The sequence below is a fragment of the Gimesia alba genome, assembly GCF_007744675.1.
In the GTDB taxonomy this organism is placed as follows: domain Bacteria; phylum Planctomycetota; class Planctomycetia; order Planctomycetales; family Planctomycetaceae; genus Gimesia; species Gimesia alba.
Genome location: NZ_CP036269.1, coordinates 6180389 through 6411074, shown reverse-complemented (window position 1 = coordinate 6411074; position 230686 = coordinate 6180389). Strand labels below are relative to the sequence as shown.

Sequence of the window (230686 nt, the reverse complement as noted above, 5' to 3'; positions counted from 1 at the left end):
AACCAGTTGATTTCCACGGGCGTCCAGGCTTTGATGTGCAGCTCGGGATATTCTTCATGAATCACGCGAACCACATTCAAATACCAGTCAAACTTTTTCTGGTGGTGCAGGCCTCCCACGACGTGAATTTCCGTTGCACCCGTGGCGCGGGCTTCCTGAACACGTTCGCGGATCATATCGTCAGTGAAAGTGTAGCCGCGGGGTGATTTCAGGTCGGCCCGGAATGCACAGAACTTGCAGCGATAGACGCAGACGTTGGTCGGGTTCAAATGGATGTTGGTATTATAAAACGCAAAGTTGCCGTTTTTGCGTTCGCGAATCTGATTGGCCAGTCCGCCCAGCGTCAGAATATCGACTTTCTCATCCAGAAAAACGCCTTCATCAAAACTGATGCGTTCGCCGGCTTCGACTTTGCGGGTAATGAGATCCAACTGTTGTTGTTCGGTTTGATTCAGATTCATCAGACTGACTGTTGATTCTTTATTGCTTATTCAGGTGTTCAAATGAGTTCGTTGCGAGCCTAAAGAGGACGCAACGGGAGACACCGTTCATTATTACGATTCAGGCCCGCTTATGCGAGCCAGACATCGATCAATCCCACAAAGAACAAACCAATACTGATGACGGCGTTCACATGAAAAAACGCGAGATTGACGCGTCCCAGATCATCGGGATTGACCAGCAGGTGTTCGTAAATCAACAGTCCCGCGACAGCGAGGACCGCAATCAGAAAGGGAATTCCCAGTGCTGCGACGTACCACAGGCTGAACAGGCAGACTATGGTCAACGCGTGGCTGAGCATGGCGAAGCGGAGTGCTTTTCTGATGCCCCAGCGTGAAGGAATGCTGGAGAGCCGGGTTTCCTGATCGAAATGGACATCCTGACACGCGTAAATAATGTCGAACCCACCGACCCAGAAAAAAACGACCAGCCCCAGCAGAACCGGTTCCAGTGAGAGACTGCCGCGGATGGCGATCCAGGCGGCCAGCGGCGAGAGCATCAAAGCAGCGGAAAGCCAGTAATGGCACCAGATTGTAAAGCGTTTTGCGTAGGAATAGCCGAGCAGAAACAGCAGGACCGGAACGGACAGATACAGGGGCCAGCGATTGGGCAAGAACAAAAGCGTCGAGGCGATGAATGCCAGCGATGTCAGCAGAGTAAAAAAGAATACCGTGCGGACGCTGATCAGACCGGCGGGGATGTGTCGGCCTTGGGTGCGGGGGTTCTGGGCGTCGATATCCCGATCAACGAGTCGGTTAAATGCCATCGCAGCGGAGCGGGCAAAGAGCATGCAGAGCAGGATGCCGACCAGTTCCTGCCAGCGAACCGTTTGGCCGCGCCAGGCCAGCACTGCAGAGAGCAGTGCAAACGGGAGTGCAAAAATGGTATGGCTGAATCGAATCAGTTCCAGCAACAGGCGCAGTCGGGCCAGCATCTCATTTATCCAGTATCACGGGGACGTCGTCCAGTTGAGGGCATACTTAACTGCTGCATCTTAGCTGATTGGCAGACATCGCCCAAGTCAGCAGGGCGCGAAACTGTTAGCACGCTGCGGGAAAGATGATGCGACTTAGCGCGAGGGGAACGTGTTCAACGAGGCGACGTAGTTCACAAACCGCTGGTCAACGCCCGGGATATCGCGGGGCAGTCGTGCGCTGAGTTCTTCGGGGTTGTTGTTGGTTTTCAGTTCTGCCAGATATTCGAGCAGTGTGTCTCGCGTTTCCGGTGTGCTGTTCAACATGAAGTGCACCCAGGCCCAGGCTTCCTGGTAATCGACCCGCTGCATCTGAGAAACTTTTTCGAGTTGTTCGAGTCGTTTCATATCGGGTTTCCAGCCGTTATTCAGTGCGGTGGAAAGCCGCGAAGCATGATCGCGATTAACTTGTCCGGGCGTATTGCCGGCGACTTCAAAGTATTCTGCCAGTCCTTCATCAAGCCATAAGGGAACGGTTTTCAAGCTGGCATGAAGCAGACCGTGCGTGAATTCGTGCCGCAGGTCTTCCTGAATGCGTTCACCCCAAAATGTGTAGACTGCTAATTCCTTGGGCGTTCCCACGAAGTAGGCACGGCGGGGAGGCAGACCCGGATAGGTTGTATCCAGATAATTGCGATATTCTTCCTGATTGGTGAAGAGGTAGACGGTGACCTGTTCGCTGTTGAGTGGAATATTCAACGTGGCGGCGACATCTTCACGTAGCTTGATCAGATCCTGAAACAGCTCATGGTCCTGCCCGAGTTTGAAGTCACTCAGCACGATGAGTTGTTCTGCACTCACGCTATGCCGGGCCGGCAGATGCACTGTTTGATTTTTGGCAGCACTACGGCAACCTTGAGTCAACAGCAGGCATAACAACAGACAGAGACTCAAAGTCAGTGCTTTGAGCATTGGCTGAGACTTCCTGTTGGAGGTCCGGTTCGGACTGTTGGTTGCTTGTCGTTTCACAGTTTGAGGTCGTACTCTATTTGCGCGTTGATGGAACTCAAATTTAAGAGTTTGATTTAATATCGTCGGGTTGGAGTCTGTTTATTTTCAGCAGAACGTTTTTTAGGGGCACTCTGAAACAGGCCGTCGAAAAATCCTTTCGACGCTGATTGAATAATGAGATTTCCTTTGCCGTTATCAACCAGGGATTGCGCTAATTTGGGATGGCTCTTCCAGGTGGTTGCTTTCCAGTTTCTGATGTCGGCGTAAGTATCGTGCAGGCCGGCTTGTGACTTGGGGATGAAGAGCCAACCTTCCTTGGATTGAACAACATGAAATTCAAACGCGGCATACATGCCTCCGGCTCCAATCATCATGAAGATTAGAGCCGCGATAATTCGGCGCATCTAATTCACTTCCTTGTGTTTATTAATACTGTATCGCCTCAGTTCAGGGGCGGGATCATCTCAGAAACAGGAAAATGCGGCAAGAGTGAAGTTGCTGATTTGGGAGTGGCTTAGTGTTCACTTACCCTTGCTCTGAAGGTTGGTTTCCAAAGCGGTCGCTGGAGTGGATTTTCCTGCCACACAAAAACTGGCTGGTTTGCATGGGCCGCTTTCCCTGAGGTTGGATCTGTTTTAGTTCTAGAACTCCCTCGCCTGTGTTGATGAGGACTCGTTTCGTGTTGGCGAAGATTACAGTGCCTGGGGCAGAATTCTGAAGTCCCTGGTCGAGATTCAGAGAGTCTATTTGCTCTGTGTTGAGTATTTCTACATCCAAAATCAGTAATCTCAGGGGTTCCTGTTCTGACTGGTGGAGAAATGAGAACGGGTTGGGCCAAGGCTGCATTGCACGGATGTGACACGCGATTTGTGATGCACTCTGGCTCCAGTCGATGGCACCTTCCTGTTTGTCGAGCGTGGGCGCAAAGGTTGCTTCAGTATGATCTTGTGGTGTTTCTTGCAGAGTACCCTGCTCAATTTCCTGGAGTACCTGCAGCGCCAGCGGGGCGGCGAGATCGGCCAGTCTGTCCTGGATTTCTCCCGTGGTTTCTTTGGGGCCGATGCTGGTTTCGACCATCGCGGCGACCGGACCGGAGTCGAGTGCACGTTCGATGCGAAATAGAGAAACGCCGGTTTTGGTTTCCCCGTTCCGAATGGCGTACAGAATGGGGGCAGCCCCACGGTATTTCGGCAGCAGAGAGGCGTGCAGGTTGAAGGCCCCGTATTTCGGGATGTCCAGAAGTTCTTGTGAGAGAATCTGTCCATAAGCGGCGACTAGAAACACATCCGCGTCAAGCTGCCGTAATTCATCCAGCGATTCGGGCGTATTGATTTTGGGAGGCTGAAACACCGGAATTCCCTGTTCAAGTGCCAGTTCTTTCATGGGGTTTTTGTGCCGATGATGGCCGCGGCCTGTTCGATCGGGCTGAGTATATAATCCGAGTACCTGATGTTCCGAATTTATCAGCGCCTGAAATGCGGGAATGGCGAAGGTGCCGGTTCCCATCATGACAACTTTTAAAGGCACGGCGGAGTCTCCTCAAGGCGGGCGATGGACAATTTAATTTCGTCGCAGGCAACCGGGGTATTGTATCAAACTGTTGTGGAGGGCGAAGCGTTTTTTGGACATCTCGAACGGCGAGCCAGTCAGAGTGCGCGATTCAATTTATCCCAGTGCGTCTTCAAGCTGTTGCAGTTGTTTGCGAAGTTCCTCGTCAGACGGGTATTCGCCGGATTCCTGTTTGTGTCGAAATTCTGATTCGAAATCAGCGATGAGTGCGTCCAGTTCGACACGTTTGGCTTCCACCATTCGGTCTGGAAACATGATGCCATCGAGGTGATCGAGTTCGTGCTGGACGGCACGGGCGGCAAGATCATCCAGTGTGATTTCGAACAACTGACCTTCCAGATCATAGGCTTCGACGGTGATCTCTTCGGATCGTTTCACGTCTCCATACACCTGAGGCAGGCTCAGGCAGCCTTCTTCGCCTTCCGTAGTCCCTTTGCGTTTCGTGATTTCCGGATTGATGAATACGAATTCTTCTTCGGTTTCATTTGGATCGGATGTCAGGTTAATCACAAACAGACGATACGGTAGTGCGACCTGATTGGCGGCTAAACCGATGCCCCGCGCTTCGTACATCAACTCAAACATGGTTTTCACGGTATCACGCAGTTCCGGCGAGATACTTTTGATGAGTTTGGATTTCCAGCGGAGTGCAGGATGAGGAAAGTTAACGATTTGTAAAGCAGCCATAATTACAGATACCCGGCGGGGTATGATACTCAGGTAAAGGTCTCAAATAATACACTCGTCTGTCCTACCGAACTGTTCGCGCAGGAGAGAAACCAGACGACGTTATTACCTGTATATCAGGGCTGAACGGGAGATACAATCCATACGTCTGCGTACAATAGCATTGTTGCAGTAATTTTACTGAAATCAAGCCGGGAAAACGTCTGTTTATCCCATCGGCCTGAACCAGGCCGAGACGACAAGAAAACGATAAAAGAGACCTTCTCAAGTATTCCGATTAATACATGGGAAGCGGGTCAAGTGGTGCAGCAGCGGTGGTCGGAACACTTCCTTGAATGACAGGAGCGCTTGCTGTTGACTGATAGGTATCGTATGTGTTGTAAGCTCCCTGTGGTGAATAGGTTGGAGCACCAACGCCACAATTTCCTGAAGAGCATCCGCCACCGCCAAACGGGGCTGGTGCCATTGTGGGACCATAATTACAGCTTCCGCAGCTGCCGTAACGTCCGCATTGACAACCTGTTGTCAGGGAAATTAACGCAAGACCCAGCATCATTAAACCAAAGCGTTTCATTAGAACAATCCTTTTCTACTACAATGTCGCGATCGAAAAATTCAATCGCTGAGAATTAATCTGAGATGTGGAATAGTTAGTGGTATTACGAAGCGACCGAGGTCGCTGGTTTCTTAAAGTCGATGGGAAACAGGCTGGAATTCACGCCAGCCCAGTGTGCAGTAAATCCTCCGGGGTGTCTTTCCGGATTCGCAGCAAACGCAATTGATTCGTCTCTGATTTCATTCACGCCCAACGAGAGTGAGACCGTCGCGGAATGGCGACCTTTCCAGATTTGCAGTCCGGGGTGAAATCCCTGGATGTTTCCTGAAATGATCGTTTCCCAACCAGTGGCTGAATGGCTGATACTCACTGAGAGCTGACGCCTTAAATTCCACCAGCGGAAAAATGTTTCCAGTGAGGTGATCCAGACCAGCGGAATCTGTTTGCGATCCAGGTTGATTTTCTGGAATAGCTGGTTGAGTTCTTCTCGTGAAGGAACCGACGGTAATGAAATCGGCAGTCCCTGTCGGTATCTGCTGACCAGTTCGACGCGTAATTTGCGTTGTGTCTGGCTGTCCGATTTTCCCTGCCAGTCATACTCCGCCTTTAAATGCAACATTTCCAGAGGAACCGTCAGCGGACTCATGACATTGGAAAATTCTCGAAATTCTTTTCCTAAAGCCGATTCGCCATAACAAATGACTCCCTGATATGGATAGGGATAATCTGCCAATCGAATCCAGGCGCCGCCAGTCTGCTGTACTCTTTCTTTGAGTTGATTCACAAAGGCCGAGTTGAACTGTTCGCTGCCAGTATTGGATTTCGTTCCCAATTCATTTTTCGTACGTCCGACGGCCGCTTCACTGGTGAATTCAGAGAGATCAATGATCGGGATTTGACAGTGAGAGAGAGTCTGTAAATCCTGTGCATTGAATGTTTTCTGTGCTCCGACCAGTAACAGGTTCCAGTTCGATGGCTGATAGCCGGCAAGCTGGGCCAGTTCTTCATGGAGTTCAGTGACCGGCAGCCCCATTTCGCGCAATCCGTTTACGACAGGCGTAGCAACCCCTGCTAAAAGAATCGGGTATTCCGGTAAATGACGCGAAACGGACATTTTCTGAAAAGTCTTTATGAGAAGGAATTGTATCAGTGTGTGATTACGTTTCGTACGAAAGGAATCACTGCTGTTTCAACACGAAAGGTAAATTGAATCAATCAGTATGACGGGTAATCAGTGTGGGAGGTGAGTGACAGGCCTGTGGATCAGGCGCAGAGATCACTAATGTGAGGCGGGAAGATATTGCTTTTCAAAAGGCAGGTCAATACGAAAGAAAGGCAATGAAATAAAAAAAAGCGACAAACCTTTAATCTTTTTTCCAATTTGCTTTGGTTTTTTCAAAAAAAATTTCTGGTTTCAGTTCTCACAGGAGCGGATTTTGAGGATGAATCGCTGCTGCCCAGCTATCCAGATACTTGATATGGGTAAAGTATTATAGGTGAAGCGAGTGGAATCGGATCTGAATTTCAAGCCGAAACGGGGTTATGAAATTCTCTTTAAAATTGGGGTTGGTGAAAATCAGGAATGCCAACTATAATCCGCCCCTCACGAAACAAAGGGATTGTTTTGTGAGTTTGATTTCGGAATCGTATTTCTGTCGAAAAGAATAGAAGTACGATTTGGAAATTCAGAGTAAGAACAATGTACTGACTGATATAACAACAACGTCATAGCATGGAGGCGCGGCGTGGAAACAGTTCTGGTTATTGGACTTGATACGGTTGCCGGAGCAAATATTGCAACCTGCTTATCCAGTCGATATCGGGTTGTAGGATTAACTTCAACGACACCGGTTTCCATCCAGGGATGCGAAACTCATACTTATCTGGAAGATGATGTCGAGACAGCCGAGCATTGGTTGTCTCTGGTTCGTCCGCAGTGGGTCGTTTATTGCGGCGTTGCTGCCAACTCTGCCTGGTCGATCGATCCTGACAAAATCTACAAGAACGATCCTGTCGTGGCAGTACGGAATTGGGTGAATGCTGCGGAATTGCATTCGGCCCGTTTTACACACATCTCTTCTGATGCTATTTTTACCGGCCCCTGGATGTTCCATGAAGAGGATTGTTCCGGAGTGTGTGAAAGCGAGCAGGCAGAAATGATTCGCGCCATCGAACGCGAAGTCAGCCTGTGTGATAATACACTGATTATCAGAACGAATGTCTTTGGCTGGACCCCGGCGACTTACGGGGCAGGTGAGCTTGAGAAGCTGGTACAAAGTTTGGAAGCAGGCACCTATTCAAAGCTCGATTGTTATCGCCATGCGACTCCGCTGTTAGCGACGGATCTGGCTGCAATTATTGAACATGCCTATCAGGAACGACTGACGGGCATCTTCCATGTGGCAGGCGGCGAGCGAATCAGCCCTGTTGAATTCGTACAACGACTGGCGGCGACATTTGGATTAACCGTTCCTGTGTTACCGCGTGCGAATGTGCTCAATGAACGTACCACCGGTTTTGCTAATGGTGAGACCTCCTTACACACACGCAAAATTCGTCGTGCTCTGAGCATTTCGATGCCGATGCTGGATGATGGTCTGCAACGACTGTTTGATCAACAACACAACGGATTCCTGAATCGTCTGAACGATGCCCCCGTTCGACAATTCGAGCAGGAAATTGCTGCTTAAAGCAAGCATAAAACTAGAAAACAAAAACCCCTTGCGTGTTCGCACAAGGGGTTTTCTTTTTTTCAGATCTGAATAATCAGGCCAGGATCTTCTTGACGAGTTTCGCCGGATTGACACCGATCAGGCGTTGGTCGAGCCCCTGGAAGCGGAACGAGAGTCGTTCGGGATTTAAGCCGAGCAGATGCAGAATCGTGGCATGCAAATCGTAGACAGGAACTTCGTCTTCGATGACATTGAAACCGAAATCATCAGACCGGCCGATGGTCGTGCCCCCTTTAATGCCGCCGCCAGCCAGCCACATGGTAAAGGCATTGGGGTGATGATCCCGACCGTCGTTGCCCCCCTGCACCATGGGCGTTCGTCCGAATTCGCCGCCCCAGACCACGAGCGTATCTTTGAGCATGCCCCGTTGTTTGAGGTCTTTGATCAACGCTGCGGAAGCCTGATCGGTGGCTTTGCAGTTATTTTTCAAGCCACCCACAAGACCACCGTGCTGGTCCCAGGATTCATGGAATAGCTGGATGCAGCGTACGCCACGTTCGACGAGTCGGCGGGCGAGCAGACAGTTATTGGCGAATGAACTTTTACCGGGCTCGGCACCGTACATTTCGAGGGTCTGTTTTGTTTCCTGGGTAATATCCATCACATCCGGGGCACTGGATTGCATGCGATACGCCATTTCGAAGGAATTGATCCGGGTCGCAATTTCGGGATCGCCAACCTGCTCCAGATGATTCTGGTTCAAGGCTTTTAAGGTATCGAGTGAATCACGCTGTAATTGATCAGAGACACCGGGAGGGTTTTTGAGGTAGAGTACGGGCTCCTGGCCGCCGCGGAACATGACACCCTGATGTACCGTGGGCAGAAAGCCGCTACCCCAGCAGGAACTTCCGCCACTGGGGCCTTTATTACCGGAACTGAAAACAACAAAGCCCGGCAGGTTTTTGGATTCGCTGCCCAGTCCATAGATGGTCCAGGCACCCAGGCTGGGTTTGCCGAAGAGCTGTGAGCCGGTTAATGCCTGAATCTGAGCCGGGGCATGGTTGAAGGCGTCGGTTTTCATACTTTTGACGATGGCGAGATCGTCAACGACTTCGGACAGATGCGGCAGGATCTCCGAGAGTTCCGCACCGCATTTGCCGTGTTTTGCAAATTTGAATTTGGGGCCCAGAAATTTCGAGTTGGGATTGATAAACGCGGCTCGATAGCCTTTGAGGAGTTCTTCGGGGGGCAATTTGCCGTCAAATTTCCCCAAGACCGGTTTGTTATCGAACAGTTCCAGATGGCTGGGGCCTCCGCCCATAAACAGGAAGATAATATTCTTCGCTTTGGGGGCGTGGTGCGGCTGCCGGGGCGCTAAGGGATCTTCAATATCACCGGTTTTTGCGGGAGCCGCGTAGCCGGATTCCTGTAACATCTGCTGCAGGGCGATGGCTCCTACGCCGACGCCGCATTGTTGCAGAAACCAGCGTCGCGCGATGGGGTGGGCCGGGTGTTGATTTTGGTTCATCATGTTTTACCTGTGTTATCGTAGCAGCAAAATAACTCTGTTTTAGAGAGAAAAGTACTTCTTTTGCCCGTCGTTATTCTTTGGTAATCGTTTCATCCATATTGAGCAGGACGCGTGAGAGCGCGACCCAGGCTGCGAAATCGGCGGTATCCGAGTTCGTTTTTTTCTTCGCGGCAATTTGTTTGGCTTCTTCCGGATGTTTCGCAAAGTAAGTTCGTTGTTTTGCTAGGAACTGGTTCAATACCTGTTTTTCAGACGCAGAAGGAAAACGGGAAACACAACGACGAAAGGCCGTTTCGATGCGTTGTTCGTCTGTCGCATTCTGTTGTTTCAGCGTGGTTTCCGCCAATCCGTTGGCACATTCCATAAAGAGTGTTTCATTGAGAGTGGTCAATGCCTGCAAAGGCGTATTTGAACGGGTTCGTTTGACGGTCGAGATATCGCCATTGGGTGCATCAAAGGCTGACAGCATGGGATAGGGAACCGAGCGGAAGCGGAACGTATAAATGGCGCGGCGGTAGCGATTGTCATCTTCTGCCTCGATCCAGGTTTTGGGACCGTAGCTGGCTGGTTTTTCGAACAGAAACGCGGGAGCCGGCGGGTAGACGGACGGGCCACCCACCTGGGGATTAAGCAGGCCGCTGGCTTTGAGTGCGATGTCACGAACGATTTCTGCATCGACTCGATAACGGGGACCGCGGGCAAAGAAACGGTTGTACGGATCTTTCGCATACAGTTCCGGACTGACCTGCGAAGACTGCTGATAGGTCCGCGAGGTTACGATCAACGTGTGTAGCTTTTTCAGATCCCAGCCCTGATCCATAAACCAGACCGCCATCCAGTCCAGCAGTTTTCGGTGCGTGGGAGCGGCGCCTTGTGAACCGAGATCTTCACTAGTGCTGACGATACCTTTCCCGAAGTACGCCTGCCAGACGCGATTCACGATGGCACGGGCAGTGGTCGGTGACTTGCGATCGACGAGCCAGCGGGCAAACGTCAGACGGTTCACCGAGGTATCCTGAGGTAAGGTGTTCAGAAAATCGGGAACTCCCGGCTCGACAACCTGTTTCTTTTTGAGGAAGTCGCCGCGATCAAGCAGGTGTGTCGAGCGTGGTTCAGGCCGTTCCTGATAAACGAGTTGGGTGGTTCCCTGGGGATGCTGTTTCCAGATCGCTTCGATTTCGTTGTTTTCTGCCTGCCATTCCGGGACGGTCGTCCGCCAGTAGCTGAAGACCTGATCCTGTTGTTGTGGTGTTCGCTTTGTGTGGGAAATCTGCAGGATTTGTCTGACCGGGTCGGGAACCGGATCGGCTTTGGCATTTTCAGAAGCGCTGCAGGAGATTCGGAAACGTCCCAGATTCATGGTTTGATTATCGTCGCTGTTCCAGCCGCCATGCATCTGCACCAGACTGATTTTTAATTTCGTACCTTCCGGATAACCGAATGGTTTTTCTGCACGAAAAACCGCTTCACGTGGCTGATTGAATCGTCCGGGACCGGCATCAATGCCCCACGCTGTGGTGTTATCACCGTCGATGGCATAAGCCACAGGGCCGGTAAAGCCACGGATTCCTTTTTTGTCAGCATATTTCGGTGGCAACTGCTGTCGTTCATTACCGAAGTCGGAGGTGGCTTCGGAGAATTTCACGCTGGTTGTCTGCTTCGGATCTTTCGGATTGACGACCGTGAGTTTAATGTCAGTTAACGCACACAAGCCTTCGATGGATCGGCCGGGGCCGCCTGCGGGCAGGTTGGGATGATTCAAAAGTTCAAGCCGAATGGCTTTGAGATCAGAGGCATCTACGGTGGCTTCAAAATTGGACGTGAATTTGGAAGGGGCATAACCTTGCGCCAGCATCGAATGATCGGGCTGTTCGAAATAACGTTGTGAGTTACTGTCGGTATTCGTCAGCTTCAACACGGTCCACTCAGGTTGATTCTGTTGGACTGCCTGTTCCCAGGCGGCCATTTTTGCGGGCCAGTCGGGCAGCTTTGCTTTAAGTGCCTGTTCGATCGTATTGATTTTTTCAGAGAGCGTGCGGCGTTTTTCCTGTTCTTCATCGGTATAGCCGCGAATGCTGGCTTCGTAGGAATTATTGATACAGGCAAAGATCTGGTAGTAGTCTTCCTGGGTCAGGGGATCATACTTGTGTGTGTGGCATTGACCGCATTGCAGAGTGAGGCCCAACACACTTTTGCCGATGGTATCCATCCGGTCGAACAAGGCTGCCATGCGGAACTCTTCCGGATCGATGCCTCCTTCTTCGTTGAGCATCGAATTTCGCATAAAACCGGTAGCGACGATCTGATCCTGAGTGGCATTCGGTAGCAGGTCGCCGGCGATTTGTTCGAGTACAAACTGGTTGTAAGGCATGTTCTGATTGAACGCGTCGATGACCCAGTCGCGATAGAGCCAGACTTCGCGCGGTGCATCTTTTTCATAGCCGTTGGAATCCGCATAGCGGGCGGCATCCAGCCAGATGCGTCCCCAGCGTTCGCCGTAATGAGGTGAAGCGAGCAGTCGTTTGACCTGTTTTTCATAGGCGCTCGGGGCTGTGTCATTCTGGAATTGATCGACTTCCTGAATGCTCGGCGGCAGTCCGGTCAGGTCCAGACTCAGTCGCCTGAGAAGCGTGATACGGTCAGCTGGTTCAGAGAACGTCAGCTGTTGCTGTTCCAGTTTTTCAAGCACAAAGGCATCGATTGGGTTTTGGACAAGTTGTTTTTGTTTGACGTCAGGCAATGCTGGTTTTTCGGGTGGTTGAAAGGCCCAATGTGAGGCCCAGGGCGCGCCGGCGGCAATCCACTTGCGGATTTTTTCAATGTCTGACCTGGATAGTTTCTTGCCGGAATCAACGGGTGGCATTCGTTCGTCTTCGTCGGTCGAAATCATACGCTGATAGATCAGACTTTCGGCTGGTTTACCCGGTACAATCAGCGCGTGCCCATCATGCGAATCGAAGACACTTTCTTTTAAGTCCAATCGCAGTTCTGCTTCGCGATGTTCCTGATCGGGACCATGACAGGAGAAGCAGGCATCAGATAGCAGCGGTCGTATGTCAGTTGCAAAATCAAAATCAACTGGTGTTGTTTTTGCTGTTTCTGCAGACACATTTTGAAACAGCAACGCAGCGGAAGCGATCAGACACAGGAACAAAAACGAGCACGTTCGAACGACCATAATTCTTCTTTCGGTCAACCGCAGAGCGTCAAAAATCATCGTCGGATTTAAGAAAGAAACGAGGCGGAGATTGACGGACTGTTGAGTCTTGTCAAAGCATCTGCAAACCCGGATTTTCTGTTAATCGGAATGATTTCCAAATCTCAAAACCAAACACGAGTGAATACCGGTCCGCCACTTTACCCAAAGTGGGGTAGCTCAATCATATTCTAACTCTAATTGAGCAGGCGACTTAGGTCAGGCAAAGGTGGGTGGGTTGCCTGAAGATTTCTCTCATCAATTATAGGGGCTGCGACATGCGAAATTCAAGTTTTGTCTTTCGTGGGATCAAAAATTAGAGAGACATTTTTATGAAGATTCGCGCGAAATCTTTGCTGTATGTTTATGAAACCATAACAAAAGTCCCTGTTTGATCAATATTGCTACACATTATTCATCGGTTCTTAACAGGTCGGGCGGAAGTAACTTCACATTCACTCGATATCGTACTCCCAATTGAAGATTTCAGCCGGCAACGAAAACTTCAAGGACAAGTAGATTGAATTCAATTCAGAAGTGAAAAGTAAAAGTGAGTTTTGGGGGGGCAGATCAGAATCATACATCAAAAGCCAAACTGATGGGGATGACCTGTTTTTCTCTTACACAAGTAATTTGTTTTAGCCTTCATTGTTCGCGTATCAGTCAAACTCTTTCAAAAACTACAGGAAACAAAATGAAAAAATCCCGTGTTCTCAATGTCAAACGATCAGGTTTTACGCTGATCGAACTTCTGGTGGTGATTTCGATCATCGCTTTGTTAGCTGCTCTGCTGATTCCAGCAGTTTTCGCAGCTCGTGAATCTGCACGTTCTTCACAGTGCAAAAGTAACTTGCGTCAGTTCGGTCTTTCCATGCATGCCTTCGCTTCTACCGATCCTAGCGGCCGGTACTGCACCGGTGCTTATGACTTCCGTCGTGACGGATGTCCTGACACTTGGGGTTGGGTTGCCGACATGGTTAACAGTGGTGCTGGTCTTCCCCAGAAGATGCTGTGCCCTTCCTCTACATTGTTAGGTGCTGAAAAGCTGAACGACATGATCGGTGTCGCAAACACAAGTAATAAAGACAGTGCACCACCGGCTCGTCTGCTGGAAGGTGTCTGTTCTACCTGGACTTCAGGAACCGAAGGAACACCTGCTCGTATTCTGCAAGTTGCGAAACTTCTGGAAGATGGCTACGGTACGAACTATGCTGCTAGCTGGTTCCTGGTTCGTTCCGGTGCGAAAACCAACGCTGGTGTCACTGCATCTGGCTTAAAAGGATTTGGTGGTACACTGGGACCTCTGACGATTCGTCGTCTGGATTCCTCACGCGTTTCTTCTTCCGCCGTCTCCTTCATGGGCTGTGGTGCTCCTGGTGATGTGGGCGAAGCTGTCTTAACCGACACAATTCCTGGTTTCGTCGAAGCCGGTGAACGATTGGCTGAATCTTTCAACGATGGTCCTGCTTACTGGAACCCGGCTGCAGGAACCGGCGGTGCGATCGATCTGATGCCAGCTGGTACCAACGTTGTTGGTGCGATTCCTACGGAACTGCCTGACCCGAACCGTACTGGAACTCCCGGTGCTGACGGTACACTGTGGTTGCAGGATTCTCGTGACTGGTACGCATGGCATGGTCGTGGTCGTAACAAGATCTGTAACATCCTGATGGCTGACGGTAGTGTCAAAGCTATTGTTGACCTGAACGGTGACGGCTTCCTGAACCCAGGATTCACTGGTTCTGCTTCTGGTGGATCTGGTTACACAGATGCAACTGTTGAACTGCGTCCTTCAGAAGTCTTCTCCGGCCCCTGGTTGGATGCTCAGTTGACCAAAGGCAACTTCGAATAATCGAAGTCTGATCTCAACTAAAAGACGACTAAATCGCGAGTGGCTGGTGTTGAACCGGCCGCTCGTTTTTTTATTTGTTATGAAATAATGTCTTTGATGACATGCCCGTGTACATCGGTCAGACGGCGGTCGATGCCGTTGTGTCGGAAGGTCAGCTTTTCATGATCGATTCCCAGTTGATGCAGGATCGTGGCATGCACGTCATAGCACATCGTGGGGTTGGAGGGATCCGCGGGTTTGAAGGACCATTGGTCTGATTCACCATAGGTCGTGCCCCCTTTAATGCCGCCGCCTGACAGCCAGTTGGTAAACACGAACGGATTATGGTCGCGGCCTTTGCTGCCTTGACTGCAGGGCATTCGACCAAATTCCGTGGTCCATAAAATAATCGTGTCATCCAGCATGCCGCGCTGTTTCAAGTCTTTAATCAAGGCGGCTGCGCCGATGGACATGCCGCGGCCTAAAGGCCAGTGATCGCGTTTGATATCTTCATGCGAATCCCAGTTGCGGCGGGGAAATCCATTATCGGCTCCCGACCAGATCTGCACGAACCGCACGCCCTGTTCTAACAAACGCCGCGCCACCAGGCAGTTTCGACCAAAGTACGCGATTTCGGCGGCTTCACTGATGCCTTCCTGCACTTCAAAGTCGACGGAATTCAGCCCGTACATGTTGAGCGTGCTTTTGGTTTCGTTAGAGAGGTCCAGTACCTCGGGCGCCTGCAGTTGCATTTTGGCAGCCAGTTCGTATGACTGAATTCGTGCGTTGAGACGTGAGTCTCCCGCGCGTTCTTGTTCGTGACGCTGGTTCAATTGTTTTAATGCAGCTAGGACGTCGCGATCACTTTGGCGGGTGATGAAATCGTTTTTGGGTGGGAACAAATTAGAAATGGGGTTTTCTGAATTCGGGCGAATGATGGTTCCCTGATTGCTGGCAGGCAAAAAGCCGGCAGACCAGTTGGCGGCTCCGTTGGGAGCAAAGCCGCGCGGGTCGGGTAGTACGACAAACGTGGGCAGATTATCAGTGAGACTGCCAAGACCGTAACTGATCCAGGCTCCCATGCCGGGAAAGCCGGGCAGAATGAAGCCGGTGGCCTGCATAAAAGTAGCGGGGCCATGTACGTTCGACTTGCTGACCATATTGTGAATGAATGCCATGTCGTCGACGCAGTCACCCAGCGGTGCCACACACTCATTCAACCATTTGCCCGATTCGCCGTACTGCTTCCATTTCCAGGGGGCTTGCATCGTTTTGCCTGGCGAGGATTGAAACAATTGCACCTGTTCGCCGGGGTCCCAGGCGTTACCGTTGTCTTTGATTAATTCGGGTTTGTAGTCAAAGGTGTCACATTGACTGGCGGCACCCGACATATAAAGTTGAATCACTCGTTTGGCCCGCGGCGGGTGATGCAGTATCTGAGTGTTGGGTGCAGCAGCCAGGAGTTGGTCATTCTGTAGCAGAGAGGCGAGCGCGATTCCCCCCAGCCCTCCCCCAGCCGACATTAAAAACTCACGACGATCCATGAGATCACTTTCTGTATTACTTAATCGATAAAGATAAATTCATTGCTGTTGAAGATCAGACGGCAGACATTTTTCATGCCATGCTGTTTCCCGATGGTCTGTAAGATCTGCAGTTCTGCTGAATTCGGCGTCCGGCCTAACGAGGTTTCGAAAGCCAGTCTGATCTGAGCCGGCAAGTCTGCTGCTTCGGCTTCCATCTTTTGCGAGTAGAACTCCGACATGCTCACCATAAATTGATCATTCATTAGTGAGAGAGCCTGCAGTGCGGTGAGAGTGGGAATTCGCTTGGGCGTAATCTGCGATGGATCGGCACAATCCAGTGATTCCATAAACGGGTCAGGAACGGAGCGAACGACAAAGCGATAGATCGAGCGACGTAGAGTTTTGGCAGTTGTGGGATCAAACTTTTCATAAAGATAGTGGGGTGAATGTTGCGGTTTTTCCAGCACAAACAATCGGTCTCCCGGGCCGTACATAGTGAGGTCCAGTTTTCCACTGACTTGCAAAGCGGCATCGCGAATGGCTTCGGCTTCCAGTTTGCGTCGATTCATCCGCCAGAGCAGGCGGTTATCCCCGTCGATTTGATTGCCCCGTTCATGGGAGCGTGATGACTGCCGATAGGCGGTGCTTAAGACCAGCATGCGGTGTAATGTTTTGAGCGACTGTCCTTCGTCGCGGAATCGGCTGGCGAGATAATCGAGCAGTTCGGGATGTGTGGGGAGTGAGCCCATTTTCCCAAAGTCGTTTGGAGTATCAACGATGCCTTTGCCAAAATGATATTGCCAGACGCGATTCACAATCGAGCGCCACGTCAGCGGATTCTCCCGGCGGGTGATCCATTGTGCCAAGGCAAGTCGACGAGCGCCTTCATTGTTTGGATCTTCGAGTTGGAATTCGCCGGGAAGACCTTCGATCAGATTTAAGCTTGCCGGTTGAACTTCTTTCACGGGCGCTTTTTCACTGCCACGACTGAGCAGAAACACGGACCGCGGTTCTCCTTCGGTCGGTCTGAAATTTCCTCGCGGGGAAAAGTGGGTGGCGGCTGCGAAGACCTTCTGACGCTGGGGAAGCTGGTCCAATTTCTTTTTGATCTGCTTTAACTTGAGACTCTGCTGCAGCATTGTCTTTTTTTCTTCAGCAGTGGACAGGTCAGAGATCAATTGATTTCGTTTCCCTTGCAGTTTTTGAAGATCCGTATTGGAATCGGGGCTTTGATAAAAATTGCCGTCATTCACATTCTTGCGCGACCAGCGCGGCAGTGCTTCGATGGAATCAAGGGATGTGACGGTTGCTTGTTTAGCGATATCTTTGCCTTCAGAATCGAGGACTTTGATTTCGCCTAATGCAAAAATAAAATCTTTCGAGCGCGGCGCGAGTTTCGTGGCCGTCATTCTCAGGTGTTGAAAGCTCTGGCCTTTCAGATCAAATTCGACAAGCCGGGTTTTGGGATTAGGATAATCCGCTTGTGTGTGATCGGCAATCACGGTTTTCGTTGTTTTGAAATCGGCCGTGTCGGATACTTCCAGTTTGAACCGTTGGGGGAAACCGAAGCCGGCGCCGATGTTGTTAAAGTCATCATAGGCGGGAAAGAGCGTGACTTGCTCTGCGGTGATCGGTTGTTTGAAATTGAGCTGTACCCATTTCTGGCTCTTGTCCGACTTTTCAATTTTGCTGTGATAACCATATTCGACGCCCTGCCCCTGTTTGGCTTTTAGCGCCTGATCGATTTTTGCGTCCAGTGTCGCCAGTTCTTTTCCCCCGCGTGAGCGGATCAGGTTGGAGAGTTTTTTGAATTCTTTCTGGGTCTTGGTTTGAGCCGCCAATAATTTCTGGCGTTGTTCTGCTGTCTGGGGATCCGGATCGTATTCCCGTTCGGCCCGATCGATGCCGGCGAAAACGGCTTGCAGGCCGTAATAGTCTTCCTGGGCGATCGGATCGAATTTGTGATTGTGACAGCGGGCGCACTGGACTGTCAGGCTGACGGTGGTATTCATGACCGTTGCGACCATGTCATCGCGATCGAGATTGCGTGTGATTTTTTTCTCGATCAGTTTTTCATTGATTTCTATTTGCCCGACCCAGTCAAACGGGCCGGCAACGATGAAGCCGGTGGCAGGAATGCCGTCGGTGGAATCAGGTTTGATGACATCGCCGGCGAGTTGTTCCTGAATAAACTCGGAATAAGGTTTGTCGTTGTTCAAGGCACGGATGACATAGTCCCTATAAGGCCAGGCGTTTTCACGGAGTTTATCTTTATCGTAGCCGTGTGTGTCGCCGTAGTGCACGACGTCGAGCCAGTGACGTGCCCAGCGTTCGCCGTAGCGGGGCGACGCCAGGAGTTGATCGACGAGCCGCTCATAGGCTCGCGGGCTCGGATCGTTGACAAACTTGTTGATTTCCGCTGGTGTGGGAGGGAGTCCGATCAGATCGAAATAGAGTCGACGGATGAGTGTGCGACGGTCGGCGTCTGGGGAAAAGGAGAGGTTTTTCTCCTGCAGTCTGGCGAGTAGAAAGGCATCGACGGGAGTACGAACCCGTTTTTGATTTTCTGCTGAGAGTGCCGGGACCGCCGGTTTCTTCAGCGGCTGGAACGACCACCAGTCGGTTTGAGAGAGCTGGGCTTCGCGAATCCGCGTTCCGTCCGGCCAGGGGGCGCCCGCTTTGATCCACTGTCTGAGTGTTTCAATTTCTGTTTTGGATAACGGTTTTCCTTTTTTGGGCATTTCCGGTTCGGGGCCGCTCACATAATCCAATAGCGGACTTTCGTCTGGCTTGCCTGCTACCAGTATGCTACCACTTTCGCCCCCTTTGAGGGTACTGCTGTGACTTTCCAGTGAAAGGCCACCGTCGCGGGTGCTGTCGTTATGGCACTCAATGCAGTGCTGTTGCAGAATCGGTGCCACCTGTTTTTCAAAGGGGAACTCTGCTGCTGACGCTGTCGACACGGAGTGCAGGCAGAGCAAGAATAAACATAGTAGTGTGGTTCTGATTTTCCTCTGGATGAAAAAAAACATATTCACTTTTCTATTTCTCTCTGAGTGGGAGAATCAATGGGCTGAACCGAAGTGGGAATGCCGCATGTTTTTGGGGATTCAATTATAACCGACAAGGCGGCCTCTGGTTGATCTGTTTGAAAAAAAATGCTTACTCTGTTTCCAGATCAAACAAATGTTGATTATTACCTGTTTTGAGAGTGACTTTCAGTTCAGTCTGCCGATTAAACCGGGGCGGGATGCCATTTTCAAATTCGTCAACCATGGTTTCGCCATCGGTATCCAGAATCTGTTTGCCTGTGGGAACACTGGAATCGATTTCGACGCGGTATTCGCCGGGGCTGGGGCCTGTTTCTTCAGGGATGACAAATTTTCCTGATTCGATACTCGCTCCGGCAGTCGCACCTTTCCCAGTGGGAATGAACGTGATGACGCCCTGCTTGACCGGTGCGCCGTTGAGTGTCACCATGCCTTCCACCTGCGTTCGTTTTAAGGCGTCACCTTTTCCACAACCGGTCAGAAAAAGCATCGTGGTGCAAAGGGATAAAATGATCAAATTATAAATACGCACTGAAATCACCTTTTCCGTCAACTGACTGACTACAACATAAACGTTGCAAGAGACACGAAGTTGGGTCGCACGCGGCGAGGTTTAAAATTCGCCGATCACTTCGCCGCCACTCATGCTGCTCAGGCTTTGCCAGGTGTTGAGGTCGATATTTTCTGAGATAAATCGTACGGCACCATCACACAATAGCGCGTGTACGCCACCAACGTGCAGGCTCCGTGATGCGTTACTTCTGCTGTTTGCCGAAATCCCTCCTGTACAAGGCAGACGACCAGTCTCGGAAACACAATGAGTTACCAGGTCGGGGGCAGAGCTGTTCGGACCGACGCGCGTCATCACTACGGATTCCGGTTCATCATTCCAGATCCAGGCGCGATAGTCGTCTGCGCTGGTTTCCGGCTTGAGCATTTCCATCATTGCCAGAGTATTACTTGAGCCGTCGGTAATGTCCCGCATGCGGGCGCCGAAGGTATTTCGAAAGGGAGATGGTTTGATTTGATTGCCGAACGTTCCCTGCCCCCAGTTCACAGCATAGTTGCCACGAATACTACCATCGGGATTGGCGCTCCAGATTGATTCACGGTCGGTCGGGCATTGCCAGACAGGAATCGGAACAAGGCGGACCCCGTTGCCGGCGGGTTGGGGGTCGTGGACGGTGGCGTGCCAGTTTTGATCATGGTCGTACAGGTTGTAAATATTGGCCTGATCGATGTAGGGCAAAAGGTGCACGCAGAAGGGAGTTCGTTTGCCGCCAGGGGATGAAGTGGTGACGACGCGATAAATCATGCCGGGAGGAAACAAACGATGCGTTTCATGATAGTTATGCAGCGCCAGTCCCAGTTGCTTCAGGTTATTTTTACAGGTACTGCGGCGGGCTGCTTCGCGCGCCTGTTGTACCGCGGGAAGTAACAGCGCAATCAATATGGCGATGATGGCAATCACCACCAGTAATTCGATCAATGTAAACGCGGAACGTGGGGGGCGGTCTTGTTTTCGAGCGACTGACATCGGTTCTCCCTGGTCTAAACCGGAAATAAAAGTATGCGGTTAATATTTAGTCAAAGACTCCTCGGTCGTTTTTTAAGCGTGATTCTTTTGTGTTTTGTTTCGAGGAGTGGGATCAGGGGAGAGCCACAGCGCGTCCTCATTAAGTATATGGCGCGCCGATATATGATTTAGTACCATCAGTTTTGTGATTTCGTTGAAAATTTGGCAAATCGTGCATTTTTTGGTACCAATCTGAAGTGAATCGCGCCACATACTATAGCGGAGACGCCTTTGCGTTCTCTGCTGCGCTGATTTTTCCCTGATCCGATTCCCTCCAACACCCTGGTAGTGATAGACTTAACTTCGACATGAGTGAGCATCTGAATAATCCGGTCATGAGCGAAGAATTTTTCCGTCTGTTTTCCCGGGATGATCGGAAGATTTACGGCTATATTATGGCGCTGGTACTGGATGTGGCTGCTGCGGAAGACATCTTTCAGGAAACGTGTGTGATCTTGTGGAAAGAGTTTCCTGAATACGATCACGACCGCAGTTTTCTCAACTGGGCATATGGGATTGCCTTTAATCAGGTGCGCAAATATCGCCGCAAGTATCAGAACAAGCGTTTGATTTTCAGTGACAGCCTGGTGACTGAGCTGGCGAAAGATGTTTCGAGTATGATGGAAGAACAGAGCCAGCGGCAGTTAGCACTGACTCAGTGTCTGAAAAAACTTAGTGCCCGTGAGCGGGAATTGGTTGATGCCTATTATGGGGAACAGCAAACGGCGGCTACCGTGGCGGAGCGCTGGAAATGTTCCTCGCACGCGATTTATAAAACGATCAAAAAAATCCGGAAAGCATTATTTGATTGTGTAAACCGTCGTCTTTCCAGCGAGGTGTCTTCATGAGTAAACCCGAGAATTCCGTTTCCGAACAGATCTGGGAACTGGCCGACGCACAATGTTCGGGAATCATCACGGAATCCGAGATGGAGACTCTGGAACGTCTGCTGCTGGACCACCCCGAGTATCGGCAGGACTATCTGGACTATATCTTTCTGCATATGGGCTTAGCCAGTGCGGTCACATCAGGTGAGCTGCTCTCTTCGACGGCGATTGAAAAATCGGTGAAGCAATATCAAGCAGAACCAGTGAAAGAAAAAAAATCGCTGCGGCTTTCCATTATGCAGGCGCTTTGTCTGGTGGTGTGTCTGCTGTCGGTGGGATTGTTTCTGCTTTTGAAAGAGCCTTTGCAAAAGGAAGTACCACCCCAGGTTGCTGAGCAGTCGTCCCAATATTATTTCGATGACAATGCGACGCCCCCGGATGAAGTGGCCACACTTTCCGAGGTGGCACAGGCAACATGGGAATTAATCGGAAAATCTCCGGCGTTAACGCACCATTTTCAGCCGGGTACGGTGAAGGTGACTTCGGGGAATGTGGAAGTGGCCTTTTCAGGAGGCGCTGATATCTCTGTCGAAAGTCCCGCGTTGTTTGGTATGGAACGTAAGAATCAGGGCACGCTGTTTTCCGGCACGCTGTCGGCGCGACGAAAAAACGGAACAGATTCTTTTACACTGGAGACACCCAGCGTTGAGGTCGTTGATCGGGGAACGGAATACGAAGTGAGTGTCAACGAGGCGGCTGAGACCTACGTGCATGTGTTGGATGGCCAGGTTGAAGTGAAGCCGCGCGGCCGCCTGCCTCGTTTTTTCTGGACCTTCGATCAACCGAAGGCGGAACCGTTAATTGATTCGATTGGCAATCGTTCGATTCAAGCTGGAAAAAATACCAAGCGGGTCCCCGGTTTAGTGGGAGCGGGTGCCGTCCGATTTAATAATCGACCTGATGCTAGTCTGCTGTTGGGAAGCGGAGGTGGTAAAGAAGTCGGCACCGGTGATTTTTCCGTTTCGACCGGCATCACCGTCGAAGCACTGGTGATTTCCGAGTGGAAGACTCCGAATACACCTCAAAAGAAAGATCCTTTCGATTATGACGAAATCTTCCGCAAAGAGGACGGCAGCTATCGAATTTTGCTGAGCTTTCAGAATGACGACAAAGCCGGTATCACACAAATTCCGACGGTGGACCCCGGCCCTTGTCTTTCGTTTGGTCTGTTTCTGTCGGGTATGGGCTATAGCGAATTGGATATGCCGTTAGACGGCAAGGAGGGGCGACCCACGCTGGAAGAAATCCGCGATGGTAAACCGCATCATATCGTCGCGACGTATAACGGATGGACCGGTGTGAAAGCAATTTACATCGATGGCAAACTACGCATGAGCCATCGCTTTCCGGTGGGGACGATGATCATCAGCGGCGGCTCCAAACCGGCGGTCATCGGTAATCTGATTTCGGATCGGTTCGAAACATTGGTCGGGCGCGAACCGTTCACCGGCGTGATTGATGAAGTCGCCTTTTACGATTATGCACTGGATCCGGCGACTGTCGCTGCACATTATGCGAATGTGCAATCAGGTAAAGATTATTTCGACGGGCAATTGAGCAAATTTGTATTGCAGGAACAGCAAGGGGGCAACGTGCTGCTCAATAAAGGCGAAAAAATGAAATTCGCCGCCGAGACGGGTGAGCCGATGCTGTGATCTGCGGCGAGCTTTCGCAATGTTTTTTGAATCGTTGACCACCGAAACGGGTTGTCTTATCTGGATGAGAATTTTTTTCTACCACGAAAAGCACGAAAACACACGAAATAAGGGGCAGTGTAGGGGCGGTACCTGTGTGTCCGCCCGCCTTTCGAGGGTTGGATTATATCATGTGAAGAATGGGGCGCTTGAAGCGTTCGTTTCTTAATTTTAATTTGCATGCTGTCACTGCGGGCTGACACATGGGTCAGCCCCTACAGCAACACACGTTGGTGGGATTAAGATGGACTTGGACCGGCACTATGGTTAGTCACGATTGGCACACAGTCAGTTGGGATGTAGCACGATATTTACTCATCCAGCGATTTGCCATTGGTTTCTTTGACTGTGAGAATGATGAAAAACGTGATGCCGGCGATGGCGGAGAGGTACCAGGCGATGGAGAGCGGGTTGCCTGTGACTTTGACGAGCCAGGCGGCGACCATCGGTGCGGTCCCTCCGAAGATGGCGAACGGAAGATTATAACTGACGCTGGCGGCACTCACACGCACGCCCCGCTTGAAGAGCTCGGTAATCGTGGCGGGGATAGCGCCGGCGAAGCAGGCCACGAGCAGTGCGAAACCAATTTGCCCGGTGAGGATCAGGGCGAAATTGTGGTGGTGCATCAAGCCAAGCAATGTCGGCGACAGCAGTGCGATACCGGCTGAGCCGATCAGCAGAAATGGTTTGCGACCAAATTTATCGGCCAGGATTGCAGCGATAGGAACAAACAGGGTTAACGCCGCCATGCTGATGGTGTTGATGTCGAGTGCTTCGGCGCGGTCCTCGCCGACTTCTTCGACGAGCCAGGACGAGAGGTAGATGAAGACCGTATAAAATGTGACAGCGTTCATCATATTAATCCCGGATGACTGTAACATTTCTTTTTTATGGCTGGCAAATGCTTCCTTCAGTGGTGAATAGGCTTCCTGCTCGGAGAGTTCTTCCGATAGAGGCTGTTCGGGAATTCCGTGCCGAATGAAGTAACCGACGAAAGCGACCAGCACCCCGGACAGAAACGGAATCCGCCAGCCCCATTCCAGCAGTTGTTCGTCGGTCGTGAATGTATTAATTAATGCACCAACGGCTGAACCCAGCAGGATGCCGCAAGTGGCGCCGATCATGCTCCACGAACCAAAAAAGGCGCGGCGGTGTGGTGGGGCATGTTCGACAAGGAAAACGAACGAGCTCGTATATTCACCCCCGACGGAGACTCCCTGAATCATGCGTAACAGCACCATCAGAATTGCAGCGGTGACGCCGATTTGTGCATGCGTGGGTAGCACGCCAACCAGCAGGGTGGGGACGGCCATCATCATGACTGAGAGCGTAAGTGCTTTCTTGCGTCCGAGTCGGTCGCCGATATGTCCGAACAGAACCGCACCGACGGGCCGCATCAAGAAGCCGGCAGCGAAGGCACCGAAGGCAGCGATTAAAGACGTGGTTGGATTGTCAGAAGGGAAAAAGAGTTTGCCCAGCGTGGGGGCAAAGAATCCGTAAACAGCGAAGTCGTACCATTCGAGAATATTGCCGATAAAGCCTGCCGCCAGAACCCGCACATTTTTGCTGGCGGCTGGTGTGTTCTCGAGTTCTTCTGCTACGACAGACATGGATACGATCTTCCTTGATGGTGCGATGCGAGTTTTGTGATAAGACTGGTGCGGTTAGTTTAGGGGATCTGAAAATGCTTGGGAATGGCGATATCAGGGGCTGGCTTAAGAAACATCACTCTCTTCAGAAGTAATAGACAGGCTGTGGAACAAAACACCAGATATAACAAGCAGAATAATCCCCATTGCAACCGGGAATATCATGCGGATGATCACATGTTTTTTTTCATAGGCAAGAATCCGCTTGATCGCTTCTTCTCTGCAATCAAGATCTGCCAGCTCAAAGTGGAGTGCATCTGAAAAGAGTGGAGGTCTTGCTATTTCTACAAACGACATGATGCAGAGCTGAAATAAACCGACAATAAGTATGACAGTTGCACAAACTTTGATTCGCTGCTGTCGGGGTGTGAGAGTGGGTTTGCTCAAAGCAACACCTTTGGTGGGTTCTGATTACATTATTCTGAACTGAGCACTACTGTTTCAATGATATTATCTATGGTGGTAGATTGCTTGATGGCTTTGATCGTTTCTGGAGAGATTTTTGTTCCGCTGATGTCAATCCATCTTAGTCGAGGAAATCGTATCAGAATTTCTTTTGCGGAATCTGTTAGATCAGTATCTGTCATATTGAGATAGTCCAGGTTTTCCAGAGACGACAGGTGTTTCAGGCCCACATGAGTCAGCCGGTTGTTTGAGAGGTCAAGGTACTCTAATTTTTTCAGAGTTCTAAGATGCTCTAAGCCTGCATCAGTAATGTCTGAATTTATGATCTGTAAATATTCCAGGTTCGTCATATTTCCCAGAGAGCTTAGTCCCCGATCTGTCAACCGCGTATCGATTAAGGTCAGGTGAGCGATTTGTTTTGCCTGTGACAACTGCTTGATCAATGCATCCGTGATTGACGCTCCCTGCAAACTGAGAGAATACAGTTTCTTCATTATTGCCAAGCAGGATATTGATTCAGGACTGAGGGGCAAATTGTTGATGTTCAGTCGACGCAGTTTATGAAATTTCAGAACATGCGGCAGACCAGCACTGTTCACACAGGTGTGACTTAGATTGAGATAGATTAGATTGGGAATGGCGGACAGTTTTTCCAGACCCTGGTTCGTGATTTTAGTATTAGAGAGATCCAGATATTGTAGTTTTTTTAAATACGATGCTGTGTGAAATTCCGCTCCGGTGATTTTTAAGTGATGTAATCCGAGTTCTTCCAAGGTTAAAATATTCGCTATTTCATTTAAGCCTTTGTCAGTGAAATTTCCGCCGGTGATGATGATTGTGCTCAGTGGATACTGAGTTAAAGTAATCAGACTCTGATCAGTCATTTTCGTTGGGTGCTTCTCTGTCCCCAGGTAAAGAGAGGTGAGCTGGGGTTGGTTTCCCAGAGAGTCGATGAATCGATCGTTGACTTTGATAACATCCGATCTTGTAGTCGAGATTTGTCGAATGGGGCGTACCAAGGGCTCCAGGTTGGGTGGCAGTGGATAAGTCGAGGGTGTGAGGATGCTGATACGAAACGAGACTTCGCCCCCTTGGTTCCGAATCGTTCTTGTCAATCTCAGGGACTGACCACGTTGGATGACCAGTGGGGCAGTGCAAAAAGCAGCGAGAAAAAGTATGAAAACACAGAAACGCCGTAAGTTGAACCAGGACCTTGCTGTTTGATCGGTTTGGGGCATTCAATGATGGTCCTATATTGGCATTGTTGGGGTTTATCTCAGCACTGTCGGGCAAGCCGACAGTGGCACACGCTGCCTGTTCTGTTTGTTGGTTGACTTACATTGATAGATCGTTTTGTGCTTCTGTTTTGTGTTTTGATTTCCAATTTATTTCGATTTTGATCAGACAGTAGGTGAAGCAAAAGTAAAGTATCCCGAATGGAATCATCGAGAGGGTTTGATAGTCTACGGGGATCAATGGCTCCCACTCGTTCCAAAAACCGATAGTGACCAGGGTAAAGACAAACAATGTCGGTAAGAAGAGAATAAGAGACCAGTCATTGACAGTGCTAACTATCGGGGGCTTGTTATCATTCATATTTCAGCCTCACGGTGTGCCACTGTCGGCTTGCCCGACAGTGATTGCTGCAGGCTTCCCGGATTCTATCACTTCTAGTTTGTTTGATGAAAAAACTCCCAGGGCAGGCCATGGATGGTTGGCAGATCAGAGTCAATGATTTCACCGTTACTTTCGTACCAACGGGCACTGGACCATTTCCAGTCCTTCACTTCTGAGACCAACTTTCGTTTCACCGGATTGAGATGAAGATAATTAACTGCGGCTTCAACGGCTTGTTCAGAAAAGAAATTACGGTCAAACCCCGGACCTTCCAGCCAGAAACGAAAGGCCGTTTTTCCCGGCCGAGTTCGGATTGTCAAATCTTTTAATAGCGGGTGTTGTTGCTCTCTCAACAGTTCTTTTATCCGGTAGGAAAATGGACGTTTGATAGCAGCCAGAAAACGATCAATTTTGCTTTCGTGGGTTGTTGGGTAGACGAGTAAATGTAAATGCTCGGGCATGATCACGAATGCAATCAGATGAAACTCATAACGGGTTAATGCCCGATCAATCGCCTCACAAAGCATGTTTTTCCAAACCGGGTTTGTTAGTAATGGCCTCCTATCAAAACAAGAAAACGTCAGCTCATGGCAGTCCCCGGGCTCATGGTAATGTTTGATCTGTTTTCTGTGTGGGGGCATGTTTTTAACCCATTGGAAGGCTATATCCCGGCACTGTCGGGCCAGCCGACAGTGGCACACGCTGCCTCTATATGAGATCATGTGTTGTATATTTATTGAACAATAATTTCCTTACCTTGGCACACGCCCGCTATTTCATTTAGGGGATGATTTCTATCTTTCACACGTACATTTCTCAGGGTGTCAGCAGTGGGATGCCGATGGATTGGCCGTAGGCCTGGCTGAGTTGTTCGACGCTTAAACCGTAGGCGCGTTGCAGGCTGTCTTGCCAGGTGAGGCCTTCTTTTATGCCGTTGAAGAAGAGTTTGAATTGTTCCGGGCTGGCTTTGAGCATGAGCTGGATGATCGCGCTGGCGGAGCCGTATTGCCAGCCGTCGAGCCGGTCGGAATTGAAGAACTGACCGCCGAAGGTCTGGGTTTGCCTTAGACGGGTGGCGGCTTCGGTTTGGCGGAAGCGGACTTCTTTGGAAGAGGGAACGATGAGCATGGCGATCCAGTCGGCGATGCCTTCATTGATCCAGGTCGGAATCGGGACCGTGCTTTTATAACGGTGAATGTAGCCGTGCGCGGTTTCATGAACCAGGACGGCACCGAAGAAATTGGGATCGTTGCCGCGATAGCAGGAAACAATCACCTTGCCGTTGCCGTGGGAATGACACAGGCCGATGGCGTTGCCTGTTTCGGTACGATTATAAAACTGCTGTTCGAATTCTAGGAACGCGGGTTTCCCCATAAACGCCACGATGACGGCTTTGCCGCGCCAGATGTTATGGCCGGGCTTGAAACCGAACGACTGGCCCAGTAGCTCATTCATCTTGTCGAGTTGAATCAGATAAGGGGCGACCTGTTTGGCAGGCATGTCGGTGTAAAACAAAAAATATTTTGTTTCATAAAACTTCATCTTGAGCGCGCTGAAATGCTCGCCGACTTTCGTGAGAAATTCTTTGTATTCCTCGACGTACTTCAACTGCTCTTCATCGGCGATCTCTTCCCAGAACTGCTGGTTGGATGATCGAAGTTTGTCCTTGATCGCAGCGTTCTTTTTAGTCTGGTCTTCAATGGTGGCTGCTTTGAGCGAGGGGAGATATTGAAAATGATAAGTTTTGTCATCGACCGTCATTTCAACGAGGCGGGTGGCAAACAGCCGTTTGCCGCGGCGGGCATTTTCGGCTTTGACTTCCATTGATTTGATCTGGCTCTTATCGCGGCCGGTAAAGAAACGCGTGATCTCGACATCCTGTTCCTCTTTGCCGTTGGAAGTGAGGACATCTGCTTTTTTACCAATCAGTTGATTCACTTCATCAGCCGAGAGGGCAAACTCAAAGGCGGCGGCTTCAACTGTATTTGCAGGTTTGGCATTGAACCGGGTTGACCGTTTTTGTGCTTCCGCAGCTGAGGTGTGCCACGCCTGTGTTAGCGTGAGGATGATGAGTGTTGTAATGAGTTGAAAAACAGTAACAGGGCGAGGAACCATCATGAGTACTCGCTTTCCGAATTGGAACAAGAGACAGGACGTAACTACCTTCAATAGTGCGTTGCTTCAGTACAATTGTCAAGTAGATTATTGCATTGTTATTGGCATTTCAGGGGTGTTTTTCACACAGAAAACAACATCCGTGTGATGGGATCGCAACTCTCTCCCTCCAGAATAGTGAAGAGAGCAGAAAGCAGAGCCAATACTGGAAAAGTTACGTTGTCAGTATTGAAGTCTCTTGTTTGATTGATCTGAGACTTTCTATTTACAGTTCTCGCCTCGACCTCGATTCAGAGTTACCTCAAGCTTTGATCGTGTGGTATTTGTGTGTCGGGTCGACCTCTCTGGAAAAACAGGTCGGGAGGGTGTCAAAATCAGAAAAAGGCGAGAACTCGGGAAAAGTTTTCCGAAGTCGAGTTAACTCAGGAAATACAGGCTGATTCGGCTGCTGGTCTGGTCCGAAATGGGAGGGAAACAGGCGATTCTTGTTCACTCTGCTTGTTTTATTGATTTGGTCCGCTAAGATTATCTCTTGCAGCTGAGCGGCCTGAACCAGTTGTTTCGGGAGACGCTGCATTTTTTATTTTTTAGGAATCGGAACAGAAGATGGCTGAAGGTACAATCAAAAAAGTGACACAAAAGGGATTTGGGTTTATTGACACAGAAAGTGGCAAAGACCTGTTCTTCCATTCGTCAAATCTGGAAGGCGTGTCATTTGAAGAGCTCTACGAAGGGCAACGCGTTTCCTTCACAGAAGGACGCGGAGAAAAGGGACCACGCGCAGAAAATGTGAAACTGGTCTGAAGTTTCACGTGCGAACTTGAAACAAAGAAGCAGCCGACGCAAAAACGTCGGCTGTTTTTATGCGCGGTGGAAAATATTTGCTACCTCGAAAAACGCGAAAGGACACGAAAATACAATTTACTGTGGGTGCGGCCCTGTGTGGCTGCCCGCAGGGTCAGGGTTGTATGTGAGCCAGAACGCGAAGGTTTCAATAAGTTCCATCAAAAAAGTAATACAAAGTTGAACCCCATAAGGCGGGCGGGCACATAGGCACCGCCCCTACAGCAACGGAAGTTGGAAGCGTTTCTCTGGCACTGGACCGGCACCGTCGGGCCAGCCGAGCGGTGGCCCCCGGAAGTCGTGAAACGATGGAGGGTATTCGAGTGGATCGAATACCTGTTTTTAACTCAGGCGAGGCGGAGTCGTTTTCTGGCGAATTCAATTGCGTCGATGAGGGCATCAATTTCGTCGGTAGTATTATAGAACGCGAGGCTGGCGCGGACACTGGAAGCGATGTTTAAATGCTGGTGCAAGGGCATGGTGCAATGGTGGCCGTGCCTGACGGCGATGCCTTTTCGATCGAGCAACGTGGCCAGATCTTCGGGGTGTGCGCCCTCGATATTAAAGCTGAATATCGCGCCCCGGTGTTCGAGTTCGTGCGGGCCATAAATCTGTAAGCCGGGAACCTCCTGCAGTCTCTGCAGGGCATGTTGACTGAGAATGTATTCCTGCTGTTGAATCGCATCAAAGCCGAGCTCTGAGACATAATCAATTGCGGTGCCCAGGGCGATGGCTTCGGTAATGGCAGGAGTGCCGGCTTCAAATTTCGCGGGGAGTTTGGCCCAGTGTGATTCCTCGCAATGCACTTCGGAAATCATATTCCCGCCAAACAGAAAGGGGGGAGTCTGTTCCAGGAGTGCCTTGCGGCCGTACAAGACGCCGATACCCGACGGGCCGAATATTTTGTGTCCGGAAAACGCGAGGAAGTCGATTTCACTTTCGACGACGTTGACCGGCATGTGCGGCACACTTTGTGCGCCATCGACAAAAATCAGGGCGCCGACTTCATGCGCGCGTTCGGCCATTTCTTCGATCGGATTGATTGTCCCCAGCACGTTCGACATGCCAGTGACAGCGACGAGTTTTGTTTTGGGAGAGAGCAGGCATTGATAGTGTTCCTGGTCCAGACGTCCATCGGGGGTGAGTTGAATGAATTTGAGAACTGCGCCACATTCTTTGGCGATGGCCTGCCAGGGAACGAAGTTGGCATGATGTTCCATTTCATTCAGGATGATTTCGTCGCCCCCTTTGAGGAAGTGACGGCCCCAGGTCTGGGCAATCAGATTGATGGACATGGTGGTGCCGGAGGTGAAAATAATTTCTTCCGGTGCACTGGCGCCGATGAAGGTCTGGATCCGCGATCGGGCGGCTTCCATTTCTGAAGTCACGCGGTCTCCCAGTTGATGCACGCCGCGATGCACGTTGGAGTAATAGTGCTCGTAGATCTCCGAGATTTTTTTGATGACCGATTTGGGATGCTGCGCAGAAGCGCCGCTATCCAGATAAACGAGGGGCTGCCCGTTGGGGAGCTTCGTGTTCAGAATGGGAAAATCGTGTCGGATTGATGTGATATCGGCGGTCATGTTTGTCTGTTTCAGATTTGAGTCCGCGTTGGAGTTCCTGTTGTGTTACCAGCTCCGTGGGCCTTGAATTTTACTAAAGACGGACAGGGTTGGAATCAGGGGACGCGTGTTTGCTATAAACTAGTTCTTCATAAGGGATTCTAACACGAAACCCGCTCATGAAAAGGGTTTCATAAAAAAGCCGTTATTCGACTTAAAACGGCTGTTCTTAGAGTGTATGCAGAGTGTGTTTTTATAGAAGACACTGATGGCAGGCGGCATGTTCATCACCTGCTCAAATCAAAACTGGCGCTGATTCATTTTCAGATAAGTGCCCCGGGTTATATCCATTAGCCTGTATTCAGGTTTGTCGGAGCGTCTTCTGTGTTAGGAGAGCCCGTCGATTTGAGCGAGTGATATCGCTTTCACCAAAGCTGTTGCGGTAACAAGGAAACGTATTTGCAAATGTGAGGTTGTCATGTGTGTCCGATCATTAATTTTTGTTTGTTTGAATTTCCTGACAGAGAGCCATGATGTTGAAGTGCATGAGCGGGTCAAGAGGCACCGCAAAATATGCGACATGAATTGTTCACGAGGTCGCTTGGCAGGGGCATTTATCTGCTCTGATGTTTCAAAAAATGCCTTCGAAGCGTTACGAAAAATGACCATTTGGGGATGGGACGTGGTCAGCAGGCAGGAAAAACATCAAAAGTCGCTTGGTTTTCGTGGGGTCAATTTCAACAGGTGCGAAAAGGAGCAAGTGAAAATCGTGTTTCTCTCGCGCGCGCGACGTTATCTCCGCATGTTAGGAAGGGGGAGCGAGGAGTCAAGACGTAAAAAAAGCCCTGAAATCAGGGCTGAAATGTCTATTCTTAAAAATAATGAAAATGTCAAGTTGTTTCAGGATTTTCGCATGTGTGCGACATCCGCGACTGAAAATTCTGCTTTATTTTTTGGGGACCAGCTTTTGTGCTTTGGCAATACGGTAGCATGGTTTGCCCATTTTGTCCTGTTGTGAACCATCAATGTGTCCGTCGATGAGAACGACATCTCCGTTTGTGAAACGGTTCAGTTGTCCCTGATCGATGAGTACGATGTTGCCGCCGAATCGGTCTGATTTATCGGGAGTGGCGTTGTAGGTAATGTTCCATTGTTTTTCCTGCTCGTCGAATTCAACAATGCCTCTCAACCAGCGATAATTTTGTTTGTCATAATTGAAAGGAGACGGTGATTGACCAGCAGATGTCTGCTGGTTGGGCTCAGCGGGGAATTCAAACGAAGCGGATTGAAATTTTGCAGGTGCCATGAATGGGTCGTCTGACTTGACGAGTTGTGGCCCAGAGACACGGGATTGATGATCGGCGTGGCTGACTTTGCAGGGTGCAGAGTTCATTAACGAGCTGCTGTTCGGGCTGAAAGTATCATCGTTTTGTTCAAAGCTGTTAACAGGAGGCTGAAATTCCTGACTGCTGTCGTTGGGATTCGCGTTAAATGTGTCGTTGGGGTTGGCGTCAAAGGTATTGTCAGGCATTGGATTGGCTTCGAATTTTTTCGGGTTGGCTCCAAAGACATCGTTGTCTGTGGGAGCTGACATTTGACTGTTATTCGGGCCAAAAGTATTGCTGTCGCTTTCGAAACTTTGCTGTTCCACTTTAGGAACGCTGAAGCCTTCGTTGTCATTTTGCTGGAATTCATCTTTAGGCTGCTGGAACTGATCGGGTGGGTTACTCTGGAACTGATCGTTGCTGCTGGGCTCGAACTGGTCGTTCATTTGTGTGGAGTTGCCACCCAGGGGCTGTGGTGTTTGATTACTTTCGAATTCATCGTTGGCATTTCCAGGGAAGGAATTGCTGGTGTTACTGGATGGGGGTGTGGTGTTTTGTGGAAACTCATTGCCGAACGATTGCGGATTGGAATTAATTTTGTTGGGGTCCTGATAGCTGGGAACGGCCTGACTGCCAGTGGAGTTCTGATTTAAGCCACTGCCGGGTGTGGCGTTCCTACCTGATGCCGTTGGATTGGCGCCAAAGGGTGCGCTATTTGGACCGGGCGCACTATTGGCGGGTTGTTTCCATTGGGAATCGACGCCATCATAGTTGGTATTGTTTGTTGTATTGCTGGGAAACTGATCGCTGTAAGCCTGAGAGCCGGTTGGGGGGAGTGATCCCTGAGGCGGCGGAACTGGTTGTCCCAGATCGGGCTGTACCGGATAGCTGCCGGGTGGAATGCTGCCTGGTGCCATTTCGTAAGGACCGGGTGCACCATACGGGCCGGGATAAGTTCCCCCATAGGGATACTGATGGTGGGAATAGCATCCGGAGATAGCGCAGCTCAGCAGAGCGCACCAGCAGATATTGAATAGAAATCGTATCGACATGATTGGGTCCTTAAAGTTCCAAGTGATTTCCCGGAAGAGACTGGTGATCTACAGAGAGGGAAAAATCTATGGACGGGTGTGCCTGCTGAAGCGAAGAATTCGGGAGTTTTTGCATCACATGCAGCGGGGATTGATGTGATCGTTCTCTGCGGGGAGACGGTTACAAAAACAAACTTGTTTCCAGCAAGCGAGCGGGATTTTAGAGAATCTTGAATATGTGTCTATACCGAATTTGGGATTCTGACTACCCGATGGAAAAACTTGGCAAGAAAATGACAGGATAAGATACTTTGCGTTTCGTTTTTGTAATCTTTACAATAAATGGCCGTGTTTTCCTGTCCAAACATGTTTCGATCAAAGAGTTCTGATGCCCTCACCTCCCTTAATTCTGCCTACGATCCAGAACTGGAACTGCCATAACTGTGCCGGCTGTTGTAAACAGCATGAGATCGAAATCACGGCGGAAGAAAAGGAGCGAATTGAGAAACAGCGTTGGGACGAGGATGAATCGATTCCTGCGGGACAGCCTGTGATTGTGAAGCTGGGAATGTCTCCGACCAGCGGGCGCTATCGATTAGCGCATCAGTCGGATGGTTCCTGTATTTTTCTGAATGAACAGGGGTTATGTCGGATTCATGCCAAGTTTGGTGAGCCGGCGAAACCACTGGCGTGTCAGGTCTATCCCTATGCTTTTCATCCGGCAGGAAACAAGATCGCGGTGAGTTTACGGTTCAGTTGTCCCTCAGTCGTTTCCAATTTGGGGAAACGGGTTGATCAGCAATCTGGCGAGATCCGGAAAATTGTCGATCAGGTCCTTCCTAAACGCTGGAAGGCGCCTCCTGCTCCTGCGTTGACGCCGAAAGAGACCTTGGGCTGGCCTGATACGTTGAAGATGGTTGGAACACTGAATCAATTTTTTGAAGCGAAGGATTCCCGGTTTCTGATCAATCTGTTGCGGGCAATTTCCTGGGTGGAATTGATCGAGCAGTCACGGTTTGAGACGATTCGTGGGGAACGTCTGGATGAATTTCTGGAATTAATCAGCGAGGCAACGGTGCAGGAAATTCCGGGAGATCTGGAATTGGACCGTACTGCCCCCAGCCGCCTGGGGGGCATTCAATTCCGTTTACTGGCTGCACAATATGCGAGAAAAGATACGTTTGCCGCTTCTTCCCGTGGCTTAACCAGGCGTTTCTCGTTATTGGTGTCGGCCCTGAAATTTACTTTCGGTCAAGGTGGAATTCCCCGTCTGCAGGACCGATTTAAATCGGTTCCTTTCTCGCTCTTGGAAGAATCATTTGGTGAACTCCCGCCAGAGTGCGAACAACTGTTTGCGCGGTATTATCGAGTGAAAATTCAGGGCCTACATTTTTTCGGAGCCGCTTATTATGAGGTTCCTTTTGTGGAAGGTTTTTATCACCTGGCGCTGATGTTTCCGGCGATCATGTGGATTGCCCGCTGGATTGCCGCGGGTGAGGGTAGATCAACACTATTACCAGAAGATGTGAACGAGGCGATGAGTATTGCCGATCATCATCACGGATACTCGCCTGTTTTCGGGCTGCCTCATTTTCGCAGTCGCGTGAGGAATTTGTCGCGTTTACAAGATATCAAGAAGCTGGTTAGCTGGTACGGTCAATAGCACCAATCAGGGATGATCGACTTCAGGTTTACTGGCGGATTTCAATGCCTTTCCAGAAGGCAATTCGATTTATCAGCTGCGGATATTCTTGTTCCGGTTCGGGATAATACCAGGCAGCATCGCGATTCATCTTTCCGTCTACGACGACATCGAAGAACAGCGCTTTTCCTTTGCGGGGGCAGATCGAAGTCGATGAACTTCTTTTCAGAAAGAGATTGTTTACGGATTCCAGAGGGAAATAAACGTCTCCATCAACCGTGATGCTCTCGTCTGAATCAACCAGAATCGCCTCGTTCCAAATTGCCTGGGGCACACCGCACTCCTCATCGCTAAGTTGTATTAATAGAACTTATAAACGAAATGAGAATGGAGTTAATTTGAGGCTGCCCACAGACATCCTAGCCAAGTTTGGATCGAAAACCATCAAAAATTTCAAAAAATGAGGTAGCTCTTTTGAAAAATATTATTTTGGAATGATTAACGCTGTTGATTTGAAATCATTGGATGAACAAGAGAACGGTTCACTTTTAGTCCTCTGGATTCTCGGGCATTTGTCGCGGGCTGAACGAAATGATTCCAAGTTCCCACTGTTTTCTTTTGAACATATTTTCTGAGTTTAAGGTGTGGATGTATGTTTTATCTTTTCGCTGGTAGGAGATCAAACCTCCATCTTCGAGTTCCACAACATGAATTACTTCCTCTGGATGTGCCGATGGATATTGCTTAATCTGGACTTCATCTGAATCGAGCAGGTCTTCGATCGACAGCGATGCTTCCGATTTACTAAGCGTAAACCGGCCCGTGGAATTGGGGATTTGTTCCCATTGGAATCGTGTGAGCAGGTCTTCAATTTTCATGGAATCATACTTGGCAGCTGAGCCGTAACAGAGGTTTTCAAGGGACGTTTTGATCTGCCTTGAGTCTAAGAGTTTTTCATGGAAATTAAAAGGATCTGAATTGGATGAGGGGAGAATTCTATCTGCGCATAAAAAAATGATGTTTCTCCGAAAGAGAGACATCATTTTTAATTTCATACCTGCTTAGATCACGTTCTCAAATTTAAAGGACTTCTAGTAGCTCAATTTGTTTTGTGAAGTCTGTCCGAGGGAAAAATTTCCCTCGGACTTGACGTTCACGATTATTGAAGCTGCCCTTCTGACCTGATTGGCCAATCCCTTAGTGCCGGGATTGCAGAAATCCTCAAATCTGATTAGTTGCAGCAAGATTTAGGAGCTGGTGCACAGCAAGTTGGTTTTGGAGCTGGTGCACAGCAAGTCCGTGGTGCAGGAGCACAGCAAGACTTCTTCACTTTGCAGCAACGAACTTTCACTTTGCAGCAACGCTGTTTGCAACGGTTGAACATTTTACCACAACGGTCTTTGCAACCTCTCAGGAAAGATCCTTTGAACAGTTTGCGATGACCGCAGCATGAGTCACAGGTGTTGCAGCAGGTCTTAGGAGCAGGAGCACAGCAAGTCTTAGGAGCTGGTGCACAGCAAGTCTTGGGTGCAGGAGCACAGCAAGTCTTAGGAGCAGGAGCACAGCACTTAGGAGCAGGTGCACAGCAAGTTTTAGGAGCTGGGGCACAGCAAGTTGGTTTAGGAGCACAGCAACCTTTTCCAAGGAAGCTAGCAGCTTCAACAGATGCGCCAGCACAACAAACAACCGCTAAAGCGGCAACGTAACTTAACAATTTCATTTAGGCAATCTCCAAGGATTCGCTTCGTGGACGGTCGTGAGGTACTCAATCAGAGTTGAATCAGATGAGGTTTTCTGATCAACCTGGGAGTCCAAAGCCTCACGTAATTAAAAAGGTAAACCTGCTTATTTTTTTCGGCCAGATTCACCAGAAAGTCCTCGAATAAACGTAAATTTGTGGACTCTTGGCCCAAAGTGGGTCCTGAAACGTCACTTGTATCGATTATGACGTCTTCTGCTTTGATTTGGGGGTAAGGCAATATCCTCACGTTATTGCTAAGCAGCGACCCTAGTGCTGTTATGTATATTTTGTTTTGTTTAGAATTCCTTATTGTTTATCCAGGCTGGGAATCGAAAAAAACTTTGAGGAGTCGTTTCAGAGCCCTTGTATGAGTTGTATTCAAGCTGGCCATGTATACGATTGGGATAGATTGCGGCATATTATTGTCGATTCAGGTCTTGTGATGTGTCCGTATGTTTAACGGGATTGGGTTTTATGAGAAACGTGTTTGTTCTGGAAGAGCGGGCACACATTGTCTCTGAGCTTCAATGGCAGTTTGAAGGGGAAACGGATTGGCAGATTCGCGGGTTTTCTGCTGAGAGTACTCTATTTCAGCATGCTCGTCGGAAAACTGCAGAAGAACTTGTGGTCATCATCGATGTGGGAATTGGCAATCCGATCTGTTTGCAGTTTTTACAAAGGTGTTTGAAGGCGCATGTTGCTTTTCCGGTGATGATTTACTCAGAGGCCCCCTTATTTAACCTGGAATGGGCCTTGCGGGAGTTAGGGGTGTTTCATTTGCAGACAGGCTGTCTGGAACCTGAGCGCATCGCCAAGATCTGCCGCTGGCATTTTGATTCCACCTTACACAGACAGAAGCTTCAATCAAAAGTACAGAAAGTTGCTGATTGAGATGACTGCAAGGAAATTTCATTTCCCCGATCAGATCCGATACAACATTACGAATATCCTGAGACACAAATCATTTTTAATAGTTATTGGAAAGCACTAAACGCTGATGGCAAATTCTGAAATGAGTGAAACAAGTTTACAGAGCTGTCTCAAAGAGCTCGTCGATCCTGTCTTTCAAAAGCCGTTATCCACATCGGGCTTTTTAAAAGGAGCGACGGTTGGAGAAACCGGGGAGGTTTCGATTCAAATTGAATTGCCTGTTCCTTCTTATCCTCTGCAGTCCGAATTGTCAGAATTGATTGAGAACGCCGTTCGGACTCAGTTTCCTGATTGCGAAGATCTGAAGATCGAATACTCAATTAATATCAAAGGTAAGAATTCAGGCGGCCGGCTGGGATTGAAAGTGAAGAATGTGATTGCCGTCGGTGCCGGTAAAGGGGGAGTTGGCAAGAGTACTGTTGCGGCGAGCCTGGCTTTTGCACTCAAAGAATTTGGTGCACGTGTTGGACTGGTGGACGCAGACGTCTATGGGCCAAGCATTCCACATCTGGTGGGAACCAGTGAAAAACCGGTAGCCCAGGAGTTTCAGGGTAAGGATGGGCAGACGCTCACACGCATCGTTCCGGTGGAAGCGGATGGCTTAAAAGTCATGTCGATGGCATTTTTTGTTGAGCCCGAGCAAGCCGTCATCTGGCGCGGGCCGATGCTGCATAAAGCGATCTCTCAATTTCTCCAGGATACAGAATGGGGTGAGCTCGATTATCTGGTAATCGATATGCCCCCGGGAACAGGTGATGTTTCGTTAACATTATCACAACTGCTTGATATGGCTGGTGCCGTCGTGGTCTGTTCTCCTCAACAGGTGGCATTACTGGATGCCGTCAAAGCGGTGCAGATGTTTCGGCAGGTGAAAATTCCCGTCTTGGGAATTGTGGAGAATATGTCGGGAGAGGTCTTTGGCCGCGGTGGTGCCCAGGCAAAGGGCGAGGAATTGCAGATTCCGTTTTTGGGAGAGATTCCGATGAATGCAGAAATCCGGGAAAAGTCGGATGTGGGAAATATCTCTCAGTTAGTGACAGAGGATTGTGAATCGCAGGCACATCTGCTGAAGGTGGCAGAGAACACTGCGATTGAAATTGCCCGCACTTTGATTGAAAACCCGACAAGACCACCACTGGAAATTCTCTAATGACATTAGAGCAGAATTCAAAAACACAAAATGCGACCGAGAACATGATAAGCATTGAAGAGCTGATAGAGGAGTTTGAGTATCTGAACGATTGGGAAGAACGTTGTGACTTTCTGATCGATCTGGGATTTGAACTGCCGCCGATGCCCGATTCTGATAAGACAGAAGCCAACCGTGTGCATGGTTGCCAGAGCATGGTCTGGCTTACTACCGAGTTAAAGCAGGTTGAAGATCAGAGGGTTCTGGAGATCCACGCGGACAGTGATGCGTTAATCGTAAAGGGATTAATCGCGGTGTTGCTTGCCATTTATAATAATAAAACTCCGGAAGAAGTCCTGGCGATTGATGTCAAACAATATTTTTCTCAATTGCAGCTTGATAAGTATCTCAGCTCACAGAGAAAGAACGGCTTGTTTGGCATGGTCGAGCGTGTGCAGCAGGAAGCAAAAATCCTGGCCGGGCAAAAGTAAACAGCCTTACTGGCTTTTAGCGGGCACTTTCAGTTTTTCAAACCGAAACTGAATCGGGGCAGGCGTAATCAGTGTGGGAGCCAGATAGGTAAACTGGAAGTCTTTCTGTTTTTGAGGCAGGTCTGTGAACCGATAGAGGACTCCAAACTTTCCGGCGCTTTCCAGCGTTGTCTGCGATGAGCCGTTCAACCAGTATTGTTTGCCTTGCGGGGTCTGGAGATAGGCACGGTTATGATAGATCCAGGTCCGGTGCGACTCGAATGCGGGGCCGCCATAGTCATAGCTGAGAGCAATGCGCACATTCAGATTCTGTGTAGACGCAAGCTCAATTGCTTCTGCTTCCACTAACTCAACGGATATATTGCCACGTCGCCTGATGGCTCCTTGCGATCGCGAGAGATGATCAAAGGTAATGGGCAGTGTCTCAGCGGCTAATTCCATTTTCAGGTTTCCCTGAACCTGGACGGTTTCAGGGCGTTGCCTGCTGTCCATAATCCATTGCATCGTGAATTTTAAATTCTTGCCACCTTCCCCCAGTGGGAGTTCGTATTTCGCTGCTGGATTAAACGGAGGCAATTTGATGTTTCGATTTGATTTAGCCTGAAGTTCACGTGAAGAATAACTCAGGAAGAGTGGTCTTAAACGTGGTTCCACCTGAATTTGAAACGTGACCCTGAGTAACTCGCGATCTATGGTTCCCAGGAGCGTACGTCGTTCAATGCTGGCGACCTCAATTCGAAACGGCCCGTCATAGTAAATCTGGCTTTTCTCTTTTGACGGGAGTAGTGATGTCTCTGGCAGGGGATCAAGCTGCAGATGCCCGTTACTTCCATTGATCTGAAATGCTAGCGGCAGGGTTCGAGTTAAGTTGTCAATCGCCTGCCAGAAGGATGTCTTTTTGAAATGGATCTGGATTTGATTGTTTAATACTTCGTCAGATAACTGGCTGGAATCAATTTGATTGCCGGTTTGCTCGGAAATGGCGTTAAGAATGTGTTTGAGTGAATGCTTGCCTGACAGATTAATCGTAGACGCTTTGAGCGAGTCTCGTGCGGCCTGTTGCTCAATTTTCAAACGCACTCGTTTCAGGGCTTCGCGCGCGGAATTGCTGGAAACGAGTTCTGGTGGAGGGAGTAACGATAAAACCGGTTTTCCCAATGCGGCTAACTGAAGCTCTGCCTGTTGCCGAACGAGCCGCTGGTTTGAATCGAGTTTTTGAATGAGTTCCGAGATCTGCTGTTTGATCTGTTCCTGCTCGGTTGTTTTCTGTTCGAGCAGAATGGTAGTGGCACTGACTGTTGTGAGAGAACAGAGCAGGCCGAATACAGCAGTTCCTGTTAATAACCAGACACGTGACACAGTGGTATTTCCCATTCTCGTTCAAAAAACGTTACCAATCGAAATGTCGGCACACATCTATTGTAACCAGTTTGACCCCGGGAACCACCGCGAGAATTCAGGAATACAATTGTTGCGATGATTATAACCGCTACGTTCCCTTTGATTCCTGTTTCTTAAATCACTGATTTGCGATCAGTGCTGTTTTCTGGAACCGGGCTCCCGATTGGGGATTACACTATATATAGAGAGAATATTGACTGAAACAGAACCTGCAACCTGATTAGAAACTGATGTGATGTTATCCTGTTTTCGTATTATTCTGGCTGGCATTCTGGTAGCTGGTCTCGGTTTGATGACTGAGACGTCGGCGACTGCAAAGCCTCCTTCCCTGATTGAGATGAAAACCCGCAACAAGGTTTTCATCGGCAAGTCGATTGCGCACAATGACGATATCAGCTGGATGATGGATCAGACCGGCAGACTGTCAGAGGTGCCACTGAAAAAAGTGACATCGTACCGCCGGGTCGCATCAGAATTTCAACGGCTGCCGCTCAACAAAATGAAGCAGCAGTTGCAGAAAGAGTTTGGTCCGTTTTATGAAGTGATCTCGACCAGACATTATCTGATTTGCGCACCGCGTGGTAAGGCGAAAGCATATGGCGGCGTGTTTGAAGATCTGTACGATTCCTTTTCGCATTATTTTTCACTGCGGGGGTATCAGGTCAAGTCTCCCGAATTTCCGATGGTTACGGTTATTTTTCCTGACCGAGATCAGTTTTTTGCATACTGTAAAAAAGATGGTGTGCGTGCCGGCGATGGTCTGCTGGGATACTATCACCCGCATACGAACCGGACTGCTTTGTTCGATCAACGTACGGCGACGTCTTCTGTTGACGTTGATCAGAATCAGGCCAAAAGCGAACTCGCATTTTCGCGTGTATCAACCACGGGTAAAAATCTGACGGAAGCGTTGCGTGATACCATGATTCATGAAGCGACGCATCAGGTCGCCTTTAATACTGGTTTGCATTCGCGGGTGGGAGAGAATCCTCGTTGGGTTGTAGAAGGCCTGGCGACGACGTTTGAGTCGGATGAGTTGCGCGCTCATACAGGAGGACGCGCCAAGTCGGTCTCGCGGATTAATCGAACGCGGCTTTTGTGGTTTAATCATTATGCACAGAAACGCCGTGCGAAAGAGTCGTTACGGGAATTTATTCGAGACGATCACCTGTTTCATTCCGCAACTTTAGACGCTTATGCAGAGGCGTGGGCACTGACGTTTTTTCTGGTAGAAACGCAACCAGCTCGTTATGCCCGTTATCTTAAACAGATTTCAAAGCGTGATCCGCTCAAAGAATATTCGGCTGATGAGCGTGAGCAGGATTTTAAACACGCGTTCAAAACCAATATCCGGACGATGGAAGTGGACTATTTGAATTTCATGAACCAGTTAACACAGGATCTGGTTCAACAGAATTAAGCAGCCCGACTGAGCGTTTCTTCTTCCATCGCTGCCATCACCAGAGCACCGCGGGTGATCGTGAAGTGTTCGTCCTTGATCAGCGTGACCTGCCCATTATCGAATCGAATCTTTCGGCTGGAGAGATTCTGTGCCAGCAATTCATCAAACCCATCAATGTGTGAGAGTTCACCCATATAGACCACCGGAAGCGTTTCCAGTGTTTCGATATACTTCTGCATCGAACCCATTTTAGAAGCGAACTGGTCCAACAGACTGTCGAATAACGATTCGTACCAGTTTGTTAGCAGTGAATGATTAGACAGGTAAGGACTGAGGTTGATGTCCGGATTGAGTCGTTTGGTTCTGGCTTTTTCAGAATCGGGAACGGTTTCCCCTTCGGAATCTGTTTTAAAGAATTTGAATGCATAAGCCAATTGTTCGTCGAGCCACTCACTGCCATAAGGAGCAGAATGTCGTACGACCACTCGAGACTGGTGAATCAGGCCGATTTCGGAATGTGAATGCCCGAGGTAAACGACATACCCTGAATAATGTAGACTGGCAGGTAGTGCTGCTAAACCGGCAGATTGTGTAATGGTCGTTGCAAAGGGAGTGAATCCTTGCAAAGCAATTAACTGTGCGACCAGTTTGCTCAGCGGCGCTGCAGAATCCGTTCCCGGTGTGATAAACGAACAATATTCGCCGGTTCTCCGTGTTTTGGGGAGCACGGATTGAATCAGGGTTGAGAGCAACTGCCGATGTACCGGGTCATTTAAAACCAGTTCCCCTTTTGTAAAAAGCGGGTACAGCGGCGAATGTGAAAAGCGAGCGATTTGAGCTGCGTTTTCTCCCGGAATGATCAGTGTTCCCTCGGAGAAGAGAAACGGCACTGCGATCTTTTGCAGTAACTGACGATTCTCGAGTGTATCCTCCATCACTGTATATGCGGTCTCAATCGAGCGACGTGTTAACTTATGATTGGAGTCGTTTTGTAAAACTCTCAGGCAGGTTGAGCCTATGTATAATGAACTACTCATTTCGGCATGACTCCCTGCATCGCCTGTAGAACCCGATCCAGGATTCCGGAATTCTGCTTTGCTTCCGCTGCAGCCGACTGTTTTTGGTTGGAACCAGAGGCATGAACGGTTTTAGAGGGAGTCGCATTTTCATCAGCTGGTTGAGTTGTTTTGGGATGTGATCGGTCAAAGCGAAACGCAGGTGCTTTCAATGTTTTTTCGGTCGAGCGTGGTTCCGAAGCTTCCGGGACTGAGTTCGTCATTTCCTGTTTTTCGGAAACCTGTGGCTCAGGCTTGATTTGCTTTGTAAAGTGTGGCCCTTTGAGCGTTTCTTCCTTTTGATCGATGCGTGCAGATCTGGTTTGGTGACGACCATAGATAAATGTTTTTGTTGGAATCTGTGGCGTCTCTTCGATGATGGGGATGTCATTCTCCAGAATTTGTTCCAGGAGTGATTTTTTCGGCAATGGAGGTAAGGAATCCCAATTGGTAATGATCGCTGCCGGTTCAGATTCCGCCGTCTCTGTCGTAACGGCATGAGTGTGTTTGTGTCTGGTTGGGTTAGTTCGGCCTGCTCTTTTCTGGAGGTATTTCCAGACCCCACCAGCAAAGGCTGCTAATAGTAAATAAGTGAACCATTGTGGCCAAGATGAATTATCCGTCTCTTCGAACTCCTCGAATTTAGAGAGATCTTCATCGCTCAAAACTTGGACGGAATCCGCAGGAGGCGCGGGGGCTACCGCCAGATCCAGGTTGGGAACCGTTGAAGAATCGGAGTCCTGTTGCTTCGTGGCGTTTTCTTCAGCTTGGGGAGTATTTGGTTTGGGAACCAGGGCCAAACTGGCGGCTGTCTGCTGCAGAACGGGCCCGTTGAGCTGTAGTTCTCCTTTTCTCGTTTTTAGCGGAGTCGTTTCTAAGGTTTGCGGAATATTTTCCGGGTGCGTCACGCCGTTCTGATTCGGATGTTCTTCTTCTGTGAAAGAATTGGCTTGTCGAAAAGGAGCTTTTTGCAGTGATACCGACGCCGGCTGCCTTAGTTCATTTGGTGATTCGTGAATCGGAGCCTGTGCTGCCTGTAAGTGTTTCGGTCCAGGCAGAGATTGGGGAATCATTGATAGATCAATGCCGCTGGAAGGACCCAGAACAAGAACCGTTCCGGTTGCGAATTTCGATGTCAGCTTTCTGGTTTCGGAAATGTTGTTGCTGCGAATCCGTTTGGGAGGAATGACTTTGATGGATTGTGCAATTTGTGGATAGTGTTCGAGAGGTTGTCTCAGGCAGCGTAGAATTCCAGCCAGATCGGCGATTTCAGCCGGTACACCAAATACGACGGGGCGGTCGACTAAATTGAGAATTGCAATCTGGATCAGCTGGGAAGTCGCCTGTTGTTGAGTCCTCTGGATTCCATTCCAGTTATGATCAGATGAGACATTGATGTCATTCGCCGATGATTCCAGTCCAATCAAAACATCGCCGTGCATCAGGGGGAAATCAGTTTCGGGAGAATAAAATAGGTCCTGGCTGATACGTCCGCCTCGAATGATGCGAATGATGCCCGAAGCCTGGGGAGTCATGCCCCCTGCTTGGGAAACTACCTTGTTCAAATCGAGATTTTGATTGGAAATTTCATACGCGGCGCAGTGTTTGAATTCGCCTAAGAGTCCGATGACGGCCGTTTGCCGTTGCTGGTTCTGAGGTGAACTGATCTCGCGATAGAGTGTTTGCGCATCGGCAGTATTGAATGATCCTGCTAACAGGAACATCACCAATAACCTGAAATTAACCAAGCGCCAGCAGAACATCCGGCCTTCCTTATGACAATATGATGGTAAAAGGAGAGGATCGAGAGGAAACCATACAATCATTAAAATCGGCACAATCCGAGTATCAGCATCACCCAAAGTATCGGAATTCAGAGAAAAGCCGGGAATCAACGGGATCGCGACAAACAGTGGTAAGTATTTATATGTCAGAGAGTTGACGTCATCTGCAAATAGAGGAGGGAACCAGGTGCTATCTTGAAATGCAATCAATTTCGTAAGGGGTATTTGTTCCAACTATTTTGTGATGTTGCTAGGATAAACGGAGCTTGCGAGCAGCGATGGAGATCTCTGGACGATGGTTACGTTTCTCGTGATCCATGTAATCTTTGAGCCTGTGTCCAGGTTTTGTAAGAGTTGCTCATTTGATGAAACAGGGTGTACCAGTGAACGTAACTAGTTTAACCGTCGAGAATTATTTGAAGGCGATTTTACAAATCAGCCTGCAGTCTGGGTCGGAATGGATTAGTACTGGCGAACTGGCCAAATACATGAATGTGGCGCCGGGAACGGTGACCAGTATGCTCAAAACCCTGAAACAGTCCAAGCTGGTGGAGTACCGTCCCTATGAAGGGGCCAGTCTGACGGAGAGTGGCAAGCAGTCGGCGATTCGGGTGCTGAGACGACACCGATTGATTGAACTGTTTCTGTTTCAGACGTTGAAACTGACCTGGGATCAGATTCATGCGGAAGCAGAAAATATGGAACATGCGGTAAGTGATTTTCTTGTCGATCACATTGACGAGTATCTGGGCTTTCCGGAGACCGATCCACATGGAGATCCGATTCCGTCAATCGACGGCCAGATGCGTCGCGCTTATCCGAACATGACGACACTGGCTGAATGCCAGCCCGGGACGCACGTTCAAATTGTCCAGGTGACTGACCAGGAAACCGAATTTCTACGATTCCTGTCCCGCTCGGGTTTAAAAATCGGTTCCGAAGGGACGGTCAAAGAAAAAAATGTCGAAGCGGGAATTGTCGTCTCTGAGTGGAACGGGCAGGTGATCTCGATGGGAATTCATGTCGCCGAGAATGTGAAAGTCGTTCCGTTGTAGGAATCCGGCCGCGTACCGTACATTGTGAAAAAAAGAGCTTATGGAATCTGAGTGAACTTCAGGGTTCACCGAACCGAAGAAAGAGAAGAAATTGAGTCATCTTACTTATGAAAATCCGTTGATTAGTCGTTACGCATCACAAGAGATGAGCCAGATCTGGTCGGCTCAGAAAAAACATTCCACCTGGCGTCGGCTCTGGGTCGCGTTGGCAGAATCACAGCACGAGATGGGCTTGCCTGTCACCGTTGAGCAGGTTGAGTCTCTGAGAGCTGCTATCGAGGATATTGATTTTGAGTTGGCTGCGAAGGCTGAGAAAGATCTAAGGCATGATGTGATGGCACACGTGCATACTTACGGTGAGCGTTGCCCTGATGCCAAAGCAATCATTCACCTGGGAGCCACCAGTTGTTTTGTCACCGATAACAGCGAACTGGTGATGATCCGCGAAAGTCTGGAACGGGTGCGGGCGCGGCTGGTATCGGTGATCGATCACCTCGCGAAGTTTGCGAACGAGTATCGGGATTTGCCTTGCCTGGGATTCACACACCTGCAGCCGGCTCAACCAACGACCGTCGGCAAACGGGCGACGCTCTGGTGCTATGATCTGATTCTGGATCTCGAAGAAATCGAGTATCGATTGGAAAAACTTCGTTTTCGCGGCGTGAAAGGTACGACGGGAACTCAGGCCACCTTTCTACAGCTTTTTCAAGGTGATCATGCAAAAGTTGATGAGCTGGATCGGCGGGTGACGGAGAAGATGGGATTCACCGGCCGTTATGCCGTCACAGGGCAGACCTACTCGCGCAAAGTCGATGCCCAGGTTTTGTCGGCGTTAAGTGGCATTGGTCAGTCTGCTCATAAAGCAGGAAATGATATTCGGATTCTGCAAAGCCGCAAGGAACTGGAAGAGCCGTTCGAAAAGAATCAAATTGGTTCCTCGGCGATGGCGTACAAACGCAACCCGATGCGTTCAGAACGAATGTGTTCGCTGGCCCGGTTTGCCATCAGCCTGACCGCAAATGCAGAAGATACCGCGGCGACGCAGTGGATGGAACGGACACTGGACGATAGTGCCAACCGGCGTCTGTCGCTGCCCCAATCATTTCTCGCCATTGATGCCGTTTTGATTTTATATCGAAATATTGTGGATGGGATGGTGGTTTATCCGAAAGTGATTGAGAAACATCTCAACGAAGAACTGCCCTTTATGGCGACGGAAGAATTTTTAATGGCAGGCGTCGAAGCGGGCGGTGACCGTCAAGATTTGCACGAACAGATTCGTGTTCACAGCCAGGCTGCGGGTGCGGAAGTCAAAGTGCGCGGTGGGAAAAATGATCTGATTGAACGCCTGCAGAAAGATCCTGCCTTTGCCGGCTGTGATTTAAACAGTGCCTTGGACGCCCGAAAATATATTGGTCGTGCCCCCGAACAGGTGGATGCGTTTATCGCGGACATCATTGAGCCGGTCAGACAGCGGTATCAGAGTGATCTGGCGCAAGGGGCAGAAGATCTGAAAGTCTAAAAGCCGCTTGAATCTGATGACTGTTCCATTCCCCAAAAGGAAACGCCCCGATGATCGAGACCACCGGGGCGTTTCACAGGGACTATATAGTGCCATGCTACGTAAGAATATTCTTAATGACGTGCGCTTCCTCAACTCCCGTGAGTCTGGTATCCAGACCCTGAAACTCCACACTGAATCGTTGATGATTGATTCCGAGCAGATGTAACATTGTTGCATGTAGATCTCGAACATTTACGATATCTTCTACGGAATTATAGCCCAACTCGTCGGTTGCACCATAGGTAATTCCGCCTTTTATCCCTCCCCCGGCCATCCACATGGAAAATCCTTTAATGTGGTGATCGCGGCCTGCGCCCCCTTTGCCTTGGAACATGGGAGTTCTGCCGAATTCTCCTCCCCAGATTACGAGGGTTTCATCGAGCATGCCACGTTGTTTGAGGTCATTGATGAGAGCCCAGGTTGGTTTATCGGTTAAGCCACAACAGGTATTCATATAGCGAATCAGACCGCCGTGATGATCCCAGCCGCGGTGATAAAGATGAATAAAACGAGAGCCTCGCTCGGCCAGCCGTCTGGCGAGCAGGCAGTTAGTGGCGTAGGTTCCCGATCCTGGTTCTGCACCATACATTTCCAGTGTCTGCTTTGATTCGCCGGACAGGTCCATCAGTTCGGGGACTGAGGTCTGCATCTTGAATGCCATTTCATACGCGGCGATGCGAGTTTCGATTTCGGGATTGTCCACGCGCTGATTGCGGAAGCGATCGAGTGTCTGGACGGTTTCGATTAATTCTTTCTGCTGACGGGCACTGACGCCGGCCGGATTCTTTAAGTAGTTGACGGGGTCACCCGTTGAATTAAACTGCACTCCCTGATAGCGACTGGGGAGGAAACCGGTGCCCCACTGACGGGAGGCAATCGGTTGCGGATTTCGCCCGCCGACGCTGGTGAGGACAACGAAGCCCGGCAGTTCTTCTGTTTCGCTACCCAGTCCGTAAGTGATCCAGGAGCCCATGGAGGGCCGCCCGCTGATGGCGGTGCCTGTGTTGAGAAAGGTATGCGCAGGATCGTGGTTGATCTGCTCTGTAACCATCGAGCGAATAATGCAGATGTCGTCCGCAATTTTTGCCGTCCAGGGCAGGAAGTCGCTGATCTCCTGTCCGTTCTTTCCGTACTTACGAAATTTGGTTAACGGCCCCTGGCATTTCAGTTCTTTCCCCTGCAGTTGGGCAATCGGTTGTCCCTTGGTGTAGCTTTCGGGAAATGGTTTTCCATCCATGGCTGCCAGCTTGGGTTTATAGTCGAACGTTTCCAGGTGTGTGGGACCTCCGGCCATGCACAGAAAAATCACCCGTTTGGCTTTGGGGGCGAAATGCGGCAAGCCGGGCAGTCCGCCGACAAGCGACGGCTTCGACGGTGATTTAGCTGAAGCGGTTGATTCACCGGATAATAGCGAACTGAGTGCCGCCGCTCCCAGACCGACACCGGAATTTGCCAGGAATGTGCGACGGTTCAAACTGGTTTGTATCTGATCGAGATTCATCATTCTGTTAGTTCCTCGTCACAACTTCATTCAGGTTCAATAAGGCGCGTGTGACTTCCGTCCAGGCTGCGAGTTCTTTGGCGTTTAATTCCTGGTTCGTTTTCGCCAAGCCGGATTTTGTCAGTTCAACGGCGGCTTTGGGCTGTGACCGATATTCACGGCGATTGGAGTTTAATAAATTGAGCAGTACTTCCGTTTCCCTGTTTTCAGGAGCTCGCGAAGTTGCTTTCGTGAACGCATAGCCGATTTTTTGTGCATCCGAATCGCCACCGTTTAGCAAAACATCTTCGGCATACTTACGCGAGGCTTCTACAAAAGTCGGATCGTTCAGCAGAGTCATCGCAGCGATCGGAGTATTCGATCGGGGACGCTGCGCCGTACATTCTTCACGGCTTGGGGCATCGAAGGCTTTTAACATGGGATGGAGAAACTGGCGTTGCCAATGCACATACAGGCCGCGACGCCATTGGCGGTCGTCTGTATCTGCGACATATTTCCGTTTGGGGAAATTCAAATGACGATAGTAGCCGGCTGGCTGATAGGGTTTCACGCTGGGGCCGCCGATCTCAGTGACTAATAAACCGCTGACGGTCAGTGCGTTATCTCGAATCATTTCAGCCGGCAGGCGAAAGCGTGCCTGTCGATTGAGACGCTGGTTGAACGGATCCAGTTTTCGCTGTTCCGGCGTTTCGAGAGAAGACTGCCGATAAGCGCGGCTCATGACGATGAATTTGATGGTCTGCTTGACGTCCCAATGGTCTTTGTAAAATTTCAGTGCCAGTTGATCGAGGAGTTCCGGATAATGAGGCGGCCCTCCCTGTCCTCCAAAATCGTCCAGTACGGGAGCGATCCCGCGGCCGAAGAAGAGGTACCAGAAGCGGTTTGCCATGACGCGTGCTAACATTAAGCCGTATCCGTCTTCAGCTGATAACCAGTTCGCCAGATCCAGGCGAGTTAAGCGATCCTTTTCTGTTTTCAGCGTTCCCAGAAATTCTGGAATAGCGGGCTGAACGACGGGGCCGGTTTCATCAAGCCAGTTGCCGCGAGGCAGAATTCGAATTTCCCTCGGTTTGATGGAGACCGTAATCATCGTTTTGAGCGCTCGTTTATCGATGGCGGCTCGGTCTTTTTTCAGTTGTTCCAGTTTTTGTTTGAGAGTTTTTTGTTCTTCCTTTTGTTTGGTTGTTTTCAAAGCCTGTTGGGTCGTTTTCATGTTGGCTTCGATTTCTGAGATCTGTTGTTTTTCCTGATCGGTATAGAGAAAGATTTCCGGTTCTCTGATCGTGGGAATCCGGTCTGCACCGCGCCTCAAATGCTGGTCTTCATCGATGTCGGCAAAAAACGAGACGAGCGAATAAAAGTCTTTGGTGGTATAGGGATCGTACTTGTGATCGTGGCATTGGCAGCAACCCATGGTGGCGCCCATCCAGACCCCGGAAAAATTCCGAATGCGATCGGCGGCATAGATCGCCAGATATTCCTTGCGCTGCACGCCACCCTCATGAGATGTCTGCAGCACGCGGTTATAACCGGTGGCGATTTTTTGCTGCAAGCTGGGATTAGGCAGTAAATCTCCCGCTAACTGCTCGCGGGTGAATTGATCGAAGGGAAGATTTTCGTTAAACGCGCGGATCACATAGTCGCGATAGGGGGAGATGTGATGGTCCTGATCGCCGTGATAACCGACGGTATCCGCAAAGCGGACCAGATCCAGCCAGTAAATCGCCATCCGCTCGCCATAATGGGGAGAAGCCAAGAGTCGGTCTACAAGTTTTTCGTAAGCGTCCGGACTTTGGTCCTTGACAAACTGATCGACTGCCTGGGGAGTGGGTGGCAATCCGGTCAGATCAAAACTGAGACGACGGATTAACGTGACTTGATCGGCTTCCGCGGCGGGCTGCAGGTTCTGTTGTTCGAGACGTGAAAGAATGAAACGGTCAATCCAGTTCACGGGCCAGCTTTGATTTTTGACGTCAGGAATCGACGATGATTGTGGCTGCTGGTAGGCCCAGTGTTTGGACCAGGGGGCGCCGGCGGCGATCCATTGTTTGATCAATTCGATTTCAGCAGGTTTCAACGATTTTCCAGAGTCAGCGGGCGGCATGACCAGATTAGTGTCTTTACTACTGATGCGTTCGAATAACTGACTTTGATCGGGTTTGCCGGGGTGAATAACTGCTGCATCGTCTGTGGTTGATTTGAGTCCGGTTTCGAGATCCAGACGGAGGTCTGCCTCGCGATGTGTGGAATCGGGGCCGTGGCAATGAAAGCAGTTTCGGGAAAGAATCGGACGAATGTCACGATTGAAACTGACTTGATTCTGTGCAAAGCAGACCTGGATGGGGAGCGCCAAACAGACAAGCAGTCCAATCAAAGTATGTCTTGATGTTAACCGGTACATGGAAGTTCGCCCTCAGTCGGGGACGCGAGAGAAGGACCAGGGGAAATTTTATCAGTCCCCGGAGTTCCTGGTACATCAAACGCGTTGCAAACTGGTTTGGTGATACCGATCCGTAACGAATGGAGTTAACGGTAGCCAGACTCCCAAAGTCTGGCAGGTAGGAATTTACGAGACTGCTCTCTGATCTGCTGACCACAGCCAATCTCTATTCGAATAATAACAGGCGTTTAGACCCTATGCAACAATCTGTTCTCGTGATTGATCTTGAAATCAAGCGTTACAGAACTTGACAACGAACGATTTTCTGACGAACTTCAACAAAAGAGTTGTGTCATTCCAGACAAACTCATTCTTGCGAAATCTCTATACCCAGGTACCCCTTATGCGAATCCCGACCTTTCAGGATGTTCAGGAAGCATTACCCCGTGTTCGTCAAGTACTGGCACCGACGCCCCTTTATGAATGGCCTGGCTTAAGCCAGTTGACGGGAGCCAATTTTTATTTGAAGCATGAGAATCACCAGCCGGTCGGTGCGTTCAAAGTGCGTGGGGGGATCAATCTGGTCAGTACACTTTCAGAGGAAGAACGTGCTGCAGGGATCATGGGCTGTTCGACCGGCAATCATGGTCAGTCGCTCGCATACGCCGCGCGCAAGTTTGGTGCGAAATGTACAATTGTGGTTCCGAAAAACAATAACCCGGATAAAGTCCGTGCCATCAAACTGCTGGGTGCGGAAATCATCGAAGCAGGAGAAGACTTTGATGAAGCGAAGCAGTATCTGGAACAAAAACTGGTCGATGGAAAACGGCGATACATACATTCCGCCAATGAGCCGCTTCTGATTGCCGGCGTGGGCACTCAGGCCATTGAAATCTTTGAAACGTTGAAGACACCCGATGTGATTCTCGTTCCGGTTGGCATGGGGAGCGGCGTTTGTGGCACAGGCATCGTTGCCAGACACTTAAGTCCGACTACGGAAATCATCGCCGTCGGGGCGGCGAACGCACCAGCCAATCAGTTGTCTTGGAAAGCGGGGATGCTGCAGACGACGGAGTCCGCCGATACCTGGGCTGAGGGAGTGGCTACGCGATCAGGGGCTGAGCTGACGCAGGAAATCATGAAGTCAGTCGTCGATGATTTTCTCCTCGTCAGTGAAGATGAAATGCGGATCGCTGCTTATCATATTCTGAAAGAGACGCACAATCTGGCAGAAGGCGCAGGTGCTGCCGCACTGGCTGCAGTCTTGAACAATAAAACGCGATTTCAAGGTAAGACGGTCGTAGCGATTCTAAGTGGCGGCAATTTGAATCTGGCAGAGCTTCCGGAAATCTTACGCCTCGGTTCAGAGCAGTAAACTCGGGCTGATCAGTATTACTGGAATGCAATGAAAATTAAGCTCATTTAATTAATCTCTGTTTGAGAATTCAATTCCGCCTTTGATTGGAATTCCCTCGCGGTAATTGTTACCGTAAATAACGAACCGGAACTAGTGTCTTATCAGACTTGGAATGGCACGTTGTCCGAAATGGTCCGCACGCTCTTTGGTGTGCTCGCCAGGCATTGATCACCAGTCAATTCAGGGTTGATGAACCATTAGTTTTGATCGTCGATTCCGAGTTTGTTCCTGCGAGAAAGATCGGTTGAGGGAAACATGAGATTTAAAAATCGCGCCGTGATTGTAACCGGTGGCAGCAAAGGGATTGGTGAAGGCTGCTCGCGTGTGTTTTGTGAAGAAGGCGGCATGGTCGCGATCCTGGCACGAGGCATGAAAGCGGGTCAGGATTTAGCTCGTGAGCTCAATGAGAAAGGTCCGGGCAAAGCGATCTTTGTTCAATGTGATGTCGGTCAGCATGAACAGATTTTATCTGCGGTTGAGCTGGTTGTGGAACAGTTCGGCCGATTGGATTGCATCATCAACAATGCCGGAGTTCATCCGCCGGCAATGTCGCTGGAAGAAACAAGCATCGAAGAAATGGAAGAGTTGATGCGTGTGAACTTTCTCAGCACGTTTGCCGGTGCGAAGTATGCATTGCCGCATTTACGAAAAACCAAAGGGACGATTATTAATATGTCGTCGATGACGGCGGTGTTGGGGCAGCATCATTCGACCGCCTATTGTTCGACCAAAGGAGCTCAGGTCAGCTTTACAAAATCACTGGCGATTGAACTGGGCGAAGCAGGTGTCCGAGTGAATGCGATCCTGCCTAGTAATATTGATACGCCGTTGATGCGGGACTGGGCGGAATCACTGCCCGATCCGGAGACGGCTTTGAAACGTGTTTCTGATCTTCAGGTTTTCAAACGCATGGGGACGATTGAAGAAATGGGGCGTCTGGCACTATTCCTGGCGACTGACGATTCGAGCTTTTTGACGGGACAGGCCCTCGAAGCCGAAGGGGGCGCCAGCCTCGACTATTGATTCACCAGATTCTTTTAGTCAGAACCAATTAGATTTCAAATTGTAAAATTCATTCTTTACACAATTAAGATAGAGATAAAAGGACATCATTATGACAGGCTTGCGCAAGGGTTTTCATATTCTAATCGTAGTCCTCTTTCTGGGAACTGCTTATCACACCTATGGAAATCTGGTGGAAGAATATAAGAATGGTTTGATCTGGAAAGAGCCGACCGTGGTGACCGCGAATCCCAATCAGCCGCCATCCGATGCGATTGTGCTGTTTGATGGAAAGAATCTGGATCAGTGGAAAGGCGGCGATAAATGGAAAATTAAGGATGGGTATGCAATTACCACTGCTCAGGACATCGAAACGAAGCAGTCCTTTGGCGATTGCCAGTTGCATCTGGAATGGGCGACTCCCGAAAAAATTGAAGGCAAAGGACAGGGACGCGGAAATAGTGGTGTCTTTCTGATGGGAAAATACGAAGTTCAGATTCTCGATTCGTATCAGAACAAAACCTACTTTGACGGTCAGGCTGGTTCAATTTATAAACAGTACCCACCGATGGTCAATGTCTGTCGCAAGCCGGGAGAATGGCAGACTTATGATATCATTTTCAACGCCCCCCGGTTTAATGTGTATGGACAACTCGTTAAACCAGCATATGTCACCGTGATCCAGAATGGTGTTGTTGTGCAAAATCATACGGAACTGCAAGGTGCTACCTTTTATCATCAGCCACCATTTTATACTGCTCATGAAGAGAAGCTGCCGATTCAACTGCAGTTTCATCGAAATGATACCCGGTTCCGTAACATTTGGGTTCGTGAAATTGCCGAAGTCCAGCCCATTGGTTGTGTCTGCCCAGAGTAATCATTTATCGTTTCAAGACAGCTTGTGATGCTGGTAACAGCATTTGATTGACTAACTAGGATGAGGGTAAACAGTATGGCCGTTTTTCTGGGTGTGGATATTGGAACGAGTGGTACGAAAACGCTGGCAATGCAGGAAGACGGAACCATTCTTTCTTCGGCAACGGTTGAGTATCCGCTTTACAGCCCTCATCCTGGCTGGTCGGAACAGGATCCGGAAGACTGGTGGCAGGCGACGATCAAGAGTGTGCGTAAGGTTTTGAAAGCGGGAAAGATTAAGCCTGCAGATGTGAAAGGGATTGGCCTGAGCGGTCAGATGCATGGAAGTGTGTTTCTCAACAAGAAGCACGAAGTCATCCGGCCTGCTTTGCTCTGGAATGATCAGCGGACAGCTGCGGAATGTACTGAGATTGAGGAGCGTGCCGGCGGTCGGAAGAAACTGATCCGCATGGTGGCGAATCCTGCGTTAACCGGTTTTACAGCTCCTAAGATTCTCTGGCTGCGGAATCACGAACCGAAAAACTTTGATAAGACCGTTCAGGTATTGCTGCCGAAAGACTATGTTCGCTTTCGACTGACGGGCGAATTTGCGACCGAGGTCAGTGACGCATCGGGAACGTTACTGCTGAATGTCAAACAGAGAAAATGGAGCCAACCGTTGTTGAGTAAACTGGAACTGGATGCCGGTCTGCTGCCGGAAGTTTATGAATCAGAAGATGTCAGTGGTCATTTAACTGAAGACGCCGCTCGTCTGTTGGGGCTTTCCAAAGGGGTGGCGGTCGTTGGTGGCGGTGGTGATCAGGCCGCCGGTGCGGTAGGCAATGGAATTGTCAAAAAAGGGGCGATCTCAGCGACGATGGGAACGAGCGGAGTTGTATTTGCTCATAGCGATGAAGTGCAGATCGATCCGGAAGGACGCGCTCATACATTCTGTCACGCGGTTCGAGACAAGTGGCATGTGATGGGCGTGGTGCTTTCTGCCGGCGGCAGCCTGCAGTGGTATCGGAATCAACTTTGCGAACAGCAGGTCGCGCTCGCGAAACGACAGAAAGTGGACCCGTATCAACTGATTACCGAACAGGCAGCCGAGGCGCCTGCAGGAAGCGAAGGTTTATTTTTCCTGCCGTATCTGACCGGGGAGCGGACACCACATGCGGATCCCGATGCACGGGCTGCCTGGATCGGTTTGAGCCTGAGACACGGTCGTGCTCACTTGAGTCGCGCTGTGATCGAAGGGGCAACATATGCGATGCGTGACTCTCTAGAAATCATCAAGGAACTGAATATCCCGGTGAAAGAGATCCGACTATCTGGTGGTGGCGCACGAAGCGAATTCTGGCGGCAGATGCAAGCTGATATCTATGGTCAAAAAGTGGTGACAATTAACGCCGAAGAAGGCCCGGCGTATGGGGTTGCGTTGCTGGCTGCTGCCGGGACCGGGGCCTATAAGGATGTGGTGGAAGCCTGCGGTGCCACGATTCGCGTTGTAGAAAGTACGAACGTAAACCCTAAAAACAAAAAAGTATACAACCAGTCCTACCCTGTTTTTCAAGGCTTGTATTCATCGCTGAAAGCCGATTTTCAGGAGATCAGAAGCTTAGTCGACTAGGCTGGTGTCCACTATTCAGGCTCGCTCATGAAAAAGTATAATGTCATCCGATACTTCTGCAGCTTGGATATGGATCGTTTGAATCCGAGCGAATATTAGTCGTGTCAATTGTACAAATGAGGAGAAACAGTTAGTTTAGAGTGAGTAAGGACACGCACTTTATTCGGTGTGGTATTGTCTGTATTTGGTCAAACCCATTGAACGGGAAAGAGTTCGTCGAAGTCTTTCTCATGGGATGCCGAAATAAACTAATGATAGATCCAACGAACCTTGTCAGTTCTTTTTTGGATAAAGTGGTATAGAATTAACAATATTGCCACTAATCTTCTTTACCTACCCACAGACAATCTCAGATAATGATAGTATATTCTTTACATTTCGGCCGAGTTGTATTGATCAACGTCTTCTGATTGACAGGTGGAATTTTGATTAGCTGGGCTTTGACTTGTGTTGATAAAGTGTAGGACAGTCTCTGCAGATGACTAAACGCCAGGAAAATAACAGTGGATCTTCTCAAGGCCCTTTTTGTGTCTGGTCTGGAATCGGATTCACGAACTTCATCAAGTTGATGAGACTACGGCCCACCATTCGCTGGTCTGGCATGTTTCGTTTGATTTCTTCAGGGTTCTTCAGCCTTTCGAATTCATTTTTCAGTTTGCTGGAAAACTTGATTTTCAGTCGGAGAGTTAACAAGACCAAACTGGAACCGCCGGTTTTCATCATTGGGCATTGGCGAAGTGGTACCACTTTGCTTCATAATCTGATGTCGATGGATAAACAGTTCATCTATCCTAATATGGGAGCCATGCTGTTTCCTTCTCATTTTCTACTCACCGAGCCTCTGCTGAAACAGGTCGTGCGGCGTTTGTTGCCGAAGCAGCGTCCCATGGACAACATGCCGGTCACCTGGGATTTACCACAGGAAGATGAGACGTCGATCATGCTGCTGCATTTGATGTCTCCTTACCTGGCAATCGGCTTCAGCGATCAGCCGGAGGTTTATGAGCGTTATTACGAGCTGGATCAATTGACTCCCAAGGAAGCTTCGCTCTGGAAAAAAAACTTTATCTATTTCATGAAGAAGCTGACGTTTAAAGCCGGTGGAAATAAGCGTGTGTTGCTGAAGTCTCCAACGCATACATTTCGGATTCCGTTTCTGCTGAAAATGTTTCCCGATGCCCGCTTCGTTTATATCTATCGAAACCCGTACAAGGTTTATAATTCCACACTGCATCTGCGTCGGACCATGTTTGGCGACAATGGGTTTGCTCCTCTTGATATGGAAAAATTAGAAGAGGACATGGCTCATATTTATGAGAATCATTTGCACGTTTACGAGCGTGATCGCCAGACTGTGCCGGAAGGTCAACTGCATGAGGTTCGCTTTGAAGATCTCGAAGCTGACCCCGTAAGTGAGCTGCGAAGAGTTTACGAGCACTTGAATCTCGATGGATTTGAAGAGTTAGAAAAGAACATGCAGCCGTATTTGAAGGATCAAAAATCCTACAAGAAGAACAAATACGAAATGGACGCTGACCAGGAGAAGAAAATCTACGAACGCTGGCAAAAAGCATTCGAGATGTTCGGTTATGAGCGGTTACCTTCTGATGCGTTGATTAAAAAAGAGTGTGTCACTTCCTAGAAGTCCTCTTTTTTCTTGTGAAGGTTGGCTCAACTACGGGATTAGATTGTACGCTCGGTATCACTTCTCTTTTTCAGAAGTGGAATTTTTATCCGTCGTCTGCTTTTGCTTCTCTTTCATTTCCATGAGTTGTTTTTCAAGCAGGCGTTGTTGATCCTGGATGCGGGAAATCAGATTCGTAGATCTGACGCGTGAGGCGCTCATATCACCAATCGCTGACAGGATCACCCAGAAGGCGACTAAAAGAATGCCACCCCAGTAGGCAGCAAAGAGCCCCGGATATGATTTCCAGGGCATATAGGGGGCGTCGCCGATCATGATCAAAAAACCAATCAGAACCAGTAGGCTCGAGGTTTGCATCCGCCGCCGGTATTGCTTGGAGAAGAAAAGATAGTCATCATCGCTTAAGTCTTCGTCGTGCTGGCGGTGAAACCATGATGTCCGATGCAAATGGATCAGTCCCGCACCAAATAAAACCAGGAGGGTTCCAACGATAATGCCCGGGATCGTATCTGTCACAATTTCTGCATCCTTGATCGGTGGTGGGAGAAATCCCTTGGGGTGTTGAAATGTTACCAAATCACTTTTCCAGTCTTCTCAGTTTAAGTCTAACAAAATCGGTTTGAGATGAAACGTGTCCGATGGAATTTATTTTGAAGACTGGTCGGACATGGAAAAATAGCGAAGTATCAAAGATCGCTTATTTTCCGGGAATGATGCTCAGTGAATGGGGGATTAGGGAAATGTTGCATTTTTGCAACATTCCAGGTATTGGATTCATAGCTCGGAATTTGTGATTCGTACTATTTCAAACTGCGATTTATCATGTTTTGAGGACTGGAAACTCTACCACATTCACTTTGAGTAAAAAGATTAATGCTCTTCAGAGGATGCTGTCGAAATGGTTTTGGGGAGTGAGCGGAACAGGATCGTAAAGTAAATGCCGACCAGTACAATGCCGGGAATCCACCAGTACAGCGCTGTGTTAAGCTCTTCAGCAGGAGGAGACGCATTGTAGATTGTTAAGCTGAATTCCGGATTCAAGCCAGGCAGCATGTTAGGATATAGCGCTGCTGCACCGCTGAAAATGACCAAATACATGAACAGGGCCGAGCTTAAAAATGCTGCCATATTCCGATGTTTGATTCGAAAAAAGAACGAACAGATCAGAGCCAAAATCGCCCCGGCAGGGAGCACCATGATCCAGGGATGGGATGTGAAACTTGCTTTCGCTTGTGGCTGAACTGAATAGCTGGCTATCAGCGTCAGCGCGGTCAGTCCAATTGTCAGATCCCAGAACCAGGATGCAGCACGTCTGGCGCGTTGCTGAACGGTCCCATCGGTTTTCGCGATGAGCCAGAGCGCGCCGTGATGTAAAAGAATCACAGCTGAGGTGATGCCGCTTAAAATCGTGTACCAGTCCAGGATTCCTGTTTGAGTCCCAATTCGAAAATTGGTCCAGAGTGGTTCGAAGAACGTCCCTGATTGATCCAGAGGAACGCCGCGAAACACATTCGCCATGGCTGCTCCGAGAATGACAATCAGCAAACCGCTGGAGACAAACAGCATGATATTCCAGAAATGAACCCACAAAGAATCGGACAGATAATGCGGCAGTTCGATACTGATGGCTCGGAAGATCAAGAGCCAGACGACCATTGTCAGGGGGAGATAGAATCCGCTGAACAGCGCACTTAGAAATCCCGGAAAGGCCATCATCATGGTTCCGCCGGCGGCAATCAGCCAGACTTCATTTCCATCCCAGACAGGGGCAATGGACTGGATGATCTGTTTCTGTTCGGGCCGGTTTTTGGCAAGAAACAGATGCAGAACACCAATTCCCAGGTCGAACCCATCCAGGACTAGATAAGTGGAAATCATCAAGAGCAGCAGAATATACCAAACCGTTTCCATAATTCTACGTGCCTGCCTCCGCTGCAGAGTCTGATTGATTGAGCTTTATTGCTTCAGGCCCCTGATTGATAATCCGAGTTGTGAGAAAGAAGTACAACACGGACAAAAACAGGTAGAGTCCCATAAAGCCCAGCAAGGTGAACATGATATTTCCCTGCGAAATATTTTGAGAGGCGCCATCTGTGGTTTTCATCAATCCGTAAATTAACCAGGGCTGGCGTCCAATCTCTGCCGTAAACCAGCCTGCCGTATTCGCGATAAACGGGAACGGCAGTGAGAGCATGAGCAGCCAGAGAATGGTACGACTGGTATGTAGCTTCCGTTTCCAGACCAACAGCAAACATAGTCCCATTAAGGCGATGAAAAGCGTTCCCAGGCCGGCCATGATGTGATAGGAGAAATAGAGTAATTCGATATTATCGGGCCAGAGTGCGCGATCGTAGTCGGTCAGGCCTTTGACTGTCGCATTCCAGCTATCATACGTCAGGAAAGAAAGTACTTTGGGGATGATGATCGGATTATCAATTTTGAGCTCTTCCAGATTGGGCTGACCGATCAGGACCAGGCCGGCGCCGTCTTCGGTGTGAAAGTGCCCTTCCATCGCGGAAAATTTGACTGGTTGATGTTTTTGGACCTGCTTGGCTTCCCAGTCACCGGTCGGGGCGGCGGCGATGATACTGGCAAGAAACCCAACAATCACAGCCACGGAGAGGTACCGCCGGGTGATTTCCAGATGTTCTCCGCGCAGTAAATGATAGGCACCGATCGAAGCCATCGTAAAACTGCCGGTGATGACAGAGCCTGTCATGGTATGCAGGTACTGTTTGATCGCCCAAGGGTTACTGAGGAGTGCCCAAATACTAGTCAGATGGAAAACACCCTGCTCGTCAATCCAATATCCTACCGGGTGCTGCAGAAAGGCGTTCGTGCAGATGATGAAGTAACCGCTGAGCCATGTTCCCACCAAAAGCAGGAACGACACGATCCAGTGAGCGATTCTTCCCAGTTTTTTCTCGCCGAAGATCAGGAGATACAGGAACGTCGATTCCAGAAAAAACGCGAAGATCCCTTCCATTGCCAGGGTTTGTCCCAAGATCGATCCTGTCTTTTTCACAAGTTGGGACCAGTTGGTACCAAATTGAAATTCAAGGGGGATGCCTGTGACAACGCCCATCAGAAATGTCAGGCCAAATATTTTGAGCCAGAAGCGAGCCGCCGCATCAGCCCAGGGGTTTCCTCTCAAGCCCATGGTCTTGAGTATGAAGATCAACAGGGCCAGGCCCATTGTCAATTGGGGGAACAGATAATGGTAAGAAACGGTGAAAGCAAACTGGACTCGGTGAAGTAATATTGAATCAATCATACCTTTGAATCCATTTCGCCGGTGATGCGTTCTGTCAGAAAAACTAGAGAAGCAATTCGATGTCTGTTATGTGAATCAGGGAGCATTCTGCAACCAGTAGATGAGTACTTTTCCCACTTTTGCCATACTGGCCCCTGAGCAGTAGCGTGGAATATCTCGTGTGGTATGCCACGCGGGGTAATCAAAGTCGATAATATCACAGGTGGGAATTCGTGCAATTTCATTCAAGGGTAAATGATCGTCTCGGATTTCAAATTTGGCTTGTGGGATGAATTGCTTAATACCCACTCTTTGAGCGGCTTCCCAGATACTGCGCGTCAGTTGGGGGGCATACTTAAGGCTGTTTTTTTCCATATAGATGGCCAGGTTTTTATCGGCAATCATGTCAAACAGAATGCCATAGACGTATTCATAATCCCGTGGTTCTGTTTTGTATTGATTGGCAAAATACTTTGAACCAAGGAAATACGGGTCGTTTTCACGATAGACGAGTTCTTCACCATCGAAAAACACGAAGTCAACACCATAGTCTTGGCTGATTTTCAAGTTGTGCATCACATTTCCCAATTCCATCAGGAAAGCGACGCCGCTGGCACCATCATTTGCGCCAATAAAAAGCCCCTGCGGTTGTCTCCGGTCGCGGTCGGGGAACGGTCGCGTGTCGTAGTGGCAGGCCAGCAGAATCCGTTTTTTTGCTTTGGGATACCAACTGACAATCATGTTATTCATCCGCACGGGAGTCCCATTTAAGGGATGTGGAGCGTCAAACGACTGAAATTGAACCTGGGCTTTCAGCTTTCTGAAATGTTCCGAGATCAATTTTTGTTGAGCCGCCATGCCGGGCGACCCGCTGATACGTGATTTGAGGCGGCAGATGGATTTCAGGTACTCATAGGAGCGGCCGGCATCAAATTCCGGTTTGGTGACTGGTTCGGCAGCGGGAGCACAGGCCAACAGGCAGAGCGGAAACGGCACTATCAAAATCAAAAGTCGAACTATTTGCCATCCTCGCCACATATTCAATTGCTTTCTCGATCTGTTACTGATGAAACCCGTCTGACCAGAGAATATTCTATACGATTCACGAATCAATGTGTGATTGTTTTAAGTGAATAATAGTTTGATCGACATACAAACAATAGCCGTGTATAACACGGCACGAATGAAAGATTCCCCTTTTTTGACAGCCAGATTCGAACCAATCCAACCTCCGGCGGACATTCCCAACATCAGAATGAAGCCTGTAACCCAGTCAATTTTTCCCTGCCAGGCGAAGATTCCAATCGCGGCTAACGTGTACATCGCAACAATAAACACCTTATGCATATTGGTTCGCAGCAGATCGATTTTCATCGCGCCATTCATAATCGCAATCAGAATAAATCCGATGCCTGCCTGAATAAAACCACCATAAAAGCCCGCGAGGACCATCAACAGGTGGCCGGTTAGAGTGTTCTCATGATGAATTGCTGGAGGCTGCGAGTTCGAATCCGATTCTGCTGAGGAAGTAGCCTCAGGCGTATCTGGTGTTGCTTTCTTTTTGCGTTTACTGAGAATCATCCAAACGAGGACACCAAGCATCACGATCGCCAGCACACGGTTGAACCAGGTGTTATTGAGTTTTGATCCCAGAAATGCTCCCAGAAACGCACCCGGAAGAGCACAGAGGGCTAATGAGAAGCTGAGCCGGAAATCAGAAAACCCTTTGTGGCGGAAACCGGCAATGGCGGTCAAGTTCTGCCCTAGAATCGCAATGCGGATCGTGCCATTCGCCACAGCGCCGGGAATTCCCAGAAACACCATCGTTGGCATGACAATTAAGGAACCCCCGCCAGCCAGGACATTCAAGATGCCGGCAAGAATGCCTACGCCCGCCAATAAGAGATTTTGCCACCAGTCCATGGTTTTTGATTTCCCTTAACTAATTTGATCGTTCAGCCTGTGCGAGCCCGGAGTGATTAAGGAGCCGAATTCCATTTCCTGTTCGGAGAGTTTATAGGCTTTCACAACAGAGTATCAATCGACATTTACGGAAGAACTCAAGTAAAACATAAAACCGACTAAGCAAGGAGTGAGGCAATCATGCCAGACAGCACAATTCCGTCCCAGGTTCCCGCCCCGCCGATGCTGATCGAAGGAGCTTCCAGTTTTTTGAAATCTTTCCAGTGTAATAGATCTGCACCCAGCAGTGGACCTGAGATGCCGATTACAAAAGCGACGGGTGCATACAAAGGCCGGAAATCGACTCCTAAATCTCCCAGCATAGGACCCACGATGCCAAAGCCAAACCAGGTTGCGATCACGGCGGTCAGTGGTGGAATCAAGACGGGCATGGCGATTCCCATACCGGGTACCAGACGTGCCATACGATAGCAGATCATAGTATTGAGACAAATTCCAGCTACCGTGACGATGATGGATGTCGGGCCAGCAGCAATGATAAATTTCGAGAGCCAGACCGCCAGAAGAACGGGAATGATACAGCCTCCCAGATTGACGGCGATAATCGCTTCCTGACGCAATTTTTTCATTTGTGGCATCAGTTGCAGCCCCGCCAGCGATTCAAACATCGGGACATTGACTTCTTTATCAAGCGGGAAGCGGGCGATCGGAAAGTTAAACAATGATCCGAAGATCATGCCGATTAGCACCAGAACTGCTGCTTGAGGACTGAGGTGCAGATTGCGTAATGCCGATTCCGCCAGATCGACAAAGATCAAAGGCATCATGCAGCCAAAAAAGATCATCAGGGTCAGAATCATGCAGCCCGATAACTGGGCAGATTGAAGATTATTCGGTTGCTGTTGGGGCACGGTCTGATTTCTTTCCTTGAATTGCGATGATCGCCGTCGAGGCTCGGTACAGATAAACAGGGCCAATCAATGCAGAGCCGCCCGTTTTCAGGGACATTTTAGCCAGTTGCGCGGGATTCCTGCAGGTTCTTAACGGGAATATTCGGAACAATTCCTACCTTCTCGCCGAATTCATCAAGGGGAGCCTCTCGGGAAGGATGACATTCCTCCATGTCCCGTTACAATCAAGGTATGGCAGGAAATTCTTTTGGACAAGCGTTTCGGATTACGACAGCTGGTGAAAGCCACGGTCCGGGCAATGTGGTGATTATTGATGGTGTTCCTCCGGGAATTCCGATCAGCGTGGAAGATCTGCTCGTCGATCTCAACCGTCGCAAGCCAGGTCAAAGTAAGATTGTGACCCAGCGGAAAGAAGCCGACCATCCTGAGATTCTCTCCGGAGTGTTTGAAGGCGTTACTACGGGCACCTCACTCGCGATTCTGATTCGGAACGAAGATCAGCGTAGTAAAGATTACGGCGATATCAAAGACAAGTACCGCCCCGGCCATGCAGATTACACGTATGATGCCAAATATGGCTTCCGTGATTATCGAGGTGGCGGGCGATCCAGTGCGCGTGAAACGAATGTCCGTGTCGCAGCCGGAGTCGTTGCCAAGAAGATCCTGGCAGCTGCGTTTGGCGGACGGATTTTGGGTTACGTGACTCAGGTGGGTCACTTAAAGGCCGAGATTGCAGATCCCACTTTGATTACCGCCGATCACGTCGAACAGTTTTCCGATGGTAGTTTGAACCCGGTGCGTTGTCCCGATCATGATCTGGCTCGTCAGATGATCGAATTCATCAATCAGGTAAGAAAAGAAGGCGATTCCATAGGCGGAGTCGCAGAAATCGTGGCCATCAACGTTCCCGCGGGATTGGGAGAGCCGGTCTTCGATAAGTTGAAAGCCGACATCGCCAAAGCCTTGTTCAGCATTCCCGCTGTTCTGGGAGTGGAATACGGATCGGGTTTTGGATGTGCGACAATGCGGGGCAGTCAGAATAATGATCACTTCATCGCTGAAGCTGGAGAAGACGCTCCGATTATTACCACAGACACCAACCGGCATGGAGGAAGTCTGGGTGGCATTTCAACAGGACAGCCTCTTGTGTTTCGTGCTGCGGTCAAGCCGACCAGCAGCCTGTTGATCGAACAACCAACTGTGACAAAACAGGGCGAGCCGACAACCATCCGAACCAAAGGGCGACATGACCCCTGTCTGTTGCCTCGATTTGTTCCGATTGCCGAAGCGATGATTGCAATTACGCTTGCCGATCATTGGTTGCGTTGGCGTGCCCAATGTGAAGCGGCTCCCGATCGCACTCACAACGATTAAGCAGAGAGTACTCTAGCATGGCCTGGATTCAAAAGCAGATTCGACTTCCTGCCTTAAGACGGGGCTTTCATCTCGTAACACGTGAAGTGCTGAGCGAAATTCCCGAGTTATCACAAATTGATGTTGGCATCATGCATGTTTTTATTATGCATACGTCAGCTTCACTGTCGATCAATGAAAATGCCGACCCGGATGTACCCGTTGATCTGGAGATGGCCTTTAACAAGATCGCTCCCGAATCGTTTCCGTATGTGCATACCTGCGAAGGCCCCGATGATATGCCCGCGCATGTCAAAGCCTCAATGATTGGGAATTCGCTTACGATTCCGATCAGTGGCGGCCGACTCTGTCTAGGCACGTGGCAGGGAATCTATCTCTGCGAGCACCGTAACCACGGCGGTAGTCGTCGTCTGGTGGTAACGATTCAGGGCGAGTAACCACCCTGAACGCCTTTCGTCTTAACTGTCCTTTGCACCGACACAGTATAAGTGTTTGTCTGATCGGATAAAGAGATCACCATCACTCACTGCGGGAGAGGCACTGAAGTCTTCATTGTCATTGGTCAGACGATTGACAGAGATTTGTTCCAGTTTGTCGCTGGCCTTGATGACATAGGTCTCGCCAGAGCGGGAAGTGTAATATACTTTACCGTCGGCAACGATGGGGGATGAATAGTCGCTACCACGAAAACCGCCGCCTCCTCTACCCCTGCGTCCGCCAAAACGATTTCCGGCTGGTTCTTCTCTATCATCGGCTGCGACAGCGTCTCCTTGTTCGAGTCGTCCCCGGAAGATGCGTTCGCCGGTTTTGGCATCGATGCAGTTGGCAATGCCACGCGAGAAGAAATAGATTCGGTCCTGATAAATGACGGGGGTTTCAATTCGGTTCGCATCCCGGCCTGACCAGAGGACGTGTGATTTGGTGACGTCCCCTTTTCCATTGGCTCGCACGGCGATCGATCCGCCGCCCCGTCCTTCAATTCCGTAAACTACTCCATTCTGAGCAATCACACTGGAGCAATAGGTCTCGGTCGGCATGGCTTCACAATACCAGCGCAGTTTACCGGTGTCTGGACTGAGTCCCCAGATTTCATAGGGAACGCCGATCACCAGGTCGGTTCGCTTGTCACCATGGTTCACTATAATGGGAGTGCCCCAGGTTGAGTTGAAGCCTGATGATTCTTGTCGCCAGACTTCTTTACCGGTCTCTTTATTCAACGCGACAATTGCTTCGCTTTCTGCCGTCGCCGTTACAATGAGCAAATCTTTATACAAAATAGGACTTGAGGAAGACCCCCAGCGGCGGGGATCAAGTTCATCGCCCACAATCGTTTGCCAGAGCTGATTGCCTTCGAGGTCGAACGCGACAGCTCCCGATTTACCGAAATAGGCATACACCCGCTTGCCATCGGAGGTGGGAGTGTGCGATGCATAACCATGTTCGGCGAACATGCCTGTATAGACATCTTCAGGTAGAACCGGGCCGACTGTTTTATCCCACAGGATCTTACCACTGTTTCGATCCAGGCAGACAAGGTGCCGCTTGAGATCTTTCTGATCGCCGAGGTCATTCCGATTCATCCCATAGCCCGACCAGCAGGTGACAAAAACTTTGTCACCGACAATGATCGGACTGGATGAACCGGGACCTGGCAGTGCCACTTTCCATTTCAGGTTTTTTTGAGGACTCCATTCAGCAGGAGTGGCCTGCTTTTCGTCAGAAACTCCTGAGCCATTTGGCCCGCGAAACCGCATCCAGTCTGCCTGAACGCTTGAGGAAATTAACATCAACAAAGCGAACATAGCAATTTTGAGGTGCATATCAATGTCCCTGAAAATAAGATGAGTTAACGAGCCAAATGGAAAAGAAAGTTTTAGTTTTCTTCTGATTCAGGACGCTTGGGACGATCGCTTTCAGGACGACGTCCACCACCACGATTACCCCGATCTCCACCGCGCGATCGATTGCGTGAGTTAAACTGTTCTGCCATTTTGGTTAACTCAGCTTTATCGACTTCTTTGTCTTTGTTGGTGTCGATCCGATCAAACATCGGTTGCATCCGCTCGGGCAATTCATCTTTGGTGAGTTTGCCATCTTTGTTTTTGTCGTTGGTCAGCATTCGTTCGACAAAATCACCACTGCGATTGCCTCCATCGCGTCTTCCAAATCCACCAGGACCTCCGGGGCCACGACGGTCACCGTCGCGTCGGCCAAAACCACCAAAGTCCGGACGCAATTCTTCTTGTGTTAGCTTTCCGTTTTTGTCTTTGTCCAGTTTTTGAAGGGACGCAGTGGCATTCTCCATTTCTTCTTTGGAGATTTCGCCATCCTTGTTGACATCAAGCACTACGATAATTGGCATCATCATCAGAAAGTTGGGACGACCACCAGGTCCACCAAAACCGCCTCTACGGGGGCCACCGTCACGAGGACCTCGATCACCGCGATCGCCGTCGCGGGGACCACGCTCGCGACCTTCGGGCCGGTCACCTCGTTCAGGACGATCGCCGCCTTCAGGAGGTTGAGCGGGAAGCATTGTCGTAGCACAGACTGCGAGCAGAGTTGTGCCAATGGAAAGTAGACGAGTGAAACGCATCTGTTAGTCTCCGGAAATGTGGTTATGAAATGTTAAGTGTCTCTAGTCAATGGGTTTACAACATTGACCGTTTATTCAATTGAAAGTGATTCCCGAGATCCAAAACAAGATCTGGGACAACTTCTGGAACTTTAACGCAGCCGATTCAATTGAATCTACAAAAATCAAACCCGAGAGACGAGAAAATGTTTCGAAAAACTCTCTATTCTCAAAATTTTTCCAGGAACTGAATTTTCGGTTGAAGACTTTTTAGTTTGATATAAAAAAACACGCTCCCAGAAAAATCTGAGAGCGTGTAGGGGTAGGTGATCGATGGAATCAACAATTCTAACGAATCATAATTTATTTAAACGCAGTGACACCAGGCATCGCGACCGGTGGCACAGGGAGTGGACCCCATTCGTAGCTGGCGGGAGTCAGATCTTCTTTCGAATTGATCGCTTCGTCCCATGTGATCGATTTTCCGGTGTATGCAGCCATGCGCCCCATGATGGCGAGCATGGTGCTCTTGGTCATGTAATCGCCGTTATTAAGGGGATTGCCCGAACGGATGCTATTGAAGAATTCGTCATGCTCAACCTGGTACATGTTTTTACTTTTGTCACGGAACTGCCAGGTCTTTTCCCCTTTAGGATCATAGATGCGATGTTTGAAGACATCGACGCGACCTTTGGTTCCAAACACATGGTCTGAAACATCGACGGCACATCCATCCTGCTGACGACAACGGCTGAAGCCTTTCACGCCATTGGGGTATTCATAAACAATGGCAAAGTGATCGAAAATGTGACCATATTCTTTACCCGTTCGTGTTTGACGGCCTCCGGTTCCACTACAGGAAATGGGGGTTTCATCGTTCATCGTCCAAGCCATTTTATCCAGACTGTGAACGTGCTGTTCGGTGTTAAAATCACCAGAAAGCCAAGTGAAGTACAGCCAGTTTCTCATCTGCCATTCCATATCACTCCATTCCGGCTCCCGCTTAAACATCCATAAGCCACGGGTGTTATAGCTGCACTGAATGGCCATCACATCACCGACGGCACCTTCGTGAATTTGCTTGAACGTCTCACGCATACCCTGGTGATAGCGCCAGCAGAGCCCCGAGACGATCGAGAGATTTTTCTCTTTCGCCAGTTTACAGGTTTCCATGACTGACCGAACGCCGGGTGCATCAACGGCGACTGGTTTTTCGGCGAAAACATGTTTGCCTGCTTCGATTGCGGCACGCAACTGCATGGGGCGGAAGTGCGGAGGTGTTGTTAACAGAACCACGTCTACACAGTCAATCACTTTCTGATAGGCATCGAAGCCAATGAATTTGTGATCGGCGTCGACCTGGACTTGTTCTGCTACGGGATTCTTTTTCAGGTTTTTAAAACTCGAATCAAGATGGTCGTAGAATGTATCGCCCATCGCGACCAGTTTTGCATTCGGGTCAGCAGCCAGTGCTTGTGCGGCGGCTCCTGTTCCCCGTCCCCCACAACCAACCAGACCTACGCGAATGACATCAGTTCCGCCAGCAAACAGACTGGATTGCAGAGCAGCCGTCTGAGGTGTCCCCGCAAAAACGGCACTGGACAGGGTAGAAGCAGCAGCAACTGCTGCCGAACCGGTTTTGATAAACTCACGACGCGTTGTTGAGCTGGAAGGCTCAGATTGCTTGTTAGTCATTAGAGGGTCCTGAATTAATTAGTTTCATTGAATAAATGAATCATAAGGATACCACAGGTAATAGACCGTTTTCGAGGCAAAAAAGGGAACTACTCACAGGTTTTTTGTCCGAATCTTGAGGGCTCAATCTGTTTTACGGTTTTTGAAGGCGAGTCGTTTGAATCTCTGCCCCTTACTCGTGGGCAGCATTCATGGTTGTGAACAGGTGTTATTCTCGGATTAACCGCGTTGAGTGAGGGCGTCGATGTGTTCGCGTCCCAATTGTTGGAGGCTGGCTGCACCAAGATTGACGTAATGTTGCCAGGTTGCTTTGAGGCGTTCCTGCTGCTGTTCTGTGAGTACTTTAATCTGACGCGCGGGACAGCCGGCCCAGAGCGTATTCGGAGGGACATGAATTCCTTCACGGACCAGAGCACCCGCGGCGATCAATGCACCTTTACCAATGACACATCGGCTGAGCACAGTCGCCCCAATCGCGATCATGGCATCGTCTTCCACAATTGAGCCGTGCACGATGGCAGCGTGGCCCAGCGTGACCCGGTTGCCCAAGATACAGGGATGTTCGTAATCGGTATGCAGGATCGATCCGTCTTGCACATTGGTCTCTTCACCCACTTCGATGTATTCCAGATCGCCACGTAAAACGCATTGGTGCCAGACGGAACTACGGGCTTTGAGACGAACGCGTCCGGTGACGATCGCATCTGGTGTGACCCAGGCAGTGGGATCAATGATGGGAATGGAATGCAGCGCGTTCCAGTCGCAGTCGACTTCCGGATACGGTAGTTCGGGAGGTGCGGGGATCGAATCTGCTTTCGCGGGCCATTCCGGAGAAGAGTCTGAATTATTCATTCGCGCTACACTCCTGTTGTTCTGAGCTTATGGGAGTAGCCTGTGTGAGGGTGTTGTTGGGAATGGCGGGACGTTTTTTTTCCATCAAAAACAGTCCGCCAATGGTCAGAGCGGTTCCGCATAACAGCCAGACCGTTACCTGTTCATCAAAAAAGAAGACTCCGGCAAACGCAGCCATCGCGGTTTGTGAGGCGTTTAATAAATTGACACGTGTCACAGTCAGATATTTCATCGAAGCACCGATGGCGAAAAAAGCAATCGCATTCATAATACCGCCGATCAGCATTACCAGATATTGCCAGGAGCTTGTCTGCCAGAGGATCTGAAAGCCGAGTCGATAGAAGGCAACACTGGTCAGGCAGACTAGACCGGTTGTACTGATCAATACCAGACTTGCCGAGATAGACATCTCGCCACGAACGGTCCCTCGGATCATGACCCCTCCCCCCCCATAGGCACAGCCGGCAATACAGGCCACCAGAATGGTCAGTGCAACGGTGATGATCGAGCGGGAGTGATGTTCCATATGTTCAAACACAGATTCTTCTGCCTGATGTGCTCCCAGACTCAGTACAACAATCGCCGCCGTCAGAATAATCATCGAGACAAACATCCGCGGGGTGATCGCTTCTTCCAGAAAGATCCTTCCAAGGATGGCCCCTGTAAACAGCAGAGTGGCGAAGCAGACAGGCACGGTAAACGCCAGCCCGCCCAGGCTCAGTGACCATTGAAACATGACGTTCCCGCCGAACTGCATCAACAGTCCGGTCAGGATCAGGGGAATGACAAGACGGCGCGGCGGAAGAGCAGGCAGCCCCTGTGAGCCCCGGTAAGCAACCAGCACCCAGCCTACGATTGTCGCAGGGACTGATTTCAAGGCAGAGATCCAGATTGCCCAGTCGGCATTATTGTCGACTGCTGCTTCTCGCAGAGAGATATTGGCGGCAGTGTATGCGAATGCTGAAAGAATTCCGAAAATAGTCCCTTTGAGCACAGGAGACATCCCACTGGCTTCGTGGCTATTGGTAAGATCAGTCTCAGTCGGGGGGGAGGGGGTGTCAGAGGACTCTTTAATCGTCTTCACCCTCTTGCTCCAGACGCTGCAATTCAATAATCCGAGGATCCAGATCCTCAACGATCGCATAACGTCCTTCTGACCAGCGAAAAAAATCGACGTCGCGACATTTTTTGCTGCAAAACGGGAATGGCGACTGGTCGTCACTGGCTTTAAATGTGACGACCTTACGGCAAATGGGGCATGTTTGAGGTTGGATCATCGAAGCCTCAGACGAATAAAAGAGGAGCAATATCAGAGCCTGAAACTCTTATATAGATCATTCCAACGGAAATATCAAAGGTAATCAGGAATCAGACGAACTACTCTTTTTTGAACTACCCGAATCGGTGCTGCTTTTGGATTCTGAGCTTGAAGATTGTGCTTTGCTGTCTGCCTCTGCTGCTTTTTTATAAGAGCTGCTACGGTAATCAGTTTGGTAAAACCCAGATCCCTTAAAGATGATCCCGGCACCAGCGCCGATGACGCGTTTGGCTTTCAGCTTACCGCAGGCAGGACATTTTCGGAGTGGTTTTGCGGTAATTGATTGAAACTCTTCCCATTTATTGCCGCATTGGGAACATTCATAATCGTAAGTTGGCATCGATCTCTTCTCACAAAAAAAGGCAATGAGAAACAAATTAACTTTCAGCAGGGCCGGAGGAAACGATCACTTTAGAGGGACGAACCACCCGGTCGTTCAGAATAAATCCCTGTTCGAGTTCCTGAATCACGGTCATCGGGGGATACTCGTCTGAGGGCATCTGCTGTAACGCTTCGTGCAGGTTGGGATCAAAGGGCTGCCCTAAGGCTTCAATCGCTTTGACATGATGTTGTGCGAAGACATCCAAAATCTGCTTCGCTACCATTTCCACACCACGTTTGAGTTCGTCAACGTGATCTGCACTTTCTGCGGCATCCACGGCACGTTTCAGATTGTCCAGCGCTGGCAGCAGATCTTGAATAAACGGTGCTGCAGCGTACTGACGCATCTGTGCCAGTTCTTTTTGATGCCGTTTACGGGCGTTATCCAACTCTGCCTGTGATCGCAGAAAACGATCCTGGTTTTCATCACGCTCAGAAATTGCGGACTGCAATTGTTCTTCGATTGTAGGCATTTCCTGGGCCGCTTCACTTTCTTCAACCGAATTTTCTTCAGTCTGATTTTGGATTTCTTCAGGCTGTTCCATATCTGCCATGCTTCTGACCTATAACGCTAAATTAAACAGATCTAATATTGAGTAACACAAAAAAGGGACTTCTCTATTCTGATGAGTTCGATTAATCAGAGTGTGTGAAGTATTCCTTTAATTTATCAAAAAACGAATTTCGATTGGGGCTGCGGTGTTGAGACACTTCCGCGTGTTCGATTTCTGCTAATTCCCGCAGTAATTCTTCTTCCCGTTCTGAAATTTTCTTAGGTACATCAATCTGCACAATCACATGCAGGTCGCCGCGGCGTCCCCCACCGTGGGGGTTAGGCATACCCAGACCTTTGAGGCGAAAGACTTCGCCTGGTTGGGTTCCCGAAGGAATTTTCAGATCATGTCGGCCTTCCAGAGTCGGAATTTCAATATTCGCACCCAAGGCTGCCTGTGTGTAGGTAATGGGGACGTGGCAACTTAATTCCTGATCCTGCCGACGGAACAGAGGGTGTTCATCCACGCCGACAACAACGTATAAATCTCCTCGTGGTCCCCCGTTTAAGCCGGGGTTCCCTTCTCCTCTGAGGCAGAGCTGCATACCGTTGTCGATGCCGGGAGGAACCTTGATGTCTAATGTGATTTCGCTGGAAACCCGGCCTTCACCTCGGCAATCAGAACATTTTTCAACAATGACTTTTCCAGCACCACGACACCGCGGGCACGTTGTCTGAACGCGGAAAAAGCCTTGTGACTGAACGACCTGCCCTGCTCCGCCACAATAATCGCACTCATCGGGTTGTGTACCAGGTTCAGCGCCAGAGCCATGACAGGTTTCGCAGGTTTCCTGTCGCGTAATACTGATTTCTCGATCACAGCCAGAAGCGGCATCCAAGAGATCGATTTGAATATTGGTCCGCAGGCTTTCTCCCTGTCGGGGACGATTTCCGCCTCGTTGTGAGGAACCTCTGAATCCAAACCCTTCAAAGAGGTCGCCGAAGGCGCTGAAAATATCAGAGACATCATGGAACTGGCTGCCGCCAGCGCCTCCAAAGTCGGCGTGTCCATAGCGATCATAGTGAGCCCGTTTCTGCTCATCGCTTAGAATCTCAAAAGCTTCCGCAGCTTCTTTGAAACGCTTCACCGCTTCCTCATCCCCGGGATTTCGATCGGGGTGATTGGCCAGCGCCAGCTTCTTGTAGGCTTTTTTAATTTCAACGCTGGTCACTTCGCGCGATACACCGAGGATTTCATAATAATCGCGTTTCGATGCCATATCTCACAACTCATCGTTTAAAGGTTTCGAAATTTACCAAGTCCGCTTTGGTAGATTTCTGACTTCCACAGTTCTGTTAGAACTGAAAAAAACGGGCCACCATTTTTACGGCGGCCCGTCTGATATCACAAAGTCCCTACTAAAATCAAATGGATGATTTCAGTAAATGACAGAAATTATCGAACACTTCCTTCGACATCAGCCTGTTTACCACCTTCGGCGCTATCACTGTTGGTGACAAGTACCTGTGTGGTTAGCATGAGTCCTGCGATAGAAGCAGCGTTTTTCAAGGCGTTTTTAACGACTTTGGCCGGATCAATAATTCCCGCTTTGTACATGTCGACGTATTCGCCGCTATTAGCATTATAGCCTTTTGAACCGGAAAGCTGTTTCACTTCATCAGCGACAACCGCGCCGTCGGTTCCACAGTTTTCAGCGATTTTGCGAATCGGTCCTTCCAAGGCACGAGCAACGATATTGATACCGATCTTTTCGTCTTCGTTTTTACCTTTGACTTTTTCAACGGCTTCAATCGATCGCAGAAGTGCGACACCACCACCGGGAAGAATTCCTTCTTCCACAGCAGCACGCGTTGCGTGAAGAGCGTCTTCCATACGGGCCTTGGTTTGCTTCATCTCTGCTTCAGTTGCAGCACCGACAGAGATAATCGCTACACCACCGGTCAGCTTCGCCAACCGTTCCTGGAATTTTTCACGATCGTATTCGCTCTCGGTTTTGGCTAATTGACCACGAATCTGAGCGACACGTGCCTGCAGCGCTTCTGTTTCGCCAGCACCTTCGATCAGCGTGCAGGAATCTTTGGTGATTTCAACCTGCTTGGCCTGGCCGAGCTGGCTCAATTCAACCGATTCGAGCTTGATTCCCAGATCTTCTGAAATCACGGTACCACCAGTCAGCACGGCAATATCTGCCAGCATTGCTTTGCGGCGGTCGCCGAAGCCTGGTGCTTTGACGGCTGCAATGTTGAGCACGCCTCGCAGCTTATTCACAACCAAAGCTGTCAAAGGCTCGCCTTCGACGTCTTCAGCGATGATCAGCAGTGGTTTGCCAGTCTGAGAGACTTTTTCCAGCAGTGGTACCAGATCTCGCAGTGCGGAAATCTTTGATTCGTGAATCAGAATGTAGCAATCTTCCAGAATGCACTTCATGCCTTCCGTGTCTGTGACAAAGTAGGGTGAAATGTAGCCTTTATCGAATTGCATACCATCGGCAAAAGACAGGGTGGTTTCGTTTCCCTTACCTTCTTCAACAGTAATCACACCATCGCGGCCGACTTTCTCAACGGCATCGGCAATCAGATCTCCAATGACAGAATCATTGTTTGCAGAGATCGCACCGACTTGAGCAATTTCCGCTTTTTCCGTGACCGGTTTTGCCAGTTCTTCGATGGCACTGACAGCAGCTTCAACGGCTTTGTCGATTCCACGACGAACAATCATCGGGTTGGCACCCAATGACAATCCTCGCAAGCCTTCCTGATAAATCGAACGTGCCAGCACTGTGGCAGTCGTTGTACCATCGCCAGCAACGTCACTGGTTTTGGAAGCAACTTCGTTGACCAGTTTGGCCCCCATGTTTTCGAAGGGGTCTTCGAGCTCGACTTCCTTACTGACTGTAACACCGTCTTTGGTCACCAGTGGATTGCCAAAGTTTTTATCGATGATCACATTACGGCCCGTAGGTCCCATTGTGATAGCTACAGCGTCGCTAATAGTTTGCACGCCTTTTTGCAGTTTGGCACGTGCGCGATCTTCAAACAATAGTTGCTTTGCCACGCTTATAAACTCCTCTGTTTAACAGGAACGAACATTGGATCGGATTACTCCGTTCTCCCCTGCGTGATTTTGTGGTTTGAATTAGATTTCCAAGGCAGTTCGAAATTGAAAGGCTGTCAGCGATTCGATTTCCTGTCTCGTGTTCCGATAATAGTACGTTCTCTATTTAATGATTTTGGCAAGAATATCGCTTTCACGTAAGATCTTGACATCTTTACCGCTGACTTCAATATCCGTTCCGCCATATTTGCCGTAGAGAACTTCATCACCGACTTCAACGGCGACCGGGCAGCGTTCGCCGCTTTCCAGAAGTCGGCCAGGGCCTACAGCAATGACAGTTCCGCTTTGAGGCTTTTCCTGAGCAGTATCAGGCAGGACAATGCCGCCAGCAGTTGTTTCTTCAGCCACATTGGGTTCAATCACGATACGGTCATCAAGAGGATTCAGTTCCATTATGTTAACTCCCAATTATTCCAGTTAGTCTGGTTGTATTTGTGAATCCGGGAGCAGTTCCCGGATGAAATTAGATTGATCGTTTTAACTGAGGAGCCAGCGAATGATTCACGGCGCTCCTCGTTAAAGGACAGTAAGCGAGACTAGAAGCCTCCCATGCCAGGCATACCGCCCATGCCACCCATGCCGGGCATTCCACCGCCCATTCCAGGCATGCCACCCATTCCGCCCATGTCGTGGTGGTCGTCATGATGGTGATCGTCTTCTTCTTCCTGTGGTTCTTCAACAACAATCGAATCTGTTGTCATCAGCAGGGAAGCGACACTTGCCCCGTTCTGCAGAGTTGAGCGAACCACTTTAGCAGGGTCGACAACGCCGAAGTCAAACATATCGCCGTAGCGATCATTCAAGGCATCATAACCGAAGGAGTTGCTTTTGTCTTTTTTAACACGGTTGGCAACAACGGAACCATCCTGGCCAGCGTTTTCTGCGATCGCTCGCAAAGGCATTTCCAGAACTTTCTGGATGAGCGCGACGCCCAGTGCCTGGTCGCCGGTCAGTTTGAGACCGTCCAGTGTTTTGCTGCATCGGAGTAAAGCAATTCCGCCGCCGGGAACAATTCCTTCTTCGATAGCAGCACGCGTTGCAGCCAGTGCGTCGTCGATCAGGTCTTTGCGTTCCTTCATTTCTGTTTCAGTAGCAGCACCGACGTTAATCTGTGCAACACCACCGGCGAGTTTTGCCAGACGCTCCTGCAGTTTTTCACGATCATATTCGCTGTCAGTGACTTCGATTTCTGCACGAATCTGATCAGCACGACCAGTGACAGCTGCCTTGCTTCCGGAACCACTAACAATCGTTGTGTTGTCGGCGCTGATATGGAGCTTCTTGGCTTGGCCCAGGTCTTTTAACTCGACCGCTTCGAGTTTGATTCCCAGATCTTTGAAAATTGCTTTTCCGCCAGTCAGTACGGCAATGTCTTCCAGCATTGCTTTACGGCGATCACCATAACCGGGCGCTTTGACAGCACAGACTTTAAGAATGCCTCGCAGTTTGTTCACAACCAGAGTTGCCAGTGCTTCGCCTTCAATGTCTTCAGCAATGATCAGCAGTGGGGCACCATCTTTGGAAACTTGTTCCAAGAGAGGGACCAGTGCTTGTGCTGAGCTGATTTTTTCTTCGTAGATCAGGATACGAGCACGTTCCATATCACAGGTCTGATTGTCTTCGTCTGTTACAAAGTGAGGAGACAGAAATCCGCGTTCGAATTGCATTCCCTCGACGAGATCCACTTCAGTAGAAACGCCACGACCTTCTTCTACGGTAATCACGCCATCTGCTCCGACTTTGAGCAGAGCGTCGGCTAGAATCTTTCCGATCTCTGGATCGTTATTTCCAGCGATGGTGGCAACGGTCTCGATTGCTTTTTTGTCTTTGCCTTTTACTTCCTTGGAGATTTTCCCAATCTGCTCTACGACAGCGTCGACGGCTTTTTGAACGCCACGACTTAAAGCCATCGGGTCAGCACCTGAAGCGATGTATTTCAGGCCTTCCCGAAAGATCGCTTCTGCCAAAACGGTTGCTGTTGTGGTTCCATCACCGGCAACATCATTCGTTTTTGAAGCAGCTTCTTTAACTAATTGGACTCCCATGTTTTCAAAGGGGTCTTCCAATTCGATGTCTTCCGCAACGGTAACACCATCTTTTGTTACCTTCGGGGTTCCCCAGCCTTTGTCCAAGACAGCGTTTCGCCCTCGCGGCCCAAGCGTACTGCTTACTGCGCGCGACAATTTGGCGACTCCTGCCAATAAACTCTTCCTGGCCTCTTCGTCAAAGCTTAAAAGTTTTGCCACAGTCTCTCCTCAACCAGCAATAATGGCCAATAATTTTGCCCATGACCACGATGATCTCTCACACGGAATAAATATTTCTTCCTGCGAATCCAATGGGGATCGGCGTGTGAGTATGTTAGGTGTATACAACAAAGTTGGCAGGATCCGACCTGGACCCCGACCACGGCGAACACTAAATGCAATCAGCATGCCAATCGGAAATATGATTCGTAAGATACGGTTATATATAGGATTGTGAATAATCGTCTGTTCTGGATGTTGTATGGGACTGCCATCTTGGCAGTGATTGCTTCTTTTTAAAGCCAACTGAGCAAATCAATTAATACCAAATCCGACTAATACCAAATCCGACAGGCTGCCTGCCTGAGTGATATTTAAGTGGCCTCTTTCCGATTCCAGGTCATTAGAAAATTCATTTTGATACCCGTCATTATCGTGCCTAATTGGAAGGCATCTGAATGGGACAATGCCTAATCATCCTGCATTTGAAATCAGCATTCGATCGGATTTCAGGAAATATTAATTTATTATGAGATGATATAAGTCTCATGAAATAAGTAACATACTGCTGTTAACCCTTTTCCTAAATTGCATTGAGGCACACTGTTTGCTTTATGACTAGTTACCAAAAAAGTGCTCAAATTATTGATTGGTAATTAGGGGTCTCATTCAGATTAATTGACTCACTGAAACAACAAACGAAACAGCATCTGATGAGTATTCCGGGAAAGGTTTGCGACAAAATGAATTGGAAACATGCGCTCACGGGCTTGACGGCTAGCCTTGTCGTAGTTTTAGCGTTCTCACAGCCGGTTTTGGCGTTTGATGAAGCTGAACCGACAGAAAAGCCTGCAGCAGAATCAACAGAAACAGCGGCTCCAGCGGAAGGAGAAGGAGAAGCGGAAGCACCTGCTGAAGAAGCAGCACCGCTCACATTACCTGAGCTGTATTATGCTCTGGATAACAGCATGCTATTTCTGTGTGCCGTTCTGGTGCTCTTCATGCAGTCCGGATTTGCGATGGTTGAGTCCGGATTTAACTCTTCCAAAAATACAATCAACATTCTCTTTAAGAACTTAATGGATGTCTGTGTCGGCGTTTTAATCTATTATGCCGTCGGATATGGATTGATGTACCCGGGCGATATTGAGAACAAATTCTTTGGTTTTGGTCAGTTTGGGATTGGTGAAGGTGGAGAGGTTGGTCCTGGTAAATTGAATCCTCAAGTCGACTTTCTATTCCAAGTCGCCTTTGCCGCAACCGCAGCCACGATTGTTTCCGGGGCCGTTGCTGGTCGTTTGAAATTCAGCTCTTACCTGATTTACAGTATTGTTCTGACAGGGCTCATTTACCCGATCAGCGGTTACTGGAAATGGGGCGGTGGCTGGTTAGATGCCAAAGGCTTCTACGATTTTGCTGGTTCCATTGTCGTACATGCTGTTGGTGGATTTGCTGGCTTAGCTGGTGCGATCGTTCTGGGGCCCCGAATTGGACGGTTTAAGAAAGATGGCAAATCTGCTCCGATTCCTGGCCACAATATTGCTCAGGCCACGCTGGGTGTATTCATCCTCTGGGTAGGTTGGTACGGATTTAACCCTGGTAGTCAGTTGGCATTTGGTGGTACAGACAATACGAATGCCGTGATGTTAATCGCAACCAATACAACGTTGGCAGCCGCCACTGGTGGTGTTGCTGCGATGATCCTGGGTTGGATCATGTACGGAAAACCCGATATTTCAATGGCATTGAACGGCGTACTCGCTGGACTGGTGGGGATTACTGCCAACTGTGACAGTGTGACGAACATCGAAGCGATCATCATTGGTGGTATCGCAGGCTTGTTGGTCGTCTTTGGTATCCTGGCTTTGGAAAAACTCAAAATCGACGATCCTGTGGGTGCTTTCCCAGTACACGGACTCTGCGGAGTCTGGGGTGGAATTGCCACAGGTATCTTTGGTGATTACGACCTTGGTGTGCAGATCTTGGGATCGGTTGTGATTCCGGTCTATGCCTTTGTCACCATGTTTATTCTGTTCTTCTTCCTGAAGATGATCGGTCAGCTCCGAGTATCTGAAGAAGACGAAATGAAGGGCTTAGACCTCTCCGAGCACGGAATGCAAGCTTATCACTAAGCGAGGCTCTGAGACCTGTTTGAAGACACTGGTACTTTGCAGGAGGTACTATTAGTGTGACTGACTGATGGCTTGTGAAACGATTTCACTTGCCATCAGTTTTTTTATGCGCAGAGCGTTTGAAGTTGATGTAAACAAAGAAATAGCAGGAATTCCTTGAGAACCTGGCTCGGCTGGCGTAATCTGAACGTTAAATCAATACGCAACGCAGCCCCCAGGAGCCTTCAATCAACTCAAGGAGTATTTCGATGGCAAAATATGTATTGGCCCTTGATCAGGGAACGACATCCAGCCGATCCATTTTGTTTAATCATCAAGGTCAAATCGAAGCGACTGCACAACAGGAGTTCGAGCAGATCTTTCCCTCGCCGGGGCTCGTAGAGCATAATCCTGAGGCGATTTGGAATTCACAACTGGCAACGGCGCAAACCGTGATTCAGCAGTCAGGTGCAACGCCTGCGGAGATTGCCGCGATTGGGATTACCAATCAGCGGGAAACCATTGTGCTCTGGGATCGTGAGACGGGGAAACCGGTTTCGAATGCGATTGTCTGGCAGAGTCGACTGACCGCCGATCGTTGTGACCAACTAAAAGCAGAAGGGTACGAGAAGTTATTCCGTGAGAAAACGGGGCTGGTACTCGATGCCTATTTTTCCGGTACCAAAATTGAGTATCTGTTGAATGAGATTGAAGGCCTGAGAGAACGAGCTAAAGCCGGCAAGATTCTGTTCGGGACAATCGATACATTTTTGATTTGGCGGCTGACGGGGGGCAAAGTGCATGTTACCGATCCCAGTAATGCCTGCCGCACCTTACTCTATAATATCCACACGCATGAGTGGGATGAGGAACTGCTCAAGGTATTCAACATTCCCCGTTGTATGTTGCCCGAAGTCAAAGACTCCAGCGAAGTCTACGGCGAGACGACGCCTGATCTATTTGGAGAGCCGATCAAAATCGCGGGGATCGCCGGCGACCAGCAGGCGGCGACATTCGGCCAGGGATGCTTTGAGCAGGGAGCCGCCAAAAACACCTACGGAACAGGCTGCTTCATGTTGATGAATACAGGCGAGCAACCTGTGCCTTCAGAGACGGGGCTGCTCACCACCATTGGCTGGCGTATTAATGGAAAGGTGACCTATTGTCTGGAAGGTTCCGTCTTCATTGCAGGAGCCGCCATACAGTGGCTTCGTGACGGCTTGCAGATGATCAAGTCTGCTGAAGAAATCGAAGGGCTGGCGTCACAAGTTGAGGATTCCGGCGATGTTTTCTTTGTGCCTGCGTTTGTCGGTTTGGGAGCTCCCTACTGGAACCAAAATGCCCGTGGGACCTTGATTGGCATAACACGGGGTACGACACAGGAGCATGTTGCACGGGCGGTTCTAGAGTCATTAGCCTATCAGAGCTGTGACGTCTTGCATGCCATGGAACAGGATTCAAAGATCAAACTGAAAACCCTCAAGGTTGATGGCGGTGCCGCGGCGAATAATCTGCTCATGCAGTTCCAGTCAGATATGTTGGATGTTCCCGTTCAACGGCCCGTTGTGCATGAAACAACCGCATTGGGGGCTGCCTATCTGGCGGGTCTGGCAGTGGGGTTCTGGCAGAATCAGGACGAAGTCACAAAGAACTGGGCTCTCGATGCTGAATTTCAGCCCGCCATGGATTCGACTAAACGCGACCATTTGTATCAACGCTGGAAAAAAGCGGTCGGACGTGCCGTGGATTGGGTGTAAAGACGTGCCTGCTACATCGTCTCTTTATTGAATTCAGAGCTGGTTACGTATTACTGGTCGGGAGCCGTGCCAGGTTTTGATCGGTTCCAATGATTAAAAGTATATCTGATTCCTGAATCTGATAATCAGGGTGAGGCACACAGTCGGTGTTATAGACTTTGCCTGTTTTTTTCTCGATCTCTTCCGAATTACGCTTGCGGACTGCGACCACATTCACCGAATATTTAGAACGCAGGGCTAGTTCGGTCAGGTTTTTACCGACAAACTGATTGGGGGTCAACAGCTCGATCATTGTGTATCCGTCGCCAACCTGCAGATAATCTTCCAGATGGGGGTTTGCCAGCAAACGGGCGAGGTGGGCACCGGCCTGGACTTCAGGTTGGATGACTTCAGTCGCGCCGATTTGAGTAAATATTTCAGCATGAAATTGCGATTGCGCACGACAGATGATTTTGGGAACACCTAGCTTTTTGACGATGACGGTAACGAGTAAGGCTGCTTCAAAGTTTTCGCCGATCGAAATCACACAGGCGTCGACTTTGTCAACCTCCTGGCTCTTTAAAGCAAGTTCATCTGTCGCATTCAGACGCACTGCGATTGCGACATCGTCTTTGACTTCGTTGACCAGCTTATCTGAATGGTCAATCGCAATGACTTCGACTCCACTGTTTCCCAGTCGTTTGGCCAGTTCAATTCCAAAGCGTCCTAAGCCGATTACCGCTACTTTAATCACTGGATGAAGTCTCCTGATCAAAATGAATTGTCTGTCATTTAAATAAAATCGCGCTTAATTAATTCTCTGCTAGCCTAAAGTTACACTTTCTTCCGGGTAACTGTATCTGTAAGACGGCCCGCGGTTGGTCAGTGCAATCAGGGCAGTCAAGGGTCCCACTCTTCCAATAAACATCGTCAGGATGATAACCCAATGGGAAGGGGGGGATAATTCCGCGGTAATTCCGGTGGAAACGCCGACCGTGGCAAAAGCACTGGTGGTTTCAAACAGGTGATCCAAAAAGATATCCTGCCTGTTTTCAAACATGACTACGAGCAGTGTGGAACTCATCAGGACCAGGATTCCGAGCGAAATAATGGTCAAAGAGCGGTTGATTAAAGTATTAGGAATCGTGCGTCCCATGATCTCAACACGATCTCGTCCCTTGAGAAGTGACCAGACCGAAAGTACGGCGAGCGCACAGACGACTGTTTTCACGCCACCCCCTGTTGAACCAGGAGAGGCCCCGATAAACATCATTAGAATCGCAAAAAGTTTGGTGTGCGGTTGATACTCAGCTAAATCGACCGTGTTAAAACCCGCGGTCCTGAAGGTGACAGATTGGAACCAGGCAGAGTTGAGTTGCTCCCACGCAGAAACCTCTTTTTGTTGATGAATGGATTCCAGTAGATAGATTCCGAGTGTGCCTCCGATGAGCAGGAACAGTGTAGTCAGAGTCACAAGACGCGATGAGACGGTCAGTCTGACTTTTTGGGTGGGATGATTAAATAACGGTTTACGTATTGAAAAGTTGGAGAAATGAGTGATGCCATAAATCAAATAATTATAATTTACGGCAAACCCCAGCCCTCCAATGATGATTAAAGCAGGCATGACGCCCCACACCTGCCAGTGGTGTCCCATGTTGAGCAAATTGTCATCCATCAGACTGAAACCGGCATTGCAATAACCGCTGACCGAATGGAACAAACTGTAATAGAGTCGCTCTTGCCAGGGGAGTTCCGGCCAGAGGCCTGTCAGAAAAAATGCGCCCGTGAGTTCCGTGAAAATGGTAATTCCAAGAATGGCCAGCAGCAGCCGCCTGACGTCTCCGCGCTGATGTGATTCCAGCATCTCACTGAAAGTGACACTCTCGCGAATCTGCATAGTGCGGCCAAATGCAGCAGCGAAGAACGCACCAAATGTTAAAATTCCCAAGCCACCAATCTGAAACAGAATCATAATGATGGTCTGCCCGGTTCTGCTCCAGTAAGAACCGGTGGGAACCACAATCAGTCCCGTGACGCAACTGGCGCTGGTAGAGGTAAATAAAGCAACCAGGAAAGGGGCCGCTTCTGTCGCATTGTCAGTCGGATCCTGGACACGGGCGGTGGGAAACATCAGCAAGATGGTCCCGATACTGATCAGGATCAGAAACGAGGCAACCACAATTAAGGCCGGGTTCCAACCACGGGCAGAGACACGACGAATTAAAATAATCGTTTCATACAGAGTACGCAGAATGATGCAGAACTCGGAAACGCCTAGAATCAATTCCAGTCGCCCGGAAACGCCATCGGGAAACAGGTCGTGAAAAATCAGAATAGCAATGCATGAAAGAACCCACAGGCCGGAGATGAAAATATTCGCCAGGTATTTCTTCACAAATTCTTTTCGGGAGAGATGCCAGAGATAGCGAATCGTCAGGCTCAATGTGAAATAGACCATTGCGATCACAATGGTGCAACCTAATTCCCAGTGGACGATGGTGGTAATCTTCAGCAGGCCATGTAGAATGACAGTGGCAACCAGCCCGATAATCAACGCGATAATTTCAATCCGTCTAAGTACACGACTCCGCCGGGGGTGGTGCGTTTGATACTGTAAACGGCTTGGAAGGTGCGACAACGTCATATGAATTAAAGCTGTAACAAAATTTGAGATTATGAAAACCTGTCCAGACTTTATCAGCACTATAGTGCAATTGAAGCAGTGAGAAAATGGTACGCGATTTTATTTCCGAAAGTTTGACCCACGATCCGATTCACGGATATATCCCGTTTACCTCGAAAACGGGGATTCCCGATGATGAAGTCTCCGAACAGGAAATTATCGATCATCCCTGGGTCCAGCGTTTAAGGCACATTCACCAGCTGCAGACAGCGTGGTGGGTATTTCCGTCGGCAGAACATATGCGGTTTCAGCACGTGCTGGGGGCAATGCATTTAGCGTCTGTTTGCATCAATGCCTGGTATGATTCTCTGAACAGTTCCTGCCGGAATGTACCTTCACTGCCTTATGTAGAAAGTCTGGTAAGGCTGGCAGCGTTGTTGCATGATGTCGGGCATGGACCTTTTGGTCATTTTTTTGATGATCACTATCTGGATCAATTTGACCTGACACATGAGGATATTGGTGCCTACATTATTGAACAGGAACTGGGGGATTTGATTCGGGGGATCCGTCGAAATCCGAATGGTCAGTTGAATCCTCTCGAAGAACTGGATCCCAAGCAGATTGGCTGGTTGATTCGCCGGCCCGCAGGAGATGCTGAGAGCGAGCAGGGTAATCCTGATTGGCTCTGTAAGTTGAGAGGAATGTTCAGCGGCATCTATACCGTGGATAATATGGATTTCGTACTTCGCGATGCGTATATGTCGGGCTATAACATCCGGGCCGTCGATCTTTCCCGCTTGATACATTACAGCTTTTTTACATCGGAAGGTCTCACGATTCATGGGCGGGGTCTGCCGGCTTTAGTTAATTTTATCGAAACCCGGGCAAACTTATTTCGCACGATTTATTACCATCGCACCGTTCGCGCGCTCGATTTGGCGCTTGAGGAAATCTTTGCAGAAACAATGCGGCACCTGTTTCATGGAAATCCACTAGATCATCTGGATGACTATCAGGGGTTTACTGAATCCTCGTTTTTGGTTGATGTGGGCAGGTTTCATAAAAGCGATAATCCAGAAGTTCAAGATCTGGCGAAACGCTGGCAGGGACTCCTTGCGCGGAATGTGGAATGGAAAATGGCTTGCGAACGGTCGATCAATTTTCATTCGGGATCTGCCGTCCATACCTCCATTTTTTCTGAACCGGATCTGGTGGAAAAGCGGGTGCGGGCCAAGCTGCCTGCAGAGTTAAAGCAGATTCCTCTCCGGATTGATGTAGCCCGACACTATCATCGACCCAGTGGCAGGCTTCCCGCCGGAGGCCAGAATTTTCTTCTGGATCCAGGTACCGGGAACACACAGGAGCTCAGCGATGACGAACTATTTCGTGCATTACCTGTCAGCTTTTTGATTTTCCGGATTTATACCCAAGACCATCTACATGATTCCGAGATGACCAATGCGTTGAATGCAGCATTAGGTGAAGTCTCCGATTCAAAAACGAATATGTAATGACCATTCTTGATTGAATGACAGGCAGACGATGAACAAAAATACGGATAGTAACGCTTGGGACAAGTCTCAATGTGCTCTCTGTTCTTGAGTAGTTTTCCCTGATTTTTTAATGAATCAGGGAAGACAATAGTCCTGTTATGTCGGTCGTGTCGGCAGAGAAAAATCCGTGCGACTGATTTTCAGGCAAAGTCGATAAGAAAAGCATGATCGACTTTGAATTAGAACAGATGATGGAAAACCCTGAATGGTGTCTCGTGTTGAACCATTATAGGCAGTCGCAGCTTCAGGCTAAAAAGCAGGATCCTGAGTTTGACGGATGGATTATTCGCCAGAACGAGGTAGAAGGTGTTGTTCCTGAACACCTCCCTCGAATTCATGGTAAACTGATCGCCTTTGACTTGTTGAAATTCCAGATTTCCGGCCGGGATTCAGGAGTTTTTTATCAAGTCACTCGGATGGGAGACAAGATGCTTCCCAAGTTGCAGAAGATGCTCAAGAGGCATAGCACTCCCGAGCAATCAGAATCAGATCACTCCTACGCGAAATCTGCTTGAACGATCGGCTCGGATGAGCATAAAACTGTCATAACCAGTACGATCGATACAAACAATAAACGGCCCGATTGCACAAAGCAATGGGCCGTTTCAATTTTTCAGATCTAGCTCCTGATAGTCATACTCAAAAGGATGATCTATCAGAGTTAGCTCAGTTCACTATGCTTTTTTAGGAGCAGGTGCTGGAGCTTTCTTTGGAGGAGCTGGTGCTTCTTCTACTTTCTTAGGAGCAGCTGGCTTAGCGTGTGAACCTGATTCACAGCTTGAGCAAGGTGAAGCGGGGCAGCACTTTGGAGCTGGTGCACAGCACTTAGGGGCTGGTGCACAGCACTTTGGTGCTGGAGCGGGGCAGCATACTGGAGCTGGCTTGCAGCAACGTACACGAACTGGTTTGCAGCAACGAACGCGAACTGGCTTGCAGCAGCGAACTTTGACTGGCTTGCAGCAACGAACTTTGACTGGCTTGCAGCAGCGAACGCGAACTGGCTTGCAGCAACGTTCACGTTTTGGCTTGCAGCAACGAACGCGTTCTGGCTTGCAGCAACGGTTCAGCAACCCGGCTTCTGTGTCAGAGACACTGAAAGATGCAGAGATCAAAGTCAGTGCAGCAATCATTGAGAGTGTGACAGCTTTTCGAATCATGGTGTACTCCTCAGATTCTTTAATTAAAGTGGTTCCACTACCGTTGAAAAATAAGTCACTAGTTCATTTTCCAACGATGTCCCTAAGTCTACGCACTTAGGGAAAACAGGTCTGTTTTTCTAGCTTGGTAAGATTTACCGGTTACAGTAAATACGCTGATTACAATACCAGAACGAATTACGTTGTCAAAGTAAAGAGAATACGAAAAATGAAGTTTCTCTAAAAATCCTCTATTTCCTGAAGTATTGCCAATGGGCCGTTTTTCGTACATTCCTTCGACTTGAAAATCCGTAGCATGCGAACACATTTAGAGCATCTGTTTCGATTGAAGGGCGAAATTCGATTCTAAAAAGGGAAATATAGACTCAAACCGGCATTGTTTGAGTCATCAAAATCATGAATCTCGATTCAGAAACGACTTTCAGCCAATTTCCTTGCAAGACTTCAGCCCGGGCAGTAAAACCAAGTTGATTCAAAAAAGTCCTTCCCAACAGTATTTGGTTAAATAGAACGTTGTGTGAATTTGTCATCTTCAAAAACTTCAACCAGTAAATCAGAGCCTCAAAGGCTCTGGAAATGCGTGGATCAGTCCCTCTCCTTAGGGGGGATGCCACTATTAATGGGCATCCTGAATGTGACTCCCGATAGTTTTTCCGATGGCGGCGAAGCAATCAATGTTGACTCCGCCGTTCGTAAAGGGCTGAAACTCGTCGAGGATGGTGCCGACATTCTGGATATTGGGGGTGAGTCCACTCGCCCTGGAGCAGAACCGGTCTCTGTTGAAGAAGAATTACGAAGAGTCGTCCCTGCTATTGAAGCTTTGTCAGCGCAAACATCCGTCCCGATTTCCATTGATACCACCAAAGCAGAAGTCGCTCGCTGCGCGATTCAAGCCGGCGCCATCATTATTAATGATATTTCTGGTCTCACTTTTGATCCGGCAATGATTCCGCTGGCGGCTGAAACGAAAGCCGGCGTGATCTGCATGCACATTCTGGGGACGCCACAAACCATGCAGGATCATCCCGAGTACGAGGACGTCGTTTCCGATCTGAAAACATGGTTGGGCGAACGCATTCAAACCTTGCTGGCTGCCGGAATAAACCCCGAGCAGATCGTTCTCGATCCCGGCGTCGGGTTTGGAAAAACCGCCGAGCATAATCTGGAAATCCTCTCACACATTCAGGAGTTCAAAAAACTGGGTTTCCCCGTGCTGATTGGGCATTCCCGCAAGCGATTCTTATCAAAACTGCTCGGTCGTTCTGTGGAAGAACGTCTGGCTGGTACAGTCGGCGTATCCATTGCACTGGCGGATCAATCTGTCGATATTTTACGTCTGCACGATGTAGCCGCCAATCGTGATGCACTCTCTGCCTGGCATGCCGTTTCCCAGCGTGTATCATGACGCTGTTATTTCGCGATGAATATTTACTTAGACTCAAAAGGCTTCAGCAACAGCTTTCTGAATCAGAAACTTGAGGAAAGATCATGAAAATCAAATGTATTTATCTGTCAATCCCACTGGCTTTGCTGTGTTTTGTTTCTCAGAACAGTCTGGCGGCTGAAAAACAAAAGCACGATTATGATCGCTGGGAAACTTCGATCGCTCAGTTTGAAAAGCAGGATCAGAAACAGGGTATCAAAAAAAATGGCGTCCTGTTTGTCGGCAGTTCCAGTATACGACTCTGGGACCTGGATAAATATTTTCCCGAGCTGGACGCCATCAATCGCGGCTTTGGTGGATCGGAAATCGTCGATTCCACTCATTTTGCAGACCGCATCATTCTAAAGCATGAACCGAAACTGATCTTCCTTTACGCCGGTGATAACGATCTCTCGCGTAAAAGATCCCCCGAGGATGTTGCTGCTGACTTTCAAAAATTCGTGAAAACCGTGCATAAAACGCTGCCCCAGACGAAAATTGTCTTCATCGCCGTGAAACCCAGCCTCAGCCGCTGGAAACTGGCAGATTCTATCGTCAAAGCCAATCAGCTGATCGCAGACCAATGTGCCGACAACTGCCTGCTGGAGTACGCCGATGTCTGGAAGCCCATGTTGGGAGCCGATGGTAAGCCGCGTCCGGAACTGTTCAAGTCGGACGGCTTGCATTTAAATCATGAAGGCTATCTCGTCTGGAAAAAAGCAGTTCAGCCGTTTTTAAACGAGAAGTAGCATACTCCAAAGAGAGCCGGCGATCTCAGAGCGTTTTTACCTGTAGCTCATGCGAATCGATAAACTGATTCAGTTCGCTACGGGTAAAAATGCCTGCCGTCGCACCGGTAGCGCGGACACAGCTATGCCCCAATGCAGAACCAAACTGCAGGCATTCTTCAGGGCTGGCACCTTCCAGTAATCCGTGAATAAAACCGGCGACAAATGCATCGCCACTCCCCGTTCCATCGACCAGATTCACCGGATACACCGCCGAATGAATCGTCTGCTGGTCATCCATCAGGATACTTCCTTCATCCCCACAGGTGATAATCACCGCCTTCGCCCCGGCTGCCTTGAAGGCACGCGCCTGTGCAATCGGGTCTGATTCTCCCGTAATTAATTCCCCTTCATCATTATTAGGGAGAAAATAATCGCTTAACGGCAGCACCGGCTTGAGCATCTTCCAATAGTCATCCGGCTTCGGAGTCACCACATCCAGCACTGTTATCACACCTGCCTCTTTCGCAATCCGAAACATTTCAGCCACATTGTCCGGCGATAATTCTTCCGACAGACAATAGCCGCCCAGATAGAGAATTCGACTCGAACGAATCTGCGCTTCGGTGACCGTTTCTCCCGTGAATAACGAATTCGCAGCCACGGAATGAATGAACCGCCGGTCTTCTCCCTGCACGTTAATCACAAACGAGCCGCTGGTCGGTAGCTGATCCGATTTCATCAGATAGTCACAGTGAACGCCCGACTGAATCAGGCTTTCTTCGACGTATCGACCAAACACATCCTGCCCCACAATGCCCGCGATCGCCACCTGCCGATCCAGTCTCGCCAGATCTGCGGCCACATTCGAAGCACAGCCGCCAATCGTCAGCTCCATCTCATCCGTCAGCACCAGTTCTCCCGGCTTGGGCATATGATCAATGGCTTTGCAGACATGGTCCGCAACAATAATACCCGCACATAAACATTCATACTGGGGAGACGGCATTCGAAGCACCTTCCTATCTCGTCGAACTCAGGTCAGATCAATTCAGACTGATTATTATGAGCGAGTTCAGGTGGAGTTCAACGCCTAGCTGGAATGAAGATGCACAGATTTTGCGTTCTGCTCTTTGTCGGCAGGTTTGGAAGGCACCACAGTCTGGGCTTCCGTTTCCACCGGGTCGGCCGCTGGCCGCAGTTTTTGAAAGTGCATCACCAGCCGGAGCATAATTGGATACGTCGCCAGAGAGAAAAACGTGGCCACTACAAGAGATCCGATAATCAGCGGCGAACCGACTTCCAGCAAAAGCTGCTTTACCGTTTCCCACCAGCCACTGAACCCCTCAAATTCCAGGATTCGGGCGAAATCACTTTGAGTGAGCGAACCGCCCACATAATAGGTGCCAATTTTATAGTCGAACCAGTAAATGGGAACGATTGTAAGCGGGTTCGAAACATAAACCGTTATCAGCGAAGCAATCTGGTTGAATCGAAACAGGGGACGCACCAGAAACGCAAAACAGATCACCATCAGCATTTGGATGCCGACTGTGGGCGTCAAAGCGATAAACATCCCGATCGCCGTACCCAGCGCAATGGAGTGGGCACTGTCATCCAGCATCAATATCGAACGCAGAAGCATTCGAGGGCTGCTTTTCCAGGATAATTTAGAAGACGACATAGACGACAATTCAAATGGCGGATTCAGGGGTTTGATCTAGAAGGCTGTTCACATCACTTTACCGATGATTCGGATAATCTTATCGGCTCATTCCCGGTAAAATTCCTTCACTTTATGGAATGATTGGTTTAGAGCGCTATTACTGACTCGGACAACGTTTTCAATTGGTGGTATTATACGGAATACAACCAGAGGCAAGCAGACAAAATCTGTTTTTCTCCAAACCAGCTTCTATTCTAGTTAAGCGATTTCACTTGAGGCAACTGAAATCACCAGTCCGTCCGATTCAGGAACAGGAAAAAAATGCGAATTCCGAGCCTGTTTTCCCGGGATGCTCAACAGAATAAGATGTACATTTTGAAAGAATCACCTCGTTTTTCCAGAGAGTTTTTCGTCCCAACCCTGAAATTTGTAATAAGGTTAGGTATGCTCTGTATGAGATTTTGATGAATTTGACTTGCTCTCAATTGATACTACATAATCAGTGTTTTTCAGGGGTTCCTGAACTCGCGGATGACTGGAATTGAACAATGGTAGAAAACTTGGAAATTTTTGGGATAGAACAGGCTGCTCCCAATCTGGTGGTAATCCCTCAAGGTTCGACCATGCAATTCCAGTACAGCAATGTTCAGGTGGAATCCAATAAAGTACTGCGATTGTTTGATGCACCGGAAGTCAAGAACGTGATCATTGATCTGTCCGAAGTCAATTATCTCGATTCCATCATCATCGGCGCCATTATTCGTTTGCTCCAGCGCGCCAAACAGACCGGCGGACATGCCGTCTTCTGTAATGCCTGCGACAATATGCAGAACATCCTCAAGTGCATCAAAGTCGGGACCCTCTGGCCTTTGTACGATTCCCGAGAAGCAGCGATCACCGCGTTGAACGAGAATTCCTGATCTTCGTCTCCTTCCTGAAAATGAGTTTGGAATGCTGCCGTTTACTGCCGACGACTTGAAAGCAATTCAGACGGAAACGTTCATCGAACATCTCGACTACTTCGAAAGTCTGGCCTCCACCAACACCTGGGCCCTAAATAACCTCGCTCCTCCTGCAAACGAAAATCCGCCGCGCACGATCAGCTTACCCCGTCTGGTTCTCACCGGGAATCAGACCGCCGGCCGAGGTCGAGGCAGCAATGCCTGGTGGTCCCCGGAAGGAGGCTTAACGTTCTCCCTTGTTGTCGATGTCAGCCAGATCCAGATTCCCCTCGAGCAACAACCCCTGATCGCACTCGCCACCGGACTTGCCGTCTGTGAAACACTCGAAAAATACCTCCCCGAATATAACCTGCAATTAAAATGGCCCAACGACGTTTATCTGCAGAACAAAAAAGTCTCCGGCATTCTGGTCGAAACCGCCGCCAATCAACCGGGACTCGTCGTCATCGGCGTCGGCGTCAATTTGAATAACTCCTTCCTCTCCGCGGAAGAGGCCCTGCAATCGGTGGGCACTTCGCTCTATGAAACCACCCGCCAGAAATATTCGCTGGCAACCACACTCGTCGACCTGATCAACGGCATTGAGAATCGGCTCTATGATGTCGCCAGCGAAAACAACAATTTTATGTCGGCCTGGCGCCAATACTGCCTGCTGACCGGAAAAACGATCCGAATCAATACAGGACTTGAATCGAAACAAGGCGAATGTCTGGAAATCGACGATGAAGGATTTCTGATTCTGAAAACCGCAGCAGGTATCGAACGCATCATCAGTGGCACCATCGAACATTTTTGATTGAATCTGGGAACCCATGAAAAAACTACTCATCTACCCCGCCATCGATTCCACGCGATTGTCTCGCATTCAGGAAATTTCCGATCAATTGATCGTCTGTAATGTATCCGAGCTCTCCGCAGCGCTCACCGAAATAAAAGACGCCGACGCCTTCTTCGGCAAAATGACACCCGAACTGCTCGCTGTAGCGGAAAATTTGCAGTGGGTCCAGTCCCCCACCGCCAGCCTCGAACATTACGTCTTCCCCGAACTCGTTGACCACCCCTGCCAGCTCACTAACATGCGCGGCTTGTTTTACGATGTCATCGCCGATCATGTCATGGGCTTCGTGATCTGTTTCGCCCGCAATCTGCACCGCTACATCAGGCAGCAGACCAAGTCGAACTGGAAACCGATTGGCGGCGTGGCCGGCAAACCGAATTTCGTCACCGGGCCGGGGCAGGTCAGCGAAGTCGATTGCAGTCATCTGCATCTCTCCGATTGCACACTGGGCGTCGTCGGAGCCGGCAGCATTGGCGCGGAAATCTGTCGCCGCGCCGCCGCGTTCGGCATGCAAGTCTGCGCCGTTGATCCCCTCGCCAGAGAAGTGCCCGGCGTGGTAGAGGAAGTCTGGAACGTCGACCGCTTGAACGATCTGTTATCAATCAGTGATTTTGTGGTCATCGCCGCCCCGCACACGCCCCAGACCGAAAAACTGTTTCGCACCGTACAGTTCCAGCAGATGAAATCAACCGGATACCTGATCAACATCGGCCGCGGCGCGATTGTCGATCTCCCGGATTTAACCGCCGCCTTACAGAACGGCGAGATTGCCGGCGCTGGTTTAGACGTATTCGAAATTGAACCGCTGCCGGCTGAGCACCCGCTCTGGCAAATGGAGAACGTCATCATCACCCCCCATATCGCAGCCGCCTCCACCCGCGTCCCCGAACGCCATCTGGAAACGCTGCTGGAAAACATCCGCTGTTTTCTAGCCGATAAACCATTCCTGACCCCCGCTGATAAACAGAACTGGTTCTGAAATAACACTGTTAACTGGTAACGAACACTGATGAAAATCGCACTTGACGCGAACCCGGCGTTACTTAGTTTATCTGAAGTTGCGCGTCGCGCGCGTGAGCACTGCTGGTTCAGGTGAAACTCTGAAACCGGTTTTAACCTCACCTGCAAAAAACCGCTTGTTTCAGACCGATTTTCCAAATGGAATCCTCCAAAAGTTATGCGGGTCGACACACATCGGCGCATTCCCGACACCGCCCAGCCAACTCCCCGCACCATCCGGCACACATTCAACCACCGTCTGCCCCACATCAAAATCCCCTTTCCTCTTGACGCCTTCACGCCGCTACAGACAATCTGATTCACAAACAACATTAGCAATCCCTCCCACCGTGAGCGGGTCGGCGCTAGCCGCCGGTTTTGTGTGTGGGGTTGGTGGTTCAAAAACGGTGGCTAGCGCCATTCCGCTCACATGGTTGTTGCCTTTTATTTTTCCTTCGCCTGCTGCTTCACGTGTTCCTGCACCGCGTCGAAAAATGCTTTGTGAATGTCCGCGGGGGCGGCGTGGCCCATGAGCGGTTTGTTGATCACCTGCTTTTTTCCGCTCAGCTGGTTATAGGCGGCATAGCAACTGGACGGGGGGCAGACGCTGTCGATAAAGCCGACGCTCATGATGCCGTCTGCCTTGCAGCGGGTGGCGAAGTTGACCGCGTCGACGTATTGGGCGGCTTTGAGTTGGGTCGGATCGGGTTTGCCACCCGGCAGTGTGTTGACCAGTTTCGGCCAGCCATTGATCCGACCGGCGGCACGGCCCGAATGATCGCAAATCGCCGGCACTCCGGTCGCGATAAAGGTCACGCGGTCATCAATGCCGCCTGCGGCTAACGCCTGGCCGCCCCCCTGGCTGTGGCCGATGACGATGACCGTTTTGCCGTCCCACTCCGGTTGTGCGGTCAGAAAATCGATGGCCCGTACCAGACGCAGAAACATCCCACGAAAGTAAACCTTCTCCCGGTTCTCGCGTCCTGCGTGGCGATAACCACTCAGTTCCCCTTGCGAGAGATCTTTATAATATTGAGCCGGCTTGCCGTTGGGGATGCCGTGGGCGTTGATGTCCATCGACAACATCCCGGCATTCGCTCCCTTGACGGCGTTCCCCAGTGCCGAACTGCGGACCCCTGCTCCATGCACCCAGAGGATCGCGGGTAGACTTTTGGGCTGTGCGTCTTTGGGCTTCGCCAGGTAACCGGAGACGGGGGCGCCGCCCAGGCAATCGACTTGCACGTCATAACAGTCCAGCTTCGGATCGGCCTGCTTGACCGGAGTCAGTTTCGCTTCCGCAGGGACCGCCGCCAGTTGCTTTTTCTGGTCGGCCCAGAACTGATCAAAGTCGTCGGGCACCGGCTGGCTGAGTCCAATCTCTAACGGTGAAAATGCGGCACCGGCAATCTTGGTTACCTTTTTCTTATCACCCGCTTGAACAACACACCGCAGGAATCCGGGTTTGTCAGCCTTCACAGAGATTTCCGCCGACCCGACCCCCATCATCAGGGTACCTTTGGGAAAGCCGGGTGCGCCGGGGATGAAATCATCCACGGTATAAGTGACCTTCTCACCTGTGGCTGGCTTGCCGTCTTTCGTCAGCGAAATCAGAAACCGGGCGGTTTCGCCGGTTTTATAAATTGCATCCGTCCGATCCGTGACCACGTTCAGTTCATACGTTTCAGCAGCGGCAGCGATCTGAGCCAGCGACAGACAGATCGCCAGTGCGATCACGGGACGCAGAATGTGTTTCAAGCGGGAGTCGTTCATGGTGGGTTCCTGTATTTTATTCGTGATGAAGGATTCAACGGAGTTCAGGCATTGATTCTATCAGACTCTGTCCCAAACGGAAGGGTTTTGCTTTTCTACAGGGAAACTTGGTACTGACCTGATTGCATGAAATCACTAGAATGCTGCCGGATTCCGTCTGACAATCAATGTTCCATTCGCCCCGGGGAAATTCTGATATGTTGACCACCATCGCTACGCTTTCGCTCGTTCTCGCCGTTCTCTGTTCGCTCTGGCTCTTGATCGATGTCATCCGGCACCCCCAGCATATGGCGATCATGAATGTGGTCTGGCCGCTGACGGCGCTGTATGCCGGCCCGCTGGCGATTTTGATTTATTACTGGTTCGGACGAATGAGCGTGCACGATATGCCGCACGAGGGGGATGGTGGGCACGAGAATCACACGGATCACGACGAGCACAACATGCACGAGAATCACACGGATCATAGCCAGCATGAGATGCACGGCGAACATCAGATGATGCAGGATCACAGCGAACAACACGCTGACACAATGCCGCCGATGGAGCAGCATGCGATGTCGTCGATGCCGAAAAAACCGTTCTGGCAGAGCGTGGTTGTCGGGGGAACGCATTGCGGCAGCGGCTGCACGGTCGGCGATATCATCGCGGAAGGGGGGATGCACTTTCTGGTGCCGACGGTGATCAACCTGTCGGGCGCCTCGCTTGTCTGGTTCGCCTGGGGCGTCGACTATGTGCTGGCACTATTGTTCGGTGTTGCGTTCCAATATTTCAGCATCGTTCCCATGCGGCACCTGGGGTTTAAGGAAGGACTGGTGACGGCATTCAAAGTCGATTCGCTCTCGCTGACCTTCTGGCAGATCGGCATGTATGGCTGGATGGGCGTCTGTCTGTTTGGGGTCTTTGGACTTGAGAGCGCGGAAATGGCGAAGACCAGTCCGATCTTCTGGTTCATGATGCAGATCGCCATGCTCTGTGGCTTTGTGACCTCCTTCCCCGTCAACTGGTGGCTGATTCGCGCCGGCATCAAAGAAACGATGTAGTTTGCTCCTGATACAGATATCGTCCAACAAGAGTTGGCACAGTGGAACCAAGGCATGCTATAATGCTGTGCAGGAGCCTGATCATGAATCGAGAACAGACGTTTCCGAAACTGTTGCATGTCCTGACGATTGCTTTTGTCGCCGCCCTATTGCTTCCGCGACTGGCAAGCCTCGTCTTTGACGGGTTTGACCCTGATCCGATGACGCGCAGTTCTCAAGTCGCGGAATATGAATATCTCATCACGGAACTGCAGTGGTCGGCCGTGGGTGCAGTGCTGGGGCTGATCGTCGGATATCTCTCCTGGCATCGGGTGATCAAGAAACATCCCTCACTGGACGAAAGAGCCATTGCGCTGGGGTGTCTGATCTTTCTGCTTGTCTTGCCCGCCTCGATGGAGTTCATCAAACTGCTTTCGCGGTTCATTTAAGCTCACTTTCTCGAAGACTTTTTGTGAATTCCCATTCCTTCTACTATTTCAGACTCACAATCTGTCTCAACAAATCACATTTCACTGCTCCACATTGTAAAATCTACATGCAAATCAATTTCATGCTGCTGCTTGAGACAATTCTTGAGTCTTTCTGGTCCCTCGGTTTCAGAATTCGGACCTCAATAGCCGATAGGATGTATTAGGCCGATTATACGGATCAAACAAAACAGGCACGGCCGCCTGAAACAGGACATCTTTTTTGCGCAACAGCCCGGCCTGTCGCGCGTTCCGAGGACCAGACATGAGCATGACGCAACGATGGTTATTGGTGACGGCAGTCGTTTTCCTGATCGCGGGTGTGGTTTCGGCCGCCAGTGAAACCAGCAAGCCGGAAGAAGAAAAAAGCGAACAGCAGGCTGCGTTAATGATGGCTAAACTCGCCTGCAGTCAAAAAATCACCAACGGACTGGTGACCAAAGATTTTGAGCAGATCCATCGGGGTGCGACTGAGCTGGGCAGTATCTGCATCGCCACCGAATGGGCCTCTCACAATGATCCCGTGTATGCGCATCACCGCATGGAACTCCGCAAGCAGGCACAAAAACTGGCAAAGATGGCCGAAGAAAAAAATCTCGACGGCGCCACGTATTCCTACATGCACTCGCTGAATACCTGCATCAATTGCCACGAATACTGCCGCGATGTGTTGAGCATTGTCGACGAATCCAAAGTGAATCTGAAAGTCGTCCCGATTCCTAATAACTGAAACGAATTTGGTTTTCATAAGCAACAAAATGAGCGGCACGGTGCTAGGTAGCGTTTATTAATTCAAACTAGCCTTACCAAAGACGGCTAACCGGGGCTAACGCCCTGCGGCTAATGGGTCTTTTCTGCGGTCATAGTCCTCAAAACAAGAGCAACAGCACACTATCAGCCACGGTAAATTTTTACATTGATAACTCTATAGGCCACAAAATCACGCTCAAAACTTTTAAATAAACACTACCTAGCGCCATTCCGGTCAGGATGTGTCGTCACGATTCACTACTAATACGTAATCACGGCTTACACGGCAGAATAATCCGCGACGGCCGGATTGGATCGTGATACACGCGCTCGGTTGAGATTTTCGCATTTTTCCCGAACGGTCCTTCGCCTGAATTCGGGTTTCGATCGAACAGCGGGAAATACGCGCCGCAGATATCAACCCGCAGCCGGTGTCCTTTGCCGATCTGGGCGGCGATAGGGCCGAGGTCCACGGTGATCTCATAAACTTCGCCTGGCTTGAGCGGCGTGGGCTGCTGTTCTGAATTACGGAAGCGGCCGCGTAGAATTCCTACCGCCAGGTTTTGCGAAAAGCCGTCGGGGTGCACGTCGATCAGTTTGACCACCCAGTCCGCATCGGGCGTATCCGCCGAGACGAACAGTTTCGCCTGCGCATTGCCGGCAAACGTCAACGGCTCCGTATACGGCTCGGACGTATAAACCAGCACATCGTTTCGCTTCTCAATGGGCCGCTGGTCCACGGGGGCCCAGGTCGCTGAAATCAGCGGGCGTTTTTCTGTGACCGGACAGGCGGGTGCGGGATCGTTGGGGTCAGCCTGAAAACGGTCGGTGGCTTCATCGGTGGTTGACGGACACAGATCCAGCGTGCCATCACCGGCACTCGTATTCGCCTTGCCGTTCGAATGCAGATAAAAGGACGTATCCGTAAAACCGTGTGGCGGCCAGGTAGTCGCGTTAAACCAGACATTGTCGCCCATTGAAAAATATCGGACGGGCACACCTGCATGGTCCTGCTCCGGCTGTTTGCCCAGCAAACGTCGTTCGAACCATTTCAGATTCTCTCCTGCCGCATCAATCACTGCATTCTCACCAAAGTCGACGTCCCCTACTTTCGATCGGCCGATGGAGCCATGATCCCACGGACCGAGAATCAATTGCTGCTGCCGACGTGTTTCCGGATCGCGGGCCAGCTGCTGCATGCGTGTGAAATTGTTGACTGATTCGCGCGAAAAGAAATCGTAATAGCCGACGATATGCTGCATCGGCAGTTTGAGATCAACGATGTCATCGGTCAACTCGGTCCGGTTCCAGTAGCCATCGTGTTTTGGATGCGTCAGCATGCCTTCCAGCCAGGGGATCGACCAGCCAATTTCATCGTCGACTTCGCTCATTGGCAGATGCAGTAGCGTACCCCGCCAGTCTTGGGTGACTTCGGCTCCTTCCGGTTTTTTGGAATTGCCAGACGCCCAGCGGGCGATCAGCGAAATCCGCAGCGCACCGCCCAGGTACAGGTTGCGATAAAAACTGCTGAAGGTGGCCGTCGGTGCGATTGTCACCAGTCCCGGCGGATGTTCATTCGCCGCCAGCCACTGGGTTGCTCCAACATATGACGCGCCCCACATGCCGATCTTTCCGTTGCACCAGGGTTGTTTTCCCAGCCATTCGATCGTGTCAAACCCGTCCTGTCCTTCGTTGTCGTAGGGATAAAAAATTCCCTCCGATTCAAACTTCCCACGACAGTCCTGCACGACGGCAATCAGGCCGGCCTCTGCAAATCGCTCGGCAGCTTTTTTGGCGCGGCTTTTGTTATAAGGCGTTCGCATCAAGACGACCGGTGCCTGATTCACATTGGGTCTCTGATACACGTCGGTCGCCAGCAGCACGCCATCCCGCATCGGGACCTGCACCGTCCTGCTCTGAACCATCGGTTTTTCGGCCGCCATCAGAGTTTGAACGGCACAGAGCAACAAACAGAAAGAAATGACATGCGAGCGATTCATAGTCACGGGCTTTCAAAATCTAGGTGAAGTGAAACGGGGACAGCCGAATTGATTCTCGCGGCATTAGAGCGTGCCGTCGAGACCTTTTTGATAATACTTATGCGTGATTTCGTCCTGGTGTTCGAGTAGCCAGTCAATCGAAGGCTCATTGTGCATCGCTTTGTGAATCGCTTGCGCGGTGGCTTTGCGATGAATTTCGAACAATGCTTTATGATCGAGATTTTCATCGTTGGCCACGCCCGGATTCAGCCAGACCGAACAGATGATGCCCAGGTCGTTCGCTTTTTCTTTGGGAAGATCGCCGGCACGGACGGCGTCCAATACGCCATTGGCAATCGCGGCCTGGACGGTGCCCATCAGAATATTCGTGTAAGCGCTACTCTTCACGGTGACCTTACTGACCATCAACGTGACGGGCCGGACTTGAATGTCGGTGTTCAGAATCGCGAAGACTTTCGAGTGTCCCGCTGATTGACCGCCGGTGAGAGTGGCGATCGCGGTTCCGACCGGACCGTCGAGTTCTCCGATGACGACTTCCGGTTCGGCTGCTGTAAAAGGGGGACCACCGGCGACAAGACTTTCGCCAGTACGCATGATAATTCGATCGCTCATTGAAGGCTCCTTGCAGGTTAGAATTGAGGTTGAGCTTTAGACTACTCGATCATCAAGAAACGTACAAGGAAGGTCGCTATAAGATCAAACACCATTGTCAGCATACCCACTGTGAGCGGGTCGGCGCTAGCCGCCGGTTGTGTGTTAGGTTGCTGTATCACAAACGGTGGCTAGCTCCATTCCGCTCACGATAGGTATGTAGTTCGTGGTGGAAAACGTTGTGATAAGTAGAGAATTTCCAGTTCCATTTACACGGATGTGTGCCACTGCTCGGCTTGTCCGACAGTGCCGGTTATTTGTCAGGTTAGGGATGAATATCACATCGCCAGTCGAATACTTCCGCTTCGTACCGCGCATAAAAAAGCAGACCAACAGAGGGCCTTCTGTTGGTCTGCCTGGATTGCAACACTTTAGTCGGCACTAAGCATTGCAAATCAGGATTTTACGTTTGATCGTAATTCCATTTTTAACTAGTCAGCGATTTCAGCACCAATTCCCGCACCGATTGCTGCGCCACGTCGACCACCGATGGAACCACCAATTTCGGCTCCAATGGCAGCACCCTGACGACGATCATTCATCCGACCGCGGTAACCAGAGCTCCAGCGGCCATTGTTGTTGTAGCGATCCCGGTTATTGTTGAAATACTGGTTCCCGTAGTAACCGTTTCCACGATGGTACCCCCGGTTTCCATAGCCGTTGCTGTAGTAATAGTCACTGTCATCGTAGTAGTAACCATCGTCGGAGTAAGTCTGGAAGTCTCCTTCAAACTGTCCTTGTCCCTGGTAATCGTTCCGGTTCATCGGACGGTTTGGTTGGCGATAGGTAACCGGGTCAAACGGTTCCCACTGGCCATTGTTATCAATCAACCATTGACCATTTTCGGTTTTATACCACCAGTGACCGTTATGGTGACGATAGCGAGCACGCGTTGCGTCGTCGATATCGAGGTGAGCGGTTCCTTGACGAACCATGTCGTCGATTTCGACTTTCCCCTGTCCCTGGAACGTTTGACGTTTTGTGTCAGGAGGCAGAGGCGTATTCTTAAGACGCTTCTGCATGTTCGCCCCGTTTCTTTTTGCCCGGTTCACACCGTCGCGAACCTGCTTTTTCATATCGCCAGTCTGCGGCAGACCTTTTCTGATCGCTCCATCAGCAGGACCGATTTTTCGTTCCCGTTCAATCTTACTTTTCTGATCGTTCAGAGGCGTTCTGTTGGGAGTTTTTAGTTTCCCCTTAGTTTTACTCTTCGCATCGAGATTGGTATCCAGCTTGTCGCCTGCTTTGGCGTCGGCGTCCAGTTTATTTTTTGTATCCAGCTGACTATCCAGCTTTTTGCCGGATTTCAGCTGTGACTTCGATTTCAGTTCCGTCTCTGATTTCAGGTTCCCTTTGACACCCTTGTTTTGCGTTGCCTTATTCAATGGTACCTGCGGTGCATCGGCTTTGGGTGTGACCTGCGCACCCGCTTCAACGCCTGCTCCGACTTTCCCAGCGGCTCCATCAAGCGGAGACTGAGCAGTCAATAATGCAGGACTGATTCCAAAGGCGGCAGCAGCGGCCATCACTTTTATACTTCGGCGTAACATTTCATTTCCTTCCGTTTTTGATTCTTGTTAACCAGATGTGGTTTGTTCCTTGCCACGGTAGAACAGAAACGCAAAGCCCGTGCCAACATCCGTAAAAGCGTTAAAACTGGCGGAAAACCGCTGTTTTCGTAGTATTTGACAAAAACAGATTCAAGCAGGTGCATATTGTGCCTGAGCGGGTAGCGAACAAGCCGGTGTGAAAACCACCAGCCATTGCGTTGGCAGACACCGCGGGGAGAGTTGGTCATTAGAAGAGCGCACCAGGGGATGTGAAACGTTGATGTGCAATCAGAAGCCGAACGTGTTTAACAGTTCATTCCGTTTTGCTGGATTCGGTTTTTTGACTCGCTTTTATGCCCGCATCCTGTTTGATTGAATTCACGTCGATGTCCACAATCCACTTCGGGAGATTGCGCCAGACTTTGTGGAATCCATAACCGCCTCCAGTCATCTCACGCAATGCGTCTTCTTTGGTCCAGCCTTCCACGGCCACCCGATAGAACACGCACATTGTTCCTGTGCGGTCAGCTCCATGCTGACAATGAACCAGCACCGGCGTCCGTTTTGAGTTCGTCACCAGTTGCAGGAAGCGGACGATTTCTTTTCGTTCCGGATGCCAGGCTTTCATGTAGATGTGTTCGTATCCCAGCCCGGTATTTCCGATTTCATCCCGATCCGAATGAAACGACCGCAGATTGACAACCGTTTCAATGCCCATCTTTTTCAGATTCCGCATCCCCTCCGCCGTCGGCTGTGCGCTGCGGTACAGGTTATCGCTCACTCGATACAGATTCGGCACACCTTCCACTTTAAGTGGCGTTGCCCATTTCTCCGGGCGCGCGCGTTTTGGTTCCTCGGTGAAGAGAGACTCGGTAAAAAACAGCGAGAGAAGCATTAGCACGATTGTGCTCACGGTGAATCTTATCGTCAATAACATCAAGCACTCACAAAAAAGAAATGAAGACGAGACAATCCAAATCATAAAACGAGTATAAACAAACTCAGTTCCTGTTCCTAATTATTTTCAATTCCAGAAAGATCTGAGAAGCAAGTCCGTTTGTTTTTTCTGGCTTCTTGATCAATCCTTGATTAGGATAACATGGTTCGCATTCCCCGTACAATTCCCTACGACCCTCCCACCTGAAGGATTCTATCCCGTGAAACAGAATGACCAGAACGTGTCGTCGGCATCGAAAATCAATCGTCGTCTCTTATTGAAACAGGTCGCTGCTACCGCGACAGCTCCGCTACTACTGGGAACCCATTCCGCCAGCGCTGCGAATCGTCCGGTCACTGCGCAGGGATTACAGGGCTGCCAGATGTTGCCCGGAGCCCGGTTTTATGTGGCGATTGACAACAAAGGACTCTGGCCGAACCTGACGAAACTTCCCAACGGCGAACTCGCCGCCGCGATTTATAATCATCCCAGTCACGGATACGGCGATAACAGCGATGTCGAACTTTGGATCAGTCAGGACGCCGGTGTCAGTTGGAACTTTCGCAGCAAAATCTCCGCCCATCCCGAAGAGCCCGACGCGATTCGCATGAACCATTCGACTGGTCTGAACCGCGATGGCCATCTGGTTACGCTGGTCAGCGGCTATCACAAAGGTCAGAAACGTCCCTTTCTTAAACTGCAGCGCTGTATCTCACGCGATAACGGCAAAACCTGGGACCGGCACGATATGGATCTGGCGCTGGTGCCGCACGGCGATATTTTCACGCTTCCCGATGGAACCCTCGTTTCTCCCGTATATAAACGGCTGAGTGTGAAACCGAAACGATCCTGCTCCGCGGTGATCTTCAGTCGCGATGGAGGCCGAACCTGGGGCGATGAGCAGGTAGTCGCCGAGGATGTGAATGAAACATTCGTGATGCGTCGTGCCAACGGAGAATGGCTGGCCGTCGGTCGTACGGACTGTCGTGATATGATGGATCGTGCCCTGCCCCACGGCAGCGGAGAAATAATCATTCGCTCCACCGATGCAGGAAAAACCTGGTCAGAGCCCCGGTTGATGTCGCCTCAGGGACAGGAAAATGCGCACCTGCTCGAACTGGCTGATGGTCGCCTGCTCTGTTCGATCACCAGTCGCATCCCCGGGCTGTTCGGCGTCGTAATGCGCATGAGTGAAAACGGCGGCCAGGCCTGGTCGATCCCGGTAGTCCTGCTTTCCTGTCCGGCCCGTGACTGGCACAAAACTGATTCCGGCTATCCCTCCAGCCTGCAACTCGACGATGGCTCAATCGTCACCGCTTACTATTTCGGCCCTAAGAAACCCGAACACGCGGCCCACACCCTACCCTGGCATCAAAGATATCACATGGGCATCGTTAAATGGGATCTCTCGATGTGGCCGGAAGATTAATAAATGGCACGGTCTTAGCAACCAGTATTTCCGTTTTGAGTCTCCTGGTTCTTAGCCGGAGGCTCTTGCGGCAACCACTGCAGATGCTCTTTATTGGCCTGAGCTTTCGCACGACAATAAGGTTCCAGAATCTTGCGATCTGCTTTGCGGGCTTCGGTGATGGTACAAAAGCGTTTGACGAGTTCGAACGGAGTTTCATCACTCAACCACCAGATCTGGCCATCCACAAAACAGACGAAAAAACCGGGATAGTCTTCTGAGCCCAGACCGCCCGGCACATTGATTTGATCGGGCAGCGTTTCCACATTGAAATCGCCCGGCTGCATCCAGTGTGTCTTGCTTTGATACACGTCTGCAAACAGAATCAGATCTTCTGGCAATGATTTCACCAAAGTTGGATTGGTTTGATCAAAGGCAGTGTCCGGTCCTCCCATCGCGAACACGAAGGTTTCTAATTCTCGTTCATTGCAAAACAAATACAACGAGACCGATTCTCTGTAGTGTTGATATTCCTCAGCAGTCCAGTGGAGATCATTGGGAAGCGGCACAGGCCAGGTCAGATATTCCGCAAACCGCCAACTGTAAAGTGGTTTGCCGTCCTGGTCTCTCCGATTCAAAGGAGCCATCGCGTAACTCCCGGATTCCCACACCTCAAAACTGTGCTCGTATCGATCATCTATCAGATTTAACGTATTGAAATCAAGCAGCAGATTTCGATAAGAGCGAAATCGATGATTGGCTCGCTGATGCTGGAATGCCAGCATAAAGAATGTATAGACAAAATGCAGCACCGCTACCAAGACAAGCAGACTGATGGCTTTGATCCAGATTCGTGTACGAGGTTTCATGACAACAATTCCTGTGGAATGACCGTCAAATCCATTCGCCTGAAATAGCGGAACCGGCAGCGAAAGCACAAAAGAAATTAATTAAAAGCGCGATCAGGCTGAAGGGAATCACAAACGAGTTACGCCCGTGATTGCTCAGGATTGCCAGGATGGCGATAACGAACATCGACAGGAAGATCAGTCGCAGAAAGGAAATATGCCCTCGGTCATAGATTCCACTGTAAAAATCCGGATTATAAAACAAAGCTCCCCAGAACAGCATGGTGATCGGTAAAACAATCAGCGGCGTCAGCCAGAGCAGACGCAGGCTCCCCAGTTCGTCGCGTTTCAGGCAACTGTTCCATCCAAAATAGAGCCAGATCAGTAGTGGTACAGAAATAGGCCAAACGATAATCAGCGCTGGTATGGATTGAGAACTTAACCAGAGAAAACGCTCCATACTGCCTGTTACCAGCAGGAACGAAACTTCGAACAGGAGAGGAATACCTGTCACGATCCCTAACCACCAGGTCAGGGATTTTACCTCAACTCTGAATTTAACAGGTCGTTGCTTGGGAATCTGAGAAGAGAAAGGAAACATGCTGACCTCACGAAGAAGAGGAGACACTCTCTATCATCATAGCTCAGTCAAGGTTCCATTTCCAAACTTTTTCTGTTGAAGCATCTCAGCAAACAGAATGTGAGCGAAATGGCGCTAAGTAGCGTTTATTTAATGACTCTGAACCTGAATTTGAGGTCGACAGCGTTAGCTATGTAATAATACGCCGCGGTCGACAGTGTGATGTTGCCTCTGTTTACTGAACTATGACCGCAGAAAAGGCCCATTAGCCGCAGGGCGTTAGCCCCGGTTAGGCGTCTTTGGTAAGGCCCGTTCGAATTAAGAGACGCTACCTGGCCGCCGGTTTAATTGTAGCAACGCCAACACAGAACAGGCACTGTCGGACAAGCCGAGCAGTGGCACACGCCCACAAATATCATTCCGCTCAGGAATGGATTGATCAGAACGCAATCAGTCTAACTCGTAAACTCTTCCCAGCCTTCGCGGAATTGGGAAAAGAGATACTGCTTGGCGTTGTCGTTCCCCTTCGCAGTCAGCGTGGAGGCGTCCCAGTCGAAGCCGCTGCCGGCGCGAAAGGCGGTGTTACCCAGCAGCACGGTTTCGGACAGTGGTCCTGAATAGTCGAAGTTGCAGGTTGCCGGCTGACCTCCCTTGCAGGCATCGGTCCATTCCTTATAGAAGCCGGGGGAATCGGGAATGAATTTCTCTGGTGCTTTGAAGTTGGCAAATGTTTTTTCGGGGAACAGTTTCAATGAGCCGAATCCGGTTAGCAGCATTCCCTTGGAGCCGATAAACAGGTTGTTGGCTCCTTTGAGTTTGAGTCCCTTCTCTTTCAGAATCACCGGCCCCCCTTTCTGCTGTGACCAGTGCAGCTTGATCGCGCCCCGTTTATCGTTGGCGGGGAATGCGAAGCTGGTCTGCATGTCTCGCGGCGTCTGCTCGGCGTCGAGTTTCGGTCCAGAGGCATCCACGCGGGTTGGGTATCTCAAATCGAGCGCCCAGAATGGGATGTCCAGAATATGACAGCCCCAGTTTCCGGTTTCCCCGGTACCGTAATCCCACCAGAACCGCCAGTTGTATGGTGCCAGTGCGCCCTCTCCTTTTTTGTTCACGGCATAAGGACGATACTTCGCGGGACCGATCCACAGATCCCAGTCGAGTGTTTTTGGTGGCGGAACGGTTTTGACCGGTTGGCCCGGCATGCCGCGACTGGAACTGACCCAGCTGTAAACTTCACTCACATCGCCGATCGCGCCTGACTGAATCAGTTCAACGGCGCGATGCATGTTCGAGAGTGCGTGACGTTGCATGCCGAGCTGCGTCGCCAGCTTGTTCTTGGCGGCGAGTTTGGTCATCTCGCGGACTTCCCAGACCGAATGCGCCATCGGTTTTTCGCAGTAGAGATGTTTGCCCATCGTCATCGCGATCATCGACGGATGAAAGTGTGTATGGTCGGGCGTGCTCACGACGACGGCGTCGATCTGGTTTTCCATGTCGTCCAGCATCCGGCGGTAGTCGGTATACTTTTTCGCTTTGGGATACCGCTCAAATGCTTTCCCGGCTCGCTTTTCATCGACATCACACAGCGCGACGATGTTCTCGGTTTTCCCGACGCCGCTCAAATTCGCTGATCCCCGCCCGCCGATGCCGATCACGGCGACATTCAGCTTCTCATTCGCGGCCGCCCGCGTTGGTTGAGCAGAACTCCCCAGCCAGAGGCCGGCTCCCAGAGCGGCGGTCGTTTGCAGGGCTTCGCGACGGGTGATGCGTGAACTGGTCATATTGAATCTCCTCTGAATCGATGCGCGGGAAAAGTGGAACGCTTCAAGTATAACCAGTCACGGCAGCAAATTTGACTACAGACGTTCCATCTGCAATGAAAAAAATGCGTTTTTATTTCGCAAGAAGTGTAATCAATTGAGCTGAAGAAGTGAGCGGCATGGCGCTAGCCACCGGTTTTGAGAAAACGACCATCAATCACAACCAGCGGCTAGGTAGCGTTTATTTATTAGTTCTGAGCGTGATTTTGTGGTCTATAGAGTTATCAATGTAAAAATTTACCGTGGCCGACAGTATGCTGTTGCTCTTGTTTTGAGGACTATGACCGCAGAAAAGACCCATTAGCCGCAGGGCGTTAGCCCCGGTTAGCCGTCTTTGGTAAGGCTAGTTTGATTTAATAAACACTACCTATCGCCGTGCCGCTCACATGGTGATACTTTTTACTGGCCTGTCACCCTTCCACTTTCACCCATTTGATCTTTGACTCGATATTCTCAAACACATTTTCAAAGACCCAGAATTTAAAATCGCCGAAGTTGACATCGTTACGATGTTTGCGGATGGGCTGATTTTTCTGGAATGTCAGTGTCAGTTCGGAAGTCACGGGGTGCGAGGATTGAATCACGTGACCGAATTTTTCAGGATCCCCGGCTTCATTGATTAACGTCTCGTACAGGAGGCAGAGTCGGGCGTAGTCGGTCAGTGCGATCTTCCCTTTGTAAATGCCGTTCTTTTCGGTTCCCGAGATCGCGTGCAAGAGTGCTGTGCCATCTGCATTAAATTCGATGTAATAGATCACAGCGGGAAAACCTTTACCCGTTTCGAGTGAATACCCGCCGGGTGCCCTGCGCTCCAGTTTGATCTGACGAAAGGGAAGTGTCTTACGGATTGCTTCTGATTGTCGCGCTTCAAGGGGCCGACGCAGGAATTTGTAGTTTTCCTCTGGTCGAGATGACCAGCCGTTGGAGTTCTGCTGGCTGTCCTCTTCACCTCGCGTCAACGTACCGCATAGAAGAAGGAGGCAGAACAGACCGATCTGATTTGAATGTTTTAACATAATATGCCCTTCTCTTTTCCGGGTTCAAATGCTTCCCAAAGACTGCGGTTTTTATATTGAGTAAGCGGCACGGCGCTAGCCGCCGTTTTTGTGTTGGGGTTGCTGTATCAAAAACGGTGGCTAGCGCCATTCCGCTCATTTTTGCTTTTGAAAAAATTATACTGTCATACAAAAGTTCGTTCCATTGTGACAAAATAAAGTTGCTCGTGGATCTCGCTAACGCACCAACTGGCGATTGCTTCGTCGACCACCTGAAATCCCAGCTTTTCAAACAGGGGGACGTTGCCAGTTTCTTTGATGGTCTCTAATACGACTGTGTGACGGCCCAGATTGATGGCGTGGTTACTGATCCAATCCAGCAGACAACCGGCGATGCCTCTTCTTTGGAAATCAGGATGGACGGCCAATCCGAGTACATGGAGATATGTTTCATGGAGATCAAATTCAACCGTTGCTACAACTTGTTCATCGATGACAGCTACCAGTCGGGTTTCTTCCCGGTGTTGATCCGCCTGACGCACCAGCGTTTCCGCCGTGGGTCGATAGATCAACCGTATCGGCGCAAAAGCGGCTTCGAAGACAGCAGCTACTTCATCTGCCTCAGCGCTGGTTGCCTCACGAATCAAAATCTCTGAAGAAGTTTTCATATAATCATTGACCGTTATTGTCAGGAGTTGATATCAGGCCTCGGCTTTCTCCGGCTGCATATCATACCCATCCAGGTCTGCTGCGCGTTCGTAAATTTCAAAACCCTCCAGACCTCGAACCGTGTTACGATCCAGGTTCCACCAGGGGCAGCGAAAACGAGTGCCGCAATTGTTGCATTTGACGATTTGACCCAGGAACGGCAGGCTGGCCGACGTACTGTTCTCGCACTGGGGGCAGTTCACATGCCAGATGGATTTCGTCAGGTCAAACGGCTGTGAGATGCCGTCTGCCATCTTGAAAGGCAAGTCGACCGCTTCGATGGTCGAGAGGGCTTCGCGTGTGATTTTTCCCTCGCTGGTCGCCAGTCGGTCTGCATGGTTGCCAAGTGTCCGTTCGTAGGCGTTTCGTACCAGTCGGGCGTTGCCAAAATTCTGATCACGGTCCCTGAAAATGCGATTCAGCAGGATTGCCAGATTGCCGCGTGCTTCCGGCGTCAACTGGTATGAATTCGAGCGGCACATCATTTCAAAAATCTGACAGAGGTCGGAAACGTGATAATCATCGAAGACAATATAACGACTGAAGCGGCTTTCCAGGCCCGGATTGGAACTGATGAACTCAGCCATCTCGTTCGGGTACCCCGCCACAATCACCACCAGTCGATCACGCAGGTCTTCCATTTTTTTAAGTAATGTTTCGATGGCTTCCTGGCCGTAGTCCTGTCCGCCCGACTTCGCCAATGAATACGCTTCGTCGATGAACAGCACGCCGTCCGTTGCCTGAGAAATGACTTCGTTCGATTTGATCGCGGTCTGGCCAACATAGCCGCCGACCATTGTCGCGCGGTCGGCTTCGATAAAATTCGCGGTCTTCAGAATTTGAAATCCGTACAGAATCTTGGCGATGATGCGTGCCACTGTTGTCTTGCCGGTTCCCGGATTTCCGGTAAACACGAAATGCAGTGTCTGTGAGGCAACGGGCAAACCCTGGTCGAGACGTTGCTGGCGGATTTTCAAAAAATTGGTCAGCCGTGTCACTTCTCGTTTCACAGGGTATAAACCGATCAAGCTGTTCAGCTCTTTCAGTCCCTGTTCTAAAGCCTCTTCTGGTTCGATCTGACTGATTTGTTCTGCTGATGTGCTTTCGCAGGCTGTATCACTGTTCTGATTTACTTGAGCCTTCGGGAGCAGTTCGAAACAGAATGATTGTTCCACTGTGCTCAGGTACTCATTCAGCTCAGAAAAATAAACCTGGTCTGCACTTTGAATTCCATTTGCATTCAGGATGATTTTTGCAGTCTGCAGGAGTACTTTTTTGTAAGTTTGAAACAGATCGTCAGAAGCATTCAGAAAACAGGCGATCAATATAAATTTTTCGAATGGATTAACGATGGCACCGTCCAGGATACCGCCCCCGAGCCAGGCTGGATCTGATTCCCATTGTACGAGCAGTCTTTGAAACCCAGCAGCATCACAGCCATTCTGGTATTGTTGATAATCTTCCTGCCAGCAGAAACGATGGAGTGAGTGCTTTACCAGAGCTGTTGAGACGACAAGTTCGACTTCATCAATGGCATAGTCTGTTAAAATCGAGTCTCGTAATATATGTAGTATTTCATTAAATGCGGAAGCGTTAATCACTTGCTTCAGAAGCAGTCCTTCATCCAGGCAGGCAAATTCGAATAAGCCTGATATCGATTTGGCCATACGGTCAGGCTCTGTATATTCCCGCGCTTTTTCAAGGTTTGCTGAGATTACTTCATAGACGTCGTTACACAGGAATTCGAGCATCGATTCCAGTTTCTCAGCATTGCTCATGATCTGTCATTACTCCCGTGTTTGCGTCTTGGAATGACTCAGTCTTGCTCGTCGAAGGAACTGAACATAATACACGTTCTGAGGTCCAGAGCCAAGCATGAGCCCAAAACATCAATGTTGGGAATATTAGACGCCCCGTGTGCAGAGATTACTTCACACACTCAATAAACGCGACCGGGGAATTTTCCATCAGGGGAGTCCAGAACTCGATGGTGTTGTCTTTAAGCCCGTCGGGGGAAAGTTGGGGCATGTGCCAGTGGACTTCTTTGAAACCCGCTTCCTGAAATGCGGCTTCGTGGGTTTCGTGTTAGAGCATATAGTAACAAGCCTAAAATGCCCCAGTTGGAGCGAGACCAATATTTCATTAATGAGCAAACCCAAGGTGCCACCCACCGGTTTTATTAATTATCTGTCATTGAAAATAAGTTGACATGATTTGACAGGGGAAAATCGTTCGTTCTGCCACTTTGGCGTGAAGCTACAAAGAATAAAGTATAATTGGCAGAATCTTTTTCTTGTTCATATCGCTGCTAGTTAAAACTGAGGTTATTTCACTTGTTGCCGGAAGCTGATTTCTCAATTTTTCTCTATTGGTATTTGACTGATCTAAATTCCGAATATGTAAGAGATTAAGCATGGGGCATAATTTGTTTCCTGTATCCAACGATGATTTAATTCGTCTTTCACTCATATAACAATTGAAGTTTTCGCTGTCTGGATTTGTAGAAGTGATTCATATGGTACAGTTATTGCTATGCGTTTAGGTGTACTGGTTCAATAATTCTTCTCTACATGTTTGACAACTCTGATCGATCTGGACCACTTAATTAAATTTCTTAGTGATCGGAGTACGCAAAATGCTTGTCAAACAATTCAAATGTCAACGTTGTAATTATCGTTTCGAATGCGAAGTGATTGACCGAGAAAGTCCTTACGAACGTTTCAAAGTAGGGCCGCCTGTTCGATGTCCAAAATGTGACTCTAATATGGTTGAAGTTATTCGCGTAATACGAAAAGCTTCTTGATAGTGGTATTTTAAGATCGGGGTTTCAGGCTGCTTATTATTTTTGCTGGTGGGGATAAGTACGTTGTCAGTCGAGGTTTTTTTTTCGTACTCTCATAAAGACGAAGAATTGAGGGATGAATTAGAAATTCATCTCTCTACTCTTAAGCGACAGAGGATAATTGAAGCATGGCATGATCGCCAAATTACATCAGGTGATGAATTTGGGAAACAGATTGATCAGCATTTGGAATCTTCAGATATCATCCTGCTTCTTGTGAGCCCTTATTTTCTTGATTCTGATTATTGTCATGAAATTGAGATGAAGCGTGCTCTTGAGCGGCACGATAGCGGTGAAGCCAGAGTTATTCCAATAATTCTTCATCCCTGCGATTGGAAACACTCTCCACTTTCAAAACTATTAGCACTACCTAAAGATGGTAAGCCAGTTTCGAAACATCCTAATTTTCATGATGCTTTTCTTGAAATCACAATTGGCATTCGAGAAGCAATAGAAAAATTAGGGAAAGGAGAGGCCGATCCACCATTAGGTGGCTCTTTGATAAAAAACTTTAAGAAGAGTAGTCTTCCCAAAGTTCGGTCGAGTAACCTTAGGGTTCGTAAAGAATTTTCAGAGCAAGAACGAGACACATTTCTTGAAGAAACATTCGAATTCATCGCAAATTATTTTGATGGTTCTCTAAATGAATTAGAAAAAAGGAATTCTGAGATTAAAACAAGATTCAGAAGAATCGACAGAAACACATTCACAGCAACTGTCTATAAGAATGGAACATCCATAAGTGAGTGCCAGATTTCTTTAGGGGCATTTTTTAAGAATCAGCAAATCTATTATTCAAATGATGCATCGCGCGGAGGGAATAGCTACAATGAAGCCCTGTCCGTTGATGATGATGGTTACATGCTTTTCTTGAGTTCTGGGTTTGGATTTGGTTCTACGAATAGCAAAGATTCGAGTAAACTAACTCAGCAAGGTGCCGCAGAATATTATTGGTCAATGCTGTTAGATCCACTGCAATAGCTACTTAAAATATCTCAGTTTATTTATAGAGCTATTCTGCCCACCTAGGAATTATTTTCTCAAGCCTAGTCGGTCTACTTCACACACTCAATAAACGCGACCGGCGAATTTTCCATCAGGGGAGTCCAGAAGTCGATGGTGTTGTCTTTAAGACCATCGGGGGAAAGTTGGGGCGTGTGCCAGTGGACTTCGTTGAAGCCAGCTTCGCGGAACGCGGCTTCGTGGGTTTCGACGCTCAGGTGATAATTTTCGATATCGAACGGGCCGTCTTCCAGGTGGAACGTCCAGGTGATCGGTGTGCCTTCCTGCCAGTCACCGACGGTGGTGGTTTCGAAGCCAAACTGACGGAATGAGGGCGCGCTGGGAAAGTGAAACGCGGGACTGCTGTTAACCGTAACAAACCGCCCGCCCGGTTTGAGGGCCCGCGCGATGCCGTCGCACATTGCCTGCAGTTCGTCGCGCGTGCGGGCATAGTTCAGCAGATATGCGGCGATCGCCAGATCGTACTCGTCGGCGACAGGCAGTTCGCGTGCATCTCCCACAATATAGTTGATTCCCTGTTGATGTGCGGCTTCCTGTTTTTGGGCGAGCTCGATCATTCCTTGAGAAAGATCGACGCCGGTCACACGGGCTGCACCCCGTTCGCGAATCATACGTGTATAAAAACCTTCCCCGCAGGCGACATCGAGGGCCGTCAGGTCGCGCGGATCGCCGGTCAGTTCCATCAATGTATAACATTCAACGAAAGTCCGCCACGGTTGCTGTTTGGAGCGTTGATACTGTTCGGCGATGGGATCGTAATTCGTAGTCATGTTCTGGTAACACTTTCGGTGACGATTTGAAAAACGGCTGCAGTAAAAATTTTACGTCTGTTGGAATATAACGTAAGAACCTGAAAAGAACTTCTGTTTTTTTCAATTTCCCGATAAAAAACGGTCCAGAAAAATTCAAATCACAGAGTGATCTCGTTTTGATGCCATCTTGAATGTTTGCTGAATCAGGCTATGATTGGCGCGCGTTTGGCATCTACTTTCTACGTTATCAAGCCCTGGAGTGAATCGTGAGAATTTCCAAGTTGTTTTTCCTGCTCATTATTTTCTGTTATATGTCCGGCCTGCCGACACTGGCTCAAGATACGAAAAAGACAGATAAAAAACCGGAAGAGTCGAAGCAGGAACAACCACCGGTGCCCGCAAAAGACTTAAAACCGATTACCACGATTGATACCTCAATCCCCCTGGATCAGTTGAAAATCATGGTTCGGCCGCTCACAAAAGAGGAATTACAAGTCGAAGCCAATGCCTGGTTTGAGCTCCTGCGAAACAAAGCCCGGCAGATTGCAGCCGCCCGGTTGGGAGTCAAAAAAACAAATGAAGCGCTGTCGACCGACGACGAAATGCAGGCCCTTGATTCTCTGAAAAAAGCCGAACGGGTCAAAGCGACGGCGGATAAGCTGGCGCAGAAAACCGAAGAAAAGCTGACGCAGCAGGCACAGGAGAATCTGGGGGTGAACCTGGATGATCAGGGAGCAAAGTCAGTCGAAACATCTGATGAAAAACAAGAAGAAAAGCAAGACGAGAATTCCATCAAGAAAGCGGAATCGGGAACTGAGGCTTCGGCTCAGTCAGCTGAAGAAATGAAAGCAGACTTTTTGAATAACCTCATGAAGCTGCAGGACGAACGCACGGCTTTGAGTGACCGACTGGAAATTGTATTGGCTTCTTTAGAACTCAAAGGGGGGGATGTCGCGACCTATCAAAAATATGTCACAGCGGTCTCAGGGATCGAGCTGGATACGTCTGATGCCAGTGCCAGCTGGGCCGGCATCAAAGGCTGGCTGGTTTCCAAAGAAGGAGGCCAGCGCTGGCTCTGGAATCTTGTGAAGTTTCTACTGATTCTGCTGGTCACCTGGTTAGCGGCCAAAATTGGTTCGGCTGTGGTGAGCTGGCTGCTGGATCGCAAAGTCAGACTGACACAGCTGGCCGAAAATTTAATCAGTGGCACGATCAAAAATGTGATCTTTCTGATCGGTTTCGCGGTCGCGTTGGCCGCTCTGGAAGTGGATATGACGCCGGTTTTAGCCGCGATCGGGGCGACTGGCCTGGTCGTTGGTCTGGCGTTACAGGGCACGTTGAGTAATTTTGCCAGTGGGTTGATGATTCTGATCAATCGCCCCTTTGATGTGGGCGATGTTGTGACGGCGGGCGGGATTACCGGAACGGTTCGACAGATGAATCTGGTTTCGACCACGTTTCGTACATTTGATAACCAGACGATTCATGTTCCCAACAATTCTATCTGGAACAATGTGATCACGAATATCACGGCGAATAAAGTCCGGCGCGTCGATCTGGAATTCGGCATCGGATACGAAGACGACTTTGAGCGCGCCGAAGAGATCATCAAAGACGTGCTTGAAAATCATGAACTGGTGCTGAAAGATCCCAAACCAGATGTCATTGTGCATGCCTTGATGGATTCCTCCGTGAATATCGTCTGTCGTCCCTGGGCGAAAACGAGCGACTGGTGGGCCGTCAAAACCACGGTAACACGGGAAGTCAAACGCAGCTTCGATCAAGCGGGCATTTCGATTCCGTTCCCGCAACAGGATGTCCACGTTTATTCGACGGAAGATCCCACAGGAAAAAAAAACATGCTGGAAGGCAAGTAGCGTCTGTCTGACGTCAGGACTGAAATGTCGGTTTGTCCGCATCAGTCGGATCATCGTCCCGGTATTGAAAACGAATCGGGCGCTGCGCCGTTCGATCGACGGTCAGCTGGAAAATATCAAAACGATTGTACCCGCCCACCAGATCGTGCAGCTGTTTCGGTTCCACGCACGAGGAAAGATCAACGTCGGCATAGAGCAGACCTTCGTCTGCCTGCATGATCTCACTGATCGGAGTGCCGCCTGGGCCGATGGCGACGGAGATGCCGCGCGGACTCGCGTCCAGAATTCGCCCTGCCTCGGGATCTCGTTTTGCCAACAGGTCTCGTGCGTTTTGATCCAGGTAACCGGCGGCGACGAGATTGAACAGCTTGCCTTCGAAGGAATGCGCGCCCGCACGAATCAGGATCGCATTTTTAAGGTCGTAGTTTTCATGAACGGCGGGATCATGCGACGGCCAGACCGGCGGATACGTTGAGAGGTGCACCTGCTCCCCTTGAGCCAGTAACGCGAACCGAGCCAGCGGGTTCGTATTTTCGCCGCAGATCAGCATGCCCACGCGTCCCAGTCGCGTCGCGTTGACTTCGAGGCCCGCCCCGTCGCCGGGCGCCCAGACCAGTTTTTCGTAGAACGTGGGCACGATCTTGCGGTGGTGACACAGAATGTTTCCTGCATCGTCGAACAGCACGTTGGAATTCCAAATGCAGCCGCTGCTGACGGTGGTCCCTTCATTGAAGCCCATCGAAACAAACAGCTCACATTCGCGGGCGGTCTCGGCGATTTTTGCCAGCTCGGGGCCGTCGATCTGGATCGAGTTCGCGGCCAGTTCGCAGAACAGATCATGATTGTGAATCGGCGCCTGCAGTGCACACCAGACGGGGAACGCGGGAATATACGTCTCGGGAAACACAATCAGCTGTGCCCCGTTCCGCGCCGCTTCACGGATCAGCGAACAGGCTTTTTCGACCGTCGCATCTTTATCCAGGAAAACCGGAGCCACATGCGCCATTGCTGCTTTGAATGAGAGGGAAGTCATGATTGAATCCTGAACAAACTAATCAATTGAATGAGCTAGTGATTTTTTTTGTTTCTATTTATATGAGAGAAGAATTTACAAAGTCCGAATACCAGACCATTCGACCTGTAAAAATGGACTTTGTACTATCGACATGTTTGTTCGGTAGTCATCTCTTTCAAATTCTGCTCGGAGTGTCGTGTCTTCGATCCACATTCGAGTCAGACCTTCATGGCATACCAGAGATATTACTCGGCCTTCGAATTTCAAAATTGTTTGCACAGAGCCGTCATAGGGGTTGAATGAAAATGTAAGAGTCATTCCAGAAGAGTCTTTGGAATAGTAAGTCAGAACATCTCCTTCTCTGTTTGGTTCAATTTCAAAAAATTCCAATAATTCAAGGTCAGTTGGATAGATCATATATGGAATATTCTAAATATCTAACAAAGAAAATATTCGCTATCTATATAATCATTCAGGTAAATGATTACAGATAGAATTTAAAGCCATTCTTTCTCCTGATCCACAAATTCTTTTAAACCGACGCTTGAATACTCTCCAGTACCCCATCCCACAATTGCAACCGTGCCTGGACGGCGGACTGGGCTGCTTGAATTGCTTCCTGAATTTTCGTTTCGTCGTCCGCGCACAGTCCGTTGAGCAGACGCAGTGAAAGCGGGGCGTGGAAATCGCCGTCGAGGTCAATGTGCCGATTCAGGTAGTAATGAAACACGGGGGCCTCTGTTTCCGTAACGCCGGAGCGTTTGAGGATCGAGCGAAACATATCGGGAATGATGTGTTCGCGGCCCAGCGCAAACGCGGCGGCGATTTTGTGCGGTGCCCCCTCTTCAATGAAGGCAAACGTGTTCGTGGTGAACTGCCGCGAAGCTGCGGGTACGCAAGGCAGCGCGAGTGCGGCGTGTATTCCCTCTGATTGCACACAGGCGATGAATTCCTGGAGCGACTCCGTCTCTGCGCCGACTTCCTGCATCGCTGTCTGATACAGTTCGAAGTGACTCGAATAGGCGCCGTCGGCGGTTTCGTCGCATTCTTCTTCGAGTACGATCTCGTTGATAAATCGCCGGACGCTCGCATCGCCCAGAGGCACCCAGGGCGCGCCGGTTGGAGCCACAACCCCTTGCAGGTACTTCACCAGCGACATGAAATCCCAGACCGAGTAGACATGGTGCTGCATAAATCGCTGCAGGTCGTCCAGCGTGGCAATCGCCTCATAGATCGGATGGTCTTCCAACTGATTTTTGAACGATTCAATAATTTCTGACGTGATTTGTTGCGACATCCGTTTCCATTCCCAGGATAACTAATTCTGAGCGGGTCGGCGCTAGCCGCCGTTTTTGAAAAAAGGTGAGTTTCACACAAACGGTGGCTAGCGCCATTCCGCTCACTTAAAGAGTGATTGAGCGCACTTGGGCGATTATAGTCTGCTCAATCATTTCTGGTAGGGGGCTTGGAAGAATTCTGTGAAACCGATCAGACATCGCCATAATGTCCGGCCAGGACGACGACATATCCATCGGGATCGCGGATCCAGATTTCACGATGATTGGCATTCGGATTGACCAGCGGCCCGTCTAGAATTTCCGCAGACATCGTCTGGGCTCGAGTAACCGCGTCATCAAAATCATCAATCCGAAACCAGAGCAGCACGCCGTTGCCTTTGGGTTGTTCGGGATCGCCCAGATGAGGGTGTTCGTGTACGTCCCAATGATGCAGTTGCAGGATCAGGCTGTCATCGTTTCCGATCAACTGCTCATACTCTTTGCCGCCGTGGCCACTACGACAAATCAGTAAACTTTGATACCAGGCACTACTGGCTTCGACATCTTTAACGGCAATCATCGGATGCGGCTGCATTTTCGCATTCTCCCGTAAAAAGAACGATATGTGAGTTGCGATCGATTCAAAATGATGATTATTAAGAAAATTTTAAAATTGCTGCCAAACAGAGTCAGCAGATTGCGAGAGTGCTTCGTACAAGTGACATAATCGTATCAATTCGAAAACTCAGAGATTGCATTAGACGGAATTCGATTTGGACGATACTAATAAAGTGCGTTCCTGAAATCAAATAATTTCATTCTGGTGCCGTGATTCCAATCTGCCGTTAGTCTGCACCTCTACCCAATTCCATCTTCGATTTGCCACTAAAACACGTTCAGATGTTGAGGAGACTCTCTTGACTCAAGAAGATCAACAACCAAACCAATCATCCAACAAAAATAGTCAAGGCCGACGCAATTTCCTCAAAGGGAGTGCGGCTGCTGTTGGCGCTGGTCTGGCGGCATCTGTTCCCGGCGTTGCTTCCGCGGCAGACAGTGATTGCGAAATGAAAAATCCATATGGCCCCCGCCCTGGTGGCGGGATCAGTCTGCCCGACTATTACAAACCCTGGCCCGCGATTAAAAATCGCAACGTCTTTCTGCCGGGCACTGAAATTCTGCCAAAAAATGAAATGCGGATCTCGTTTCTGGGAAGTACGCCCTGGCCGCCCACGCGTTTGCAGTCGGGAACCTCGATTCTGGTCGAACTCGGCAATGGGGAATCGCAGCCCCGGCGTTTCTTTTTTGACCTGGGGAACGGCAGCATTTCGAACGCCATCGCCATGCAGGTGCCCGCGCCGTTGATCAATGATATTTTCATCAGTCACCTGCACTCCGACCATTATGCCGACCTGCCTTACTTTTACCCCTTCCGTGCTTTTTCCGGCGGTTACACTCCCTTGCGGGTCTACGGTCCTTCGGGCAGAACGCCTGAGCTGGGCATCAATCATATGATCAAACATATGAAAGAGATGAACCGCTGGCACGAAGAAAACTTTAATTCCTGCCCCATTGGCGACGGCATGAATATTGAAGTCACCGAATTCGACTGGAAAGAAGAAAACGGCATCTGCTACGACAAAGACGGCGTGACCGTGCGTCACTGGCCACGTTCGCATGTGAAAGATGGTGCGTCCGCGTATCGCCTCGACTGGGAAGACGCCGGTCTGTCCTTCGTCTGGACCGGCGATGGTCGGCCCGATGAACTCTCGGCCAAGTACGGCAAGGGAGTTGATGTGTTCGTCTCGGAAGGGACCATTGATGTGCCTCAGCTTTCGTCAATGAAACTGGGCGCACCGGCGGAACTCTGGGAGTACACCATTGATATCTTCCACACGATGTACTACGCTTCCGGCTACCTGTTCAAGCAGACGCAACCTCGGATGGCGGCGATTTGTCATTACGAATATGCGGGACCCGCTCTGGAAGCAGAGTCGACGGCAGAAGTCCGCTCGAACTGGTACGGGCTGTTTATGTTTGCCGGCCCCGATGTGCAGGTGATTAACGTCACCAAAGATGCGATCTGGTCGCGCGAAGCATTACTTCCCGATGGAGCCGCCCCCGCCTCGATGGACCCGCGCTGGTTGCTCAAGCCGGGAGAGAAGCTGCCTGCAGAAATTAAACTGCCCACGCCGCGTCTGCCACGCGAAATGCAGCAGGAACAGTTCCTGCGTGATCTGGAAATTGATCCGAAGAAATATTATCCGCCCGACGCCTATCGCAAGCCGGTTCAGAAATGGCCCGGCATCACTTTGAATCCCCGCGAAATGCTCGAAGCACGCGGCATCAAAGTTGACGACGATCAATAAAATCAAGCTTCCTCACAGGGACGTTGCCGGTATACTGGTGACGTCCCTCTGTTTCTATATTAGAGCCTAATATGACTGACGATGAACGCCCCATCCTCGCGCCGGCACCGCGCCTCGAACCGATTGTGATCCCTGGCCGCGACCCCGTGCCGGTCACTCTGCTCACCGGTTTTCTGGGGGCCGGCAAAACGACGCTCCTGAACCGCATCCTGAACGGCGACCATGGTCTGCGCGTGGGCGTGCTGGTGAATGACTTCGGTGCGATCAATATCGACGCCGAACTCGTCGAAGGCGTCGAAGAGAACACGATCAATCTGACGAATGGTTGCGTCTGCTGTGAAATTCGCGACGACCTTGTAAATTCGCTGGAACAACTGCTGACGCGCGACGATGTGATCGACTATGTCATTCTGGAAGCGAGCGGCGTGGCCGACCCGGAAGGCATCGTGATGACCTTTCTGAATGCCCGCTATGAAAACCTGCTGCGTTTGGACAGCATCACTTGTATCGTCGATGCGGAAGCAATCTTCACTCACGCCGACAATGACGAGCTGTCGGCACTCAAACTGCGGCAGATCGGCTTTGCCGACATGGTTGTTCTCAACAAGGTGGATCTCGTCGGCCCCGATCATATCGAAGTCATCGGTGAATGGATCGGCCAGCACTTGAACCGGATTCGCATCATTAACGCCGTCCGCTGTGAAGTTCCGCTCGAAGTCTTACTGGCAGTCGGACGGTTTGATCCGGCTCATCTGGAATCACAAAAACAGGAGAGCAGTGAAAACAGTGAACCACAAAAGCATGAAGCCGCCCACCAGATCTTCGAAACCTGGAGTTATGAAACCGACCAGTCGTTCTCACTCGATACGCTGAGTGAAATGGTCCGCAGTCAGTTGCCGGCAGACATCTATCGCTGCAAAGGCATCGTGTATTGCGCCGAGGCACCCGAGAAACGACATGCTCTGCAAGCGGTCGGCCGTCGTACTGAAGTGACGGAACTCGATGACTGGGGCTCGCGCAGGCCACGCACCCGGATTGTCGCCATCGGTTCCGCCATTGATGCAGCACAGTTAACGCAACTGTTTGATGCCTGCCTTACGCAGGACTAGAAGCGACACGCTGTTAATTAAACCAGAACGCGATGGTAAAGAAGTTGCGTCCTCCAAATGTACTGTTGATGCGACCCAGCATTTCGGGGGATGCAAAATCGGTAATCGGGCCTTCCTCTAAATAGGGGGCCGCCGCTGTTCCCTGGACCCAGAGGAAGGGGTCAATCATGCGTGGTTCGGTAAACACGCGTCGCAAGTTCACACCTTGCGCACCCGGTTTGCCGCGCCAGAACGGGATCAGTTTTTTCCCTTGCAGGACCAGACCGGTTTCATCCAGCACGGCCAGCCAGGTATCGACCATTTCCTGGCTGATTTTAATTTGTAGCACGCCCGTCTGTTTTGGGTTGGGAATCCATTCATTTTCATCGTCCGTTTCTGCCAGATAATATTTCCACATCGATTTGGCGTGGAACTGCATGTCTTCCAGATGCGCCAAAGCCGCCGGCATCCGCTTCGGTTCTTTGAGTTCGAAACGCCAGAGATGAATAAACGCGAGAATATCTGAAATCAGCGGGCGATTAAACCTTCGCAGTGAATCAAAGTTACGTGGTCCTTCCAGCAAGAATGGATAAGGCGTCTCGACCTTGTCAAAAAACAGATGCGCTGTGCAGTTGAAGATTTCCTCGCCGTCCACTGCCAGCAGGACTTCGCCCCAGGCACACAAGAAATTGCAATAGCCCGCCAACCAGTCGGCATCGCCCCGATCAAAACCGATCACGAATTTTTCCGCTACTTTCACCTGCTCGGGTGTTCCGACTCTACCCATCAGGAATGCGGCATCGATTGGTGTCCCTGTACCCGCCAGGTCGACCTTGATCAATCCGACATGTAGCGGCAGTTTTACGTCGGAGTCTTTGATGGCAGAGAGCGTGTTCTCTGCTTGTTTTAAATCGTTTATCCAGGTCTGCAAAAACTGGCGGACATCGGCATAAGAAACTTGTTCCGGATCTTTATTCTGTGGGAGTAATTGTCCAATGGGAGCCGGCATACCTCTAAAAACGCCTTCAGTCCGCAGACCATACTTGTATAGACTGCCGCCCAAATGTTCGAATGACTGGAAAAACTGAATCACCCCCAGCCCAAACCGGGCTTCATCATCCTCTGGCCTCTTTTCCAGTTGCGCTTTGAGCGCCGTCTCCCCCGCCGCTAACTGGCCTGAAGTCAGATACGACTCGGCCAGCGGCGCAGCATTCACCCACTGCGCAGAAAGCAGTAACGTACAGAAAAATGCGGTAATGATAGTCGTGCGACGCATGTAAGGGCTCCTGTTTGAATGTTGAATGTCTGTGCTGAAGGCGATCCGATGATCAGCAGAATCTAGCTAATGAAGGACCGTACTCATTGTAAGGCGGATTCCCCCTGCCAATATCACTCAGAAAACGGCTAAAATGGGAAAAAATTCAGGAATTCGGTATAACTTCGAGGGCGATTCATTTTGAACCTGATCTCGTGAATTGTGTCCAGATCAAATACTCACAGAATGAGCCTTGCTTATTTTAATAAAATCAAGATTTCAAGTGTTTCCGTTCAAAACGAAAGAAAGAGCAGTATCTTGTTACAGGAAGAGAAGCATACGATGTGGGTCTTTCATGGTGCCTCGGCGCAATTCGCCATTGGTGTTTTTTCCTCCAGGGAAAAAGCCGAGACGTGGATCAACCGGCATCAACTGATAGGAGTCCTGACGCGCTATCCGGTTGATACCGGCGTCTATGACTGGGCAATCGAAACGGGGATGTTCAGTCCTCAAAAGGAGTACCAGACTGGCGCCAAATTTATCGGCAGATTTACAAGCGCGAGCCAGGAGCATTTTCATTACGAGTCGGGAATCGAGGAAGGCGGAGGTTAGTCTTATGATCCAGTTACAGGCTGGGCAGACATTTAAAATCGATGATGAACTGATCGCAAACTTCCCCTGGTATGATTTAGACACTGTGACCTATTTTACGATTGACTGGCAGGAAGATCACTATCTCATCGTGAGGATGATCCTCGATTGCGTATCAGAGCCTGAGTTGTGCGTGTTGTTTACTCTCGAACAGGTGACGGAATGTAAACTCCCGGAAGTCGGATTGAGGCTGCTACAGTTTTCACATTTCATTGTAGAAAATGTACGATCACACCAATGGGAAAACGTCTGGTTTAAAGTCTATGATCCAGACTTTGGCGAGCCTTCTTTTCTGTTCAAATCAGGAAAGATCCTGATTCAGGAGTCAAAACAGAAAATCGGAAATTATTGGGAATGAAGCAGAGTCGGATTCAATTCATCAGTGATGCGCTGGAAGAGCTTGTGTTCGGAAATCGACAGCCTGCAGGCTCGCTTGTGGAAACCGGGACATTCCCGACAGACTGGTGTGAGACCTATTGCAGCACGCTGCAGTCTGCAGAAGAACATTTAGTAACCAGCGAGTTCTGGCCGAGAACACTGTTTCAGGCTCTGCACTTTTCGTCCTGTTACCTGCCTTTGCGATATCAAGTCTGGTGTTCCATCTCGAATTCCACAAACTCTCAGACACAAGAAAGCCTCGGAAGAATATCCTTCGCGACAGAGGCTCTATTCTGGCGAGCTTGCATGACGACAGACTTTTTTGACAATCATGATTGGTTAAACGAGAACTACAGAAGACTGTTCGATCTTTCTTTTGGTGAGGACTGTCCATTCACTCTCACAGAAAACGTGCAAGAATTAAAACGCTGGTATCAGGAGTTGCAGATCTGTTTGGAGCAGCTTAACCTGGAATTGAAAAGTGAATCTGCCTGGCAGAAAGAAATCCTGATCGCCGTGCATTTTCTTTCTTTTTATGTCGATCTTTATCTTCAGCGGGCCATTCAGTGGAACAAATCTTTCCCGACCAGTCAGCTCCGTGCGAATGAAATCGAACAGTTGCTGGCACAACTGTCTCATTGTATCTCTCATTCGGCGATGATCTCGCTGATTAGAATCTGGCTGCAGACGGTCGACAGTTCACGGGATCACAGCGGTCTGCCTCTGATCGCATCGCGACGAGAGCAGGCAGAAGCCATTGTTTCACCACGCACGATCTGTGAGGTATTTTTTGCTTAGTGATACGACAGGCGAATAACTGGCAGAGGCAACGTCATGACATTCTCAGATCCAAAAACCTGGTGCGTGCCGAACGACTGGCACGCCGATTGGCAGCAGAATGCGGTCAGCGAACTGGAGGCACTGAAATCATTTTCAATCGCGATTCTCAAGCAATGGCCAGAACTGGTTTGTGAACTGGATTTGATAGAGGAAGGTTACCTCAAAGTAGATCTGTCGCGAAACGACCTGAAACTGGCTGAGATCTATGCAAACGTTGAAAAAATGGGTGTCGTGTTCTCACTCTACATTCCCATTGATCAACCCAATGAGCAAGAGCATCATTTCCGAGTGGTGGCAGAAGGGATCGAACTTTTGCAAGAGATTGTGTAGTTCGCATTGGTTAAAAAACCGGACCCGGAAATTATTCCGACTTCGCCTGTGCGGCGATGTAGGCTTTGGCGCGTTCGATGTAGCCCGGCGTTTTCAGGCCGACCTGCCGTGCTTCTTTTAATGCCGCATCGAAACTGATGCCGTCGTCCAACACGCGGTGGGTCAACCAGATGGCGCCGACCCGATTCGCAGAGGCACAATGCACGACTACGGGATGCTTGGATTTGTCGTTCAGAATTTTACGACATTGATCGAAGACTGCGGGCGTCAGTGTGTCAGGTGCCCGAAATGGAATATTGATATAATCCAGCTCCAGCATTTTTAAATAGGAGCCTTCGTCCCACCGTTGTTCGGTCATGGGGCGTAAATTGAGGATCGTTTTCACACCCGTTTTTTGAATCAGGTCAAAATCGGTTTGCATGGGTTGACCGGCCAGATAAATCTGGTCGCTACGATGCAGAGGAGAGATCGTCCCCATTTCAAGCTTTTTGAGATTCTTGGTAGAGGTCGCTGGGTTGGATTCGCCGAAGAGCGGAGTAGAGCAGGTCAACAGGCCGGCTAACAGAATCACCTTGATCGTCTGATGAATGAACATGGCATTTTCCTGTAAAGAGAATGGGTTGACCGAACTGAATTATACTCCAGTGAGAGAGGGAAGTACAAAAAAACGCCAGTCAAGACGAGCTGACTGGCGCGGATAATTCATGCATCGAAGAGGTTAAAAAAAAGGAAAACTGATAATCCTCTCGGGAGATGACGCATGAGATAAAAACAAATTCAGTAAGGGATACTATCTTTGTAAAGGCCCAAATTGTCAAGTCATATGTAAATACTAAATGAAATCTTCGTAAAAATTGTAATTGAATTTCTGTCCATTTCGGCTTGTAGGGATAGTGAACTGTTTTCTACAGTTTCAGATCACTTTCCTGCAAATTAGAGTGATCTCCAAGTGTCGATGGTTCGCTCAAAGGACCTGGAACACGCTATAATGGTCCTGAAGCAAGGCGAAACTTTGGATTCGGGGGTGTATGACTACAATTCCAGAGTGGGATCTGTACTATAAAACAATCATGATGTGCTTCGCTCCGCGTCAATGCACTGTGTTTGCCAGTGCTTTTATGAGCACTGGCATGATACGGGTGAAAATAAGGCTGCTCTCTTCAGGCTTGTAGGAATTAAACGGGCTCTCGATGTTTCAACAAATTCGTTATCTCTTATTACAGGTTCGCAATTCCGATGATCCGATGCGTGGTCAGGAAGTGAACTGCTTTGCCAAAGCGCTGGCTGCGAATGTCAGTCAAATCGCGGTCTTTGATCTTTTAGGCGGCCCCCTTCTGGAAACGGATCTGGTCAAGTCGGATGTCATTTTGATCGGGGGCAGCGGCCACTATTCTGCTGCCGGCGAAGGACGCTGGCTGGATGTGGCTCTGGAAAGTCTGCGGGTCGTGCATGATTCGCGCAAGCCGACATTTGCGTCTTGCTGGGGATTTCAGGCCATGGCCCGGGCGATGGGCGGACAGGTGGTTCACGATATCAATCGAGCCGAAATCGGCGTGCATCATGTTGCCCTCACCGAAGTCGGCAAAGCAGATCCGGTATTTGGTCCTTCAGGAGCCGTGCTGCAAGGTCTGATGGGACATGAAGATACAGTGATCGAACTGCCGCCGGGTACGGAGCTGCTGGCGTCAACCGATCGGGTGGAAAATCAGGCGTATCGATTTCTGGACCGTCCGATTTATTGCACTCAGTTTCATCCGGAACTGGATCGTGATTCATTCCTCGGGCGGCTGAATACCTATCCCGAGTATGTCGAAAAAATCGCTGGACTTTCGCTGGAAGAATTTCGCCATTCGATTCATGATACTCCAGAAACCACTGCTTTATTAAAACGCTTTGTTGAACAAATTGCGCCTCTGAATTTGAATCAAACCTGACCCTCCCGCAAGCTACCAGCAGGCACACATTATGCCAGAACCATCCAGTAAAAAATTGCACGTCGCCATTATCACCTCGGGGGGAGCCGGGATGTTTTGTGGTGCCTGCATGCATGATAATACCTGGACCCGGGCGATGATCAACCAGGGAGCCGAGGCGACCCTGATTCCCACCTACACGCCGATCCGCGTCGATGAACAGAACATGACCGGTTCGCCCGTCTTTCTGGGGGGCATCAATGTCTATCTGAATTATCGTTCCCGACTCTGGCGGCGGTTGCCTCGCTTCATGAAGCACTGGCTGAATACGCCCTGGATCATCAATCTGGCGACCAGTTTTGGTGTCAGCAACGATGCTCACGAACTGGGCGCGCTGACAGTCACCCTGTTGGAAGGGGAACAGGGTCCGGAACTGATGGAAATCGAAGAGCTGGCGCAGTTCGTCGGAGATCAACTGAAGCCGGATGTGGTCTGCCTGAGCAATGCGTTGCTGTCGGGCACGATCAAAACCATCAAACAGCATTTTCAGGGTCCCGTGTATTGTGTCCTGCAAGGCGACGATGTCTTTCTGGAAGAGCTGGGCGAACCGTATCGCGGCCGCTCTCTGGAACTGATTCGTCAGAACGTACAACAGCTGGACGGCGTGCTGGTTCACAGCGATTACTACCGGGACTTTATGTCGAAGTATCTTGATTTACCCGTGGATCATTTTCAGAAAATGCTGCTTGGTATCGATCTCAAAGGCCACGACGGAACGCCGAATGAGAGTCAGCATGAACCCTTTACGATCGGTTTCTTCGCCCGGATCTGTAAAGAAAAAGGGCTCCACAACGTGGTACAGGCGTTTGAACTGTTTCACAAAAAATATCCCGACAGCCGCCTGTGTGTGGGCGGGTTTTTAGGGAAAGAAAGCGAAGCCTATTTTCAGGAAACCACACAGCCGCTTGCTGCCCTGAATGAGGCGTATCAATACTGGGGCAGTCCCGATACGCGGGAAGAGAAAGTCGCCTTCTACAAGAGTCTTTCAGTGCTGTCGGTTCCAACCGATTATCATGAACCCAAGGGGCTGTTTGTGCTGGAAGCGATGGCCAATGGTGTGCCCGTTGTCCAGCCCGCACACGGTGCGTTTCCGGAACTCATCGAGAAGACCGAAGGGGGCCTGCTGGTGCCTCCCGGCGATCCACAGGCACTCGCTGATGCGTGGGAGAAGCTGTATCAGGACAAAGACTATCGCAGGAAACTGGCGCAACAGGGCTACGAACGTGTTCGTCAGTTCTATAGCGCGGAATTGATGGCTGAGGAAAGCCTGCAGTTTTTCCAGCAGGTGGTCGAAAACTCCGGTTTTGCGCAGAACGAACCGCAATTGACGCCCGAGCCTTGAATGTCGCGTCGTCCTGCTTAACAATGTGGTCGGATTGCGGTATGTTATAGCGCAAGCGACGGAAATGTGTTCGCCATTGTCAACCGAACGAATCAATGTAAAACGTTTATCATAAGGTGTTTAGATTTCGATGCCAGACCTTCACGCGTTAATGAAACAGCTGCAGAAAAAGAATGATTCCAAGATTGTTCTCTTAGTCTCTGATGGATTGGGCGGTCTGCCACAGGAACCGGGCGGAAAAACCGAATTGGAAACAGCCAACACTCCCAACCTGGATGAGCTCGCCCGCAAAGGAACCTTGGGACGCAGCATTCCCGTTCTGCCCGGCATCACTCCCGGCAGCGGACCCGGTCACCTGGGACTGTTCGGCTATGATCCCCTGCAGTTCAACATCGGTCGCGGCGTACTGGAAGCACTGGGTATCGATTTCGAATTAGGCCCCGATGACGTCGCCATTCGCGGCAACTTTTGTTCGCTGGATGACCAGGGAAATATTACCGACCGCCGTGCAGGCCGTATCGCCAGTGAAATTGGTGCCGCCCTCTGCGAAAAGCTCGACAAAATCGAAATTCCCGGCGTCGAAGTCTTTGTCCGTCACGTCAAAGAATACCGGCTGGTGATCGTACTGCGTGCTAAGGGGCTCGGCGGAGACATCCACGACACCGACCCGCAGAGAACCGGAGTTCCCCCGATTGAACCCGTGGGGCAGAATGAAGCCTCTCAAAAGACCGCGGAAATCTGTAAAGAATTTCTGAATCAGGCCGCCGTCATTTTGAAAGACGATCATCCCGCGAACCTGTTGACGATGCGTGGCATTGCCAAGATGCCGGAGATCCCGACGTTCGAAGAAGTCTACGGCACCCGTGCCGCTGCGATTGCCGTCTATCCCATGTATCGCGGACTGGCCCGTCTGGTCAGCATGGATGTACAGGACGCTGGTCAGACACTGGAGTCACAGATGGACTGCCTGGAAAAAATCTGGGACGACTACGATTTCTTTTTCGTGCATTACAAGTACACCGACTCCACTGGTGAAGACGGCAACTTCGCCGCGAAGGTCGCGAAGACGGAAGAAGTTGACACGTGCATTCCCCGCATCAATGCGTTGAAGCCGGATGTGCTGGTTGTCACCGGCGATCATAGTACTCCCTCCAAAATGAAAGCACACAGCTGGCATCCTGTGCCCTTGTTGTTGTCGGCTGAAAATGCCCGGTTCGACGCCTGCCAGAGTTTTGGCGAAGCAGAGTGCATTCAGGGGGGCTTAGGCCAGTTCGAAGCCAAGTACCTGATGTCGATGATCATGGCTCACGCCGGCCGTCTGGAAAAATATGGTGCGTAAAGCTTGAACGCTGATTCAATTCAGTCAGGGATGCAAGACTTCCATGCAGGTCTTGCATCCTTTTTCGTTATATTCGTTGTGATTGGACTCACCCGGATCTGCCGTTGTTTCTCTGCAGGAAACATCAAGGAACGCAGGGGACGGTGATCGATCCTTGTGTTAGAGCCGTTTGTCTGATTGAGACTTTCGTTTTGCGTTGAGGATCAAAACGAGCTAAAATTTGAGAACACAGAAACGATTCACCAGTCTGGAACCAATTGATGTCACAGTATTTAAGCCAGTTATCAGGACTCTCCACCTTTGTGATCATCGCAGCGTGTGGGGCGCATCTGTTTTTTTTCTTTGTGCTCTGGGTCTGGTCCCGCCGCGATTTAAAAGGCATCGCTTCGTCACTCGATGATTTCACACGTGGCCTCAAACATCGCAGCCTGCTCGATTCCTCAGGACATCTTTCCGATCAGATCGAAGCCTTTCTGGCAGACGTCAATGAAACGCTCGACCCCAAAGCCAACCCGGCAGACCGGAAGATTCTTTCGGAGCGGGTGCATATTCTCGATGAAAAACGTCGTTATCTGAATTCGCATTTTTTCGAAACCTGCTACAACATCTGTCGTACGATGATTGAAGCGTATCCGCTGGCCGGCGTTCTGGGAACGATTCTGGCGATGGGGGCTGCTCTGCAGTTGAATACGGGCGCGGAAACCGCCGGTACTATCAGTTCCATCGTCAGCCATTTTGGCGACGCGATCTGGTCTACGTTTGCCGGGCTGGCCGCCGCCATTCTGCTTATGTTTCTCAACAGTATTCTGGAAACCTCATTTCTGGGACTGGTGGAAAACCGTCAGCATGTCCGCGACACCGTCGTGCGGGCCAAACGCGAACTCGCTCTGGCATCGGGAGGCGCCGCATCCGAATGATCAGCCGACGCCGCCTCACATTTCAACTCACGCCTCTGCTCGATCTGTTATTAATCGTGATCTTTGCGCAATTCATGGATACGCAGGAAACGACGGCCCGCATCGAACAGCGGGCAGAACAGCAGATTGAACAGGCTGAGTCGAAAGCGAAAAAATACTCAGAACTCAGTGACGCTGCACAGCAGAAGAGCATCGCTTTAGCCGAACAGAATGCACAAGTGGCACGTAAAGCAGAGCAATCAAAACAGGCAGCGGCTGAACTGGAACAACGCATGCGAACCATGCAGCAGCTCTCAGAAAAAAAGAATCAGGAACTGTCGGAACAACTCAAAGTAGCGCAGGAACAACGCAACCGGGTAGGCGAACTGGTTCAGGAGCTGTTTCAACTGCCCGATTCGCTGGTAGATCCTCTGCTCAAATCCAAATCCGATCCCGATTCGGAGCAGACCAAAGCCAAGATCGAACAGATCCGAAAACAGCTGCAGGACCTCGCGGGAGCGCGCGCTGAAGATGTGATCAAGCATTTTCTGACCTACGACGAATTGACCAAACGCAGCGATATCTGGGAACTGTATCTGACGGAGAACGGCGTCTTTCGTTTGAAAATCGGAAAGCAGACGATCGACTTCCGAGCCGACTCGCCAGAGGAGTTCGTGGATCGCGTCTATTCCTTCTATAAAACGGTCCCGCAACCCAAGAGTCTGGTGATCATTCTCTTTTCCTATGGAGACGCCAAGGCGTCCGTCCGCTTTGCCGCCACGCAGGGGTTACCGCTGGTCGCCGAACGCATGCGAGCCGACAGCAGCGGCCGCACCCGCTACGAATACGCGGTGATGGGCTTCGCGCCCGAGAAACCGGAAGTGACGAACTGAATCTTACCAGATCGCGTTAATTTATTGGGCTTCAATGTGATTCTCAGGATCATAATCGAACTCAAATCGGTATTAACCGCTGCTAACGTCGTGCGGCTGATCCGGTTTTTGGTGATTTCCTAACCAGAATGACTTATTAGCCGAAGGGCGTTAGCCCCGGTTTCTTCCATTTGCAAAGAGGCATTCAAATTAAGAAACGCTACCTGGACCCGGTTCGTTATTATATGCAAATGCCAATTTGAATTAAGAAGCACGAACTGGCATCAGCGCTAAATCCCCAGATCCTGTTTCACCTCTTTGAATTTCTCAATCGCAAAGTCCAGGTCTTCAATTGAATGCGCGGCGGAGATCTGCGTTCGAATCCGTGCTTTGCCTTTCGGTACGACGGGGAACGAGAAGCCGATGACATACACGCCTTTCTGCAGCAAAGCATCCGCGACCTTCGCCGCCAGAGCGGCATCGCCCAGCATGATGGGTACAATGGGATGTTCGCCCGGCAGCACATCGAAGCCGACCTGCGAAATCCCGGTGCGGAAATGCTTTGTGTTCGCTTCCAGTTTGTCGCGCAGAGTTGTGGACTCGGTCAACAGGTCGATGGCTTTGATTGACGCGGTTACAATCGATGGGGCGACGGAGTTCGAGAACAGATAAGGCCGCGAACGTTGTCGCAAGAGTTCAATGATCTCTTTGCGACCACTGGTATAACCTCCGCTGGCACCGCCCAGTGCTTTACCCAGCGTCCCCGTCAGGATATCAATGCGTTCGATCACGTCGTGAAATTCAGGAGTCCCTTTTCCGTGTTCGCCCATAAAGCCGACCGCGTGAGAATCGTCGACCATCACCAGCGCATCGTATTTATCGGCAAGATCACAGATGGCCGGCAGATTGGCAATATAACCGTCCATCGAAAACACGCCGTCTGTTGCGATCATGCGGAACCGGGCGGACGCGGCTGCTTTGAGCTGTTCTTCCAGGTCCTGCATGTTGTTATTTTTGTAACGAAACCGCTGCGCTTTGCATAACCGCACGCCATCGATAATGCTGGCATGATTCAATTCGTCCGAAATAATGGCGTCTTCCGCGGTCAGCAGCGTTTCAAACAGACCTCCGTTTGCATCGAAACAGGACGTATACAGAATCGTGTCTTCGGTTCCCAGAAACGAACTGAGTTTGCTTTCGAGTTCCTTATGAATCGACTGCGTCCCGCAAATAAACCGGACGGAAGACAGCCCGTAGCCCCAACGATCCAGGCCCGCATGGGCGGCGGCGATCACTTCGGGATGTTCTGCCAGGCCGAGATAATTATTGGCGCACATATTGAGAACGGGTTCGCCCTCGGCAACGCGAATATGCGCATCCTGTGGCGTGGTGATGATGCGTTCGGATTTATATAAACCCTCTTCACGAATCGAGGCCAGCGTTTTTTCCAGTTCCTGTTTGAACGATCCATACATGAGACAAGTCCTGTTCGATTTGATTGCGATTGAGTCGTTGAAAATCGCGCGTTTGTTAAATGTTGTTCCAGTCCAGAATCACTTTGCCCGATTTACCAGTCATCATGACTTCAAATCCCTTTTCAAAATCGCTGGCATGGAATCGGTGTGTAATCACCGGACTGATATCGAGGCCGCTCTGCAGCATCACTGTCATTTTATACCAGGTTTCATACATTTCTCGACCGTAGATGCCTTTGATGGTCAGCATGTTGAATACCACGATGTTCCAGTCGATGGCGATTTCCTTCTCCGGGATGCCGAGCATGGCGATCTTGCCGCCGTGACACATGTTGTCCAGCATGTCACGAAAGGCCTGCGGGTTCCCCGACATTTCCAGACCGACATCAAAGCCTTCGGTCATTCCCAACTCTTTTTGTACGTCCGCAATTGTTTTCGCGCGGACATCCAATGCGACGGTCGCCCCCATCTTGAGTGCCAGATCCAGTCGATACGGATTCACATCGGTGACGACAACATGCCGTGCTCCTGCATGGCGGACGACGGCTGCCGCCATCACACCAATCGGACCGGCTCCGGTGATTAAAACGTCTTCCCCCAACACCGGAAACGACAGCGCCGTATGGACGGCGTTGCCGAACGGATCAAAAATCGAAGCCACGTCGCGGTCGATCGATTCATCATGGTGCCAGATATTGGTCATCGGCAGCGAGATATATTCGGCGAATGCGCCGGGGCGATTGACGCCGACCCCTTTGGTATGGGCACACAGATGCCGCCGGCCGGCAAAGCAGTTGCGACAGCGGCCACAAACCACGTGCCCTTCGCCGCTCACAATTTCACCGGGCGTGTAGTCGGCGACATTGGAACCGACTTCCACGATTTCGCCGACAAATTCATGGCCGACCACCATCGGCACCGGAATCGTTTTCTGTGCCCAGTCGTCCCATTTATAAATGTGAACGTCGGTGCCGCAGATGCCCGTACGGTCGACTTTGATCAGCACATCATTGATCCCGATCGTCGGAACAGGAACCTCTTCCAGCCAAAGTCCCGGCTTTGACTCTTTTTTGACCAATGCTTTCATGATGCGAATCAATCCCCGAAAAAATGAGAGGGTTCAGAACTGAGAATCCTTTATATTGTCTCATTATCCACTATAATAGAAAACGTAATTCCGTTTTGCAAGAGATGTGTTCCATTATATTGGAAAAAGATATGCCGACCCATCCCGCCAGAAAACAAAGTGTCTCCAACACTGCCTCAGAGCTTTCTCCCGATGAAATCTCCGGCCAGCTTTCGCAGCGTGTCCGCGCGTTGCGCAAAGAACGTGGCTGGTCACTCGATTCTCTCTCAGCTGCTTGTGGCGTGAGCCGCTCGATGCTCAGTCAGATCGAACGGGGCGAAGCGAATCCGACGCTGGCGGTCACCGTTCGCATCTCGCAGGCCTTCGGGATCGCACTGGGTGAACTGGTGGAAGCACCGATTTCCACATCCTCGATTGAAGTCATCCGCGCCGATGATCGGACCTTTCATTACCGTTCCGATGCCGAGTGCCGCATTCGTACGCTGTCCCCCTTGCATTTGGAAAAGGATGTCGAATTTTATGAGGTACTGTTACACACCGGCGGTAAATTGAACAGCGCACCACACTTCAAAGGCACGCGTGAATTCCTGACCGTCGAAAAGGGAAAGATCGAACTGCAGTCAGGCGACGACAGCACACTGCTCGGCCCGGGAGACTCCGCCAGCTATCGCGTCGACGTGCCTCACTCGATCAGCAACGCCGGACGCGGCGAAGCCGTCATCTTTCTGGTTGTGATTTATCAGAACTGAAAATCGAACTCAGACGCGCTGCAGCAGTGTTTATCTTGCCAGGATGGAGCGCTTGTTCCAAAGAGTGTCATTCAGATTTTTCACGTCCAGGTGGCTTTCACTGTAAGTGTAGCTAAGAGGTGGCCGAGCGCGCCGGTCGGAGACATGGATCCCAGGATTGATCTTGAGTGACTTCGGATCAAAATAGTCTTCCGCAATTTCGAAATTGCCCCTTTTCACTTTGGTAATCTTGATGTCGGTGCGGGAGTGTATTGTCCGCTTGTTGATTTCAGTACCAGTCTCTGATTTCTTGACGATGGTAGCGTAGGAATAAGAATCTGATTCTTTTTCTACATTGTCAATCTTAGGATTATGGTAGTCATATTCAGACCTCCCCTGGGACAGAAAGTAAATTCCGGGAGCGACTTCCTGGTACTGAGTTTGAATCTGATACGTTTTTTTCCATGCAGAGGCACCTGGGGCTGGCATTTCAATTCGAAGAGACTGAACTGGTAAATAGCCATAACGCTCATCCAGAACGATCCGACGGCTATCGATTCGCCCCGATCCGTCATCGGCCATCGGTCCGCATACTTCGACGGTATGCAGCGGACCATCCTTTGTGATATGTAGAATAACCTGACCGGAAGCAATGGCTTTGATCAATTTTTCTTTATTGACGGGATCGGCGCGAATGATCTGTAGAAGACTGTCACAATATTCATCCACCGGTCTGATGTCATCCACCGGTTCGATATCATACAGGTCGGGCATGTAAAACTGATGAACTTCATTCGTAGAATCAGACCGCCAGTCTAAATAATTCAGATCTGGATTACTGATCACGATGGTGTTTTTATTGAGCACGTAAAAGTTCTGGCCATCATGCAAATTAATTATGGTGCGCCGTTCTGGTTTTTTGTTGAATCCTGAAAAAATAAATTTCTCGATATCGAGTCGCATTTTTCCGTCGCGCGTCACAAGCGTAAACTTACGATTGCCCGGGTTGATCACACCTTCCACAAACGCATTTTGAGGAAATCGATCTTGTTCCCGATATTGGTCGCGAATGCGCTCCAGCTCTTTGACAAAAGCGTCCAATTCCTGAATGACGACTTTGCCCTTGTGCTTAACTTCCTGGCAGCGCAGTTCGTTTTTGCCAATGAAGAAAAGCAGGAGAGTAAAGCAAACGAAAAACAAAAGTACGCGTGTGCCATTCAATGTGAACCCGGGGTCCTGCTGCATCAGAATCGTTCCCTCTACAAATGTTTGAATTCGTACTCTCGCAAACAGCGCGCATCAGGTTATTACAAATACAGCATGTGGGGAATAGCAAATAGCGCTCGGGTTAACTCTACGCTACTGTTCACAGGCAGAAACCGGTTGTTCTTCCACCGCCGGCAACATGTCTTCTTCAATCATGGCGTATTTTTCGCGGTGCCGGTCGGCCAGGATTGTGTCGATGAAGAACTGGGATGTGTGGAACATCAATAGTGGAAAGACGGCCGAGGGAATTCCCGCGTCGCCGAACATCGAGGCATCGGTGGCGACGAACACCGCGATCGGCAGCGTTTTCTGACTGCCGGCAATCGCACTGGCGATCCGGTCGCGTGGATGAAACTGAAACGCTTTGCCCAGCAGCATGTTGGAAACGAAACCGCTGACATGGACCACAATGCAACTGATCCAGACAATCGCAACCGCGGCGAATGAGATGCCGACTTCGGACGTTTTGATGCCATGCCCTGTCTGAACTGCTGCGAGCAAGACCATAAACAATACAAACACTAAAGCTACAGTTCCCAGCTTCGAGGTGATCCCGTCGGCGAACAGTTTAACCCGCGGGTTGAGTCGCAGGATTTGTCCGATCACGACTGGCAGCATGGCGGCGTAGAACAGTTTCGTCACCATTGCGACACGATCAAATTCAATTTCACGTGACGTGATCAACAAAATCCAGAACGGCACCGTTAAAAAGCAGGCGCCATTGGTGATCATGGTGACCATTAAGGAAATTCCGTCGTTGCCTCCGGCCCGGCGCGTCCAGACTGAGGCACCGCATAACGTGCACGGGACGCACGCCATGATGATCAGCCCCACCTGAAAATCGGGCGTCAACTGCAATGGCAGCAGCGCCCAGGCGATTAACGGAAGCAGAACGATATTCGTCGCCAGTGAAAGCATCAGTGGAGCGGGTTTGCGAATGGACGTCAGCAGGTGCTCTGAGTTCAGACTGAGCGACATCAGAAATAACACGATTGCGGTCAGCCAGGAAGGACGAATGAACTGTTTCAGTTCAGACAGCACTTCTTCAGATCCCTGATGGCCAGAATAGACGCCAAAGATAATGACCAGTGTGATACACAATAAAAACCAGCGGCGACGGAAGAAGGCAAGCATGTCACAGATTTCGGTTGAAGTAATGCCGCGAAGGCGTTTATTTCGTAGAGGCTTTTTCGCGAATGGCGCGCCAGCGTTTTTCCAGATAAGGGAACGCCGGTTTGAGGGCTTCAGGGGGTTTATTCTCCGCGACAAATAAAATGGCACTGGATAGTTTGCCGGCTTTTGCGTCGCTGATGGCCATCAGATACATGGCTGCTAACGTGCGGTCTGGATCGACGCGTGCATAGATTCTCAAGTAATCGTTAAAAGAGCGCGCTGCCGACGCATCTTCTCCTAAAATGTACTGTCCTAAGGACAGGAAATAGGCAGCCTGTTGCGCCGCCATCAGGTGCATCAACCGGGTTTCCTGAGGGACGATCAAGTCGCTGGGGAACGCCGCTTCCAGTCGTGTGGTGACATAACTCTGAATTGCCGCCTGTTGATTTCCCATCAATTGTGTGGTTCTAGTTTTCAATAATTTCTTAGTTGGAGCCCCCCACTTGACTTCAAATAAGCCACCTGGTTTTTCCACTCGGGCATTCACGTCAAAGGGAACCGGCGCTCGAAATGGCAATTTCATTTCCGAGATTTTCTTGGCTTGTTCGCCTGCAACCGCTTCACTCGCATTCATTTGCGCATCGGGAAATTCAGAAACTTTAATCGTCGCCTCTTTCAGAATCCCTTTGCCAATTGTTTGAATGTGACTGATAAAACCCGGGTCCCCTTCAAACGGATCGAGGTTGCGAAACAGAACGAACGTCTGTTTGCGGGACAGTGAATCTTCGAGTCGTCGCATCCGAGCAGACCATTCACTGCTTCTGCCCATAATCACGACTTCTGCCGATTTCAGTTCCTCTGCTGAAAAACGATTTTTCGCTTCCTCGCCGTAGAAGTCTATCAGTATTTCCGGAGATTGATACACGTCCGCCAGCGACGCCGGGTTGGTAATCAGGATCATATCCGCGGGTTGCTCTTTGGCAGGGATCGGCAGTCCTAGCACCGGATCAAACAGGTAAACGCTTTCATCAATCAGTACTCCGATCAGCAGCTTGTAAGGAGCCGGTTTTGTGGGGCGCAACAGCACCGCATCAATGCGTAACTGACGCATCACGCTGATATAAACCCAGGCACGTTGCTCGGGAGTACCAATTCCAAAAATACAGAATTCATAAGGCGAAAGCGGCAGTGCGTTTTTCTCATTCGGGACGAGCGCGAGATTATTCATGCAATAATAAAAGGCAGACGTCGCACGTTCCCGATCATTGCTCTTCCCTTCAATCGCGGCTTTCATCATCCCGTTAAAAAGCTGTGAATCTCGAATGAATTTTCCGTCTAGCCTGGTAAAACGCGTGAGGTCCATCTTGGCCAGCTGCGCTTCGCTCAGATATTTTTTGAAAAAGGGCTTCTGAGAATCTGTCAGTACGGGAGGCTTGCTGTCAAAGTTGCCACATTGAAAGGTCCACTGATTCAACAGCCCCACAGGACTGTCCAGATCCGAACTGATTCCCAGACGTTCCGGTTCCAGCATGCTCATTGCATTGTCAATGTAACTATGGCAGTCTGGATCACCCGACTCTGATTCAGAGGTTTGCGATTTCGCTCCCGATTTTGCTTTTTTAGCGGGTGGTGCAGCCGGTTTTTTACAGCTGGGAATAGCTAACAGCAGTCCGACGAAGCAGACGCCCAGCAAAACGGACAGGGTAAATTTCAGAGTACGTGGAATATTGGCTAAAGTCATATCAATCGTGGCTTCGTCATACTATACATTCCCACCGGGGAGGGATGGCAATGCGGCATTGAATAATCGGGTCAGACTCTCTGAAGAACTTCAGATCAACAGTCGGAAAGCATTCCTGTTTTATACTATAACCTATTTTGAACCAGATGGAATGTCAGTGGGTTGCCCGATTTCATTAACCAGTGTGCGGAATTTCTGTAATTGAACCGCAAATTGGGAAAATTCACTCAGCGGCAGCATATTCGGCCCATCACTGAGTGCCTGAGACGGGTCGGGATGAGTTTCCGCGAAAATGCCGTCACAACCACAGGCGACAGCCGCTCTCGCAAGAAACGGGATCATCTCCCGTTGTCCGCCCGTCGATTTCCCACCCGGCGTCTGTACACTGTGAGTGGCATCAAAAATCACCGGGGTTCCCATACCGTGCATAATGGGAATACACCGCATGTCATTCACCAGACGTCCATAGCCGAAGGTGGTTCCCCGCTCGGTCAGCATCAGCTGGTCCAGCCCGAACGCTTCACATTTCTTGACCGCGTGAATGCAGTCTTCCGGTGCTACGAATTGTGGCTTTTTAATATTGACCACTCCCCCATGTTTCAATGCCGCTTTTGAGGCTTCCTCCAGCAGATCGGTCTGCCGTGCCAGGAAGGCCGGGATCTGCAGAATCCGGCACACCTCGGCAGCAGGCGCAGCCTGGGACGGTTCATGAATATCCGTGGTGACTTCCAGCCCCGTTTCCTGTTTGACCTTGGCCAGGATTGCCAGGCCTTTGTCGAGACCCGGCCCCCGGAAACTGTCGACGCTGGTACGGTTAGCTTTGTCGAAACTGCATTTGAAAATGAGCGGCAGGTTTTCTTTCGACGCAATTTCCGCCAGTTGCTTCGCAGTGGTCAGGACCAGTTCTTCACTTTCGATCACACACGGGCCGGCAATAAAGACGAGAGGGAGATTGGTACCACATTGAACGTTACCAATCGTGACGGGGTTTTGAGGCACGGGTGAATCCTTTCCTGCTGTGTTAAGAGACGATCATCAGGGGTGAATTATTGATCATTCGGCAGTGATGAGCAAGGGACAATAAACCGGGCCGCCGTAGGAATGACTTTGATCTCAACCGGTGTCGATCCGGAAGCGTCGCCGTCGGTCTGAATCGGAACCGGCTGAGCCGAATGAATCCGGATCTGTTTTGCCTGTAACCTTTGCACGCTTCTGATATCAAGGTGCGTCCCCCTGATAATTCGCAACACATATTTGAGCATACTCCAGATCCCTTTTTTCCGCAGGAGAATCAAATCGAGCAGCCCGTCATGGTCGTTCGCATGCGGCGCAAAGTTCAAATTCAATCCATACGCGGGAATGTTCACCACAATCGCATGATAGGCGGTGATTTCCTGCTCGCTCTCAGCGGTCGTAATCTGCAACGGCTCAAATGGATAAGCGCACAGCGTTTTCCAGATCGGTTTCAGATAGCTCAAGTGAGAAATATTACCGGTGCGGTTGTGGGTCAACGTTTCTACAACCGCCGCGTCAAAGCCGATGCTGGCCATCAGAACGAACTTACGCTGATTCAATTCGCAGAGATCAATCTCCCGCGTACAACCTCTGGCGATCATGTCCGCGACAAACTGACCAGATTTTTCAATGCCGAAATAACGGGCCAGTAGATTTTCTGTCCCTAGAGGCAGAATGGCGATCTTGTGGTCGGGATAACGGTTTACGACGTCTTGAACCGTTCCATCTCCGCCCGCTGCAACAACACACACCGGCTGGTCTTCCGCGGAACGTGCTGACAAATGCTTCTGCATGCGGTCCCGGTTGGAGAACAGCCGCGGACGAATCCCGTTCTGCTTCAATTGGAAGATTAAATCCATCAGCAGTGAGGCCCGTTTTCCCGTTCCGGAAATCGGGTTTCGTTGAATGGCGACCCAGGGCGTAGACATGATGCGGTCTTCTCGTGTGTCAATGCTGAAAGGAATCCGAGATGTAGGATGAATTACCGATATTGAGAACAGGCGTAGAAACTTGAGAAAAAGTATTCAAAATGGATCAGAAATTGGGGAAAATTGAAGATTCCTTGTGTTGGATCTTAATTTTGACTGACAGAAAGCCGATTTCATAGGTACGATATGATTACAGTTTGCGTGTAAAGTAGTATTTTAGCGAAAAAGCACAAAAGCTGGGTAGGTATTCTATCATTCGTCCGTAGAAATACGTAATAAAAGATTGATACGACTTGTTTCTCAATGAATTTTCGTGCTCATTGAAATTTCGCGGAAACAACGGGTATCTTGGTTTGATGATACCGTTTTAAGTCAAGCATCAACTGTCCTGGTGGACAAAGGCCGATTTCGTAGTGACCAATCCGCAAAAAATTCTCTTCTGTGGGCCCGCTGACGACCAGACATCTGAGCTGCGAGAACAGTTCTCAACAGACGATTATCTGGTCGTGACCCCGGAAAATCTGGCGGAAGGGATTGCCGAATTTGATCAGGGAAATGTCTCGGCTTTGATCGTGCCGGCCTCTCCCGGAGTCTTACCCCTGGCCTTAATTCAGTCTGGGACGCTACTTGAGTTTTTACCTCACGCGGTAGTTGTTCTGGATGCCGACCTGCGGATTGTCTGGTCGAATCATCAACTCGCTACACTTTGTGGTCAGGAAACATCGCTGATTGGCTCTTCGTTCTATGACGCCTTTGGAGCCCCCGAAATTTTAGGGCCGGACTTTAGCCCGTTTCATACCGCGTTTTCCACAGGTAAGATCGCGAAGAGTGGTTTACGTGTCGGCGATAAGAGCTACTACGATGTGGAAGTGATGCCGGTTCTGACCAGTACTGAAGAAGAACAGGAACCAGCCTACCTGGTCGCCAGTGTGCGAGACATCTCCGATGAAGTTCTGCAGCGACAAAAACTGAATGCCATTTATCAGGCAGGGCTGGAACTGGGAGATCTCTCACCAGAAGAGATCTTCGAGATGACCGTTGAAGATCGAGTCGAATTATTAAAAGCCAAAATCCTGCACTACACACAGGATTTGCTGGAATTCGAAACCGTTGAAATTCGCATTCTCGATAAAGCCACAAATCGTCTGGATGTGCTACTGGCAGTGGGCATGGAACAGGTGGCGGCTAACCGGACCCTGTATGCAGAGCCCGAAGGAAACGGTGTGACTGGCTTTGTGGCGGCGACGGGGAAAAGTTACCTGTGTGAAGATACCGCACACGACCCGCTGTATATGACGGGGGCGCCGGATGCCCATAGTTCGCTGACCGTGCCCCTGAATCTACACGATGAAGTCCTTGGTACATTCAATGTGGAAAGTCCGCATGCCGGGGCCTTTGATGAAAATGATCTGCATTTTTTGGAATTATTCAGTCGTGAAGTCGCGATTGCGTTAAATACTCTTGAATTACTGGTCGTCGAAAAATTAACCACGGCGTCTGCCAGTACAGAATTAATTATGCGTGGGGTCGTCGACCCCGTCGATGAGATCCTCAACGATACTGCCTGGATTCTGGAGCGGTATATTGGTCACGAGCCTAATGTGTGCGAGCGATTGCAGCGTATCCTTAAAGACACTCGCCATATTAAGCAACTGATTCAACAGGTGGGAGACGAAATTGCTCCCCAGACGCCCCATCATCATAAAGTGCCCACGATGAGACAGGTGAATCCCAAGTTGCTCAACAAACGGATTCTGGTCGTTGACAGTGATGCCTCCGTCAGACGGGCCGCTCACGAACTCCTTGGTCGACTTGGGTGTGAAGTGGAAACCGCCCATGACGGAGAAGAAGCATTTCTGATGGTCCGTAGTTTTCACTACGATGTGGTCATCGCCGATATTCGACTGCCCGATATGAACGGGTATGAATGCTTCGCCCAGATCCGGGAAATTCATGAGCACCTGCCGGTCATTCTGATGACCGGCTTCGGTTATGACCCCACGCACTCGATCGTAAAAGCACGCCAGCTCGGCCTCAAATGTGTGCTCTACAAACCCTTCCGCCTCGATCAGTTGGTGACCGGCGTCGAAAAAGCAGTCAGCATTTCGGAAGACCTGACCTCCGAAACCTCCAACTGACATCCCCTGCTTCATTTCAGCCAGTTCCTCTCACATTGAAATTTCCTACCTTTCATCACAATAGGCTCGATTTCCGTTTTTCCATGCGATATATTAAAAAACGTTAATATATTATCGCTGACAACTGCTTTCACCTGCATTTCAATGGGAGCCATTTGCTTTTATCAAGCCCCCGTTGCTGGTCAGGTGAGTTCCCGATCGATTCCACATGCACCCCGGATTACCCACCCAAGGAGAATTTCCATGTCAAATTCAGTTGACCGCCGTGAGTTTCTCAAGAAAGCATTGATCGCCGGAACCGCCGTTCCCGCCTTCACCAACGCCCTGCCTCTGGAATCGCTCGCAGCCGCTCCGAAAAGGAAAAGCCCCAATGAAAAATTGAATCTGGCGACGATTGGTGTCGCCGCCCGGGCGTACTCCAATATCACCGGCACCAAGTCAGAAAACTTCGTGGCACTCTGCGACATCGACGCGCATCGTCTGGATAAAGCGTCCAAAGAATTCCCGCACGCTGATACCTACGATGATTATCGTAAAGCCCTGGACCGGGAAGACTTGGATGGCGTGCTGGTCAGCACTCCCGATCACATGCACGCACCCGCAGCCGCGATGGCGCTCCGCAAAGGCTTGCCCGTCTACTGTGAAAAACCGTTAACCCATTCTGTCTACGAAGCACGTGTGCTCACCGATCTGGCTGCCAAAGCCGGGGTCCCCACCCAGATGGGTAATCAGATTCACGCCAGCGACAACTACCGCAAGGTGGTGGAAATGGTTCAGTCTGGAGTTATCGGCCCTGTCCGCCGTGTCCATGTCTGGGTCGGCGGGGGCGTACGAATTGAGGGTAAGCGGTCCAAGGAAAATCATCCCCCTGCCTACGTCAACTACGATCAGTGGATCGGACCTGCGCCCTTCCGCCCTTATAATGAAACGAGCTTCCACTTCAACTGGCGCTACTGGTGGGATTTTGGTAATGGTCAGTTAGGTGACTTCGGTTGCCATTACATGGACCTCCCCTTCTGGGCCTTGAAGCTGAAGTATCCCAAAACAATCGTCGGCGTCGGTGAAAAAGGACACGGCGGCGAAAACGATTGCCCCAGTCAGATGCGCGTCGATTACGATTTCGCCGAACGCGATGATCTGCCCCCCGTGCACATGACCTGGTATCACGGCGGCTGGAAGCCCAAAGGTGCCGAACTCTACGAGAAAAACAGTGCCGTCCTGTTTGAAGGGGAAGACGGTCGTTTGCTCGCCGACTACGGCACCAATAAAGTCTTCATGGAAGCCGGCAAAGAAGCCAAACCGGTTGAACCTTATCTGACCCGACCTCAGACACACCACATCGAATGGCTGGATGCCATTCGCAATGGCACTCCGACTGGCAGCAACTTCGGTTATGCCGGTCCGCTAACCGAAACGGTTCTTCTGGGCAATGTTTCGTATCGCGTCGGTCAGAAGAAACTCGAATGGGACGCCGATAACCTCAAAGTAACCAACGTCCCCGAAGCCGCTCAGTACATCCAGCGCGAATACCGCAAAGGCTGGACACTGTAGTCTGATCACACCAATCACAACGCATGAAAACTGATAATGTGTGGCACTGTTGGCTTGCCCAACAGTGAGATAAGACAGAAACAACTGTTGAAAAAAGGGTAAGGTTTCCAGTTCAAGAAACCTTACCCTTTTTCTGTACCTGAAACGTCGGGGCGAGACATGGCTCGCCCCCTACATGTCATGGATTGCTTATCGGTATTTTACAACCGTTTTATAATTCGGCGCGAGGAAACGGGGTCCGCGTGTTTTATAAACCACTTTACCGGGAGCATAATAAGTGGTCGCCGGTGCATAGTAGGTCGTTACTGGCTGTACATAAACGGGAGCCGGCTGATAGTAAACGGGAGCGGGAACCACAGGTGCCGGCACTAACGCCGGCGCGTAATACGCGGTCATCGCAGGCACGTAGTAAGCCGTATTGACGGGAGCGGGAACGGCATACACGGGCGCGGGACCCACATAAGGAAACGGCGAACTGTAATAAGTCACCCGTTTCCCGGCTTCGGAAGTTTGAGGCAACATAGTGCAACAGGCAACGATGGCGGCTGCAGCGAATAACATTCGGATACGCATGAGACTGACTCCTGATCAGAGAAATTTCTTGTTCGAGTAAAGATGCAGACACGTGCAACACACCCGCGATTGTGCATGCTTCCTGCCCGTTGGTCAGCCAATTTCTGACAGATCCCCTCACATCCTGCGAGTTCTCAGTTTGAATTCAATATAACTGGGTAAGTTGTTCTGCTCTGAGCGATTATACAGGGAATCAGACCAACCTCCACCAGTCAATTTGAATTTTTCTCGCAAACAAATCAGTGGACGGTGATGTGAAAAGGTTTTCACGTATTTCGATTTTTCTGAACTGCCTCAATCAGCCCCTGTAGATATCCAAACGCATGCAACCGGCCCAGCATTGTGTAGCCGGGTTCTCCCGCTTCCTCTCCCACCAGTTGAGGCACATGATCGGGGCGGATCGGGCCGGTAAAGCCAATTTGTTGATATGCTTTGACCGCAGCATACATATCGGTCGGTCCATTGTCGTGAAATGTTTCCACAAACCGTTCGCGGTTGCCTTGGATATCACGGAAATGCACATACTTGATATGGGAGCCCAGTCGCTGAATCGTAGCTGGAATATCCACGCCCATCTCCGCAAATGTTCCCTGACAGAAACAGATCGCATTCGCCGGGCTCGGCACCAGCTGCACCAGTCGTTCAAAACCTTCCACCGAGTTCATGATCCGTGCTTTGCCCATAAAAGAATCGAGGGGTGGATCATCGGGGTGCATCGCCAATGTGACGCCGCACGCTTCCGCCACGGGAACTAACTCCGTCAGAAAACGCTCCAGATTCATCCAGAGTTCATCAGCTGTGATCGTAGTTGCGGTTTTCTCACGTGTCGTTTCCGACAGCGAAACCGCCTGTTCTGCCTGATCGATATCAAAGCCGGTTACCAGAGCGCCGCCCCGTTCGTGCGCATCCAGCTTGGTCCGTACCCAGTCCGTCCCCGCCATAAAGTTGTAACAGACATACGGGATGCTGACGGTCTGCATATTTGAAAGTAGTTCCCGCATCTCCTCGATCTCAGCATCGAAGTGTTCATTGCCCAGCTTGATATTTTCGATCGGCAGATACCCTTCAATGGCAGCGATCTGTAGTCCGCACGACTCAACTTGTGCTTTCGTCGCTTCCAGTCGATCCAGTCCCCTGCCCGGGTAGCGAATTGTCACATGCGTCACACCAATTTGCGCAAGTAACCGCAGGTTCTCATCGGTGAACGGCGTCACGACAGATGTCAGTTGCATGGCTGGTTTCTTTCCCTCTTCTTCATTCATCGGTAACGCATTCGCGGCCGCATTGACCCCGATTCCTGCAGCTGCTGGCAGGAAAGCGCTTTTACCCTTAAATTCTGGACATTTATTTTGAATTTCACAATGACTGCTGGAAAGAATTCGAAGTTCACTCACTTGAAAAGTCGATTTTCCTCATAGTACGCTGATTTGAACCGACCAGACGAGATACTCTCAGGAAGCCGCTCATGAATCAACCAAGTCAATCTGTCACCGGTGATCCAGGATTGCAGAAAATCGACGCCATCGCGGAACAACTGGGGCTGAGCCGCAACGATTATGAGCCTTATGGCCGCTATAAAGCCAAACTGGTTCACGGGCTCGCCGAACGACTCGACGATCGCCCCCAGGCGAAATACATCGGCGTAACCGCGATCAACCCGACCCCGTTGGGCGAAGGCAAAACCGTCACCACGATCGGCCTGGCGATGGCCTTGTCTCAACTGGGCCACACCACCATCGGCACACTGCGCGAGCCTTCGTTAGCACCGGTATTCGGCATCAAAGGGGGCGGCGCCGGTGGGGGAAAGTGTACTCTGGAGCCGCAGGCCGACATCAACCTGCACTTCACCGGCGACATGCACGCAGTAACCGCAGCAACCAATCTGCTGGCGAGCATCATAGATAATCATCTCAAACGAAAAAAGTCGCCGCAAATCAATCCCGCGACGATCACCTGGAAACGCGTCCTGGATTTATGCGATCGCGGTTTGGCGCATGTCATCACAGGTCTGGATCAGGTACCTCAGGCGCCCTTGCGCGAAACCGGATTCGAACTCTCTGCCGCTTCCGAAGTCATGGCGATTCTCGCTTTGGCTACTGATCTGGCAGATCTCAGACAGCGACTGGGTCGGATTGTGGTCGGCATGACTTATGAAAAGCAGCCGGTCACGGTAGAAACGTTAGGCTGCGCCGGTGCATTGGCGGCACTGCTCGTCGATGCGATTCGACCGAATCTGGTGCAAAGTTGTGAGCAGACCCCGTTTCTCGTACACACGGGGCCTTTTGGAAATATCGCACACGGCAACAGTTCCATCGTCGCAGACAAAATTGCCGTCCGTCTGGCCGATTATGTGGTAACGGAAAGCGGCTTTGGTGCCGACTGTGGCGCGGAAAAGTTTTTCGATATCAAGTGCCGTACCAGCAGTCTCCAGCCCGACGCCGAAGTTCTGGTCTGTACGGCACGGGCATTGAAGCTGCAGAGTGGTCTGTTTGAAGTCCGTCCGGGCAAACCCTTGCCCCCCGCGCTCCTGGAAGAAAATCTCGATGCAATTCGCGCTGGTGCCGTGAATTTGAAAGCACACCTTGATATCATTCGCCAGTACGGTCTCCCCACTGTCGTGGCCATCAACGCCTTTCCCAATGACAGACAGAAGGAACTCTCAGAAATTCAGCAGATTGCCCTGGAGCAAGGCGCCTCTGCGGCCGTCGTGACCGACGCATTTGCACGAGGCGGACAAGGCTCAATCGCACTGGCTGAAGCCGTCGTGAAAGCGGCTGGCCAGCCGAATCAGTTTCAATATCTCTATCCGCTCGAAATGTCGATCGCAGACAAAATCGAAACGATCGCCACCAAAATTTATGGTGCTGCATCCGTCGAATATGATCCCAAGGCCCAGCGGCGCATTCAGGAATACGAACAACTCGGTTATGGCAGGCTGCCGGTCTGCATCGCGAAAACCCAATATTCGCTTTCGCACGATCCGAAGTTATTAGGACGACCTCAAGGTTTCACGTTTCCTGTACGCGATTTGAAACTCTCTGCCGGTGCCGGGTTTCTGTATGCCTTATGCGGCGAAATTCGTACGATGCCCGGTCTCCCTTCCGAACCGGCGGCATTACGCATCGACATCGACGAACAGGGAAACATCACCGGGTTGCAGTAAACGTTCTTGAGAGCCGACTAGGCGAGTTCCGTAATACGATACTGGTTTTCCCCCGGCTCGAAAAGTTCCGGCAACCAGGCCACACCCAGTCCCGGCGTTTGGGGAATCACAATCCGACCGTCGTCCACCTGGATTTGTGTGTCGATCAACTGCGGGTACAAAATTCGCAAGTGCGCCCGCAGGCTTTCCTGCCAGGCCACATTATTCGAACACGCCGCCACATGCACGCCCGAAAGCAGCGTCAGCGGTCCCGTGCAGTCATGCATCACAACGGGAATGTTATAAAACTGTGCCAGCCGTGTGATATTTCTGGTTTGAGAGATTCCGCCGACCCACGTCGGATCAATCATCACGAAATCAGCGGCCCGCTTTTCGAGTGCCAGCCGATAGTCATCGGGGCCGTTAAACATTTCACTGACCGCCAGCGGAATCTCCGCTTTATCACGAAAATCACTCAACGTATCGACGCAATCCACGCGCAGCAGATCTTCAGCCCAGAGAATGTCATATTCCCGCAGCCGTTTGGCGATCCGCAGTGCCGGGGCGAGTTGAAAAAATCCGTGACCGTCGATAATCAGTTCGATATTATTACCCAGTGTTTCGCGAATTTTCCGAAAGGGCTCCAGTGCCTGCGTGATATCCTTATGGGTAATATGCAACGGCCCATTCGTTTTGTGAGCAGCAAAATCGAGCGTCCAGACTTTGAGAGCCTGATAACCTTCCGCAATCAACGATTCCGCCAGCGCAACTGGTGAATTGACGGCGGACCAGTAATCGTTGAGCGGTCCCTGATTTCCCACACGGCCATGGCCGGGCCACGTGTGTTTGCTTTCTAAATCACTCGTGCCACCATACGAGGGGCCGCCACAACTGTTGTATGTGCGGATCGATTCCTGCACGCAGCCCCCCAGTAACTGCCACACCGGCTGGGACGTCACTTGTCCGAAGATGTCCCACAGCGCCAGATCAATGGCGGAAATCGCCCGCAGTTCGGTTCCCCGCGAACCAAAGTTCGTGGCACGTTCATACAGAAATCGCCAGTGCGCTTCGATATCGAGCGGGTTCTTCCCCATCAGATAATGCGACATCCAGTCGTGAATCATCGCGGCGACCGCATGCGGCGCGTAATAGGTTTCGCCGCAACCGACAATTCCTTCGCTGGTATGAATCCGCACCAGCAGCAGACCGGGCATGATCGATTCCGCAATCGAAGTTTCGATTTTTGTGATCTGCATGGGATTTCCTTTTGTGTGAAAGAGATTCAATTTAGTCGATGGATTCAAATGGAAACAGTGGCTTTCTGCGATACTCGTACTGAAACTGCTCCATGTCCGCCGAAGTCACGCCCGGCGTATTCACACGAATCAGATTCGGGCAGACCGGTTTGTAAGCCGCCAGCGGTGCCTGCACTCCCTTCGCGACAAGAATATGATAATCGGCGGGCTCAATTCCGCAAGATGTGAGTTGTCCCAGACTGAAGGGGGGCGTGCGATGACTATTGAGCATGATCGTCAATCCGAAATCGGTTTTTACCACCGCTGTCGGGCCCATCTGAAATTCGGTTTTGCCACCATGACGGACCTCTGATTCCGTAAAATGACCATCGTGCACGCTGACAACCGTGACGTCGGCAATCAGAGGTGCCCCATGCTGGTCGTCGGTCTTGCCTCCCATCGCCAGTCCTGACAATGTGGCTCCCGGTCCCGCGGCAATCGCCGTTTGGGCTGCTTCAGGATCGTAAAGACAGGCAAAGCTGTTCGGACCCTGTCGCTGTTGAATCGCATGTAAAATGGTCGTGCCGTCTGCGGGCGAACCGCCGCCGATATTGTCTCCCATATCCAGAAAACAGATCGGCCCTTCAAGTTGTTGTGCCTGGTCGAGGGCCTCTTCAATGCCAATCAGATGCGCCACAAATTCTTCGCGGCGCGTGATCAGGCTTTCTCCCAGTTGATCCGCCAACTCTTGCGCACGGCTTGCATTGTTATCCGTCACCACAATAAACCCGGAACCCATCTCGGCGACATCCGCATAGGGAAAACCCAGAATCACGCTGTTGGACAGCACGCCCGGTTCTTCCAGCATCTGATCCGCTTGTGTATATAACGACGCGCACGGCTCGGAAGACGTATGCTGCCGTTCAATATTAATCGCCACCGGCACAAAGCAGGCGGCTTGCGTCGGTTTGACCTCACCGTTCAGAATCCGTTGCATCAGACGCGCCGCTTCGATGCCGCGATCCTTCTGATCAATGTGCGGGTTTGTTCGATACACAATCGTCGCGTCGCAGGCATCGATCATCGCTTGCGAAACATTCGCATGCGCATCCAACGTACAGACGATCGGGAGTTTCGGGCCGACCTGCTCACGCACCAGTGTCAGCCAGTAACCGTCCAGGTCACGTTCGTTTTCACTGACACCTGCACCATGCGGCGCCACGAGCAAACCGTCCAGAGGTCCCGCCTTCTGCAGTGCGTCCAGCATTTTCCGAACCAGCGTCTTCACGGTTTCCGCGGTGATCGTGCCTCCCGGCAGCGCACGGGCGACAAAAATCGGTACCGCTTCGAGGTCTGTCTCCGCCAGGCCGGCGAAGAATCCGCCGATCTCATGTGCTGAGGTTTTGAAAATCGGATAAATCGCATCGCCGGTCGCCAACACGTCATGTTCGAAATCCGCCAGCGTGGTCGCCGATTGAATAAACGTATTCGATTCGTGTTGCAGAGCAAGTATTCCGACACGCATCACAGGCCCCTCAGAAAAAACGTGAAAAATTTCAGCTCCATATCTTATCGTGGAATGGTGTATTCACTATAATGAAACGCACGGTGGGTTGCAAGCAGCGACCACATTTACGTTTTTTTCATACTTACTGCAGATCAGGTTCAGTATGTCTTCCACAATCGAAGCATCATCACTCGGCAAAGCGCTGCACGTACTGGAAGTGCTGGCTTCTTCGGGCGGTGCGCTGACGTTGCTCGAAATCGTCCAGGAACTGGGCCTGCATAAGCCGACCGTGCATCGTATTCTCGGAGAGCTGATCGAACTGGGCTACGTGAGCCGCGTCGAAAAAGGGGTCTATCAGATTACACCGAAGTTACGACGTCTGGCTTTGGGCGAAATGGAAGACCGCTTGACGGAAATCGCCGACCCCGCGTTGCGTGCCCTGCATCAGGAAACGGGGGAAACCGTCAATCTCGGTGTGTTGCGGGGAACCAACGTTCGTTATCTGCGCGTGATCGAAAGTACGCATCCCTTACGACGTATCGTCGAGCCGAACAGTACCGACCCGTTTTATTCCACTTCGTTGGGTCGTGCCATCACATCAGAATTGAGTGACGATGCCTGGGATGCTTTAATTGCCCGCACACGGCTCGAGTCCCGGACGAGCGAAACCGTGATCGATCAAAAACAGCTCCGCAAGATTCATCAACGCGCGCAACAGGATGGCTACGCGGTCGAGCAGGATCAAAACGATGTCGGCGTTACCTGCATTGGGGCGCCCGTTTACGAGGACGGCGAAATCGTCGCCGCTATTAGCCTGAGTGTGCCGACCGCCCGTGCAGATGCGAAAGCGTTACAACAATTTATCAAAGCGGTTATCAAAACAGCCAAACAGATTTCCAGCCAACTTTAACAGAGCGTGAGTGAATTATGAATCAATCCCAACCGGAAACAATCACCCTGGATATGATGCGCCAATCCCTGCATTCCGCCATCATCTGTGATGCCCTGGATTCCATCGGCCTGACGAATCAGTCGCCCCGCAAAGAGTTATTGCCGATGACGGTCGAGGAAGTCGTCGTCGGACGCTGTAAAACCAGTCTCTGGGCCGACATGTACCACAGTGATCCCAGCCCGTATGAACTGGAACTGAAAGCCGTCGATTCCATCAACGCCGACGAAGTTTTCATCGCTGCCGCCAGCGGTTCGATGCGATCCGGCATTTGGGGCGAATTGCTTTCAACGGCAGTCAAGCACCGTGGTTGCACCGGCGCGATCATTGATGGTGCCGTCCGCGATGTCCGTCAGATGCGGGCCATGCCCTTCCCGGTCTGGGCCGTGGGAACCTCACCCTATGACAGCAAAGACCGCCAGCGGATCATTGACATCGATGTCCCGGTAGAAATCGGCGGCGTGCTGTTCTCTTCCGGCGATCTGGTATTTGCCGACGTCGATGGCATCGCCGTTGTCCCGCAGAAAGTGGAAACCGAAGTCATTCAGCTTGCCTGGAAAAAAGTGCACGAAGAAAACACATTCCGCGACAGTATTAAAGCAGGCATGTCCGCCACAGAAGCCTTCGCGAAGTACGGCATCCTCTAAACGAACAGGTTTAATCAGAGGCTTCAGGGTTCCACCACGCATTCAGCAGTGTGCGGAGTTCTGCCAACGCAGCCGTCTGGCTCGTATCGTGAATCAGGTTCTTTGTTTCTCCCGGATCTAGTGACAGATCAAACAGGACATCGCCGCGCGTATAATCGTTCCAGGTCTTTCCCTGTGCGTTGGCATTGTGTGCGGTGATCAGTTTGAGATTTCCTTTGCGAATCCAGCGATGCGCCACGTCCCGCTCCGGATGTCCCAGCGCCGTTGCATCTCCCGGAAAAATCTCGCCATACACGGCCCGGTCTGCAGGTAGTTTCGCTGCGCCTTTCGCGGACGGCAAGAGATTCACGCCCGGCAATTTTTGTGCGGCACTCCCCTGCCCGGCGGCATGCAGCAAGGTCGGCACAACATCCACACTGCTGATGAGTGCCGTGTGCGTTGCCGGTTTTGTCACGCCGTCCCAGCGAATCAGGATCGGCGAACGTAGTCCGTCTTCAAACGGCGAACGCTTGCTTGCTTTCGTGTGATGATAATTCTCGCGATACTTCATCGGCCGGGTTCCCGGCGTCCAGCCATTATCGATGACGAATAAAAACAGGGTATTCCTGGCATCGGACTCTCGTTCGACAAACTGAATCAGTTCGCCGACGGTATCATCGAATTGCGAACAACTCGCATAGTAGGCGATTTCTTCTTTCGAAACACGCGGGTTGTCACGATATCGGTCAAAATAATTCTTGGGCGAGTCATGGGGCTGATGCGGCAGATAGGGAGCGTACCAGACCAGCCAGGGAGTCGACTTCTGCTCGCAGTCGCGCACGAAATCGTAAATTGGCTGCATCGTTTCGCGACCGATCTTGAGACCCCAGTCCCCGTTTCCATGTGCGGCGAGTTCTCCGTTGGCCAGCTTGCGATTGCCGCCAAAGGTCTGGCCGGGGACCGGCTGGAAGATCGTCATACCTTCCGTGAAACCGGCGTTGCGATAATGGCCTTCCCAGAATTTTCCCGTTTGCAGACAGCGATAGCCGTGCGATGCCAGAATTCGGGGCAGCGTCTCCACGTTTTGAATCAATCGAAAGGATTTGCTGCGAGTGTTTTCATATTCCTTCCGCGATGTCATCTTGTTAAACGCACCATTACCCGGCGGCGGATGATTATAGTGAATGCCGCTCTGGTGCGGATACAGGCCCGTCAACAACGTCGCCAGCGAAGGGCTGCAGACACTTGTCGGCAGATACCCGTTCACATAACGGGCCGACTGCTGTGCCAGTCGATCGATGTGCGGCGTTTGAATTTCTTTGTTGCCCATGAAACCAAAGTCGCGGAAGGTCTGATCGTCTGAGATGATCATCACGATGTTGGGGGGCTGTTTTGTTTCTGCGCGGACAACTGCAGTTGAAAAAACTCCCCCGCTTGAGAGCAGGCAGCAGATTACGGTCAACACAGCGATTCCGTTCCCGTTTCGCGAGTTTGAAAGGCCTTTCATTCGTTTCCCAATCCCTCTACACATCAATGCCATGAATTGATACAGTACACTCAGCATAGTCCACCAGGCACGCGAAGTCATTCCGAATTTGCGTTATCCTGTTCTGCTTTTCCGGAACGAAGCCTGTTTTGTGAAGTATTCGCGTTGGAAAATGGTCCACGAAAAAAGGAAAAGAAACGGGAACCAACATTACAAAATTTGATCGATGCAGTAACATAAGCATATGTAGGCGACCCAACGGAGATTCAGATCCGCCTGCAGTTCCTTTCATACGATTCTTCAGATCCATCAAGGCATACTAAGTAAAGGGAGTTTCCAGTGAGTATCAATCCATTAGAGTATCAACCGGGTGGCGACAAAAAGAACTCTGAATTTTTTGACGAATATCGGATGAAAATCTACGAACGTCGCCAGAGCAGCGGGGTTGACGATTTACTGAATACCATGCGCGGCATCGTGGTCCAGGTCGAACAGGGTGACGCCCTGCCTTACCTGCATGAACTCTATCTGATGGGCCCCTACCGGTACACCGCCTCGTTCTGGAATACCACGCATAAAGTCTATGTCCTCACATCCGAGCCCGAATTTCCACGGCTATTCGTACTGGAGCCGCTGGAAAAAGATTACGAGGATGAGATCACGATGTACAATCGGTTGTATCCGCTCTCCAGCCAGAAACCGAACGCACGCTACATCGGCGAAATTTTCAGCACGAAAGATGTCGCGGAAACACAGAAAACACTCGAATCGCATAACATTCGTTTCAATTATCACCACGAAACGAAAAACCCGTTCTTCACGGAATCCCATTTTGCGTTTACCTTCCCGTCCGACTTTACCTGCAACCGCGTCGGTTATACTCAGGTCGAAATTGACGACTTCGATGCCCTGAATTTGGGTACGCCCTTCGAACTGGATGCCTCGGTCGTTGATTCCTTAAATCAGGTCGTTGAATTTGCCGAAGCGGAAAAGCTCGATTCGCTGATTCTTGGAGTCGATCATCTGGCAACCCGCATTCTGGCCGGCGAACGTGAAGATGCGATCCTCGAATTTTTGACGATGTCCAACCACTACTTCTGGGGTGCCTACAATATTTCCGCCATGAATTCGTCTACGAATGTTACGCGGAACGGCTATGTTGACGACGATAAAAAGTCACCCGCGAAAGTATTTACCGCCAACAACACGCCTTCGTTTGTGAATTCCTTCGAAAATCTGCCCATGCCCACAGAAGACTTCGTGCGCAACTACGGCCGCCGTCTGCATCACGTTGCCTATGAAGTGGTCGACGGTAATCACCGGGCCGGCGAAAAGAATGTCGATTATGTGGTGAATACGCTGAAAGACAAAGGAATTCCCTTCCTGGCCCACGTGGTCGGCGAATGCCTGGATGAACCAAATCTGAAGCAGATCTTCTCGAAGCACTCCGATTATTCCATTCTGATCACCGAATATGTGGAACGCTGTCACGGCTACGAAGGGTTCTTCACGAAATCCAATGTCGCCGCACTCACCGAGGCGGCCGGAAAAGACGAACGCTACGAACACGGCCACGTCTTTGACTAAAGGCGGATTCCGGTTCGAACCGACATTCAAAGTAGACAGCGCTTCCGTACTCAAACCAGGGATTTGCAAACTATGAATCGTTCTTCGAATTTGCCAAGGATTGTCATCATCGGAGGCGGCTTCGCCGGCATCAATGTCGCCAAGTCGCTGAAAGACGCCCCGGTTGAGATCGATCTGGTTGATAAGCGGAATTACCACCTGTTCCAGCCGCTGTTGTATCAGGTCGCGACGGGAGAACTCGACCCGGCCAATATCGCTGCACCGATTCGCAAGATTCTGTGGAAGCAGAAAAACGTGCATGTCGCCCTGGGCGAAGTCACTGCCATCGATTTCGACAAAAAACTGGTCGACTTTGATGGCGGCGAGTTGGATTACGACTACTTGGTAATTGCCTCCGGGGCACAGCAGTCCTATTTCGGCCATGATGAATTTCGGGCTCATGCGCCCGGTTTGAAGTCGATTGATGACGCACTCGAAATCCGCCGACGTCTGTTCCTGGCATTTGAAGAAGCCGAGTGGGAAGCTGACGAAGAAGCCCGTCGCAAAAAACTGACGTTTGTGATCGTCGGCGGCGGACCAACGGGCGTCGAACTGGCGGGAGCCGTCAAAGAAGTCGCATCCGAAACACTGCCCCGGGAATTTCGTAACATTCATAGCGGCATGGCCCGTGTGATTATTGTCGACGGCGGTCAGCGTCTTGTCGGTCCGATGCCCGAAGACCTCGGCGTGCGGGCACAACAGGTGCTCGAAAAAATGGGCGTCGAAATCCATCTGAATGTGCATGTGACCGATGTAACTGACGAAGGGGTTGTGATTGGCGACGAAAAGATTCCCGCCGAGAATGTCTTCTGGGCTGCCGGCGTACAGGGGCAGGATCTTGCGAAAACGTTAGACACAGAAGTGGATCGCGGCAGCCGGATTGTTGTCGGCCCTGATCTTTCGATTCCCAATCACCCGGAAGTCTTCGTCGTGGGAGACGCCGCCCACGCCACCGATGCCACCACCGGAAAGCCGGTTCCCGGCCTCGCCCAGGGCGCCATCCAGACCGGGCGCTTTGTCGCCGAAATTATCAAAGCCGAAATCGCCGGCAACGCACCGAAAGAACGTCCCCAGTTCAGCTACTACGATAAAGGTTCGATGGCGATGATCGGCCGCGGCAACGCCATCGCCGCGATCGGCAAAATCCATTACGGCGGCATTCTGGGCTGGATTTCCTGGAACGTGTTACACGTGATGTTCCTGGTCGGCTTCCGCAACCGTTTCAAAGTCATGCTCGACTGGCTCTGGAACTACATCTGGAAAACCCGCCGCTCCCGCCTGATCACCGGCGACCCCGAAGTTCACATTAAACAACTCTACTCCGAACACCAGCAACCGGTCATCAAACCGCATAGAGGAAAACGTGATAAAACGGAGGATGAATAAAACGTCGAACCCCTCGGTAGTGTTTCTTAATTCAAATTGGCCTTTGCATATAAGACAGAACCGGGGCTAACGCCCTTCGGCTAATAGGGCATTCCGGTTGGAGCGTCACCAAAAACCGGATCAGCCGCACGGCGTTAGCCGCGGTTAATACCGATCTCAGTAATGCTTACTATAGGTGAATCATCCTCTGAATTAATAAACGCCACCTAGTCTTTTCAGCGCATTGAAGGGAGCCTTATCATGAGCGAAGACGATCACAAAGCGGAAAAACAGAGAGGTTCTGCAGAAGCGGGGCTGGTTTATTTTTGTTCGATTCTGACGGGTGTGGGGGCCGTGATTGGAGCCTGTATTGCGGTTTCCTCAAATGAGTACATCGCCGGCGGTATCTTTATGTTAGCCGCGTCGATGATGTTTGGTTTACTGGCGAATGCGATGTTTCGAAATTAATTCCCTTCGCCGTCGTCTTTCTAAATCGATCTATCGATTCTTCTTTCTGTGACACATAGTCAGAGGTTCGGCTGGTCTATGAAATACTTTTCTTTTTAAAGCGTATAGATGTATTGCAGCGTAGGACATCCAGTGTCAGTCTCAACTGCTAATACCGGATCGATATTCTCTTCGAGGGGGATGGGGGTGTCATAAATCTGATCGAGTATCGAAGAACACGCATCAAAATCGCCACCTTCTGCGAATTTGTCAAATATCAAATCGTTATCAGGATAGAGACGCATGGTGGGAGCTGCAAATGCATTGGCAATCGAAAGAAAAGCAGAAATATGGACTGAACGCAGTTGTTGAATACTCAAAAATCCGCGCCAGCGTCCGCCAGTACGGAGATGTGCTACAGATGGATTGACTGACACAAAAAGTGGACCGGGACCAGAATATCGGTCGAAGTCTCTGGTGAAGGGATACGGGTGAGGTGGTCGAGCGACCCATGTTTTGCTTTCAATTGTTTTTGCCGTTTCCTTTTCAGGCCAGTATGCCTCAACATTCAGTACAGAAGGGAGTGTGTCATTGAGCAGGTCCATGATCATTTCCCGATTTGACCAATCGGCTAGCTGATGCGGAAATAAAACGTTGATTCGTGTTCCCATGATATTTCTCTTGCAGGCCGACCAGGTCGCGTTTTTTAATCACTCCGATCCTGATTTTGAGGACGACAGCGTTAGCGATGTAAGAATACGTCTTGGCCGACAGTGTAATGTCGCCCTTGTTTTAGTGGACAATGACCGCAGAAAAGGCCCATTAGCCGCAGGGCGTTAGCCCCGGTTGTGCGTCATTCGTAAGGAGCGTTCGAATTAAGAGACACTACCTAGGGTATTTAACTGAAAGATCAACGGCCGTTCAATTTGAGATCGCGATATCCCATGTTCAGCCATTAGATATATCAGAGAGCGTTTTCCTGCCCGACAGGTTCACTCTCTGGTTCCGTTTCTTTCGTCCCCGCTCGTCGGACGGCGATCAACACACAAGCAACAATCAGTGGCGGAATCAGCAGAAATAAGAAACCAGATAGGGAAAGACCATAGTCTCTGTTCGCACTTCTCGGCTGTGGGGGGGATTGATACAAAATATTGATGAATACCATCAAGGCCATCGAACAAAAAAAGAGAATCGCCAGCGTTTTGGCAAAGCCATAGTTTCGCTTTGGCGTGTAGGTGGCCCAGGCAGTCAGACCCTGGTAGATCGCACAACCTGTCAGTGGTTCCATCCCGTATTTGCGCCAATAGGCGATATCGGCGCGGCGGTCCATTTCGAAGGTCTCATTGAAGTACCATGTCAAAAGCAGATAACTGCCGACGAGTAACACGGGAAGGATGAGACCTGCGAATATTCCCAGGACGCCGGCGATCAATCCCCGTGTGATATTCATGGTCTTTTTCTTCTCAAGAAACGTTACTTCATCTGACTCAGCACAATTTTATCAAACAGTTTGTCGGAAAAGAGCCGTTTCACGCGCGGCAGGAATTTCGCGTCCATCGTGGTGGCGTAGCGGGTTTTGGGGTGTTTGGCTTCGATGGCCTTGATCACCGCGTTCGCTGTGCTTTCGGGGCCCGGGCTTTTGGAATATAGTTTGCCGGTGAACTTTCGGAAAGAGGAAACCAGCGGCTGATAATCTTCCGCATGTTCCAGGCTGTCCAGTTTGGAGAAGGCGACTTCGTCGAATTCGGTTTTGACGGCCCCCGGCTCGATCAGGACCACGTCGATGCCAAACTGTTTGACTTCCATCCGCAGTGCGTCCGAAAAACCTTCGACCGCAAATTTTGTCGAAGCATACCAGCCCAGGACCGCGGTCGAGACATGCCCCACGACCGACGCGGTATTGATAATGCGGCCAGAACGCTGTTTTCGCATTTGAGGCAGGACCGCTTGAGCCAGCCGTGCCAGGCCGAAGACGTTGACGTCGTATTGATACTGAATTTCCTCCAGCGGCACACATTCAATCGTCCCGTACGAACCATAGCCGGCGTTGTTGAACAGTACGTCAATCCGTCCCTGCTCGGCCAGCATCTGATCCACGCCCGCTTTGACTGATTCGGTATCCGTGACATCCATGAGCAGGATGTGGGCGCCTTTCGCTTCAATGTCTCGCATCTTCTCGACCCGCCGGGCGGCTGCGTAAACGGTGTGCCCTTTTGCCAGCAGTTTTTCGGCGACCAGCTTGCCAAACCCGGCCGAGGCGCCGGTGATTAAAATACATTGTTTGTTTTCTGGTTGAGTACTCATGAACCGATCCCTGGAATAATATTGAGTGCTGGAAGGTGAAGCCGTTGTTTCCGCGATGCAGGAACCGAAATCGTACTAAGCTGAAGCAGTCTGTCAACAGAGGATTTGTCTTGGTGCGATTTCTGTTCTCAAGGTCGGGTAAGAATACGGTTTTTCAGTCAACGCCAATCCAGGTGTAACCGGCACACCCTGTGGTCTCATCGAAGTACAGGTCCTCTGTTTCCCGACCGAAATACTCAGAATACGTGCGATGATAATGGACCGCGCGGCCCACGTCCGGCTGACGCTCCATTCCCCGCTGGAGAATTCGATCAACGGTTTCCCGAGGCGCGTAAAATGACAGAGTGATTTTTCCATAGTCGCCGAGCACCCAATGCGTTGACGTTAGATTTTGAACCTGGGGCGACGGAGAAAACCCAAACTGTCGTTCAAATACCGCGGCCGGCCGCATGCTCAGATAAAAGTCGACGGCGATAAAACCGCAATAAAGAACGAACGTGACTGTGATCCACCGCCGCTTCCGACCAACGCCGAACAACCAGAGTCCCCCCGCCACCACCGCTGCGATCACAGCGAAGGTGAGAGTAAACAATATGATCAAAAACAGCAGATTCAGGGCTGCCAATTCAGAATTCCTCTGCAGAAGTTTAACAGCAACGGTCTGTCAGACTTTTCCTCATTTTTGTTGTACCTGTGCTGGTTTCAAACGCTTGGTGACCTGAAACACACTTTGGAAATGGAAATTAGTGGTGGCGACCTGTGGGATGTCGGCAAATGCCTTATTGGGAATCCCTGCAAAGTGTCCTGTTTCGTAGCCCCGCAATTTGACCTGGTTCCCTCTGACGGGAATCTTCGTGCCGGCAAAGGAAAATTTGGTTAACTCAATGACCACAGGTTTAGCAAGGCGGCGCGTGTTGACTGTGTGTACCTTGATCAGTTTCTTGCCCAGATGCGATCGTAGGCGTGTGTCTGTATCGTCAACGATTTTTCCTTCGATTTCAATGATCTTGCCGAAGCCCGCACCGAGTGACGGGGTGATTGTAGTCGGGTTTTTATCATCTTCGGCTGCCGAAAGAGGCACAGAGATTATCATGGCAACAAGCGTGGTCAATACTGTGATTAGCTTCATGGCAGAACGCCTTTTGATGGGAAAATAGTCGATCAATCAGGAATGGAACTGCTGTGGATTCAACTGCGACATAGCATCTTTCAGCGAATTAGACTGGGTTTCTATTTTTGATTCTTGAGCAACTTCGCTACGGAGATCGGATAATAAAACCAGGTTAATGGTTCCTGCTTGCCGGTGCGAGGATTCGTCCAGGTCTTGAGTTGAAGTTGGGCGCGTTCCGCCAGTTCTTTTTTCAGATGTGCCCGAACATGAAGTTTTCCATCGACCTTTCTCGTTGCCAGAGAGACGGAGAGATCGGGACGATGGGGGTCATCGAGAGAGGAAATATTCAACCAGACTGATTCGATTGGCTTCAATTTCCCCTCGTCGGCGATGGTCAGATTAACGGTCACGCGGCCGGTGCCATGATCGACGACCGAGATTTCATATTCGAGTTTCAATTCTTCTTTGGTCTGACCAATTTCGAAACCAACTGCCCAGGCGACGTCTGCTGAAAACAACAGACCGAAAAATGGTAATAACAACAAAAGAGATTTTCGTGCAGACATCAGAAGGTTCCTTCAAACGAGGGATATTGGCAATGTTCGGTTCCTGCGAAGTTCATGAGTTTCCGTCAATGATAAAAGTATGATCCGAGATCAGTCTTTTTTCTGCGACTTACAAAACTGACGGATTTTATCCAGAGTCTCGCGGTGTTGTTTTTCCTCTGTGGATCTGTCGGGGGCTTTTTCAATCGTTTTAATGGTCTCTTGAATTCGTGTTTGCAGTTGTTCGTCATTGGTATTGAGTGCGTCGCGCAATGCGGGCAGAGCCGGCTCAGCCTGTTTGCCAAACGTTGCTAACGCTCCTGCCGCATTTCGGCGGACCCATATTTCTTTATCCTGCAGTAATTTGGCAATCGCCTCCAAGCTGGGTTTGCTATAGGGATCTAGCCTTGCCAGTTGTCCGGTGCTCCAGCCGCGCACGGTGGTGTCGCTGCTGGTCAGTCCTTGGGAATAGCGTTGTTCCAGGTCGGCCAGTTGCAGCAGGGTGATCCCCTGAGGAATTTTGATTTTGTCCAACTGAATCGCACCGCCGACATAAACCGTCAAGATCGGGTGTTTGTTCCAGATCAGACTGCCCTTGTGCTTTTGTGACATGGCTCGCGCAATTCCGCCAACCAGATGCAGATTCCAGCTGTAATCCATCGTTTGCGATTTTTGAAACGATTCCACGGTAGCCGGCCCCGGTCGCAGGACAACCTCGTGCACTTTTTCTTCGGTAGCCGCAAATTTCTGTAAGACATCGTTGAGCGTCTCGGTGTCTCCGCGATAGAAACAGTGTTCGTTGCCATTGATCCAGCGGTGGTAAATGCGGCTCTGATGATTGACGACCGGCATAATGCCCGGCCAATCCCGGAAATTCTCTGCATTTAAGGGCTTGTTGCCGAAATCCTCTTCGCCCAGTGCCCAGGCGTGTGAACACAAACTGCACAAAGTCAGCAGCATACCCAGTAAATTGAAACAAAACTGCCGCATGATGAATTTCCTTATTGGAGTAACTGGTACGTACCCTTTAGAGACGACAGCGATGACGGTTTTGTTTCAGGAATCCCTTTGTAGCCCACTATTTATTTCAGATTTCGTCTGAGTTAAGGGGAATCACTATTTTGGCAAGCGGCAATCATACATGACCAGTGGGTATCTCAAGAGTATGCAAAGTCAAACGCGGGTAAGTGATGGTCGCCGCGCAGAATTTCTCCAGCAAGTCGTTCGATCTCAAAGGCACGCAGCCAGCGATCACTCGCACGATGTTCATGTGCGGTCTGGGTCACCGCGTTGATGAGGCCATACATTGTGAAGTCGGCATTGTCGTTAAAGGCAGCTAAGATCTCAGATTGTTCGTCTTCGTTAATCAGACGTTGCGCCTCCAGATGGCACAAAAATTCGTAAGGCGTCACGATCATCTCGTTAGTGGTTGCCTGAAATCGCTGAAAGTCAAATTGAAGGTACTGTTCATCAAACGAATGCTGAATCACCTGGCTGACTTTGAGCTGCCAGTCTGCGGGAGGCGCGTCTGTGATAGGAATGGCAAAGGCTTGTTCTTTATCACATTCCATTAAGGCACCGTTTTCGCAAATCACCCGATAGAGCCGCGTACAGATCAGCGTTTCAAAACGACACGATTCCGAGTTGCGAATGAACAAGCCGCCGCGTAATTCATCTCCTGCAGAGACCTGATGCCCGCCGCCTGCTGCGGTTACAGAGAGGTGTAGATCACCGTTTGCCTCGTGACAGTGGGTGATAAAAAACGGCACAGTCACGTCCAGCAGGGTCTCAACAATCAGGTCAAGCAGTGCCGAATTACCAATCGCTTGTGCGTGATCCGGTTTCGGACGCGGGGCGAGCGACTCCCGAATATCTGGAAATCGTTCACGTAATTCGAAAGGCGTTTCCGAGGAAGGTTGGTCGGGGAACGGAGTGAGTGAATAGTTCATGAGTCATTCCTTTTGCCCGCATGGTTGTGTTTACTCGAAAAATCCAGATTGGATTTCACGTTAAGAAATGAATTACCAAAAGGTACATATGATCATATTTGACTCAGAGACTTTGTCAACAACGAAATTCGCACAATTGTTGCTCTTCGAAATGGTGCAGGATTTTGTCTTGTCGCCGAATGGAACGCCCTCAGCAATCATTCAGACGCATCAGGAGAAAATGAAGCGTCGGGTCAGCCTGTTGTTGCATCCGATTTCTCGGACGGCGTATGTGTGGCCAGCCGTAATTCGCGGAGCATGGCTCGTTTTTTGGTTTGATGAGACTGCATCCGTCGCAGGATATCGTCGAGCGTTCGTACGGCGTGGAGTACGTGTGGGCCTTTGTTGAGCATGACGCATTCGGCCCGGTGGCCCATGGCCGCATCCGTGATTTCTGCACGGGACGGCATCCCTTCTTTAGCCAGAGATTCTAGAACCTGAGTGGCCCAGATCACGGGGACATGGGCGGCTTCACAGATCCAGAGAATCTCTTCCTGAACTTCCGCCAGCCGTTCGAAGCCGCTTTCAACGGCCAGATCGCCGCGGGCAATCATCACGCCACAACAGGGGGATCGCATGGCGGTGAGCAACATGTCGGGCAGGTTCTCGAAGCCGCGCCGCGTTTCAATTTTCAGAACGATTGCGGGCTGGCGGCCATCCAGAGTTGTCAGATGCTGCTGGAGCATTTCGACATCTTCCGCGCGATTGGCGAACGACATCTCGACGACATCGGCGTGTTGTGCGACAAAGGCCAGGTCTTCGAGATCTTTGTCGGTTAAGGCATTTAAGCTCAGATTACTTTCGGGCAGATTGATGCCTTTGTCGGCGCGTAACTTCGCGCCGCTCAAACGCGCCTGCGTGATGCGAACGAGCACGCGTGTGCTGTCTACTTTTTCAATGACGCCGCCAATCTTGCCATCATCGAACCAGATGGACTGACCGGCACGAACATCATTAAACACGTCGGGGATCGTGCAGCCAATCTGTGCCGGAGTCAGCACCTCTCCCGCACTGTCGTGGGTCGCGGGACGTCCCGGTTCGAGGTTCCGGGTGATAATGAGCTGGTCGCCCTGAAACAATGTGAGATAGTTTTCCGTAGCCGCTATGTCGCCGACTGCCGCTTCGCGATGCTTTGCCTTTGCGAGTTTGTGTTCATGTTTCAGGATTGTGCCGGGAATGATGTAGGTCGTTTGAACCGCCTCTGCCCAGCACCCTTCATCAGTGAGATCAACGATGGTCAAAGTGCGCCGGGAGCCGCGTGCGTCGGTGAGTTGGATTTTTTCGTCCAGATGCAGCCGGGAGAGCCACGGTTCTGGAACGGGTAGGCAGGCATCGGCGGGGGAAGGCGACAGTTGGGGATTAGTTTCGGCAAAGAGCCAGACCCGTGCGGGGGCGGTGACTCGTCCCAGGAGATCGCGGCGTGGGCGAATCTTGACGACCGCCGGTCCTGGCTCCAGAGGCCCGGTGCGCAGCTTGGGGCCTGCCAGATCCATAATGACCTGACACGATCGCCCTAATGATTTTTCTGCCCGTCTGAGGTGTTCAATCATCCGCAACCATGCAGTCGCATCATCGTGTGCGCAATTGATCCGCATGCAATCCATGCCCTGTTGCAGCAGGTCGTGGACCAGGTGGTAATCGTCGGCTGCCTCGCTCGGCATGGTGACCATAATTCGGACCCAGCGCCCGGGGACGGCGGGACCGAGCAATGTTTCGGTGTGTTCAACCAGCAGTCGTTCCCCGGTCGCAAAATTGATGGCTGCCGGTTCTGCAGCAGACTGTTCCGGGGAGTGTCCCGCCAGGCGGTGTAATACATCCAGTACCGCATCGACGGTCGCCATCACATGCGACTCGGCGCGTCCAAGCGAGGAGAGACCCAGCGCTGCCAGGCGGATTTGTAACGGTCGGATGTCGTGATGACGGAGTGCCAGGTAATGCAGGAGATTACGCGCACTTTCCCGGTAGCAGGGGTGAACCTGATCCAGCAGAGACCGGGAGCGATCTGCCTCAATGACCATCTCGGAGCGGATGGTGGCAAGTTCTTTGAGTACCGGCTCATAGTCTTCCGACGTCAAGCCAGAACTGGTAGTGCTGTGTTCCAAAGTCAAAGGGCATCCTCTCCGGAAGCCGAATTTGTGATGAAATGAAAAAAATCCACTTCTGATCGTAGATCGTTCTAAGTGTAGCGCGATTTAAAAATCGTATCAGACTGAAGTTGTCTGTCAACGGCGTGCTTCATTTCAGCGTTGTTCTTAACAATCATTTCATCAAGCTTCATTTCGACTTTGTCTTGAACACCAGCAGGTAGGGGACAGCAGGGTTGTTCTCGGTATCGCGAAAACTGTTATAACGACCCCGATTGAACCACATCACGTACATCTTACCCGGCTCAAGATCGACGGGGATCACGCAGGTGCGTTGATCATCCAGATAGTGAATCCCTTTTCTGGTTTTGGGAAACAATGCTTTCGAGATCTGGACGACAGCCCACATGCGATCTGTGAGCATGTCTTTACTGAAAGTGACCGAAATTTCTTTGAGATCAGGATCGACGTCTGTGCTGCCCGCCTGGGGAACCGTCTTCACCACGGATGGCGGCAATGAGTCCCAGGTGATTTCCTGAGCTTCGCTTCTGCCGGCTCTTGATGCATAGGTGCTGCTGGCCGAAGCTTTGGTGGCCCATTGTTTGCTATTATTGCTACTCACCAGTTGGACGGCATCAATTTCGTTCCAGCCTTTGACACGTTTGGTGTCGAGATAAACTTTGATTGATTGCGAGACCAGTTTGGATTCTGGCTTCACTTCGAAAATATTTGGCGCTTTTTTGAGAGGCTCTTTCCCTTCCCAAATCAGGACTTCCGTTCCCGCTTTGTCGAATCCCGTGACTTTACTGACGGCGCCGGGGTTGAAGTTTTCATAAATGCGAACCGCGTATACTTCAACGGGGGTCTTGTATTCCAGCTTGATCCATTCGGCGCCCTTGTCCTGTGCCAGCGCAGCCCAAGCCGTTTTCTGATCTCCGGCTTTCGGTGAATTCATTTCTCCTGTCGCTTGACCGGGCGACCAGGGAAGATTTTCAGCGGCAGCGGAATAGACGGGGCAAGTCCAAAGAAACAATACCAGGATCAGCAATCGAGTTTGACAGATTCTTTGCATGAGTCTCATCCTTTATTTATTGAACGAACGCTTGAAGCACCCCGTAGTGCATGCCAAACAGAGACATCAGTAGTTTCTGACTGGGGATACGTATGTGTATATCCACGCTGCGTCTACTGTAATGGAAGAAATGATTAATGCAAACAAAACTGCAAAGAATTGTGTCCGTTCTGTTCTTAAACGAGATCTAATTGCTTTTCAAACTTCGTTGAAACTCAGCGCATGCTGCACTCTGCTGTCTTTAGATCCAGCTCGCGGAGAGCGGCTTGACGTCGTTTCTCTTTGCGCGAGGGACCAGTTGGCATATGAGAATTCCTTAGGGTGTAGAATTTATTATGAGAGCGATCAATTACAAGGTTATTTCGTGTCTTCGGTAGCAGAGACGCCTGCTACGATTTTCAGTTCTTCAAGCAATCGTTCATGCATCCAGCGTTCAAGTTTCATGAAACCATCTTTTGTGAAGATTCGATAATTGGGAGAACTGTGAAACTGCAACATTTGGCCATTCTTGATTTCAACATATCCAATGATATCTTCTGGAGGAACGCCATCTTCTGGTGTGGGGGTTCGTCGATCGAGAATAAACACATAGCCGTTTTGTTGTCTTTCTGTCTCGGCTATTAATCCCGGGCAATGAATTGCATGCTTGCCAATCACACCCGCAAGGAATTCAAGAAACTGAGTATTCTGTTGGAAGAATTCTGGCGTGATATTTTCCGGACCATTTGTCAGCTCTCCCATAATTGCTTCAGAAGGCAAGCCCGTTGTAAAGCCAAGATCGTGTGAAAGTGGAGAAACATAGTAATGGTGCATCTCACCGTCAACGGTATTATAGATGTAGACCTTGCTATCAGACTGGTTCATGGCACTATTCCTATCTGGCTGTTATAGGGAATCCAAATGGAATTTCTTCAGGCTCACGTTAGCGGGTTGTGATTCAAGGATCAAGTTATTTTTATTGAAGAGAATTCTCTGAAACATGCCAATGACCGATTGAAAATTTCTAAAATAGGTCTCTTGGGAGATTGTAAATCTTAGCGGAGAGCATTGAGTTTCTGCTCAAGCATCATTTGCTGCTGCTTTGTGAAGCGGGGAGGCGATACCGGAATCGGCGGGATACTTCCCCAGACGGAGAGTTCCTGGTTTTTATCTGGTAGTCGATCAAAAAAAGCGGAAGGAACGCCCGCCCATTCACCTGTTTCACTCACAACATTACCACCTAATACCAATTTGCCGCTTGGTAAAAACCAGGAGCCCTGCATGAGAACCGCGGGTGCGTAGGGCACTGTCCCTCCTGAAGGCATAGGGCGTGGTGCGCCCCACTCCTTGTCCCAAAGGCCGTGGAAGATCCAAAGTCGCTGATAGCGGTCTACAGAAACAAACCAGCCCCGTTCCGCTTCAAATGAGATCGGTCTGTCTGCAGCCAACCTTGAGTAAACGGGGATGGAAAAAAGTTTGACCTCCGTAATCCGTCGATGGAGTATAATTTGTACGTTATTGTCCGCCGTTTTTTTGATCTCGAACTGATGTCCGCCCGCAGGAAAACGATAAACGCCAAATTGATCGATCACCTGACCTGCCTCAAGCTTGGGGGGAAGACGCAAGATTGCGACAACAACGATCGCCAGCAACAGAAAAAGGATCCCCATGAGTAATCGAACGCGAACACTCAGACGTGGCTGTTGTTGAACGGTCAGAGTTTGGTCTTCGACTGTCACATGATTACCTTGAATTTGCTGGTAGCTTCGATGTCTTCAGTCCTCGTCCTCAACGCAGATGATGCCGATCGATTCATGATCCATCACTAAGACTGCCATGTCAAATGTGGATTCTGTCAGCGGATTCCAGCCAGCAGACTGTGACTGGAAATCTCCGTTGGCATAATACGATGCGTTATAGCTGTCAAACAGTTCGAGGAAACCTTTGGCGATCTCTCGTGCTGTTTCAAAGGGCATTAGTTCCATATTATACGCCTGACTCAGATATAACACCTGGGTGAGTGATTTCAAAGCAGTGGGCTGGTCCAGTTCATTCCAGCCATTACCCAGTGGTTTAAAGCCGAGTTCTTTGACAAAGTTGTCCGCAGTTTCGATATCTTCAGAAATGGAAAGGTCGGTTTGTTTCAGATCCATCGTCAGCATGTCTTGAAAGATTTCATGGCTCAGCAGGAACGCTTTCATTTCATCGAATGTTTGCATCAGTATTAGTCTTTAACCAGACCAATGGAACGTAAACCACGTTTTAGCGGACGTACCCATTGGGAGATAAAATAGAACTTGAGTGCACCTTTCAGTGTATACCGCCAGACCAGCCCCTCGTCATCGGTATAATAAGCATCCTTCGCGTTGACGAGTAGATCCGCTTTCATTTTTCTGATCTCGAAATAGCCAGCCAGTGGTTTGTCTGCTTCAAAAGGTTCAATCGCAATTTCTTTTAGCCGCTGCAAATGTTTTTTATGGAGTTCTTTGAATCCGTAATCTGTCCAGGTTGATTGTTCCATGACGCCGGAAATGTCCTGCTCCCCGATTTCATTCGTGGTACAGAGAATACGACCATCTGCAGATTTTGAATAAAGCCAGATCCCTTTACAGGGAAGTTTGGCGACCTCGCCACCACTGACGGTGGCGATCATTGAGCAATCGGGGGTGATCCAGAAGTCATACCGCACTCGATACATTTTTGCTTTTCCAAAATGACAAAGGCAGCCGTATTCAAAGCCGAGCTTAGCAGCTTCCTGGTTTGCCTCAGCGGCGGCATCGACGAGTGGATATTCTTCACCGTCATCTGGAAAATAAAACGGCTGAATCGCCTGTTTTTCCCACATGCAGACTGAAACAATCAGGATAAAAAAGAAGCCAAGTAAGGCTCCGATCCCCAGGAGCAATAGTTGATACTCAGGCATCTTTAGCTCTCCCTGGTCTTAGTGGGGCGTTCAGGAGCAGGCTGATTCAAAAAGAAAGGGACACCGAATCAATAATTCGATGTCCCTTAATCAGATAACACTATAAGCGAGGCCGACGGGACTTGAACCCGCAACCCCCGGATCGACAGTCCGGTACTCTAACCAATTGAGCTACGGCCCCTTACAGGTGGTCGGAAATGATAGGCAAAGATTTTCGTGATTGCCACTCATTCGACACAAAATTCGTGAGAATGTTCGAAAATTCTCTCGACGGCACGCAAAGGATGCTTCCCTTGCGTGATGATCCCAATATAACGCGACCTGCGATGGTCGGCAAGTCATATGAGAATCGTATCTTAGGAATCGGAATTCTCGTCGGAACTCATTAAATATAACCGTCTTATTCGATCAAAAAAACGAAACTTAGCGACCGCCTGGGGTTAGTCTGTAATTGTTGTGCGGTAAAAATCATTTGCAGCAGCTACGCCGGCGCCGGGTGTCAGCTGGTAGCCCGCATGCAGCAGACATTGATCCAGGGCCGCCAGAAACAGCAGCACATGCGAACTCTGGCTACTCTCTCCCATCAGGCCGATCCGCCAGGTTTTGCCCTTCATGGGGCCGAGGCCGCCACCGATTTCGATGCCAAACCAGTTCAACAGCTGGCCACGAATGGTGGCATCATCGATTCCGTCAGGAATCTTGACGGCGTTGAGCATCGGAAGCTGATGGTCATCGGCGACCGCAAACTGAATTCCCATCGCCTGCAGACCGGCTTTCAGGGCGCAATGATTGGCATAATGACGCGAAAATCGGTTTTCCATACCTTCATCGAGCACCAGTCGCAACGCCTGATGCAGTGCAAAGTTCATGTTAATCGGTGCAGTATGATGATAGGCTCGTGAGCCGCCCCAGTAAGCACGGACCATGGACATATCCAGGTACCAGCTCGAAACCTTGGTCTTGCGGGCATCCATGGCGGCAAGGGCGCGGGAACTGAATGTAACTGGGGCCAGACCGGGAGGGCAGCTCAGGCATTTCTGCGTCCCACTGTAGGCGGCATCAACATTCCACTCATCAATTTTCACAGGCATTCCGCCGAGTGAGGTCACGCAGTCAACCAGCAGCAATGCATCCGTTTCATGGACGACTTCGGAAATTTCTTTCAGCGATTGGGCGGCTCCCGTAGATGTCTCTGCATGCACGATGCCGACGACTTTCGGTTTTTCTTTTTTGACGACTTCTGCCACTTCTTCAACGGAAAAAACTTCGCCGAAGGGGCGTTCGATCTGAACGACTTCCGCACCAATCCGACTGGCAACATCCGCCATCCGGCCGCCAAACACGCCGTTCGTGCAGACGACGATTTTGTCTCCCGGTTCGAGCAGGTTCACCACGCAGGCTTCCATTCCGGCACTGCCGGTACCGCTGACAGCCAGCGTGAGTTCGTTTGTGGTATGGAAAATCGTTCGGAGCATGTCCTGGACTTCATCCATGATTTGCAGGAAATACGGATCAAGGTGTCCGACTGTCGGTGAGGCCATTGCTGACAGAACGCTGGGAGAGACATCACTGGGACCAGGGCCCATCAGAGTGCGACGTGGGGGTTGAATCGGGCTGTGAAGATGGTGTTCGGTGATCATGGCTTTTGCTCTTTATACTTTAAAAATGCTCAGAAAGGATTTAATTTTTCGCAAACGATATTCCAGGTCGGTGTTTATTTTCCAGTCACCAGGCGACTGATCTGTTTAAATTCATCGGTGCCCGCAACCTCGCACCATTCAAACAGGATCGATTCGGCGGTGGTAATACACGCTCCCGAATTTTCCATGCGTTTGATGGCGAAGTTCCAATCCAGTTGATTGCGACTGGCAATGGCATCTATGGGAATGATAACGCGATAACCGGCGGCTAACAAATCCAGAGCGGTTTGCTGCACACAGATATGCGCTTCAATTCCTGTCAGTACGATTTTCGTCCGGTTATCGATGGTATTGGAAGCACCGCCCCAACCCAAACATTCGGCTGCACTGAATCGTAGTTTTTCAATGGGAGTCGGCAGCAGCGAGGCGAGTTCCGGAATCGTGGGGCCCAGCCCTTTGGGATATTGCTCGGTACAACTCACGGGAACTTGAAACAGGGTGGCTGCCTGAATTAACTGTTGGATGCGGTGAATCAGTTTTTTAGAAACGGGAATCGCAGGGACCAGCTTTTCCTGCACATCGACGATGACCAGTTGGCATTCCTGATGCGAAAGCAAATCAATGCTGCGAGGAAACGAGGGAACTGATTCTGACATGGATTAACCTGACTGGCAAAACAGAAAAAAGCGTGACAGAATGGATCGAAGCAGGCTCGCGAATCGTCACTCCACTTTCGGATTCCATCCCGCATTGATAAAATAGGATTCAAAAGAGTACCCTAACAAATTCAGAAGCAGTAGTGAAGCACATGAAACATCACAAAACGATTGCCGCGTATATCAGACCGTTTCTTCTGTCGGGAATGTTCCTGTCTGTTTTGGGGTCTGGCTTGCTCTCGGCAGACGAGAAACAGGAGAAAGCCGCTGGTGCCGCTACCGATGCAAAACAGGCCGCGTTACTGAAACTGTTTGTTGAAGAGCTGGTGCCGATTACGCCCGGTAAAGGCAAATTCCCGAAATCGTTTCAAATGGGCTCTGCGAAAGGTCTGCCTGCGGAGATGCCTGTTCATACGGTGACTTTTGCCGAAGATTTCTGGATCGGCAAATATGAAGTCCCGCAAAACTTGTATCAGGCTGTCATGGGAGAGAATCCCAGTCGCTGGAAAGGCCCTCGCAATTCCGCCGAAATGTTTGACTGGCGAACCGCCAATCAGTTTTGTCAGAAATTGACCCAATTGCTACGGAAAAACGGGCTCATCGCCGCCGATGAAGAAATCCGGCTGCCCACGGAAGCCGAATGGGAATACTGCTGTCGGGCCGGAACAACGACGGAATACAGTTTTGGTGATGCAGCACAAAAGCCGGGTGATGCAGGCAAACTGGCCCGAAACCTGGACGCATACGCCTGGCATACCGGAAATGCCGCCGGCAATGATCCCCCCGTTGGTGCTCTGAAGCCAAATCCGTGGGGGTTGTATGACATGCACGGCTACCTTTGGGAGTTCGTCGCAGATCCCTGGCACGAGACCTATAAAAATGCCCCTGTGGATGGTAGTGTATGGGGCTCAGGGGCTCCTGATTCACCTCGCGTGATACGGGGCGGCTCCTGGATGGACCGCTATGACGGTCATCGATCGGCATTTCGAGCGAAGATTGCACCAACAAGTACCAGTCCTGCATTAGGGTTACGTTGTGTGAAAGCAAAAGTGAAAAAATCGGAAAACTAGGCTCTGCGAATTGCAGGGGCGTAGCAGCGGTGATACTCTTTTACATAGTCCAGATGGCGTTTCGCATGAAATCTGATGTTCCGGTATAAATTGGGATCCAGTTCGCGATGAGCCAGGCAATCCGGTTTCAAATCAATCCTGTTTTTAATGTATGTAATTAGGCGAGAAAGTTCATCTCCCATGAGTTCAGAACAACCATCAACTGAAGAAATCAAAACCAGTGAAGAAGCAGTGGAAGCGAATGCACCCGCCGATCAAGGTCAGTCTGCCGACGCAGCTGATGTGACGGCTGAAGCTGCAGCCTCTGCTCCACAGGAAGAACCTCAGGCCGAACCGGTTGCTGAATCGGCGACGACAGCAGAAACAGGCAGTGAAGAGAGTCCACAAGCGGCAGAAGCTTCTGAGCAGCCGGAGCCCGCTAAGACCGAACGCAAAATCCAGCTGAAACCCAAGGTCGATCCGGAGCAGTTCAAAGCAAAGCCTTCACCCGGTACCAGCATGCCTCCTCAACCGAAAGCAGCGGAAGGGGAAGAAGCCCCAACTGAAGCAGCTTCACAGGAAGAACTTGAGGAAGCGGCGATGTTGCAGATTGCCGAAGCCGCTGTTCCCATTGATATTCCACCTGAAGTTGATGATCTGGGCGAAGGACTCGAAGCGGAACTGGCCGCTGCTCTGACAGCACAGGGAGGTCAGGAACTTCCGAAAACGTTGAGCGATGAAGAAGCGGCCGCTGAAGCCGCTGCCGCAGGCACCGCAGCGACACCAGCAGCAGCAACTCCCGCTGATGAGGGATTGGCCGAAGGCGATCGTCTGAAGGGGATCGTGGAATCGATCAATAACGACGATGTCTTTGTTGATTTGGGAAGCAAGGCACTGGGGACCCCCGGCATTGTTCCTCTGCGACAGTTTGGCGATAAGCCCCCTGAAGTCGGACAGGAAATCGACGTCAAAATCACCAGCATCAAAGAAGCAGAAGGTTTGATTCAACTTTCATTACCACGCGGACATCACAAACCCGCAGGTGACTGGGATGCCGTCTCTGCAGGTCAGGTCGTTGAGTGCGTGGTGAATAAATCGAACAAAGGCGGACTGGAAGTGAATGTTGGAAGTCTGAGAGGATTCCTGCCCGCCAGTCAGGCCGATCTGTATTTCGTAGGAGATCTGGAACCGTTCGTAGGTCAAAAGTTGACTGTGCAAATTACGGAGGTGAACCCCAAGAAACGAAATCTGGTTGTTAGCCGCCGCAAATACCTCGAAGCAGAACGAGAAGAAATTCAGAAAGAACTGTGGGAAAAACTGGCCATCGGTCAGGAGCATACGGGAACAGTCAAAAACATCAAGGACTATGGCGCGTTCGTCGATATCGGCGGAATTGACGGATTTCTGCATATCGGCGAGATCAGCTGGAACCGTATTAAACATCCCAAAGATGCCTTGAGCGAACAGCAGCAGATCAATGTAAAAATTCTCAAGATTGATCGCGAGAAAAACCGCATCAGTCTGGGGATGAAGCAACTGCAGCAGGATCCGTGGCAGCTGGCGGAAGATCGTTACGCAGCCGATTCCACCGTGACGGGGAAAGTCACTCGAACTACCGACTTTGGCGCGTTCGTCGAATTGGAACCCGGCCTGGAAGGCTTGATTCATATCAGTGAACTGGACCACCGTCGTGTGAAACGGGTCACAGAAATTTTGACCACAGGTCAGGAAACCACAGCGAAGGTGCTCGAAGTTGATACCAACCGAAAGCGAATCAGTCTGTCACTCAAAGCATTGATTGACAAGCCGGATGCTCCTGCCGAGCAGGCAGAAGAGCAGCCAGCCTATGAACGAAAACGCAAAGGGCCACTGCTCGGCGGCAATGCAGAAGACACATCCGGTTCCAGTGGTGGCGGCTTGTTTGGAAATCCCAACGATTACAAATAGTCGACGCGATATATTAAGACTACAAATAAAAAATGGCATCTCCTCTAAAAGTGAGATGCCATTTTTTTGTAGTCGTTGATTGGTCATGCCTGACTACAGTTTCAAATTAGATCACAACGGATTCCAGAAGCATTCGCAATTTGCGTAGCTCCAGTGCACGGTCGACGTCTTTCAGTAGAGCTGGAAGAATCTCGACCGAGAGGAACTGGTGATATTCCTGTCGTTCCAGCATACTGATCAGGCGGCTGTAATCAATTTCCCCCAGTCCCACCGGAACCTGAATTTGATCACTGGTAGAATCGCGGAGATGCACATGGCAGACGTAAGGAAAGACCATGTCATAAGACGTATTGCTGTAAGGGCCGCAGGTATAATAGCTGGGGTCAAGAGTCAGTCCTAATCCTTTTACAGACTGACAAAGCTCTGTCGCCGTTCGTGGATCTTCCGTCAACAGTCCTGTTTTGGTTTTGATCGAAAGACAGATTCCGTCGCGGCTGGCAATTTCCAGTAAGGTCTTTAAACGATCAATCTCAGAATTAAATGGTGTTCCCAATGGAGAAGCGGGAATCGTAATCTGAGCAATTCGCATCAGCTTCGCTGTTTTACACAACGATTGAAACGAATCGGGGTCTATGTCGTTTTCCAGACAAAATGCAATCGGAGTCAGCCGAGTGACTTCTTTAAAACGCGAATAAAATTCTTCTGGTGAATTGGCCACTTCCGATGGCTTCAGGTGGTCACTCTCTTCATCCATCCAGATTTCGATTTTGTCGAATTCCAGATCGGTGAGTCGCTCACAACTGACTTCAAACGATTCATCAGAAAAACAACGTGATGATGCAGCTACAAACACGCCGAACACTCCCTTGTTGGCAAAGATCTAATCAAAATGAGCACTTCGTCACTGACGCTGTCTTGCCTTAAAAACTCAAATCTAAAAATAACCCACTTTGACCAGCTTATACAGACCCGGTCATAGAGTGGGGAACCATGATAATCTATCCCGGTTTTAACGATTCTGCAAGGTCGATCAGTTTTGAATATTACAGCGGTTTTCCATTTATTGGGGATTTTAACTATTGTTTGACTCTCATCGGCCGATAAAAGAAATAAGTCATCTGCTGATCAGGGTTGGTTCTCTCAAAACCAATATCAGCAGGAATTGCATCAGGTACCAACGTTTTTGAACTGAATCTTCAGATTCGTTCATATTCAGGAATTCAGGGGAAGGGAAGCCAATGAAGCCTCAGTTGTTATGTAAAATGGCCGCGTGTTTGATTCTGCCATTATGTGTGGGATGCACGAATAGCCAGGTCATTCGAGGTCAATCGAGCGACGGGGAATTCATGATGCAGCAGCAGGCTGAAATGGTCAAATACCAACAGCTCATGCACAAGCAGCTTGCTGGTCAACAGGCCCCCATTCAGCAAATGGGTCATTATCGCCACGGCGGTGGTGCCTACTGTCCTCCCGGCTGGAATAATGGCCACAAAAACCGCTATACTCACAAACAACGCCCGAAGCATTATCAGACATACAAATACATCCCTCCTGCAGCTGTCTATCCTCAGCAAAATCAGCCCCTGGGCATAGTGCAATATCCTTACTATACTCATAAGGGACCAGATGACTTCTTTCTGAAATAAGAAGACGCTTTCCAAAACGACAATTGATTCAGGAGCTGGCCGAGTTCTACTCAGTCAGCTCCTTTTTTATTGGGAGCAAGACACTGAGTTCGTTCTCTTTGTTGATTCACAAGCGGGGTGTATAATGTCCGGTATCAGCAGGAACCGTTTCCCTTCTTGAATGAATTTAATCACCGATTATGAATACCAGTCATACAGCAATTGCCAACGCGATCAAAACGATTGAGTCTATCGCACCGGATGGATATGGCAGAATGTCAATTCCCAGTGAGACAGATGAAGAACTCTATGAGCAAATTCAATTTGCCCTGCAAGTTGATTCCAGAGCCGATTTTCTGCTCAATCAGCGGGGTGTGAATAACCTGCTGAAATATGTGGAGCGGATGGCAACGCAGTGTCTGCGCGAAACAGAGTTTCTTCCTTGCAGGCAAGCCGCTGAGGCAATGGAAGTGCTGTTGTCACAGCCTGATTACGATGAGCATATGTCGCTGGTGGCTCTGGCATTGACCCATGATGCCTACGAGCGCCTACCCGAGCCGCAGCCTGAATTTGATGAAAAGCAGTTACCCCGCTTCAGCAAAGCCTGGGATCACTTTTTTTCAGACCTGGATCACCACAAATCGATTTCTTCTGTCCACTTTCGGATTCGAGAGGAAAAAGACGGCCCACGCTATAACTGTTACTGGTGAGCCGTCTGTTTTGCGATTCAGGATTTTTTCGTAAGGGGAATTTCCAGTTGGGAAGGGACCGGCTTGACCGTTTTCTGATGTTTTTCAGCGGCCGCCTTTAATTCCTTGATCACATCGGGATGATCCTTGGAAATGTCATATTTTTCTGAGGGATCGTGTTCAAGATGATACAGCACCGGGGGATCGTGTTCTTTGAACGGCTCTCTGCCGTAAGCTGGTTTGGTGATGAAATGGGCTTTCCAGGGACCTTTGCGAATCGCCATCAGTTTGGTCCCTCGATAATAGACCATTTCCTCTCGGGGGCCTTTGCCGGTATTCATTAAAACGGGTGTCAGATCTACGCCATCGACGACTCGATCCTGGGGAACTTTCCCGCCCGCAAGTTTGATGGAAGTGGTAAAGATATCCATCGTACTGCCCAGTTCCTGTGACACGGTACCCGAAGGAATATGTCCAGGCCACCACGCGAGAGTTGGCTCACGCATGCCACCTTCCCAAGTGCTGCCTTTCCCATCCTTTAATAACCCCGCAGAGCCTCCCTGTTGATTGAAAATCAACCAGGGACCATTGTCACTGGAAAACCAGACGATCGTATTTTGATCCAGTCCCTGTGATTTCAGTTCCTGCAGAATTTGTCCGACACTCCAGTCAATCTCTTCAATCACGTCTCCAAATAAGCCACGCCGACTTTTGTCGACAAACTTTTTCGAGCGAAACAGCGGAACGTGTGGCATGCTGTGCGCCAGATAGAGATAAAACGGTTGTTTTTGATTCTGCTTGATGAATTTGATCGCCTCTTCGGTGTAGCGTTTCGTAATGGTGGTCTGGTCCGCCGGTCGTTCGATGACTTCCGTATCGCGCATCAAGGGGACATCCCAATATTTGACTTTGGGATCCAGGAAAATATTGCGGCCCATTTTTCTATCTGCCACGCGATCCATGTCATTGGAATAAGGAATTCCATAGTAAGAATCAAAGCCATTATTGGTGGGCAGAAACTGGGGGAGATGGCCCAGATGCCACTTTCCGACACAGGCTGTTTGATAGCCGGCGTCCTTGAGTGCTTCGGCCAGAGTCACCTCGCTGGCAGGAATGCCGCCGCCGGAATTGGGAAAGAGTACCCGGCGTTTGTCACTGCACATTCCAGAACGAATCGGATAGCGGCCTGTGAGCAAAGCGGCCCGACTGGGAGTACAGACCGGGGCCGCTGAATAGAATTGGGTGAATTTCATCCCTTCCGCCGCCATCTGATCCAGGTGAGGCGTTTTGATTGTAGGATGCCCAAAGCAGGCCAGGTCCCCGTATCCCAGGTCATCGGCGTAGATCACGATGACATTCGGCTTAGATTCTGCACGAACTTCAACGAGTGATGAGCTCAGGGTGAATAGGAAGAATAGGATTAATAAGGCGTGTTGTTTTTTGCTACGAATGAGTGCGAGCCGTTTCATGTAAAGCTTTCTCACGAATGGGGTTTTGAAATGAAAAGTCATGGGTTGTTCCTCTGATTGTTCACGCTTTCCTTCCGAAGTGCAACCTAAAAATAAGATTTTACTTATGTAAAACTTTGACGGTTATGCCGATAACTCCTTCAGATACTAATACTTCACGTCCGAAATATTAGTAAGGGCAACCTCTGTGCTCAAACAGGCGAGGCGTCATTTTAAAACGAATTATCAAGCGTGAGGCGGAAGTGTATGGAACAGGATAGCAAACCCAATTCAGAAGCTCCATCTGGTTCGACAGACTGGAAGTCATTGCATCACCATGAATGTGTGGAACAGATTGATTTATTGATCCGAACCGCGCATCTGGTCAGGGCGGCGTTAAATAACAGTTTTGCACATCTGGAAATCAATGAAGTGCGCTACTCTGCTTTGAAAGTGATTGATGACATTTGTGAGACCGGTTGTTCCCAATCTGAGTTAGCACGAAGGCTGGGGCAGTCGGAATCGAATATCTGTACGTTGATCGAACGAATGGAGGGGGATCAGTTAGTCATTCGCAGGCAGTCACAAAAAGACCGCCGCAAACGTGTACTGCAAGTGACTGAGCAAGGTTCCCGTATTCTGGAACAGGTCAAAGCGTATCACGGTATGGTTTCACACCGTCTGTTGGCTGCATTGAATCCGGATCAACGGCGCCAGTTGACCAGCATTCTGCAGGCGTTACTGAAGTCGGCCTACATTCAGCGCTCCCAGCGCGAAACAGTCAAAACCTTTCAGGATGCTTCCAGCCCTTATCCTTATCAGGGCGCACCGGCAGCGTAACGTAATCGTTTTTCCTCTTCTTACCAATCCTGGCATTTTACTAACTACTGTAACGGATTCTCCTCTATGAGGCGTATAAGACTGACTCCATTTTGTGGCAAGACCAAACCATATTTGACGATCGCTCTGATCGTTTTTATGACCGTGGCTCACACTGGTTGCTCTCCGACGTTCTGGTTCGATCAAGCGAATCAGGATACGTATGAAATTCTTGCCGAGAACGCGAATGACCCTGCCTGGCACGTGCCTCGTTTCGATGTGGAACCCGATCCGCGCAGTCGGTTTTATGATCCCTATGATCCCAACCACGAACCACTGCCGCCGGATGACCCTGCCGCGAATGTTTATATGCACTGGCTGCAATGCAAAAAAGGGTATAAAAGCTGGCACAAATTCGGCCGCGCACTCAGTATCGAAAATCCCGACTGGCTTGTGCAGTATGGTATCAGCCCGGAACTCAGTGCGGAAATTGCCGCCTCTGGTGATGCATTGGAAGGCGTGGAACTACCGGCGCTCAATAATCTTACTCTCGCTGAAACGATTGATATCGCGAACATTAATAGCCGTGAATACCAGTTCCAAATTGAAAATCTGTTTCTGGCAGCCTTGGATTTAACCTTCGGTCGATTCCAGTTTGATGTTCGTTATCTGGGTGTCGGCGGGCAGAATCCTCAAGCCGAAATCAATCGTCGTCGTTTATCAAATGGTACACAGGAACTGGATCTGGCCAGCCGCATCGGCGTCAATCAGGTGCTCCCCAGTGGTGCGCAATGGGCCGTCGAACTGGCCAACAACACGCTTTGGCTGTTTTCCGGTTCAAACCAAACCAGTTCAGTCAGCGTGCTGTCTTATTCTCTGGTACAACCCCTGCTCCTCGGTGCAGGTCGAAAAGTTGTCTTGAATAATCTGACACAGGACGAACGGAACGTGCTGTATCAGACACGAACACTCGCCCGATTCCGAAAAGAATTTTTTACTGATAATGTCGCCGGGGGAAATGGCTTTTTACAGTTACTGCAGCAGATTCAGGTCATCGAAAACGAACGCGGGAATATCAAACGTCTGGAACGCCAGGTGGAAATTCTGCGAGCTCTGTCTTCTCAGAAACCTAAAGTCCAATCCGAAAAACTCGATCAGCTTCCAGAGAACTGGATCATTCCACCAGCGCTCGTGGATAAGCTCGAATTCGATGACGAATCTCGAATGCTTTCCTGGAAAGGCGAGATGACCGAAGAACAGGAGAAACTCCTGTTGGCGCTGAGTGATGCCGATTCCTTTCAGGCAACCGCCAATGAACTTGTATCGCGGATTCGCACTGAGGTCGTGACTTTGGATGTGGCACAATTGGAAACACGACTGGCACAATCAATCAATCGCTTGAGAACGTTTGAACGACAGTATCAGGATTCATTGGGCTCGTTCAAAATCTTTCTGGGGCTCCCCCCCAACATGCCGATGACGATTGACGACTCTTTATTAAAGCCGTTTGAATTGATCGATCCCCTGCTCCCTCAGATCGAACAGGAAATTTATGACTATGTCGAAGTCTGGGCGAAAGTCTACGTTGAGAATTGGGAAGACCCGAATCTGGTCCCACCCACAACGGCGGAGATAAAAGAGGTCGTCGCAGGACTCCAGCAACTTCTGGCCAAACTCCGCACTGATGCGCTGCAGACATTAGAGCAGGACATCAAAAACGTGGAATTGCTGCTGGGTGATACTGATGAAGGGGCAACTGATGAGCTGCTCTCATTACGACAGCGTCGCTTCCAGTCGGAAGAAGATCGAGAGCGGGTTCGCGAAAGTACGAAAAATGATATACGGTTGTACTCAAGCATTCGCAAGGAAATGCAGAACATCGAAAGCCGTCTGGCCGGGCTGCAGAGCTTTTTGAGCGAAGACAAACTGACGAATGAGCAAAAAAAGCGAATAATTTTAGAGATGGCCAATTTGCGGGAAGACATGCTGAGAACCTCTCAGGGGATGCAGGTAATCGAGATCGGTCTGCGAGTGGAACTTATTACCCTGGAACCATTTATGATGGATATCGGTGAAGTGGTCCGCATTGGCCTGGATAATCGCCTGGACCTGATGAATCAGCGTGGAATCGTCATGGATGCACGAAGATTGATGGAAGTGCGGTCTAATTCTCTGGAAGCGGTGTTAAATGTCGTAGTCGACGGGGATGTAAGTACGCCTCTGGGCAGAAACAAGCCGCTGGACTTTCGCGGTAGTCAGGCTGGTTTCCGTGCAGGAGTGGAGTTTACAGCCCCTTTATCATTAGTACAGGAGCGAAACGCATATCGAGAGTCTCAGATCGATTATCAGCGAGAACGACGTGATTTCATGGCGGCGGAAGATGCTGTGAAGTTCCAAGTTCGTCAAAGCTGGCGTCAACTGTCGGTCTTACGGCAGAACTTTGAGACATCGCGAGTTCAAATTCGTTTAGCTGCTTTACAGTATGATAATGCCGTCGAGGCGACCTCAGATCCTTCCCAGGCGGGACGAAATCAAGGGTTAAATCTGTTAAATGCGTTAAATGCGGTATTAGACGCACAAAACAGTTTAATCAGCAACTGGGTAAATTATGAGCAAAACCGACTTAACATCTATCTAGATATGGGTATTATGGAGATAGATGAAAATGGAATTTGGAAAGACGATTTCTATCAACACCGCGCGGGAAGAATCAGGCCCACCAATGAGCACCGCCAATCCACCCCAGAAACAACCGAAACCGGAGTCACTGCAGACGAAGTCATCAGACCCGTTGTCTTCCGACCAGCAGCAGAACTCAACGCCCTCTCCACAGACAGCGAAGAAGAAACGCAAGTTACCCAGTAAGACAAAGTTGCTCTTAGTGGCAATTTTACTTGTTACGGGGACGGTTCTGGCTACGCCCGCATTCCGTACGACCCTGTTCTCTTCCGGTCCGAAAAAGAATACGGCTTACATTACTGACAAGGTAACACGGGGGCCGTTGCGAATCACCGTGAACGAACGTGGTCAGCTTGACAGTTTGGATAACGTCACACTCACCAGCAAAGTCAAAGGCTATACGACCATCATCAGCATTGTTCCAGAAGGAACGATGGTCAAAGCTGGGGACCTGGTCTGCGAGCTTGATTCCTCATTACTCGTCGATAAACAAAAGCAACAGCAGATTCAGGTCACACAGGCGGAAGCCGAACTGAAACAGGCTTTTGAAAATGTGGAAATTCAAAAGACACAAAATGACAGCGACAACTCTGCTGCTCAACTGGCATTGGAACTGGCGAATCTCGATCTGAAGAAGTTCAAAGAGGGAGAATCACAGCGCGACCTGAATGTTAAAGAAGGGGCAATTACCAAAGCCCGGGAAGACCTGCAACGAGCGGAAGAAAATTTCGAATTCTCCAAACGGATCGCGAAGAAAGGTTACAAAAACCAGAACGATGTGGAAGCAGACCGCATCAATGTGGTGAAAGCGGAAATCGATCTGGAGATTGCCAAAGAAGATCTCAATGTTGAAAAAGTTTATGTCCAGCATCGGAAACTCATTGAGCTGGAAGCGGATGTTAAAGAAAAGGAACGAAATCTGGACCGCGTAGAACGTAAAGGTATTGCTACCTTAGCGCAATACGACGCTCGTCACAAAGCCAGTCAACTGACCTATGAAGTCGAGAAAAGTGAGTTAGAGCGGATTGGGGAACAGATTAAGGCTTGTAAATTGATTGCGCCGCAAGATGGGCAGGTTGTGTATGCGAACCAGAACAGCAGCCGACGCAGCAGCGGTGAAGATGTCATCGAAGAAGGGACGGAAGTCCGAGAACGCCAGGCCATTATTCAGTTGCCCGATTTCAGCAAGATGAAAGTCGACGCCCGCATTCACGAATCTAAAATCAGTATGATTAAACAGGGATTACCTGTTGAAATTCGCGTTGATGCTTTCCCTGACGAACTTTACCAGGGAGAAGTGGATCAAGTCTCTTCTGTGCCGATTTCCTCGAACTGGATGCGTCCTGATCTGAAAGAGTACAAGGCAACCATCAAGATCATTCCAAACGGAGCGGATATCACGAAACTCAAGCCAGGTTTAACAGCAGAAATCGAAATCCGCGTTGAACAACTTGATAATGTCCTCCAGGTGCCCGTACAGTCGATCATCACGATTGGAGATCAGCGTTATATGTTCGTGCTTGAGGCAGATGGAGCGCCAGTCAGAAGAGAAGTCAAAATCGGCCAGGCCAGTGATACGATGATCGAGGTTCTGGAGGGCGTCGAAGTCGGTGACGAAGTGATTCTGAATCCTCGAACTCACTTTGCCGATGAGCTGATCGATCTGGAAGAGCAATTGGCGATCGAAAAGAAAAAGCAGTCTGAAAAACAGAGAGCTGGACAATCCAAAACAGATTCCTCAAAACCGCGGACACCGGGAGCAGCAGGTGGCAAACCAAAGGGACAGGCGGCAGCCAAAGCTAAGCCTGCTGGCGGCGGTGGTTCTGCTAATTTCCTGAAACGCATCGATAAAAATTCGGACGGCAAAGTCTCCAAAGAAGAAGCCCCCGAACGGCTGCAGGAACGTTTCGATACACTGGATGCCAACAAAGATGGTTTCCTGGATGCAGGCGAACTCAGCAAGCTCAGGCCCCCTTCAGGAGCTCCCGGAGGCTCCCGTCCCGCGGGAGAAAAGCGACCATGAAGTTGGCGGCGCAAGTTGTTGACCTCACCAAATTCTATGATCTGGGTTCAGTTGTGGTCAAAGCATTAAAGGGAGTTTCGACCGACTTCCCCGAAGGCGATTTTGTCGCCATCATGGGATCTTCCGGTAGCGGAAAGAGTACGCTTTTGAACCTTCTGGGAGCCCTCGATCGTCCCACCAGCGGACAATACATTCTGGGCGGCCGCGATGTCTCGACTTTGAATGATGACGAACTTTCCGAAATGCGGAACGACATGATTGGATTTATTTTCCAGTCATTCAATCTGATCGCACAATATACGGTGCTGGAAAATATCGAAGTCCCCCTGCTCTACCGGGCCGGCTATCCTGCCATCGGTCGTGAAGAACGAGAATGGTGTATGGAACTGGCCCACATGGTCGGGCTGGGAGACCGCATGGATCACCGTCCGTTCCAGCTTTCCGGTGGTCAGCAACAACGTGTGTCGATTGCGCGGGCTCTGGTGAATGATCCTCAAATCATTTTGGCTGACGAACCGACGGGGAACCTGGATTCCGCCACGGAAGCTGAAATTATGGGAATTCTTCACAATTTAAATGCGGAAGGACGTACCATTATTATGGTGACGCACGAACCCGGCATCGCCCAGCAAACCAAACGCCAGATTATCATGAAAGATGGTCTTATCGAAACTGAGACTGTCATAGAACATCCTCTCTCCACAACTTAAAACGACTCACACCTTTTATTTCGTTTCACTCAGGTCACTCCCATGACTCGCATCATCCGCATTGTTCGACTCGCACTGAAAAGCTTATTGCTACATAAGTTGCGGTCCGGGTTGACGATGCTGGGGATTGTGTTTGGTGTGTTTTCCGTGATTGCGATGCTGGCGATTGGTGAAGGTGCCAGTGCCCAGGCGCAGAAACAGGTGCTGGAGCTGGGGGCAACGAATGTCATCGTGCGAAGTGTCAAGCCCCCGCATGAAGTGACGCAGTCTTCGACGCGCAGCCGTGTGCTCTCATACGGGCTACTTCGATCCGACTACAAAGTATTAACCAATACCCTGCCCACCATCACCCGTGCCGCGCCAATTCGTGAAGTCGATCGTGAAATTCGTTACCTGAAGGAAGCCATGAATGCCCGCGTCGTGGGTTGCACAGCCGATTATCTGGAGATGAATCATCTCATGTTATCCCAAGGTCGCTTTCTGACAGGCAGCGATCAGGAAAAACTGTTGAATGTCGCTGTCATTGCCAATGAAGTTGCCAACAGTCTGTTCAAATTTGAAGACCCAGTCGGAAAATCGATACGCATCGGTTCCATGTTTTACACGGTGGTTGGCGTAACCAAAGACCGGACTGCTTCCGCCGCCATTGGCGGCAGCCTTTCCGGACAGGATTATAACAAAGACGTATATGTTCCCCTCAAAACGCTACAGGCGCGCGAAGGGGATCTTGATATCAAAACTCAGGCGGGTAGTAATACCGCAGAACAGATTGAACTGCATCAGATTACGCTACGTGTGAATGACAAAGACGCCGTTTTGCCCACCGCGCAGGCAATCAGAGAAACTCTGGAACAGTCTCATCCCCGTACGAAAGATTATGCGGTTGTCGTGCCGCTGGAGTTATTAAAGCAGGCAGAACAGATTCGAATGATCTTTAACGTTGTGTTAGGGTCAATCGCTGCGATCAGTCTGGTGGTGGGAGGCATCGGCATTATGAATATCATGCTGGCCACCGTCACAGAACGGACCCGGGAAATTGGTGTCCGCCGTGCGCTCGGGGCGCGCCAACGCGATATCATCGAGCAGTTTCTTACTGAGACCATCGTACTGGCCGGCTCGGGGGGATTGATTGGTGTCGTATTCGGTTTACTCACACCGATCACATTTCTGGGCATTCAATGGTTTGTACAGAATTTTGTGATGGAAGGTGGCACGGCTGCCTCGGAAGTCGGGCGGATGTTCTTTGATCTGCAACCGCAAATCGCATTCTGGAGTCTGCCTGTCGCGTTCGGAATTTCCGTCACCATTGGAATCCTCTCGGGGATTTATCCTGCGATTTCTGCAGCCAAGCTCGATCCGATTGAAGCACTCAGGCACGAATAACCGTTCAGGTTTTCACCTGTTAAAGCCTGCTTTGTGCAAATCAAACCGATCGACGAATCTTGATTCGTCTGGTGAATTTTCGACCCTGAACTGTTCCCCTCAAATCGAGGGCGCCTACAATAGAAGAGTGCTCTTTCAGAGTCATCGAATCTCAAACGTGAACCTACCTTAAGTCGCCAACCAAGACAGGGAGAATCAGGCATGCCGGGAAAGCGAGCTTTTCTGAATCGAATCTACTTCTATATTGCAATCATCGCATTTCTTTTTGCCGGCAATCTATTCCAGACCTCATCTGTGTTCGCGGATGATAAAACACCTGCTAAAGAGACGAAGCAGGCAGATCAGGACAAAGAACTGGCTGTGAAAAACCCGTTTCCGAATCGTCCCAAGGCACCCAGCCTGGATGGCGGGACAGAATGGTTGAACACATCGGGGGAGATCACACTCAAGGACTTGCGGGGCAAAGTGGTTCTGATCGATTTCTGGACTTACTGTTGTATCAACTGCATGCACGTGCTCCCCGATCTGGCGTATCTGGAAGCAAAGTACCCGAATGAACTGGTTGTAATTGGCTGTCATTCTGCCAAGTTTGACAATGAAAAAGAGACCGATAACATCCGCCGGGCGATTCAGCGCTACGAAATCAAACATCCGGTCATCAACGATTCCAATATGACAGTCTGGCGCAAGTACGGCGTGCGGGCCTGGCCTTCGATGGTGTTGATTGATCCCGAAGGAAATTACTGTGGGCATATATCCGGAGAAGGAAATCGCGAAGTGCTCGATCAAGTTCTGGAACGGGTGATTGCCTATCATCGAGCGAAAGGTACCCTCGATGAAACCCCCGTGCATTTCGAACTGGAAGCAGCCAAGCTGAAACCAACGCCTTTGAAGTTTCCCGGCAAGCTGCTCGCCGACGCCCCCAACCAGCGGCTGTTTATTTCCGATAGCAATCACAATCGCATTGTGATCACCTCGCTCGATGGAAAACTGATCGACGTCATCGGCTCCGGTCAGATTGGCAAACAGGACGGCGATTACAAAACGGCGTCCTTTGATCATCCGCAAGGCATGGCGCTGGTCGGCAACACGCTGTATGTGGCGGACACCGAAAACCATATGATCCGCACCGTGGATCTCGATAAAAAACAGGTGGCAACACTCGCAGGCACCGGCGAGCAGGCCCGTTATCGTTCGCCGGGCGGCAAGCTCAGAGAATCCGCGCTCAACAGTCCCTGGGCACTCGCTGAGATTAATGGCGTGCTTTATATCTGCATGGCAGGGCCGCACCAGATCTGGCAGCATAAATTGGGCAGCGATGACATCAGCGTCTACGCCGGCTCGGGACGGGAAGATATCACCAACGGTCCGTTGGATACGTCGGCGTTCGCTCAAACCTCTGATATCACCGTTGACGGCGATGTCTTTTACGTCGTGGACAGTGAAGGCTCAGCGGTACGTAAAGTTGACACCAAGAAAAAGAATGTGACCACGGTCGCAGGCACGTCCGATCTTGAACGGGGACGCTCTCTGTTTGAATTCGGTGATAAAGACGGCATTGGCGATCAGGCACGTTTACAGCATCCGCTGGGGGTTCTGTTTGACAAAGGTCGTCTATTTGTCGCGGATACCTACAACCACAAACTGAAAACCATTAATCTCAAAACGAACGAGGTCAAATCTTTCCTGGGAACCGGTAAAGATGGTGCTGCACTGAACCCGGCCGAGTTCTCCGAACCGTCAGGTCTGGCGCTTGTGGGCAATCGATTGTTTGTCGCTGATACGAACAATCATCGGATCTGTGTCGTGAACCTGGACGATAACAAGGTCAGCGAATTCAAAGTGCAGGGTTTAGCGCCCCCCAGCTTACCGAAAAAGGCAGATGACAGTTTTGCACCCGCTAAAAATGCACTCGCGGTCTCTGCTCAAACTGTCGCATCAGGCAAACCTTTCAAAATTACAGTCACGCCCAAGCTGCCGGCTGAGTATAAACTCTCGCCACTGGCACCAGTGAAGTTTTCCTTTAAATCGGACACGAATCAGGCATCCGTCAAAGGCAAGGGGACCGTGTCGGGAAATCAACTGGTTCTGGAACTGCCCGCCTTAAAAGATCCTTCAGGAGCTTACACACTCAATCTGAGATTCGGCTACTGTCGCGACGGTGTGGGCGGATTATGCAAACAACATTCTGCTCATTGGAGTATTCCCATTCAGACTGCTGCAGGGAGCAAGACGACCGAGATTTCGTTACCGTTGGATCTCTCAAAAGAATGAATCCCAGTTTAACAATGGAAATAACCAACGGTTGCTGATCTTTCAAAAAGACTGATCAGCAACCGTTTTTTTCTAGATCATCGGCACGTTCGCATCATTTTCGTTTCAGAACTACAGGATTCGAGCAGGCTGGTTGCTTCTCATCCTGTTGGCATGGCACTTGCATTTCAGAGAGTGCGGGGGAGTTCAAAGAATAAACTGAGCTGTTTTTTTACAACAGACTGCGGTATAAAATCATGATGCTGACAGGAGGATGAGCTATGGCAAACAAAGATAAAAACTATGAACAGGCCAAAAGTCGGGTCGAGAAAAAAATCGGTTTTATGATTCATGCCGGCGTGTACGTGGCGGTGAATGCCGGTCTGATTACATTAAACCTGACGCGCTCACCTGAGAAATACTGGTTTATCTGGCCTCTGGGAGGTTGGGGGATCGGGCTGGCGTTTCACGCTTTCAAGGCTTTCAGTTCCGGTAGTGCAGTGAACTGGAAAGAAAAGATGATTGAGAAAGAGCAAGAGAAGCTCGATCAGTAACGTTGAATACTCAGTAGGAAGCAGGGTAAGCATGACCGCCATTGATCCGATTTGCCACATGGAAGTTGACGAGTCCACAGCGCTGCAGGAAACCGTTGACAATCAAACCTGGTATTTCTGTAGCCAGGGATGCCGCGACAAATTTCTGGCACAACATGCGGAAGAAGAAACACCGCCGGAACCGAAAGCAGCGTGCTGTCACCATGAAGGCGGCGGTCATACAGGGCATCACGAACAGAAAAAAGCAGAGGCCCCGGCGCCGGAGGGTACCATCTATTCCTGTCCGATGCATCCCGAGATTGAGCAGGTCGGCCCCGGCAGTTGTCCGATTTGTGGCATGGATCTCGAACCGATCATGCCTCAAAAAGAGGAGTCGCCTGAGGAGGTCGCCGAATACGAACAGATGGCCCGCCGCTTCTGGGGAGGGCTGGCTTTGGGCTTACCGGTCTTTCTGCTGGCGATGCTGCCGATGACGGGACTCCCGATTCATCAATGGATTCCCATTACCGTTTCAGGCTGGATTCAATTCCTGCTCAGTACTCCCGTTGTGTTATGGGCGGGATGGCCTTTGTACGAACGCGCGTATCGTTCGATTCTCAGTATGAACCTCAATATGTTCACACTGATTGGTATCGGCACCGGAACCGCCTATATCTACAGTATCATCGCACTCATCTTTCCCGGCATCTTTCCGGAATCATTCCGTCACGAGGGGACAGTCGAACTCTATTTTGAGGCGACGGTGGTGATTACCGTGCTCGTCTTATTAGGGCAGATGCTGGAGTTACGGGCGCGGAAACGAACCAACAGTGCGATCCAGGAACTGCTGGCACTGGCACCTCCCACAGCGCATCTGGTCGAACATGGTGAAGAGCGGGAGATTCCACTGGAAGAAGTGCAGGCGGGCAATCTGCTGCGCGTGCGTCCGGGAGAAAAGATTCCCGTCGATGGAATCGTTCAGGAAGGGAAGAGTCTGATCGATGAGTCGATGATTACCGGAGAACCCGTACCGGTTGCCAAAATGCAGGGTGACGAAGTGATTGGTGGTACTGTGAATCAGACGGGCTCGTTCCTGATGGAAGCACAGAAAGTGGGCGGCGATACCTTGTTATCACAGATCATTCAAATGGTTTCCAGTGCGCAGCGAAGCCGTGCCCCGATTCAGCGCGTGGTGGATACTATCGCGGCTCGATTCGTTCCCGCGGTTCTACTGACGTCTGTGATCACCTTTATCCTCTGGAGCTGGCTGGGGCCCGAACCCCGATTCGCGTATGCGTTAATCAATGCGGTGGCGGTACTGATTATCGCCTGTCCTTGTGCGCTGGGTCTGGCGACGCCGATGTCGATCATGGTGGGCGTCGGACGCGGCGCCAAAAGCGGCATTCTGATTAAAAATGCCGAAGTGCTCGAGACACTGGAAAAAGTCGATACGCTGATCGTCGACAAAACAGGGACACTGACTGAAGGGAAACCCAGACTGACCGAATGCATCACGGCTGGCACGCTGAGTGAAAACGAACTCCTGCAACTGGCGGCTTCCGTCGAACAGCATAGCGAGCATCCCCTCTCACAGGCTGTGGTGGTCGCGGCGAAAGACCGGGAATTGAGTCTGTCTGACGTGCAAGACTTCGATTCAATTACCGGCGCGGGTGTGACAGGCACCGTGAATCAAAAGACGGTCCTGATTGGTAGTGCGGCTTTTCTGAACGAGCAGTCTGTCACCATCAACGACGAATTGATGACGCAGGCCAATACACTCCGCGAACAGGGGCAGGGGGTGATCTTTGTTGCTGTTGATGGAACGTTGGCGGGACTGCTGTCTGTCTCTGATCCGGTCAAGGAGACGACGCCACACGCGATTGAGAAACTGCATGAACTCGGGCTCCAGATCGTGATGCTGACAGGGGACAACGAGAAAACCGCCAACGCGGTCGCACAGTCGCTCAACATTGATGAAGTCGAAGCGGGTGTGAAGCCGCAGGATAAATATCAGAAGGTCAAAGACCTGCGTGCAGCCGGGCATAAAGTGGCAATGGCTGGTGACGGCATCAACGATGCGCCCGCACTCGCAGAAGCCGATGTGGGAATCGCGATGGGGACGGGTACCGATGTCGCCATCGAAAGTGCCGAAGTGACTCTGGTGAAAGGGGACTTAAGAGGTGTCGCCGACTCGATTTATTTGAGTCGACTGGTCATGCGCAACATCCATCAAAATCTGTTGTTTGCGTTTGGCTATAATGCACTGGGGATTCCGATCGCAGCCGGGATCCTGGTGCCTTTCTTTGGTATCCACGCGCTCTTAAGCCCGATGATCGCAGCGGCGGCGATGAGCTTCAGTTCGATCTCCGTGATCAGCAATGCACTCAGGCTCAGAACGCAGTCGTGATGATTACTTATCGGCTTTGTTTTTCGCCTTCACAATCCGCTTGATTTCGTCCAGTAACAGGAAATGCCCCGGTTTCACCATGTTTCCGTGCGTGAAACCGTCCAGCTCGAATAGCTGGACCTGCTCGTGTCCCACGACATTCAGCAGACTGTGCATGTAGGCGTTTTCTTCATAGCGTGTCGGAAATTCCAATTTGCGATCTCCGGTTATCAACAGGATCGGCGGCGCATCTTTCCGGGCATGGAACAGCGGGGCCATGTCGTCAATAATCGGCTGATCCCGTTTGATACCCATTTCTTCACGGACCGTCATGTGCGTGATGCAGTGCCCGCTGTAAGGAATCAGTCCGGCGATCTGATTCGGATCAATTTTATAGGGTGCCAGCCAGCGTCGATCGAGGCCGATCATGCTGGTCAGATAGCCGCCGGCCGAATGGCCTGCGACAAAAATCAGATTCGGGTCGCCGCCATATTCGGCGATATGTTGGAATGTCCAGGCGACGGCAGCCGCTGCATCTTCCAGGTACGCCGGTTTTTTTGCTTTGGGAAACAGTCGATAATTCACAGCGACGATTGCGATGCCCTTCTGTTTCAATTCCTTGGGGATACTTTTTTTGCCCCCCTTTAATCCGCCGCCATGAAACCAGACCACGGTCGGATAGTTTTGAATCGATGTCGGGTAATACAAATCGAGCTTACATCGTTCGCGTTGATACTCGGTTTGATCGGGCGTTTCGGACGCGTAATACGAAATATCTGAAATGGTTTTATAGTCTTGATCTGGCTCCACGGCTTTCACTGCCTGGAATGTGAAACTCAAACCTACAAATAATAAAACAGTGAATTGAACCAGACGTTGTCTCATGATTGTCCCTCTTGTGGTATGTTGAACTCTCTGATGTCGTGTTTTGAAATTGTGAATATATTTATGACGCGTTCAGGCGTGCTTTCAATTCCGGATAGCGTTCGTCGGTGTCACCCACCTGTTGTTTGAGCTGTTTTAACTGCTGTTTCAGTTTCTTCACAACGGGCGCATAAGCGGGATCGGCGATGACGTTTTGCATTTCGTGGGGATCTTTCTGCAAGTCGTAAAGTTCCCAGTGCGGAGGCGTAGGGGGTTTCACGGCACCCGGCGCATCCAGCGGAAGCCCGTAGAAAAAGATTAACTTATAGTCTTTCGTCCGGATGCCATAATGAGCGGGATTATCGTGATGGGCCATATGCATCCAGTAGCGATAGTACGTTGCCTCAGGCCAGTCGGCGGGAGTTCCTTCTCCTTTCAGAATGGGTAAAAAAGAGCGTCCCTGCATGAATTCCGGTTTCTTGACTCCCGCCATATCGAGCAAGGTCGGAGCAAAGTTGACATTGTTGATGATGGTTTCGTCTTTCGAATTGGCTTTGATCCATTTCGGATAACGAACAATGAACGGCATCCGCAGCGATTCTTCATACATCCAGCGTTTATCGATGTAGTCGTGTTCGCCCAGCATGAAACCCTGATCGGCCGTGTAGACGATGATGGTGTTATCGAGTTCGCCCGTTTCTTCCAGATGCTCCAGCAGCCGTTTCACATTGTCGTCGACGCCACGGACACAACGCAGAAACTTTTTCAGATAACGCTGATACGCTTCACGAGTATATTCCTCACTCGAAAGTCCCGGGTCTACAAACATGTGATGGCCCATGTTGCGTCGCTGGTTGCGCTGCCCGACCGATGTACCATAGAGAGCCTTGTTTAACGGACCATGATTTTTGCGCTGCCAGAGCGATTCGGGTTCCGGGATGGTTACATCCTGATACAGCCAGTCGTAGCGTTCTGCATTTTCAAAGTTGTCATGGGGAGCCTTGAAGTGATGCATCAGAAAGAACGGTTTGTTTTTCTGATTTCGATTTTTGAGCCACTTCAGTGAAATGTCCGTGATCGCGTCGGAGGAATGTTTGGAGTCATACCGGCTGACGCGAAATTCATTTTTCGGCCAGGGTTTAGGACCACGTACGCGGAACACGGGATTGAAATAACTTCCCTGTCCGGGGAGCACTGTATAAAAGTCAAACGCAGCCGGCTCTTTTTTGAGATGCCATTTACCCACCATGGCTGTTTCATAACCGGCGGACTTCATGAGTCGCGCCAGATGCTGCTGTTCAGGGCCAATCGCGCCATTGAGTGTTGTGACACCATTCACGTGCGAGTACTGTCCCGTCATCAACGTGGCTCGGCTGGGCGTACAGATGGAATTAGTGCAGAAGACATTCTTGAGCAACATCCCTTCGCTGGCCAGACGATCCAACGTGGGTGTCGGATTAACCGCAGCCAGACGGCTTCCATAGGCACCAATGGCATGCGCGGCGTGGTCGTCTGACATGATGTATAAAATATTGGGTTGCTGCTCGGCTGCCTGCAGAGCGGGCAGGGGAGCCAGGAATAGAGCAATGCTGTACAGGATCAGACAGTTGAAGCGCGTAGATGGCATGACGAGGCTCATGTTTTCGGGGAAAGAAGTTATTACCTTTTGGTCATCGGCTCATCAATCTGTTTGCAGTAGCCTCGCCAAAAGCATAGACTGAGATTATAGCATGCCGGATCGGGGGTTTTAAATCATGGAATCCCGATGATCCTGAGATTCACCATTTATTCTCGTATTCCCTCGTTTCCATCCTTGCCTCTGGATCAGACAACATGACATTCTGCAAATCAATCTGCCTGCTGAGTTACCTTCTCGTTTCACTGACCTTCTGCCATCTGGCCGCGGATGCCAATGCCGCCAAACATACCAACGTGATTCTGATCATGACCGACGATCAGGGGGGCTGGGATTATGGTTTCATGGGAAACAAGCATCTGAATACGCCCAACCTGGACGCCATGGCGGCAGGAGGGGCTCGCTTGAGTCGATTTTATGTGAGTCCCGTTTGTACTCCAACGCGCGCCAATCTGATGACGGGCCGCTATAACTATCGCACGCGTGCCATCGATACTTACATTGGCCGGGCGATGATGGAACCGGAAGAGACTACGATTGCAGAAGTCTTAGCACCCGCCGGCTATAAGACCGGGATTTTCGGAAAATGGCATCTGGGCGATTCCTATCCGATGCGACCTCAGGATCAGGGGTTTCAGGAAGTGCTTGTGCATCGAGGCGGCGGCATCGGGCAGCCCAGTGATCCACCGGAAGGGGTCGGCAAATATACGGACCCAGTTCTGTTTCACAATGGCGAACAAAAGCAGATGAAAGGTTATTGCACCGATATTTATTTTGATCACGCGATGAAATTCATCGAACAAAATGAAGCACTGGACAAACCCACGTTTATTTATCTCGCCACCAACGCGCCGCATGGCCCCTTTCATGATGTGCCGGAAGATTTGCGTCAAAAATATAAAGCCATGGATCTGAATGATGCCTACGGTTTTGACTTGAACAAAAGGCGAAAGAACGAGAAGCTGTTTGACAATACCTCTCGCATCTTTTCGATGATTGAGAACATTGATCAGAATATCGGAAAACTGTTTCAGCATTTGAAAAAAATCGGCGCCTATGACAATACGCTGGTTCTGTTTCTGAATGATAATGGCCCTAATGGCCCTCGGTTTGTAGGCGCTCATCGTGGCATGAAGGGACGTGTGAACGAAGGCGGGATTCGGTCTGTCCTGCTGGCACACTGGCCCGCACAACTCAAAGCAGGCACCGTCAACAATCGGATCGCTGCCCACTATGATGTCTTTCCAACGATTCTGGCTGCGACAGGCGTCGACAAGCCAGAGGCTTTGAAACTGGATGGCGTGAATGTCCTGCCGTTATTAAAGAATCAGGCAGAGAGCTGGCCGGAACGCGCGCTGTTTCTGCAATGGCATCGCGGCGATGAACCGACGCCACGCACCAACGCCGCGGTGGTCACACAAAATTATAAGATGACATTTTCAAAAGAGAACGAACCGGGCAAACTGTTTGACCTGACGAAAGATCCGGCGGAGAGTAAAGATCTTGCCGACAAAAAAGCGAAGCTGGCAAAGAAGTTGACGCGTCAATATAACAACTGGTTTGCCGACGTCAGTTCGACGCGACCCGATAATTACGCACCACCACGAATTCATGTGGGCAATCCCAAAGAGCCGACCACCGTATTGACGCGTCAGGACTGGCGGTATTCAGGTCCTAAGGGGAAGGGCTGGACGCGTGATGCACGCGGCAATTGGCTGGTGACCGTGGAGCAAGCGGGTTCGTACGACATTAAAGTTCAATTTCAGAAACAGGAAGATCGGGTCACGACTGAATTGACGGTTCAGCTGGGAGATGATCAGTTCCAGGCGAAGGTTCCCGCAGACCAGTCAGAATACGTCTTCAAAAATGTCTCCCTGCATCAGGGGAAACAGACCGTCGATGTGAAAGTGGCTGAAGGCAGCATCGAGCGAGGGCCGATGATGGTTTATCTTACGAAAAACAAATAGGACGCTGATTTCTGTTTCCGTACAACATCCGGCATCTGTACAGATCTGATTCTTTCTGGAAGAAAGTACAAAACTTACCTGATCTGGAATGGTCAATGGTGTCGATTCAAATTACCATAAATAAGGAACATTAAGTTAGGGGCGGGCAAGTTTGGTGGCCGCTGGTTTTTCTGCTTCTTCTTCACAAACATCCAGCAGAATGGAAGTGGAGACGTAGGAAGTACAAGGTAGCCGCCGTGCCAGACCCGTCCGACTCAAGTTCAATGAAACAATAACCCCAGGATCACTCCCACTTGCCGATGCTTCCGTCGGCCTGCCTCTTTTTATAGGACTGATTAATGCAACAGAATTCAAATTTCAGCCGACGTGAGTTTCTTAAATCGACGACTGCCGGTGCAGCCGCAATCTCTACCGGGATCTGGACCGGCTTTGCTCCTGCTGCTTCCAAGTCTGCCAATGGAAAATTGAACATTGCCTGTATCGGAACGGCCAACCGCGCTGCGGCAGATGTGGAAGGAGTGAAAGGTGAAAATATCGTCGCACTCGTCGATGTCGACAGCAATTATCTTGATCGTGCCGGAGCGAATTTCCCGGGGGCTCGTCGTTATGCTGATTACCGCGAGATGCTGGAAAGCGAAGATGGAAAAATTGATGCCGTCGTGATTGGAACGACCGACCATCATCACGCCCCGGCGTCGATTCGTGCGATTCGTAAAGGGCTGCATGTGTACTGTGAAAAACCACTGACGCATACCGTTCAGGAAGCACGCATCATTGCAGAGGAAGCGAAAAAGCAAGGCGTTGCGACTCAGTTGGGAACTCAGATTCACGCCGGCGACAATTACCGTCGTGTCGTGGAAATCGTTCAGTCTGGTGTGCTGGGTGATGTCAATGAAGTTCATGTCTGGGTTGGAAAAGGCTGGGGAGGCGACGACCTGCCCGCAAAGACTCAGGAACCTCCCAAGAATTTGAACTGGGATCTGTGGCTTGGCCCTGCACCGGTTCGGCCTTACGCCGCGGGTCGTTATCATCCCGCGCAATGGCGTCGCTGGTGGCAGTTCGGTCAGGGAACATTGGGTGATATGGCGTGCCATTATATGGATCTGCCGTTCTGGGCGTTGGATCTGCGTCATCCCACACACTGTGAAGCAGAAGGTCCGGAAGTGCATCCGGAAGCCTGTCCGCACGGTTTGACTGTACGGTATCAGTTCCCCAAACGGGGCGATCTGGTTCCGGTCAAACTGACCTGGTACGACGGGAACATGATTCCCAAGAAAGTCGCCGGCCAGCGCGTTCCCGGCAGTGGTGTGATGTTCGTGGGAACGGAAGGCACTATGTTTGCCAATTACGGCAGCTACAAACTGTTCCCGAAGGAAAAGTTTGCCAACTTCACGCCACCCGAGCAATCGATTCCCAAATCGATCGGCCATCACGCTGAGTGGATCAAGGCCTGCAAAGATGGTTCACCAACCACCTGCAACTTTGATTACTCAGGAGCGTTGACCGAAGCCGTCTTGCTGGGCAATGTGGCCTACCGTTCGAAGTCACCCCTGGAATGGGATGCTGCGAATCTGAAAGCCACTAACTGTCCCACAGCCGACCAGTACATCTCGAAAGAGTACCGTGACGGCTGGGAAGTGGCTTAGTAAAGCACAGAAGTGAAACAGAAAAGCCCGGCTCCTCACTGTTGAGAGAGCCGGGCTTTTTTTATTGGCCTTCGATGTACTTCAGTTGAATTTCTGTATTGGGTAGCTTCTTTTTCAGCTCTGCAACACCTTTTTCCGTGACCGCGGTGCGCGTCAGTTTCAGATCTTTGAGACTCGTCAGGCCTTCCAGATCAGGCAAACCGGCGTCGGAGACGGCGGTCGAGCCCAGGTGCAGGAACTCCAGTTGCTGCATATCTTTCAGGTATTTGAGGCCGGCATTCGTTAGACGTGTATTGTCCAGATTGAGCCACTCCAGCTTTGTTAAGCCCTGTAATGGTTCCACGCCGGCATCGGTCAGACCGACGCGCCACAGGTTGAGCTTCTTCAACTCACCCAGGCCGGAGAGATGCTTCATGCCTGTATCAGACAGCAAGCTGTTTTCACTGAGGTCCAGTTCTTCGAGTTGTGGAATTTTAGTCAGTGCTTTCAATCCCTCGTCAGAAATCTGATTCTGTGAGAGACGTGTTTTCTTCAGCTTGGGAAACTGGCTTAACGAGGCCAGCCCTTCGTCATCGACGAGTGTCTTGGCCAGATAAAGCTCTTCCAGATTGTTCAGATCTTTCAATTGAGAAATCCCATCGCCGCTGACCCAGAGGAAATCGAGCATTAACGCTTTGAGGTTTGTCAGTTGATTGATATCCGCCATCGCATCGTCGTCGATATCGGAATTACCGGAGAGCCGCAGTGCTTTGAGCTTCGCAAGACCCGTCAGATACGAGATCGCTTTATTATTTAATGAGCAGTTGCGCAAATCCAGATTTTGCAGGGTGGCGACTTTTCCAACCGGTTCCAGAGCAGCGTCGGTAATCGCTGTTTCATTTAAGAGCAGCGATCGCAGGCGTGATAGACCGGCGATATCTTTAAGGGCTGCATCATCGATTTTCACACTCCGGAAATCGACTTCGATGACATAGCCGTCTTTATCCTGTTTCAGTTTGGCTCCCAGTCCTTTTAATGATTCTGCCAATTGAACTTCTGCTTCCGGAACAGATGCTTTCGCCGTTGCCTGGGGTTTCGTTTCCTCAGGTGTCTTTTCCGAACTGGTTTGCTTTTCTGCCGGCTTTTCCGAAGCACAACCGACAAAAAATGAGAGCAGCAAAACGAGAATCAGAGGTTCCCGAAACAGTTTCATAGCAGTTTCCTTAAAATCATAAGTAGCAACGAGTTTCATTCTTCTCTAAGCATACCGTTTGCAGAATAGGCTCAAAACCGATGCTGGCGACTCAATTCCATATTTTGAGGAATTGCCCTCTAAAAGACCGCGCTGAATCATTCTGTCACAGGAAACACGAACTCAGGCGACCCGGGTGAATTATTTGAATATCACATCGATTGATTCAGTAGTCAGCATGTGGTAATTGCTCGAAGGCGGTTCTGACTTCACGAAAACAGAAAGCGATTGATCTGTCACCAGATCAATCGCCATCAGTTTTCTCTGGAGAGTTCCAGCAGCAGAATCATAAATTCCCCCCAGGAAGAGTGCTCTTGCCAAGTTGGCTCAAAAGTGGTGGGGGACCTCAAATGAGGGTTCTCTATGAACAGTATGGGATTCCCTTAAGTGACCTGAATCGCTTTTAAGTGACCTGAATCGCTTTTAAGATGTACCCATACAGCGTCTAATTAGGAGTAATCCCTCCTGCAGTATTCAGGCACTAAAACACCACAGTTAAGTCCTGATATAACAACACTTAGGATCGGTTCCCCGTTTGAAGAGATCCACTGGCGATAAGTCCCGAATAGGAAATTACTAAATCCTTTCATTTGAATCGAGGATTAATACTACTTTTTAAGTGTGAAAAGAGGGTAACTCCCGCGAGGGCTTGTTCTTTCTTCACAGCGGATGAATTATACAATGGCTCGCTCTTTTTCGAGTTGAGTCCCGTAATAGTCGCTGTCGACTGCAGCAACCGAGAACCATGTCGATGACACCAACTACAAATGACCTGATGACGTATTCCACGTTAGCCGATCTTCAGTTACAGAATGAATCTGTCACACCAAATACACTGATCTCAGAAGTTGGCGTTTACTTTAAGTGTCGGCCAGAAGTCGTGGGCTTACTGGTTCAGGATGACAAGGAGTTTTATGGACTGCTTTCCCGAAATTCCTATTTTGAGCACATGTCGCAAGTTTTAAGTGGGTCGGTTTTCTCTCGCAGACCGGTTTCAAAATTATTATCTCGTATTAATTGTACCGCTCTGGAACTCAATGATACTTCTCCCATTGTCGACGCGGTTCGGGAATTATTTAACCGTCCCCCATCAGAGCTGTATGAGCCTCTGCTCATCAAATGCGAAAACGGGGAATACCGTTTTCTGGATGTCGCGCGACTGGTGCATTTTCAGTGTCAAATTCTGCTGGAACAGAAAACCATTGCAGAGATCGCCAATCATGAGAAAAGCCATTTTCTGGCGAATATGAGCCATGAAATTCGTACGCCGTTGAACGGAATAATGGGATTCACTGATGTGTTACGACGGGGAGTGGGATCGAAAGCAGAGCAACAGGAATATCTGGATGTGATATACAAAAATGGAGAGCATCTGCTGGGCTTGATTAATGACATTCTGGATCTGTCAAAAATTGAAGCCGGCCGGATGGAGTATGAAAAACGAAACTACTCACCGCATAAAATTATTTCTGAAGCACTTTCCACGATGCGTGTGCAGGCAAAAGAGAAAGGGCTCTCGCTGGAATGTCAGTGGACCAGCAGCGTTCCGGAAACGATTCACACGGATCCAATGCGACTGAAGCAAATTCTCATTAATCTAGTTGGAAATGCGATAAAGTTTACAAAACAGGGCAGTGTGAAACTGACCGCGACTCTTGATCGAAGCCAAGCCAATCCTCAGTTTGTTGTTGAAGTGCATGACACAGGAATCGGGATAGATCCTCAGAATCTCAAGAACATCTTTTCGCCGTTTACGCAAGCCGATTCTTCCATCACGCGCAGTTTTGGTGGCACCGGTTTAGGACTGACGATCTGCCGTCAGATTGCCGACGGACTGGGGGGAGATCTAACAGTCGAAAGTGAAGTCGGTAAAGGAAGCACTTTTCGATTGTGGGTTGATGCGGGAGCACTGGAGAATGTTCGGATTTTTAAGACACCCCCTACCGAAGCGTTTATGACGAATGAACAATTTCAAGCAGAGACTGCGGAAAGTAGTTGTCTGAGAGGCATTCAGATTCTCCTGGTTGATGATGGGAAAACCAATCGTGACTTGATCTCACTAGTGTTGGAAAACGCGCATGCGTCGGTCACGTGTGCTGAAAATGGCGAAGAGGCACTGCAGGAATATGACCGCGGCGAATTTGATTTGATTTTGATGGATATGCAGATGCCGCTCATGGATGGGTACACCGCGACCAGTACATTACGTTCGCGTGGCTGTTCGCTGCCGATTATTGCATTGACGGCGAATGCCATGCGGGGAGACAGAGATAAGTGTCTGGCGGCAGGTTGCTCTGATTTCCTGACAAAACCAATTAACATCGAGAGTCTGTTGCAAACCGTCGTGCTGAATTTACCAGAGGTCAGGCCCTCAGCTAAAACGCAGCTGAAACAAAAACCAAGCTGCGTCACTTCGGAGGATATCTCGCCGATCGTTTCTGATCTGCCAACAGAGATCCCGAAGATCTTGGTCATCGTGGAAGATTTTATCCAGCGGCTGACAGTAAAACTGGATGAGATGCGGAATGCCTTGAAAGCCTCTGATTGGTCTCGACTGGAAGATCTGGCTCACTGGTTAAAAGGAACGGGAGGGACAGCCGGGTTTAGTTGTCTTACCGAGTCTGCTCTGCAATTAGAGTTGTCAGCGAAACGGAAAGAAAAAGAGACTGCAACAGCAATACTGGAAGAACTTGCGAGATTAGGACAGCGTCTCACGGCGAAGAAGACAGAGACCGGTGATTTGCAAAATATTTAGAGAATGAGAGAAGCTATGATTCGTTCTGCTTTGGATAGCCCATCGACTGAAAATAAGAAAACGTTCCTTGATCGAAATGGATTCGAACAGTGCTGTATTGCCATTATTGATGACGAAAGTATCAATATCGACATGATCAAGTACTATCTGGAGATGGAAGGTTTCAGTAACCTGATTTCGACAGATAAGTCTGCGTCTGCATTTTCGATGATTCAGTCTGAGAAACCGGATTTAGTGTTGTCCGATATTAAAATGCCTGACGTTTCCGGTCTGGATTTGCTGGCGCAGATTCGAGGGCATCAGGAATTCGCGACGACTCCGGTGATTATTCTGACTGCGACTTCAGATAATGAAACAAAAATATCCGCACTGAAGCAAGGCGCAACCGACCTGCTGGCCAAACCCATTCATCATGGAGAGCTCATTGCCCGCATTCGCAATGTGTTAAACGTCAAAATATACCAGGACCAGCTCAAAGCGAATTCAGAAACACTCGAAGAAGCAGTGCGCCAGAGAACGGCGGAACTGGAAGCATCACGGTTGAGCGTGATTCAGTGTCTGGCACGGGCTGCAGAATTCCGAGACGACGATACAGGCCAACATGTGATTCGCGTTGGAAAATATGCGCGGATCATTGGAGCAGAGTTGGGTTTATCAGAGAGAGAACTCTGTTTGCTGGAACCGGCTGCTCAGTTGCATGATGTCGGTAAGATCGGTGTTGAAGATTCCATCCTGCTCAAACCAGGCAAGCTGACGCCTGAAGAATATGATGAGATGAAACGGCATTGTGGTTTCGGTAAAAAAATTGTTGACTGTCTTCCGGAACGAGAGGCACAATTGATCCGGATGCATACGGAGATGGGGGCAAAAATCATGGATATTCCTGATTCCCCTATTCTGAACCTGGCAAAAATTATTGCCATGACTCACCACGAACGCTGGGATGGAAGCGGGTATCCGCTGGGCTTGAGTGGCGAAGATATTCCTTTAGAAGGACGGATTACCGCAGTTGCTGATGTATTTGATGCATTGATGAGTAAGCGTTCCTACAAACCGGCATTTCCACTAGCCAAATCCCTTGAGATTCTTGAGGAAGGGCGGGGAACTCAGTTTGATCCGAGTGTACTGGATGCGTTTACAAAACGACGCCAGGAGATCATCCAGATCCAAATTGATTATGCAGAAACCGATTAAGAATCGGACAACGTTTCACTGTCTGTTCTGGAATCAGTTCATCGTCTGAATGAATGTAGAATCTTTACATTGACAGAGTGCTGTCAGACGTCGATTCGCGCCAGGAATTGCACGCCATATTCCCAGAAATCATCCAGAACTTTTCGCCGGCGTACTATTCTGGAACTGAACCAGGTGTGGATCGGACTGTTCAAGGGAAGTTTGATGAAAATTTCCTCTTGAGGAATCACATCAGGGCATACAAGTGAGATGCCAGATTGAGAGAGCGAGCGACCCAACACCGTGACCATTTCGCCGGAGTAGATTTCGATCGCTTTGGAGAAGCCTTCCGGAACCGAAATGACGATTAAGCCGCGATAATCGATTCGTTTATGTGCTCGCTGGTCAGCATAGATCCGCTTGGCACGCTCTTCGACGAGAGCGAGAATGTTCAGAGCTTTGCTGAGTAAATGTTTTTGCTGCGGAGAATACTGGTAGTAATCTGTAAATCTCTTCAATACTGTTTGCCCTTTGCTGTTAAACCGAGTAATAACCTCCAATTGTCTAAAATCATTTGTCACACCGAAATTTATGCTACTAATGCAAAAAATCAAGGGAAAACACTGCCAGGATCACCTGCTTGTACACTGGGGAATTGCTGCAGCTGACACGTTTTTACAGCTGATAGTTATTTGTTGAATCTGTGAATCGGTCGGATTCTATCGATTCGTCTTGTTTTATTATTCGTGTTTTGCAGGACTGCTCAGGAAGTAGCCAGGAACTAAGCTCAATAACGGAATAGATACGCCTGCTGTTCAGCAGCTTTGCCCAGAGAATCGATCATTTCAATTTCCGCCTGTTTCATGGTGACATAGTCGGAAACGCGACGTATGCCCAATCCGGTGCGTAGTACCTCATCCTGTTCCAGTGCTGTGAGGGCAGCGTCGAGATCAATCGGATACCTGGTCAAACCAAGCGTCTCTCGTTCTTGTGGCGATAATAAAGCGGGATCAGTTAAAACCGGTTCTCCCGGATTTAACTCTTTCTCGATTCCATCCAGGCCCGCGCAGATGAGACTGGAGAGTGCCAGGTAGGGGTTACAGGTCGGATCAGAGGGTTTGTACTCCAGATTGACGGTGGCAGATTCGTGCCCTCTAAAGCCAGACGCCGCACGGACAGTTGCTTCACGATTATCGGGGCCCCAGCAGACGTAGCACGAGCTCCAGCACCGCTCGACAAATCGGCTGTACGAATTGGTTGTCGGTGCGGTAAACGCCATCAGCGCGGGCAGGTGATTCAAGATGCCCGCCATGAAATGACGAGCGGTCTGGGAAAGACCATACTCCCCCGCGTCATCATAAAACAAGTTTTGTTCACAGCGGGAATCCCACAAACTGAAATGGATATGGCATCCATTTCCGGCGGTTTCCGGAGATGCCTTGGGCATAAAGGAAATACGAAAGTCGTTCGCCTGCGCTGTGCCGCGAACTGTTTCCCGGAACACAACCTGCTGGTCTGCGGCTTGCAAACCAGGCTGATGACGGACGGGAATTTCATGCTGTCCATGACCCGCTTCCGGATAATATTTTTCGACCATTACGCCCTGTTTTTCCAAGGCGGAAATGATGGGTAAAATATAGGGGCTGGCCAGATCCATGGCAGCAGAACTGAAACAGTTCAACTGGTCCAGTGGTTGCCATTCCCCATTCACATCGATGAAAATGGTAAATTCATTTTCAAAGGCAGCGCGAATCACCATTCCTTTGTCTGAGAGTTGATTCAGGAATGTCTTGAGCAGGCCCCGCGGACAGAGTTCCCAGGGTTGCCCATCAATCGTTTCGATATCGGAAAGCATTCTGGCGTGCCCCGGTAGATAGGGCAATACCTGAAAGGTTTCAATGTCAGGACGAATCCGTACTTCCCCCACTGGTTGAAATTCACTTTCCGGGGGCAGATGGTCGAACACGGTTACTGAAGCCTGTGCCTGGGTCAGCCCCAGTCCGGATTCCAGAATTTCATCGAGGCTGCCTGGTCGGAACGCTTTGCCGCGAGTAATCCCGTCGGGGCCGACATAAATGGCACGGATCAGCTCTACGTTCTGTTCGGCTAGTTGTTTCTTCAAAGCTTCCTGCTGCATCTGCGACTCAATGCTGAAAAAGGTTCGGTTTGTGAATGGCTGAAACGAGGTGTCACTTCATTACAACAACGCTTTTCTTGATCTGTTTATGGCAGGCAATGCAGGTCATCGTCAGATGCAGATAACTGAGCGAAGCGCCATCGACATTCTTTTTCTTGGCATAATTCATAACCTCTTTTGCTGCATTGCGGAATTCCGCACTTTGTTGCGCGAAAATCGGTCCCTCGACGACCTGCCATTCAGTCGCATTACTCATTTCGATCATCTTTTTCGTTCCTTTTTCGATGAGATCGAAATCTTCCGTTACGAGTCCTTCCAGAACATCTTTGGAACTATCAAGTTTGGCCTGCATAAATTTGGAAACATTTTCTTGTGTTGGATTCTTTTTTCCCGTGCGCTGTTCTACTGCATTGGTTTTTTCTTTCGCCTGCAGAGAGGAAAAGCGTTCTGCCTGATCTCCCCAGCCTGTGATCAAGATTCCACAGATGATTAATAAAGAAAGACTTCTCATGGTTCGCTCCTCAAAGTGTGCCTGGCTGACTAAAAAACGGGTTTTATTATAATTCAATTTGCTGATTCGGGATAAGAATCAGATCATAGTAGAATCTCAGAAAATACAATCTTAATCTTGAACTGAAAATGTAGCTTGTTAGAAAATTATTTGATTACTACGACACTTCTTCGCCAGTCGTTTATTCAGGCTACGATCCTTTCGTTCCTGTCCAGGCAGGCGGATCACTGGCCGGGAACGATTCCTCAGAAGCTTCATCAACTTCATTCATCGGGGGAGTGGGATTGCGCGAATGAATAATCGTCAGTAACAGAGCAGCCGGCTCCAGGCACTCTACAGCGTGGGGCGCTTTGTCAGGTAAGTGCAGCAACTGCCCTGTAGTTAATTCATGCTCTTTACCAAGTGCCTTGAAACGGACGCGTCCTTCAAGGCATTGAATAATGAGAATCCCTTGAGCGGTATGGCTCGGGAGCGACTTTCCGGCTTTGAGTATCAGACGAATGATTTCCAGATCATCGGTCTTGACCAGCGTAGTAGTCTTTGTTGACTCCAGCGCATCGCCTAAGGGGCCAACATCAATTACTTCACCCGCCTCTGCATATGATTGTGTCATGGTTTTCAATCCTTTTATGAGAGTCTCGTGAGTCTTCTTTTATTCTATGACTCTCCAGTCAGGAGTGAAAGCCCCTGTTGGGAAAAACCGTCGTGACACTTGTGTCCCACTTATTTTATCTGCTGCACTCCTGCTTCCAGGATGCGTTGGGCCTCCAGGCTTATATTGGGACTACAGAGTCCCCAGGGGTCTTCGCCTGTTCGGACGCAATGGGCAAAGTGTTCGGTTGCCGTCTGCAGGTAGAGCAGGGGACATTGGACTTTGACCTCTTCGCCTGTCGGCTGTGACTCCGTAGCCAGCATCAGCCGCCCCTTCTTTTGGGGTTCTACAATGAGTGTGCCTTTCGTGCCGTAAATTGCCGTCGCATAGGCGGTCAGTTTACCGATTTGCGACCAGGAACCTTCCGCAGTGGCGATCGCATTGGGGTATTGCATGACGATCAGTGCATTGTCTTCAACGCCGAGCGGCTCGGGTCGATACACACCGGCAATTCCGGTAATGGTTTCAGGCATCCCGATTAAGACGCTGGAGAGCACACAACCATAGCAGCAGTAGTCCATCATCGCACCAGCACCGTTTAGTTCGGAGTCAAACAGCCAGTCACAAAAGTAATCGCTACAGCCCAATTCTTTGGGACCCGCATGGGCGGCCCGGTATTTGATCTGCCAGATCTCTCCAATTTCTCCGTCCTGTGCCATCGTAATCGCATGCTGCATTTGTGGCCACCAGGCAAACGGCCAATTTACCATCAGACAGACGTTCTTGTCGCGAGCTGCCGACAGCATTGCTTCTGCCTGGGCCAGGTTCGCTGCCATCGGTTTTTCGATCATGACGGGAATGCCGCGACTGATTGCCGCCAAAGCCAACTCGGCTCCCTGTTTGTTACTGCTGAAAATATAAACGCCGTCCAGTTCATGCTGTGCAAATAATTCCTCGGGAGTCGCATAGGTGGGGCAATCGTATTCTGCTGAAATGCGGTCGCGGAGAGCCTGATTACTGTCAAAGGCGGCGATGAGTTCCGCGTTCTGAGAATGTTGCAATTGTGGCAGGTGGTCCCAGACATGATCGTGAATGAGACCCAGAATTCCGATGCGTAATGGCTGATTGGTCATGGTGCTCTTCTATCTATTTCAAGGTGTTTGTGTTTTAGGATAAGGGGATCGAGATCAGGTTTGAGCCCGCTGAAATTCATGAAAGGCGTCTTTGAGAGCTGTGAATTCCGAATCGGTGTAAGCCCGCGATGCTGCTTGTCCCCAGACGGGGGCAGGCCAGTAAGGATCGCTCTGCTTTCTGCCAATGACATGAATATGCAACTGGCTGACCACATTGCCCAGCGTGGCGATATTCAGTTTATCAGGTGCCAATGTCTGTTGAATAAAACGGGCTACCAGATTGACTTCCTTTAAAATTGCTGTCTGCTGTTCGAAGGGCAGATTCGTCAATTCAATTTCTTCACAGCGGGGGACCAGGATAAACCAGTCAACCAGCGCGTTATTCATTAAGAGCAACGTTGATTCTGCGAGTTCACAAATCTGTTTACAGTCTGCCTGCAGTCGGTCGTCCAGTTTCATCTTCAAGTCCATTTCTTGGCTAAACAGGAAACACAGAACGTCAGTTGGCTCGATTGATTAAAAAGGTTGCCATCTGGTCAAAAAACGATTCGAGTGTCTGTCTGACATCGGCTGGGAGTTCCGTTTCATCCATCGCATTGTTCATTAATTCCATCCAGCGATCACGGGCACTTTGATTGATCGCAAAGGGTGCGTGCCGCATACGCAGGGCGGGGTGCCCGCGTTCATCAAGATAGCGTTGCGGACCACCCAGTCGATAAACCAGAAATTCTTTGAGGCGATATTCGGCACCTTCGAAATCATCAGCCGGATACATGGGTTTGAGGATCTCGTCTGTTTTCACACCCTGGTAAAAGGCGGCGATCAGTTGCTGGAGCTTTACTTCGCCCAGGTGGTCATAAATTTCTTCAACGGCAATCTGGCTCATCGGTGATCGTGTTCTGTATCTTGGTATGCGTGAATTTGTGTGTTATGCGAAAGAATAATGCAAATCGTGTTTTCATCATTCAATGAGATTATGGTATCTTAGAAATTGATACAGAAGATTCCTACCCTGTCGCTACTTCATCCAGCGAGAGTTTTTGAACTGACCCTTTGAGGCGAGGCGGTATGCAGAGCCGACGCACCTGTTTGACTCTTTTGATTGCTTTATTTTCTTGCTCCGCATTGCAGGCAGCAGAAACGCCGCCTTCTGTCTGGCCCGGGTTTCAAACAAGTCCCTGGTTTGATGAGCAAATCTCCTATCTCTCAATTGAACCAGAAGTGCGTTTGATTATCGTTGCGCCCCGGCCAGAGCGAATTGTTCCCGGAAATCCGAGTCGTGTGATTCTGTTTGCGACTCCGAATGGGAGTACGATCGAGCAGACACTGGGTTGCCAGCAGCAAGAGGGACGCGACTGGCACTTTGATATTCAGCATATCGCTGCCCAGCACCGGAAATGGCAGTCTCTGAACCAACGCGAGAACCTGATTCTAGTCTGCCTGGAAGCAGAGGGGCTCAGTTGGCCTCGTTGGCGCGCCAGGCATCCCGATAATCCAAAGCGGATTCGAACCGTGGTTAATTCCATCATGGAAGCGATTCCGCTCAAAGAGTCACAGCTCACACTTGCCTGTCATAGCGGCGGAGGAAGTTTTCTATGGGGATTCCTGAACGGATCGGCAGAAATACCGGATCAGGTTGATCGTTTTGTTTTTCTGGATGCAAACTATTCTTTCAGTGAAAAAGACCAGCATGGCAAGAAGTTTCTCAACTGGTTGAAGGGGTGTAAGCAACGCCGGCTTGTGGTTCTGGCGTACGACGACAGGAATGTCTTGTATCGCGGCAAAAAAGTCGTCAGTCCCACGGGGGGAACCTATCGTGCGACGCACCGGATGTTAGAGCGCTTCAAACGGGATCTCAAATTCAGCGAGTCCTCTGCGGGGGATTATGTGACTTATGCTGCGCTGGAAGATCAAGTCTACTTACTGATTCATGGCAATCCCCAAAATAAGATTCTGCATACCAGGCTGGTGGGAGAAATGAACGGCTACCTGTATGCAGTCACTCTGGGGACTCCGGAAGGAAAACAGGGGCGTTTACCAGGCCCGCCGCGTACGTATTCGAAGTGGGTTCAACCCGAGCCGTTTACACAACCTGAAACAGAAAATTCGCCTTAAAACAGAGGTGGTTTCCCCAGGTTGCGTCGGACAACCGCCCACTGGCCGGCGTGCATCATCCAGTGGGTGGATTCTCCCGCAAAAATACAGCCTACGGTCGGTCCCAGGTAGCGTACCGATTCGGGAGCGGGTTGCATCAGATCCTGATCACTGAGGCCTGCGAGCACTTTGAGCGACCCCTCACGTTGTTCCTGCATCAATTGCAGGTATTCCGCTTTGGTATGAAAGTCGGCGGGGTTCTCACTGGCTGCGGTTTCTTTTGTATATTTTGCCTGAAAACCGTCAGGCAGCGCTGGCATTGAATTGGGGAAGACCTGCGTTACATGAAAGTGCTCACTCTGAATTAAATGGCCTAACTGCCAGGCGATATGGTTCATTTTTTCAGCAGGTCTGACAAACAGATCGGCGTCAGTTAAGTCTTCGAGATATTTAGTGACAACGAGTGTCGGAAGTTCCAGAGTCGTTTTGATGTGTTCTGCGAGACTCATGGGAATCCTTTCGTGATGTTGGCCGGAATGAAAAATCTGAGTGCTGTTTTATAAGATTTCGACAGGTTGTTTTCGGGGAGCCCAGAGTGCTTCCGCATATTTCACATGACAGGTTTGTCCGCGATAACGGGCCAGTGTTTCTTTTCCCTGGAGGGCACCGTTGGTTTGTGTGGGATCATAGTCGACATTCCGCTGCAGAGCCATATAGCGCCCGAGCCATTCCATCGATTTGTCCCAGTAATCCGTCACATCCACAAATGTATCCGGTTCAAAACCAACCGTATGCCCCGGGCCATTATCGTAATGATAGATCTTACGGGGCCGTTTAAAGCGATCCTGATTCAGGACCCGCCCGCCATGATTGAGGGCAATTTTACTGAGTTGAGAGGCGACCGTGTGATCGTGATGATGATCGTACTCCCACATTTGCAGCGCGATATCCGGCTTGATGTCATGGACCGCGGCCGCTACTTTTTGTTTCGTTTTTTCATTCGTATCATATTGATGCGAGGCGAAATCAAGGAAGCGGGTTTCGACGCCATATTCACGGGCAATCGAAGTGACCGATTTTCGGAAGGCTTCTTCCCGGCCTTTGGTGGGCGGCCAGTTACTGTAGTCGCCGATCAGAATCAGTTGAACCACACGGTAATTTTTAGCGACTGCTTTCAGCATGAGACCGGGAACGCCATACACACAGTCATCAAAGTGCGCACCAATTGCCAGCAATGTCTTTTGATCGGCCATCATCGTATTTTCTTTTTGAAAAGTTTGTATGGAAGTAATTTCGAAAAGAATCGAACCGGGCGACTCTATATTGATGATACTGGGGCCAAACACAAAACGCTATCAAAAAGGTGGGAATGGCGAGAGGGAGGCAGGTGCTTGAACTCATGATTTTTGATGACGGCGTATGAGGAATCATATTAATTGAAAAGATCAGCCTGCCCCGTAATCACGGAGCAGGCTGATCTTTTCGTTGTTGGATTGTGCCAGAAACTGTTTTAAGCCATTTCAGCGACTTGTCTTGAATTAGCAATAAAATATTCCAGGTATTCAGCCTGGCACGTCATGAGATCATAGAACTCTTCGGCGGCTTCCACATTTTTGGTTTCAATGATATCCTTGATCACCTCACACAGTGATTGGGCCGGCGTGTAAATGTCGATGGGTGTCGCTGCGGAGAGTTCGCCTAAGGTCTCTTTTAATGTGTTAGAGAACGCATGCTTGAGTTCTTCTCGATCACGGGTTTTGTAGATCACACCAGTGATCCCCAGTTTTTTGGCGAGTTCCAGTCGTTCGGTTTGGCGACATTGTGCTTTATTGGCCGGCTGAATACTCGTCATCAGGAAATACATGGGGGCTTCCATTTGCCCGTCATCATTGTAATGCTCCTGTTGCTGGACCTTTAAAAATAAGTCCAGGCCGTCGAGCTCCCGCATCACCAGTTCGGAGAAGACAATTTTGATGTCACTGTTTTTCTCCAGAATAGAGAGTGCTTCAAATCCGGAAGAGGCACATAGGACTTCGTAGCCAAGCTCTTCTAGAAGTCTGGTATGCACATAGCACGTGTATCCAACATCATCGACTACTAGTACTTTCATAGGCCCCTTTTTCTACTTAAAAAATGAAACAGTTGAAGTTCCCTGATTAAAGAAACAGTTTATGATTGTAATTGCGATCCAGTTTCAGTTGCTTTTATTTCATCACAGTTCACGTTGGTTTTGAAAGTGGTTCGCTGAAAACGAACAAACAAAAAAAGCTCGTCCCTGCAAGGGGGGCGAGCTTTCCCGATTTCATTATTTGATTGTGATGGATTCTGTGGTCAGACCGGAATCCATTGTTCTTAAAATGCGACAGATTGTGTTTTTATTTTGATTCATATTTTATCCCTCGAAAGTATAACACAATTTTTTTCGGAGTCGGAAATATTTCGGTAAAGCAAATGCTGGATCGCCTGGGTTGATTACTATAGGAACTGTTTTTGATGAATGAAAACTGTCTCCCAAAATCAACAGATGGCAACACTCCGATTGAGGAGATTTCGGTAATTTACGGCTAATCAGGCATTTATAACATGCGGCTCTGTGTTGCGATAAAGAATCAAAGGGGTGCCCTTACAGTCGGACCCCCTTTTCAAGAAAATTCTGTGGAGGTTAATTCGATGGAAGTCTATTCATTCTCTGGACATTGCCTGATTGGCTACTTACGATAATCTATGTGCAGGAAATTGAGCGAGAGACGGTCAGCTTTCTGCTCTAACGTATTATGAGTTAACAGAAAAAGGATAAATCATGAGTGAAGTCACACGACGTAATTTTCTTCAAACCAGTGCGGGGGCAGTGGCAGCAACATCGTTGCTGGGGAGCACAGCACGGGCCGATGTGAACGGAAAGATCAGAGTCGCCGTTCTGGGAGTTAATGGCCGCGGTCGTACGCATATCAAAGCCATTGGCAATATTGAAGGTGCAGATGTCGTGTTGCTCTGTGATCCTGACGAACAGGTATTGGCAAAACGGGCTGCGGAATTTGAGAAAAAATACGGTCGCAAGGTCGAAACCGAAACAGACATGCGGAAGGTATTCGACCGGGATGACATTGATGTGGTGACGGTAGCGACTCCCAATCACTGGCATTCCCTGGCGACGATCTGGGCCTGTCAGGCCGGTAAAGATGTTTATGTGGAAAAACCGGGTTCACATAATCTATTCGAAGGCCGCAAGATGATTGAGGCGGCGAAGAAATACAAACGCATCGTGCAGCACGGCGTTCAGCTTCGCAGTCAGCCTGCGATCCAGGAAGGTGTGGAACATCTTCGCAAAGGCACGATTGGTGATGTGTATATGGCACGCGGTCTGGTCTTCCGCTGGCGACCCTCCATCGGCCACAAACCGGATGAGAAGGCACCTGCTTACTTGGACTGGAATCTCTGGCAAGGCCCCGCTCAGGAAACCAATTTCTCCCGCCGTCTGGTGCATTATAACTGGCACTGGACCTGGGATTATGGGAACGGCGACGTCGGAAACCAGGGCGTGCATGAGACCGATATGTGCCTGTGGGGGCTGGATGTCAAGCTGCCTTCGCAAATCACCGCCATGGGAGGCAAGTTCCTTTGGGATGACGATAAGGAAACGCCGGAAGTGCTTTCCACCAACTACTTCTATCCTGAAGAAAACAAAATGATTCAGTTTGAAGTCCGTCCCTGGATGACGAATAGTGAAGGGGGGGCTTCGGTCGGGAATATCTTCTACGGCTCAGAAGGTTATATGGTTGTGAAAGGGTATAACTCTTATGAGATCTTTCTGGGACGAAAGGGAGAGCCAGGCCCCAAGAATAGTGGCGACGATCCGGTAGAAGCTCACTTTACGAACTTCCTGAACGCGGTCCGATCACGAAAAGCAGAGACTTTGAATGGTCCTGTGGAAACGGCTCACACCAGTTCTGGGATTGCCCATTTGGGCAACATCGCATTCCGCTTGGGACGCCAGTTGAATTTTGATCCCAAAACGGAGCAGTTTGTGAATGATCCGGAAGCGGATAAATATCTGACACGTCAGTATCGCAAGCCTTTTGTTGTACCCAACGAAGTCTAAGGCAACTGCAACGAGTCAGCAGATTGATCAAAAAAAAAACAGCACCGGAAAATGATTCCGGTGCTGTTTTTTTGCAGGCACTGCAAACTTTTAAAAAGAGAGGCTGACCTACGCTCAGGCAGGTCAGCCTCCGTTCAATTTTCGTTAGGATCGAGGTGATCCTCACGAGTGGTGGTTGTCGATGACAACCCGCCAGTAGTCGCTAAGAACAACCACCTTTCTGGCTACAACAATAACTGTCCACTCAATCACCTCCTTTTCTTGGATAAACTCCCTGTTTCTTCATCGGTATGTAGCTCCAACTAGAACACAGGCTTTAGTCCTATCGCACTGCGTGGGTGCGAGACATGATCTACTCTTATTTTTACCATTCCCCAGATTGAGGCAATACCTTTTTGCAGTGAACTCGAGGAAATTCTCGGAACCGGTAAAAGCTGTCATCCGTAACCTATTCTGTCTGAACAGGATATGGATTTATCGATTCATCAGAATTTCACACAGCGTGATATTTCGCAACTTCATTCTGCAAAAAAGTACTGATTTCCTGTGTAGTGACACACGAGGTTCGCAAGTGGTTCGGTCTATTTCTGGTCTTCGGGTGCCATATGTGGTTCGAAGACGGTACGACCTGCTTTTTCTGCCTGCTTGATTGCTGCCACTGCTTCTTCATACAGCACTTGCTGACAGCGAACGAGGTTCTTTTCCTTGTTCGGAGTAATGCGCTCGTAGACGCCATCACTATTCAGGACACGGGCCTTGGCGTTATCTTCAAAATAGGTGTTCAGAATCTTAATCACTTTCCGATGACAATTTTCTTCTTCAATGGGAACCAGTAATTCCACTCGCCGATCCAGGTTGCGAGGCATCCAGTCAGCACTGGAAATGAAAACCCGTTCGTCGCCGCCGTGATAGAAATACAAAATCCGCGCGTGTTCCAGGAAGCGGTCGATAATGCTGACCACTTCGATATTCTTACTCAATTTGGAAACGCCGGGCCGCAGGCAGCAGATGCCGCGAATATTCAGTTTGATTTTGACACCCGCTTCCGATGCTTCGTACAAGGCATTGATGATTTCCGGGTCAACCAGTGAATTAACCTTGGCGATAATCCGCGCTTTCTGTCCCTGTTTTTTGCGTTCGGTCTCGTGATGAATCAGGTCCAGGATTTTATCTCGTAAGCTGATGGGGGCCGCTTCCAGCTTCTGATATTTCTGAGGTAAAGAATAACCGGTAATTGAATTGAAGAAGTTGATTGCATCCGAGGCCAAAAATTCGTCGCAAGTGAAATAACTGATGTCGCTATAGATTTTCGAGGTGGCATCGTTGTAATTACCCGTACCGAAGTGCAGATAGCGTTGAATTCCCTGCGGTTCACGACGGACAATACAGCAGACTTTGGCGTGTGTTTTGAGCCCTTTGACGCCGTAGATGACCTGCACGCCCGCGTGCTCCAGATTTTTGGCCCATTCGATGTTGCGTGCTTCATCAAAGCGTGCTTTGAGTTCCACGATGGCGGTCACATGCTTGCCTTGTTCCGCGGCGCGAATCAGGGCGGCGACAATCGGACTGCGCTTGCTGGTGCGATACAAAATCTGTTTAATCGCCAGTACATCCGGGTCCACGGCTGCTTCTTCAATCAATCGGACAACCGGTTCAAAGCTTTCATAGGGATGGCATAACAGAATGTCCTGCTGAGAAATATTCTCGAACATGCTGATCCGAGGATTCACTTCAGGCGAAGGTTGAGGAGGCCAGCTCACATCTTTCTGCGCATCAAACCCCGAAATGTCCGTCAACCGCATAAACGCGGTGAGATCCAGTGGACCGGGAATCCGATAGACGTTTTCATCGAGAACGCCTAAACCCCGCTCCAGGAATTCCAACGTCTCTACCGAGACGGCTTCAGCAATTTCCAGCCGGATACAATCTCCCTGCTTCCGTTGATCGAGCATGTCCTCCATCTGGTGCAATAGATCAGAGGCAAATTCATCCTGCAAACTGACGTCGGCATTTTTGGTGACACGGAAAGGAATACTTTCCAGGACATGCTCACCTCCAAAATATTGTTCGACAAACAGGCAGACGGCGTCTTCTAATGGTAAATACTGATAGCCGCCTTCCGAAGGGAGTGTGATAAACCGAAATTCTGGTCTCCCAAACGGGATAATGGCAAACCGATCCTGTGGTGTTTCCGATTTTTCATCCGGTGCCAGGCGAACCACGAGATTCAATGTGTGATTTACCAGATAGGGGAATTCCATATCAGACGTGACCGCCATGGGGGTCAGCACGGGATAAATTTCATCTCTGAAAACATGTTCGACAATTCGCCGTTGCGCATCCGTCAGTTCCTGTGGATTTGCCCTTTGAAATCCGGCTTCGGCCAGAGGGGGCTCAATTTCTTTCAGGAGACACTGATATTGTTCCACCATCATATGATGCGCTCGCAGGCTGATGGCATCCAGTGTTTCTTTGGGAGTCATCCCGGACGGATCGGATGTCGTATTTCCGCTGGCCTGTAGTAAATGGAGTCCGCCGACGCGGACCATGAAAAATTCATCCAGGTTCGAACTGGTAATGGCCAGAAATTTCAGCCGTTCCAGCAGGGGAATGTCGGGGTCATGGGCTTCATCTAATACTCGCTGATTAAATTCCAGCCAGCTTAATTCCCGGTTGAGATATTTCGAAGCTTTAGGGGCCATGCGAAACCTGTTATATGAGTAAGTTGATTATTTTCATGGGGCGGCGACAGGAGGCACTGTCGCTGCAACGATTGCGACCTGTTATTTTTTTCTCAAATGCACTTTCAGTCCGAAGACTTCTTCGAACAAAGGTCCTTTTTCGACCAACGCGATTTGTTCCAGGGAAACGTCTTCTACATGGGGAATCGAAATAATCAACTGCCCCTGCGTAATCTCACATTCAATTTCCTGAACGCGTTGACTGTATGAATAATCCAATGCATCGGCGACCCTCAGGATCGCTGCCATCTTAGCGATGGCAATCCGACTGAAACGATCCAGTGTTGAATATCCCTCATGCGTTGCTTTGGGAGAGGCCCGCCGATGGTAGCGCGCGATTAATGCCACCAGTAATAAGTCGGCCTGTCCCAGTCCAAATAGATTTCCATTGCTGATTAGATACATCGAGTGTTTATGGTAACCACGTTGATTCACATAGATGCCGATTTCATGCAGTAACGCAGCCGTGTATAACAGCAGGCGATTCCGTAAATCGAGTTTGTGTTCGTTTTGCAGCGACTGGAACAGAGTGTCTGCCAGAAAAGCAACGTGGCGTGCGTGTGTTTCATCAAAATCAAAGCGTTTCCCGAAATCAATCGTCGAACGGATAACCTGTGTGTAAAACTCATCCGACCAGGTACTCTGATCGGCCATTTCTTTGAGCAGTCCGTCTCGAAAGTTGGCTTTGGTGACGTAAATATGTTTCAGCTTATATGCCTGGGCCAGCTTGGTATAAGCCAACAGAGCAGGGCCCAGGGTTTCTGCATCGGTGAATGCCAGATGGTAGGTTTGTACCAGTTCGTCTTCGTTTTTCTGCAGAATTTGGTCGGTAAACTTACTGAGTTCAGAAACTTTGAGCCGATCCAGTTCATCTAGTGAATTCCCGGGTTCTGGAATTTCATCCTCAGGACGTAATTGAGCCAGGGCAAACCGTACGTCACCACCTAGCACAACCAGTTTGATCGATTTGTCCGCTGGAACTTCATGTACGATTTGCTGGATCACGCGTTCAATCTGATTTTCCATAATCGTACGTTCTTTGGACAAAGGCACGCGATAGCCTTTGAGCATTTCACGCAGACGCAACGCCCCCAGACGGTAATTACTGGAGAACAACACATTGCCGTTTTGTACCAGCAGCAGTTCGGTCGTGCCTCCGCCGATCTCCGTGACGATGGTCTGGGCTTCATCCAGATTTGGCTTAGCTGCCAGATAGGGACGAATACCCTGGTAGGTAATTCGGTTGACTTCCGCTTCGTCCAGGGGAGAAACTTCGAAACCGGTGGCGATGAAAATGCGGTCTGTAAATGCCAGTCGATTATCTGCTTCGCGGACCGCACTGGTGGCGACAACCCGAATCTGATCATCCCGGTTGATTTGATATTCATCTAATCTTCGGCGGTAACTTTTGAGAATTCGAACGCATTCTTCCATCGTCGATTTCTGGATATTACGCGTCTGAAATGTATCTTTTCCCAGCGTGACTGCCTGAGACAGCCTTTCCAGAGCATAGACGGTTCCGTCTGCTTTAATCTCTGCGATTGCCATTCGAATCGCGCCGGTACCGATATCGATGACCGCAATCAGGCGATTGGGGTCAGATTCAGGACGATTGGAACTGGCGGTTGTTTCAGTCAACGCGGAATCTTTTGTATTCATACTTTGGTTTCATTATTTAACGATTTCGTTTCCTGAATCACGGTCCGAGCCCAGGCTGCGACTCCCATCACTGAGGAGTCATCTCCCAACTGTGCGGCAACGACTTTAAACGAATCCTTAAAAGTCGGCATCACATTGTGGCGCGTGGCTTCAGCGACTGCCGGCACAAACAGATCAGGCATCGCTTCCACCAGCCCGCCTCCTAGAACAATGACTTCAGGCGAAAAGATATGGACCATGTTCCCGGCAGCGATTCCAATGTATTCTGCAGCGCGGAGAATGATTTTTTCGACACTTCGATCGCCGCCTTTGATGGCAGAGGCAAGAATGCCGCTGCGAATATCGGAAATGTCAGTCCCGACCATAGATCGCAGGGTCGGGGCGTCACCTCGGTAGGCGGCCTGGGCGGCTGCAGCTGAAATAGCCAGACGGCTGGCGAGGACTTCCAGGCAACCATGTTGGCCGCAACCACATTCCGGACCTTCAGGTAATACTTTGATGTGCCCTATTTCCATGCAAGAGCTTTTGCTGCCCTGAATCAGATGACCACGATAAACGGCGCCTCCTCCAATTCCTGTACCGGGAAAGATACCAATGGCAGAGGTCGAACCTTTCGCCGCACCGAAGCGATACTCACCATAGACACCGGCATCGACATCATTACAGAGGACGACAGGGCAGCCGAAGGCTTTTTCCAATACCTCTTTCACAGGGGCGTTATACCAGCCTAAGTTGGGCGCTTCGAAGATAATCCCGTTTTCCAAGTCCAGCGGCCCGGGACAACCAACGCCAATTCCCGCCAATTCGTTAGGAGTCAGCCCTGCTTCTTCTAATGCCTGATGGATCGTCTGCACCATCCGTTCCAGGCCCAATTCAACACCCGCGTGGCCTTTGGTTTTTCTGCGCTTCTTTCCGAGAGTTTTGTATTGAGAATCGAAAATTTTGGCCAGCATTTTCGTGCCGCCCAGATCGAACCCGGCCCAGTAGCGGTTCGCAGTTTCTGGTGATTCAGTAGACATGTATTAATTTTCTATTTTTAAGGATCTCATCTCCGCTCGAAACGTCGTCGGGTAAAGAACAGATTGTGTTTTGATGAATTTACTTCGAGCTGCCCTCAGTATAACGAATTGTTCTTATCTCGTGTATTCTGATGAATTTAGATCTTAATTAACAAGCTTGGAGACGGATTTTTCATAATTGACCCAGGAGAAGTGTCTGTTTGTGTAGTTGCGGCTTGCTGGAGTAGGGGTAGACCCTTAAAAAACAAGCTCTTTGGTGAGTTTCAAAGAATGCGGCAGCCTGTTGACTTTAGAGTCGACGACAGCTTGGATAAACTGGAAGGAATGATTTCCACTTGGAATCTTTTCCAAACGTCACTCCACTAAAAGATTACAACTCCCCGGGGTTCCTTCCATGTATTTCCAGTTTCCCTGTGAAAAATGTTCTAAAAAGCTCAAAGTTCGAGATGAAAATGTAGGTAAGAAAGTTCGCTGCCCTTACTGCCATCATACGATGCTGGTCAAAAAACCGGAAACACCGATCATTGACACGTCAATCGATGTGACGAGTTCAGCAGCCGGAGGTTCTTCAAGCAGATCATCGACCAGCAGTCGGGGAGGGAAGAAAGATGTTTCCAGTGGTTGGGCCGATGGTACAGAGGTGAGCCTCTCCAAGAGTGGGGTGATTGCGATTGCGTCTTCTGTCGTCTTTCTCGTGCTCATGTTCCCTTTTCGGAGCTATTACCTGGGGGAATTGTTTTTAGATCGAGGCTGGGTTCCGTTCGCACTGGTCTTTTTGATGAGTTGGTCAGCGACGATTCTGATCTTGAAATCCCGCAAGCTGTCCAAACAGAAGGATTCGATGCTGTTTGATACGCTGCCAACCGATATTTCCGAGGATATTTCCGAGAAGACCGTTTCCAAATTCATCGAGCACGTCAAAAACCTGCCCGTCGATCCGCGAGAAAGTTTTCTGGTAAACCGGGTTTTAAGAGGGCTGGAGCATTTCAGTGTCTTGAAAAGCAGTGCGGAGGTTTCGAACCGGCTGCAGTCACAATCAGAAATTGATGCCACGGCCGTCGATTCCAGTTATACCATTCTTAAAGTCTTCATTTGGGCGATTCCGATTTTGGGGTTCATTGGTACTGTGATCGGGATTAGTGCCGCTGTGGGGGGCTTCGCTGGGGGTATGGATCAAGCCGAGGATATTTCCGCGCTGAAAGATTCGCTGGGGAATGTGACTGGCGGCTTGTCGACTGCCTTTGATACGACACTGGTCGCGCTGGTAATGAGTATGCTGGTGATGTTTCCCAGTAGCTCGATGCAGAAATCGGAAGAGGACCTGCTCAACTGGGTGGATGAATACTGTAATGAAAACCTGTTGAAGCGGCTGAAGGAAAGCGATCATGTTGGCGGCGGCGGTGATGAAAAGGATCATCGGCGTCTGATCCAGCGAACCATTGATAAAGCGATGGCGAACCACCATGCCGAATTGCAGACCTGGATTGAAAAACTGGAAGGGATCGGGAGCACCCTGTCACAGTCCGTGATGAAATCCTGGGGCAAAATCGACGAAAAAATTCGTGCCCAGCAGGAGGAACAGCTGAATCAGGTGCAACAGGTGGTGAAGCAACTGGAAACGGTCGAAGAGAAAATGACCGAAATCCAGTCAGCACACGCGGCAAACCTGGATAAAATGAACGGAGAAGCGACGGAGATGGCCGAAGCGGCCGGCGTGCTGACTCAGTCATTCAATGGGGTTCAGCAGGGATTAAACGGATTGAATACCGTACTGACGGATCTGGGCGAGAAGCAGGTACTGATCCAGCAGGTAGAAGCCCCCCGCAAACGCTGGGGACTGTTCGGGAATTCCCGGAAAAGACGATAACCAGAGTGTGGTGATGCAGTGGTAAAGAAAAAGAAAGACGACACAGAAACGGTTTCACTGTTTCCATTCCTGAGTATTCTGGCATGTGTCATTGGTGTGCTGACGCTGATGATCACCGCCATGGCACTGAGTCAGATGGATAATCAGGACGATGTCTGGAAACGCGCCGAAGAATTTGAAAAAGAACAACAGAAGATTACAGAGAAGCAAGAGGAAATTGACGAAGTCAAAAGCCAGATTGAAGATTTGTCAAAACTGAATCGTGAACTGATCCTGGCATTGGAAGAGCTCAAGAAACTCAAACAGGAAAAAACGAAAATTCCCAATGACATTACGCCGGAAGAAAAAGTGAAACTCCTGGCGGAAGCGAATCGTCTGGAAAAGCGGATCGAAGAGATCAAAGACGATCCAATGGAATTGCAAAAGGAAATCGATAAACTCAAAGTCGAATTAAACAAACGGGAAAACCCGGTCGCTGCAGAAGTTCGAATTCAGCCAGGTGGTACGGGCGTAGATCTGAATCCCACTTTTATTGAATGTACGAAAAATGGAATTCTGGTTCTGGATGGCCCGTCAAAAGACTTACGAGTGCGCCGAGACGATTTGAGAAAGAGCTTACCTTTTGTGGAATTACTCGACAAAATCGGTGCACAAAACAAAGGGACGGTCATCTTTCTGATTCGTCAGGATGCGGTTTACACTTATAATATTGCCTCCAGTGTTGCCCGTTCCCGATACTGTCCCAACGGAAAATTACCCGTGGAAGGCAACGGAAAAATTGACCTGAGCAAATTTAAAAACGCGGCAGGTTAAGCAGACTTTGAGCAGATGCTGTGCAGGAAGTCGTGTTCTGATCGAATCCGGTGATTCTGAATGAGTCAACCTGAATTCTTAGTTGAGCGTCTCCCCGAGAGAATGAAAAAAGCTCTGTCGAGGAAAATCGACAGAGCTTTTCGAGTAAGATCACTAGTTGATCTGAGATTATTCTTTCAGATCGTAGCACATCAGAACATCCTGCTCGCGTAGATAAAGTTTTCCGCCACAGACCACCGGGTGTGCCCAGGCTTTTCCTAACACCTGATCTGCTTTGAAACTGCCCTTCAGTTTGTACCCTTCGGTAGTCGCTTCAATCAGAGCCAGGTCACCACTTTCGTAGCGGAAAATCAGGTGGCCATCAGCCAGGGTCGTTGCAGCAGATCCTGATCCTTCGCCCCGAATTTTATCTTCTCTTTTGCCCCAGACGACCTTGCCTGTTTTCAGTTCAACACAGATCGGAAACCCTTTGCCGTGTCCGTGTCCACAATAGATATGATCTTTATACAAGATCAGACCCCCGTGGTGATTTTGCAGTACTTTGGGATCAAGAAAATAAACTTCTTCCGCTTTCATTCCGTCACCCTCTTTCGAAAGTTTCACCAGGGCGCTGCCTGTTCCATATCCGGTTGAGGTGAAGACATAGTCTCCGGAAACAATTGGCGTGGGAATGTTGGCAACGCCATTCGCTACCGGGTTGTAGTTCCACAACAATTTTCCATCACTGGCACGCACGCCAATCAGCCCGCGGCCGGTGAGTTGGACATATTGTTTCACGCCACCTGCATTTGAAATCACGATCGAAGAATAGCCGGCACCGTCTTTGCCCTTTGAACCCAGGTCGGAAACCGATGTTTTCCAGACTTCTTTTCCGGTTGTTTTATCCAGTGCGACCATCATCGCATCTTTTCCACCGGGTGTGCAGATCACGAGGTCACCATCAACGAGCGGAGATTCCGAAAAACCCCACTTGGACATCATTTTTCCGTCCCATTCCTCTTCGAAATTTTTAGTCCAGATGATTTCCCCATCTTCAACACTGAGGCAGGAAATTGCCCCGTTGGAGGAAATGGCATACAAGCGATCGCCGTCGATGGAAGGAGTACAGCGTGCGCCGGGATATCCGTGTTTCGGGTTCAAATCCAGCAGGTTTGTCTTCCACAAGATTTTACCATCATCGGTATTGATGGCGATCACAGCTTGACCTTCCGGAAGATTTCCCGTGGTAAACAGACGATTGTCTTTAATGGAAACACTGGCATAACCTTTGCCCAGGCCGGTAGCAGTCCAGACAAGTTTGGGGGGAGTCGCATTCCAGTCTTTCAGGAGTCCTGTATCAGAAGAATGATTCTCGCGGTTCGGGCCTCTCCATTGCTCCCATGACTTTGAAAGTTGAGTGGGCTCTGCCGCTTTGGATGACAAGGGAATTCCGCAAACCAGCAAGGCTCCCAGGAGCAGGCGAACGGGCATTGAATAACTCATCATAGTCAAATAGTCCTTTTGTGAGATCTTGTAGACCAGGTGGGAAATTAAAGTCGAGATTATCGCGACGACATTCTGCGTGTGGATTTTCAGAAAACCGAGCGAAGGCCTCTTAGGGGTAAGATACGGATGCACGTCTCATAATTATATGTGCCCGTTCAAGCTGCTGCAATCAACGGCAGAAGATTCCTGACCGGGAAGCAGCTGATTCTGTCTCAGGTGAGAGGCAGGAATATTGGGTCTGTTCGTGCAAAACCCGGCTTACACCGGGCACCGCTGGCAGAATTATCTAGAGTGATTCAGGGCGTCCTGAAGTTTTTTTCGCAACTCATCCGGCGAAATTTCAGTAATGCGGAATACTTTCAGTCCTGCCGTTTCCCCTTTATACAACTCGATTTGTGATCTTTTGAGGTTGAGACCGTTTTTGATCACTTTCAACAGAGCTTTGTTGGCTTTCCCCTTTTCCGGGGCCTGGGTAACGCAGACTTTCAGCCTGCCGTCGTGGATCCCCTCAATGCGATTTTTGCTGGATTTAGGTTGCGCACGAACAGGGAGCAGAATCGCCGCCCCATCAAATTCAAGCTGTATGTCTGTGGTCACGTCGTGTACTCAATTTCCTGATTCTAATCCCTCAAACAGGGCACTGCCGATACGGACCAGCGTGGCCCCTTCTTCAATGGCAATTTCAAAATCCCCACTCATCCCCATTGAGAGTTCCTGCAGTGAGACTTGCGCGGGGGACATCGACTGGAGCTGATCGCGAAGTTGCGATAATTCTCGAAAGACCGGTCGTGTCAGTTCGGGGTCCGATGTGTGTGGTGCCATCGTCATCAGTCCCTCGATCTTAACATGAGCGAGAGCGCAGAGGGAACTCCAACTGGCTAAGAGTTCTTCTCGAGAAAAGCCTTTCTTATTTGGTTCGCCGGAAAGATTGACCTCGATCAGTACCCGTGGTTGTAGATTCGATTCTGCTGCAATGCGATCGATGGCCGAGAGTAGCTTGATGGAATCGACCGAGTGAACCAGGCAGGTATGCTGGATAGTACGTCTGACTTTATTGCGCTGCAGCGGGCCGATGAAATGCCAGTGTATATGATCGGGAAGCAGAGCAGCTCGTTCCTCCAATTGCGGAGTGCGGCTTTCCCCCAGGTGAGTACATCCCAGTTCCAAAAGCGCGGCAACCCATTCCATGCGGGCGTATTTTGTCACAGCAATTAATGTGACCGATTCTGGAGAACGCTGCGAATGTTGGCAGGCCGCATCGATGCGGCTTTGAATCTGTGCGTAGTTTTTTTGAATGATGCCAGTCAGGTCGTCCATTCCCGAGTTTTCCACAATGGGGGGTAAAACACTCTCGTCCGTTGAACAGAGTTGAATGTCTCTTAAAAGAAGCAGTCAATCATACGTGTGTGTTTCGTCTGAAATCAACTGAAGGTAAGGAAAATGGAAGGATCTTAAGTGACCACTTTTCCCAGGAACCGGACCCCATACTCCCAGAATTGTTCTTCTTCAATTTCCTTCTGACGGACAACTTCTGATCGGAACCAGGTAACTTGATCTCCCTGCACGGGAACGCCCACGTGAATGGTCTTCTGGTAAATGGGTGAGGGATAAATGAACGACAGGCCGGATTGTGAAATGGAGCGAGACCAGACTTTGATCGTATTGACTCCTCCTTCCTCGGCATATTCCTGGTCTGGAACAGAAATCCAGACAATCCCGCGGAAGTCTTTTCGTTCGTGCGCACGTTTATTCGAGTAATGGATGCTCATTCGTTTATCGAGACGATCCAACGTATCCAGAACGCGCGAAATTGCACGGTTCTGCTTCTCTGAATATTGTTCCAAGTTAATTAGGCTCATTCGCCGCATCCACTTAAATGTTGTCAGGTTGAATACGATATTCAACAAAAATGGTTTGGTTTCTTGTTAAGGTCTAAGTTTGTATAGATCTCTAATAATGGAACTATAGGTCTTGTTTAAAACCAGTCAAATCCCTCCTGGAGACGAATCAAAGTATTTGCATTTGTTCGAGCGATGTTGTGTTTTGTAAACGTTTAATTTTCAACGGTTTCCAGTTTTTCAAGAAATTCTTGCAGGCTGGTTACTTCTTCATTTAAGCATTCAATAAACTGTTCTGCAGCGCCCCCATTTCCGGAATCGATGATTTCTTTGACGGCGTCTTTTAATTTTTGAGTTGGTGTAAACAGATCCAATGATTTCCCGCTGGAAGCAGTACTGGGGGCTCCCATCGCCATGTCTTTTAAGGTGGCTTCGAGTTCATCCTGGTCAAGAGGTTTGAACATGATTTTCGCCACGCCTAACTCTTTCGCCAGTTTAAGACGTTGGACATCTTTATCGTTCGAGTTTTTTTCCATGCGTAACGCGGTCATCAGGATAAACTGAGGAGGGTCGAGTTGTCCTTCATCAGTAAACCGTTCCAGATTCTGTGCTTCCTGGAAGAGATCCACTCCATCCATGCCGCGCATCATCAGATCTGTGACCACGATACTGATATCATTATCTGTTTTCAGAAAATTCAATGCCTCGTAGCCGGATGTGGCTGAGACTGCCGTATAGCCAAATTTTTCTACAAGACGTGAATGAAAATGACATGTGTAACCAACATCATCTACAACTAAGATTTTCATTTTGATTGCCTTTGGGTTAAACCTACATGCGTTGATGATGATCAAACATCGCTACACTCTTGAGCCATCAATGTTTTTAATTCAACAATGAGTTGTGTGATTTCTTTTTCAAGTGAACTGTATTTGATCCGAGATTCATCCAGTTGTTCTGATTTCCCATCATTTTCCAATGACTGGAGCAGGAGATAGGGTTCCAGCTTGGTATAGTTTCCGACAGTTCCCTTACAGGCGTGTGCTGCTTCTGCCAATTCTTGAGAATCATTCTTTTCAACAGCCTGCTGAATATCATTCATTTGCTGCGGGATATAGCTGAAGAATAGTTCGATCATTTCAGCGAGAAATTCCACATCTCCCACCGCCATGTCCAGAACCTGTTCTCGGTTAATTAAACGCCATTGCCCCGTAGTAGAAGTTGTTTCTAAACTTGTCATAGCTCAATACCTTTTTCCTGTGATTTACGCGTCAAAATGGTCTAGTCTGAAGCACAGACATCGAACTGATAGCGCAGACTCTTACTCAGAGAATTAAATCAGCAGGCCTGGAATTAAGGTTAGGTTCTATTTTTAAGAGAAACCAACACTGATCATCAACAAGGCAAATTGGAGGGGAGTTTTTATATCGATTCTGTGATCTGTGCCGATTGGTGGAATGAAAGGGCCTGAGAACTAAGGGAATTCTGTATGTAAGTAGGTATTAATACAGTGCTGACGATTTGATATTTGAGGTGAATGACCTGCTGTCAAGACCGGCCTTTTCCTGTATGGTATCGGGACTTAGATTTGAAAGTCGTCAGTGCTGGGTTTGGTTTGTGCTAATTCCTCGAGTACTTCTCTCACGAGTGACTCTGAAATGTCTTTGAAGACTTCCACACGTCCAATACAGGTCGGAAGCACAAACCGTAATTTTCCACCAACGGTTTTCTTATCCAGTTTCATGCGGTCGATGATTTCATCGTTATCTAAACAGGTCCCTGCAGGGAGTGAAACCGGCAGTCCCAGTGCCTCTAGAAGTTGAATCTGGCGTTCCGTATCCTGATGTTTGATCAAATTGAGTTTTTCTGCGAGAACACTGGCGTAGATCATCCCAATGGAGACCGCTTCGCCGTGCATTAACTCTCCGTAGCCGCAGAGCGCTTCAAAGGCATGTGCAAACGTATGACCATAATTTAAAATGGCCCGTAAGCCGGTCCGCTCGTGCTCGTCCTGTTCGACCACTTCCGCCTTCAACTCGCAGCTCCGGGCAATGACGGTCCTCAGTACTTCGGGCGATCGTTGATTCAGTCCTTCAATATTCTGCTCCAGGTATTGAAAGAACTTGGAATCCAGGATCACGCCATATTTGACAATTTCTGCCAGTCCGCTGCGATAATCTCGTTCGGGAAGTGTTTCGAGCGTCGAGGTATCAATGAACACACCCAGCGGTTGATAGAAGGCACCGATCAGATTTTTCGCTTGTGGATGATTGACGCCGACTTTCCCACCAACGGAACTATCGACGTGTGCCAGCAATGAGGTTGGAACTTGTACGAATGGTAACCCGCGGACATAGGTGGCAGCAACGAAGCCTGCGGCATCTCCCGTCACACCGCCGCCGACGGCGATTAAGACTGTCTGACGGTCGGCCTTCATCTCTACCAGTCGGTCATACAGACTGGAAATGACAGCGAGAGATTTCGATTTTTCACCCGCTTCGATGATTGCCGTTTCCCATTTCCAACCTTTTGCTTTCAGGCTTTTTTCGATTTGGGGAGTATGCAGCGCTGCCAGGTTCCGGTCGGTAATGATGAATGCGGTTTTGTTACCTTCTGCTACGGAATTCCGAAACGCAGGATTCTGATTCATCCAGGTTTCCAGCGTTTCAGCGAACTGATCGAACTGGTCGCTCACAACTGAAATATGATAACTGCGCGGCCCCAGAGCGACATTGACATCGAAACTATCTGACACGGTGTATCCTTCAATATACTAAAATCAGGCAAGTCAATCCGCGGCTCTTGCGAAATCGGCCTTACATTTTGCCTTTTGATCGGTGAATTTTGGTTCTTCTATCCTAGCTTTGAGCTGCCTTGAAGTCACGCCGGATGGTCCTGAAAACCGAGTCCCGATCACGTTTTTTGAGGTGAGCACGTGACAATTTCACACTGCTTGCTAAAATTATTTTGAACATGACCAAACCAATCGACAGTCAGATTCAGTCGATGCAGGATCTGGTTCCCGTTTTAAGTCGAAGCGAAGGATTCGCAGCTGTGGTTGCGGCTCTCCAGACAGGCCAGAGCGGGACAATTGACGGAGCCTGGGGGGGATCGTGCGCGCTGACAGCGGCAGCGATCGCAGAATCGCTCAAATTCCCCACATTGGTCGTCCTTCCCCGATTGGGAGAAATCGACGAATTCAGCGGCGATCTCGCCAGTTTTCTGGGAAGAATTCCCGAAATATTTCCTGCCTGGGAAACGCTGCCTGATGAACACGATGTGTCAGACTCGGTTTTTGGTGGTCGCCTGCGGGTACTGAACCAGCTGGTACAACTCGACCAGAATGCGGATAGTATCCCGCCGGTGATTGTGACTTCGTTTCCTGCTTTACTGCAACCTGTCCCCAGTCGTCAACAGCGCCGCGAAGCCACTCGCACCATCAGGGTGGGAGATGAAATAGACACCGACCCCTTTATGAGTTGGCTCATCGAACGTGGTTTCGAACGTACAACGGCGATTGAGCTTCCGGGTGAATTCAGTATGCATGGCGGCATTCTGGACATTTTTTCTCCTGATGCCACACTCCCCCTGCGGATTGAATTTTTTGGGGACGAGGTCGAATCCATCAGGCAGTTTGATGTGGAAACACAGAGAACCGTCGAAACCTGCGAACAGGTCGATCTGACGCTGATTTCTCCCGTCTCTGCTGCTCAGGAACATTCACAACGCCCGACACTGGCCAAGGATCTGGATGAGACCGCTTCCGAGAGTCTGTTGGACAATTTACCGGAGAACACCTGCATTGTACTGGTAGAACTCCCGGAACTGATTGACGAAGGCAAACGTTATCTGGACCGACTCGAAAATCCACGCGGATTATTCAGCGTGCCCGCGACCATGTCCCGCTGCACCGATTTTCCGTCTGTGACGATCGCCCCCATTTCTGCAGAATCGACCGAGATTTCTTGCCATTTGCAAATTGAATCGATCGAGCGTTTCACGCGCGCGAAGTCGGAAATGATCGAAGAGTTGGCTTCGATCACCGGCCCTCATGATCGCGTTGTTGTCTGTTGTCACAATCAGGGAGAAGAGGATCGGCTGCAGGAAATATTAGCCGAGTCTGAACTGGAAATTGGTAGCCGCGTCACAACCTGTATCGGCAATCTGGCATTGGGCTTTCGGATTGTACCCGAACATCTGGTGGTATTGAGCGATCATGAGCTCTTTGGGCGTGCAGACATCCGGCATAAGCCGCGCAAACGCAAAGTCGAAAGCCGGGCCATCGACAATTTTCTTGATTTGAATGTGGGTGACTTTGTCGTGCATCTCTCGCATGGTATCGCCCGTTTCAAAGGTTTGGATCTCCTCGAGAAAGATGGCTGTCGCGAAGAACATCTCTCGTTGGAATTTCGCGATAAAGTGCAAATGTATGTGCCGGTCTCTCTGGTGCATCTGGTGCAAAAATATATCGGGGGCGGAAAACATATTCCTCAACTGTCCAAGTTGGGAAGTAAAAGCTGGGCAAACAAGAAGGAAAAAGCAGCACAAGCCGTCAGGGACATGGCCAGCGATATGCTGCGGATGCAGGCGATGCGTTCGGCACAACCAGGTATCGCGTATCCTCCCGACAGTCACTGGCAAAAAGAGTTTGAAGCCTCGTTTCCGTACACAGAAACCGCCGATCAACTGCATGCTATCAATGATATTCGACATGACATGGAGCGACCTCAACCGATGGATCGTTTGATCTGCGGTGATGTGGGTTACGGAAAAACCGAGGTTGCGATTCGAGCTGCTTTTAAAGCCATCGATTCAGGAAAGCAGGTTGCCGTACTGGTCCCGACAACGGTTCTTGCCGAGCAGCACACGCGGACCTTCAGCGAGCGGATGGCCGATTATCCAATCACCATTGAAGGTCTCTCGCGTTTCAAAACAAAAAAGGAACAGCGAAAGACACTGGAAGGCATGGCCTCTGGTAGTGTCGATCTGGTGATCGGCACGCATCGATTAATTCAGAAGGATATCAAATTTAAAGATTTAGGTCTGCTGATTATCGATGAAGAACAGCGGTTTGGAGTGGAAGCAAAAGAGATGCTGAAGTCCCTCAGACTGCAGATTGATGTGCTCACCCTGAGTGCGACTCCGGTGCCGCGAACGTTACATATGTCGTTGCTGGGGATACGTGATATTTCCAACTTGACCACAGCGCCCCGTGATCGTGTGCCGATCGAAACACGCATCTCCCGCTTCGATCCCGAACTGATCCGGCATGCGATGGTGCGCGAATTGAATCGAAACGGGCAGGTTTATTTTGTGCATAACCGTGTCCACGATTTACAGAAGTATGCAGACCGGATTCAGCAGATTGTTCCTGAAGCCACGATCGGGATTGGGCATGGGCAGATGAAAGAATCCGAACTCGAAGCGGCCATGTACGACTTCGTCTCCGGCAGAGTTGATATCTTTGTCTGCACAACCATCATTGAGAGCGGCCTGGATATTCCGAATGCCAATACCATGTTCATTCACGATGCCGGCAATCATGGGCTTTCGGATTTGCACCAACTCCGCGGACGTGTGGGAAGGTCACATCATCGGGCCTATTG

At 50.0% G+C, this 230686-nt stretch carries 198 protein-coding genes, 1 tRNA gene and 1 pseudogene (2 of these 200 cut by a window edge); 77 read left to right on the top strand and 123 right to left on the bottom strand.

The features are described 5' to 3' along the window. The 8 genes from mqnE to Pan241w_RS23835 all read right to left on the bottom strand — a co-directional run. Positions 1-461 carry the 5' portion of an aminofutalosine synthase MqnE gene (gene mqnE, locus Pan241w_RS23870; protein WP_145220669.1) on the bottom strand. 685 nt of this gene lie to the left of the window's left edge, so the window shows 461 of its 1146 coding nt (coding positions 1-461); its start codon is at positions 459-461; its stop codon lies beyond the left edge, outside the window. A 110-nt stretch (positions 462-571) separates the two neighbouring features. Beyond that, a complete protein-coding gene (locus Pan241w_RS23865; protein ID WP_145220666.1) occupies positions 572-1435 on the bottom strand; it encodes a UbiA-like polyprenyltransferase in 864 nt (287 codons plus the stop codon). A gap of 135 nt (positions 1436-1570) precedes the next feature. Continuing rightward, positions 1571-2386 (bottom strand): DUF1570 domain-containing protein, encoded by an 816-nt coding sequence (locus Pan241w_RS23860; protein WP_145220665.1) that lies wholly within the window; start codon positions 2384-2386, stop codon positions 1571-1573. Between the two features lie 113 nt (positions 2387-2499). Next, positions 2500-2829 carry a hypothetical protein gene (locus Pan241w_RS23855; protein ID WP_145220663.1) on the bottom strand — a complete coding sequence of 110 codons (330 nt, stop codon included), beginning with the start codon at positions 2827-2829 and terminating at the stop codon, positions 2500-2502. Positions 2830-2950: 121 nt separating this feature from the next. Continuing rightward, positions 2951-3952, bottom strand: coding sequence for a methionyl-tRNA formyltransferase (fmt, locus tag Pan241w_RS23850; protein ID WP_145220660.1), 1002 nt, complete (start codon positions 3950-3952; stop codon positions 2951-2953). Positions 3953-4090: 138 nt separating this feature from the next. Continuing rightward, the gene (gene def, locus Pan241w_RS23845) at positions 4091-4681 is read right to left on the bottom strand and encodes a peptide deformylase (protein ID WP_145220658.1); all 591 of its coding nucleotides are present in this window, start codon (positions 4679-4681) and stop codon (positions 4091-4093) included. A 277-nt stretch (positions 4682-4958) separates the two neighbouring features. Continuing rightward, positions 4959-5255, bottom strand: a complete 297-nt coding sequence (locus Pan241w_RS23840; protein WP_145220656.1) for a hypothetical protein — start codon at positions 5253-5255, stop codon at positions 4959-4961. An 85-nt stretch (positions 5256-5340) separates the two neighbouring features. Further along, the gene (locus Pan241w_RS23835; RefSeq protein ID WP_145220654.1) at positions 5341-6351 is read right to left on the bottom strand and encodes a hypothetical protein; all 1011 of its coding nucleotides are present in this window, start codon (positions 6349-6351) and stop codon (positions 5341-5343) included. Positions 6352-6982: 631 nt separating this feature from the next. Between Pan241w_RS23835 and Pan241w_RS23830 the strand changes: the two genes are divergently transcribed. Continuing rightward, positions 6983-7927 carry a sugar nucleotide-binding protein gene (locus tag Pan241w_RS23830; protein WP_198000111.1) on the top strand — a complete coding sequence of 315 codons (945 nt, stop codon included), beginning with the start codon at positions 6983-6985 and terminating at the stop codon, positions 7925-7927. Between the two features lie 76 nt (positions 7928-8003). On the opposite strand, the gene Pan241w_RS23825 is transcribed toward Pan241w_RS23830, so the two are convergent. Together Pan241w_RS23825 and Pan241w_RS23820 are read right to left on the bottom strand one after the other, a co-directional pair. After that, positions 8004-9437 carry a DUF1501 domain-containing protein gene (locus Pan241w_RS23825; RefSeq protein ID WP_145223492.1) on the bottom strand — a complete coding sequence of 478 codons (1434 nt, stop codon included), beginning with the start codon at positions 9435-9437 and terminating at the stop codon, positions 8004-8006. 73 nt (positions 9438-9510) lie between these two features. Beyond that, positions 9511-12618, bottom strand: coding sequence for a PSD1 and planctomycete cytochrome C domain-containing protein (locus tag Pan241w_RS23820; protein ID WP_145220650.1), 3108 nt, complete (start codon positions 12616-12618; stop codon positions 9511-9513). Positions 12619-13330: 712 nt separating this feature from the next. On the opposite strand from Pan241w_RS23820, the gene Pan241w_RS23815 reads away from it, so the two are divergent. Beyond that, positions 13331-14488 (top strand): DUF1559 family PulG-like putative transporter, encoded by a 1158-nt coding sequence (locus Pan241w_RS23815; RefSeq protein WP_145220648.1) that lies wholly within the window; start codon positions 13331-13333, stop codon positions 14486-14488. A gap of 77 nt (positions 14489-14565) precedes the next feature. On the opposite strand, the gene Pan241w_RS23810 is transcribed toward Pan241w_RS23815, so the two are convergent. The 4 genes from Pan241w_RS23810 to Pan241w_RS23795 all read right to left on the bottom strand — a co-directional run bounded on the left by Pan241w_RS23810 (position 14566) and on the right by Pan241w_RS23795 (position 20580). After that, the gene (locus Pan241w_RS23810) at positions 14566-16011 is read right to left on the bottom strand and encodes a DUF1501 domain-containing protein (RefSeq protein WP_145220646.1); all 1446 of its coding nucleotides are present in this window, start codon (positions 16009-16011) and stop codon (positions 14566-14568) included. 20 nt (positions 16012-16031) lie between these two features. Continuing rightward, positions 16032-18956 (bottom strand): PSD1 and planctomycete cytochrome C domain-containing protein, encoded by a 2925-nt coding sequence (locus tag Pan241w_RS23805; protein WP_198000110.1) that lies wholly within the window; start codon positions 18954-18956, stop codon positions 16032-16034. 199 nt (positions 18957-19155) lie between these two features. Next, complete coding sequence (locus tag Pan241w_RS23800; protein WP_145220642.1) at positions 19156-19575, bottom strand: hypothetical protein; 420 nt, start codon at positions 19573-19575, stop codon at positions 19156-19158. Positions 19576-19656: 81 nt separating this feature from the next. Then, positions 19657-20580, bottom strand: coding sequence for a DUF1559 domain-containing protein (locus Pan241w_RS23795; RefSeq protein ID WP_145220640.1), 924 nt, complete (start codon positions 20578-20580; stop codon positions 19657-19659). Positions 20581-20927: 347 nt separating this feature from the next. Between Pan241w_RS23795 and Pan241w_RS23790 the strand changes: the two genes are divergently transcribed. Both Pan241w_RS23790 and Pan241w_RS23785 read left to right on the top strand, forming a co-directional pair. After that, positions 20928-21467, top strand: a complete 540-nt coding sequence (locus tag Pan241w_RS23790) for a sigma-70 family RNA polymerase sigma factor (protein WP_145220638.1) — start codon at positions 20928-20930, stop codon at positions 21465-21467. Then, positions 21464-23161: a LamG-like jellyroll fold domain-containing protein gene (locus tag Pan241w_RS23785; protein WP_145220636.1), complete on the top strand. Its 1698-nt coding sequence runs from the start codon at positions 21464-21466 to the stop codon at positions 23159-23161. Before Pan241w_RS23790 ends, Pan241w_RS23785 begins: the two co-directional genes overlap by 4 nt. Positions 23162-23511: 350 nt before the next feature. Here Pan241w_RS23785 and Pan241w_RS23780 read toward each other — a convergent pair whose 3' ends face one another. From Pan241w_RS23780 to Pan241w_RS23760, 5 genes are all read right to left on the bottom strand, one after another. After that, a complete protein-coding gene (locus Pan241w_RS23780; RefSeq protein WP_145220634.1) occupies positions 23512-24810 on the bottom strand; it encodes an MFS transporter in 1299 nt (432 codons plus the stop codon). A gap of 105 nt (positions 24811-24915) precedes the next feature. Beyond that, on the bottom strand, positions 24916-25236 hold the full coding sequence (locus Pan241w_RS23775; RefSeq protein WP_145220632.1) for a hypothetical protein: 321 nt from the start codon (positions 25234-25236) through the stop codon (positions 24916-24918). A 29-nt stretch (positions 25237-25265) separates the two neighbouring features. Continuing rightward, complete coding sequence (locus Pan241w_RS23770; protein ID WP_198000109.1) at positions 25266-26138, bottom strand: leucine-rich repeat domain-containing protein; 873 nt, start codon at positions 26136-26138, stop codon at positions 25266-25268. Positions 26139-26924: 786 nt separating this feature from the next. Further along, positions 26925-27512 (bottom strand): REP-associated tyrosine transposase, encoded by a 588-nt coding sequence (locus Pan241w_RS23765; protein ID WP_145220628.1) that lies wholly within the window; start codon positions 27510-27512, stop codon positions 26925-26927. Between the two features lie 175 nt (positions 27513-27687). Beyond that, positions 27688-28989, bottom strand: coding sequence for a hypothetical protein (locus Pan241w_RS23760; protein WP_145220626.1), 1302 nt, complete (start codon positions 28987-28989; stop codon positions 27688-27690). Positions 28990-29592: 603 nt separating this feature from the next. Here Pan241w_RS23760 and Pan241w_RS23755 point away from each other — a divergent pair. Then, positions 29593-29790, top strand: coding sequence for a cold-shock protein (locus tag Pan241w_RS23755; RefSeq protein ID WP_145220625.1), 198 nt, complete (start codon positions 29593-29595; stop codon positions 29788-29790). 386 nt (positions 29791-30176) lie between these two features. On the opposite strand, the gene Pan241w_RS23750 is transcribed toward Pan241w_RS23755, so the two are convergent. Next, positions 30177-31412: an aminotransferase class V-fold PLP-dependent enzyme gene (locus tag Pan241w_RS23750; protein ID WP_145220623.1), complete on the bottom strand. Its 1236-nt coding sequence runs from the start codon at positions 31410-31412 to the stop codon at positions 30177-30179. Positions 31413-31971: 559 nt separating this feature from the next. On the opposite strand from Pan241w_RS23750, the gene Pan241w_RS23745 reads away from it, so the two are divergent. Next, positions 31972-32409, top strand: coding sequence for a hypothetical protein (locus Pan241w_RS23745; protein WP_198000108.1), 438 nt, complete (start codon positions 31972-31974; stop codon positions 32407-32409). Here the strand turns inward: Pan241w_RS23745 and Pan241w_RS23740 are convergent. Further along, on the bottom strand, positions 32338-33768 hold the full coding sequence (locus Pan241w_RS23740; protein ID WP_145220619.1) for a hypothetical protein: 1431 nt from the start codon (positions 33766-33768) through the stop codon (positions 32338-32340). The genes Pan241w_RS23745 and Pan241w_RS23740 overlap by 72 nt on opposite strands. A 367-nt stretch (positions 33769-34135) precedes the next feature. On the opposite strand from Pan241w_RS23740, the gene Pan241w_RS23735 reads away from it, so the two are divergent. Continuing rightward, positions 34136-35410, top strand: a complete 1275-nt coding sequence (locus Pan241w_RS23735; RefSeq protein ID WP_145220617.1) for a YkgJ family cysteine cluster protein — start codon at positions 34136-34138, stop codon at positions 35408-35410. A 28-nt stretch (positions 35411-35438) separates the two neighbouring features. Here Pan241w_RS23735 and Pan241w_RS23730 read toward each other — a convergent pair whose 3' ends face one another. Further along, complete coding sequence (locus Pan241w_RS23730; protein WP_145220615.1) at positions 35439-35723, bottom strand: DUF427 domain-containing protein; 285 nt, start codon at positions 35721-35723, stop codon at positions 35439-35441. Positions 35724-35937: 214 nt separating this feature from the next. Continuing rightward, entirely contained in the window at positions 35938-36267 is a 330-nt protein-coding gene (locus Pan241w_RS23725; protein ID WP_145220613.1) for a hypothetical protein, read from the bottom strand. Positions 36268-37604: 1337 nt separating this feature from the next. Between Pan241w_RS23725 and Pan241w_RS23715 the strand changes: the two genes are divergently transcribed. From Pan241w_RS23715 to Pan241w_RS23705, 3 genes are all read left to right on the top strand, one after another. After that, positions 37605-38021, top strand: coding sequence for a hypothetical protein (locus Pan241w_RS23715; RefSeq protein ID WP_145220609.1), 417 nt, complete (start codon positions 37605-37607; stop codon positions 38019-38021). 121 nt (positions 38022-38142) lie between these two features. After that, positions 38143-39210: an Mrp/NBP35 family ATP-binding protein gene (locus Pan241w_RS23710; protein ID WP_232107257.1), complete on the top strand. Its 1068-nt coding sequence runs from the start codon at positions 38143-38145 to the stop codon at positions 39208-39210. Continuing rightward, on the top strand, positions 39210-39680 hold the full coding sequence (locus tag Pan241w_RS23705) for a SufE family protein (protein WP_145220605.1): 471 nt from the start codon (positions 39210-39212) through the stop codon (positions 39678-39680). The genes Pan241w_RS23710 and Pan241w_RS23705 overlap by 1 nt, the downstream gene beginning before the upstream one ends. A gap of 6 nt (positions 39681-39686) precedes the next feature. Here the strand turns inward: Pan241w_RS23705 and Pan241w_RS23700 are convergent, their stop codons facing one another. Beyond that, positions 39687-41039 carry a hypothetical protein gene (locus tag Pan241w_RS23700; RefSeq protein WP_145220603.1) on the bottom strand — a complete coding sequence of 451 codons (1353 nt, stop codon included), beginning with the start codon at positions 41037-41039 and terminating at the stop codon, positions 39687-39689. 277 nt (positions 41040-41316) lie between these two features. Between Pan241w_RS23700 and Pan241w_RS23695 the strand changes: the two genes are divergently transcribed. Continuing rightward, positions 41317-42501 (top strand): DUF1570 domain-containing protein, encoded by a 1185-nt coding sequence (locus Pan241w_RS23695; protein ID WP_145220601.1) that lies wholly within the window; start codon positions 41317-41319, stop codon positions 42499-42501. On the opposite strand, the gene Pan241w_RS23690 is transcribed toward Pan241w_RS23695, so the two are convergent. Further along, positions 42498-43520, bottom strand: coding sequence for a disk-shape morphogenesis protein volactin (locus Pan241w_RS23690; protein ID WP_145220600.1), 1023 nt, complete (start codon positions 43518-43520; stop codon positions 42498-42500). The two genes, Pan241w_RS23695 and Pan241w_RS23690, sit on opposite strands and share 4 nt — an antisense overlap. Continuing rightward, positions 43517-45262, bottom strand: a complete 1746-nt coding sequence (locus Pan241w_RS23685; protein WP_145220598.1) for a hypothetical protein — start codon at positions 45260-45262, stop codon at positions 43517-43519. The genes Pan241w_RS23690 and Pan241w_RS23685 overlap by 4 nt, the downstream gene beginning before the upstream one ends. Positions 45263-45705: 443 nt before the next feature. Between Pan241w_RS23685 and Pan241w_RS23680 the strand changes: the two genes are divergently transcribed. Continuing rightward, positions 45706-46377, top strand: coding sequence for a metal-dependent transcriptional regulator (locus Pan241w_RS23680; protein WP_232107256.1), 672 nt, complete (start codon positions 45706-45708; stop codon positions 46375-46377). A 91-nt stretch (positions 46378-46468) separates the two neighbouring features. Continuing rightward, positions 46469-47899 carry an adenylosuccinate lyase gene (gene purB, locus Pan241w_RS23675; RefSeq protein ID WP_145220594.1) on the top strand — a complete coding sequence of 477 codons (1431 nt, stop codon included), beginning with the start codon at positions 46469-46471 and terminating at the stop codon, positions 47897-47899. Positions 47900-47996: 97 nt separating this feature from the next. Here purB and Pan241w_RS23670 read toward each other — a convergent pair whose 3' ends face one another. Next, on the bottom strand, positions 47997-49445 hold the full coding sequence (locus Pan241w_RS23670) for a DUF1501 domain-containing protein (protein WP_145220592.1): 1449 nt from the start codon (positions 49443-49445) through the stop codon (positions 47997-47999). Between the two features lie 4 nt (positions 49446-49449). Beyond that, on the bottom strand, positions 49450-51843 hold the full coding sequence (locus Pan241w_RS23665) for a DUF1549 domain-containing protein (protein WP_145220590.1): 2394 nt from the start codon (positions 51841-51843) through the stop codon (positions 49450-49452). A 382-nt stretch (positions 51844-52225) separates the two neighbouring features. On the opposite strand from Pan241w_RS23665, the gene Pan241w_RS23660 reads away from it, so the two are divergent. The 5 genes from Pan241w_RS23660 (at position 52226) to Pan241w_RS23640 (ending at position 58368) form a co-directional block, all read left to right on the top strand. Further along, positions 52226-53197, top strand: coding sequence for a threonine ammonia-lyase (locus Pan241w_RS23660; RefSeq protein ID WP_145220588.1), 972 nt, complete (start codon positions 52226-52228; stop codon positions 53195-53197). 297 nt (positions 53198-53494) lie between these two features. Beyond that, a complete protein-coding gene (locus Pan241w_RS23655) occupies positions 53495-54262 on the top strand; it encodes an SDR family oxidoreductase (RefSeq protein ID WP_145220586.1) in 768 nt (255 codons plus the stop codon). A gap of 91 nt (positions 54263-54353) precedes the next feature. Continuing rightward, positions 54354-55118 carry a 3-keto-disaccharide hydrolase gene (locus Pan241w_RS23650; RefSeq protein ID WP_145220584.1) on the top strand — a complete coding sequence of 255 codons (765 nt, stop codon included), beginning with the start codon at positions 54354-54356 and terminating at the stop codon, positions 55116-55118. Between the two features lie 75 nt (positions 55119-55193). Beyond that, on the top strand, positions 55194-56726 hold the full coding sequence (gene xylB / locus Pan241w_RS23645) for a xylulokinase (RefSeq protein WP_145220582.1): 1533 nt from the start codon (positions 55194-55196) through the stop codon (positions 56724-56726). A 478-nt stretch (positions 56727-57204) separates the two neighbouring features. After that, complete coding sequence (locus Pan241w_RS23640; protein ID WP_145220580.1) at positions 57205-58368, top strand: sulfotransferase family protein; 1164 nt, start codon at positions 57205-57207, stop codon at positions 58366-58368. A 60-nt stretch (positions 58369-58428) separates the two neighbouring features. On the opposite strand, the gene Pan241w_RS23635 is transcribed toward Pan241w_RS23640, so the two are convergent. The 6 genes from Pan241w_RS23635 to Pan241w_RS23610 all read right to left on the bottom strand — a co-directional run bounded on the left by Pan241w_RS23635 (position 58429) and on the right by Pan241w_RS23610 (position 64458). Then, entirely contained in the window at positions 58429-58947 is a 519-nt protein-coding gene (locus Pan241w_RS23635; protein ID WP_145220578.1) for a hypothetical protein, read from the bottom strand. A gap of 294 nt (positions 58948-59241) precedes the next feature. Beyond that, positions 59242-60282 carry a cytochrome d ubiquinol oxidase subunit II gene (cydB, locus tag Pan241w_RS23630; protein WP_145220576.1) on the bottom strand — a complete coding sequence of 347 codons (1041 nt, stop codon included), beginning with the start codon at positions 60280-60282 and terminating at the stop codon, positions 59242-59244. 4 nt (positions 60283-60286) lie between these two features. After that, complete coding sequence (locus Pan241w_RS23625; RefSeq protein WP_145220574.1) at positions 60287-61645, bottom strand: cytochrome ubiquinol oxidase subunit I; 1359 nt, start codon at positions 61643-61645, stop codon at positions 60287-60289. Positions 61646-61720: 75 nt separating this feature from the next. Beyond that, the gene (locus tag Pan241w_RS23620) at positions 61721-62620 is read right to left on the bottom strand and encodes a M28 family peptidase (protein ID WP_232107255.1); all 900 of its coding nucleotides are present in this window, start codon (positions 62618-62620) and stop codon (positions 61721-61723) included. 129 nt (positions 62621-62749) lie between these two features. After that, a complete protein-coding gene (locus tag Pan241w_RS23615) occupies positions 62750-63547 on the bottom strand; it encodes a sulfite exporter TauE/SafE family protein (RefSeq protein ID WP_145220569.1) in 798 nt (265 codons plus the stop codon). A gap of 158 nt (positions 63548-63705) precedes the next feature. Further along, a complete protein-coding gene (locus Pan241w_RS23610; protein ID WP_145220567.1) occupies positions 63706-64458 on the bottom strand; it encodes a DUF1614 domain-containing protein in 753 nt (250 codons plus the stop codon). Positions 64459-64689: 231 nt separating this feature from the next. Between Pan241w_RS23610 and aroC the strand changes: the two genes are divergently transcribed. Both aroC and Pan241w_RS23600 read left to right on the top strand, forming a co-directional pair. Beyond that, positions 64690-65832 carry a chorismate synthase gene (gene aroC, locus Pan241w_RS23605; RefSeq protein ID WP_145223491.1) on the top strand — a complete coding sequence of 381 codons (1143 nt, stop codon included), beginning with the start codon at positions 64690-64692 and terminating at the stop codon, positions 65830-65832. Between the two features lie 17 nt (positions 65833-65849). Then, the gene (locus Pan241w_RS23600) at positions 65850-66269 is read left to right on the top strand and encodes a secondary thiamine-phosphate synthase enzyme YjbQ (protein WP_145220565.1); all 420 of its coding nucleotides are present in this window, start codon (positions 65850-65852) and stop codon (positions 66267-66269) included. Between the two features lie 21 nt (positions 66270-66290). On the opposite strand, the gene Pan241w_RS23595 is transcribed toward Pan241w_RS23600, so the two are convergent. From Pan241w_RS23595 to groL (Pan241w_RS23540), 12 genes are all read right to left on the bottom strand, one after another. Beyond that, positions 66291-67652 (bottom strand): outer membrane protein assembly factor BamB family protein, encoded by a 1362-nt coding sequence (locus Pan241w_RS23595; RefSeq protein ID WP_145220563.1) that lies wholly within the window; start codon positions 67650-67652, stop codon positions 66291-66293. A gap of 53 nt (positions 67653-67705) precedes the next feature. Continuing rightward, a complete protein-coding gene (locus Pan241w_RS23590; protein WP_145220561.1) occupies positions 67706-68428 on the bottom strand; it encodes an EF-hand domain-containing protein in 723 nt (240 codons plus the stop codon). Between the two features lie 342 nt (positions 68429-68770). After that, positions 68771-70102: a Gfo/Idh/MocA family protein gene (locus tag Pan241w_RS23585; RefSeq protein WP_145220560.1), complete on the bottom strand. Its 1332-nt coding sequence runs from the start codon at positions 70100-70102 to the stop codon at positions 68771-68773. Positions 70103-70321: 219 nt separating this feature from the next. Then, complete coding sequence (locus Pan241w_RS23580) at positions 70322-70954, bottom strand: gamma carbonic anhydrase family protein (RefSeq protein ID WP_145220558.1); 633 nt, start codon at positions 70952-70954, stop codon at positions 70322-70324. After that, the gene (locus tag Pan241w_RS23575; RefSeq protein ID WP_198000107.1) at positions 70947-72038 is read right to left on the bottom strand and encodes a DMT family transporter; all 1092 of its coding nucleotides are present in this window, start codon (positions 72036-72038) and stop codon (positions 70947-70949) included. The genes Pan241w_RS23580 and Pan241w_RS23575 overlap by 8 nt, the downstream gene beginning before the upstream one ends. Beyond that, positions 72025-72231 (bottom strand): DNA gyrase inhibitor YacG, encoded by a 207-nt coding sequence (locus tag Pan241w_RS23570; protein WP_145220554.1) that lies wholly within the window; start codon positions 72229-72231, stop codon positions 72025-72027. Before Pan241w_RS23570 ends, Pan241w_RS23575 begins: the two co-directional genes overlap by 14 nt. 84 nt (positions 72232-72315) lie before the next feature. After that, positions 72316-72612 carry an FmdB family zinc ribbon protein gene (locus Pan241w_RS23565; RefSeq protein WP_145220553.1) on the bottom strand — a complete coding sequence of 99 codons (297 nt, stop codon included), beginning with the start codon at positions 72610-72612 and terminating at the stop codon, positions 72316-72318. Between the two features lie 37 nt (positions 72613-72649). Continuing rightward, positions 72650-73207, bottom strand: coding sequence for a nucleotide exchange factor GrpE (gene grpE / locus Pan241w_RS23560; RefSeq protein ID WP_232107253.1), 558 nt, complete (start codon positions 73205-73207; stop codon positions 72650-72652). A gap of 82 nt (positions 73208-73289) precedes the next feature. Continuing rightward, complete coding sequence (gene dnaJ, locus Pan241w_RS23555) at positions 73290-74426, bottom strand: molecular chaperone DnaJ (protein ID WP_145220551.1); 1137 nt, start codon at positions 74424-74426, stop codon at positions 73290-73292. 176 nt (positions 74427-74602) lie between these two features. After that, positions 74603-76222 carry a chaperonin GroEL gene (gene groL, locus Pan241w_RS23550; RefSeq protein ID WP_145220549.1) on the bottom strand — a complete coding sequence of 540 codons (1620 nt, stop codon included), beginning with the start codon at positions 76220-76222 and terminating at the stop codon, positions 74603-74605. 162 nt (positions 76223-76384) lie between these two features. Beyond that, a complete protein-coding gene (locus tag Pan241w_RS23545; protein WP_002647162.1) occupies positions 76385-76675 on the bottom strand; it encodes a co-chaperone GroES in 291 nt (96 codons plus the stop codon). 143 nt (positions 76676-76818) lie between these two features. Beyond that, positions 76819-78528 carry a chaperonin GroEL gene (gene groL / locus Pan241w_RS23540; protein WP_145220547.1) on the bottom strand — a complete coding sequence of 570 codons (1710 nt, stop codon included), beginning with the start codon at positions 78526-78528 and terminating at the stop codon, positions 76819-76821. Positions 78529-79271: 743 nt separating this feature from the next. On the opposite strand from groL (Pan241w_RS23540), the gene Pan241w_RS23535 reads away from it, so the two are divergent. Together Pan241w_RS23535 and glpK are read left to right on the top strand one after the other, a co-directional pair. Beyond that, positions 79272-80660 (top strand): ammonium transporter, encoded by a 1389-nt coding sequence (locus Pan241w_RS23535; protein WP_145220545.1) that lies wholly within the window; start codon positions 79272-79274, stop codon positions 80658-80660. Between the two features lie 248 nt (positions 80661-80908). Next, positions 80909-82396 carry a glycerol kinase GlpK gene (gene glpK / locus Pan241w_RS23530; protein WP_145220544.1) on the top strand — a complete coding sequence of 496 codons (1488 nt, stop codon included), beginning with the start codon at positions 80909-80911 and terminating at the stop codon, positions 82394-82396. Positions 82397-82439: 43 nt separating this feature from the next. On the opposite strand, the gene Pan241w_RS23525 is transcribed toward glpK, so the two are convergent. Next, positions 82440-83129: a potassium channel family protein gene (locus Pan241w_RS23525; protein ID WP_145220542.1), complete on the bottom strand. Its 690-nt coding sequence runs from the start codon at positions 83127-83129 to the stop codon at positions 82440-82442. 69 nt (positions 83130-83198) lie between these two features. Next, positions 83199-85022: a TrkH family potassium uptake protein gene (locus tag Pan241w_RS23520; protein ID WP_145220540.1), complete on the bottom strand. Its 1824-nt coding sequence runs from the start codon at positions 85020-85022 to the stop codon at positions 83199-83201. Positions 85023-85108: 86 nt separating this feature from the next. Between Pan241w_RS23520 and Pan241w_RS23515 the strand changes: the two genes are divergently transcribed. Continuing rightward, entirely contained in the window at positions 85109-86515 is a 1407-nt protein-coding gene (locus Pan241w_RS23515) for an HD domain-containing protein (RefSeq protein ID WP_145220538.1), read from the top strand. Positions 86516-86721: 206 nt separating this feature from the next. Then, entirely contained in the window at positions 86722-87072 is a 351-nt protein-coding gene (locus Pan241w_RS23510; protein WP_145220536.1) for a hypothetical protein, read from the top strand. 310 nt (positions 87073-87382) lie between these two features. Here Pan241w_RS23510 and Pan241w_RS23505 read toward each other — a convergent pair whose 3' ends face one another. Then, the gene (locus Pan241w_RS23505; protein ID WP_145220534.1) at positions 87383-87568 is read right to left on the bottom strand and encodes a hypothetical protein; all 186 of its coding nucleotides are present in this window, start codon (positions 87566-87568) and stop codon (positions 87383-87385) included. A gap of 726 nt (positions 87569-88294) precedes the next feature. Here Pan241w_RS23505 and folP point away from each other — a divergent pair. Beyond that, on the top strand, positions 88295-89119 hold the full coding sequence (folP, locus tag Pan241w_RS23500) for a dihydropteroate synthase (protein ID WP_232107252.1): 825 nt from the start codon (positions 88295-88297) through the stop codon (positions 89117-89119). An 83-nt stretch (positions 89120-89202) separates the two neighbouring features. Beyond that, positions 89203-89886: an SGNH/GDSL hydrolase family protein gene (locus tag Pan241w_RS23495; RefSeq protein WP_145220532.1), complete on the top strand. Its 684-nt coding sequence runs from the start codon at positions 89203-89205 to the stop codon at positions 89884-89886. Between the two features lie 25 nt (positions 89887-89911). Here the strand turns inward: Pan241w_RS23495 and Pan241w_RS23490 are convergent, their stop codons facing one another. Both Pan241w_RS23490 and Pan241w_RS23485 read right to left on the bottom strand, forming a co-directional pair. After that, positions 89912-90874, bottom strand: a complete 963-nt coding sequence (locus Pan241w_RS23490) for a carbohydrate kinase family protein (RefSeq protein WP_145220531.1) — start codon at positions 90872-90874, stop codon at positions 89912-89914. An 84-nt stretch (positions 90875-90958) separates the two neighbouring features. Continuing rightward, the gene (locus tag Pan241w_RS23485) at positions 90959-91510 is read right to left on the bottom strand and encodes a DUF2062 domain-containing protein (RefSeq protein ID WP_198000106.1); all 552 of its coding nucleotides are present in this window, start codon (positions 91508-91510) and stop codon (positions 90959-90961) included. 569 nt (positions 91511-92079) lie between these two features. Here Pan241w_RS23485 and Pan241w_RS23480 point away from each other — a divergent pair. The 4 genes from Pan241w_RS23480 to Pan241w_RS29490 all read left to right on the top strand — a co-directional run bounded on the left by Pan241w_RS23480 (position 92080) and on the right by Pan241w_RS29490 (position 94649). Further along, a complete protein-coding gene (locus Pan241w_RS23480) occupies positions 92080-92451 on the top strand; it encodes an STAS domain-containing protein (protein WP_145220527.1) in 372 nt (123 codons plus the stop codon). A 31-nt stretch (positions 92452-92482) separates the two neighbouring features. Further along, positions 92483-93289: a biotin--[acetyl-CoA-carboxylase] ligase gene (locus Pan241w_RS23475; RefSeq protein ID WP_145220525.1), complete on the top strand. Its 807-nt coding sequence runs from the start codon at positions 92483-92485 to the stop codon at positions 93287-93289. A gap of 16 nt (positions 93290-93305) precedes the next feature. Beyond that, positions 93306-94310 carry a D-2-hydroxyacid dehydrogenase gene (locus Pan241w_RS23470; protein ID WP_145220523.1) on the top strand — a complete coding sequence of 335 codons (1005 nt, stop codon included), beginning with the start codon at positions 93306-93308 and terminating at the stop codon, positions 94308-94310. A 198-nt stretch (positions 94311-94508) separates the two neighbouring features. Continuing rightward, positions 94509-94649, top strand: a complete 141-nt coding sequence (locus Pan241w_RS29490; protein WP_198000105.1) for a hypothetical protein — start codon at positions 94509-94511, stop codon at positions 94647-94649. Between the two features lie 125 nt (positions 94650-94774). On the opposite strand, the gene Pan241w_RS23465 is transcribed toward Pan241w_RS29490, so the two are convergent. Then, positions 94775-96100, bottom strand: a complete 1326-nt coding sequence (locus Pan241w_RS23465; RefSeq protein ID WP_145220521.1) for an acetylxylan esterase — start codon at positions 96098-96100, stop codon at positions 94775-94777. Between the two features lie 197 nt (positions 96101-96297). Here Pan241w_RS23465 and Pan241w_RS23460 point away from each other — a divergent pair, with 197 nt between their 5' ends. The 3 genes from Pan241w_RS23460 to Pan241w_RS23450 all read left to right on the top strand — a co-directional run bounded on the left by Pan241w_RS23460 (position 96298) and on the right by Pan241w_RS23450 (position 98340). Continuing rightward, entirely contained in the window at positions 96298-97143 is an 846-nt protein-coding gene (locus Pan241w_RS23460) for a DUF4396 domain-containing protein (protein ID WP_198000104.1), read from the top strand. 83 nt (positions 97144-97226) lie between these two features. Next, positions 97227-97571, top strand: coding sequence for a hypothetical protein (locus Pan241w_RS23455; RefSeq protein ID WP_145220519.1), 345 nt, complete (start codon positions 97227-97229; stop codon positions 97569-97571). A gap of 304 nt (positions 97572-97875) precedes the next feature. Further along, complete coding sequence (locus Pan241w_RS23450) at positions 97876-98340, top strand: hypothetical protein (protein ID WP_232107251.1); 465 nt, start codon at positions 97876-97878, stop codon at positions 98338-98340. A 292-nt stretch (positions 98341-98632) separates the two neighbouring features. Here Pan241w_RS23450 and Pan241w_RS23445 read toward each other — a convergent pair whose 3' ends face one another. The 4 genes from Pan241w_RS23445 to Pan241w_RS23430 all read right to left on the bottom strand — a co-directional run bounded on the left by Pan241w_RS23445 (position 98633) and on the right by Pan241w_RS23430 (position 103456). Next, entirely contained in the window at positions 98633-100360 is a 1728-nt protein-coding gene (locus Pan241w_RS23445; protein ID WP_145220516.1) for a CocE/NonD family hydrolase, read from the bottom strand. A 63-nt stretch (positions 100361-100423) separates the two neighbouring features. Beyond that, positions 100424-100972 (bottom strand): formaldehyde-activating enzyme, encoded by a 549-nt coding sequence (gene fae / locus Pan241w_RS23440; RefSeq protein WP_145220514.1) that lies wholly within the window; start codon positions 100970-100972, stop codon positions 100424-100426. A 470-nt stretch (positions 100973-101442) separates the two neighbouring features. Beyond that, a complete protein-coding gene (locus Pan241w_RS23435; RefSeq protein WP_145220512.1) occupies positions 101443-102561 on the bottom strand; it encodes a hypothetical protein in 1119 nt (372 codons plus the stop codon). 313 nt (positions 102562-102874) lie between these two features. After that, positions 102875-103456 (bottom strand): fused DSP-PTPase phosphatase/NAD kinase-like protein, encoded by a 582-nt coding sequence (locus Pan241w_RS23430; RefSeq protein WP_232107496.1) that lies wholly within the window; start codon positions 103454-103456, stop codon positions 102875-102877. A gap of 262 nt (positions 103457-103718) precedes the next feature. Here Pan241w_RS23430 and Pan241w_RS23425 point away from each other — a divergent pair, with 262 nt between their 5' ends. Further along, a complete protein-coding gene (locus Pan241w_RS23425) occupies positions 103719-104927 on the top strand; it encodes a sialidase family protein (protein ID WP_145220508.1) in 1209 nt (402 codons plus the stop codon). Between the two features lie 14 nt (positions 104928-104941). Here Pan241w_RS23425 and Pan241w_RS23420 read toward each other — a convergent pair whose 3' ends face one another. From Pan241w_RS23420 to Pan241w_RS23395, 6 genes are all read right to left on the bottom strand, one after another. Further along, positions 104942-105775, bottom strand: a complete 834-nt coding sequence (locus Pan241w_RS23420) for a hypothetical protein (protein ID WP_145220507.1) — start codon at positions 105773-105775, stop codon at positions 104942-104944. Between the two features lie 25 nt (positions 105776-105800). Beyond that, positions 105801-106268, bottom strand: a complete 468-nt coding sequence (locus Pan241w_RS23415; RefSeq protein WP_145220505.1) for a hypothetical protein — start codon at positions 106266-106268, stop codon at positions 105801-105803. A 521-nt stretch (positions 106269-106789) separates the two neighbouring features. Continuing rightward, entirely contained in the window at positions 106790-108115 is a 1326-nt protein-coding gene (locus tag Pan241w_RS23410; protein ID WP_145220503.1) for a Gfo/Idh/MocA family protein, read from the bottom strand. A 449-nt stretch (positions 108116-108564) separates the two neighbouring features. Further along, the gene (locus tag Pan241w_RS23405) at positions 108565-109170 is read right to left on the bottom strand and encodes a hypothetical protein (RefSeq protein ID WP_145220500.1); all 606 of its coding nucleotides are present in this window, start codon (positions 109168-109170) and stop codon (positions 108565-108567) included. A gap of 164 nt (positions 109171-109334) precedes the next feature. Next, positions 109335-109817 carry a GNAT family N-acetyltransferase gene (locus Pan241w_RS23400; protein WP_145220498.1) on the bottom strand — a complete coding sequence of 161 codons (483 nt, stop codon included), beginning with the start codon at positions 109815-109817 and terminating at the stop codon, positions 109335-109337. 33 nt (positions 109818-109850) lie between these two features. After that, entirely contained in the window at positions 109851-111635 is a 1785-nt protein-coding gene (locus tag Pan241w_RS23395; protein ID WP_145220497.1) for an AAA family ATPase, read from the bottom strand. 1088 nt (positions 111636-112723) lie between these two features. On the opposite strand from Pan241w_RS23395, the gene Pan241w_RS23390 reads away from it, so the two are divergent. Beyond that, a complete protein-coding gene (locus Pan241w_RS23390; protein WP_145220495.1) occupies positions 112724-113680 on the top strand; it encodes a toll/interleukin-1 receptor domain-containing protein in 957 nt (318 codons plus the stop codon). A 74-nt stretch (positions 113681-113754) separates the two neighbouring features. On the opposite strand, the pseudogene Pan241w_RS23385 reads toward Pan241w_RS23390, so the two are convergent. Beyond that, a pseudogene (locus tag Pan241w_RS23385) lies at positions 113755-114504 on the bottom strand (class I SAM-dependent methyltransferase); the annotation flags it as partial. Positions 114505-114740: 236 nt separating this feature from the next. On the opposite strand from Pan241w_RS23385, the gene Pan241w_RS23380 reads away from it, so the two are divergent. Then, positions 114741-116351 (top strand): mechanosensitive ion channel family protein, encoded by a 1611-nt coding sequence (locus Pan241w_RS23380; RefSeq protein ID WP_198000102.1) that lies wholly within the window; start codon positions 114741-114743, stop codon positions 116349-116351. 13 nt (positions 116352-116364) lie between these two features. Here the strand turns inward: Pan241w_RS23380 and Pan241w_RS23375 are convergent, their stop codons facing one another. From Pan241w_RS23375 to Pan241w_RS23365, 3 genes are all read right to left on the bottom strand, one after another. Beyond that, positions 116365-117384: a carbon-nitrogen hydrolase family protein gene (locus Pan241w_RS23375; RefSeq protein ID WP_145220491.1), complete on the bottom strand. Its 1020-nt coding sequence runs from the start codon at positions 117382-117384 to the stop codon at positions 116365-116367. A gap of 514 nt (positions 117385-117898) precedes the next feature. Then, on the bottom strand, positions 117899-118663 hold the full coding sequence (locus tag Pan241w_RS23370) for a DUF3050 domain-containing protein (protein WP_145220488.1): 765 nt from the start codon (positions 118661-118663) through the stop codon (positions 117899-117901). 191 nt (positions 118664-118854) lie between these two features. Continuing rightward, positions 118855-119238 (bottom strand): VOC family protein, encoded by a 384-nt coding sequence (locus tag Pan241w_RS23365; RefSeq protein WP_145220486.1) that lies wholly within the window; start codon positions 119236-119238, stop codon positions 118855-118857. Between the two features lie 322 nt (positions 119239-119560). On the opposite strand from Pan241w_RS23365, the gene gntH reads away from it, so the two are divergent. Then, complete coding sequence (gene gntH / locus Pan241w_RS23360; RefSeq protein WP_145220484.1) at positions 119561-121012, top strand: guanitoxin biosynthesis MBL fold metallo-hydrolase GntH; 1452 nt, start codon at positions 119561-119563, stop codon at positions 121010-121012. A gap of 71 nt (positions 121013-121083) precedes the next feature. Continuing rightward, on the top strand, positions 121084-122121 hold the full coding sequence (locus Pan241w_RS23355; protein WP_145220482.1) for a CobW family GTP-binding protein: 1038 nt from the start codon (positions 121084-121086) through the stop codon (positions 122119-122121). A gap of 13 nt (positions 122122-122134) precedes the next feature. Here Pan241w_RS23355 and Pan241w_RS23350 read toward each other — a convergent pair whose 3' ends face one another. Then, positions 122135-123376, bottom strand: coding sequence for a hypothetical protein (locus Pan241w_RS23350; RefSeq protein ID WP_145220480.1), 1242 nt, complete (start codon positions 123374-123376; stop codon positions 122135-122137). Between the two features lie 297 nt (positions 123377-123673). Between Pan241w_RS23350 and Pan241w_RS23345 the strand changes: the two genes are divergently transcribed. Genes Pan241w_RS23345 through Pan241w_RS23330 form a run of 4 tightly spaced genes read left to right on the top strand, consistent with a single transcriptional unit; the run spans position 123674 to position 125554 of the window. Next, a complete protein-coding gene (locus Pan241w_RS23345; protein WP_232107250.1) occupies positions 123674-123967 on the top strand; it encodes a DUF7710 domain-containing protein in 294 nt (97 codons plus the stop codon). A 4-nt stretch (positions 123968-123971) separates the two neighbouring features. After that, positions 123972-124364: a hypothetical protein gene (locus Pan241w_RS23340; protein WP_145220478.1), complete on the top strand. Its 393-nt coding sequence runs from the start codon at positions 123972-123974 to the stop codon at positions 124362-124364. Then, complete coding sequence (locus Pan241w_RS23335; protein ID WP_145220476.1) at positions 124361-125182, top strand: hypothetical protein; 822 nt, start codon at positions 124361-124363, stop codon at positions 125180-125182. The genes Pan241w_RS23340 and Pan241w_RS23335 overlap by 4 nt, the downstream gene beginning before the upstream one ends. Positions 125183-125218: 36 nt before the next feature. Then, positions 125219-125554 carry a hypothetical protein gene (locus Pan241w_RS23330; protein ID WP_145220474.1) on the top strand — a complete coding sequence of 112 codons (336 nt, stop codon included), beginning with the start codon at positions 125219-125221 and terminating at the stop codon, positions 125552-125554. A 31-nt stretch (positions 125555-125585) separates the two neighbouring features. Here the strand turns inward: Pan241w_RS23330 and Pan241w_RS23325 are convergent, their stop codons facing one another. Then, positions 125586-126149, bottom strand: a complete 564-nt coding sequence (locus tag Pan241w_RS23325; RefSeq protein ID WP_145220472.1) for a protein tyrosine phosphatase family protein — start codon at positions 126147-126149, stop codon at positions 125586-125588. Between the two features lie 595 nt (positions 126150-126744). Between Pan241w_RS23325 and Pan241w_RS23320 the strand changes: the two genes are divergently transcribed. The 5 genes from Pan241w_RS23320 to Pan241w_RS23300 all read left to right on the top strand — a co-directional run bounded on the left by Pan241w_RS23320 (position 126745) and on the right by Pan241w_RS23300 (position 131997). Continuing rightward, positions 126745-127488 carry a type 1 glutamine amidotransferase gene (locus Pan241w_RS23320; RefSeq protein ID WP_145220470.1) on the top strand — a complete coding sequence of 248 codons (744 nt, stop codon included), beginning with the start codon at positions 126745-126747 and terminating at the stop codon, positions 127486-127488. A gap of 31 nt (positions 127489-127519) precedes the next feature. Further along, on the top strand, positions 127520-128869 hold the full coding sequence (locus tag Pan241w_RS23315; protein WP_145220468.1) for a glycosyltransferase family 4 protein: 1350 nt from the start codon (positions 127520-127522) through the stop codon (positions 128867-128869). Between the two features lie 130 nt (positions 128870-128999). Beyond that, a complete protein-coding gene (locus Pan241w_RS23310; RefSeq protein ID WP_145220466.1) occupies positions 129000-130208 on the top strand; it encodes a 2,3-bisphosphoglycerate-independent phosphoglycerate mutase in 1209 nt (402 codons plus the stop codon). Positions 130209-130468: 260 nt separating this feature from the next. Next, positions 130469-131125 (top strand): MotA/TolQ/ExbB proton channel family protein, encoded by a 657-nt coding sequence (locus tag Pan241w_RS23305; protein WP_145220464.1) that lies wholly within the window; start codon positions 130469-130471, stop codon positions 131123-131125. After that, entirely contained in the window at positions 131122-131997 is an 876-nt protein-coding gene (locus Pan241w_RS23300; RefSeq protein ID WP_145220462.1) for a hypothetical protein, read from the top strand. The genes Pan241w_RS23305 and Pan241w_RS23300 overlap by 4 nt, the downstream gene beginning before the upstream one ends. Positions 131998-132266: 269 nt before the next feature. Here Pan241w_RS23300 and Pan241w_RS23295 read toward each other — a convergent pair whose 3' ends face one another. Both Pan241w_RS23295 and tdh read right to left on the bottom strand, forming a co-directional pair. Beyond that, positions 132267-133451, bottom strand: a complete 1185-nt coding sequence (locus Pan241w_RS23295; protein ID WP_145220460.1) for a glycine C-acetyltransferase — start codon at positions 133449-133451, stop codon at positions 132267-132269. A gap of 55 nt (positions 133452-133506) precedes the next feature. Then, entirely contained in the window at positions 133507-134538 is a 1032-nt protein-coding gene (tdh, locus tag Pan241w_RS23290; protein ID WP_145220458.1) for an L-threonine 3-dehydrogenase, read from the bottom strand. 131 nt (positions 134539-134669) lie between these two features. Here tdh and Pan241w_RS23285 point away from each other — a divergent pair, with 131 nt between their 5' ends. Beyond that, positions 134670-135287 carry a helix-turn-helix domain-containing protein gene (locus tag Pan241w_RS23285; protein WP_145220456.1) on the top strand — a complete coding sequence of 206 codons (618 nt, stop codon included), beginning with the start codon at positions 134670-134672 and terminating at the stop codon, positions 135285-135287. A 30-nt stretch (positions 135288-135317) separates the two neighbouring features. Here the strand turns inward: Pan241w_RS23285 and Pan241w_RS23280 are convergent, their stop codons facing one another. The 5 genes from Pan241w_RS23280 to Pan241w_RS23260 all read right to left on the bottom strand — a co-directional run bounded on the left by Pan241w_RS23280 (position 135318) and on the right by Pan241w_RS23260 (position 141329). Then, complete coding sequence (locus Pan241w_RS23280) at positions 135318-136511, bottom strand: hypothetical protein (protein ID WP_145220455.1); 1194 nt, start codon at positions 136509-136511, stop codon at positions 135318-135320. Between the two features lie 114 nt (positions 136512-136625). Further along, the gene (locus Pan241w_RS23275) at positions 136626-137666 is read right to left on the bottom strand and encodes a bile acid:sodium symporter family protein (protein ID WP_145220453.1); all 1041 of its coding nucleotides are present in this window, start codon (positions 137664-137666) and stop codon (positions 136626-136628) included. 37 nt (positions 137667-137703) lie between these two features. Then, positions 137704-139386: a hypothetical protein gene (locus Pan241w_RS23270; RefSeq protein ID WP_145220451.1), complete on the bottom strand. Its 1683-nt coding sequence runs from the start codon at positions 139384-139386 to the stop codon at positions 137704-137706. A gap of 132 nt (positions 139387-139518) precedes the next feature. Beyond that, positions 139519-140385: a 3-deoxy-8-phosphooctulonate synthase gene (gene kdsA, locus Pan241w_RS23265; RefSeq protein WP_145220450.1), complete on the bottom strand. Its 867-nt coding sequence runs from the start codon at positions 140383-140385 to the stop codon at positions 139519-139521. Between the two features lie 47 nt (positions 140386-140432). Then, on the bottom strand, positions 140433-141329 hold the full coding sequence (locus Pan241w_RS23260; RefSeq protein WP_145220448.1) for a diacylglycerol/lipid kinase family protein: 897 nt from the start codon (positions 141327-141329) through the stop codon (positions 140433-140435). A gap of 413 nt (positions 141330-141742) precedes the next feature. On the opposite strand from Pan241w_RS23260, the gene Pan241w_RS23255 reads away from it, so the two are divergent. Beyond that, entirely contained in the window at positions 141743-143467 is a 1725-nt protein-coding gene (locus tag Pan241w_RS23255) for a hybrid sensor histidine kinase/response regulator (RefSeq protein ID WP_145220446.1), read from the top strand. Between the two features lie 243 nt (positions 143468-143710). Then, entirely contained in the window at positions 143711-145018 is a 1308-nt protein-coding gene (locus Pan241w_RS23250; protein WP_145220444.1) for a Gfo/Idh/MocA family protein, read from the top strand. Positions 145019-145207: 189 nt separating this feature from the next. Here the strand turns inward: Pan241w_RS23250 and Pan241w_RS23245 are convergent, their stop codons facing one another. Continuing rightward, positions 145208-145591: a hypothetical protein gene (locus tag Pan241w_RS23245; protein ID WP_145220442.1), complete on the bottom strand. Its 384-nt coding sequence runs from the start codon at positions 145589-145591 to the stop codon at positions 145208-145210. A gap of 266 nt (positions 145592-145857) precedes the next feature. Further along, on the bottom strand, positions 145858-146823 hold the full coding sequence (locus Pan241w_RS23240) for a mannonate dehydratase (protein ID WP_145220440.1): 966 nt from the start codon (positions 146821-146823) through the stop codon (positions 145858-145860). Positions 146824-147056: 233 nt separating this feature from the next. Between Pan241w_RS23240 and Pan241w_RS23235 the strand changes: the two genes are divergently transcribed. Further along, on the top strand, positions 147057-148754 hold the full coding sequence (locus Pan241w_RS23235; protein ID WP_145220438.1) for a formate--tetrahydrofolate ligase: 1698 nt from the start codon (positions 147057-147059) through the stop codon (positions 148752-148754). A gap of 17 nt (positions 148755-148771) precedes the next feature. Here Pan241w_RS23235 and Pan241w_RS23230 read toward each other — a convergent pair whose 3' ends face one another. Together Pan241w_RS23230 and Pan241w_RS23225 are read right to left on the bottom strand one after the other, a co-directional pair. Further along, complete coding sequence (locus Pan241w_RS23230; protein WP_145220436.1) at positions 148772-149989, bottom strand: mandelate racemase/muconate lactonizing enzyme family protein; 1218 nt, start codon at positions 149987-149989, stop codon at positions 148772-148774. Between the two features lie 31 nt (positions 149990-150020). Then, on the bottom strand, positions 150021-151493 hold the full coding sequence (locus Pan241w_RS23225) for a M81 family metallopeptidase (protein WP_145220434.1): 1473 nt from the start codon (positions 151491-151493) through the stop codon (positions 150021-150023). 145 nt (positions 151494-151638) lie between these two features. Here Pan241w_RS23225 and Pan241w_RS23220 point away from each other — a divergent pair, with 145 nt between their 5' ends. Both Pan241w_RS23220 and Pan241w_RS23215 read left to right on the top strand, forming a co-directional pair. Further along, complete coding sequence (locus Pan241w_RS23220) at positions 151639-152385, top strand: IclR family transcriptional regulator (RefSeq protein ID WP_232107249.1); 747 nt, start codon at positions 151639-151641, stop codon at positions 152383-152385. A gap of 17 nt (positions 152386-152402) precedes the next feature. Next, entirely contained in the window at positions 152403-153071 is a 669-nt protein-coding gene (locus Pan241w_RS23215; RefSeq protein ID WP_145220430.1) for an RraA family protein, read from the top strand. A 10-nt stretch (positions 153072-153081) separates the two neighbouring features. Here Pan241w_RS23215 and Pan241w_RS23210 read toward each other — a convergent pair whose 3' ends face one another. Then, a complete protein-coding gene (locus tag Pan241w_RS23210) occupies positions 153082-154557 on the bottom strand; it encodes a sulfatase-like hydrolase/transferase (protein WP_198000101.1) in 1476 nt (491 codons plus the stop codon). Between the two features lie 318 nt (positions 154558-154875). Between Pan241w_RS23210 and Pan241w_RS23205 the strand changes: the two genes are divergently transcribed. From Pan241w_RS23205 to Pan241w_RS23195, 3 genes are all read left to right on the top strand, one after another. After that, positions 154876-156123, top strand: a complete 1248-nt coding sequence (locus Pan241w_RS23205; protein WP_145220426.1) for a hypothetical protein — start codon at positions 154876-154878, stop codon at positions 156121-156123. 72 nt (positions 156124-156195) lie between these two features. After that, positions 156196-157548 carry an NAD(P)/FAD-dependent oxidoreductase gene (locus tag Pan241w_RS23200; protein ID WP_145220424.1) on the top strand — a complete coding sequence of 451 codons (1353 nt, stop codon included), beginning with the start codon at positions 156196-156198 and terminating at the stop codon, positions 157546-157548. A gap of 240 nt (positions 157549-157788) precedes the next feature. Further along, positions 157789-157995, top strand: coding sequence for a hypothetical protein (locus Pan241w_RS23195; protein WP_145220422.1), 207 nt, complete (start codon positions 157789-157791; stop codon positions 157993-157995). A gap of 95 nt (positions 157996-158090) precedes the next feature. Here the strand turns inward: Pan241w_RS23195 and Pan241w_RS23190 are convergent, their stop codons facing one another. The 17 genes from Pan241w_RS23190 to Pan241w_RS23110 form a co-directional block, all read right to left on the bottom strand. Next, positions 158091-158645: a hypothetical protein gene (locus Pan241w_RS23190; protein ID WP_145220420.1), complete on the bottom strand. Its 555-nt coding sequence runs from the start codon at positions 158643-158645 to the stop codon at positions 158091-158093. A 293-nt stretch (positions 158646-158938) separates the two neighbouring features. Beyond that, a complete protein-coding gene (locus tag Pan241w_RS23185) occupies positions 158939-159424 on the bottom strand; it encodes a hypothetical protein (protein WP_145220418.1) in 486 nt (161 codons plus the stop codon). A 23-nt stretch (positions 159425-159447) separates the two neighbouring features. Further along, on the bottom strand, positions 159448-160278 hold the full coding sequence (locus Pan241w_RS23180) for an oxidoreductase (RefSeq protein WP_145220416.1): 831 nt from the start codon (positions 160276-160278) through the stop codon (positions 159448-159450). A gap of 154 nt (positions 160279-160432) precedes the next feature. Beyond that, complete coding sequence (locus Pan241w_RS23175; RefSeq protein ID WP_145220414.1) at positions 160433-160903, bottom strand: hypothetical protein; 471 nt, start codon at positions 160901-160903, stop codon at positions 160433-160435. Between the two features lie 51 nt (positions 160904-160954). Continuing rightward, the gene (locus tag Pan241w_RS23170) at positions 160955-161407 is read right to left on the bottom strand and encodes a hypothetical protein (RefSeq protein ID WP_145220412.1); all 453 of its coding nucleotides are present in this window, start codon (positions 161405-161407) and stop codon (positions 160955-160957) included. Positions 161408-161508: 101 nt separating this feature from the next. After that, on the bottom strand, positions 161509-161955 hold the full coding sequence (locus Pan241w_RS23165) for a hypothetical protein (protein ID WP_145220410.1): 447 nt from the start codon (positions 161953-161955) through the stop codon (positions 161509-161511). Between the two features lie 90 nt (positions 161956-162045). Continuing rightward, complete coding sequence (locus Pan241w_RS23160) at positions 162046-162924, bottom strand: HEAT repeat domain-containing protein (RefSeq protein ID WP_145220408.1); 879 nt, start codon at positions 162922-162924, stop codon at positions 162046-162048. A gap of 167 nt (positions 162925-163091) precedes the next feature. Next, positions 163092-163883, bottom strand: a complete 792-nt coding sequence (locus Pan241w_RS23155) for a hypothetical protein (RefSeq protein ID WP_145220406.1) — start codon at positions 163881-163883, stop codon at positions 163092-163094. 233 nt (positions 163884-164116) lie between these two features. Next, a complete protein-coding gene (locus Pan241w_RS23150) occupies positions 164117-166030 on the bottom strand; it encodes a pyruvate kinase (protein WP_198000100.1) in 1914 nt (637 codons plus the stop codon). Positions 166031-166196: 166 nt separating this feature from the next. Continuing rightward, positions 166197-167078, bottom strand: coding sequence for an Ig-like domain-containing protein (locus Pan241w_RS23145; RefSeq protein WP_198000099.1), 882 nt, complete (start codon positions 167076-167078; stop codon positions 166197-166199). A gap of 357 nt (positions 167079-167435) precedes the next feature. Beyond that, complete coding sequence (locus Pan241w_RS23140) at positions 167436-167942, bottom strand: hypothetical protein (RefSeq protein WP_145220402.1); 507 nt, start codon at positions 167940-167942, stop codon at positions 167436-167438. Between the two features lie 170 nt (positions 167943-168112). Beyond that, the gene (locus Pan241w_RS23135; protein WP_145220400.1) at positions 168113-168796 is read right to left on the bottom strand and encodes a hypothetical protein; all 684 of its coding nucleotides are present in this window, start codon (positions 168794-168796) and stop codon (positions 168113-168115) included. Positions 168797-168832: 36 nt separating this feature from the next. Next, positions 168833-169276: a hypothetical protein gene (locus tag Pan241w_RS23130; protein WP_145220398.1), complete on the bottom strand. Its 444-nt coding sequence runs from the start codon at positions 169274-169276 to the stop codon at positions 168833-168835. A 5-nt stretch (positions 169277-169281) separates the two neighbouring features. Further along, the gene (locus tag Pan241w_RS23125; protein ID WP_145220396.1) at positions 169282-169980 is read right to left on the bottom strand and encodes a hypothetical protein; all 699 of its coding nucleotides are present in this window, start codon (positions 169978-169980) and stop codon (positions 169282-169284) included. Between the two features lie 107 nt (positions 169981-170087). After that, positions 170088-170161, bottom strand: a tRNA-Asp gene (locus Pan241w_RS23120). Positions 170162-170420: 259 nt separating this feature from the next. Beyond that, a complete protein-coding gene (locus Pan241w_RS23115) occupies positions 170421-171620 on the bottom strand; it encodes a pyridoxal-phosphate-dependent aminotransferase family protein (RefSeq protein WP_145220394.1) in 1200 nt (399 codons plus the stop codon). Positions 171621-171694: 74 nt separating this feature from the next. After that, positions 171695-172276 carry an isochorismatase family protein gene (locus Pan241w_RS23110; protein ID WP_232107248.1) on the bottom strand — a complete coding sequence of 194 codons (582 nt, stop codon included), beginning with the start codon at positions 172274-172276 and terminating at the stop codon, positions 171695-171697. Positions 172277-172428: 152 nt separating this feature from the next. Between Pan241w_RS23110 and Pan241w_RS23105 the strand changes: the two genes are divergently transcribed. After that, on the top strand, positions 172429-173346 hold the full coding sequence (locus Pan241w_RS23105; RefSeq protein ID WP_232107247.1) for a formylglycine-generating enzyme family protein: 918 nt from the start codon (positions 172429-172431) through the stop codon (positions 173344-173346). A 180-nt stretch (positions 173347-173526) separates the two neighbouring features. After that, a complete protein-coding gene (locus tag Pan241w_RS23100) occupies positions 173527-175272 on the top strand; it encodes a 30S ribosomal protein S1 (protein ID WP_198000098.1) in 1746 nt (581 codons plus the stop codon). Between the two features lie 106 nt (positions 175273-175378). Here the strand turns inward: Pan241w_RS23100 and Pan241w_RS23095 are convergent, their stop codons facing one another. After that, complete coding sequence (locus Pan241w_RS23095; protein ID WP_198000097.1) at positions 175379-176125, bottom strand: sugar phosphate isomerase/epimerase family protein; 747 nt, start codon at positions 176123-176125, stop codon at positions 175379-175381. A 385-nt stretch (positions 176126-176510) separates the two neighbouring features. Between Pan241w_RS23095 and Pan241w_RS23090 the strand changes: the two genes are divergently transcribed. After that, entirely contained in the window at positions 176511-176918 is a 408-nt protein-coding gene (locus Pan241w_RS23090) for a hypothetical protein (RefSeq protein WP_145220388.1), read from the top strand. Positions 176919-177097: 179 nt separating this feature from the next. Next, a complete protein-coding gene (locus Pan241w_RS23085; protein WP_145220386.1) occupies positions 177098-177607 on the top strand; it encodes a hypothetical protein in 510 nt (169 codons plus the stop codon). A gap of 17 nt (positions 177608-177624) precedes the next feature. Here Pan241w_RS23085 and Pan241w_RS23080 read toward each other — a convergent pair whose 3' ends face one another. Further along, complete coding sequence (locus tag Pan241w_RS23080; protein WP_145220384.1) at positions 177625-179055, bottom strand: sulfatase family protein; 1431 nt, start codon at positions 179053-179055, stop codon at positions 177625-177627. A gap of 246 nt (positions 179056-179301) precedes the next feature. Between Pan241w_RS23080 and Pan241w_RS23075 the strand changes: the two genes are divergently transcribed. The 8 genes from Pan241w_RS23075 (at position 179302) to Pan241w_RS23040 (ending at position 191841) form a co-directional block, all read left to right on the top strand. Next, positions 179302-179874, top strand: coding sequence for a MarR family winged helix-turn-helix transcriptional regulator (locus Pan241w_RS23075; RefSeq protein ID WP_145220382.1), 573 nt, complete (start codon positions 179302-179304; stop codon positions 179872-179874). A 66-nt stretch (positions 179875-179940) separates the two neighbouring features. Continuing rightward, entirely contained in the window at positions 179941-182718 is a 2778-nt protein-coding gene (locus tag Pan241w_RS29820) for a TolC family protein (protein WP_145220380.1), read from the top strand. 247 nt (positions 182719-182965) lie between these two features. Then, entirely contained in the window at positions 182966-184555 is a 1590-nt protein-coding gene (locus Pan241w_RS23065) for an efflux RND transporter periplasmic adaptor subunit (protein ID WP_232107495.1), read from the top strand. Then, positions 184552-185265 (top strand): ABC transporter ATP-binding protein, encoded by a 714-nt coding sequence (locus Pan241w_RS23060; RefSeq protein ID WP_145220376.1) that lies wholly within the window; start codon positions 184552-184554, stop codon positions 185263-185265. Before Pan241w_RS23065 ends, Pan241w_RS23060 begins: the two co-directional genes overlap by 4 nt. 42 nt (positions 185266-185307) lie before the next feature. After that, complete coding sequence (locus Pan241w_RS23055; RefSeq protein ID WP_145220374.1) at positions 185308-186648, top strand: ABC transporter permease; 1341 nt, start codon at positions 185308-185310, stop codon at positions 186646-186648. Between the two features lie 201 nt (positions 186649-186849). Next, entirely contained in the window at positions 186850-188922 is a 2073-nt protein-coding gene (locus Pan241w_RS23050) for a thioredoxin-like domain-containing protein (protein WP_145220372.1), read from the top strand. 260 nt (positions 188923-189182) lie between these two features. After that, positions 189183-189455: a 2TM domain-containing protein gene (locus Pan241w_RS23045; RefSeq protein ID WP_145220370.1), complete on the top strand. Its 273-nt coding sequence runs from the start codon at positions 189183-189185 to the stop codon at positions 189453-189455. Between the two features lie 31 nt (positions 189456-189486). Then, the gene (locus tag Pan241w_RS23040; protein WP_145220368.1) at positions 189487-191841 is read left to right on the top strand and encodes a heavy metal translocating P-type ATPase; all 2355 of its coding nucleotides are present in this window, start codon (positions 189487-189489) and stop codon (positions 191839-191841) included. Between the two features lie 3 nt (positions 191842-191844). Here the strand turns inward: Pan241w_RS23040 and Pan241w_RS23035 are convergent, their stop codons facing one another. Both Pan241w_RS23035 and Pan241w_RS23030 read right to left on the bottom strand, forming a co-directional pair. Continuing rightward, on the bottom strand, positions 191845-192705 hold the full coding sequence (locus Pan241w_RS23035) for an alpha/beta hydrolase (RefSeq protein WP_145220366.1): 861 nt from the start codon (positions 192703-192705) through the stop codon (positions 191845-191847). 61 nt (positions 192706-192766) lie between these two features. Then, entirely contained in the window at positions 192767-194311 is a 1545-nt protein-coding gene (locus Pan241w_RS23030; protein WP_145220363.1) for a sulfatase family protein, read from the bottom strand. Positions 194312-194517: 206 nt separating this feature from the next. Between Pan241w_RS23030 and Pan241w_RS23025 the strand changes: the two genes are divergently transcribed. Continuing rightward, complete coding sequence (locus Pan241w_RS23025) at positions 194518-196287, top strand: arylsulfatase (RefSeq protein ID WP_145220362.1); 1770 nt, start codon at positions 194518-194520, stop codon at positions 196285-196287. Between the two features lie 135 nt (positions 196288-196422). Here the strand turns inward: Pan241w_RS23025 and Pan241w_RS29935 are convergent, their stop codons facing one another. Beyond that, a complete protein-coding gene (locus tag Pan241w_RS29935; RefSeq protein ID WP_261344258.1) occupies positions 196423-196551 on the bottom strand; it encodes a hypothetical protein in 129 nt (42 codons plus the stop codon). Positions 196552-196625: 74 nt separating this feature from the next. Between Pan241w_RS29935 and Pan241w_RS23020 the strand changes: the two genes are divergently transcribed. Next, positions 196626-197933: a Gfo/Idh/MocA family protein gene (locus Pan241w_RS23020; protein ID WP_145220360.1), complete on the top strand. Its 1308-nt coding sequence runs from the start codon at positions 196626-196628 to the stop codon at positions 197931-197933. A gap of 61 nt (positions 197934-197994) precedes the next feature. On the opposite strand, the gene Pan241w_RS23015 is transcribed toward Pan241w_RS23020, so the two are convergent. After that, positions 197995-199125, bottom strand: coding sequence for a leucine-rich repeat domain-containing protein (locus tag Pan241w_RS23015; protein ID WP_145220358.1), 1131 nt, complete (start codon positions 199123-199125; stop codon positions 197995-197997). Between the two features lie 790 nt (positions 199126-199915). On the opposite strand from Pan241w_RS23015, the gene Pan241w_RS23010 reads away from it, so the two are divergent. Both Pan241w_RS23010 and Pan241w_RS23005 read left to right on the top strand, forming a co-directional pair. Beyond that, entirely contained in the window at positions 199916-201919 is a 2004-nt protein-coding gene (locus tag Pan241w_RS23010) for an ATP-binding protein (RefSeq protein ID WP_198000095.1), read from the top strand. A 15-nt stretch (positions 201920-201934) separates the two neighbouring features. After that, entirely contained in the window at positions 201935-203113 is a 1179-nt protein-coding gene (locus Pan241w_RS23005) for an HD domain-containing phosphohydrolase (RefSeq protein ID WP_198000094.1), read from the top strand. A gap of 83 nt (positions 203114-203196) precedes the next feature. Here Pan241w_RS23005 and Pan241w_RS23000 read toward each other — a convergent pair whose 3' ends face one another. From Pan241w_RS23000 to Pan241w_RS22970, 7 genes are all read right to left on the bottom strand, one after another. After that, positions 203197-203610, bottom strand: a complete 414-nt coding sequence (locus tag Pan241w_RS23000; protein WP_198000093.1) for a PilZ domain-containing protein — start codon at positions 203608-203610, stop codon at positions 203197-203199. 269 nt (positions 203611-203879) lie between these two features. Continuing rightward, entirely contained in the window at positions 203880-205229 is a 1350-nt protein-coding gene (locus Pan241w_RS22995) for a glutamine synthetase family protein (RefSeq protein WP_145220350.1), read from the bottom strand. 52 nt (positions 205230-205281) lie between these two features. Beyond that, a complete protein-coding gene (locus tag Pan241w_RS22990) occupies positions 205282-205740 on the bottom strand; it encodes a hypothetical protein (RefSeq protein WP_232107246.1) in 459 nt (152 codons plus the stop codon). Positions 205741-205930: 190 nt separating this feature from the next. Beyond that, positions 205931-206353 carry a cupin domain-containing protein gene (locus Pan241w_RS22985; protein ID WP_145220348.1) on the bottom strand — a complete coding sequence of 141 codons (423 nt, stop codon included), beginning with the start codon at positions 206351-206353 and terminating at the stop codon, positions 205931-205933. A 110-nt stretch (positions 206354-206463) separates the two neighbouring features. Then, positions 206464-207465: a Gfo/Idh/MocA family protein gene (locus Pan241w_RS22980; protein WP_145220346.1), complete on the bottom strand. Its 1002-nt coding sequence runs from the start codon at positions 207463-207465 to the stop codon at positions 206464-206466. 54 nt (positions 207466-207519) lie between these two features. Further along, the gene (locus tag Pan241w_RS22975) at positions 207520-207924 is read right to left on the bottom strand and encodes an HIT domain-containing protein (RefSeq protein ID WP_145220344.1); all 405 of its coding nucleotides are present in this window, start codon (positions 207922-207924) and stop codon (positions 207520-207522) included. Positions 207925-207964: 40 nt separating this feature from the next. Next, positions 207965-208351 carry a globin gene (locus tag Pan241w_RS22970; RefSeq protein ID WP_145220342.1) on the bottom strand — a complete coding sequence of 129 codons (387 nt, stop codon included), beginning with the start codon at positions 208349-208351 and terminating at the stop codon, positions 207965-207967. A gap of 182 nt (positions 208352-208533) precedes the next feature. Between Pan241w_RS22970 and Pan241w_RS22965 the strand changes: the two genes are divergently transcribed. Beyond that, positions 208534-209580 (top strand): hypothetical protein, encoded by a 1047-nt coding sequence (locus Pan241w_RS22965; RefSeq protein ID WP_145220340.1) that lies wholly within the window; start codon positions 208534-208536, stop codon positions 209578-209580. Here Pan241w_RS22965 and Pan241w_RS22960 read toward each other — a convergent pair. The 3 genes from Pan241w_RS22960 to Pan241w_RS22950 form a co-directional block, all read right to left on the bottom strand. Further along, entirely contained in the window at positions 209577-210068 is a 492-nt protein-coding gene (locus Pan241w_RS22960) for a DinB family protein (RefSeq protein WP_145220338.1), read from the bottom strand. The two genes, Pan241w_RS22965 and Pan241w_RS22960, sit on opposite strands and share 4 nt — an antisense overlap. Positions 210069-210116: 48 nt before the next feature. Then, a complete protein-coding gene (locus Pan241w_RS22955) occupies positions 210117-210815 on the bottom strand; it encodes a PIG-L deacetylase family protein (RefSeq protein WP_145220336.1) in 699 nt (232 codons plus the stop codon). Between the two features lie 254 nt (positions 210816-211069). After that, positions 211070-211669 carry a response regulator gene (locus Pan241w_RS22950; protein ID WP_145220334.1) on the bottom strand — a complete coding sequence of 200 codons (600 nt, stop codon included), beginning with the start codon at positions 211667-211669 and terminating at the stop codon, positions 211070-211072. Between the two features lie 690 nt (positions 211670-212359). Here Pan241w_RS22950 and Pan241w_RS22945 point away from each other — a divergent pair. Beyond that, the gene (locus Pan241w_RS22945; protein WP_145220332.1) at positions 212360-213658 is read left to right on the top strand and encodes a Gfo/Idh/MocA family oxidoreductase; all 1299 of its coding nucleotides are present in this window, start codon (positions 212360-212362) and stop codon (positions 213656-213658) included. 581 nt (positions 213659-214239) lie between these two features. Here the strand turns inward: Pan241w_RS22945 and ppk1 are convergent. The 3 genes from ppk1 to Pan241w_RS22930 form a co-directional block, all read right to left on the bottom strand. Continuing rightward, entirely contained in the window at positions 214240-216360 is a 2121-nt protein-coding gene (gene ppk1 / locus Pan241w_RS22940; protein WP_145220330.1) for a polyphosphate kinase 1, read from the bottom strand. An 81-nt stretch (positions 216361-216441) separates the two neighbouring features. Then, positions 216442-218058: a Ppx/GppA phosphatase family protein gene (locus Pan241w_RS22935; RefSeq protein ID WP_145220328.1), complete on the bottom strand. Its 1617-nt coding sequence runs from the start codon at positions 218056-218058 to the stop codon at positions 216442-216444. Beyond that, positions 218055-219077: an ROK family protein gene (locus Pan241w_RS22930; RefSeq protein ID WP_145220326.1), complete on the bottom strand. Its 1023-nt coding sequence runs from the start codon at positions 219075-219077 to the stop codon at positions 218055-218057. The genes Pan241w_RS22935 and Pan241w_RS22930 overlap by 4 nt, the downstream gene beginning before the upstream one ends. 394 nt (positions 219078-219471) lie before the next feature. On the opposite strand from Pan241w_RS22930, the gene Pan241w_RS22925 reads away from it, so the two are divergent. Continuing rightward, a complete protein-coding gene (locus Pan241w_RS22925) occupies positions 219472-220944 on the top strand; it encodes a MotA/TolQ/ExbB proton channel family protein (protein ID WP_145220324.1) in 1473 nt (490 codons plus the stop codon). A gap of 18 nt (positions 220945-220962) precedes the next feature. Then, entirely contained in the window at positions 220963-221757 is a 795-nt protein-coding gene (locus tag Pan241w_RS22920) for a hypothetical protein (RefSeq protein ID WP_145220322.1), read from the top strand. A gap of 168 nt (positions 221758-221925) precedes the next feature. Here Pan241w_RS22920 and Pan241w_RS22915 read toward each other — a convergent pair whose 3' ends face one another. The 7 genes from Pan241w_RS22915 to aroB form a co-directional block, all read right to left on the bottom strand. Continuing rightward, complete coding sequence (locus tag Pan241w_RS22915) at positions 221926-223242, bottom strand: PQQ-binding-like beta-propeller repeat protein (RefSeq protein WP_232107245.1); 1317 nt, start codon at positions 223240-223242, stop codon at positions 221926-221928. A gap of 282 nt (positions 223243-223524) precedes the next feature. After that, complete coding sequence (locus Pan241w_RS22910; protein WP_145220320.1) at positions 223525-223839, bottom strand: DUF167 domain-containing protein; 315 nt, start codon at positions 223837-223839, stop codon at positions 223525-223527. 9 nt (positions 223840-223848) lie between these two features. After that, positions 223849-224559 carry a YggS family pyridoxal phosphate-dependent enzyme gene (locus Pan241w_RS22905; RefSeq protein WP_145220318.1) on the bottom strand — a complete coding sequence of 237 codons (711 nt, stop codon included), beginning with the start codon at positions 224557-224559 and terminating at the stop codon, positions 223849-223851. A 134-nt stretch (positions 224560-224693) separates the two neighbouring features. Continuing rightward, entirely contained in the window at positions 224694-225101 is a 408-nt protein-coding gene (locus Pan241w_RS22900) for a PilZ domain-containing protein (protein WP_198000092.1), read from the bottom strand. A gap of 194 nt (positions 225102-225295) precedes the next feature. Beyond that, positions 225296-225889 carry a response regulator gene (locus Pan241w_RS22895; RefSeq protein WP_145220314.1) on the bottom strand — a complete coding sequence of 198 codons (594 nt, stop codon included), beginning with the start codon at positions 225887-225889 and terminating at the stop codon, positions 225296-225298. Between the two features lie 41 nt (positions 225890-225930). After that, positions 225931-226320, bottom strand: coding sequence for an Hpt domain-containing protein (locus tag Pan241w_RS22890; protein WP_145220312.1), 390 nt, complete (start codon positions 226318-226320; stop codon positions 225931-225933). A gap of 342 nt (positions 226321-226662) precedes the next feature. After that, positions 226663-227835 (bottom strand): 3-dehydroquinate synthase, encoded by a 1173-nt coding sequence (gene aroB / locus Pan241w_RS22885; RefSeq protein ID WP_145220310.1) that lies wholly within the window; start codon positions 227833-227835, stop codon positions 226663-226665. Between the two features lie 218 nt (positions 227836-228053). Between aroB and mfd the strand changes: the two genes are divergently transcribed. Further along, on the top strand, positions 228054-230686 hold the 5' portion of the coding sequence (gene mfd / locus Pan241w_RS22880) for a transcription-repair coupling factor (protein ID WP_145220308.1). It continues 709 nt past the right edge of the window; only the first 2633 of its 3342 coding nucleotides appear in the window; the start codon lies at positions 228054-228056; its stop codon lies off the right edge, out of view.

Coding starts and splice junctions, on each gene's coding strand:
- Pan241w_RS23865 (WP_145220666.1), bottom strand. CDS start 1,435: ATGCTGGCCCGACTGCGCCTGTTGCTGGAACTGATTCGATTCAGCCAT.
- Pan241w_RS23860 (WP_145220665.1), bottom strand. CDS start 2,386: ATGCTCAAAGCACTGACTTTGAGTCTCTGTCTGTTGTTATGCCTGCTG.
- Pan241w_RS23855 (WP_145220663.1), bottom strand. CDS start 2,829: ATGCGCCGAATTATCGCGGCTCTAATCTTCATGATGATTGGAGCCGGA.
- def (WP_145220658.1), bottom strand. CDS start 4,681: ATGGCTGCTTTACAAATCGTTAACTTTCCTCATCCTGCACTCCGCTGG.
- Pan241w_RS23840 (WP_145220656.1), bottom strand. CDS start 5,255: ATGAAACGCTTTGGTTTAATGATGCTGGGTCTTGCGTTAATTTCCCTG.
- Pan241w_RS23835 (WP_145220654.1), bottom strand. CDS start 6,351: ATGTCCGTTTCGCGTCATTTACCGGAATACCCGATTCTTTTAGCAGGG.
- Pan241w_RS23825 (WP_145223492.1), bottom strand. CDS start 9,437: ATGAACCAAAATCAACACCCGGCCCACCCCATCGCGCGACGCTGGTTT.
- Pan241w_RS23820 (WP_145220650.1), bottom strand. CDS start 12,618: ATGGTCGTTCGAACGTGCTCGTTTTTGTTCCTGTGTCTGATCGCTTCC.
- Pan241w_RS23815 (WP_145220648.1), top strand. CDS start 13,331: ATGAAAAAATCCCGTGTTCTCAATGTCAAACGATCAGGTTTTACGCTG.
- Pan241w_RS23810 (WP_145220646.1), bottom strand. CDS start 16,011: ATGGATCGTCGTGAGTTTTTAATGTCGGCTGGGGGAGGGCTGGGGGGA.
- Pan241w_RS23795 (WP_145220640.1), bottom strand. CDS start 20,580: ATGTCAGTCGCTCGAAAACAAGACCGCCCCCCACGTTCCGCGTTTACA.
- Pan241w_RS23790 (WP_145220638.1), top strand. CDS start 20,928: ATGAGTGAGCATCTGAATAATCCGGTCATGAGCGAAGAATTTTTCCGT.
- Pan241w_RS23785 (WP_145220636.1), top strand. CDS start 21,464: ATGAGTAAACCCGAGAATTCCGTTTCCGAACAGATCTGGGAACTGGCC.
- Pan241w_RS23780 (WP_145220634.1), bottom strand. CDS start 24,810: ATGTCTGTCGTAGCAGAAGAACTCGAGAACACACCAGCCGCCAGCAAA.
- Pan241w_RS23770 (WP_198000109.1), bottom strand. CDS start 26,138: ATGACTGATCAGAGTCTGATTACTTTAACTCAGTATCCACTGAGCACA.
- Pan241w_RS23765 (WP_145220628.1), bottom strand. CDS start 27,512: ATGCCCCCACACAGAAAACAGATCAAACATTACCATGAGCCCGGGGAC.
- Pan241w_RS23760 (WP_145220626.1), bottom strand. CDS start 28,989: ATGATGGTTCCTCGCCCTGTTACTGTTTTTCAACTCATTACAACACTC.
- Pan241w_RS23755 (WP_145220625.1), top strand. CDS start 29,593: ATGGCTGAAGGTACAATCAAAAAAGTGACACAAAAGGGATTTGGGTTT.
- Pan241w_RS23750 (WP_145220623.1), bottom strand. CDS start 31,412: ATGACCGCCGATATCACATCAATCCGACACGATTTTCCCATTCTGAAC.
- Pan241w_RS23745 (WP_198000108.1), top strand. CDS start 31,972: ATGAATTGTTCACGAGGTCGCTTGGCAGGGGCATTTATCTGCTCTGAT.
- Pan241w_RS23740 (WP_145220619.1), bottom strand. CDS start 33,768: ATGTCGATACGATTTCTATTCAATATCTGCTGGTGCGCTCTGCTGAGC.
- Pan241w_RS23735 (WP_145220617.1), top strand. CDS start 34,136: ATGCCCTCACCTCCCTTAATTCTGCCTACGATCCAGAACTGGAACTGC.
- Pan241w_RS23725 (WP_145220613.1), bottom strand. CDS start 36,267: ATGAAAATTGAAGACCTGCTCACACGATTCCAATGGGAACAAATCCCC.
- Pan241w_RS23715 (WP_145220609.1), top strand. CDS start 37,605: ATGAGAAACGTGTTTGTTCTGGAAGAGCGGGCACACATTGTCTCTGAG.
- Pan241w_RS23710 (WP_232107257.1), top strand. CDS start 38,143: ATGAGTGAAACAAGTTTACAGAGCTGTCTCAAAGAGCTCGTCGATCCT.
- Pan241w_RS23705 (WP_145220605.1), top strand. CDS start 39,210: ATGACATTAGAGCAGAATTCAAAAACACAAAATGCGACCGAGAACATG.
- Pan241w_RS23695 (WP_145220601.1), top strand. CDS start 41,317: ATGTTATCCTGTTTTCGTATTATTCTGGCTGGCATTCTGGTAGCTGGT.
- Pan241w_RS23690 (WP_145220600.1), bottom strand. CDS start 43,520: ATGAGTAGTTCATTATACATAGGCTCAACCTGCCTGAGAGTTTTACAA.
- Pan241w_RS23685 (WP_145220598.1), bottom strand. CDS start 45,262: ATGTTCCTGTTAGCAGGATCATTCAATACTGCCGATGCGCAAACACTC.
- Pan241w_RS23670 (WP_145220592.1), bottom strand. CDS start 49,445: ATGATGAATCTCGATCAGATACAAACCAGTTTGAACCGTCGCACATTC.
- Pan241w_RS23665 (WP_145220590.1), bottom strand. CDS start 51,843: ATGTACCGGTTAACATCAAGACATACTTTGATTGGACTGCTTGTCTGT.
- Pan241w_RS23660 (WP_145220588.1), top strand. CDS start 52,226: ATGCGAATCCCGACCTTTCAGGATGTTCAGGAAGCATTACCCCGTGTT.
- Pan241w_RS23655 (WP_145220586.1), top strand. CDS start 53,495: ATGAGATTTAAAAATCGCGCCGTGATTGTAACCGGTGGCAGCAAAGGG.
- Pan241w_RS23650 (WP_145220584.1), top strand. CDS start 54,354: ATGACAGGCTTGCGCAAGGGTTTTCATATTCTAATCGTAGTCCTCTTT.
- xylB (WP_145220582.1), top strand. CDS start 55,194: ATGGCCGTTTTTCTGGGTGTGGATATTGGAACGAGTGGTACGAAAACG.
- Pan241w_RS23640 (WP_145220580.1), top strand. CDS start 57,205: ATGACTAAACGCCAGGAAAATAACAGTGGATCTTCTCAAGGCCCTTTT.
- cydB (WP_145220576.1), bottom strand. CDS start 60,282: ATGGAAACGGTTTGGTATATTCTGCTGCTCTTGATGATTTCCACTTAT.
- Pan241w_RS23625 (WP_145220574.1), bottom strand. CDS start 61,645: ATGATTGATTCAATATTACTTCACCGAGTCCAGTTTGCTTTCACCGTT.
- Pan241w_RS23615 (WP_145220569.1), bottom strand. CDS start 63,547: ATGGACTGGTGGCAAAATCTCTTATTGGCGGGCGTAGGCATTCTTGCC.
- aroC (WP_145223491.1), top strand. CDS start 64,690: ATGGCAGGAAATTCTTTTGGACAAGCGTTTCGGATTACGACAGCTGGT.
- Pan241w_RS23600 (WP_145220565.1), top strand. CDS start 65,850: ATGGCCTGGATTCAAAAGCAGATTCGACTTCCTGCCTTAAGACGGGGC.
- Pan241w_RS23595 (WP_145220563.1), bottom strand. CDS start 67,652: ATGCACCTCAAAATTGCTATGTTCGCTTTGTTGATGTTAATTTCCTCA.
- Pan241w_RS23590 (WP_145220561.1), bottom strand. CDS start 68,428: ATGCGTTTCACTCGTCTACTTTCCATTGGCACAACTCTGCTCGCAGTC.
- Pan241w_RS23585 (WP_145220560.1), bottom strand. CDS start 70,102: ATGACTAACAAGCAATCTGAGCCTTCCAGCTCAACAACGCGTCGTGAG.
- Pan241w_RS23580 (WP_145220558.1), bottom strand. CDS start 70,954: ATGAATAATTCAGACTCTTCTCCGGAATGGCCCGCGAAAGCAGATTCG.
- Pan241w_RS23570 (WP_145220554.1), bottom strand. CDS start 72,231: ATGATCCAACCTCAAACATGCCCCATTTGCCGTAAGGTCGTCACATTT.
- Pan241w_RS23565 (WP_145220553.1), bottom strand. CDS start 72,612: ATGCCAACTTACGATTATGAATGTTCCCAATGCGGCAATAAATGGGAA.
- grpE (WP_232107253.1), bottom strand. CDS start 73,207: ATGGCAGATATGGAACAGCCTGAAGAAATCCAAAATCAGACTGAAGAA.
- dnaJ (WP_145220551.1), bottom strand. CDS start 74,426: ATGGCATCGAAACGCGATTATTATGAAATCCTCGGTGTATCGCGCGAA.
- Pan241w_RS23545 (WP_002647162.1), bottom strand. CDS start 76,675: ATGGAACTGAATCCTCTTGATGACCGTATCGTGATTGAACCCAATGTG.
- Pan241w_RS23535 (WP_145220545.1), top strand. CDS start 79,272: ATGAATTGGAAACATGCGCTCACGGGCTTGACGGCTAGCCTTGTCGTA.
- glpK (WP_145220544.1), top strand. CDS start 80,909: ATGGCAAAATATGTATTGGCCCTTGATCAGGGAACGACATCCAGCCGA.
- Pan241w_RS23520 (WP_145220540.1), bottom strand. CDS start 85,022: ATGACGTTGTCGCACCTTCCAAGCCGTTTACAGTATCAAACGCACCAC.
- Pan241w_RS23515 (WP_145220538.1), top strand. CDS start 85,109: ATGGTACGCGATTTTATTTCCGAAAGTTTGACCCACGATCCGATTCAC.
- Pan241w_RS23510 (WP_145220536.1), top strand. CDS start 86,722: ATGATCGACTTTGAATTAGAACAGATGATGGAAAACCCTGAATGGTGT.
- Pan241w_RS23495 (WP_145220532.1), top strand. CDS start 89,203: ATGAAAATCAAATGTATTTATCTGTCAATCCCACTGGCTTTGCTGTGT.
- Pan241w_RS23490 (WP_145220531.1), bottom strand. CDS start 90,874: ATGCCGTCTCCCCAGTATGAATGTTTATGTGCGGGTATTATTGTTGCG.
- Pan241w_RS23485 (WP_198000106.1), bottom strand. CDS start 91,510: ATGCTTCTGCGTTCGATATTGATGCTGGATGACAGTGCCCACTCCATT.
- Pan241w_RS23480 (WP_145220527.1), top strand. CDS start 92,080: ATGGTAGAAAACTTGGAAATTTTTGGGATAGAACAGGCTGCTCCCAAT.
- Pan241w_RS23475 (WP_145220525.1), top strand. CDS start 92,483: ATGCTGCCGTTTACTGCCGACGACTTGAAAGCAATTCAGACGGAAACG.
- Pan241w_RS23470 (WP_145220523.1), top strand. CDS start 93,306: ATGAAAAAACTACTCATCTACCCCGCCATCGATTCCACGCGATTGTCT.
- Pan241w_RS29490 (WP_198000105.1), top strand. CDS start 94,509: ATGCGGGTCGACACACATCGGCGCATTCCCGACACCGCCCAGCCAACT.
- Pan241w_RS23465 (WP_145220521.1), bottom strand. CDS start 96,100: ATGAACGACTCCCGCTTGAAACACATTCTGCGTCCCGTGATCGCACTG.
- Pan241w_RS23460 (WP_198000104.1), top strand. CDS start 96,298: ATGTTGACCACCATCGCTACGCTTTCGCTCGTTCTCGCCGTTCTCTGT.
- Pan241w_RS23455 (WP_145220519.1), top strand. CDS start 97,227: ATGAATCGAGAACAGACGTTTCCGAAACTGTTGCATGTCCTGACGATT.
- Pan241w_RS23450 (WP_232107251.1), top strand. CDS start 97,876: ATGAGCATGACGCAACGATGGTTATTGGTGACGGCAGTCGTTTTCCTG.
- Pan241w_RS23445 (WP_145220516.1), bottom strand. CDS start 100,360: ATGAATCGCTCGCATGTCATTTCTTTCTGTTTGTTGCTCTGTGCCGTT.
- fae (WP_145220514.1), bottom strand. CDS start 100,972: ATGAGCGATCGAATTATCATGCGTACTGGCGAAAGTCTTGTCGCCGGT.
- Pan241w_RS23435 (WP_145220512.1), bottom strand. CDS start 102,561: ATGTTACGCCGAAGTATAAAAGTGATGGCCGCTGCTGCCGCCTTTGGA.
- Pan241w_RS23430 (WP_232107496.1), bottom strand. CDS start 103,456: ATGCTTCTCTCGCTGTTTTTTACCGAGTCTCTCTTCACCGAGGAACCA.
- Pan241w_RS23420 (WP_145220507.1), bottom strand. CDS start 105,775: ATGAAACCTCGTACACGAATCTGGATCAAAGCCATCAGTCTGCTTGTC.
- Pan241w_RS23410 (WP_145220503.1), bottom strand. CDS start 108,115: ATGACCAGTTCACGCATCACCCGTCGCGAAGCCCTGCAAACGACCGCC.
- Pan241w_RS23405 (WP_145220500.1), bottom strand. CDS start 109,170: ATGTTAAAACATTCAAATCAGATCGGTCTGTTCTGCCTCCTTCTTCTA.
- Pan241w_RS23400 (WP_145220498.1), bottom strand. CDS start 109,817: ATGAAAACTTCTTCAGAGATTTTGATTCGTGAGGCAACCAGCGCTGAG.
- Pan241w_RS23395 (WP_145220497.1), bottom strand. CDS start 111,635: ATGAGCAATGCTGAGAAACTGGAATCGATGCTCGAATTCCTGTGTAAC.
- Pan241w_RS23375 (WP_145220491.1), bottom strand. CDS start 117,384: ATGACTTCCCTCTCATTCAAAGCAGCAATGGCGCATGTGGCTCCGGTT.
- Pan241w_RS23370 (WP_145220488.1), bottom strand. CDS start 118,663: ATGTCGCAACAAATCACGTCAGAAATTATTGAATCGTTCAAAAATCAG.
- Pan241w_RS23365 (WP_145220486.1), bottom strand. CDS start 119,238: ATGCAGCCGCATCCGATGATTGCCGTTAAAGATGTCGAAGCCAGTAGT.
- Pan241w_RS23355 (WP_145220482.1), top strand. CDS start 121,084: ATGACTGACGATGAACGCCCCATCCTCGCGCCGGCACCGCGCCTCGAA.
- Pan241w_RS23350 (WP_145220480.1), bottom strand. CDS start 123,376: ATGCGTCGCACGACTATCATTACCGCATTTTTCTGTACGTTACTGCTT.
- Pan241w_RS23340 (WP_145220478.1), top strand. CDS start 123,972: ATGATCCAGTTACAGGCTGGGCAGACATTTAAAATCGATGATGAACTG.
- Pan241w_RS23335 (WP_145220476.1), top strand. CDS start 124,361: ATGAAGCAGAGTCGGATTCAATTCATCAGTGATGCGCTGGAAGAGCTT.
- Pan241w_RS23330 (WP_145220474.1), top strand. CDS start 125,219: ATGACATTCTCAGATCCAAAAACCTGGTGCGTGCCGAACGACTGGCAC.
- Pan241w_RS23325 (WP_145220472.1), bottom strand. CDS start 126,149: ATGTTCATTCATCAGACGATCAAGGTGATTCTGTTAGCCGGCCTGTTG.
- Pan241w_RS23320 (WP_145220470.1), top strand. CDS start 126,745: ATGTTTCAACAAATTCGTTATCTCTTATTACAGGTTCGCAATTCCGAT.
- Pan241w_RS23315 (WP_145220468.1), top strand. CDS start 127,520: ATGCCAGAACCATCCAGTAAAAAATTGCACGTCGCCATTATCACCTCG.
- Pan241w_RS23310 (WP_145220466.1), top strand. CDS start 129,000: ATGCCAGACCTTCACGCGTTAATGAAACAGCTGCAGAAAAAGAATGAT.
- Pan241w_RS23305 (WP_145220464.1), top strand. CDS start 130,469: ATGTCACAGTATTTAAGCCAGTTATCAGGACTCTCCACCTTTGTGATC.
- Pan241w_RS23300 (WP_145220462.1), top strand. CDS start 131,122: ATGATCAGCCGACGCCGCCTCACATTTCAACTCACGCCTCTGCTCGAT.
- Pan241w_RS23295 (WP_145220460.1), bottom strand. CDS start 133,451: ATGTATGGATCGTTCAAACAGGAACTGGAAAAAACGCTGGCCTCGATT.
- tdh (WP_145220458.1), bottom strand. CDS start 134,538: ATGAAAGCATTGGTCAAAAAAGAGTCAAAGCCGGGACTTTGGCTGGAA.
- Pan241w_RS23285 (WP_145220456.1), top strand. CDS start 134,670: ATGCCGACCCATCCCGCCAGAAAACAAAGTGTCTCCAACACTGCCTCA.
- Pan241w_RS23280 (WP_145220455.1), bottom strand. CDS start 136,511: ATGCAGCAGGACCCCGGGTTCACATTGAATGGCACACGCGTACTTTTG.
- Pan241w_RS23275 (WP_145220453.1), bottom strand. CDS start 137,666: ATGCTTGCCTTCTTCCGTCGCCGCTGGTTTTTATTGTGTATCACACTG.
- Pan241w_RS23270 (WP_145220451.1), bottom strand. CDS start 139,386: ATGACTTTAGCCAATATTCCACGTACTCTGAAATTTACCCTGTCCGTT.
- Pan241w_RS23260 (WP_145220448.1), bottom strand. CDS start 141,329: ATGTCTACGCCCTGGGTCGCCATTCAACGAAACCCGATTTCCGGAACG.
- Pan241w_RS23250 (WP_145220444.1), top strand. CDS start 143,711: ATGTCAAATTCAGTTGACCGCCGTGAGTTTCTCAAGAAAGCATTGATC.
- Pan241w_RS23245 (WP_145220442.1), bottom strand. CDS start 145,591: ATGCGTATCCGAATGTTATTCGCTGCAGCCGCCATCGTTGCCTGTTGC.
- Pan241w_RS23240 (WP_145220440.1), bottom strand. CDS start 146,823: ATGCAACTGACATCTGTCGTGACGCCGTTCACCGATGAGAACCTGCGG.
- Pan241w_RS23235 (WP_145220438.1), top strand. CDS start 147,057: ATGAATCAACCAAGTCAATCTGTCACCGGTGATCCAGGATTGCAGAAA.
- Pan241w_RS23230 (WP_145220436.1), bottom strand. CDS start 149,989: ATGCAGATCACAAAAATCGAAACTTCGATTGCGGAATCGATCATGCCC.
- Pan241w_RS23225 (WP_145220434.1), bottom strand. CDS start 151,493: ATGCGTGTCGGAATACTTGCTCTGCAACACGAATCGAATACGTTTATT.
- Pan241w_RS23220 (WP_232107249.1), top strand. CDS start 151,639: ATGTCTTCCACAATCGAAGCATCATCACTCGGCAAAGCGCTGCACGTA.
- Pan241w_RS23215 (WP_145220430.1), top strand. CDS start 152,403: ATGAATCAATCCCAACCGGAAACAATCACCCTGGATATGATGCGCCAA.
- Pan241w_RS23210 (WP_198000101.1), bottom strand. CDS start 154,557: ATGAAAGGCCTTTCAAACTCGCGAAACGGGAACGGAATCGCTGTGTTG.
- Pan241w_RS23200 (WP_145220424.1), top strand. CDS start 156,196: ATGAATCGTTCTTCGAATTTGCCAAGGATTGTCATCATCGGAGGCGGC.
- Pan241w_RS23195 (WP_145220422.1), top strand. CDS start 157,789: ATGAGCGAAGACGATCACAAAGCGGAAAAACAGAGAGGTTCTGCAGAA.
- Pan241w_RS23190 (WP_145220420.1), bottom strand. CDS start 158,645: ATGGGAACACGAATCAACGTTTTATTTCCGCATCAGCTAGCCGATTGG.
- Pan241w_RS23185 (WP_145220418.1), bottom strand. CDS start 159,424: ATGAATATCACACGGGGATTGATCGCCGGCGTCCTGGGAATATTCGCA.
- Pan241w_RS23180 (WP_145220416.1), bottom strand. CDS start 160,278: ATGAGTACTCAACCAGAAAACAAACAATGTATTTTAATCACCGGCGCC.
- Pan241w_RS23170 (WP_145220412.1), bottom strand. CDS start 161,407: ATGAAGCTAATCACAGTATTGACCACGCTTGTTGCCATGATAATCTCT.
- Pan241w_RS23165 (WP_145220410.1), bottom strand. CDS start 161,955: ATGTCTGCACGAAAATCTCTTTTGTTGTTATTACCATTTTTCGGTCTG.
- Pan241w_RS23160 (WP_145220408.1), bottom strand. CDS start 162,924: ATGCGGCAGTTTTGTTTCAATTTACTGGGTATGCTGCTGACTTTGTGC.
- Pan241w_RS23155 (WP_145220406.1), bottom strand. CDS start 163,883: ATGAACTATTCACTCACTCCGTTCCCCGACCAACCTTCCTCGGAAACG.
- Pan241w_RS23145 (WP_198000099.1), bottom strand. CDS start 167,078: ATGCAAAGAATCTGTCAAACTCGATTGCTGATCCTGGTATTGTTTCTT.
- Pan241w_RS23140 (WP_145220402.1), bottom strand. CDS start 167,942: ATGAACCAGTCTGATAGCAAGGTCTACATCTATAATACCGTTGACGGT.
- Pan241w_RS23130 (WP_145220398.1), bottom strand. CDS start 169,276: ATGCAAACATTCGATGAAATGAAAGCGTTCCTGCTGAGCCATGAAATC.
- Pan241w_RS23125 (WP_145220396.1), bottom strand. CDS start 169,980: ATGCCTGAGTATCAACTATTGCTCCTGGGGATCGGAGCCTTACTTGGC.
- Pan241w_RS23115 (WP_145220394.1), bottom strand. CDS start 171,620: ATGATCACCGAACACCATCTTCACAGCCCGATTCAACCCCCACGTCGC.
- Pan241w_RS23110 (WP_232107248.1), bottom strand. CDS start 172,276: ATGTCAGAATCAGTTCCCTCGTTTCCTCGCAGCATTGATTTGCTTTCG.
- Pan241w_RS23105 (WP_232107247.1), top strand. CDS start 172,429: ATGAAACATCACAAAACGATTGCCGCGTATATCAGACCGTTTCTTCTG.
- Pan241w_RS23100 (WP_198000098.1), top strand. CDS start 173,527: ATGAGTTCAGAACAACCATCAACTGAAGAAATCAAAACCAGTGAAGAA.
- Pan241w_RS23090 (WP_145220388.1), top strand. CDS start 176,511: ATGAAGCCTCAGTTGTTATGTAAAATGGCCGCGTGTTTGATTCTGCCA.
- Pan241w_RS23085 (WP_145220386.1), top strand. CDS start 177,098: ATGAATACCAGTCATACAGCAATTGCCAACGCGATCAAAACGATTGAG.
- Pan241w_RS23080 (WP_145220384.1), bottom strand. CDS start 179,055: ATGAAACGGCTCGCACTCATTCGTAGCAAAAAACAACACGCCTTATTA.
- Pan241w_RS23075 (WP_145220382.1), top strand. CDS start 179,302: ATGGAACAGGATAGCAAACCCAATTCAGAAGCTCCATCTGGTTCGACA.
- Pan241w_RS29820 (WP_145220380.1), top strand. CDS start 179,941: ATGAGGCGTATAAGACTGACTCCATTTTGTGGCAAGACCAAACCATAT.
- Pan241w_RS23065 (WP_232107495.1), top strand. CDS start 182,966: ATGGTCAAAGCTGGGGACCTGGTCTGCGAGCTTGATTCCTCATTACTC.
- Pan241w_RS23060 (WP_145220376.1), top strand. CDS start 184,552: ATGAAGTTGGCGGCGCAAGTTGTTGACCTCACCAAATTCTATGATCTG.
- Pan241w_RS23055 (WP_145220374.1), top strand. CDS start 185,308: ATGACTCGCATCATCCGCATTGTTCGACTCGCACTGAAAAGCTTATTG.
- Pan241w_RS23050 (WP_145220372.1), top strand. CDS start 186,850: ATGCCGGGAAAGCGAGCTTTTCTGAATCGAATCTACTTCTATATTGCA.
- Pan241w_RS23045 (WP_145220370.1), top strand. CDS start 189,183: ATGGCAAACAAAGATAAAAACTATGAACAGGCCAAAAGTCGGGTCGAG.
- Pan241w_RS23040 (WP_145220368.1), top strand. CDS start 189,487: ATGACCGCCATTGATCCGATTTGCCACATGGAAGTTGACGAGTCCACA.
- Pan241w_RS23035 (WP_145220366.1), bottom strand. CDS start 192,705: ATGAGACAACGTCTGGTTCAATTCACTGTTTTATTATTTGTAGGTTTG.
- Pan241w_RS23030 (WP_145220363.1), bottom strand. CDS start 194,311: ATGCCATCTACGCGCTTCAACTGTCTGATCCTGTACAGCATTGCTCTA.
- Pan241w_RS23025 (WP_145220362.1), top strand. CDS start 194,518: ATGACATTCTGCAAATCAATCTGCCTGCTGAGTTACCTTCTCGTTTCA.
- Pan241w_RS23020 (WP_145220360.1), top strand. CDS start 196,626: ATGCAACAGAATTCAAATTTCAGCCGACGTGAGTTTCTTAAATCGACG.
- Pan241w_RS23015 (WP_145220358.1), bottom strand. CDS start 199,125: ATGAAACTGTTTCGGGAACCTCTGATTCTCGTTTTGCTGCTCTCATTT.
- Pan241w_RS23010 (WP_198000095.1), top strand. CDS start 199,916: ATGACACCAACTACAAATGACCTGATGACGTATTCCACGTTAGCCGAT.
- Pan241w_RS23005 (WP_198000094.1), top strand. CDS start 201,935: ATGATTCGTTCTGCTTTGGATAGCCCATCGACTGAAAATAAGAAAACG.
- Pan241w_RS22995 (WP_145220350.1), bottom strand. CDS start 205,229: ATGCAGCAGGAAGCTTTGAAGAAACAACTAGCCGAACAGAACGTAGAG.
- Pan241w_RS22990 (WP_232107246.1), bottom strand. CDS start 205,740: ATGAGAAGTCTTTCTTTATTAATCATCTGTGGAATCTTGATCACAGGC.
- Pan241w_RS22985 (WP_145220348.1), bottom strand. CDS start 206,353: ATGACACAATCATATGCAGAGGCGGGTGAAGTAATTGATGTTGGCCCC.
- Pan241w_RS22980 (WP_145220346.1), bottom strand. CDS start 207,465: ATGACCAATCAGCCATTACGCATCGGAATTCTGGGTCTCATTCACGAT.
- Pan241w_RS22975 (WP_145220344.1), bottom strand. CDS start 207,924: ATGAAACTGGACGACCGACTGCAGGCAGACTGTAAACAGATTTGTGAA.
- Pan241w_RS22970 (WP_145220342.1), bottom strand. CDS start 208,351: ATGAGCCAGATTGCCGTTGAAGAAATTTATGACCACCTGGGCGAAGTA.
- Pan241w_RS22965 (WP_145220340.1), top strand. CDS start 208,534: ATGCAGAGCCGACGCACCTGTTTGACTCTTTTGATTGCTTTATTTTCT.
- Pan241w_RS22960 (WP_145220338.1), bottom strand. CDS start 210,068: ATGAGTCTCGCAGAACACATCAAAACGACTCTGGAACTTCCGACACTC.
- Pan241w_RS22955 (WP_145220336.1), bottom strand. CDS start 210,815: ATGATGGCCGATCAAAAGACATTGCTGGCAATTGGTGCGCACTTTGAT.
- Pan241w_RS22950 (WP_145220334.1), bottom strand. CDS start 211,669: ATGAAAGTACTAGTAGTCGATGATGTTGGATACACGTGCTATGTGCAT.
- Pan241w_RS22945 (WP_145220332.1), top strand. CDS start 212,360: ATGAGTGAAGTCACACGACGTAATTTTCTTCAAACCAGTGCGGGGGCA.
- ppk1 (WP_145220330.1), bottom strand. CDS start 216,360: ATGGCCCCTAAAGCTTCGAAATATCTCAACCGGGAATTAAGCTGGCTG.
- Pan241w_RS22935 (WP_145220328.1), bottom strand. CDS start 218,058: ATGAATACAAAAGATTCCGCGTTGACTGAAACAACCGCCAGTTCCAAT.
- Pan241w_RS22930 (WP_145220326.1), bottom strand. CDS start 219,077: ATGTCTACTGAATCACCAGAAACTGCGAACCGCTACTGGGCCGGGTTC.
- Pan241w_RS22925 (WP_145220324.1), top strand. CDS start 219,472: ATGTATTTCCAGTTTCCCTGTGAAAAATGTTCTAAAAAGCTCAAAGTT.
- Pan241w_RS22915 (WP_232107245.1), bottom strand. CDS start 223,242: ATGATGAGTTATTCAATGCCCGTTCGCCTGCTCCTGGGAGCCTTGCTG.
- Pan241w_RS22905 (WP_145220318.1), bottom strand. CDS start 224,559: ATGGACGACCTGACTGGCATCATTCAAAAAAACTACGCACAGATTCAA.
- Pan241w_RS22900 (WP_198000092.1), bottom strand. CDS start 225,101: ATGAGCCTAATTAACTTGGAACAATATTCAGAGAAGCAGAACCGTGCA.
- Pan241w_RS22895 (WP_145220314.1), bottom strand. CDS start 225,889: ATGAAAATCTTAGTTGTAGATGATGTTGGTTACACATGTCATTTTCAT.
- Pan241w_RS22890 (WP_145220312.1), bottom strand. CDS start 226,320: ATGACAAGTTTAGAAACAACTTCTACTACGGGGCAATGGCGTTTAATT.